The 179,056-nt window shown below is 60.9% G+C and carries 172 protein-coding genes, 2 tRNA genes and 1 other RNA gene (1 of these 175 cut by a window edge); 118 read left to right on the top strand and 57 right to left on the bottom strand.

The annotated features are described in order from the left end of the window. Positions 1-472 carry the 3' portion of a methyl-accepting chemotaxis protein gene (locus D0544_RS15870; protein ID WP_125017869.1) on the top strand. 1,538 nt of this gene lie to the left of the window's left edge, so only the last 472 of its 2,010 coding nucleotides appear in the window; its start codon lies off the left edge, out of view; the stop codon is at positions 470-472. Here D0544_RS15870 and D0544_RS15875 read toward each other — a convergent pair. Genes D0544_RS15875 through D0544_RS15885 form a run of 3 tightly spaced genes read right to left on the bottom strand, consistent with a single transcriptional unit; the run spans position 462 to position 4,413 of the window. Further along, a complete protein-coding gene (locus D0544_RS15875; protein WP_125017871.1) occupies positions 462-2,456 on the bottom strand; it encodes a HAMP domain-containing sensor histidine kinase in 1,995 nt (664 codons plus the stop codon). The genes D0544_RS15870 and D0544_RS15875 overlap by 11 nt on opposite strands. A gap of 52 nt (positions 2,457-2,508) precedes the next feature. Further along, the gene (locus D0544_RS15880; RefSeq protein ID WP_125017873.1) at positions 2,509-3,435 is read right to left on the bottom strand and encodes a ketopantoate reductase family protein; all 927 of its coding nucleotides are present in this window, start codon (positions 3,433-3,435) and stop codon (positions 2,509-2,511) included. 6 nt (positions 3,436-3,441) lie between these two features. Further along, positions 3,442-4,413: a GGDEF domain-containing response regulator gene (locus D0544_RS15885; protein WP_125017875.1), complete on the bottom strand. Its 972-nt coding sequence runs from the start codon at positions 4,411-4,413 to the stop codon at positions 3,442-3,444. Between the two features lie 156 nt (positions 4,414-4,569). Between D0544_RS15885 and D0544_RS15890 the strand changes: the two genes are divergently transcribed. Next, the gene (locus D0544_RS15890; protein WP_125017877.1) at positions 4,570-5,052 is read left to right on the top strand and encodes a YajQ family cyclic di-GMP-binding protein; all 483 of its coding nucleotides are present in this window, start codon (positions 4,570-4,572) and stop codon (positions 5,050-5,052) included. On the opposite strand, the gene D0544_RS15895 is transcribed toward D0544_RS15890, so the two are convergent. Both D0544_RS15895 and D0544_RS15900 read right to left on the bottom strand, forming a co-directional pair. Continuing rightward, positions 5,033-6,307, bottom strand: coding sequence for an AmpG family muropeptide MFS transporter (locus D0544_RS15895; protein WP_125017879.1), 1,275 nt, complete (start codon positions 6,305-6,307; stop codon positions 5,033-5,035). The two genes, D0544_RS15890 and D0544_RS15895, sit on opposite strands and share 20 nt — an antisense overlap. Beyond that, positions 6,307-6,630, bottom strand: a complete 324-nt coding sequence (locus D0544_RS15900; RefSeq protein WP_125017881.1) for an MGMT family protein — start codon at positions 6,628-6,630, stop codon at positions 6,307-6,309. The genes D0544_RS15895 and D0544_RS15900 overlap by 1 nt, the downstream gene beginning before the upstream one ends. A gap of 278 nt (positions 6,631-6,908) precedes the next feature. Here D0544_RS15900 and D0544_RS15905 point away from each other — a divergent pair, with 278 nt between their 5' ends. Genes D0544_RS15905 through D0544_RS15915 form a run of 3 tightly spaced genes read left to right on the top strand, consistent with a single transcriptional unit; the run spans position 6,909 to position 10,194 of the window. Next, positions 6,909-8,192 (top strand): alpha/beta hydrolase family protein, encoded by a 1,284-nt coding sequence (locus D0544_RS15905; protein ID WP_125017883.1) that lies wholly within the window; start codon positions 6,909-6,911, stop codon positions 8,190-8,192. 11 nt (positions 8,193-8,203) lie between these two features. Further along, complete coding sequence (locus tag D0544_RS15910; protein ID WP_125017885.1) at positions 8,204-8,986, top strand: MlaA family lipoprotein; 783 nt, start codon at positions 8,204-8,206, stop codon at positions 8,984-8,986. 11 nt (positions 8,987-8,997) lie between these two features. Continuing rightward, a complete protein-coding gene (locus tag D0544_RS15915; RefSeq protein ID WP_125017887.1) occupies positions 8,998-10,194 on the top strand; it encodes an amino acid ABC transporter substrate-binding protein in 1,197 nt (398 codons plus the stop codon). A gap of 110 nt (positions 10,195-10,304) precedes the next feature. On the opposite strand, the gene D0544_RS15920 is transcribed toward D0544_RS15915, so the two are convergent. Next, on the bottom strand, positions 10,305-11,063 hold the full coding sequence (locus D0544_RS15920) for an SDR family oxidoreductase (RefSeq protein ID WP_125017889.1): 759 nt from the start codon (positions 11,061-11,063) through the stop codon (positions 10,305-10,307). 371 nt (positions 11,064-11,434) lie between these two features. On the opposite strand from D0544_RS15920, the gene D0544_RS15925 reads away from it, so the two are divergent. From D0544_RS15925 to D0544_RS15940, 4 genes are all read left to right on the top strand, one after another. After that, complete coding sequence (locus tag D0544_RS15925) at positions 11,435-11,878, top strand: FxsA family protein (protein WP_125017891.1); 444 nt, start codon at positions 11,435-11,437, stop codon at positions 11,876-11,878. A gap of 204 nt (positions 11,879-12,082) precedes the next feature. After that, positions 12,083-12,376, top strand: a complete 294-nt coding sequence (locus tag D0544_RS15930) for a co-chaperone GroES (protein ID WP_125017893.1) — start codon at positions 12,083-12,085, stop codon at positions 12,374-12,376. Positions 12,377-12,434: 58 nt separating this feature from the next. Further along, complete coding sequence (gene groL / locus D0544_RS15935; RefSeq protein WP_125017895.1) at positions 12,435-14,075, top strand: chaperonin GroEL; 1,641 nt, start codon at positions 12,435-12,437, stop codon at positions 14,073-14,075. 309 nt (positions 14,076-14,384) lie between these two features. Next, complete coding sequence (locus tag D0544_RS15940; protein WP_125017897.1) at positions 14,385-14,915, top strand: glutathione peroxidase; 531 nt, start codon at positions 14,385-14,387, stop codon at positions 14,913-14,915. 18 nt (positions 14,916-14,933) lie between these two features. On the opposite strand, the gene D0544_RS15945 is transcribed toward D0544_RS15940, so the two are convergent. The 3 genes from D0544_RS15945 to D0544_RS15955 are packed head-to-tail and all read right to left on the bottom strand — an operon-like array spanning position 14,934 to position 18,658. Beyond that, a complete protein-coding gene (locus tag D0544_RS15945; protein ID WP_125017899.1) occupies positions 14,934-15,827 on the bottom strand; it encodes an alpha/beta fold hydrolase in 894 nt (297 codons plus the stop codon). Beyond that, on the bottom strand, positions 15,824-17,551 hold the full coding sequence (locus D0544_RS15950) for an ATP-binding cassette domain-containing protein (RefSeq protein ID WP_125017901.1): 1,728 nt from the start codon (positions 17,549-17,551) through the stop codon (positions 15,824-15,826). The genes D0544_RS15945 and D0544_RS15950 overlap by 4 nt, the downstream gene beginning before the upstream one ends. 3 nt (positions 17,552-17,554) lie before the next feature. Then, positions 17,555-18,658, bottom strand: coding sequence for a P-loop NTPase family protein (locus tag D0544_RS15955; RefSeq protein ID WP_125017903.1), 1,104 nt, complete (start codon positions 18,656-18,658; stop codon positions 17,555-17,557). 183 nt (positions 18,659-18,841) lie between these two features. Here D0544_RS15955 and D0544_RS15960 point away from each other — a divergent pair, with 183 nt between their 5' ends. Then, complete coding sequence (locus D0544_RS15960; protein WP_125017905.1) at positions 18,842-20,317, top strand: sensor histidine kinase; 1,476 nt, start codon at positions 18,842-18,844, stop codon at positions 20,315-20,317. Continuing rightward, complete coding sequence (locus tag D0544_RS15965; RefSeq protein ID WP_207905909.1) at positions 20,286-20,936, top strand: response regulator; 651 nt, start codon at positions 20,286-20,288, stop codon at positions 20,934-20,936. Before D0544_RS15960 ends, D0544_RS15965 begins: the two co-directional genes overlap by 32 nt. A 19-nt stretch (positions 20,937-20,955) precedes the next feature. On the opposite strand, the gene D0544_RS15970 is transcribed toward D0544_RS15965, so the two are convergent. Both D0544_RS15970 and D0544_RS15975 read right to left on the bottom strand, forming a co-directional pair. After that, the gene (locus D0544_RS15970) at positions 20,956-21,393 is read right to left on the bottom strand and encodes an acyl-CoA thioesterase (protein WP_125017907.1); all 438 of its coding nucleotides are present in this window, start codon (positions 21,391-21,393) and stop codon (positions 20,956-20,958) included. 133 nt (positions 21,394-21,526) lie between these two features. Then, entirely contained in the window at positions 21,527-22,711 is a 1,185-nt protein-coding gene (locus tag D0544_RS15975; RefSeq protein WP_125017909.1) for an acetyl-CoA C-acyltransferase, read from the bottom strand. A 283-nt stretch (positions 22,712-22,994) separates the two neighbouring features. Between D0544_RS15975 and D0544_RS15980 the strand changes: the two genes are divergently transcribed. The 4 genes from D0544_RS15980 (at position 22,995) to D0544_RS15995 (ending at position 26,474) form a co-directional block, all read left to right on the top strand. After that, complete coding sequence (locus tag D0544_RS15980; protein ID WP_125017910.1) at positions 22,995-23,720, top strand: ankyrin repeat domain-containing protein; 726 nt, start codon at positions 22,995-22,997, stop codon at positions 23,718-23,720. A 24-nt stretch (positions 23,721-23,744) separates the two neighbouring features. Then, entirely contained in the window at positions 23,745-24,836 is a 1,092-nt protein-coding gene (locus D0544_RS15985; RefSeq protein WP_125017912.1) for an AI-2E family transporter, read from the top strand. A gap of 376 nt (positions 24,837-25,212) precedes the next feature. Next, a complete protein-coding gene (locus D0544_RS15990; RefSeq protein ID WP_125017914.1) occupies positions 25,213-26,163 on the top strand; it encodes a DnaJ C-terminal domain-containing protein in 951 nt (316 codons plus the stop codon). Positions 26,164-26,165: 2 nt separating this feature from the next. Beyond that, the gene (locus D0544_RS15995; protein WP_125017916.1) at positions 26,166-26,474 is read left to right on the top strand and encodes a chaperone modulator CbpM; all 309 of its coding nucleotides are present in this window, start codon (positions 26,166-26,168) and stop codon (positions 26,472-26,474) included. 61 nt (positions 26,475-26,535) lie between these two features. On the opposite strand, the gene D0544_RS16000 is transcribed toward D0544_RS15995, so the two are convergent. The 4 genes from D0544_RS16000 to smpB form a co-directional block, all read right to left on the bottom strand. Beyond that, a complete protein-coding gene (locus tag D0544_RS16000; RefSeq protein WP_207905910.1) occupies positions 26,536-26,877 on the bottom strand; it encodes a 4a-hydroxytetrahydrobiopterin dehydratase in 342 nt (113 codons plus the stop codon). 539 nt (positions 26,878-27,416) lie between these two features. Next, positions 27,417-27,772, bottom strand: a transfer-messenger RNA (tmRNA) gene (ssrA, locus tag D0544_RS16005). A 48-nt stretch (positions 27,773-27,820) separates the two neighbouring features. Continuing rightward, positions 27,821-28,858, bottom strand: coding sequence for a histone deacetylase family protein (locus D0544_RS16010; protein WP_125017920.1), 1,038 nt, complete (start codon positions 28,856-28,858; stop codon positions 27,821-27,823). A gap of 117 nt (positions 28,859-28,975) precedes the next feature. Then, positions 28,976-29,452: an SsrA-binding protein SmpB gene (gene smpB, locus D0544_RS16015; protein ID WP_125017922.1), complete on the bottom strand. Its 477-nt coding sequence runs from the start codon at positions 29,450-29,452 to the stop codon at positions 28,976-28,978. A gap of 144 nt (positions 29,453-29,596) precedes the next feature. Here smpB and D0544_RS16020 point away from each other — a divergent pair, with 144 nt between their 5' ends. The 3 genes from D0544_RS16020 to D0544_RS16030 are packed head-to-tail and all read left to right on the top strand — an operon-like array spanning position 29,597 to position 31,710. Then, entirely contained in the window at positions 29,597-30,961 is a 1,365-nt protein-coding gene (locus D0544_RS16020; protein WP_243647353.1) for a sodium-dependent transporter, read from the top strand. A gap of 6 nt (positions 30,962-30,967) precedes the next feature. Further along, positions 30,968-31,399, top strand: coding sequence for a type II toxin-antitoxin system RatA family toxin (locus D0544_RS16025; RefSeq protein WP_125017926.1), 432 nt, complete (start codon positions 30,968-30,970; stop codon positions 31,397-31,399). Further along, positions 31,399-31,710: an RnfH family protein gene (locus tag D0544_RS16030; protein WP_125017928.1), complete on the top strand. Its 312-nt coding sequence runs from the start codon at positions 31,399-31,401 to the stop codon at positions 31,708-31,710. Before D0544_RS16025 ends, D0544_RS16030 begins: the two co-directional genes overlap by 1 nt. Before the next feature lie 65 nt (positions 31,711-31,775). On the opposite strand, the gene D0544_RS16035 is transcribed toward D0544_RS16030, so the two are convergent. Then, on the bottom strand, positions 31,776-32,258 hold the full coding sequence (locus tag D0544_RS16035) for an outer membrane protein assembly factor BamE (RefSeq protein ID WP_125017930.1): 483 nt from the start codon (positions 32,256-32,258) through the stop codon (positions 31,776-31,778). 97 nt (positions 32,259-32,355) lie between these two features. Between D0544_RS16035 and fur the strand changes: the two genes are divergently transcribed. Beyond that, on the top strand, positions 32,356-32,757 hold the full coding sequence (fur, locus tag D0544_RS16040; protein ID WP_125017932.1) for a ferric iron uptake transcriptional regulator: 402 nt from the start codon (positions 32,356-32,358) through the stop codon (positions 32,755-32,757). A gap of 14 nt (positions 32,758-32,771) precedes the next feature. On the opposite strand, the gene recN is transcribed toward fur, so the two are convergent. Continuing rightward, on the bottom strand, positions 32,772-34,442 hold the full coding sequence (recN, locus tag D0544_RS16045) for a DNA repair protein RecN (protein WP_125017934.1): 1,671 nt from the start codon (positions 34,440-34,442) through the stop codon (positions 32,772-32,774). A gap of 200 nt (positions 34,443-34,642) precedes the next feature. Between recN and grpE the strand changes: the two genes are divergently transcribed. From grpE to greA, 7 genes are all read left to right on the top strand, one after another. After that, positions 34,643-35,248: a nucleotide exchange factor GrpE gene (grpE, locus tag D0544_RS16050; RefSeq protein WP_125017936.1), complete on the top strand. Its 606-nt coding sequence runs from the start codon at positions 34,643-34,645 to the stop codon at positions 35,246-35,248. 156 nt (positions 35,249-35,404) lie between these two features. After that, positions 35,405-37,324: a molecular chaperone DnaK gene (gene dnaK, locus D0544_RS16055; RefSeq protein WP_125017938.1), complete on the top strand. Its 1,920-nt coding sequence runs from the start codon at positions 35,405-35,407 to the stop codon at positions 37,322-37,324. A 125-nt stretch (positions 37,325-37,449) separates the two neighbouring features. After that, positions 37,450-38,586 (top strand): molecular chaperone DnaJ, encoded by a 1,137-nt coding sequence (gene dnaJ / locus D0544_RS16060; RefSeq protein ID WP_125017940.1) that lies wholly within the window; start codon positions 37,450-37,452, stop codon positions 38,584-38,586. Between the two features lie 14 nt (positions 38,587-38,600). Continuing rightward, complete coding sequence (gene dapB, locus D0544_RS16065; RefSeq protein WP_125017942.1) at positions 38,601-39,404, top strand: 4-hydroxy-tetrahydrodipicolinate reductase; 804 nt, start codon at positions 38,601-38,603, stop codon at positions 39,402-39,404. 190 nt (positions 39,405-39,594) lie between these two features. Continuing rightward, a complete protein-coding gene (gene carA, locus D0544_RS16070; protein WP_125017944.1) occupies positions 39,595-40,725 on the top strand; it encodes a glutamine-hydrolyzing carbamoyl-phosphate synthase small subunit in 1,131 nt (376 codons plus the stop codon). A 69-nt stretch (positions 40,726-40,794) separates the two neighbouring features. Continuing rightward, positions 40,795-44,019: a carbamoyl-phosphate synthase large subunit gene (carB, locus tag D0544_RS16075; RefSeq protein WP_125017946.1), complete on the top strand. Its 3,225-nt coding sequence runs from the start codon at positions 40,795-40,797 to the stop codon at positions 44,017-44,019. Continuing rightward, positions 44,012-44,491: a transcription elongation factor GreA gene (greA, locus tag D0544_RS16080; RefSeq protein ID WP_125017948.1), complete on the top strand. Its 480-nt coding sequence runs from the start codon at positions 44,012-44,014 to the stop codon at positions 44,489-44,491. The genes carB and greA overlap by 8 nt, the downstream gene beginning before the upstream one ends. Before the next feature lie 77 nt (positions 44,492-44,568). On the opposite strand, the gene yhbY is transcribed toward greA, so the two are convergent. After that, the gene (yhbY, locus tag D0544_RS16085) at positions 44,569-44,877 is read right to left on the bottom strand and encodes a ribosome assembly RNA-binding protein YhbY (RefSeq protein ID WP_125017950.1); all 309 of its coding nucleotides are present in this window, start codon (positions 44,875-44,877) and stop codon (positions 44,569-44,571) included. Between the two features lie 148 nt (positions 44,878-45,025). Between yhbY and rlmE the strand changes: the two genes are divergently transcribed. The 16 genes from rlmE (at position 45,026) to miaA (ending at position 61,522) form a co-directional block, all read left to right on the top strand. Then, positions 45,026-45,646 (top strand): 23S rRNA (uridine(2552)-2'-O)-methyltransferase RlmE, encoded by a 621-nt coding sequence (gene rlmE / locus D0544_RS16090; protein ID WP_125017953.1) that lies wholly within the window; start codon positions 45,026-45,028, stop codon positions 45,644-45,646. A gap of 170 nt (positions 45,647-45,816) precedes the next feature. Beyond that, positions 45,817-47,757, top strand: coding sequence for an ATP-dependent zinc metalloprotease FtsH (gene ftsH / locus D0544_RS16095; RefSeq protein WP_125018376.1), 1,941 nt, complete (start codon positions 45,817-45,819; stop codon positions 47,755-47,757). Between the two features lie 66 nt (positions 47,758-47,823). After that, the gene (gene folP / locus D0544_RS16100; protein WP_164880953.1) at positions 47,824-48,672 is read left to right on the top strand and encodes a dihydropteroate synthase; all 849 of its coding nucleotides are present in this window, start codon (positions 47,824-47,826) and stop codon (positions 48,670-48,672) included. After that, the gene (glmM, locus tag D0544_RS16105) at positions 48,672-50,012 is read left to right on the top strand and encodes a phosphoglucosamine mutase (protein ID WP_125017955.1); all 1,341 of its coding nucleotides are present in this window, start codon (positions 48,672-48,674) and stop codon (positions 50,010-50,012) included. Before folP ends, glmM begins: the two co-directional genes overlap by 1 nt. A gap of 79 nt (positions 50,013-50,091) precedes the next feature. Then, positions 50,092-50,838: a triose-phosphate isomerase gene (gene tpiA, locus D0544_RS16110; protein ID WP_125017957.1), complete on the top strand. Its 747-nt coding sequence runs from the start codon at positions 50,092-50,094 to the stop codon at positions 50,836-50,838. Positions 50,839-50,842: 4 nt separating this feature from the next. Continuing rightward, complete coding sequence (gene secG / locus D0544_RS16115) at positions 50,843-51,211, top strand: preprotein translocase subunit SecG (RefSeq protein ID WP_125017959.1); 369 nt, start codon at positions 50,843-50,845, stop codon at positions 51,209-51,211. Positions 51,212-51,226: 15 nt separating this feature from the next. After that, positions 51,227-51,313: transfer RNA gene (locus D0544_RS16120), tRNA-Leu, on the top strand. A gap of 136 nt (positions 51,314-51,449) precedes the next feature. Next, positions 51,450-51,526: transfer RNA gene (locus D0544_RS16125), tRNA-Met, on the top strand. 150 nt (positions 51,527-51,676) lie between these two features. Further along, positions 51,677-52,132 carry a ribosome maturation factor RimP gene (gene rimP, locus D0544_RS16130; protein WP_125017961.1) on the top strand — a complete coding sequence of 152 codons (456 nt, stop codon included), beginning with the start codon at positions 51,677-51,679 and terminating at the stop codon, positions 52,130-52,132. A gap of 61 nt (positions 52,133-52,193) precedes the next feature. Then, a complete protein-coding gene (gene nusA, locus D0544_RS16135) occupies positions 52,194-53,696 on the top strand; it encodes a transcription termination factor NusA (protein WP_125017963.1) in 1,503 nt (500 codons plus the stop codon). A gap of 25 nt (positions 53,697-53,721) precedes the next feature. Next, positions 53,722-56,226 carry a translation initiation factor IF-2 gene (gene infB, locus D0544_RS16140; RefSeq protein WP_125017965.1) on the top strand — a complete coding sequence of 835 codons (2,505 nt, stop codon included), beginning with the start codon at positions 53,722-53,724 and terminating at the stop codon, positions 56,224-56,226. Between the two features lie 6 nt (positions 56,227-56,232). After that, entirely contained in the window at positions 56,233-56,628 is a 396-nt protein-coding gene (rbfA, locus tag D0544_RS16145; RefSeq protein ID WP_125017967.1) for a 30S ribosome-binding factor RbfA, read from the top strand. A 6-nt stretch (positions 56,629-56,634) separates the two neighbouring features. Further along, the gene (gene truB, locus D0544_RS16150) at positions 56,635-57,558 is read left to right on the top strand and encodes a tRNA pseudouridine(55) synthase TruB (protein WP_125017969.1); all 924 of its coding nucleotides are present in this window, start codon (positions 56,635-56,637) and stop codon (positions 57,556-57,558) included. Between the two features lie 141 nt (positions 57,559-57,699). Next, positions 57,700-57,969 (top strand): 30S ribosomal protein S15, encoded by a 270-nt coding sequence (rpsO, locus tag D0544_RS16155; protein ID WP_125017971.1) that lies wholly within the window; start codon positions 57,700-57,702, stop codon positions 57,967-57,969. A gap of 250 nt (positions 57,970-58,219) precedes the next feature. Further along, a complete protein-coding gene (gene pnp / locus D0544_RS16160) occupies positions 58,220-60,328 on the top strand; it encodes a polyribonucleotide nucleotidyltransferase (protein ID WP_125017973.1) in 2,109 nt (702 codons plus the stop codon). 276 nt (positions 60,329-60,604) lie between these two features. Then, entirely contained in the window at positions 60,605-61,522 is a 918-nt protein-coding gene (miaA, locus tag D0544_RS16165) for a tRNA (adenosine(37)-N6)-dimethylallyltransferase MiaA (RefSeq protein WP_125017975.1), read from the top strand. An 81-nt stretch (positions 61,523-61,603) separates the two neighbouring features. Here the strand turns inward: miaA and rpoD are convergent, their stop codons facing one another. The 4 genes from rpoD to rpsU form a co-directional block, all read right to left on the bottom strand. After that, a complete protein-coding gene (gene rpoD / locus D0544_RS16170) occupies positions 61,604-63,442 on the bottom strand; it encodes an RNA polymerase sigma factor RpoD (RefSeq protein WP_125017977.1) in 1,839 nt (612 codons plus the stop codon). Between the two features lie 188 nt (positions 63,443-63,630). Beyond that, a complete protein-coding gene (dnaG, locus tag D0544_RS16175; RefSeq protein WP_125017979.1) occupies positions 63,631-65,484 on the bottom strand; it encodes a DNA primase in 1,854 nt (617 codons plus the stop codon). Positions 65,485-65,574: 90 nt separating this feature from the next. Next, positions 65,575-66,021 (bottom strand): GatB/YqeY domain-containing protein, encoded by a 447-nt coding sequence (locus D0544_RS16180; protein ID WP_125017981.1) that lies wholly within the window; start codon positions 66,019-66,021, stop codon positions 65,575-65,577. Between the two features lie 23 nt (positions 66,022-66,044). Beyond that, positions 66,045-66,260, bottom strand: coding sequence for a 30S ribosomal protein S21 (rpsU, locus tag D0544_RS16185; RefSeq protein WP_125017983.1), 216 nt, complete (start codon positions 66,258-66,260; stop codon positions 66,045-66,047). A 229-nt stretch (positions 66,261-66,489) separates the two neighbouring features. Here rpsU and tsaD point away from each other — a divergent pair, with 229 nt between their 5' ends. The 3 genes from tsaD to D0544_RS16200 are packed head-to-tail and all read left to right on the top strand — an operon-like array spanning position 66,490 to position 68,420. Then, the gene (gene tsaD / locus D0544_RS16190) at positions 66,490-67,548 is read left to right on the top strand and encodes a tRNA (adenosine(37)-N6)-threonylcarbamoyltransferase complex transferase subunit TsaD (RefSeq protein WP_125017985.1); all 1,059 of its coding nucleotides are present in this window, start codon (positions 66,490-66,492) and stop codon (positions 67,546-67,548) included. Next, positions 67,541-67,900, top strand: coding sequence for a dihydroneopterin aldolase (gene folB, locus D0544_RS16195; RefSeq protein ID WP_125017987.1), 360 nt, complete (start codon positions 67,541-67,543; stop codon positions 67,898-67,900). The genes tsaD and folB overlap by 8 nt, the downstream gene beginning before the upstream one ends. Then, complete coding sequence (locus D0544_RS16200) at positions 67,893-68,420, top strand: 2-amino-4-hydroxy-6-hydroxymethyldihydropteridine diphosphokinase (RefSeq protein WP_164880954.1); 528 nt, start codon at positions 67,893-67,895, stop codon at positions 68,418-68,420. Before folB ends, D0544_RS16200 begins: the two co-directional genes overlap by 8 nt. Here the strand turns inward: D0544_RS16200 and D0544_RS16205 are convergent. Together D0544_RS16205 and D0544_RS16210 are read right to left on the bottom strand one after the other, a co-directional pair. Further along, the gene (locus D0544_RS16205; protein ID WP_125017991.1) at positions 68,349-69,068 is read right to left on the bottom strand and encodes an SDR family NAD(P)-dependent oxidoreductase; all 720 of its coding nucleotides are present in this window, start codon (positions 69,066-69,068) and stop codon (positions 68,349-68,351) included. The genes D0544_RS16200 and D0544_RS16205 overlap by 72 nt on opposite strands. Beyond that, the gene (locus D0544_RS16210; protein ID WP_125017993.1) at positions 69,061-70,218 is read right to left on the bottom strand and encodes a tRNA nucleotidyltransferase/poly(A) polymerase-related protein; all 1,158 of its coding nucleotides are present in this window, start codon (positions 70,216-70,218) and stop codon (positions 69,061-69,063) included. Before D0544_RS16210 ends, D0544_RS16205 begins: the two co-directional genes overlap by 8 nt. A gap of 356 nt (positions 70,219-70,574) precedes the next feature. On the opposite strand from D0544_RS16210, the gene D0544_RS16215 reads away from it, so the two are divergent. Beyond that, the gene (locus tag D0544_RS16215; RefSeq protein ID WP_164880955.1) at positions 70,575-71,492 is read left to right on the top strand and encodes a DMT family transporter; all 918 of its coding nucleotides are present in this window, start codon (positions 70,575-70,577) and stop codon (positions 71,490-71,492) included. Here the strand turns inward: D0544_RS16215 and D0544_RS16220 are convergent. The 5 genes from D0544_RS16220 to D0544_RS16240 are packed head-to-tail and all read right to left on the bottom strand — an operon-like array spanning position 71,454 to position 78,192. Next, a complete protein-coding gene (locus tag D0544_RS16220) occupies positions 71,454-72,278 on the bottom strand; it encodes a symmetrical bis(5'-nucleosyl)-tetraphosphatase (RefSeq protein ID WP_125017997.1) in 825 nt (274 codons plus the stop codon). The two genes, D0544_RS16215 and D0544_RS16220, sit on opposite strands and share 39 nt — an antisense overlap. 9 nt (positions 72,279-72,287) lie before the next feature. Continuing rightward, positions 72,288-73,109 carry a 16S rRNA (adenine(1518)-N(6)/adenine(1519)-N(6))-dimethyltransferase RsmA gene (rsmA, locus tag D0544_RS16225; protein ID WP_125017999.1) on the bottom strand — a complete coding sequence of 274 codons (822 nt, stop codon included), beginning with the start codon at positions 73,107-73,109 and terminating at the stop codon, positions 72,288-72,290. Between the two features lie 16 nt (positions 73,110-73,125). Next, positions 73,126-74,124 carry a 4-hydroxythreonine-4-phosphate dehydrogenase PdxA gene (gene pdxA / locus D0544_RS16230; protein ID WP_125018000.1) on the bottom strand — a complete coding sequence of 333 codons (999 nt, stop codon included), beginning with the start codon at positions 74,122-74,124 and terminating at the stop codon, positions 73,126-73,128. A gap of 40 nt (positions 74,125-74,164) precedes the next feature. Further along, positions 74,165-75,448 (bottom strand): peptidylprolyl isomerase, encoded by a 1,284-nt coding sequence (locus D0544_RS16235; protein WP_125018003.1) that lies wholly within the window; start codon positions 75,446-75,448, stop codon positions 74,165-74,167. A gap of 2 nt (positions 75,449-75,450) precedes the next feature. Beyond that, positions 75,451-78,192 carry an LPS-assembly protein LptD gene (locus D0544_RS16240; protein WP_125018005.1) on the bottom strand — a complete coding sequence of 914 codons (2,742 nt, stop codon included), beginning with the start codon at positions 78,190-78,192 and terminating at the stop codon, positions 75,451-75,453. A gap of 283 nt (positions 78,193-78,475) precedes the next feature. On the opposite strand from D0544_RS16240, the gene murU reads away from it, so the two are divergent. Together murU and djlA are read left to right on the top strand one after the other, a co-directional pair. Then, a complete protein-coding gene (murU, locus tag D0544_RS16245; protein ID WP_125018007.1) occupies positions 78,476-79,159 on the top strand; it encodes an N-acetylmuramate alpha-1-phosphate uridylyltransferase MurU in 684 nt (227 codons plus the stop codon). Positions 79,160-79,161: 2 nt separating this feature from the next. Continuing rightward, on the top strand, positions 79,162-79,986 hold the full coding sequence (djlA, locus tag D0544_RS16250) for a co-chaperone DjlA (RefSeq protein ID WP_125018009.1): 825 nt from the start codon (positions 79,162-79,164) through the stop codon (positions 79,984-79,986). 7 nt (positions 79,987-79,993) lie between these two features. On the opposite strand, the gene D0544_RS16255 is transcribed toward djlA, so the two are convergent. Continuing rightward, on the bottom strand, positions 79,994-80,872 hold the full coding sequence (locus D0544_RS16255; protein ID WP_164880956.1) for a DUF3530 family protein: 879 nt from the start codon (positions 80,870-80,872) through the stop codon (positions 79,994-79,996). 99 nt (positions 80,873-80,971) lie between these two features. On the opposite strand from D0544_RS16255, the gene rpe reads away from it, so the two are divergent. The 14 genes from rpe to D0544_RS16325 all read left to right on the top strand — a co-directional run bounded on the left by rpe (position 80,972) and on the right by D0544_RS16325 (position 95,371). Then, positions 80,972-81,643 carry a ribulose-phosphate 3-epimerase gene (gene rpe, locus D0544_RS16260; RefSeq protein ID WP_125018013.1) on the top strand — a complete coding sequence of 224 codons (672 nt, stop codon included), beginning with the start codon at positions 80,972-80,974 and terminating at the stop codon, positions 81,641-81,643. 109 nt (positions 81,644-81,752) lie between these two features. Beyond that, on the top strand, positions 81,753-83,210 hold the full coding sequence (locus tag D0544_RS16265) for an NAD-dependent succinate-semialdehyde dehydrogenase (RefSeq protein WP_125018014.1): 1,458 nt from the start codon (positions 81,753-81,755) through the stop codon (positions 83,208-83,210). Between the two features lie 42 nt (positions 83,211-83,252). Beyond that, positions 83,253-83,924 (top strand): phosphoglycolate phosphatase, encoded by a 672-nt coding sequence (locus tag D0544_RS16270; protein WP_341538858.1) that lies wholly within the window; start codon positions 83,253-83,255, stop codon positions 83,922-83,924. Between the two features lie 199 nt (positions 83,925-84,123). Further along, a complete protein-coding gene (trpE, locus tag D0544_RS16275; RefSeq protein ID WP_125018016.1) occupies positions 84,124-85,602 on the top strand; it encodes an anthranilate synthase component I in 1,479 nt (492 codons plus the stop codon). A gap of 19 nt (positions 85,603-85,621) precedes the next feature. Continuing rightward, positions 85,622-86,215 (top strand): anthranilate synthase component II, encoded by a 594-nt coding sequence (locus tag D0544_RS16280; protein WP_125018018.1) that lies wholly within the window; start codon positions 85,622-85,624, stop codon positions 86,213-86,215. A gap of 30 nt (positions 86,216-86,245) precedes the next feature. Continuing rightward, positions 86,246-87,289, top strand: coding sequence for an anthranilate phosphoribosyltransferase (trpD, locus tag D0544_RS16285; protein ID WP_125018020.1), 1,044 nt, complete (start codon positions 86,246-86,248; stop codon positions 87,287-87,289). A 6-nt stretch (positions 87,290-87,295) separates the two neighbouring features. Then, positions 87,296-88,108, top strand: a complete 813-nt coding sequence (gene trpC / locus D0544_RS16290) for an indole-3-glycerol phosphate synthase TrpC (protein ID WP_125018022.1) — start codon at positions 87,296-87,298, stop codon at positions 88,106-88,108. 197 nt (positions 88,109-88,305) lie between these two features. After that, complete coding sequence (locus D0544_RS16295) at positions 88,306-89,472, top strand: trans-sulfuration enzyme family protein (protein WP_125018024.1); 1,167 nt, start codon at positions 88,306-88,308, stop codon at positions 89,470-89,472. 128 nt (positions 89,473-89,600) lie between these two features. Further along, entirely contained in the window at positions 89,601-90,929 is a 1,329-nt protein-coding gene (locus D0544_RS16300; protein WP_125018026.1) for a DUF2254 domain-containing protein, read from the top strand. A gap of 139 nt (positions 90,930-91,068) precedes the next feature. Further along, positions 91,069-91,407, top strand: a complete 339-nt coding sequence (locus D0544_RS16305) for a DUF6172 family protein (RefSeq protein ID WP_125018028.1) — start codon at positions 91,069-91,071, stop codon at positions 91,405-91,407. A gap of 28 nt (positions 91,408-91,435) precedes the next feature. Beyond that, a complete protein-coding gene (locus D0544_RS16310) occupies positions 91,436-92,233 on the top strand; it encodes an alpha/beta fold hydrolase (RefSeq protein ID WP_125018030.1) in 798 nt (265 codons plus the stop codon). Between the two features lie 173 nt (positions 92,234-92,406). After that, entirely contained in the window at positions 92,407-93,621 is a 1,215-nt protein-coding gene (locus D0544_RS16315; protein WP_125018032.1) for a tetratricopeptide repeat protein, read from the top strand. Positions 93,622-93,744: 123 nt separating this feature from the next. Further along, complete coding sequence (locus D0544_RS16320) at positions 93,745-94,764, top strand: sodium:calcium antiporter (protein ID WP_125018034.1); 1,020 nt, start codon at positions 93,745-93,747, stop codon at positions 94,762-94,764. A 64-nt stretch (positions 94,765-94,828) separates the two neighbouring features. Beyond that, positions 94,829-95,371 (top strand): hypothetical protein, encoded by a 543-nt coding sequence (locus D0544_RS16325; RefSeq protein WP_125018036.1) that lies wholly within the window; start codon positions 94,829-94,831, stop codon positions 95,369-95,371. A gap of 21 nt (positions 95,372-95,392) precedes the next feature. Here D0544_RS16325 and D0544_RS16330 read toward each other — a convergent pair whose 3' ends face one another. Then, entirely contained in the window at positions 95,393-96,619 is a 1,227-nt protein-coding gene (locus D0544_RS16330; protein ID WP_243647354.1) for a TIGR03862 family flavoprotein, read from the bottom strand. Positions 96,620-96,737: 118 nt separating this feature from the next. On the opposite strand from D0544_RS16330, the gene D0544_RS16335 reads away from it, so the two are divergent. The 4 genes from D0544_RS16335 to D0544_RS16350 all read left to right on the top strand — a co-directional run bounded on the left by D0544_RS16335 (position 96,738) and on the right by D0544_RS16350 (position 102,668). Then, positions 96,738-97,562, top strand: coding sequence for a DODA-type extradiol aromatic ring-opening family dioxygenase (locus D0544_RS16335; protein WP_125018040.1), 825 nt, complete (start codon positions 96,738-96,740; stop codon positions 97,560-97,562). Positions 97,563-98,265: 703 nt separating this feature from the next. Beyond that, positions 98,266-99,366, top strand: coding sequence for a hypothetical protein (locus D0544_RS16340; RefSeq protein ID WP_125018042.1), 1,101 nt, complete (start codon positions 98,266-98,268; stop codon positions 99,364-99,366). Between the two features lie 838 nt (positions 99,367-100,204). Next, complete coding sequence (locus D0544_RS16345; RefSeq protein WP_125018044.1) at positions 100,205-102,028, top strand: ATP-dependent nuclease; 1,824 nt, start codon at positions 100,205-100,207, stop codon at positions 102,026-102,028. 133 nt (positions 102,029-102,161) lie between these two features. Continuing rightward, positions 102,162-102,668 (top strand): GNAT family N-acetyltransferase, encoded by a 507-nt coding sequence (locus tag D0544_RS16350; RefSeq protein WP_125018046.1) that lies wholly within the window; start codon positions 102,162-102,164, stop codon positions 102,666-102,668. Between the two features lie 32 nt (positions 102,669-102,700). Here the strand turns inward: D0544_RS16350 and D0544_RS16355 are convergent, their stop codons facing one another. Further along, positions 102,701-103,396, bottom strand: coding sequence for a spermidine synthase (locus D0544_RS16355; protein WP_125018048.1), 696 nt, complete (start codon positions 103,394-103,396; stop codon positions 102,701-102,703). 108 nt (positions 103,397-103,504) lie between these two features. Here D0544_RS16355 and D0544_RS16360 point away from each other — a divergent pair, with 108 nt between their 5' ends. Beyond that, positions 103,505-103,900, top strand: coding sequence for a VOC family protein (locus D0544_RS16360; protein ID WP_125018050.1), 396 nt, complete (start codon positions 103,505-103,507; stop codon positions 103,898-103,900). A 24-nt stretch (positions 103,901-103,924) separates the two neighbouring features. Here D0544_RS16360 and D0544_RS16365 read toward each other — a convergent pair whose 3' ends face one another. Together D0544_RS16365 and D0544_RS16370 are read right to left on the bottom strand one after the other, a co-directional pair. Beyond that, positions 103,925-105,109: an NnrS family protein gene (locus D0544_RS16365; RefSeq protein WP_125018052.1), complete on the bottom strand. Its 1,185-nt coding sequence runs from the start codon at positions 105,107-105,109 to the stop codon at positions 103,925-103,927. 93 nt (positions 105,110-105,202) lie between these two features. Further along, positions 105,203-105,913 (bottom strand): Crp/Fnr family transcriptional regulator, encoded by a 711-nt coding sequence (locus D0544_RS16370; RefSeq protein ID WP_125018054.1) that lies wholly within the window; start codon positions 105,911-105,913, stop codon positions 105,203-105,205. Between the two features lie 214 nt (positions 105,914-106,127). On the opposite strand from D0544_RS16370, the gene moaA reads away from it, so the two are divergent. After that, entirely contained in the window at positions 106,128-107,123 is a 996-nt protein-coding gene (gene moaA, locus D0544_RS16375; protein WP_125018056.1) for a GTP 3',8-cyclase MoaA, read from the top strand. A 19-nt stretch (positions 107,124-107,142) separates the two neighbouring features. On the opposite strand, the gene D0544_RS16380 is transcribed toward moaA, so the two are convergent. Further along, positions 107,143-107,349 carry a DUF6316 family protein gene (locus tag D0544_RS16380; protein ID WP_125018058.1) on the bottom strand — a complete coding sequence of 69 codons (207 nt, stop codon included), beginning with the start codon at positions 107,347-107,349 and terminating at the stop codon, positions 107,143-107,145. Between the two features lie 109 nt (positions 107,350-107,458). Next, a complete protein-coding gene (gene ubiT / locus D0544_RS16385; protein ID WP_164880957.1) occupies positions 107,459-107,980 on the bottom strand; it encodes a ubiquinone anaerobic biosynthesis accessory factor UbiT in 522 nt (173 codons plus the stop codon). A 154-nt stretch (positions 107,981-108,134) separates the two neighbouring features. Between ubiT and mnmL the strand changes: the two genes are divergently transcribed. The 4 genes from mnmL to D0544_RS16405 all read left to right on the top strand — a co-directional run bounded on the left by mnmL (position 108,135) and on the right by D0544_RS16405 (position 111,513). Then, positions 108,135-109,052 (top strand): tRNA modification radical SAM protein MnmL/YtqA, encoded by a 918-nt coding sequence (gene mnmL, locus D0544_RS16390; RefSeq protein ID WP_125018062.1) that lies wholly within the window; start codon positions 108,135-108,137, stop codon positions 109,050-109,052. A 21-nt stretch (positions 109,053-109,073) separates the two neighbouring features. Next, the gene (gene ubiU, locus D0544_RS16395; protein WP_125018064.1) at positions 109,074-110,069 is read left to right on the top strand and encodes a ubiquinone anaerobic biosynthesis protein UbiU; all 996 of its coding nucleotides are present in this window, start codon (positions 109,074-109,076) and stop codon (positions 110,067-110,069) included. Between the two features lie 24 nt (positions 110,070-110,093). Then, positions 110,094-110,993: a U32 family peptidase gene (locus tag D0544_RS16400; RefSeq protein ID WP_125018066.1), complete on the top strand. Its 900-nt coding sequence runs from the start codon at positions 110,094-110,096 to the stop codon at positions 110,991-110,993. A 142-nt stretch (positions 110,994-111,135) separates the two neighbouring features. Continuing rightward, entirely contained in the window at positions 111,136-111,513 is a 378-nt protein-coding gene (locus D0544_RS16405; RefSeq protein WP_125018068.1) for a hypothetical protein, read from the top strand. A gap of 35 nt (positions 111,514-111,548) precedes the next feature. Here the strand turns inward: D0544_RS16405 and D0544_RS16410 are convergent, their stop codons facing one another. Both D0544_RS16410 and D0544_RS16415 read right to left on the bottom strand, forming a co-directional pair. Then, the gene (locus D0544_RS16410) at positions 111,549-112,118 is read right to left on the bottom strand and encodes a YceI family protein (protein WP_125018070.1); all 570 of its coding nucleotides are present in this window, start codon (positions 112,116-112,118) and stop codon (positions 111,549-111,551) included. Positions 112,119-112,128: 10 nt separating this feature from the next. After that, entirely contained in the window at positions 112,129-112,689 is a 561-nt protein-coding gene (locus D0544_RS16415; RefSeq protein ID WP_125018072.1) for a cytochrome b, read from the bottom strand. A 131-nt stretch (positions 112,690-112,820) separates the two neighbouring features. Between D0544_RS16415 and D0544_RS16420 the strand changes: the two genes are divergently transcribed. After that, positions 112,821-113,402, top strand: coding sequence for a uracil-DNA glycosylase family protein (locus D0544_RS16420; protein ID WP_125018074.1), 582 nt, complete (start codon positions 112,821-112,823; stop codon positions 113,400-113,402). Next, on the top strand, positions 113,390-113,962 hold the full coding sequence (locus D0544_RS16425; RefSeq protein WP_125018076.1) for a DUF1439 domain-containing protein: 573 nt from the start codon (positions 113,390-113,392) through the stop codon (positions 113,960-113,962). The genes D0544_RS16420 and D0544_RS16425 overlap by 13 nt, the downstream gene beginning before the upstream one ends. Positions 113,963-113,984: 22 nt before the next feature. Here D0544_RS16425 and D0544_RS16430 read toward each other — a convergent pair whose 3' ends face one another. The 3 genes from D0544_RS16430 to D0544_RS16440 form a co-directional block, all read right to left on the bottom strand. Beyond that, a complete protein-coding gene (locus D0544_RS16430; RefSeq protein ID WP_125018078.1) occupies positions 113,985-114,749 on the bottom strand; it encodes a lipopolysaccharide kinase InaA family protein in 765 nt (254 codons plus the stop codon). A 35-nt stretch (positions 114,750-114,784) separates the two neighbouring features. Further along, positions 114,785-115,354, bottom strand: a complete 570-nt coding sequence (locus tag D0544_RS16435) for a pseudouridine synthase (RefSeq protein ID WP_207905944.1) — start codon at positions 115,352-115,354, stop codon at positions 114,785-114,787. Between the two features lie 117 nt (positions 115,355-115,471). Then, the gene (locus tag D0544_RS16440) at positions 115,472-116,284 is read right to left on the bottom strand and encodes an inositol monophosphatase family protein (RefSeq protein ID WP_125018082.1); all 813 of its coding nucleotides are present in this window, start codon (positions 116,282-116,284) and stop codon (positions 115,472-115,474) included. Between the two features lie 186 nt (positions 116,285-116,470). Here D0544_RS16440 and trmJ point away from each other — a divergent pair, with 186 nt between their 5' ends. From trmJ to der, 19 genes are all read left to right on the top strand, one after another. Next, the gene (trmJ, locus tag D0544_RS16445) at positions 116,471-117,223 is read left to right on the top strand and encodes a tRNA (cytosine(32)/uridine(32)-2'-O)-methyltransferase TrmJ (RefSeq protein ID WP_207905911.1); all 753 of its coding nucleotides are present in this window, start codon (positions 116,471-116,473) and stop codon (positions 117,221-117,223) included. A gap of 3 nt (positions 117,224-117,226) precedes the next feature. After that, positions 117,227-118,030 (top strand): serine O-acetyltransferase, encoded by an 804-nt coding sequence (gene cysE, locus D0544_RS16450; RefSeq protein WP_125018086.1) that lies wholly within the window; start codon positions 117,227-117,229, stop codon positions 118,028-118,030. Positions 118,031-118,183: 153 nt separating this feature from the next. Beyond that, a complete protein-coding gene (gene iscR / locus D0544_RS16455) occupies positions 118,184-118,666 on the top strand; it encodes a Fe-S cluster assembly transcriptional regulator IscR (protein ID WP_125018088.1) in 483 nt (160 codons plus the stop codon). A 40-nt stretch (positions 118,667-118,706) separates the two neighbouring features. Beyond that, positions 118,707-119,921 (top strand): IscS subfamily cysteine desulfurase, encoded by a 1,215-nt coding sequence (locus tag D0544_RS16460; protein ID WP_125018090.1) that lies wholly within the window; start codon positions 118,707-118,709, stop codon positions 119,919-119,921. A gap of 71 nt (positions 119,922-119,992) precedes the next feature. Continuing rightward, positions 119,993-120,376 (top strand): Fe-S cluster assembly scaffold IscU, encoded by a 384-nt coding sequence (gene iscU / locus D0544_RS16465; RefSeq protein ID WP_125018092.1) that lies wholly within the window; start codon positions 119,993-119,995, stop codon positions 120,374-120,376. 31 nt (positions 120,377-120,407) lie between these two features. After that, complete coding sequence (iscA, locus tag D0544_RS16470) at positions 120,408-120,731, top strand: iron-sulfur cluster assembly protein IscA (protein ID WP_125018094.1); 324 nt, start codon at positions 120,408-120,410, stop codon at positions 120,729-120,731. Between the two features lie 23 nt (positions 120,732-120,754). Beyond that, complete coding sequence (gene hscB / locus D0544_RS16475; RefSeq protein ID WP_125018096.1) at positions 120,755-121,285, top strand: Fe-S protein assembly co-chaperone HscB; 531 nt, start codon at positions 120,755-120,757, stop codon at positions 121,283-121,285. A gap of 12 nt (positions 121,286-121,297) precedes the next feature. Then, a complete protein-coding gene (hscA, locus tag D0544_RS16480; protein WP_125018098.1) occupies positions 121,298-123,154 on the top strand; it encodes a Fe-S protein assembly chaperone HscA in 1,857 nt (618 codons plus the stop codon). 2 nt (positions 123,155-123,156) lie between these two features. Continuing rightward, positions 123,157-123,495: an ISC system 2Fe-2S type ferredoxin gene (fdx, locus tag D0544_RS16485; RefSeq protein WP_125018100.1), complete on the top strand. Its 339-nt coding sequence runs from the start codon at positions 123,157-123,159 to the stop codon at positions 123,493-123,495. A 27-nt stretch (positions 123,496-123,522) separates the two neighbouring features. Then, positions 123,523-123,717, top strand: coding sequence for a Fe-S cluster assembly protein IscX (iscX, locus tag D0544_RS16490; protein ID WP_125018102.1), 195 nt, complete (start codon positions 123,523-123,525; stop codon positions 123,715-123,717). Between the two features lie 144 nt (positions 123,718-123,861). After that, entirely contained in the window at positions 123,862-124,293 is a 432-nt protein-coding gene (gene ndk, locus D0544_RS16495; RefSeq protein ID WP_125018104.1) for a nucleoside-diphosphate kinase, read from the top strand. Between the two features lie 35 nt (positions 124,294-124,328). Next, a complete protein-coding gene (rlmN, locus tag D0544_RS16500; RefSeq protein WP_125018106.1) occupies positions 124,329-125,468 on the top strand; it encodes a dual-specificity RNA methyltransferase RlmN in 1,140 nt (379 codons plus the stop codon). 37 nt (positions 125,469-125,505) lie between these two features. Continuing rightward, positions 125,506-126,270 (top strand): type IV pilus biogenesis/stability protein PilW, encoded by a 765-nt coding sequence (gene pilW, locus D0544_RS16505; protein ID WP_125018108.1) that lies wholly within the window; start codon positions 125,506-125,508, stop codon positions 126,268-126,270. Further along, on the top strand, positions 126,263-127,270 hold the full coding sequence (locus tag D0544_RS16510) for a RodZ domain-containing protein (protein ID WP_125018110.1): 1,008 nt from the start codon (positions 126,263-126,265) through the stop codon (positions 127,268-127,270). Before pilW ends, D0544_RS16510 begins: the two co-directional genes overlap by 8 nt. A 4-nt stretch (positions 127,271-127,274) precedes the next feature. After that, the gene (gene ispG, locus D0544_RS16515; protein ID WP_125018112.1) at positions 127,275-128,387 is read left to right on the top strand and encodes a flavodoxin-dependent (E)-4-hydroxy-3-methylbut-2-enyl-diphosphate synthase; all 1,113 of its coding nucleotides are present in this window, start codon (positions 127,275-127,277) and stop codon (positions 128,385-128,387) included. A gap of 69 nt (positions 128,388-128,456) precedes the next feature. Continuing rightward, positions 128,457-129,737 carry a histidine--tRNA ligase gene (gene hisS / locus D0544_RS16520; protein WP_207905912.1) on the top strand — a complete coding sequence of 427 codons (1,281 nt, stop codon included), beginning with the start codon at positions 128,457-128,459 and terminating at the stop codon, positions 129,735-129,737. Positions 129,738-129,773: 36 nt separating this feature from the next. Further along, entirely contained in the window at positions 129,774-130,445 is a 672-nt protein-coding gene (locus tag D0544_RS16525; RefSeq protein ID WP_125018116.1) for a YfgM family protein, read from the top strand. Further along, the gene (bamB, locus tag D0544_RS16530) at positions 130,446-131,600 is read left to right on the top strand and encodes an outer membrane protein assembly factor BamB (RefSeq protein ID WP_125018118.1); all 1,155 of its coding nucleotides are present in this window, start codon (positions 130,446-130,448) and stop codon (positions 131,598-131,600) included. A gap of 130 nt (positions 131,601-131,730) precedes the next feature. After that, positions 131,731-133,143, top strand: a complete 1,413-nt coding sequence (der, locus tag D0544_RS16535; RefSeq protein ID WP_125018120.1) for a ribosome biogenesis GTPase Der — start codon at positions 131,731-131,733, stop codon at positions 133,141-133,143. A 2-nt stretch (positions 133,144-133,145) separates the two neighbouring features. On the opposite strand, the gene xseA is transcribed toward der, so the two are convergent. Next, the gene (gene xseA / locus D0544_RS16540) at positions 133,146-134,492 is read right to left on the bottom strand and encodes an exodeoxyribonuclease VII large subunit (RefSeq protein WP_125018122.1); all 1,347 of its coding nucleotides are present in this window, start codon (positions 134,490-134,492) and stop codon (positions 133,146-133,148) included. A gap of 170 nt (positions 134,493-134,662) precedes the next feature. Here xseA and guaB point away from each other — a divergent pair, with 170 nt between their 5' ends. From guaB to D0544_RS16575, 7 genes are all read left to right on the top strand, one after another. Beyond that, a complete protein-coding gene (guaB, locus tag D0544_RS16545) occupies positions 134,663-136,132 on the top strand; it encodes an IMP dehydrogenase (protein ID WP_125018124.1) in 1,470 nt (489 codons plus the stop codon). A 73-nt stretch (positions 136,133-136,205) separates the two neighbouring features. After that, positions 136,206-137,783, top strand: a complete 1,578-nt coding sequence (gene guaA / locus D0544_RS16550) for a glutamine-hydrolyzing GMP synthase (RefSeq protein WP_125018127.1) — start codon at positions 136,206-136,208, stop codon at positions 137,781-137,783. Between the two features lie 180 nt (positions 137,784-137,963). Continuing rightward, complete coding sequence (locus D0544_RS16555) at positions 137,964-139,664, top strand: FAD-binding oxidoreductase (protein ID WP_125018129.1); 1,701 nt, start codon at positions 137,964-137,966, stop codon at positions 139,662-139,664. Positions 139,665-139,851: 187 nt separating this feature from the next. Then, positions 139,852-140,532: a paraquat-inducible protein A gene (locus D0544_RS16560; RefSeq protein ID WP_125018131.1), complete on the top strand. Its 681-nt coding sequence runs from the start codon at positions 139,852-139,854 to the stop codon at positions 140,530-140,532. Then, positions 140,525-141,139 (top strand): paraquat-inducible protein A, encoded by a 615-nt coding sequence (locus D0544_RS16565; protein WP_207905913.1) that lies wholly within the window; start codon positions 140,525-140,527, stop codon positions 141,137-141,139. The genes D0544_RS16560 and D0544_RS16565 overlap by 8 nt, the downstream gene beginning before the upstream one ends. A 1-nt stretch (position 141,140) precedes the next feature. Continuing rightward, entirely contained in the window at positions 141,141-142,814 is a 1,674-nt protein-coding gene (pqiB, locus tag D0544_RS16570) for an intermembrane transport protein PqiB (RefSeq protein ID WP_125018135.1), read from the top strand. Continuing rightward, on the top strand, positions 142,811-143,368 hold the full coding sequence (locus D0544_RS16575) for a PqiC family protein (RefSeq protein ID WP_125018137.1): 558 nt from the start codon (positions 142,811-142,813) through the stop codon (positions 143,366-143,368). Before pqiB ends, D0544_RS16575 begins: the two co-directional genes overlap by 4 nt. A gap of 44 nt (positions 143,369-143,412) precedes the next feature. On the opposite strand, the gene D0544_RS16580 is transcribed toward D0544_RS16575, so the two are convergent. From D0544_RS16580 to ybaK, 3 genes are all read right to left on the bottom strand, one after another. Continuing rightward, positions 143,413-145,062 (bottom strand): acyl-CoA dehydrogenase family protein, encoded by a 1,650-nt coding sequence (locus D0544_RS16580; protein ID WP_125018139.1) that lies wholly within the window; start codon positions 145,060-145,062, stop codon positions 143,413-143,415. Then, positions 145,049-145,723: a TetR/AcrR family transcriptional regulator gene (locus D0544_RS16585; RefSeq protein ID WP_125018141.1), complete on the bottom strand. Its 675-nt coding sequence runs from the start codon at positions 145,721-145,723 to the stop codon at positions 145,049-145,051. Before D0544_RS16585 ends, D0544_RS16580 begins: the two co-directional genes overlap by 14 nt. 88 nt (positions 145,724-145,811) lie before the next feature. Then, positions 145,812-146,279, bottom strand: a complete 468-nt coding sequence (gene ybaK, locus D0544_RS16590) for a Cys-tRNA(Pro) deacylase (RefSeq protein ID WP_125018143.1) — start codon at positions 146,277-146,279, stop codon at positions 145,812-145,814. A gap of 163 nt (positions 146,280-146,442) precedes the next feature. On the opposite strand from ybaK, the gene D0544_RS16595 reads away from it, so the two are divergent. Then, positions 146,443-147,171, top strand: coding sequence for a DUF1499 domain-containing protein (locus D0544_RS16595; RefSeq protein WP_125018145.1), 729 nt, complete (start codon positions 146,443-146,445; stop codon positions 147,169-147,171). A gap of 8 nt (positions 147,172-147,179) precedes the next feature. Here the strand turns inward: D0544_RS16595 and D0544_RS16600 are convergent, their stop codons facing one another. The 6 genes from D0544_RS16600 to D0544_RS16625 all read right to left on the bottom strand — a co-directional run bounded on the left by D0544_RS16600 (position 147,180) and on the right by D0544_RS16625 (position 154,330). Further along, positions 147,180-148,196 carry a M14 family metallopeptidase gene (locus tag D0544_RS16600; protein WP_125018147.1) on the bottom strand — a complete coding sequence of 339 codons (1,017 nt, stop codon included), beginning with the start codon at positions 148,194-148,196 and terminating at the stop codon, positions 147,180-147,182. Further along, entirely contained in the window at positions 148,186-149,676 is a 1,491-nt protein-coding gene (locus tag D0544_RS16605) for a glutamate-cysteine ligase family protein (protein ID WP_125018149.1), read from the bottom strand. The genes D0544_RS16600 and D0544_RS16605 overlap by 11 nt, the downstream gene beginning before the upstream one ends. Positions 149,677-149,720: 44 nt before the next feature. Beyond that, positions 149,721-150,809 carry a cyclic nucleotide-binding domain-containing protein gene (locus tag D0544_RS16610; protein ID WP_125018151.1) on the bottom strand — a complete coding sequence of 363 codons (1,089 nt, stop codon included), beginning with the start codon at positions 150,807-150,809 and terminating at the stop codon, positions 149,721-149,723. Positions 150,810-150,945: 136 nt separating this feature from the next. Further along, positions 150,946-151,545, bottom strand: coding sequence for a YjaG family protein (locus tag D0544_RS16615; protein ID WP_125018153.1), 600 nt, complete (start codon positions 151,543-151,545; stop codon positions 150,946-150,948). A 27-nt stretch (positions 151,546-151,572) separates the two neighbouring features. Then, positions 151,573-153,474: an acyl-CoA synthetase gene (locus D0544_RS16620; protein ID WP_125018155.1), complete on the bottom strand. Its 1,902-nt coding sequence runs from the start codon at positions 153,472-153,474 to the stop codon at positions 151,573-151,575. Between the two features lie 61 nt (positions 153,475-153,535). Continuing rightward, on the bottom strand, positions 153,536-154,330 hold the full coding sequence (locus tag D0544_RS16625) for a hypothetical protein (RefSeq protein WP_125018157.1): 795 nt from the start codon (positions 154,328-154,330) through the stop codon (positions 153,536-153,538). 106 nt (positions 154,331-154,436) lie between these two features. Between D0544_RS16625 and D0544_RS16630 the strand changes: the two genes are divergently transcribed. Next, entirely contained in the window at positions 154,437-154,778 is a 342-nt protein-coding gene (locus D0544_RS16630; protein WP_125018159.1) for a hypothetical protein, read from the top strand. Here D0544_RS16630 and D0544_RS16635 read toward each other — a convergent pair. Next, positions 154,775-155,089, bottom strand: coding sequence for a DUF3820 family protein (locus D0544_RS16635; RefSeq protein ID WP_341538859.1), 315 nt, complete (start codon positions 155,087-155,089; stop codon positions 154,775-154,777). The two genes, D0544_RS16630 and D0544_RS16635, sit on opposite strands and share 4 nt — an antisense overlap. A gap of 193 nt (positions 155,090-155,282) precedes the next feature. On the opposite strand from D0544_RS16635, the gene D0544_RS16640 reads away from it, so the two are divergent. From D0544_RS16640 to D0544_RS16670, 7 genes are all read left to right on the top strand, one after another. After that, positions 155,283-156,089, top strand: a complete 807-nt coding sequence (locus D0544_RS16640; protein ID WP_125018161.1) for an ABC transporter ATP-binding protein — start codon at positions 155,283-155,285, stop codon at positions 156,087-156,089. Continuing rightward, complete coding sequence (locus tag D0544_RS16645) at positions 156,089-158,062, top strand: long-chain fatty acid--CoA ligase (protein WP_125018163.1); 1,974 nt, start codon at positions 156,089-156,091, stop codon at positions 158,060-158,062. Before D0544_RS16640 ends, D0544_RS16645 begins: the two co-directional genes overlap by 1 nt. Then, positions 158,059-158,952, top strand: a complete 894-nt coding sequence (locus D0544_RS16650) for a branched-chain amino acid ABC transporter permease (protein WP_125018165.1) — start codon at positions 158,059-158,061, stop codon at positions 158,950-158,952. Before D0544_RS16645 ends, D0544_RS16650 begins: the two co-directional genes overlap by 4 nt. Positions 158,953-158,964: 12 nt before the next feature. Further along, positions 158,965-160,038, top strand: a complete 1,074-nt coding sequence (locus tag D0544_RS16655; RefSeq protein ID WP_125018167.1) for a branched-chain amino acid ABC transporter permease — start codon at positions 158,965-158,967, stop codon at positions 160,036-160,038. Positions 160,039-160,131: 93 nt separating this feature from the next. Beyond that, complete coding sequence (locus D0544_RS16660) at positions 160,132-161,373, top strand: ABC transporter substrate-binding protein (protein ID WP_125018169.1); 1,242 nt, start codon at positions 160,132-160,134, stop codon at positions 161,371-161,373. A gap of 70 nt (positions 161,374-161,443) precedes the next feature. After that, on the top strand, positions 161,444-162,265 hold the full coding sequence (locus tag D0544_RS16665) for an ABC transporter ATP-binding protein (RefSeq protein ID WP_125018171.1): 822 nt from the start codon (positions 161,444-161,446) through the stop codon (positions 162,263-162,265). Between the two features lie 8 nt (positions 162,266-162,273). Next, entirely contained in the window at positions 162,274-163,500 is a 1,227-nt protein-coding gene (locus D0544_RS16670) for a phenylacetate--CoA ligase family protein (RefSeq protein WP_125018173.1), read from the top strand. Positions 163,501-163,547: 47 nt separating this feature from the next. Here the strand turns inward: D0544_RS16670 and hemJ are convergent, their stop codons facing one another. Further along, the gene (gene hemJ, locus D0544_RS16675) at positions 163,548-163,970 is read right to left on the bottom strand and encodes a protoporphyrinogen oxidase HemJ (RefSeq protein WP_125018175.1); all 423 of its coding nucleotides are present in this window, start codon (positions 163,968-163,970) and stop codon (positions 163,548-163,550) included. A 24-nt stretch (positions 163,971-163,994) separates the two neighbouring features. Then, entirely contained in the window at positions 163,995-165,719 is a 1,725-nt protein-coding gene (locus D0544_RS16680; RefSeq protein WP_125018177.1) for a chloride channel protein, read from the bottom strand. Positions 165,720-165,846: 127 nt separating this feature from the next. On the opposite strand from D0544_RS16680, the gene argC reads away from it, so the two are divergent. The 4 genes from argC to erpA all read left to right on the top strand — a co-directional run bounded on the left by argC (position 165,847) and on the right by erpA (position 168,578). Further along, on the top strand, positions 165,847-166,893 hold the full coding sequence (argC, locus tag D0544_RS16685) for an N-acetyl-gamma-glutamyl-phosphate reductase (protein ID WP_125018384.1): 1,047 nt from the start codon (positions 165,847-165,849) through the stop codon (positions 166,891-166,893). A gap of 15 nt (positions 166,894-166,908) precedes the next feature. Continuing rightward, positions 166,909-167,703 carry a DUF6776 family protein gene (locus tag D0544_RS16690; protein ID WP_125018179.1) on the top strand — a complete coding sequence of 265 codons (795 nt, stop codon included), beginning with the start codon at positions 166,909-166,911 and terminating at the stop codon, positions 167,701-167,703. Next, positions 167,672-168,118, top strand: a complete 447-nt coding sequence (locus D0544_RS16695) for a bactofilin family protein (protein WP_125018181.1) — start codon at positions 167,672-167,674, stop codon at positions 168,116-168,118. The genes D0544_RS16690 and D0544_RS16695 overlap by 32 nt, the downstream gene beginning before the upstream one ends. A gap of 109 nt (positions 168,119-168,227) precedes the next feature. After that, positions 168,228-168,578, top strand: coding sequence for an iron-sulfur cluster insertion protein ErpA (erpA, locus tag D0544_RS16700; RefSeq protein ID WP_125018183.1), 351 nt, complete (start codon positions 168,228-168,230; stop codon positions 168,576-168,578). A 58-nt stretch (positions 168,579-168,636) separates the two neighbouring features. Here the strand turns inward: erpA and D0544_RS16705 are convergent, their stop codons facing one another. Both D0544_RS16705 and D0544_RS16710 read right to left on the bottom strand, forming a co-directional pair. Beyond that, positions 168,637-169,737 carry an anhydro-N-acetylmuramic acid kinase gene (locus D0544_RS16705; RefSeq protein WP_207905914.1) on the bottom strand — a complete coding sequence of 367 codons (1,101 nt, stop codon included), beginning with the start codon at positions 169,735-169,737 and terminating at the stop codon, positions 168,637-168,639. A 3-nt stretch (positions 169,738-169,740) separates the two neighbouring features. Then, positions 169,741-171,111, bottom strand: a complete 1,371-nt coding sequence (locus tag D0544_RS16710) for an OapA family protein (RefSeq protein ID WP_207905915.1) — start codon at positions 171,109-171,111, stop codon at positions 169,741-169,743. Between the two features lie 344 nt (positions 171,112-171,455). Between D0544_RS16710 and tyrS the strand changes: the two genes are divergently transcribed. From tyrS to D0544_RS16730, 4 genes are all read left to right on the top strand, one after another. Next, positions 171,456-172,763, top strand: coding sequence for a tyrosine--tRNA ligase (gene tyrS / locus D0544_RS16715; protein WP_125018185.1), 1,308 nt, complete (start codon positions 171,456-171,458; stop codon positions 172,761-172,763). A gap of 231 nt (positions 172,764-172,994) precedes the next feature. Further along, positions 172,995-173,984: an NAD-dependent epimerase/dehydratase family protein gene (locus D0544_RS16720; RefSeq protein ID WP_243647355.1), complete on the top strand. Its 990-nt coding sequence runs from the start codon at positions 172,995-172,997 to the stop codon at positions 173,982-173,984. Further along, complete coding sequence (locus D0544_RS16725) at positions 173,985-175,757, top strand: Vgb family protein (RefSeq protein ID WP_125018187.1); 1,773 nt, start codon at positions 173,985-173,987, stop codon at positions 175,755-175,757. A 128-nt stretch (positions 175,758-175,885) separates the two neighbouring features. Further along, positions 175,886-177,073 (top strand): MFS transporter, encoded by a 1,188-nt coding sequence (locus D0544_RS16730; RefSeq protein ID WP_125018189.1) that lies wholly within the window; start codon positions 175,886-175,888, stop codon positions 177,071-177,073. Here D0544_RS16730 and D0544_RS16735 read toward each other — a convergent pair. Next, positions 177,064-178,098 (bottom strand): AraC family transcriptional regulator, encoded by a 1,035-nt coding sequence (locus D0544_RS16735; RefSeq protein ID WP_125018191.1) that lies wholly within the window; start codon positions 178,096-178,098, stop codon positions 177,064-177,066. The two genes, D0544_RS16730 and D0544_RS16735, sit on opposite strands and share 10 nt — an antisense overlap. A gap of 182 nt (positions 178,099-178,280) precedes the next feature. Here D0544_RS16735 and imuA point away from each other — a divergent pair, with 182 nt between their 5' ends. Beyond that, on the top strand, positions 178,281-178,892 hold the full coding sequence (imuA, locus tag D0544_RS16740; protein ID WP_164880959.1) for a translesion DNA synthesis-associated protein ImuA: 612 nt from the start codon (positions 178,281-178,283) through the stop codon (positions 178,890-178,892). Positions 178,893-179,056 lie beyond the last annotated feature (164 nt).

Genomic DNA, 179,056 nt, shown 5'->3' on the forward strand with positions numbered 1-179,056 from the left:
CAACCTGTTGGCGCTGAACGCGGCCATCGAGGCGGCTCGGGCGGGGGAACAGGGGCGAGGTTTTGCGGTGGTTGCCGATGAGGTGCGCACCCTGGCCCAGCGGACCCATGGATCCACCGAGGAGATCGAAAGCATTATCCAGCGCTTGCAGCAGGGGGTAAGCCAGTCGGTCAGTGCGATGGAGCAAAGCCATCGGCAAGCGAACGATACGGTGCAACAGGCTGAGCAAATGGGGGAGTCCCTGCAGGAGATTGTGGCTGCGGTTGACCATATTGTGAGTGAGAATCACCAAATCGCTCAGGCGGCGGAAGAGCAGACATCGGTAGCCAGTGAGATCGACCAGAGTCTGGTGTCCATTAACTCCATGGCGGAGCAGAGTGCAGAGACTTCGAGCCAGACCGAGCAAGCCAGCCAGGAGATGTCGAGGCTGGCGGGCGAGCTCAAGGCGCGGGTGGCCACCTTTACCGTCTGAGGCGAATGCTGAATTCGGTGCCCTGACCGGGGGTTGATTGCACCGTCAGCGCTCCCTTGTGATTATTGCGAATGATAAAAAAGGAGACGGACAGGCCCAGGCCTGTCCCCTCGCCCACCTCCTTGGTGGTAAAGAAGGGCTCGAAGATACGCTTACGCGTTTCAGCATCCATACCCACCCCGTTGTCCTCAACACTGATGACCGCCCAGGCGCCTTCGCTGCGGGTACGAATCTTGATGAGTCCTTTCCAGTCAGGATCCTGGCGGCTGAAGATCGCATGGGCCGCATTCTTGACCAGGTTCAGCAGCACCTGCTCCAGTTCATTGGGGATGCAGGGGACCGCTTCCAGCGACTCGTCCAGTTCGCTGACGATTTCTATTTCGTGGCGGATGATCCGGCTGCGGATACCAAGGTCGCTATAGGCGATCTCAAGTGTTCGACGAACCAGCTCGCTGAGTGAGGTGGGTACCAGCATTCGATTGCTGCGCCGGCTGAACTGCAGCACGTTGTTGACGATGGAGGAGGCGCGCGCGCCGGCGTCCTGGATATTTCCCAGGAATCGCAACACCTCGCGTTTTTTCAGGTAGTAGTTCAGCCGCTCCAGGTCCACCCCCAGCTGGCTGGCGACCTCGATGTTTTTGGCCAGGTTAGGCGACACCCGGCGCTTGATGTTCTGGGCGCTCTGGATAATGGCCCCGAGAGGGTTGTTGATCTCATGGGCCATGCCAGCGGCAAGCTGCCCAACCGAGATCATCTTTTCGGATTGCACCACCATCTCCTCCATGCGCAGCCGTTCGCTGACGTCATCGATGCGGATCACTGCACCGGCATGCTGCCCGCCTTGCAGAGGGTAAACGATCATCTCCAGCGTTCTCTCCTCGCCGCTGGCAAACAGGGGAAGCTGTTCTACCGATTGGATGCTGTTCTGGGTGATGCTGCTTCTGATGCTCGGAAGGTGGGTTGCCAGCAGGGGGACAACCTCATTGACCGGCCGGCTCAGTGCATCACTGCGCTGAACCTTGAACAGCTTTTCCGCTTCGTTGTTCCACTGCTGGATCAGCAGCTGCTCATCCACTGCGATCAGCGTCGAGGGCATCGAGTCGATGATGCTGGAGAGAAAGTTTTGTAGTCCGGTCAACTCCTGCTCGATGCGAGTGCGGACCCGCACTTCATGTTCCAGCGACTTGTTGGCTTCGCTCGTCTCATGCGCCAGCGCCTGGGCCTGCTGTCCGGCGCGCTCGGCTCGATCCCGCTCGCTGGTCAGCATCAGGTCCCGAGCTTCTATGCGGTTGAGCATGGTGTTAAAGGTACTGGCCAGTACACCGGTTTCATCATCGAACTGTTTCTGTGCGCGAACCTGGTAGTTTTCTCCATCGGATACAGTGTTAGCGATGGAGATCAGGTGGAGGATGGGGGCGGTGATCAGGTACTGGATAAGGCGATTGAGGATTAGCAGCAGGGTCAGAATCAAGAGCACCATAATGGGGGCGGCGATGGTGATGCCGAGAACAAAATGCTGCGGCAGGCGAGCGCTGGCTTTGGCTATCACCGTCAGCTCCCCCTCAGCAGGGTGAAGCACGGTCAGCGCATGCAGGTCGCTATCGTCTCCCGGCCGAGGAAGTGTGGCAGGCATCGGGGGCAGGTTTTGCTCCTGGCTGGCCTGGGCGATTAGCGCTCCACCCGGGTTGTAGAGACCAAGCTGGATAATCTCATCCTCGGGCTCCAGTAACGACTGTAAAAGGTTGTGGGTGTGCTCGCTGGAAGATGATAATGGCTCGTGTCCTGCCTGGGTATGCAGGATGTACTGGATACGGTTAACTGCAGAGGGGATCAGGTACTTACCGGAAATGTAGTAGGCCGTCAGGGTAAGGACCACAATGGAAAATGCACAGATCGATACCACTACGGCGATCTGTATCGCCAGCAGCTTACGCCCTAAGGGCAGGTTGGCAATAACGTTCCGTAATGCAGTTAAGGAGGTCACGCAGGTGTCTCTGGGCCAGGGGAGTAGTACATATCAAAGTGTAGCCAAACCCTTAGTGGATGCCCCGTCTCTCGAGCTCCTCAAGCAGGCGCTTATGTTCCGGCATGGTTAACCCTATGGCCTGTGCCTGCTGGAGAATGAAGCCGTTGATAAAGGGAAGTTCGGTGGCCCTGCCGCATTGGCTATCCTGGTAGGTCGAAGAGTAATTGGCGGCTGTGTCTCGGCAAACCTGCCTGACCTGCCGGGGAATCTGCTCGGCGAATCCCATGCCCAGCTGGCGGTAGAGGGAGCGGGTTTCATCGCTGAGGGCCTCCAGTCGTCCCCTCTTTTCGCCCTCAAGAAGGTCACCGTTGCGGCACTGGTAGAGAGCGGTCAGGCCGTTGATGCTGGCATTGATGGCGAGCTTCATCCAAAGGCGATCCCCGATCTGTGGATCGTGCTGGATCCGGAGACCACTTTGCCCCAGTGAGGACACCAGCTCCGGGCTGTGATCGCTGTCGGAGGCGTGCAACTTTCCCAGCCAGCTCTGTCCATGGCCGGCGTGCACCACTTCATGGGGGGCGGGCAGGTAGGCTCCCTCGGTGGTGCTCAGGCAGTAGATGTCCAGTTGCGGAAATCGCTTGATGATCTGCTGCTGGCTACCCAGGCCATTCTGGCAAAGGACGACACGGGCATTGTTGCTGAGGTGGGGCAGGGCCTGCTCGATCGCCGGCAGGGCATCCGGAGCTTTGCAGCAAAGGAGCAGCCGCTCGATGGGGTGCGCCAGCGACTCCAGCCTGTGTTGGGCCAGGGGAAGCTCGATGGCGGCACTGTCGGCACTCTCCCTTAAGCGCAGGCTCCCTTGTCGCTCCTGACGGGCCAGCAGGTGGACGCCAACGCCCTGCTGGGCAAGACGGGCCGCCCAGAGCGAGCCCATGGCGCCGGCCCCGAGAACGGTCCAGCCAGGGTCAGGGCAGGGGGCAGTGCCGGTGCTAGGCATCGGCAATCAGCTGGCCCGACCTGGCCGGAACTCACACTCCAGAATGCGGTTGTTGTCGACCAGGCAGCCCGACTGCTCCTGCAGCCACAGCAGCATCTCTTTGGCATCGATGGTTCCCTGGCGGGCGTCTACCCCGCACAGCAGGGTGGTGGCCTGTACCGAGATAAAACCGGCAGAGGTCTTAAAGGCCTTGAGGTTGATCCCCTCGTGGATACGCTTGAAACTGCCGCTGCTGCAGTGGTGCAGGTTGGGGAGGGTGGTGATGGCGGCAAACTGGGTCGGTTGCAGGCGACTGACGGTATCCATCGGCCTGACCAGTTGCGAAAGGCGGCGACCCACGCCGCGGATCACCTCATCCAGAATCGCCTTGTTGTATTTGTTAGCAATACGGTCCGGCTCTTTGATCTCTATCACGAGGACGCAGACCGCCTGGTCGCGCTCATGCACCTGCTTGATACTCTGTTTGAGTTTTTTCAGCATGTAGCGGCCGTTGCCCAGGCCCGTGAGAGCGTCGACCAGGTTCCTGCTGCGTAACTGCTGGTTGTTTTCCAGCAGCAGCTGATTCTGGCGCAACAGTTTGTTCTGGATGGAGGACATCCGCTGGGCCGCAAAGATGCGAGGCGGTAGCTGCTCGTTCATGGCGGACTTGTGGATGAAGTCGTCCACCTGGCGGTCAAACGCCTCCTCCAGCGCGTCGGCCCCCTCCTTGGCGGTCAGCAGCAGCACATAGGTGAAGTGGTTGCTGGCTTCGTCGAGTTGGCGCACCCGGCTGGTGAGCTCCAGCCCGTCCATCTCCGGCATCAGCCAGTCGGCGATCAATATGCTGGCGGGGCGGCGCTCCAGCTCGTCCAGCGCCTGCAGTGCGCTGGTCGCGTAGCGGATGTTCTTGAAGCCTGTGCGCTCGAGAGTTCGGCCGATCATGGCGCTACTAAAACGCGCGTCGTCAACCACCATAATGGAGCAGTTAGGGTCGATCATTGCTTTCCTTTCACCCGAATCAAAACTGGACAGTGACTCACAAGCCAATACAAAGTTACGGTATAATAACCGATTTCGCGCCTCGTCACCCACTCTCTGACGGATGGCCGATTTTCTCCCCCCCAAGGGGGAATCGTTAAAGACCAAGGAGCCACTATGCCTTCATTTGATATCGTTTCCGAAGTGGAGATGCAGGAGCTGACCAACGCCGTTGACCAGGCCAACCGGGAGCTTGAAACCCGTTACGACTTTCGTGGGGTAGACGCCTCCTTTGATCGCAGCGAAAACAAGGTCACCATGATTGCCGAAGCGGACTTCCAGCTGCAACAACTGCTGGAGATCCTGAAATCGAAACTGATCAAACGCAGCATCGACGTCAAATGCCTGGATATCGCCGACCACTACGCCTCCGGCAAGCAGGTCAAGCAGGAGGTCACCGTGCGTGAGGGGTTGGACAAGGAGCTGACCAAGAAGCTGGTTAAACTGATCAAGGAGTCCAAGGTCAAGGTGCAGGCGGCCATTCAGGGCGACAAGGTGCGGGTAACCGGCAAGAAGCGTGATGACCTGCAGGAGTGTATCGCTCTGCTGCGCGAGACCGAGCTGGATATGCCCCTGCAGTTCAACAACTTTCGCGACTAGGCTCGACTGCGGAGGGCTCCGCGGCTGGGTCTTCGCCCCAGGGGGCCACTTTCAGCAGCAGTAACATGCCCGGCACCGCCAGCAGGGTGCAGAGCAGGAAGAAGTGACTCCAGCCCACCGCCTCCACCATATAGCCGGTGAAGGCGTTGGCTACCGTGCGGGGCAGTGCCGTCAGGGCGGTAAAGAGAGCCAGCTGGGTGGCGGTGTGGGCGCGGCTGGTGGTGCGGGCGATAAAGGCCACAAACGCCGCCGTGCCCAGGCCCACCCCCAGGTATTCGAAGCCGATCACCAGCGCCAGCAGCCACAGGTTGTAACCACTCTCGGCCAGCACCACGAAGCCGAGTATGGAGACAATCTGTACCAGGCCGAACACCCAGAGTGCTCGATTGATGCCGATACGCACCATCAACATGCCGCCGAGAATACCGCCGATGATCATCGGCCACAGCCCGGCATGCTTGGCGATGACACCAATCTCCGTGAGGCTGAATCCCATATCCAGGTAAAAGGGAGTGGCCAGCGCCGTCGCCATGCTATCCCCCAGCTTGTAGAGGAACATAAAGGCCAGGATCAGGCACGCATGACGGACTCCGTTGCGGCTGAAGAACTCCAGGAAGGGGGCCTTGACCGCCTGCTCGAGGCTGCTCGGGGGCGCTGCGGTGTGGCTTGGCTCATCGATGCTGAGGGTGAGCCCGATACCCGCCAGCATAAAGAGCGCGACGATCGGAAAGACCGTGGACCAGGGCAGTAGGTCCGCGAGGATCAAGGCCAGGGAGCCGGGAATCAGCCCGGCAATACGGTAGGCATTTACATGGAAGGAGTTACCCAGTCCAAGCTCGTGGTCGGGGAGGATTTCGCGTCGGTAGGCGTCCAGGACGATATCCTGGCTGGCGCTAAAGAACGCCATGATGGCGGCCAGTGCGGCGATCAGCGTCAGGTTGCTGACCGGAACCATCCCCAGGGCTGCGATGGACAGCAGCAGCCCCAGCTGGGTCACCAGCATCCAGCCCCGCCTGAGCCCCAGCAGAGGGAAGCGGAAGCGCTCCATTAGCGGGGACCAGAGGAATTTCCAGGTGTAGGGGAAGCCGATCAGGGTGAAGAGCCCGATCTCCTTGATGCCGACCCCTTCGCTGCGCAACCAGGCCGGTAGCATGGAGATAAGAACGTAGAGGGGCAACCCCGAGGCGAAGCCGGTGAAGATGCAGATCAGCATGCGCCGGTTAAGCAGCGCCTTAAGTATGGAGTGATCGGGCATCAGTTCTCAAATCCCCCCTGCCACTGGAAGCGGCGCAGGGGAACGCGGTCGCCGATGAACTCGATCCCTTCCTCCAGCAACAGGGCTTGCTGGCGCTGGTACTGGGCAGAACCGGCGGGGAAGGAGATTCGCCCCTGGCTGTTGATTACCCGGTGCCAGGGGATGTTGGTGCCCCGGGGCAGCTGCCTGAGAACACTACCGACCATACGGGCGTGTTGGGGTAATCCCGCCATCCTTGCCACCTGGCCATAGGTGACCACAGCGCCGGCTGGAACCAGGCTGACAACTTGCCAGATCCGAACCTGGGGTGAGCTGTTGTCCATGCAGGGGGTATCTCTTCAAGTGGCGGGCCGCGGCCCATGATAGCTTATGTGCCCTATGGAAACTATCTCCGGCCCCGGGCCCGGTTTCGCAGGCTTGCGTTTACCGGAGGCCGGTTATTCGCTCCGCTGAATCGATATTTCGGTCAGTTAGGGGTGTGACGAGTAAGGGCAGAGCAGGCATACTACAATTGACTCATTTGGGCGCAGTGGCCCTGCGGCGGGGGAGGACCCCCTGACCGGTTATCGAACCATAAGATCAGCATTCAAGGAGAGCCGATATGAAGAGGGTGCTTGCCATACTGGTGGCGGGACTGTGGTCGTTGGCCAGTTGGGCGGCGGTTCAGCAGGCGTATGAATTCCCGACCCTGAGCCCGGAATACAGCCCCTATGAAGCCACCGTGGTGGGGACCCTGCCGGAGGTGGAAGCCACCTTGCCTGCGGGCAACCCCATGACCATGGAGCGGATCAGGATCTTTGATGACCGGGTGGTCCCGGAGCCCTTTTTCTTCGACGAAGAGCTACGATACTCCTATGCCTGGCAGAAGGGTGAAGCGCCGCTGGTGTTTATGATTGCCGGCACAGGGGGGACCTACAACGGCTCCAAGAACGTAAACATGGGACGTGCCTTTTTCGATGCAGGCTTCCATGTGGTATCGATCTCCTCCCCTACCTTCATGAACTTTATCGTTTCCGCCTCCCGCACCAGTGTGCCCGGTCATGCCTACGAGGATGCCAAGGATCTCTACCGGGTGATGGAGAAGATCTGGGAGCGCCACCGGGAAGATATCAGCGTCAGTGATTTTTATATCACCGGCTACAGCCTGGGGGGGTTCAATACCGCTTTTGTAACCCTGCTTGATGAAACACGCAAAACCTTCAACTTTCGTAAGGCCCTGCTGATTAACCCACCGGTATCGCTCTACAGCTCGATCTCATTGTTGGACCGCATGAGCCAGAATATTCCGGGAGGAATGGATAATTTTAGTCTTTTCTTCCAGTCATTGCTGGACGAAGTCAGTAATGTTTACACTGCTTCAGACTCGGTGGATATCGATGCCGACTTCCTCTACCAGGCCTACCAGGCTGTTAACCCCAGCAATGAGGAGCTGGCGGCCCTGGTGGGGGTCTCCTTCAGGCTTTCCTCTGCCAGCCTGATCTACACCGCAGATGTCATCAATCGTTACGGGTTTGTTGTCCCCTCCAACGTCATTATGACCAAAAACTCGAGCCCCGGTGACTACATGAGGGCCACCTACCAGCTAGGCTTCACCGATTATGTGCATGGCTTTTTCTATCCCTATTACAAGCAGCAGGATCCAACGCTCGAGCGAGAACAGCTGGTTAAGGATATGAGCCTGACAGCGATCGAGTCCTACCTGAAAAACAGCACCAAAATCGAGGTGATGCACAATCAGGATGACATTATCCTGGCGCCGGGAGAGATCGATTTCTTCCCACGCGTATTTGGGGATCGTGCCAAGATCTATCCCAAGGGGGGGCACTGCGGAAACATGTCACACAGGGATAATGTGGCCCATATGATCAATGTGTTCAGGCAGTAGGAGTGGGGAAGATGACGAGGATGTTAAAACAGATAGCCGATGTATGCCCGCGCTTACTTGCCGCACTCATCCTGATGGGGACGTTGGCGGGGTGCAGCGTAAACCCCAAGGTTGAAGGGGAACAGCCAGCCAATACCTATTTCGAAGCGGACGCGCTGTTGAGTGATGATGGCTCACATTATAGGACGCGTCAGGTATATGACCCCTGGGAGGGCTTCAACCGCACCATGTATAGATTCAACTATCGGCTGGATCGTTACGTACTGTTGCCGGTAGTGAGCGGCTATCAATACATTACCCCCGATATCGTTGAGACAGGAATTCATAACTTCTTCAATAACCTGGGTGAGATCAACACCTTTCTCAACAGCCTGCTGCAGCTGGAGTTTACCAAGACCGTACAGACCGGCGGCCGCTTCCTCACCAACTCGACGGTCGGCCTGCTGGGTTTTATCGATGTGGCTACCCAGCTTGGTATCCCCCGGCGAAAAGAGGACTTTGGCCAGACGCTGGGCTATTGGGGGGTAGGTTCCGGGCCCTATCTGGTATTGCCGGTGTTTGGCCCCTCCTCGTTGCGGGACGGGGTAGGACTGGGGGTCGATTCCCTCGCCCGCAGCGCTGTGTTGAACGAGCTGGATATGAAGTCCTCCGAAGAGACGGCCCTGACGGTCATGGATGGTATCGATACGCGGGCAAATACCCCGTTTCGCTATTACGAAACCGGCTCGCCCTTCGAGTATGAGCTGGTACGGGGGCTTTGGATGACCAAGCGTAAGCTGGATATCGAGAAATAGGGGGCAGCATCATGAAATTTGTCTACACAGTGTTGCACGCCCTGCGGGCAAGCCTGGCACTCCTGTTGCTGGCGACGGTGCCTATGGGGCTAGCCCAGGGGGATGAACATCCACCCATCAAGGTGGGGGTTACCGCCTCCCTTTCCGGTAACTACCAGGCCCAGGGCCAGGGGTTGCTGGAGGGGCTGAAAATGTGGGTCCGGGATATCAATGCGCGGGGCTCTCTTCTGGGTCGCCGGGTGGTGCTGGTGGGCTATGACGATGAGTCCAGCCCACAAAAAAGCGCCCAGCTTTACGAACGACTGATCCGGGAAGATAAGGTGGACCTGCTGGTGGGCCCCTACGCCTCTGATCTGACCCTCGCCGCCAGCGCGGTGGCGGAAAAGTTCAACATCCCGATGGTATCCGGCACCGCCGCATCCGAGGAGATCTGGAACCAGGGGTTTGCCAATATCTTTCAGGTGGACCTGCCTGCCCACAAATACATGGTGGGCGGTCTGGAGATCGCCAGGGCGGCCGGTATAGAGCGGGTCGGTATTCTCTACCAGGACTCCCAGTTTACCCGCGATGTGGCCTCAGGTGCCCGGGCCGAGGCGCAGCAGTTGGGAATGGAAGTCGTGGAGTTCAGTAGCTACTCACCCAATACCCGTGATTTTTCCGATCTGGTCAAGGGGCTCAGGCAGCAGCAAGCCGAGCTGGTGCTGGGGGCCTCCTACCTTGACGATTCGGTGGCCATCGTACAGGAGCTGAAGCGGCAGAACTTCAGCCCGCGGGCGGTTGGCTTTACCTCCGGCCCCTCGCTGGTGGAGTTTGGCGAGCGGTTGGGGGCGGATGCTGAAGGGGTACTGGGTTTCACCCCCTGGCTCAGGGCTGCGCGTGAGCCCATGGCATACGACTTCGATTTTCGTTATCGCCAGCTCTACGGGCGCAGCGCTGACAGCAATTCAGCCGGTGGCTATGCCGCTGGTGAGGTGCTGGAGGCCGCGGTTCGCCTGGCCGGCTCCCTGGAGCAGGAGCGGGTGCGCGAGCAGCTGAGAAACATGTCCTTCCTCTCCATTGTTGGGCGCTACCAGGTGGACGAAAAGGGGATGCAGGTGGGCAAGTCCATGTACATACTGCAGTGGCAGAACGGGCACCGGGCTCTGGTCCTGCCGGCCCGCTATGCGGAGGTGAAATCGCAGCCCTTCCAGCCCTGGGACCGGCGCTAGGGGAGCGCCCGGGCGAGCACAAAGGAAAGTGCCATAAAAAAACACCGCAACCCGAACCGGGTGCGGTGTTTTTTTTATGGCCGCCGATTCAGCAGGCAGGTGCCTCCGGGCTAGAGACGCAGGCCTCCGTCCATCTCGATGATGCGGCCACTGTAGTAGTCGTTCTCGAAGATGTAGACCGCTGAGTGGGCGATCTCTTCGCAGGTACCCATGCGTTTAAGGGGGATACCGGCCGTCATGCGCTCGAGCGCCTCGGGCTTCATGCCGGCCGTCATATCGGTGGCGATGAAACCGGGAGCAATCGCCGCGCAGCGAATACCAAAGCGCGCCAGCTCCTTGGACCAGCTGACGGTCATCGCTGCCACCCCGGCCTTGGCCGCGGAGTAGTTGGTCTGCCCCACGTTGCCGTAGCGGGCGATACTGGAGATATTAATAATGACCCCGCCGTTCTGCTGCTCAACCATCTTGGCGGCCACTTCGCGAGTGCAGAGGAACACTCCGGTCAGGTTGACGTCGATCACCGCCTGCCACTGAGCCAGGCTCATCTTGGTGATCTCGCCATCGCGGGCCTTCACCAACAGACCGTCCCGCAAAATGCCGGCATTATTGATGAGACCATCGATGCGACCGAAATCCACGGCGACCTGTTGCACCATCGACTCCACGGCGGCTTCATCGGCCACGTTGGCCAGGTAGAAGCGGGCTTCGCTACCGGCCTCTTCACAGAGCGCCTTGCTTTCGGACAGCTTCTCTTCGTTCAGGTCCACCAGGGCGATACGGGCACCCTTGCGTGCCAGCTCGACCGCCATGGTGCGCCCCAGGCCCTGGCCTGCACCGGTAATGATAATGACCTTGTCCTGTATCTCCATGGGAAGCTCCTCGTTGGGTAAGGTGGAAAGGGGCCTATCATACCCCAAGCGCCGCAGCGGGCACTCACACCAAAGCGGGATATTGCGGGCGTAGCGGCGGTGGGGGTTGAACTTTGATCAGATCGCCACCATCTATGAGGGAGCCTGCCAACAAGTCCTTGCGAATTCCTGGCTTTCAGCTTGACTGCGGATCAAGCTGAAAGCCCCGTAGGGCAAGGCCTGAAACGGCCAGCTTCTGTGTTGCATTCTTTGCTGAGGGCTACGGCCGTTAGCGGCAGTCTGCGCCTGGAATCTGGCCGTTTCCGGCACTTGCAGAAGCCGCAGAGAATTGTTCGCAGGCCCCCTAACCACCCTGATTCTGGAAGCCGGTTATGCGTATTCTCTTTTTGCTGTTCATTATCGTCCCCATTGTGGAGATGGTTGTGTTGATCAAAGTGGGCGAGGTGATCGGTGCCTGGTACACCGTGGGGTTGGTGCTGTTGACCGCGGTGATTGGTATCAACCTGCTGCGCCAGCAGGGGCTCAGTACCCTGATGCGGGCCAACCAGCGCATCAACAGTGGTGAGCTGCCGGCCCAGGAGATGGTGGAGGGGTTTCTGTTGGCCATAGGGGGAGCGCTTCTGCTCACACCCGGCTTTGTGACCGATACCATGGGATTTGCCTGCCTGATTCCGCCGCTGCGCCGGCTGTTGGTGAGTAAGCTGCTGGGCTCAGGGCGTTTTTTTATGGCCGGACAGGGACCGGGATATGGCCCCCGGGGGCCAGCGGGACGAGACCCCGACGTGATCGAGGGCGAGTATCGCCGCGATGAGTAATTTTTTTTAGGGGGGGGTGTTGAAATCCATCGACCCACCCCCATCTACAGGATCACCCAATTCGCTCCCGGTATCTTGCCTGGCAGGTGTCGGGGCAGCGGAGTAAATCCCCTCGCGGGGGCTCCACTTTTCCGGGTCATCCGGAAGCACATAATAAACGGTTGCTGGTCTGCCAGCATTTTGGAAAACACTGGAGAAACATCAATGAAAATTCGTCCGTTATACGACCGTGTGGTTGTACGTCGTCAGGAAGAGGAAACCACCACTGCAGGCGGTATCGTACTGCCCGGATCCGCTGCGGAGAAGCCGAATCGTGGTGAGGTTGTTGCCGTAGGTACAGGCGCTGTGCTGCAGAGCGGTGAGCTGCGTGCGCTGAGCGTCAAGGTGGGCGACAAGGTCGTATTTGGTCAGTACGCCGGCAGTAACACCGTTAAGGTGGACGGCGAAGAGCTGATCATCATGAACGAAAGTGAAATCTACGGTGTGCTTGAGTCCTAAGACGCTCCCGTACCCCTGCTTGCAACTGTAGCTAACTGAATTTTAAGGAATTACTACCATGGCTAAAGAAGTATTGTTTGGTGATAAGGCCCGTCAGCGCATGCTGGTCGGCGTAAACGTATTGGCGGATGCCGTGAAAGCGACTCTGGGTCCCAAGGGCCGCAACGTGGTACTGGAGAAGTCCTTCGGTGCCCCTACCATCACTAAGGATGGTGTTTCTGTTGCTAAAGAGATCGAGCTGGAGGACAAGTTCGAGAACATGGGCGCACAGATGGTCAAGGAAGTTGCTTCCCAGGCCAACGACCAGGCCGGTGACGGTACCACTACTGCGACCGTTCTGGCCCAGTCCATCGTTAACGAAGGACTCAAGGCCGTTGCTGCGGGCATGAACCCCATGGACCTCAAGCGCGGTATCGACAAGGCGACTATTGCCGTTGTTGAAGCCCTTAAGGGCATGGCAATCCCCTGCACCGACGCCAAGTCCATCGCCCAGGTGGGTACCATCTCCGCTAACAGCGACGAAGAGGTGGGTAACATCATCGCCGATGCGATGGCCAAAGTGGGCAAAGAGGGTGTGATCACCGTTGAGGAGGGCAGTGGCCTGTCCAACGAACTCGACGTGGTTGAGGGTATGCAGTTTGACCGTGGTTACCTTTCCCCCTACTTCATCAATAACCAGGACAGCATGAGCTGCGAACTCGACAGCCCCTTCATCCTGCTGGTGGACAAGAAGATCTCCAACATCCGCGAACTGCTGCCGGTGCTGGAGAACGTTGCCAAGGCGTCCCGTCCGCTGCTGATCATCGCTGAAGACGTTGAGGGCGAAGCCCTGGCGACCCTGGTGGTCAACAACATGCGTGGTATCGTCAAGGTGTCTGCCGTCAAGGCGCCTGGCTTCGGCGATCGTCGTAAGGCGATGCTGCAGGATATCGCGATCCTGACCGGTGGTACCGTGATCTCCGAAGAGGTGGGTCTGAGCCTCGAGAACGCGACCCTGGACGATCTGGGAAGCGCCAAGCGTGTCTCCATCACCAAGGAAGACACCACCGTGGTTGACGGTGCCGGTGTGGCTCAGGATATCTCTGCCCGCGTTGAACAAATCCGTGCCGAGATCGAGCAGTCCAGCTCCGATTACGACCGTGAGAAGCTGCAGGAGCGTGTAGCCAAGCTGGCTGGCGGTGTTGCCGTTATCAAGGTTGGCGCCGGCAGTGAAGTGGAGATGAAAGAGAAGAAGGCCCGTGTTGAAGACGCCCTGCACGCTACCCGTGCGGCGGTGGAAGAGGGTGTGGTTGCCGGTGGTGGTGTTGCCCTGATCCGTGCCCTGTCCAGCATCGAAGTAGAAGGTGCCAACGACGACCAGAAAGCGGGTATCTCCCTGGCCCTGCGTGCCCTGGAAGGTCCTATCCGCCAGATCGCTGCCAACTCCGGTGACGAAGGCTCCGTAGTGGTTGAGCGCGTTAAGAACGGCGAAGGCAACTTCGGCTACAACGCGGCTACCGGTGAGTACGGCGACATGATGGAGATGGGTATCCTGGATCCTGCCAAGGTAACCCGCGCTGCACTGCAAGCCGCTGCCTCCGTGGCTGGCCTGATGATCACCACCGAAGCGATGGTGGCCGAAAAGCCTTCTGAAGGCGGCTCCGGCATGCCCGATATGGGCGGCATGGGCGGCATGGGCGGCATGGGCGGCATGATGTAATAGCCCCCTAGCCTGACCGGCCTCGCCGGTCTTCGCTGAAAAACCCCGCACCCGTGCGGGGTTTTTTTATGCCCAGGGATGGGCGGTAGATCGCGGGAGTCATGGACGACGGGAGCGATCACAGGGATGGGCGGTAGATCGCGGGAGTCATGGACGACGGGAGCGATCACAGGGATGGCGGGCCGTTTTGCTCCTGTAAAAACGGAATTTCCCACGTTCCTGTGGGCCTGGAGCCGCAAGAGGTGATCCGTTGGGCTACAGAGTGCGTAAAGCACGGTGGGGATGCTAACCACACAGGAGGCTGCCGTGATGCGCACCATAACACTGATTCTGGGACTGATGCTTGTGCCCCTGGCCCATGCCCAGTGCCCCGCATGGCTGGACCACTCGTTGCGAAAACTCCATTCCCGGGACTACGTCAACCTGTGTCAGCTGGCCGCCGACAAACCCCTGCTGATTGTCAATACCGCCAGCCGTTGTGGCTTCACCCCCCAGTTCAAGGGGCTGGAGGCCCTGCATAAGGAGTATGTCGGCAAAGGGCTGGTGGTCATTGGTTTTGCCAGCAATGATTTTCGCCAGGAAGCGAAGGATGAGGAGAAGGCTGCCACGGTCTGCTACGTCAATTACGGGGTCACCTTCACCATGATCGCACCGGGCCCGGTGCGGGGTAGCCAGAGTAATCCTGTGTTCCGTGAGTTGGCCCGCCAGAGCCAGCCCCCTGAGTGGAATTTCAACAAATATCTGGTAGACCGAGAGGGTGTGGTGATACGCCATTTTGGCAGCCGTACCCGCCCCGACGACCCTCGCTTGCGCCGGGAGGTGGAGCGGCTGCTGTTTTAAGCCGTCTCCCCCATACCGCTAGCCCATAAACTGCAGTACCTCTCGGGAGCTGGTGGTTGACGCTGGTGCCAGCACCCCCGGGTTGAGGGGGCGCGACAGAAACGACAGCAACTCCTCATCAAGACGGCCGATGGTCACACACTGGGAGAAATCGTGACCGCAGCCGGCCAGCAGGGTGAAGGTGGTGGGCGTGGTCAGCCCCCGCACCGCGATGGCGCGACGGGTGGCGCTCACCCAGCGCTGTCCTCGCTCGATCCGATGGCGCCCCTGCTGGGCGTCAATTCGTTGTCCCTTGCGCAGGCTTTCATCCCGCTGGTTGTCCAGCGCACCCACAAAAACCGCCGTCGGAATGCAGAGCCTGGCTTCCAGCAACCATTGGAGCGGCGGTTGGCGACGCCCCTGCCCTAGCCCCAGCGGAAAGTCCTGCTGGTGATCGGGGAAGGTGTAACAGCCCGCTGAGGCCAGCGCCAGGCGCCCCAACCGGTGGGGGTGGAGCAGGGCATAGCGGTGGGCAAACTGGGCACCACCGGAAAACCCGAAGAGGTCGAAGCGCAGGCTATTGATGCCGTAGATCAGGGCGGCATGCTCCAGCATGCGATGCAGGGCGAGGTCCGGGCGCAGGGGCTTAGAGCGGGAACCGAGGCCGAGGCGCTGGTAGCCGGGAAATTGGTGCTCTGAAAACAGGGGGCAAAGGATTACCCGCCCCACACCGAGGGGACTGTCGGCGAGCAGGGCCAGGTGCTCGCGGGCGTTACGGGAGATACCGTGCACGCTGACCAGAAGGCCGGTATGAGGCTCCACCCGAGGGGGCAGGGAGATGTAGTAGTTGAACCCTTCCGGTGTCTGGTGCAGGTTCCAGCGAGCCGCAGCGGGGGCGGAGGGCAGCGGGGGAAAGCCAGTGGTTCGCTTCATGGGGTATTCCTCTTGACGGTGGACAGGGGCACCGGCACAGGCCGGATCCCGGGTGGCGAGACGCTCATCAGGGCAGCGGGGGCGAGACCCTGATCGCAGCACAACTGCCCCTCCTGAAGACGCAGGTGGTGGCGGGCATAGCGTGCCATGGCGGGGTTGTGGGTGCTGAACACCAGGGTTCCACGGAACTTCCGCAGGGTATCGATCAACACCTCGCGAGCCACAGGGTCGAGATAGGCATCGGCTTCGTCCAGCAGCAGCACGCGCGGTTGGGCCAGCAGGGCCCGGGCCAGCAGCACACGGGCGATCTCACCGCTCGACAGCAGCGGCTGCTGGTCCGACAGGCGGGTGTCCAGCTGATGCGGCAAGCGGGCGATCAGGTCCTGCAGACGGCACTGGCGAATGACCCGCTCCAGGGCCTTTGGTTCGAAGGGGTTGAGACCGTAGCAGAGGTTGTAACGCAGGCTGCCCCGCAGCAGGGGTAGCTCCGGGGAAACCAGGATACAACCGCGGGCGCGTGCCTCGGCGGGCAGGCGGCTGAGGTCGACCCCGTCGAGCAGGACCCGCCCCTGGTCGGGTCTCAGTTGACCGGCGATCAGCCGCAGCAGGGTCGATTTTCCGGCGCCGTTGGCCCCCAGCAGGCAGCAGGGCTCGCCCGGCAGCAGGCGCAGGTCAAGCGGTTGCAGCCGATCCCCGAACGCGACCCCCTGCAGTTCGATGACCCCCGCTCCGTCAGGCAGGGATGTAAGCGGGTGCCGATGGCTCTGGCGGGGGGCGCGCAGGCGCAGCAGTCTCTGCTGCTTCTCACGGGCGATGCGGTAGTTGTTCCAGTATTCGTAGACCCGCCCCATCTCCTGTAGGCCAGGGGCCAGCAGACCGGTCACCACCATGGCGGCCACCAGGCTACCCGGGGTGGCCAGTCCCGCCTCCAGCAGCCAGGCACCGGTCAGCAGGGTGCAGAGGCTGGCGAGCCCGGCGGTGGCTTCGGAGAGGGCGCGGAGTAATCCGGTGAGTCCGGCGCGGGACACCAGGGCGCCCTGCAACTGCCGGCTGTGGCGATTGAATCGACGCTGCTCCCGACGCTGCTGTCCAAAACCGGTAACCACCTTGAGGTGGGTGACCCGGTCGTTGAGGTTGGCCGCCAGCCGCCCGCGCCGCTGGCGGGCGGTGCGGTTGCGAGCGCGGATGGCGGGACCCATGGCCAGCGCGATGCCGGTAGCGAGTAGCGAGGCGGTGGCGACCGAGAGCGAGATGAGTGGCTGGATCCAGGCCAGTACCCCGAGTGCGATAAAAATACTGAGGCCAGACAGGGCCAGGCGGGCCAGCCCCAGGCTGATCCAGTTGCGCATGGCGCTGAGGTCACCGACGAAGCGCAGCATCAGGGCGCCGCGGCTGAACCCCTGCAGCCGCTCGCTACCGAGGCGGGTAAGGTGACGGAAAAGGCGCTGGCGCACCTGGTGCACATAACTCTGGCCGATCCGCTCGGCATCCAGGTGGCCGCGCCAGCGTAGCAGGGCGTTGCCCAGCAGAATCAGCCCCAGGGTGGCGACCAGACCGGCCCCGGAGGGCCCCGGTGATTCGCTGGTGGCTCCGATCCACTGGTCAAATCCCTGCTTGACCAGCAGCGCGGTGGCGATGGCGAGCAGTGCCTGCAGCAACCCGTTACCCAACAGGGCGGCAAAGTACCATCGGCGGTGGCCGCTGAGCAGTGGTGGAAGTTTCATCCCTCAGCCCCAGGCCGGCTGGTGGAGAGGCAGCGAGGGGTGGTGCGGTATCCCGTGCCCCCCAGCCAGCTGGTCGGAGGTCGCCACGGGAATCTCCAGCAGCTCGCGCGCTTCCTGGGTGGCCAGGGGGGAGGCGGTCATGGCACCGCTGACTGCCAGTGGCTCCAGCCCCTTGCTCTGCAAGAGCTGTACCCCCGCGAGGGCTCCCATGGCGTCGCTGGCAGCGAACAGCAGGCCGTCGATCGTGCTGTGAAAGAGCGGTGACTCGATGAGGGCGGAGGTCTCCTGCTGCAGCAGGCCATCGGCCACCTCCACTACAATTACCTCCATACCCTCAGCGCTGAGGTAGGCGACCGACTGCTGCAGGAGCTGCTCGATCCGTTGCGGCGGGAGACCGTAGGTGGAGGGCTCACCGAGATCGGTAAAGTCGATCATGCGGTCGGCCCCGGCATCGGTCATCACCCAGCGGTCGCAGCCGGCGCCGGTACCGGTCACCTTGGCGGCCCCCACCCGCAGCCCCTGCTGCTTGAAACCGCGGATCAGCATGGCCGCCGTGGTGGTTTTGCCGGCATTCATCATGGTGCCCAGCACCGCATACACCGGCGGGCGCCGGGCAGCATCGGCTGGCTCGGCCAGGCGGTAACGCTGCAGATTGAGGCGCTCTCCCTGGGCGTCCGCCAGCAGCCCGATGGGGGCAATGCGGGTGGGTTGTTTCATCGAACGGTGGCGCAGTCGGCAGTGGGCGGCCACACCCCCAGCGGCGACCATGTCGCAGGGGCCCAGGGTGGTCGGCACGACGGCCTCGAACTGGTCGGGGGCATAACGGGCGCCGTAGCAGAGCAGCACCTCATCGCCCAGGTGGAGGTGGGCTCGGCGACCGCAACCCAGCTCGATTCGGGTGTGCTGGCCAATGCGCTCGATGCGAGCCAGCACCAGATCACCCCAGGCGGGCTCAAGCGCGCCCTCCAGAAGGTAACGGGCATCCTTCAGGCGCAGGTGGCGAGTGCTGTAGGCGGCTTTGACGCGCTGCAACCGCTGTTGGGTGAGGGGGATGGCATGGACGGTGCCCTGGTCGGGCCCTTTGGTGGGCAGTGGAATAATACTCATGGTCGTTCTCCTTTTGGCGCTGGGGGTGGGGTACAGCCGCTAACTCGACCCTTTGGGTATGGTGCGCTAACCCGGCCACCCTCACCACGGGCCTAGGGCTTGCGAATTGATCGGTATCTGGTCCGGCCTGCGGTCAGACTTTAGTCCGTTTCCACATCGGACTTTGGCGTCTAGGATGAGGTGATGAGCCAATCAATGACCGAAGCCGCGGTGACGGCGGTAACCCCCTTGAGCCGGCGCTGGTACCGCCTCAGCCTGCTCTCCCAGTTTGTGATGATGGGGGCGGTGGTGCTGCTGGTCGGCATGCTGCTGATCGGGATCTGGGTGGGTGAGCAGATCGAAAAGGGGGTGGTCAACAATTCGGCGGCCTCGACGGCGCTCTTTATGCGCAGCTTTATCGAGCCGGTGGTGCAGGAGCTGGGGGAGCAGGATTCCCTTAACCCCGCATCGATAGAGCAGCTCTCCGAACTCCTTAATAGAGCAGAGCTCAGCAACCGGGTGGTCTCCTTCAAGATCTGGAAAGAGGGTGGGCTGGTCACCTACAGCTCACGACGGGAGGTCATCGGGCGGCGCTTCCCCGAAACCGAAAACCTGCGTAAGGCCTGGGCGGGGGTGGTGACGGCGGAGTTTGACGCCCTCGAGGATGAGGAGGATGCCCTTGAACGCGCCTCAGGCATCACCCTGTTGGAGATGTACAGCCCCATTCGCGAGAGTCGCACCGGACGCATCATTGCGGTGGCCGAGTTTTATGAGACCGCCGAAACCCTGCGCAACGACCTCTTCTGGTCGGAGCTTACCAGCTGGTTGGTGGTGGGAGCCGTTACCCTGCTGATGTTCGGCGCCCTCTACGGCATCGTACTGCGGGGGCATCGTACCATCCTCAGCCAGCGTCGGGCGCTGGAGCGGCAAGTGACCGACCTTTCACGCGTGCTGAAGCTCAACGAGGAGCTGCACCAGCGGGTGCAGCGGGCGTCGCAACGCACCGTCGAGATCAACGAGCGCTACCTGCGGCGAATCAGCGCCGATCTGCACGACGGTCCGGCACAGCTGATGTCCTTCGCGCTGTTGCGGATCGACAGCCTGCGTCGCCAGCTCCCTGCCGAGATCGGCGCCAGTGGCCAGGAGGATATCGATATGCTCGGCTCCTCCCTGGCCGAGGCCTTGGAAGATGTGCGGGCCATCTGCGCCGGCCTCACCCTGCCGGAGCTCGATACCCTCTCACCCCGAGACCTGGTGAAGCGGGTGGCCAGCGCCCACGAGCGGCGCACCAATACCCGGGTGGAGGTCAGCTTTGATGGTGCCCCCGAGCGCCTTGGCCTGCCCTTCAAGATCGGGGTCTACCGCTTTATCCAGGAGACCCTCAGCAACGCCTTCCGTTACGCCGAGGGCAAGGAGCAGCGGGTCCATATGTGCTGGAAGGATGAGCTGCTGGAGGTAGAGGTGTCGGACCGGGGACCGGGCTTCAGTCCCGATATGCGCCCCGAGTCGGGCCACGGGCTGGGGTTGCCCGGGTTGCAGGAGCGCATTGAGAGCCTGGGAGGTGATATGCGCATCTACTCCCGCATCGACAGCGGCACCCGGGTGGTGATGCGCTGTGATCTGTCCACCCGAGAAGGAGGAGTGCATCGTGAATCCGATTCGTCTGGCACTGGCCGATGATCATCCGCTCTATCGGGAGGGGGTCGCGAAGACGATCGCCGACCAGGCCGATTTCGATGTGGTGGGCCAGGGTACAACCGCCGAGGAGGCGGTGCAGCTGGCGCAGCAGCTGTTACCGGACCTGATGCTGCTGGATATCAGCATGCCCGGCAGCGGAATCGAGGCCGCCCGCCAGATAGCCGCTTCCTGTCCGGTGGTGAAGATCGTGATGCTGACGGTGTCGGAGCAGGACGACGATGTGATGGCCGCGCTCAAGGCGGGCGCCCGCGGTTATGTGCTCAAGGGTATCGGTGGCGCCGAGCTGGTGGAAGTGCTGCGCAAAGTGCACAGCGGTGACTCCTATGTCTCGCCCTCGCTGGCGGCGCGCCTGCTGTCGGAGATGAATGCCGGAGCTGATCAGGCTCCGGGTCGCGACCCCTTGTCGGAACTAACCGCTCGTGAGGAGCAGATTTTGCGGCTGGTTGCACAGGGGCTCAGCAACAAGGAGGTTGGCCTGCAGCTGGAGCTGCAGGAGAAAACCGTCAAGCACTACATGACCAACATCCTGCAAAAACTGCAGGTGCGCAACCGGGTGGAGGCGACCCTGATCGTACATGAGCACCTATCACACAATAACTAGAGTGCTGGCGCGGCGGTAGTTACCCCGGGGCGCAGAGAGGTTCCAGTGCTGCACGCAGGGTGGCGGGAATCGGAACCGGGGTTTCACGGGCGCGATCGACAAACACATGCACAAACTGTCCGCAGGCCAGGAGCGCTTCCTCGCCCTGGGCAAACACCCCCAGGGAGTATGTGACCGAGCTGTTGCCCAGTTTGGTGACCCTCAAACCGATCTCCAGCACCTGGGGATAGGCGGCCGAGCGGAAGTAGTCGCAGCCGGAGCTGACCACGTAAGCGATCACCGGGCCACTATGAATGTCCAGCCCCCCCGCATCGATCAGGTAGCGGTTCACCACCGTGTCGAAGTAGGCGTAGTAGGTAACGTTGTTGATGTGACCGTAGAGATCGTTATCCATCCAGCGGGTATTGAGGGTCTGGAAGTGGGGAAAATCCTCATGGCTGGGACGATCGCTTTTCATGGGTTGCTCCTTGTTTAATAGATGGCGCGGTAGATCGCCAGGGCGTCTGCGACGATGACCACTTCGCTGCAGTGGCTGCTGGGGGAGATCAGGGCGCTGCTGGGCAGCAGCGCCACCTAGCTCGGGCGTCGGGTCAGGCGATCTCGAACAGCCCGGCAGCACCCATGCCGCCGCCCACGCACATGGAAACCACCACGTACTTGACGCCTCGGCGCTTGCCCTCCAGCAGCGCGTGGCCCACCAGGCGGGCGCCGGTCATGCCGTAGGGGTGGCCGATGGAGATGGCACCGCCATTAACGTTGTAGCGCTCGGGATCGATACCCAGGTGGTCACGGCAGTAGAGGGCCTGTACCGCGAACGCCTCATTCAGCTCCCACAGGCCGATGTCGTCGACCTTGAGCCCATGCTGCTTGAGCAGTTTGGGGATGGCGTAGATCGGCCCGATACCCATCTCCTGGGGGGCGTTACCCACCACCGCCATGCCACGGTAGATACCCAGGGGGTCGAGACCCCGCTGTTCGGCGCGCTTGCGCTCCATGATCACGCAGGCGCTGGCGCCATCGGAGAGCTGACTGGCATTGCCGGCGGTCACTACTCCCTGCTCCACTACCGGCTGCAAGCGTTCAAGGTCCGCAAGGCTGGTGCCGGGACGGTTGCCCTCATCCTGGGAGAGGGTTACCTCGACGTAATCAACGGCCTGGGTCTGCTTGTTAACCGCGCGGTGGGTCGCGGTGATGGGGGCGATCTCGGCGTCAAACAAACCCTCTTGCTGGGCGCGGGCCACCCGCTGCTGGGAGAGCAGGGCAAATGCATCCTGCGCCTCACGGCTGATGCCGTATTTGCGGGCAACGTACTCGGCGGTTTCCAGCATCGGCATATAGGCGTCAGGCTGCAGGGCGGTGACATTAGGGTCGCGGGTCTCGTTAACCCACTGGAAGTAGGGGTGCTGGACGGCGGAGATGTTCTCCTGGCCACCGGCTATGACCACCTCCATACCGTCCACCATCACCTGCTTGGCGGCGGTGGCGATCGCCATCAGTCCCGATGCGCACTGGCGGTCTATGGTCTGGGCGGCACTGGTAACCGGCAATCCGGCAGCAATACCGGCAAGGCGGGCGATATTATTGCCCGCCGTTCCGGCGGTCAGTACCGAGCCCAGCACCAGATCCTCCACTTCCGCCGCCTCTACTTTCGAGCGGATCAGGGCATGGCGGATCGTGTGGGCGGCCAGTGTAGGGGACTTTATGTTGTTGAGGCTACCGCGGTAGGCTTTGCCGATGGGGGTGCGGGCGGTGGATACAATGACGGCTTCACGCATTCTCAACTCCTGGGTACGAAGGGGGTGGCACAGGCAGGCCTCTTGTGGGCCCTTATATCAACATAAGTGATGGCCTCTAAGGAGGGAAATTGATGTTGGTGATATGCTCTATTGAGCGGAGCAATGATCGTCTCGCTTTCCGATGGTGATGATGTTCGCCAACGGGGACCGGGGCCCACCCCGCAGGTGAGGACCGATCAGGTAATCGATAAGGATTAGCTGCTTTTTCAGGCGGGCCTGGGCTGGCCGACCGGCGAGTAAGGCGACACAGAGGGTGATCGATGTGGGGTATGGATCTGAACACAGGGTTGGCTTCCGTCTGCTGGGCCTGCTGTGGGCCTGGGGGATGCTGCTCGGGGGCACCCTGGCGGTGAGTGAGGCGTTGGCGAACGAGGAGGAACCCTTCAGGGCGGTGCTGGCGGCGGCCCAGGCGCAGGACCGTAGCGGGTTGCAGTCCCTCAAGGCCGCCGGCTCGCTGGACCGGGTCGATGCCGAGGGGCGATCGGTATTGTGGTGGCTGACCGCCCGGCGGGACTACGACGCCATGGCGCTGCTGATTGAGCTGGGGGTGGAGGTTGACCACCATGACCCAGCCCGCTCCGGTGGGGTGATCGACCCGACCCCCTTCCTGTATGCCGGTGCCCATGGCGACACCCGTGCCCTGCGCCTGCTCTATGAGGCAGGGGCCCGTACGGACCGCTTGAACTACTACGGGGGCACCGCCCTGATTCCTGCCGCTGAAAAGGGGTATCGGGATGCGGTCCGTTACCTCCTTGCGGAGACCGATGTGGCCGTCAATCATGTTAATCGGCTCGGCTGGACCGCCCTTATGGAAGCTGTGGTACTCTCAGGGGAGAGCGAGCAGCAGACCGAGATTGTACGCCTGCTACTGGCGCACGGCGCTGACCCGGCCATCGCTGACCGGGACGGGGTGACGGCCTTACAGCACGCCCGTCGCCGCCGACTGGACGCACTGGTGGAGCTGCTGGAAGCGGCCTCACCCCCTTGAACACCTACCCCCAGGGAAGTCACCATGCTCAATCGATCTCTGCAGGATAACCCCCAGGCCTTTATCGACACCCTGATCCGCACCGCGCTGATCGTCGGCCTGGTGATCTGGTGCTACCAGATTATTCGCCCTTTTATCACCATGGTGCTGTGGGGGGTGATCATCGCGGTGGCGGTTTACCCCCTGCATTGCCGCTTGCGGGATCGCCTGGGAGGGCGCAGTGGCTGGTCGGCGACCCTGCTCACACTGTTGCTGATGACGATGCTGGTGGTGCCGGCGGTGGTGATGTCCGATGCCCTGATCCAGAGCTCCACCCGGCTGAGCCAGCAGCTCGAATCCAGCCAGTTCCACCTGCCGCCGCCCAACGAGACGGTGCGTGGATGGCCCCTGGTCGGGGACTCCCTCTATACCCTCTGGCAGGAGGCAGCGGCCAACCTGCAGGCTACCCTGCAGAAGTTCTCGCCCCAGATCAAGGCGGTGGGGAAAGTGGCGCTGGGGGCGCTGGCCTCGATCACGGTGGGGATCCTGCAGTTCATGTTCTCCCTCATCACGGCGGGTTTTATCCTGGCGAGGGCGGAACTGGCGAACCTCTTTTTGCAGCGGTTGGTGAAACGCCTGGCCGGAGAGCAGAGTGAAAGCCTCTTGACCCTGATGACCTTTACCATCCGCAGCGTTGCCAAAGGGGTACTCGGGGTGGCGCTGATCCAGGCGTTGCTGGCGGGCGTGGGCTTCAGTGCCATGGATATTCCCGCCGCCAGCGTACTGGCGATGCTCTGTTTCCTGCTGGCGGTGGTGCAGATTTCAGTAGGGCTGGTGACCCTGCCGGTGGCGGTCTATGTGTTTTCCATCACCGATACCCTTACCGCCTCGCTTTTCCTCGGCTACATGCTGGTGGTGGGGATGCTGGATAACGTGCTCAAGCCTATCCTGCTGGGGCGCGGGGTGGATGTGCCTATGCTGGTGGTCTTTATGGGGGTGATCGGGGGCTTCCTGATGTCCGGCATCATCGGCCTTTTTGTCGGCGCCATCGTGCTGGTGGTGGGCTACCGGTTGCTGCTGGAGTTTGTGGGGGAGGGGGCGGTTACCGGCGCCAGTGCTCCCTCCCGGAACCCCTAGTCGAGCAGGCCGTAGGACTGACTGGTGAATCTCGCTAAAACGGGCGCTCTGCCTGAAGCGCATCAGGGCCTCGCACAACTGACGGGCCAGTGGCTCAAGCGGCGGCGTAAGCGCGAAGGCCGCTAAAGCGGTGAGAACTGGTTGAGGTGGATGCTCATGGGGACGATATCGGTGATCCCCGGCTCCTGCAGGCGATAGAGACCCGGGGTATCGATTTTCCTTGCACCCTCTCCCGTACGCTAGCCTGCGGAAGGGGGTGCCCAAACACTAACCCGCCTGGGGGGGTACACAGTGGCGGGGGAGGAGGAGCGGCGCTGGATCGGCTAAGCTGAGCGGGTAGTGGGCAGTGGAGGCCTGATGCGCAGAGGGTGGCGATATGGAATTCAAGGACTATTACCGGATACTGGGGATTGAGCCTGACGCGGACGCCAAGTCGATCAAGAGCGCCTACCGCCAGCTGGCACGCAAGTATCACCCGGACCTCAATCCCGATGCGGGGGCAGAAGCCAAATTCAAGGAGGTGGCCGAAGCCTACGAGGTTCTCAAGGATCCCCAGCGGCGGGCGGAATTTGACGAGCTGCGAAAATACGGCTCAAAAGGAGCACAGGGCTTTGAGCCCCCTCCGGGCTGGCAGGGCAGCAGTGGGTTCGAGTACCGGGCGGCGGGCGATGAGGCGGACTTCTCAGAGTTTTTCAACAACCTCTTTGGTCATCGGGGGCGCGGTTTCGAGGGCTTTGGTGAAGGGGCACCCCCTAACCGACGGGGCCAGGATGTGGAGATCGAGCTGCCGGTGTTTCTGGAGGAGACCATCGCGGTCAATGAAAAGAGCATCGAGTATGAGTTACCCGCCTACGGCCAATCGCCACCGATCAGCAAGCAGCTGAAGGTGAAAATCCCCCAGGGGGTGCTGGATGGCGAGCGCATCCGCCTGAAGGGGCAGGGACGACCGGGAAGAAACGGCGGCGAGGCCGGGGATCTCTACCTACACATTCGCGTGGTTCCCCACCCCCTCTTCGATGTGCAGGGCCATGACCTGATCATCACCCTGCCGCTGGCCCCCTGGGAGGCGGTGCTGGGCACCAAGGTGCGGGTCCCAACCCTGGGCGGACCTATCCAGCTGACCATCCCTGCCAATACGCCGGCGGGTAAGAAACTTCGTATCAAGGGTAAAGGGCTTAAGGGCCGCAAGGGTTCCGGGGTGGAGGGGGATCTCTATGCAGTGATCAAGCTGGTGCTGCCCCCCCACTCCAGTGAGCAGCAGAAAAGGCTGTGGCAGGAGCTGGCAGCCAGCGACCCCTTCGACCCCCGTGCTGAGTGGAGACTGTGACCATGGGTAATGCATTGATACGTATCTCCAGCCAGGAGCTGTGCCAAAGCGAAGGGGTGGAGCGCGAACTGATTATTCGGGTGGTGGAGCACGGCATTGTGCACCCGCTCGAAGGCCGTGCGGCCAGTGAGTGGGTGTTTGATGTCAGCAGTATTCACTGGATCAAAAAAGCCCTGCGATTGCGCCGCGACTTCGACATCGACTGGATCGCCGTAGCGCTGGTGATCGACCAGATGCGCCGCAACGAGGCACTGCAGCGTGAAAACGAGGCCTACCAGCGCCAGCTCAGCCGTTTTCTGGAGCAGGGATAAGTGAGAGGACAGCAACCGCTGGCCCTGCGGGTGTATTAGAGGGTAGCGGGAGCTACGGGGTTCACTCCGCCTGTTTCAAGGCGTCTGTCTTTGCCGCGCAGATAAAGTCGTTGCGATGCAGCCCCCGGATCTTGTGGGTCCACCAGCTCACGCGGACGGAGCCCCATTCGGTGACAATTTCCGGGTGGTGTCCCTCAGACTCGGCCAGCTCACCCACCTGGTTGGTAAAGGCCAGCGCCTGCTTGAAGTTTTTGAAGGTATAGGTTCGGGTAATCCGCATAATGTTGTCGATGAGAACCGGCTGCCAGAGCGGAATCTCCCGGATTAACTCAGCCAGTTCAGTGTCAGTAACCTGCGGCGCACCGGCCTGGCAGGCCTCACATTTCATATTCGACAGACTCATGACCATTCTCCGGTAGGCGGTGTTAAAGACCCATAGGATGCGGGTAGCAACTCAACCTGACGGGTCTGGTTGATCGCCGCTGCAGTGCTCGTGCAGGCATCCAACAACCGATCTATCGGTTGCAGGTAAAAATAGACGGCCTGCATCATTTTGACCCGATTGGTGGGTAGTACCTGAACCGGTCAAAGGGTGTGTGTTTCATCATCTGACTGCGTTAAGCGTACCGGGTTCCGCGGGAGACAATAGCATGCAGCCCCCTCGATCTGGTTGCCAGTCCCATTGAGCCTGGCTCCAGGGTGAGCGCCATGGATGCCGTGAATAAAAAAACCCAACCCTTGCGGGTTAAGGTTTTGTATTGGTGGAGACGGCGGGAATGATTCGCGGCTTTGCCGCTCACCCCTTGTTTATGGGCGGGGCCGCCGTTGCAGGCTCCGGCGTTGTCTCGCCGCAAGCGGCTCGGCTGAACCCGCTCCGCGGGTCCTAATTCCTGTACTGCAACCAATAAAAAACCCCAACCCTTGCGGGTTGAGGTTTTGTATTGGTGGAGACGGCGGGAATTGAACCCGCGTCCGCCAGCACTCTGCCATTGGCTCTACATGCTTAGATTCGTCTACTGAGTTAACCCAAGTCGGCCCGACGATCAGGGCGAGGAGGGCGAGTCTGTAAGAGTTTTAGCAGCGCCGTTCCAGACAAACTTTGCCGCGATCCTGTTCTGCGTGCCGTCTGAGTCCCGTTTACAGGCATCCGATATCAGACGTAGGCTGGATTTAGGCAGCCAGTGCGTAGTTTTCGTCGTTAGCAACTATATAAGTTGCAGCGATTGTTTTACGAGAGTCACTACCCTCTCGGCATGCACCTCAGGTTTCGTCACCGTCGTCGAATCCAGATCGTCCCCGGGTAAACCTTCAGTCAGGGCCATTATACACCCATCGGCGGATGGAGGTTAGCCTTTCTGTTCAAACCCCTCCACCACGTTGGCGGTGTTGTTGCCGAGGGCGTCGACGGCATAACCACCTTCGAACACAAACAGGGTTGGCAGGCCCATACCCCCTAATATGCGGCCCATCTCCAGATAATCAAGGCTTTTAATGGAAAATTCCCCCAGGGGGTCTTCGCAGAAGGTGTCGAGGCCGAGGGAGATCACAAGAGTATCGGGGGCAAAGGCCTGGATGCGCTCGATGGCGCTGTCCAGAGCCTGGCGGTAACGGGACCAGTCGGTCTCCCCCAGGGGGAGCGGGAGGTTGAGGTTGAAGCCAACGCCTTCCCCTGCGCCGGTCTCGTCGGCGAATCCCAGGTAGTGGGGGTACTCGTCATCGGGGTCGCCATGGATGGAGGCGAAGAGCACATCGCTGCGCTCGTAGAAGATACTTTGGGTGCCGTTGCCGTGGTGGTAATCCAGGTCGAGGATGGCGATGCGCTGCTGCCCCTGATCGAGCAGGTACTGGGCGGCGATGGCGGCGTTGTTGAGATAGCAGTAGCCCCCCATCAGGTCGCGACCGGCGTGGTGGCCCGGGGGGCGGCAGAGGGCAAAGGCGCTGCACTCCCCCGCCAGCAGGAGGTCGGCGGCGGTAAGGGCGCAGTCGGCGGAGTCCTGGATAGCGCTCCAGCTGGTGGCGGTGAGGCCAACGCTGAGATCAAAAGCATAGTAGCCGAGCCGTCCTTCGATGTGGCGCGGTAGTCGCTGGCGCAAGCCCCGGTTAGGGAACAGGAAGGGCAGGGCGACGGCTTTGCCGGGGAAGGTGGCTTGCCACTGGTTCCAGGCATCGGCCAGGAAATCGACGTAGTCGGGGCTGTGCACCCGCTTGAGGGGGGCGAGGCCGTGTGCAGAGGGGGGAAGTACCGGGCCCGAGGTACGCACGCTGAGCGCATCAAGCACCTGCAGCGCCCGCTGGGGCTGCTCGAAGTTTGGGGTGGGTTCGCCCCCGAGCACCTCAAAGGGTACGCAATGCAGTTGCTGCCGGTCGCTGTAGATGATCTTCATGGTACTTGCGCCTTCTCCGTTGGCTGGAAGCGGATACGATAGACGCTTTGGGCGCGGCCAGACAATCGGTGGGCGATAAAAAAGGAGGCCTTGCCTCCTTTGTCGACGACTTGCGGGCTACTTGCGCATAATGCGCTGCTTGTGTCGGGCCCAGTCGCGGTCCTTTTCGGTGGCGCGCTTGTCGAACTCCTTTTTACCCCGGGCGAGGGCGATCTCGGCCTTCACCAGGTGGTGTTTCCAGTAGAGCGCAGTGCAGACGCAGGTGTGCCCTTTCTGCTCGATGGTCTGCAGCAGCTTGGCCAGTTCGCGCTTTTTTAGCAGCAGTTTGCGGTCGCGGCGAGGGTCGGCGATGACGTGGGTGGACGCAGTGTTGAGGGGGGTGATCTGGGCACCCACCAGCCAGGCTTCGCCATTTTTGAGGATCACGTAGCTGTCGACCAGCTGTACCTTGCCTGCGCGCAGGCTTTTGACCTCCCAGCCAGTGAGGGAGAGGCCCGCTTCGAAGCGCTCGTCGATGTGGTAATCGAAGCGCGCTTTCTTGTTGACGACGATGGAGGCGTTACCGCCGGATGATTTATTAGGTTTCTTTGCCATGGCGCGGATTATAGGGAGAGTGCCTGAGGCAGGCAATCAAAGGTTGAGTCAGGCCGCTAAATCGCTAGAATGGGCGCCTTGCTTGGAGTTTGACTAATTGGCAGACGTAGATTGAGGTAAATGATGGCGGAAAATGCACCCACAGTGACAGAAACATGGGCCACACGATGGACCTTTATACTGGCCGCTTCCGGCTCCGCCATCGGATTGGGCAATATTTGGAAATTCCCCTTCATCACCGGTGAAAATGGCGGCGGTGCCTTTGTACTGGTCTACCTGCTCTGTATCGCCATGGTCGGTATCCCGATCATGATGTCCGAGGTGCTGATCGGTCGCCATGCCCGTCATAACCCGATTACCGCCATGGGCCAGCTGGCCCGCGAATCCGGTGCGTCGCGCCTGTGGGGCGGGGTGGGCTGGATGGGTGTGCTGGCGGGCATCATGATCCTCTCCTTCTACAGCGTGGTAGCCGGCTGGTCGCTGGACTATACCGTGGAGCTGTTTGCCGGCAACTTCAACGGCATGAGCAGCGACGAGGTAGGGGTCGCCTTCGGCGAGGGGCTGCTGCAGGATGTCACCAAACTGACCATCTGGCACACCGTGTTTATGGTGCTGACCGCGATTGTGGTCGCGCTGGGTATCCACAAGGGTTTGGAGAACAGCGTCAAGTTGATGATGCCGGCACTCTTTGTGTTGCTGCTGGCAATGCTGGTTTACAGTGCCACCCAGACCGGCCATTTCGGCCAGGGCTTCAATTACCTGTTTGACTTCGATTTCAGCAAACTGAGCTGGAACGCCGTCCTGTCGGCGATGGGGCACGCCTTCTTCACCCTCAGCCTGGGGATGTGCGCCATCATGGCGTACGGGGCCTATATGCCCAAGCAGGCCTCCATCGGCGGTACCGTTATTACCGTTGCGGTGCTGGATACCCTGGTGGCGCTGATTGCCGGTCTGGTGATTTTCCCCATTGTGTTTGCCAACGGCATGGAGCCGAGTGCGGGTCCCGGCCTGTTGTTTGTTTCACTGACCTCTGCCTTTGCGCAGCTACCCGGCGGCCAGTTTGTGGGAGGGGTCTTCTTCCTGCTGGTTTCGATTGCGGCCCTTAGCTCCTCTATCTCACTGATTGAGCCCTCCGCTGCCTGGGTGACCGAGCGCTTTAATATGGGGCGTGTGGGGGCTGTTACCCTGTTGAGCCTGATCGTGTGGGTGTTTGGTATCGCCTGCCTGCTGTCGCTGAATGTCTGGTCGGGTGCCGAGTACCAGCTGTTTGGTATGGGCGTATTCGATCTCTTTGACTTCCTCACCGCCAACATCATGCTGCCTCTGGGCGGGATGCTGATCGCGATCTTCGCCGGCTGGGTGATGAAGCGCTCGGTGGTGCTCAATGAGCTCGCGCTCAAGAGCCTGGTGCGCTTCAACCTGTGGCGCTCCATGGTGCGGGTGATTTCGCCGCTGGCGGTGTTTGTGGTCTTCGTGATGACCCTCTACCAGAAGTTCAGTGGTGCCTGATTCGGAATGCATAAAGTCAGCCGGAGCGCCCTTATTCTTCACTCAGCCGATAAGATGTATCGGCTGGTGGAGGATGTGGAGTCCTACCCCCAGTTTCTCCCCTGGTGCGAGGGTGCCCAGGTACTAAAGCGCGCGGGGGATGAGATCGAAGCGCGGGTGGATGTGGGGCTGGGCCCCCTGCGGCACAGCTTTACCACCCGCAACCGGTTGACTCCGGGGCAGGAGCTGCAGATCGCACTGGTGGACGGCCCCTTTTCCACCCTGCAGGGGTACTGGACCTTTCGCGCACTGCAGGAGGATGCCTGCAAAGTGGAGCTGGAGCTGGAGTTCGAGTTCTCCAACGCTCTGTTGGAGGCGACCTTTAGCGGGGTCTTTAACAAAGCGATGCAGACCATGATGGATGCTTTCTGCAAACGCGCCGATGAGGTCTACCCTTGATGGAAACCGATACCATCCAAGTCGAGGTGGCCTACGCCACCCCCAAGAAACAGCTGATCATTCCCCTCAGTGTGCCCAGTGGTACCACCATGCTGGAGGCGGCGCGCCGCTCCGGCATCGTGGAGCAGTTTCCCGAGATTGAGCTGGAGACGATTCCCATGGGGATCTTTGGTAAGGGGGAGCCCAAGCCCGCTGAGCGGGTGCTGCAGGCCAATGAGCGGGTCGAGATCTACCGCCCCCTGATTGCCGACCCCAAGCTGGTTCGCAAGCAGCGTGCCGCCGATGCCAAGACCCGTAAAGCGGCTGACTGAAGCGTTTTCGTTGGAAAAAAGGCCGCTAACGAGCGGCCTTTTTTGTGGGCGAACCCAGGGTGAGCTTATTGGGGAGTGCCTATATTGGGACTACCGATCTCGCGCGGTTCCTGAGAAGCCGCTGCGGGGTCAACCCCCTTGGCTTTCTGCTCTTCGGTAAGATCCTGCAGCAGCTCTTCGGTGCGCTGTCGTTGCTGCTGCTCGGTCAGGCTGATCCCCGAGTTGGGGCGGTAATCGCCGGCGAGCTGCCGGAGTTCGCCATTTTCAAAGAAGATGCTGAGGATCTGCTGGCTGCGCTCGTTGCCACCGCGCTGGGTGCTGTAGATGTAGTCCCAGCGGTTGGGGTTGAAGGTGCTGACCAGCAGGGGGGTGCCCATCACAAAGCGCACCTGGCGCTCGGTCATGCCGGGGCGAAGCTGGTCGACCATCTCCTGGGTGATCACGTTACCCTGGTGGATGTCGATCTTGTGAACGCCGGGAAAACCGGAGCAGCCGGCAAGGGTTGCCAGGGTGAGGCCGAATAGACCCTGTTTGAGTAAGTTGTACATCTTGGGGGAGCGCTTTCACTTGGTTGGCTGATAATGTGATAATACTACTCGATATTGTTTGATCTGCTAAGGGTCAATCGACAGCAAAGGAGTCGTTGTGGAAGAGCAAGACATTAAAAATGCCGGCCTTAAGGTAACTGCGCCGCGGGTAAAGATCCTGCAGTTACTGGAGTCTGCCCCCAACAGCCATATGAGCGCCGAAGATGTTTACAAGGCGTTGATGGAGTCAGGGGAGGATGTGGGCCTGGCCACCGTCTACCGGGTCCTGACCCAGTTTGAGGAGAAGGGCTTGCTGGTTCGCCACAACTTTAATGACGGTCGCTCCGTGTTCGAGATCGCCAAGGATGACCACCACGACCATATGGTCTGTGTGGACACCGGCAAGGTAGTTGAGTTCTTCAGTCCGGAGATCGAGCGCCTGCAGAATGAGATTGCCGCCAAGCATGGCTACGAGCTGATGGACCACAAGCTGGTCCTCTACGTTAAAAAACGCTCCTGACCGGCGGCGCGCCATCAGGACCCGGCGCGTTCCAGCATCTCGCGGGCGTGGGCGAGGGTCTGATCGGTCATCTTGACCCCTCCCAGCATCCGCGCCACCTCCTCTACACGCCCCTCGCCCTGAAGCGCTTCGATGCGGGTATGGGTGTGGTTGCGCTGGGCCTGTTTCTGCACCTGCAGGTGCTGGTGGCCCTGGGAGGCGACCTGTGGCTGGTGGGTGACACAGATGACCTGGCCGCCGGCTTCCCCTAGCTGGCGCAGGCGGAGCCCCACCACCTCGGCAATGCCGCCTCCGATCCCCACATCGACCTCGTCGAACACCAGGGTGGGAATGGTGCTGGTCTGGGCGTTGATCACCTGGATGGCAAGACTGATGCGTGACAGCTCACCCCCGGAAGCCACCTGCCGCAGGGGGCGGGCGGGTTGTCCGGGATTGGTGGTAACCATGAACTCGACGCTCTCCAGGCCGCTGGCGTTACCCTCCTCCAGCGGGGTCAGCTGAACGCTGAAACTGCCCTGGGGCATGCCCAGCTGACGAATCTGCTCGCTGACCGCCCTGGCCAGTTTCGGGGCCGCTTTCTCACGCGCCTGGCGTAGCTTCTGGGCCTGGGTCTGGTAATGCTGGTGCAATGCCTGCACTTCGCGCTCGAGCTGCTCAAGCTGTTCGTCGCTGCATTGCAGTTGGGCCAGCTCTTCGCTGATCTGCTCGCTCAACGAGATCAGCTCCAACGGCGTGGTGCGATGCTTGCGGGCAATACTGTTAAAGCTGTTGATCCGCTCCTCCAGCTCAAAGAGGCGCTCCGGATCGGCTTCAAAATGGTCCAGGTAGTGGTTGAGGGTGCCGCAGGCCTCCTCGATCTGGATGCGCGCGCTGGTGAGCAGGTCGACCCCCTCCTGCAGCTGGGGGTGGTTGGCGGCGATCTCCTGCAGGAGTTGCAGGCTGCTGTTGAGTTGCTGCAGGGCGTTGCCGGAATCGGATTCGGCGCACAGCTGTACCACGTGCTGGCAGCTTTGCACGCACTGACCGGCGTTGGACTGCTGGCGGTATTCGCTTTCCAGCTCCTCATATTCACCGGGCTGGGGGTCGAGCAGGTTGAGTTCGTTCAGCTGGTAGCTGAGCAGCTGGGCCCGTGCGCTCTCCTCCTCGCTGGCATTGCTGAGGCGTTCGTACTGTTGGCGCTGGCGCTGCCACTGTTGCCAGATTTGGCGCAGCTGGGCGCTGAGTTCATCGCAGTCGGCCCAGCGGTCGAGCAGGCGCTGGTGGGTCTCCCGCTTGAGCAGTGACTGGTGCTCGTGCTGGTTGTGGATGTCGATCAGCATCTCCCCCAGTTCCCTGAGGTCGGCCAGGGGAGACGCGGTGCCATTAATATAGCCGCGGGAACGTCCCTCTCGGGTGATGACCCGGCGCAGGATGCACTCCTGCTCCTGGGCCAGGTCCCGCTCGCCAAGCCATTGCAGCGCCTGCGGGCAGTGGCTGAGGTCGAAGCTGGCGAGGATTTCGGCGCGCTCCCCCGTCTGCCCAACACTCGCGGAGTCGGCTCGGTCTCCCAGCGCCAGCCCAAGGGCGTCGAGCATGATCGATTTGCCCGCGCCGGTCTCGCCGCTGACCACGGTCATGCCGTGCTCAAGGTCGAGGTCGAGCTGGTCGACGATGGCAAAGTTGCGAATTGAGAGATGGGTAAGCATCGCGAGTCTCCGGAAACGGATCAGTATTGCTGTTCATATATACAGTATTTTGCCGGTTTCGCGCAATGCTTGTAAAGGGGGGGGATTTAATCGGGCCAAAGCCCTTGAAACTTTGTGGAGTAACCCCATATAGAGCGCACTGACCTTGAGTTGCGGAGGCTGTTGTCCTCCGTGTGGACCGAATTGCGAGAGATAGACGGATGAGTGACAACAAGCCGAACCCCGAACAGAGCGAAGAGATGCAAGCCGAGCAGCCCCAGGCGGAGCAGGAGTCGGTAGAGGAGCCGGTGGCCGGCGAAACCGAGCAGCAGGTGGCGACTCTGCAGGCCGAGCTTGAGGCGGCGCAAGCGGAGTTGGCCAAGGCGGGTGAGCAGGTGCTGCGCATCCAGGCCGATGCCCAGAATGTGAAGCGTCGGGCGGAGCAGGATGTGGAGAAGGCGCACAAATTCGCCCTCGAGAAGTTCTCCCTCGATCTGTTGCCGGTAATCGATAGCCTTGAGCGGGCGGTAGAGAGTGCCAACGTCGAGGATGAGGCGCAGAAGGCGATGGTGGAGGGGATGCAGATGACCCTCAACATGTTCCAGAGCGCATTGGGCAAGTATGGCGTGGTAGCGATTGAGCCGGTGGGGGAGCCCTTTGACCCCCAGCTGCACGAAGCGATGAGCATGCAGGAAAGCGCCGATGTCGAGCCCGGTACGGTGATTGCCGCCTTCCAGAAAGGGTACAGCCTCAATGGTCGCCTGGTGCGTCCGGCGATGGTGGTGGTTTCCAAGGCCGCGCAGTCAAAAATTGACGAGCAGGCTTGAAAGTCGCAAAAGCGCACGCATATAGAGTGACAGAAGTCGGTTCAGGCGGTGGGTGTTAAAGGCGTCGACAGGGACGTCGGTTGGACTGGACCGCACCGGTTTTATTATTCAGACAGAGATTGGCGCCCCAGCGGGGCGTGATTGGAGAGAGAAGAGATGGGAAAAATTATCGGAATTGACCTGGGAACCACCAACTCCTGCGTAGCTATCCTCGATGGCGATAAGGCCAAGGTGCTGGAGAACGCGGAGGGTGATCGCACTACCCCCTCCATCATCGCCTTTACTGACGATGGTGAAACCCTGGTGGGACAGCCGGCCAAGCGCCAGGCGGTGACCAACCCCAGCAACACCCTGTTCGCCATCAAGCGACTGATCGGTCGTCGTTTCGAAGACGCCGAGGTGCAAAAAGATATCACCATGGTGCCTTACAAAATCATCAAGGCCGACAACGGTGACGCCTGGGTTGAGGTGAAGGGCGACAAGAAAGCGCCGCCCCAGATCTCTGCCGAGGTTCTGAAGAAGATGAAGAAGACCGCCGAGGACTACCTGGGCGAGTCGGTGACCGAGGCGGTTATTACCGTGCCGGCCTACTTCAATGATTCCCAGCGCCAGGCCACCAAGGATGCGGGTCGCATCGCGGGCCTGGAGGTGAAGCGTATTATCAACGAGCCGACGGCTGCTGCCCTGGCCTACGGCATGGACAAGAAAGCCGGCGACAAGACTATCGCGGTCTATGACCTCGGTGGCGGTACCTTCGATATCTCCATCATCGAGATCGCTGACGTTGACGGTGAGCACCAGTTCGAAGTGCTGGCCACCAACGGTGACACCTTCCTCGGTGGTGAGGACTTCGACCTGCGCGTCATCAATTACCTGGCTGACGCTTTCAAGAAAGAGAGCGGTATCGACCTCAAGGGTGACCCGCTGGCGATGCAGCGCCTGAAGGAAGCCGGTGAGAAGGCCAAGATTGAGCTCTCCTCCTCCCAGCAGACCGACGTTAACCTGCCCTACATCACCGCTGACGCGAGCGGTCCCAAGCACCTGAACGTCAAGCTGACCCGCGCCAAGCTGGAGTCGCTGGTTGAGGACCTGGTGGACAACTCCATCGCTCCCTGCCGTACCGCGCTCAAGGATGCGGACCTCGATATCTCCGATATCGACGAGGTGATCCTGGTGGGTGGCCAGACCCGTATGCCGCTGGTACAGACCAAGGTGAAAGAGTTCTTCGGTCGTGATCCGCGCAAGGATGTGAACCCCGACGAGTCCGTGGCCATGGGTGCTGCCATCCAGGCGGGTGTCCTGTCCGGCGAGAAGACCGATGTACTGCTGCTCGACGTTACCCCGCTGACCCTGGGGATCGAAACCATGGGGGGTGTAATGACCGCCCTGATCGAGAAGAACACCACTATCCCGACCAAAAAATCGCAGGTGTTCTCTACGGCCGATGACAACCAGCCGGCCGTGACCATCCACGTCTGCCAGGGTGAGCGTAAGCAGGCGGCGCAGAACAAGTCGCTGGGCCGCTTCGACCTGACCGACATCCCACCGGCTCCCCGTGGCATGCCCCAGATCGAGGTGAGCTTCGACATCGATGCCAACGGTATCCTCAACGTGTCCGCCAAGGACAAGGGAACCGGCAAGCAACAGTCGATCGTGATCAAGGCCTCCAGTGGCCTGTCCGATGACGAGATCCAGAAGATGGTGGCCGATGCCGAGGCCAACGCCGAGGAGGATCGCAAGTTTGAGGAGATGGTTGGCGTACGTAACACTGCTGACGGCCTGATCCATGCGACCCGCAAGACCCTTGAGGAAGCCGGTGACAAGGCGACCGAAGAGGAGAAGAGTGCCATCGAAGACGCCATCAAGGAGCTGGAAGAGGCCCTGAAGGGTGACGACAAGGCGGCCATCGAGGCCAAGACCACGGCACTGACCGAAGCATCCTCCAGCCTGGCGCAGAAGATCTACGCCGAGCAGGCGGCCGAGGCGCAGTCCGGTGACGCCCAGCCGGAGGCCGATAACGGCGCCGACGATGCGGTGGACGCGGAGTTTGAAGAGGTTAAGGACGACAAGAAGTAAGGTCGTCCTGCCCGCCCTGGCGGGCCTGTGTTGTCGCAGCGCGGGGGATTATCTCCCGCGTTGCTGTATCAATCTGCACGAAGTGTTAGCGGCTACCACCAGGTTGGCCAGTCAGGAAAACGGATATGTCAAAACGAGATTACTATGAGGTGCTTGGGGTCTCCCGGGAGGTATCGGAGAAGGACCTGAAGAAGGCCTATCGCAGCAAGGCGATGAAGTATCACCCCGACCGTAATCCCAATGACCATACCGCCGAGGAGAAGTTCAAGGAGGTCAATGAGGCCTACGAGGTGCTTTCCGATGCGCAGAAGCGGGGCGCCTATGATCGCTATGGCCACGCCGGGGTGGATGCCAGCCAGGGTGGCGGTGGCTTTGGTGGTGCCGGTGCGGGCAGCTTCAGTGATATCTTTGGCGATGTATTTGGCGACATCTTCGGTGGTGGCGGTGGTCAGCGCAGCTCGGTACAGCGCGGCTCTGACCTGCGTTACCCCCTCGAGCTCTCCCTGGAGGAGGCGGTTAAAGGGGTGACCAAGAAGATTCGTATCCCCACCCAGGTCGAGTGCAACACCTGCAGTGGCAGTGGTGCGGCCAAGGGTTCCAAGCCGGAGACCTGTACCACCTGCGGCGGTGTGGGTCAGGTACGGATGCAGCAGGGCTTCTTCTCGGTGCAGCAGACCTGTCCCAATTGCCACGGCAGTGGCAAGCAGATCAAGGATCCCTGTCGCAGCTGTCATGGTGCTGGCCGGGTGCAGGAGTACAAGACCCTGTCGGTCAAGGTACCGCCCGGTGTCGATACCGGCGACCGCATCCGCCTGGCGGGTGAGGGCGAGGCGGGCGTCAATGGCGGCCCCTCCGGGGACCTCTATGTGCAGGTGGCGGTGCAGGAGCACTCCATTTTTCACCGTGATGGCAAACACCTCTATTGCGAAGTGCCCATCACCTTCGTGGATGCCGCCCTCGGTGGTGAACTGGAGGTACCTACCCTCGATGGTCGCGTAAAGCTCAAGGTGCCGCCGGAAACCCAGACCGGCAAACTGTTCCGCCTGCGCGGCAAGGGGGTTGCCCCGGTGCGCGGCGGCAGTCAGGGCGACCTGATGTGCCGGGTGATCGTTGAAACACCGGTCAATATGACCCGCGAACAGAAGGAGTTGCTGGAAGCGCTGCAACGCTCCTTCGAAGCCGAGGGAACCGGTAAACAGTCCCCCCGTAAAACCTCCTGGTTTGAGGGTGTGAAAAGCTTTTTTGATGACATGAAGTCCTGATGGAGAACGGTTAGATGGTGCGAGTAGCGGTTGTCGGTGCAGCGGGTCGCATGGGTCGGGTGTTGATTGAGGCCCTGAATGAAAACAGCGAGGCAGCGTTGGCGGTGGCAATCGACCGCCCCGACAGCAGCTTGCTGGGTGGCGACGCCGGCGAGCTGGCGGGTGTTGGCAAGTTGGGGGTCGAGTTGAGTGGGCGCCTGGCGGACAAGCTGGACCTGTTCGATGTACTGATTGACTTCACCCATCCCGAGCTGACACTGGCCAACGTAGAGCTGTGTCGTGAACATGGCAAGGCGGTGGTGATCGGCACCACGGGGCTGAGCGACGCGCAGAAGCAACAGCTGAAGGTGGCGGCCGAGGATATTCCGCTGGTGTTTGCTCCCAACATGAGCGTGGGGGTCAACCTCTGCTTCAAATTGCTGGAGCTGGCGGCCAAATCCCTGGGCGATGAGTACGATATCGAGATCATCGAGGCTCACCACCGCCACAAGGTGGACGCCCCCTCAGGGACGGCGCTGCGGATGGGGGAGGTGGTGGCTGATGCCCTTGGTCGCAATCTCTCCGAGTGTGCTGTTTACGGCCGGGAAGGGGTCACCGGGGCGCGTGACCCCAAGACCATCGGTTTCGAGACCATTCGGGCCGGCGATGTGGTGGGTGATCACACGGTGATGTTTGCCACTGAAGGGGAGCGGGTAGAGATTACCCACAAGGCTTCCAGCCGGATGACCTTTGCCAAGGGGGCAGTGCGGGCCGCTATCTGGCTTCAGCACAAGAGTACCGGGCTGTTTGATATGCAGGATGTACTGGAGCTGAATTGAGGTGGTGCGGCGCAAATCAGCATGGACAGGGGGGAGATAATTCCGTAAAATCCCGCCAATTTTGCGTCCGAAAGTGGGCAGGTGCGCTTTACGACAGGTAACTAATAAGAACGAGATGCGGCATCGAGTGCTCATCTCGTTTTTTTTTGAGTTTGACTAGCGGTTTCTGGGATTACAGGGGGAGGAATCTTTGACCCAATCAGCCATTTTGGTTCTCGAAGACGGGAGCGTGTTTAAAGGGGTTTCCATCGGTGCGTCCGGGGAAACAAGTGGGGAAGTGGTCTTCAATACGGCGATGACCGGCTATCAGGAGATTCTGACCGATCCCTCTTATGCGCGCCAGATGGTGACCCTGACCTATCCACACATCGGCAACACCGGCACCACGCCGGAGGATGAGGAATCCGCCCAGATATGGGCAGCGGGCCTGATCATCCGAGACCTGCCGCTGTTGGCCAGCAACTGGCGAAACCGTCAACCCCTCGATGAGTACCTCAAAGAGCGCAACCTGGTGGCGATCGCAGATATCGATACCCGCCGCCTGACCCGTATCCTGCGGGAGAAGGGCGCCCAGAACGGCTGTATTATCGCCGGCGATGCCCCCGACGCGGCGCGCGCGCTGGAACTGGCCAAAGCGTTCCCGGGGCTGAAGGGGATGGATCTGGCCAAAGAGGTCTCCACCACCGAGCGCTACGAATGGGTCAACAGCGTGTGGAGCCTGGAAACCGATTCCCACCCCGATGCCACCGAGCTGCCCTACCATGTGGTGGCCTACGACTTCGGGGTCAAGCGTAATATCCTGCGTATGCTGGTAGAGCGCGGATGCCGTCTCACCGTAGTGCCGGCCCAGACTCCGGCCAGCGAAGTGCTGGCGCTCAACCCCGATGGGGTTTTCCTCTCCAACGGTCCCGGTGATCCTGAGCCCTGCGACTACGCCATCGAGGCGATTCAGAAGATTCTGGAGACCGATATTCCGGTGTTCGGTATCTGCCTGGGTCACCAGCTGATGGCGCTGGCCAGCGGTGCCAGCACCGAGAAGATGAAGTTTGGACACCACGGCGCCAACCACCCGGTTCAGGATCTGGATTCCAGAGTGGTGATGATTACTAGCCAGAATCACGGCTTTGCGGTGAGTGAGAACTCACTGCCGGAGTGTTTGAAGGCGACCCACAAATCCCTGTTCGACGGCTCTTTGCAGGGTATTGCGCGTACGGATAAGCCGGCATTCAGCTTCCAGGGGCACCCGGAAGCGAGCCCGGGGCCCCACGACGTGGCCCCCCTGTTTGATCGCTTTATCGATCTGATTCGCGAGCGCCGTTAATTAGGGCGCCCTACCTTTGCCACGGGTCACCCAGGTGACCCTGAGACCAGCAGCCAGAAGAATTTCACCATGCCAAAGCGTACAGACATACAAAGCATTCTTATTTTAGGAGCGGGCCCGATCGTTATCGGCCAGGCCTGCGAGTTCGACTACTCCGGTGCACAGGCTTGCAAGGCCCTGCGTGAAGAGGGTTACCGGGTCATCCTGGTGAACTCTAATCCGGCTACCATCATGACCGATCCATCGATGGCCGATGCCACCTACATCGAGCCGATACGCTGGCAGACGGTCGCCAAGATCATTGAAAAGGAGCGCCCCGATGTGCTGCTGCCCACCATGGGTGGACAGACGGCGCTCAACTGCGCGCTGGACCTGGAGCACCACGGGGTGCTGGAGAAGTTCGGCGTGGAGATGATCGGCGCTAACGCCGACACCATCGATAAGGCCGAAGACCGCTCCCGTTTTGATGTGGCGATGAAGAACATCGGCCTCGATACCCCCAAGGCGGGCATCGCCCACAACATGGAGGAGGCCCACGCCGTGCAGGCGGAAGTTGGCTTCCCCTGTATTATCCGTCCCTCCTTTACCATGGGTGGTACGGGTGGTGGTATCGCCTACAACCGTGAAGAGTTTATCGAGATCTGCGAGCGCGGCCTCGACCTGTCGCCCACCAACGAGCTGTTGATCGACGAGTCCCTGATCGGCTGGAAAGAGTACGAGATGGAGGTGGTTCGCGACAAAAACGATAACTGCATCATCGTCTGCTCCATTGAGAACTTCGATGCCATGGGGGTACACACCGGTGACTCCATTACCGTCGCGCCGGCCCAGACCCTGACCGACAAGGAGTACCAGATCATGCGTAACGCCTCGCTGGCGGTATTGCGTGAGATCGGTGTCGAGACCGGTGGCTCCAACGTCCAGTTTGGTCTCAACCCCGAAAACGGGCGCATGGTAGTGATCGAGATGAACCCGCGGGTGTCCCGCTCCTCCGCTCTGGCCTCCAAGGCCACCGGTTTCCCGATCGCCAAGATTGCGGCCAAGCTGGCAGTGGGCTACACCCTGGATGAGCTGAGCAATGACATCACCGGTGGCGTTACCCCCGCCTCCTTCGAGCCGGCCATCGACTACGTGGTGACCAAGGTGCCGCGCTTTGCCTTCGAGAAATTCCCCAAGGCCAACGACCGCCTGACCACCCAGATGAAGTCAGTGGGCGAGGTGATGGCGATCGGCCGTAACTTCCAGGAGTCCTTGCAGAAAGCCCTGCGGGGTCTGGAGGTGGGCGTTCACGGACTCGACCCCTTTATCAACCTCGACGATGAGGACGCCGACACCCGCCTGGTGCGCGAGCTGAGCACCCCCGGTGCCGACCGCATCTGGTACATCGGCGATGCCTTCCGTGCCGGACTGTCGATGGAGCAGATCCATGGGCACACCCACGTTGACCCCTGGTTCCTGGTTCAGCTGCAGGACCTGATCGCCGACGAACAGAAGGTGGCCTCCCTGGGGCTGCATGACTGCGATGCCGAACTGACCTATCGCCTCAAGCGCAAGGGCTTCTCCGATGCGCGCCTGGCGAGCTTGCTGGGAGTGACCGAAAAGAGCTTCCGTGAACACCGCCAGAAGCTGGGAATTCGCCCGATCTACAAGCGGGTCGACACCTGTGCCGCCGAGTTCGCCTCCGCCACCGCCTACATGTACTCCTCCTACGATGAGGAGTGCGAAGCCGCCCCCTCCAGCCGTGACAAGATCATGGTGCTTGGTGGCGGTCCCAACCGTATCGGCCAGGGGATCGAGTTCGACTACTGCTGTGTGCATGCGGCCCTGGCGATGCGTGAAGATGGTTTTGAGACCATTATGGTCAACTGCAATCCGGAAACCGTTTCCACCGACTACGACACCTCCGATCGCCTCTATTTTGAGCCGGTGACCCTGGAGGATGTGCTGGCGATCGTGGATGTCGAGAAGCCCAAGGGGGTGATCGTACAGTACGGTGGCCAGACGCCTCTGAAACTGGCTCGCGACCTGGAGGCGGCCGGTGTCCCCATTATCGGTACCAGTCCCGAGGCGATCGACCGCGCCGAGGACCGTGAGCGTTTCCAGCAGATGATCCAGCGCCTGCAATTGCTACAGCCGGAGAACGCCACCGTTCGCAGTACCGAGGAGGCGATCATCAAGGCGTCCGAGATCGGCTATCCGCTGGTGGTTCGCCCCTCCTACGTACTGGGTGGCCGGGCGATGGAGATTGTCGGTAATGTCGACGAACTCAAGCGCTACATGAGCGACGCGGTACAGGTCTCTAACGACAGCCCGGTGCTGCTCGACTACTTCCTCAATCGCGCGGTTGAGGTGGATGTGGATGCCGTGTGTGACGGCGAGCGGGTGGTGATCGGTGCCATCATGCAGCACATCGAGCAGGCGGGCATCCACTCCGGTGACTCGGCCTGTTCACTGCCCCCCTACAGCATCAGCGAGGAGCTGCAGGAGCGTATTCGCGACCAGGTCACTCGCATGGCGCTGGAGCTTGAGGTGGTGGGTCTGATGAACGTCCAGTTGGCGATCCAGGATGAGCAGGTCTTCGTGATCGAGGTGAACCCCCGTGCCTCCCGTACGGTGCCCTTCGTTTCCAAGTGCATCGGTGACTCGCTGGCCAAGATCGCGGCCCGGGTGATGGCAGGCAAGAGTCTGGTTGAGCTGGGCTTCACCGAGGAGGTGATTCCCGAGTACTTCAGCGTCAAGGAGGCGGTCTTCCCCTTCAACAAGTTCCCCGGAGTGGACCCGATTCTCGGCCCCGAGATGAAGTCGACCGGTGAGGTGATGGGGGTTGGCAAGAGCTTTGCCGAGGCCTTTGCCAAGGCCCACATGGCGGCGGGTGAGCACCTGCCGACGGGTGGCAAGGTGGTGATCAGTGTGCGTGACGAGGATAAATACCGCGCTATCGGCGTGGCCCGTAAGCTGGTTGAGGAGGGCTTTGAGCTCTATGCGACCGCCGGTACCTGCTCGGCCATCGCCGAGGCGGGGATTCCCGTCGAGCGGGTCAACAAGGTGGTTGAGGCGCGTCCTGACCTGGTCGATATGATCAAGAACGATGAGATCTCCCTGGTGATCAACACCACCGAGGGTCGCCAGGCGACCACCGATTCCTATACAATCCGTCGTTCTTCGCTCCAGCACAAGGTGCCCTATACCACTACCATTGCCGGAGCCGAGGCGATTGCCGAAGCGATCGGGTTTGGTCCCGAGCGCCAGGTTCGCCGCCTTCAGGATCTACACAAGGGTATTTTGGATGACTAAGATTCCGATGACCGTGGAGGGGGAAAAGGCCCTCCGCGATGAGCTCAATCAACTCAAGACGGTTGATCGTCCACGCATTATTGCGGCCATTGCCGAGGCGCGTGAGCACGGCGATCTCAAGGAGAACGCTGAGTATCATGCGGCCCGTGAGCAACAGGGGTTTGCGGAGGGGCGGATCAGTGAAATTGAGGGTAAGCTCTCCAATGCCCAAGTAATCGATATTACAACCATTCCCGCCACTGGCAAGGTGATTTTCGGTACCACGGTGACCATTATTAACGTGGACACCGAAGAGGAGGTTACCTATCGCATCGTGGGTGACGACGAAGCCGATATCAAGGTAGGCAAGCTTTCCGTTAACTCGCCCATCGCCCGTGCCCTGATTGGCAAGGAGGAGGGTGATGAAGTGGTGGTGACGACCCCGGGTGGTGAGGTGGTCTACGAGATTGACCAGGTAAAGCACCTGGCTTGATCGCTTCGCGCTGCCTGCATAAAAAAGCCGGCATTTGCCGGCTTTTTTATGCAGTGTGCCTCAGGGCGGATCGAACCCTAGATGGGGCGGGTCAGGTTCGACAGTTGCACCTTGGGTTTGCTGGCGTGTTTGAGGATCAGGGCAATGTTGCCAATGGTCTGCACCAGCTCCGCATCGCACTGCTGGCACAGTTGGGGAATCAGGCTCTTTTTGACTTCACGGTCGCCGACCTGGAACTTCACCTTGATCAGCTCGTGGTCCTCCAGTGCGCGGAGAGTCTCCTCAATCACCCCTTCGGACAGGCCATTACCGGCCACGATCACAACGGGGTTGAGTTTGTGGCCGATCGCTCGGTAGTGCTTTTTCTGCTGCGCTGTCAGGGGCATCGTTTGTTTATCTCCGCATAAGCCTTAATATAGGGTAATTAACGTCAACCCCGTGGTGGCTCAAAGGGCTTCGTAAGGGCCCATTTTACACCACTCCCCGCGCCGGTCACAGTTTTCACTGGGCCGGAACGCACTCCAAGAGGTTTTCATGGCAAGGTCAAAAAGCAGCGGTCGCTGGCTGAAAGAACATTTTGACGATCCCTATGTCAAACAGTCCCAGAAGGATGGCTATCGCTCCCGTGCCAGCTATAAGCTGCTGGAAATTCAGGAGAAGGATCGCATCCTGCGTCCGGGGATGTCGTTGGTCGACCTGGGGGCTGCCCCGGGCGGCTGGTGCCAGGTGGCTGCCCAGATCCTTGGGGATCGGGGACGCATTGTGGCCTCGGATATTTTGCCGATGGATCCGCTGGCGGATGTCACCTTCGTGCAGGGGGATTTTACCGAAGAGGCGGTCCTGGAGGAGATTCTGCGGGCCATCGGCTCGGAGCAGGTAGACCTTGTAATCTCCGATATGGCCCCCAATATGAGTGGTATGACGGCGGTCGACCAGCCTCGGGCCATGTATCTGGCCGAGTTGGCGCTGGATATGGCACGCCAGGTGTTGAAACCGGGCGGAACCTTCCTGACCAAGGTGTTCCAGGGGGCGGGTTTTGACGAATACTTCAGGGACCTGAGGGGCAGTTTTGAGCGCTTGCAGAGTCGTAAGCCCAATGCCTCCCGGCCCCGCTCGCGGGAGATCTACCTGTTGGCGCGGGGCTTTAAAGGATAGCTCGGCGGATGGAGCTAAATTACAGTATTGAGGTCTAAACTTGGTAGACTGTCGGCAGTGGATGCACTGCTCTACCGGGTCTAAGGGTCAGGGCTAGGTGTTCTGGCATGTAGATGGGCGGGAGTGAACCCCGCTGCGGGTTGAACGAAGAGGATAACCTGTTGAACGATATGGCAAAAAATCTGGTCCTGTGGCTGATCATTGCGTTGGTGTTGCTGACGGTGTTCAAAAACTTCGGCACCATGCAGCCCACCTCATCGGAGCTGAGCTATTCCGACTTTATTACGCAGGTGGAGAATGACCGGGTTGATCGGGTCACCATCGACGGGTATCGACTGCATGGAGAACTGAAGAACAACGAGCGTTTCTCCACCAACCTGCCCCCAACGGTGCGCGACGACAAGCTGATGGATGAGCTGCTGCGCAACAAGGTCAACGTGGTGGCCAAGCCGATCGAAAAACAGAGTATCTGGACCCAGTTACTGGTGGCCAGCTTCCCGATTCTGGTGATCATCGCGGTCTTTATGTTCTTCATGCGCCAGATGCAGGGTGGCGGCGGTGGCCGTGGTGGCCCGATGAGCTTTGGCAAGAGCAAAGCGCGCCTGCTGAGCGAAGACCAGATCAAGACCACCTTTGCCGATGTGGCCGGTGTTGAAGAGGCCAAGGAGGATGTGCGCGAGCTGGTCGAGTTCCTGCGTGACCCCGGTAAGTTCCAGCGTCTCGGCGGCCGTATCCCCCGCGGTGTACTGATGGTGGGTCAGCCCGGTACCGGTAAGACCCTGCTGGCCAAGGCGATCGCCGGCGAGGCCAAGGTCCCCTTCTTTACTATCTCGGGTTCTGACTTCGTCGAGATGTTTGTCGGTGTCGGTGCCTCCCGGGTGCGTGACATGTTCGAACAGGCCAAGAAGCAGTCTCCCTGTATCATTTTTATTGATGAGATCGACGCTGTGGGTCGCCATCGTGGCGCCGGCCTTGGCGGTGGCCACGACGAGCGTGAGCAGACCCTGAACCAGCTGCTGGTCGAGATGGACGGCTTCGAGGGCAATGAGGGGGTGATTGTGATCGCCGCTACCAACCGCCCCGATGTGCTGGACCCGGCGCTGCTGCGCCCCGGTCGTTTTGACCGCCAGGTGGTGGTGGGGCTGCCCGATATTCGCGGACGCGAACAGATTCTTAAGGTGCATATGCGCAAGGTGCCGATCCACGATAACGTCAAGCCCGAGGTGATAGCACGGGGTACGCCCGGTTTCTCCGGCGCGGACCTGGCCAACCTGGTGAATGAGGCTGCACTCTTTGCCGCCCGCGCCAACCGTCGCACCGTGACCATGAACGAGTTCGAGCTGGCCAAGGACAAGATCATGATGGGTGCCGAGCGCAAGTCCATGGTGATGAGCGAGAAGGAAAAACTGAATACGGCCTACCACGAGGCGGGCCATGCCATCGTTGGCCGACTGGTCCCTGACCATGATCCGGTCTACAAGGTCAGTATTATTCCCCGTGGTCGCGCCCTGGGTGTGACCATGTTCCTGCCCGAGGAGGATCGCTATAGCCACAGCAAGCAATCCCTCGAAAGCCAGGTGTGCAGTCTGTTTGGCGGTCGTATCGCCGAGGAGATGACGCTGGGCAAAAGCGGTGTCACCACCGGGGCCTCCAACGACATTCAGCGGGCTTCGCAAATTGCCCGCAGCATGGTGACCCGTTGGGGTCTCTCCGAGAAGCTCGGTCCCCTGCTGTACGAAGAGGAAGAGGGTGAGGTGTTCCTCGGTAAGCAGCAGGGCAAGCGTCTGCACGTGTCGGCTGAGACCGCCAAGGTGATCGACGACGAGGTGCGTCATGTGATCGATAGCTGCTACGAGCGTGCCGAGACCATTCTGCGGGAGAACCGTGACAAGCTCGACGCCATGGCAGCGGCGCTGATGCAATACGAGACCCTCGACGGCGCGCAGCTCGATGACATCATGGCGGGCCGTGCCCCGCGTCCCCCTCAGGGCTGGGGCGATGATGACAGTGGCGGTTCAGCCGCGGCTGAGTCGGATGAGCCTGCTGCCCCTGAGGAGCCAAAGAAGGACGCCTCCGATGACCCCATTGGTGGCCCCGCCGGCGAGCACTGATCCCTTCCTGTTGTTTATCCCCTGACCGACGGCTGAGTGCCGTCGGTTTGCTTTAAGGAGAGCCCGATGGTTCTTGACTTCGGCCGGCAGCGGCGCTCACTGGATAGCCCTCGGGTGATGGGGGTGCTGAATGTGACGCCGGACTCCTTTTCCGATGGTGGGCGTTTTATCGACCCGGAGCGGGCGTTGCAGCACGCGCGGGAGATGGTGGCCGCCGGCGCCAGCTTTATTGATGTGGGCGGGGAGTCAACCCGCCCGGGAGCCGAGCCGGTCTCGGTGGAGCAGGAGCTGGAGCGAGTGGTGCCGCTGGTGGCTGCCATCCGGGCCGAGTTGGATGTGGTGGTCTCGGTGGACACCAGCACGCCTGAGGTGATGCGTGAGGCGGTGGCCGCCGGTGCCGGTTTGATCAATGATGTGCGTGCCCTGCAACGACCTGGTGCCCTGGCAATGGCGGCAACTCTGGAGGTGCCGGTATGCCTGATGCATATGCTGGGTGAGCCGGGCACCATGCAGGTAGCCCCCCACTACCAGGATGTGATTGCCGAGGTGTCTGCTTTTCTGTTGCAGCGTATCGAGTGTTGTGAAGCGGCCGGTATCGACCGTTCCCGGTTGCTGGTGGATCCGGGCTTTGGTTTTGGCAAGACGCTCGAACACAATCTGCAGCTGCTGAGGGGGTTGGATCGTTTCGCCCGGTTGGGCGTTCCCCTGCTGGTGGGTATGTCCAGGAAAAGTATGGTGGGGGCGGTGCTCGGGCGTGCAGATCCGGCAGACCGGCTCTACGGTTCCCTTGCGGTTGCCGTGATGGCGGCTCAGGCAGGCGCACAGATTTTACGTGTGCATGATGTGAAAGAAACTCATGATGCGTTGGCCATGGTCGATGCAGTCAAAAAAACTCGGTTGGTGGGTGAGGACTGATGGCGAGAAAATATTTTGGAACTGACGGGATTCGTGGAGTGGTGGGCAAGGCCCCTATTACCCCGGAGTTTATCCTTAAGCTGGGTTGGGCGGCGGGCAAAGTGTTTGCCCGCGAGGGGCGCAGCAAAATCCTGATCGGTAAGGATACCCGTATTTCCGGCTACATGTTTGAGTCGGCGCTTGAGGCTGGGTTGTCAGCGGCCGGGGTGGATGTCTGTTTGCTGGGGCCGATGCCGACGCCAGGAATCGCCTATCTGACTCGTACCTTTAATGCGCAGGCGGGGATTGTGATCAGCGCCTCCCACAACCCCTACACCGATAATGGCTTCAAATTCTTCTCCGCCAACGGCACCAAGCTGGCAGACAACGTTGAGCTGGCGATCGAGGAGATGATCGATCAGCCTATGACGGTGGTTCCCCCGGACCAGCTGGGCAAGGTTACCCGTATCGATGATGCGGCCGGGCGTTACATTGAGTATTGCAAGGGAACCGTCACCAACCACCTGGATCTCAGGGGGATGCGCATTGTAGTCGATGGCGCCCACGGCGCCACCTACCATATGGGACCGGCGGTATTTCGTGAGCTGGGAGCCGAGGTGTTCGAGATCGGGGTAAAGCCCAACGGCCTCAACATTAACCGCGATGTGGGTTCCACCTCGCTGGGAGCGCTCCGCAGTGAAGTGATCGAGCGACGCGCGGACCTGGGTATCGCCTTCGATGGTGATGGTGATCGGGTGATGATGGTTGATGATCGTGGCGAGGTGGTCGATGGTGACCAGCTGCTGTTTATCATCGCCTGTGCGCGTCACCAGGCGGGCAAGCTGGATGGTGGCGTGGTTGGAACCCTGATGACCAACCTGGGCATGGAGTTGGGGTTGAAAAAGCGCGGCATCGAGTTCGCGCGTGCCAAGGTGGGTGATCGCTACGTCAACGAGTTGATGAACGAGCGCGGCTGGCAGCTCGGGGGCGAATCTTCGGGCCATATAATCTGCCGTCATGTGAGTACTACTGGTGATGGTATTGTCGCGGCCCTGCAGGTGGTTAGGGCAGTGAGAGCCAGTGGTGAATCCTTGCGCGAGTTGTGCTCGGCGATGACCATGTTTCCGCAGACCATGATCAATGTTCGCCTGCCGGTGAAGGTGGATGTGGTGAGCAACCCGGTGGTGGTGGAAGCCGTTGCGCAGGCGGAGGCAGAATTGGCCGATTCGGGGCGAGTTCTGCTACGGCCTTCGGGTACCGAGCCGGTGGTGAGGGTGATGGTCGAGGGCGAGAATGCGGACCTGGTAGATCGCCTGGCTCGCCAGTTGGCGGCGGCTGTTGAGTCCGTTGTTGTGTCCTGAATTAATTTTTCGAGAGGCGGTTGTATCTTGCGAATCTCTACGCTAAGATTGCCCGCCTTCCTAGCCAGCTGAGGTTTTTATGCGTCGATCTCTGGTCGTGGGTAATTGGAAGATGAATGGCAGTCAATCTGCCAATCAGGCATTGCTTGCGCAATGCCTTGCCGAGAATCTTGGCACTGCCGAGGTTGCGGTTTGTCCGCCAGCACTTTATGTGCAAGCGGTGGCAGAGCAGCTTAAAGAGAGCTCCATTGGGTGGGGTGTGCAGAATCTTAGCGAAGCGGATTCTGGTGCCTATACCGGCGAGATATCGGCGGCCATGGTGGCGGATTTAGGTTGTCACTATGCGATCGTAGGGCACTCGGAGCGGCGTACGCTGTATGCGGAAACTGACTCCCTGGTAGCGGCAAAGGCGTTGCAGGCCAGTGCGGCCGGAGTGGCTCCCATTGTGTGTGTGGGTGAGACCCTGCAGCAGCGTGAGGCTGGGCAGACCCTGGAAGTGGTTGGTCGGCAGCTGAAGGCTTTGCTTGATCACGAGCGCTTTGGCGAGTTGGGTGACTGGGTGGTGGCTTACGAGCCAGTGTGGGCAATCGGTACCGGATTGACCGCTACACCGGCACAGGCGCAACAGGTACATGGCTATATCCGGGGAGTGTTGGCTGAGGTCAGCGGATCCCTTGCGGATAGGGTAAGAATACTTTACGGTGGCAGCGTTAAAGCAGCGAATGCGGCGGAGCTGTTTGCCGAGGCCGACATAGACGGTGGTCTGGTTGGTGGAGCTTCCCTGGTGGGGAGTGAATTTATAGCGATATGTCGCGCAGCAGGGTAGTTTGATGGAGACAGCAATACTGATTGTACATGTTCTGGTGGCCTTGGCGGTCATTGGCCTGGTGTTGTTGCAGCAGGGCAAAGGCGCTGACGCAGGAGCCTCCTTTGGTGGAGGTGCCTCACAGACGGTATTCGGTAGTCAGGGCTCTGGAAGCTTTCTTGGTCGTGTGACGGCTGCGCTGGCTACGGCTTTCTTTGTCACCAGTCTGGCTTTGGCTGTGATTGCAAAGGATAAGTCAGAGCTGGTCAGGGTAAATGATGGAATTCCGGTGGTTCCGGTTGAGCAGGTTGACCCCGCTCTGCCCGCGAACGATGCACCGATCTCGGAGCAGTCCTCAGCGGCGGGCGATGCGCCCTCCCTGCCGAGCAACTGATTCGAAGTAGTATTTGCCGAAGTGGTGGAATTGGTAGACACGCTATCTTGAGGGGGTAGTGAGCGATAGCTCGTGCGGGTTCAAGTCCCGCCTTCGGCACCAATTTTTGACCCTCATCTTAGGTCTGTAAAGAGCTTTGGATCGAGTCGATCAGTAAGTGTTTGTGAAAGGGTCTGCCACTACCAGGGCGGTTGACCTTGAAGGGATTGAAGGTCTATAATCCCGATCCGCGAATAGGTGCGGGGTGGAGCAGCCTGGTAGCTCGTCGGGCTCATAACCCGAAGGTCGTCAGTTCGAATCTGGCCCCCGCTACCAACTTTTTTAAAAAGCCCCTATTCAGGGGCTTTTTGTTAGCTTTTAAGAGCGCCGGCGGAGATTGTTCTGATCGGCATTTTGGGATGGGCTTTATGCCCATTTTTTGTTGCTGCTGTTTTTAGTCGTCATTACGCGCGGGAGGTTGCTGCCGTGGCAAGCAAGCTGGAAATCCTTGAGGGGCTGGTGAAGCCGGTTGCTGAAGGGCTGGGGCTCGAGTTCTGGGGGGTAGAGTATGTCTCCCAGGGGCGACACACCCTGTTGCGAGTTTACATTGATTCCCCCGAGGGGGTTACGCTGGACCATTGCGAAGCGGTCAGTCGCCAGGTCAGTGCCGTGCTGGATGTGGAAGACCCCATTGCCGGTGAGTACACCCTCGAGGTGTCTTCGCCCGGTATGGATCGTCCGCTGTTTACGATCGCGCAGTTTGAAGTTTATTCAGGGCATGCGGTTAGCCTGCGCTTGCGCGTGCCCTTCGATGGACGCCGTAAATACAAAGGTGTCATCAAGGCTGTGGAGGGGGATGAGGTGGTGCTTCAGGTGGAGGACCATGAGTACCTGTTTCCAATCGATTCCATTGAAAAGGCGAACATTGTTCCCCGGTTTTAATTTGTTGGCGTGACCCGGCTTTCATAGGGAAAAGCGGGCTCAAGCGTTAGGTGAGGCAAGCATGAGTAAAGAGATTTTGCTGGTTGTTGAATCGGTCTCCAACGAAAAAGGAGTACCGCAGGAAGTTATTTTTGAAGCGATGGAAAGTGCGCTGGCCACCGCGACCAAAAAGCGTTACGTCAACGAAACCGACGTGGATATCCGCGTTGTTATCGACCGCCACAGCGGAGACTATGAGTCTTTCCGTCGCTGGGAGGTGGTTGCTGATGAGGACTTCTCAATTCCTGGTGCCCAGCTCACGCTGGATGAAGCCAAGGAGAAGGATGAGAGCCTCGAAATTGGCAGTGTTTGGGAAGAGCAGGTTGAGTCGGTTGATTTTGGCCGTATCGCTGCCCAGACCGCCAAGCAGGTGATTGTACAAAAGGTTCGCGAGGCCGAGCGTGCCCAGGTCGTGGACGCGTATCGTGAGCGTGTCGGTGAATTGGTCAGCGGTACCGTTAAGAAAGTGAGTCGTGACAGCGTGATCATCGATCTTGGCAACAATGCCGAGGCCCTGATGCCTCGCGAACACATTATTCCCCGTGAAAGCTTTCGCGTGGGTACCCGTGTCCGCGCACTGCTGCTGGAGATTCGTGCCGAGCAGCGGGGTCCTTCGCTGATCCTGAGCCGCACCGCTCCGGAAATGCTGGTTGAGCTGTTCAAGATCGAAGTTCCGGAGATTGCCGAAGAGGTGATTGAGATTCGCGCGGCAGCGCGTGATCCGGGCTCGCGCGCCAAGATCGCGGTAAAGACCAACGATGGTCGCATCGATCCTGTGGGTGCCTGTGTGGGCATGCGGGGCTCCCGCGTGCAGGCGGTATCCGGTGAACTGGGTAACGAGCGTGTCGACATTATCCTGTGGGACGATAACCCCGCGCAGCTGGTTATTAATGCCATGTCACCGGCCGAGGTGGCCTCTATCGTGGTGGACGAAGAGTCCCACACCATGGATGTGGCGGTAGCCGAGGACACCCTCGCGCAGGCGATTGGTCGCAGTGGCCAGAACGTCCGCCTGGCCAGTGAGCTGACCGGTTGGTCCCTCAACGTGATGACCGAAGAGGAAGCGATTGCCAAGCAGAACAAGGAAGCCGACAGTATCGCCCACACCTTTATGGCGCAGCTCGATGTCGATGAAGATATCGCTATGGTGCTGATGGAGGAGGGATTCACCTCCATTGAAGAGGTCGCCTACGTTCCCCTGGAGGAGATGCTCGAGATCGAAGGCTTCGACGAGGAGATCGTCGAGGAGCTGCGTAAGCGCGCCAAGGATCGCTTGTTGACCCTGGCGATTGCCAGTGAGGAGAAGCTTGAGTCCAGCCAGCCGCAGGAAGACCTGCTGAACATGGATGGTATGGAAAAGCATCTGGCGTTCCTGTTGGCCGCAGAGGGTATCTGCAGCATGGAGGACCTCGCCGAGCAGGCTGTGGATGACCTGCTGAAGATTGAAGGAATGGATGAAGAGCGTGCCGGACAGTTGATTATGACAGCGCGTGCCCCCTGGTTCGAAGACAGTACTCAGGGTTAAGAACCGAATTAGAGGAGAACAGCGAATGTCAGAAGTGACAGTAGACCAACTCGCACAGGTTGTCGGTACTCCGGTAGAACGTATGCTGGAACAGATGAAGGACGCAGGTCTTTCCCAAACTTCCGGTAACGATTTGATTACCGACGAAGAGAAACAGAAGCTATTGGCGTACCTTAAGCGCAGCCACGGTGAAGCCGATACCGAGGCCGAGCCCAGCAAGATTACCCTCAAGCGCAAGACCGTAAGCCAGCTGAAGGTAGGTGGTGGCGCCAAGGGCAAAACCGTTAATGTGGAGGTGCGCAAGAAGCGTACTTACGTAAAGCGCAACATCGCCCCCGAGGTGGAGGTTGAGAAATCCCGTCGCGAGGAGGCTGTTCGCAAGGCTGACGAAGAGGATCGCAAGCTGCAGGAGGCTCGCCAGCGTCAGGAAACAGAGCGTCAGGCAGAAGAGGCTCGTAAGAAAGAGGAGTCTGAGCGTCGCGAGGCCGAGCGCCTGGAAGCGGAGCGCCAGGCCGCCGAGCTTCAGCGCAAGTCCATCGAGGACCAGCGCCGCGCAGAGCAGGATCGTGCGCGCCGTGAGGCTGAAGATGCGCGCCGTCAGGGCAATGAGCGTGGCCCTGGCCGTGGTAAGCGTTCCGCGGGTGGTCGTGCGACCCTGCACCGCAGCGAGAAAGCGCGTAAGGGCAGCGATCGCATGAGGGCAGGAAAGAACCACCGTCGTGGCAGTCAGCATGCCGAACACGCCTTTGAGAAGCCCACCGCACCGGTGGTGCGTGAAGTAGCCCTGCCGGAAACCATTACCGTGGCCGAGCTGGCCCAGCGCATGTCTGTGAAGGCGGCCGAGGTAATCAAGGCGATGTTTACCATGGGCTCCATGGTGACCATCAACCAGGTGATCGACCAGGAAACTGCGAGCATCGTGGTGGAGGAGATGGGTCACAAGGTGAAGCTGGTGAATGCCGACGCCATTGAGGAGGGTCTTGAAGATGATCATCAGGCCCACGAAGAGGGTGATGAGCAGTCCCGCGCCCCTGTGGTGACCGTTATGGGTCACGTAGACCACGGTAAGACCTCGCTGCTCGACCATATTCGTAAGGCCAAGGTGCAGGCCGGTGAGGCTGGTGGTATTACCCAGCATATCGGTGCCTACCACGTAGAAACCGGCCACGGCATGATCACCTTCCTGGATACCCCCGGCCACGCAGCGTTTACCGCGATGCGTGCCCGTGGTGCCAAGGCCACCGATATCGTGGTGCTGGTGGTGGCGGCCGATGACGGCCTGATGCCGCAGACGGAAGAGGCGATTCAACACGCAAAGGCCGCCGGTGTGCCCATGGTGGTGGCCATGAACAAGATGGATAAAGAGCAGGCGGATCCCGATCGCCTCAAGAGTGAGTTGGCCGCCAAGGATGTACTGCCTGAGGATTGGGGTGGTGATACCCCCTTCATTCCGGTATCGGCGCATACCGGGCTGGGTATCGATGACCTTCTCGACTCCATCCTGCTGCAGGCGGAGATCCTTGAGCTGAAGGCGGTACCTCAGGCGCCCGGCCGTGGTGTGGTGGTTGAGTCCCGTCTCGATAAGGGTCGCGGTCCAGTGGCTACCGTGCTGGTACAGAACGGTACCCTGCGTGCCGGCGATAACGTGCTGGTGGGCCAGCAGTATGGTCGTGTACGGGCCATGCTTGACGAAAACGGTGCTCCCATCAAGGACGCCGGCCCCTCCATCCCGGTCGAGATCCTGGGGCTGGACGGTACACCGGATGCGGGTGACGAGCTGCTGGTGGTGCGCGACGAGCGCAAGGCCCGTGAGATCGCCCTGTTCCGTCAGGGCAAGTTCCGCGAGGTGAAGCTGGCGCGTGCCCAGGCATCCAAGCTGGAGAACCTGTTCGACAATATGGGCGGCGATCGCAAGACCCTCAACGTGGTTCTTAAGACCGACGTACGGGGTTCCCTGGAGGCGCTTATTGGTGCCCTCAGTGACCTTGGCAACGACGAGGTCAGTGTGAAGGTGGTCTCCAGTGGTGTGGGTGGTATTACCGAAACCGATGCCAACCTGGCGCTGGCTTCCAACGCGGTGATCTTCGGCTTTAACGTTCGCGCCGACGCCAGTGCACGCCGTATCGTCGAGAGCGAAGATGTGGATATGCGCTACTACAGCGTTATCTACGACATCATCGATGATGTGAAAAAAGCCCTGACCGGTCTGCTGGGCTCCGAGCTGCGCGAAGAGATTGTCGGTATTGCCGAGGTGCGTGACGTATTCCGCTCACCCAAGCTGGGCGCCATTGCCGGCTGTATGGTGGTTGAGGGTACCGTTTACCGCAACGAGCGCATCCGTGTGCTGCGCGACAACGTGGTGGTGTTCGAGGGCGAGCTGGAGTCTCTGCGTCGCTTCAAGGATGACGTCAACGAAGTCCGTAACGGTGTCGAGTGTGGTATCGGTGTGAAGAGTTACAACGACGTACGCGTCGGTGACATGATCGAGGTCTTTAAAGGCGTCGAAGTCGCCCGTACCCTGGATAGCTGATCGATAATGGCCAAAGACTACAGTCGTACCCAGCGTGTCGCGGACCAGCTCCAGAAGGAGTTGGCCCGTGCCATCCAGCAGGAGATCAAGGACCCACGCCTGGGCATGGTAACGGTGAGTGGCGTTGACGTCAGCCGGGACCTGGCCTATGCGCGGGTATATGTCACCTTTATGGGGGATGAGAGCCCCGAGGCAATTGAGGAACAGCTCAAGGTACTCAACAGTGCCGCGGGTTTTCTCCGCTCACTGCTGGCGCGCGCCATTAAACTGCGTACCACTCCCCAGCTCAGTTTTCACTACGATGAGAGTCTCGCCCGTGGACGGCACCTCTCCTCGCTGATAGACCGGGCGCTGAGCGAAGACAGCAAGCACCCCCACGACGACAGCGATTCCACGGAGTAAGCATCCATGGGTCGTCGACATCGCGGACGCGCCATCAGTGGCATTGTCCTGGTGGACAAGCACCAGGGCGAAACCTCCAATGGCGTATTGCAACGGGTTAAGCGTCTCTATGGAGCCGCCAAGGCGGGCCACACCGGCAGCCTTGATCCCCTGGCGACCGGTGTGTTACCGATCTGCCTGGGAGAGGCCACCAAGTTTTCCCAGTACCTTCTCGACTCTGACAAAGGCTATCTCACCACCGCCCGCTTCGGCGCTCGCAGCAATACCGGTGATGCCGAGGGGGAATTGACCGAGGTCGCGGCTCCCGACTTTGATGCGGCCCGGCTGGAGCAGGTGCTGGAGCAGTTCCGTGGACCCCAGCAGCAGGTGCCACCGATGTACTCCGCCCTCAAGGTGGACGGCAAGCCGCTCTATAAGCTGGCCCGTGAAGGGATCGAGATCGAGCGCAAGGCGCGCTCGGTGGTCATTTATGAGCTCCTGGCCGAGGGGTACAATGGTGAAGAGGCTCAGCTGAGGGTGCTCTGCAGCAAGGGAACCTATATTCGCTCGCTGGTGCAGGATATCGGGGATGCCCTCGGCTGCGGTGCCTATGTAAAGACCCTCAGGCGTTTCCGCGCCGGGCCTTTCGAGGAGACGCAGAGCTACAGCATCGAGGCCCTGGAGGCGATTCGTGAAACCAGTGGTCACGAGGGGCTGGATGCCCTCTTGATCCCAGCCGACCAGGCGATTGCCCACTGGCCTGAAGTGTCGGTGGGGGATACCAGTGCCTACTACATTGGGCAGGGGCAGGCGGTGATGGTGCCTCGTTCCCCGGCCAGCGGCTGGGTGCGTATCTACCATCAGCCGGAGGCGGGTGAGCGCCTGTTTCTGGGTATTGGCGAGATCGATGATGACGGGCGCATCGCCCCCCGGCGATTAATTGTACGTTAATCGGCTATCTCTGCTATAATCGCGCATCCTTGGATCCCCGTTGGGGTCAGGGCGCATCAGGGTAACTGTAAATATGCACGGTTATGCCTGAATTCACGGCAGCCCAGGCTGCTCAATGCATATTTCTATGGAGAACATACCATGGCATTAAGTGCTGAAAAGAAAGCAGAAGTTGTTAAGCAGTATCAACAGTCTGAAGGTGATACCGGTTCCCCCGAAGTTCAGGTCGCTCTGCTGACCGCGAACATCGAGAGCCTGCAGGGTCACTTCAAGAACAACCACAAGGATCACCACTCACGTCGTGGCCTGATCCGCATGGTAAACCAGCGTCGTAAGCTGCTGGACTACCTGAAAGGCAAGAATGTTGATCGCTACAAGGCTCTGATTAGCAGCCTCGGTCTGCGTCGCTAAGTCTCGATGACTTATCGGCTGAATACCCACCCTCCGGTGGGTATTCCGTTTTTCAAGCACCGCTATTGATCCCGTTGGGGTCTTTAGCGGTGTTTTGTTTGTGCTGGACTCCCCGCCAGTTGGGCCACCTGAGAGAGATAGGATGTGGTCGACATGGGGTGCACAAACCGCCGCTCCGCGGCACTGCAGTAGAACGATAGGTAACGAACAGACGAATTTTGACAAACAGTAAGTAAAGAAGGAAACAACCGTGAACCCGGTAACTAAGACATTTCAATTTGGTGATCAAACCGTAACCCTGGAAACAGGTCGAATCGCGCGCCAGGCCACTGGTGCTGTAATGGTAACCATGGGCGGCCTGTCGGTCCTCACGACCGTCGTTGGCTCCAAGACGGCTGACGCAGGGCGTGGCTTCTTCCCCCTCTCCGTTCATTACCAGGAGAAGACCTACGCTGCCGGTAAGATCCCCGGTGGTTTCTTCAAGCGTGAAGGGCGTCCCTCCGAGCGCGAGACCCTGACCTCCCGTGTGATCGATCGCCCGATCCGTCCGCTGTTCCCCAAGGGATTCATGAACGAGGTGCAGGTGACCTGTACGGTGATGTCCACCGACAAGCGCCAGGATCCTGATATCGCCGCTATGATCGGTACCTCCGCTGCGCTGGCGATCTCCGGTATTCCGTTCGACGGCCCCATCGGTGCCGCCCGCGTCGGTTTCACCGAAGAGGACGGTTACATGCTCAACCCGGGCTTCGAGCAGCTCGAGGACTCCCTGCTGGCCATGGTGGTTGCCGGTACCAGCGAAGCGGTCCTGATGGTTGAGTCCGAAGCGGACGAACTGACCGAAGACGAGATGCTGGGTGCGGTTCTGTTCGCTCACCAGCAGTACCAAGCGGTGATTGCCGCCGTCAACGAGCTGGTTGCCGAAGCGGGCAAACCCCGTTGGGAGTGGCAGCCAGAGGCCAAGAACGAAGCCCTGCTGGACGCCGTTAACCTGGCTGCCGGCAGCAAGATCAGCGCCGCCTACAAGATCACCAACAAGCTTGAGCGTTACGACGAGCTCGATAGCGTGCGTGCCGCTGTGATCGAGCAGTTGGCCGGCGAAGGCGAAGGCCAGTACTCTGCCGAGGAGATCAAGAAGGCTTTCGCTTCCCTGGAGAAGAGCACCGTTCGCCAGAATGTGGTCAACGGCGAGCCTCGTATCGATGGTCGCGACACCCGCACCGTGCGTCCGATCAACGTGGAAGCCGGTATCCTGCCTCGTGCCCACGGTTCCGCCCTCTTTACCCGTGGTGAAACCCAGGCGATCGTGGCTGCAACCCTGGGCACTGCCCGGGATGCGCTTCGCCTCGACACCCTTGAGGGTGAAAAGCGTGACCCCTTCATGTTGCACTACAACTTCCCTCCCTACTCCGTTGGTGAGTGTGGTCGTGTCGGCAGCCCCGGTCGTCGTGAGATCGGTCATGGCCGCCTGGCGCGCCGTGGTATCCAGGCGATGCTGCCCACCGAGGAGGAGTTCCCCTACAGCATTCGTGTGGTTTCCGAGATCACTGAATCCAACGGCTCCAGCTCCATGGCCTCTGTCTGTGGTGCCAGCCTGGCCCTGATGGATGCGGGTGTTCCGCTGAAGGCTCCGGTGGCGGGTATCGCCATGGGCCTGGTGAAAGAGGGTGACAAGTTTGCCGTTCTGACCGATATCCTGGGTGATGAAGATCATCTGGGTGACATGGACTTCAAGGTAGCCGGTACCGACGAGGGCATCACCGCTCTGCAGATGGATATCAAGATCCAGGGGATTACCGAAGAGATCATGGAGATCGCGCTGGCCCAGGCCAACGAAGCGCGTATGCACATTCTGGGCGAGATGAACAAGGTACTGGCCGAGCCTCGTCCCGAGTTGTCCGACAATGCGCCCGCCATGACCGCACTCAAGATCGATCCTGACAAGATTCGTGACGTGATCGGAAAGGGCGGTGCTACTATCCGTTCAATCTGCGAAACCACCGGTGCATCCGTGGACATCGAAGATGACGGTACCGTCAAGATCTACGCCGAGGACAAGGCCGCGAGCAAAGCTGCAGTCGACATGGTGATGAGCATCACCGCCGAAGCCGAAGTAGGCAAGATCTACACCGGTAAGGTTGAGCGCATCGTCGACTTCGGTGCCTTCGTTAACATCCTGCCCGGCAAGGATGGTCTGGTTCATATCTCCCAGATCTCCGAGGAGCGTGTAGAGAAGGTGACTGACTTCCTCAAAGAGGGAGAAGAGGTGAAAGTGGTGGTGCTGGACGTGGACAACCGCGGACGCATCAAGCTGAGCATCAAGGAAGTCGCTGCCGCCGAGGCCGATCTGGAGGATTAATCCCCCACATCACCAAGGCAAAAAAGAGAGCTTCGGCTCTCTTTTTTTTTTGCTTACAGGATGTAAGTAGATCGCGTGAGCCAGGGAAGGCGGAAGCGATCCAAGGTAAAACGTAAGTAGATCGCGGGCCGATAACTGCTCCTGCGTGATCGGCACTTCCGACGTCCCTGTCGGTCGCGATAACTGCTCCTGCGGCTCTCTATCGTCAACCAGGCACTCCCGACATCCCTGTCGGTCGCTGCTGTGCGATAATGCGGGCTGGATCAGGAGCAGAGCATGGCAACAGAACAGATCAACCTATTGGTGGTTCTCGGTCCCACGGCCTCGGGCAAAACCCGCCTGGGTATCGAGTTGGCGCGGGACTGCGGAGGAGAGGTGATCTCCGCCGATTCGCGTCAGGTTTACCGGGGGATGGATATCGGTAGCGGAAAGGATCTCGAGGAGTATGGCGAGGTGCCTTACCATCTGATCGATATCGTCGATGCCGGAGAAGAGTACAACGTTTATCGCTACCAGCAGGATTTTTTTGATGTCTATGAGCAGCTGCGTATGCGGGACTGCCTGCCGGTCATGGTGGGTGGTAGTGGACTCTATCTCGAAGCAGTAGTGAGTGGTTATCGCCTTATCCATGTGCCGGAGAATGCCGCCTTGCGCAGCGAGCTGGCAGGGCTGGAGATGGGGCAGCTGGAGGCGCGACTGGCGGCCCTGAAGCCGTTGCACAACACCACCGACACTCTCGACCGCAAGCGCCTTGTGCGAGCGATCGAGGTGGCCGAGGGTGAGGCGCAGTTGGCCGATGCGTTGCCGCCGTTGCCCAGGGTAAGGCCCTTGCTGCTGGGGATTCGCTGGCCGCGTCCGCTGTTGCGCCAGCGCATTACCGAGCGGCTCCGCGCACGGCTGGAGGGGGGGATGATCGAGGAGGTGGAGCGGCTTCATGCCGAAGGTACCCCCTGGTTCCGGCTGCAGTATTATGGCCTCGAGTACCGTTACGTGGCCGATTACCTGCAAGGAGAGATCAAGAATCGTAACGACCTGATGCAAAAGCTCAATGCCGCGATCCATCAGTACGCCAAGCGCCAGGATACCTGGTTTCGGCGTATGGAGCGCCAGGGGCACCGCATTCACTGGCTGGATGCTGAGGGAGAGCCATTAGCCGAGGCGCGCGCACTGCTGGCCGAGCATGGCTTGTTATAAAGCGGTGGCTGCCAGGCGCTGCGGTGAGCAATAAAAAAGGCGCCTAGGGCGCCTTTTTTATTGCTTGTGAACCGCTTTGGCTTACTCGTCGAGGAAGCTGCGCAGGTGGTCGGATCGGGTCGGATGGCGGAGCTTACGCAGCGCCTTGGCTTCGATCTGACGGATACGCTCACGGGTTACGTCAAACTGCTTACCCACCTCTTCCAGGGTGTGGTCGGTGTTCATGTTGATGCCGAAACGCATGCGCAGCACCTTGGCTTCGCGTGCGGTCAGTCCTGCCAGCACCTCACGGGTGGCTTCGCGCAGGCCTTCGCCGGTCGCGGAATCCACCGGTGAGTGAATGGTGGTGTCTTCAATAAAGTCGCCAAGATGTGAGTCTTCATCATCACCAATGGGGGTCTCCATGGAGATCGGTTCTTTGGCAATCTTGAGGACCTTGCGAATCTTGTCTTCGGGCATCTCCATGCGCTCACCCAGCTCCTCGGGAGTGGGTTCGCGGCCCATCTCCTGCAACATCTGGCGAGAGATGCGGTTGAGCTTGTTGATGGTCTCGATCATGTGCACCGGAATACGAATGGTGCGCGCCTGGTCGGCGATCGAGCGGGTGATTGCCTGGCGAATCCACCAGGTGGCATAGGTGGAGAACTTGTAGCCGCGACGGTATTCGAACTTGTCGACCGCTTTCATCAGGCCGATATTGCCTTCCTGGATCAGGTCGAGGAACTGCAGGCCCCGGTTGGTGTATTTCTTGGCAATGGAGATCACCAGGCGCAGGTTGGCCTCCACCATCTCTTTCTTGGCGCGACGAGCGCGTGCTTCGCCGATCGACATGCGCCGGTTGATCTCCTTGATCTCGGCGATGGTGAGGGCAATCTGCTCCTCAATAGCGCACAGCCTGCGCTGGCTGCGGATGATGTCCTGGCGGTTCTCCTCCAGCCCCTGGGCGTGGGTATTAAACTTGGTGATCAGGCCGTCGATCCACTCGAGGTTAGTTTCGTTACCCGGGAATTCGGCCAGGAAGTTTTTACGCGGCAGGCGAGCGGAGCGTACGCAGGACTGCATCACGTTGCGCTCGTTGCGACGGATGGTATCCAGCGCGTTGCGTACCTTGAAGACCAGGTCGTCGAAGTGACGCGGCGTCAGCTTGATGGGCATGAACCTTTCGGCCAGCAGTTGCAATGCCTTATCGGCCTGCTTGCTGTCGCGGCCGTGCTTCTCGGAAGCCGCGTCAGCTTTCTTCAGCAGCTTGCGCAGCTCATCAAAGCGCAGGCGAGTTTCTTCCGGGTCTGGACCGTTGTCGGTATCGCTGTCGTCATCGTCGTCATCATCGTCATCGCTGTCATCGGAGTTGTCATCGGCGATGGGGGCTTCGCTTTCAACGCTGGTGGCGGGGGGAGGGATGGCGTCATCGGCGTCGAGGTAACCGCTGATGAGGTCGCTGATGCGACCCTCTTCCGCAATGATATGGTCATACTCATCGATGATCGACTGAACCGATCCGGGATAGTAGGCCAGGGCGGCCATTACTTCGCGGGTGCCCTCTTCGATCCGCTTGGCGATGACAATCTCGCCTTCGCGGGTGAGCAGCTCCACGGTACCCATCTCACGCATGTACATGCGCACCGGGTCGGTGGTGCGGCCAGTCTCCTGCTCTACAGCAGCCAGTGCGGCAGCGGCCTCTTCGGCGGCGATCTCGTCGGTCTCTGACTCGCTCAGCAGCAGTTCGTCCGCGTCTGGCGCCGTCTCATAGACCTTGATCCCCATGTCATTGATCATGCGGATGATGTCTTCTACCTGATCCGGGTCGGAGATATCTTCAGGTAGGTGATCGTTTACTTCTGCGTAGGTGAGGTAGCCTTGTTCTCGGCCCCGTGAGATTAGCTCTTTCAAGCGAGACTGCTGTTGTGCACTTGCGGACATATCAACCCTATTAACAACGAAAAGCGGGGTTACCTGATTAAACGGTAAGCGGGCAATTATAGCGTAGAACTGGCGATATGCACCAGCGCTGCACCGGGCAAAGTTGGTAGTTGCCCTACTATATGGGGGGAGATTGGTTGCTTTACAAGCGCTCGGAGAAAGTTTTTTGGGCTGGGGGATGGCTCGGCTCAGTTAAGGCTTTCCCGCTTGGCCCTGATCAGTTCTTTGAGGGTCTGTTTCTCGTCGCTGGTCAGTGCCCCCTGGTTGTCGCTCACCAACTTGTTCATGCGCTGGTGGTTATGGTTCTGGCGCGCCTGGGCATCGATTCGGCGCATGATCTCCGCGTAGAGGGTGGCCGGGTCCTCTGTGGGCAGTTCGGGGTTGCGGTGGGCGGGCGCCAGCACCTCTTCCAGCAGCTCGGTGGCGTAGAGCTCCCCCAGTAGCGCTCCCAGCGAGGGCTGTGGATGGGACTGCAGGGACTTGATCACCCGTAGCAGGGTGTGGATGGCTGCGTCCTGGCTGAGCTCCAGTGCATCGATGGCCGGTGTCTTGTGCACAATCTGCGGGTAGCGAAGCAGCAAAAAGAGCGCCTGCTGGGTGGGCTTGAGGATGCCGAGGCTAACCTCGTGGCGCTGCCGGGGCTGGTTGTTGAACGGGGCCCGGCTGAAGTGGGCGGGCGTTTCACTCTGGGGGGGGCGTTGCGCAGGGCGCGCTTCGGCAGTTGTGGTGACGGGTGCCTCGTCAATGCGCTCGCGCAGCTCCTGGGCTTCGAGCCCGGTGAGGTTGGCGAGCCGGCGTTGCATCAGGCTGCGGAAGGTGCCCACGGGCAGCTGCTGCAGCAGCGGAATCGCCAGTTTGGTCAGTTGGGCGCTGCCAGCGGGGCTGTCGAGGTCGAGATCCTGGCTGAGGTGCTCAAACAGGAAACGGTCCAGTGGCAGGGCCTGATCCTGGATGCGGGCGCGCAGGCCGTTGGCCCCCTCTTTCTGCACCAGGCTGTCGGGGTCTTCCCCCTCGGGCAGGAAGAGGAAGCGGCACTGGCGACCGTCGTCCATTAGCGACAGGCAGGACTCCAGGGCTCGCCAGGCGGCCTTGCGCCCGGCGGCGTCGCCGTCGAAGCAGAAAATGATCTCGGGTACCAGTTTGAAGAGACGCTGGATATGGTCGGCGGTAGTGGCGGTACCCAGAGTGGCCACGGCGTTGTGGATGCCGTGTTGTGCCAGGGCCACCACATCCATGTAGCCCTCGACCACCAGCAGCTGTTGCAGTTGGCGGTTGGCCTGGCGCGCTTCGTAGAGTCCGTAGAGCTCCTGTCCCTTATGAAAGACCGGAGTTTCCGGTGAGTTGAGGTATTTGGGCTTGTCGTCCCCCAGCACTCGGCCACCAAAGCCGATGGTGCGCCCACGGGGATCGCGGATCGGGAAGATGATACGGTCGCGAAAACGGTCGTAGCGCGTACCCTTCTCCTCGTTTTCCACCAGTAGACCCACCTCTAATAACTCGGCTTCGCCCTGTTCGGGGGTTTTGAGGGCCTGCAGCAGGTTGTCCCAGCCCGGCGGAGCGTAGCCAATGCCGAACTGGCGGGCGATGGCCCCCGACAGTTTGCGCTGTTTGAGGTAGTTGACGGCGCGGGGGCGCGCTTCGTGCTCGCGCAGCTGTTGCTGGAAGTATTGGCTGGCGCTTTCAAGCAGGTCGAAGATGCGGGTAAAACGCTGCTTCTGTTCGGGGCTGTTTCCACTGCTGGTGTCGCGGGGAACCTCGAGTCCCAGCTTGTTGGCCAGTTCTTCGACCGCTTCGGGAAAATCCAGGCGGTCAAACTCCATCACGAAGCCGATGGCATTGCCGGCGGCGCCACAACCAAAACAGTAGTAGAACTGCTTATCGGCATTGACGCTGAACGAGGGGGATTTTTCCTGGTGGAAGGGGCACAGGGCCGAATGGTTCTTGCCGGACTTTTTCAGTTTCAGGCGGGCGCTGACCACATCGACAATGTCGGTCCGCGCCAACAGGTCGTCAATAAAGGGTTGTGGAATCAAGCCGGCCATTGCTGGTGTGCTACCCGATGATGTGAGTCGGCCAGTGTATCACGCTGTGGGGAGATCTGTGTGGCAGAAGACTCTGCACTGGGGAGTGGATCAGGCGAGGGTGGCCTTGATCATCTTGCTGACGTCGCCCATATCGGCGCGACCCTGCAGCTGGGCCTTGAGTGCACCCATGACCTTGCCCATATCCTGCATGGACTGGGCGCCGGTGGCGCGAATGGTGTCGTCAATCAGGGCCTGGATCTCTTCCTGGCTCAGCTGAGCGGGGAGGAACTCTTGCAGAACAGTCACCTCGTAAGCTTCCTGTTCTGCAAGTTCGTCTCGTCCGGCGTCCTGGTACTGAGAGCAGGCATCGCGGCGCTGCTTGACCATTTTGTCGAGAATTGCCAATGAGCGAGCCTCGTCGACCTCAATGCGTTCATCCACTTCGATACGCTTGAATTCGGCGAGGGCCATGCGCACCACGCCCAGGCGAGCCTTATCTTTGGCTCGCATGGCCTCTTTCATCGCCTCGTTGAGGCGTTGCTTGGTGCTGCTCATTGGAATCGGGACGGGATCAGCAATTAGTAGAGGCGAGTCTGACGACGCTGATCACGGGAAGCCTTCTTGGCGTGACGCTTGATAGCGGCTGCTTTGGCACGCTTACGCACGGTAGTGGGCTTCTCGTAGTGCTCACGGCCACGAACTTCAGCCAGAACCCCGGCCTTCTCGCAGGAGCGCTTGAACCGACGCAGGGCAATGTCAAAAGGCTCGTTTTCTTTAACTTTTACCGCAGGCATTAGGTAATCACCTTCCTATTAAATGTGGTTTTAAGTAACTCAAGATTTTGGTGGTAATTCCACCAATCCCTCTATCAGGGGAGCGCATGTTACTGCCTTTGGTCAGTAAATGCAAAGTGGCTTGTTAAAAAATAGCACGCAGGGGACGGTGGTCCAAAGATGCAATCCCGTAACCATGGCAGTATGATTCGCGCCATACTGTTAGCGGTGGCCGAAGAGTGAGGGTGTAATGAAGGTTCTGGGGATTGAAACCTCCTGTGACGAGACGGGGATTGCGCTGTACGACAGCGACCACGGCCTTTTGGCCGACGCCCTGTTCAGCCAGACCGAGATGCATGCGGAGTACGGCGGGGTGGTCCCCGAGTTGGCCTCCCGCGACCATGTGCAGCGGGTATTGCCACTGATCCAGCAGGTGTTGGCGCAGGCCGGGCTGGAACGCAGCGCCATCGATGCCATCGCCTATACCGCCGGACCGGGGCTGATCGGTGCGCTGATGGTGGGCAGTTGCACTGCGCAGGCACTGGCTTACAGCTGGGGGATCCCTGCGCTGGGGGTGCATCATATGGAAGGGCATCTGCTGGCCCCCATGCTGGAGGAGAATCCGCCTGCGTTTCCCTTTGTCGCGCTGCTGGTCTCCGGTGGCCATACCCAACTGGTGGAGGTGGACGGTATCGGCTGCTATCGCCTGCTGGGGGAATCCCTCGACGACGCGGCCGGTGAAGCCTTCGATAAGGCTGCCAAGATGATGGGGCTTGATTACCCGGGGGGCCCCCGTATTGCCGCCCTGGCCCAACAGGGGCAGGGCGGTCGCTTCAAGTTTCCGCGGCCGATGACCGATCGTCCCGGGCTTGACTTCAGCTTCAGCGGTCTTAAAACCTTTACCCTTAATACGGTCGCCGAGCACAGCCGCGATGGCCAGTGTGACCCCCAGACCCGGGCCGATATCTGCCGTGCCTTCGAGGAGGCTGTGGTGGATACCCTGGTGATCAAGTGCCGGCGGGCGCTTCAACAGACCGGGCTCAAGCGGTTGGTGATCGCCGGTGGCGTCAGCGCCAACCGGCGCTTGCGGGAGGGGCTCGACGCCATGGCGCGCAAGTTGGGTGGCGAGCTGTTCTACGCCCGCCCCGAATTTTGCACCGACAATGGTGCCATGATCGCCTATGCCGGCTGCCAGCGCCTGCTGGCCGGGGAGCGCGAAACACTGGGCAGTAAGCCGCGCCCCCGCTGGCCGATGGAGACCCTGTCGCCACTGCCGAAAGCCGATACAGGAGGCGATTTGCGTGGATAGGGTTCGCATTGAAGAGCTGGCCGTGGAGGTGGTGATCGGGGTCTACGACTGGGAACGGGAGCAGACCCAGCCGCTGCTGCTGGACTTGTGGCTTGAGACCGATTTCAGCGCCGCCTTCGCCTCCGATGCCCTCGAGGATGCCCTTAACTACGCCGATATTGCCGAGCGGGTGCGCGCTTTCTGCGAGGCCAGCCGTTACCAGCTGCTGGAGACCCTGGCGGGGGCTGTCCTGCGCCTGTTACTGGAACAGTACAACGCCTCCCGGGCTGGGGTGCGAATTCGCAAGCCGCGGGCGATCGCTCCGGCGATGGCGGTGATTGAGTGTGAGCGGGGGCGGGATTTCCTTGAGTGAGCGTTTCGGTTACCTGATCGGGGTGGGCAGCAATCTCTCCCCGCGCGACAACTGCGAGCAGGTGGTGGGGGCGGTGCTGGCCTGCTTCGGGCGTTTGAGCCTCAGCAGCGCGGTCCATACCGAGCCGGTGGGGGTCAGTACCCCCAACGCCTTCATCAACCTGATGCTCTACATCGAGACCGACTGGCCCGCCGAGCGGCTCAAGGACTGGACCAACGCGCTGGAGGAGCGGCTGGGACGTGACCGCAGCCACCCCGAGCGCAAAATGATTGACCGACCGGCGGACCTGGACACCCTGCAGCAGCTGGTCCCCGGGCAGGCGCTGCAGCCGGAGCTGATCCGCGAGTCCTACTACCGCGACATTGTGCGGGAGCTGGCGGCGCACCTTGAGGGGGCGGCGCCCCGTCCCACTGCGCTGCCTGTCTGCCGCCTGCGGCTGATGGATGGCTCAGAGGTGGGCGATGGAGCGGCCACCATCCACCTTGATCGTGCTACCGGTCGTATAGGGATTGTCCAGTAGCGCCTGCAGTGCCAGGTAGATCGCCTCTTCGCCGCCCTCGCTCCTGAGCAGGGTCTGGCCGATGATCTGTTGCTTCACCGCCTCGCTGTGCCACTCCTTGAAGCGGATGGGACCCGGCGCGATAGCGTTCACCTTGACCTTGGGAGCCAGCTGTTTGGCGAAGGAGAGGCTGAGGTTGGCCAGCCCCGCTTTGCTGGCGCAGTAGATATCGAAGGCCGGGTTGGGATTGTCGGCAAAGATGTCGGTGATGTGAACGATATCGCTGTGGAGGGCCTGGCTGCGGTTCAACGCCTCGGCCAGTGCCCGGTTGAGCCGGTAGGGGGCCAGCATATGGATCCTGTAGAAGCGTTCGAACAGGGCGCTCGCCTCGGCCGGATCGTCTGGGGTGGTTTCGAAGGCCGAGGCGTTGTGAACCAGGGCGCGCACCGAGTGGCAGCGCTGGCGCAGCTCCTCGGCGAGTTGCTCGATCCCCTCGGGGCATGCGAGGTCTGCCTGCAGGCAGGGGATGCCCTGGTGCTGCAGCTGCTCAAGCTCCGGGCGCTCGCTGTGGTAGTGGGCCAGTACCCTGTAGCCCTGCTGCTTGAGGCGCAGGGCGCAATGGAGGCCGACGCGGGTGCCGGCGCCGGTGATGATCACCACCTCATCCATGGCTGGCTCCTTGACGGGGTTGTTGTTCGATCCATTGGCGGGCCAGCTCTATACGGCGCTGCCTGAGCGCCTCACCGAGGGCTGCTCCCTGTATCCCCTGCTGCATGAGGGCACGGGCATCGATCGACCGCGCCTGCTCGAGCAGCCCCAGGACACTGGTCGGCAAACTGCTGCACTGGAGCAGCTCGCCCAGTAGCCGGGCACACTCCAGCAGTTGCTGCAGGCGCTGCGGCCGACGCAGGCCGTCGAGCTGCTCCAGCAGCTGCCATAAAGACTCGGCTTGAGAGGCAGGCTGGTGCAGCTCGGGCAGGTGGCGGTTAAACATCAGCGCCAGCTCGCGAAACTCTTGTGGTACCCGCAGCCGCTCGGCCAAACGTTGCAGGGCGGTGCAATCCTCCTCCGTCGCCGCCAGGCTTTGCAGCGAGACCAGGGCAAAACGGTGCAGGGAGGGCAGTGCCTGCTCCTGGGCCAGTCGCAGGGCACGCAGGGGCAGCTGCTGCAGGCGCTCAAGCGCCACCTCGATCTCCGGCATCAGGACCCCCAGGGCGCCGCAGTCGCTGAGAACCTTAAAGTAGTGATCGGCGTCGGGTTCGCCAAGCGCCGACAGGGTCTCCTGCCAGACGCGCTCAGGCACCAGGTGTGCCAGCTCTCCCGACTCGACCATGGCGCCCATCAGAGCCTGGGTCTCTTCGGCAATGTGAAAGCCCAGGTGGTGGTAGCGGGCGCAGAAGCGGGCGACCCGTAAGACCCGCAGCGGGTCCTCGGCAAAGGCCGCCGAGACGTGACGCAGGCAACGGTTTTCAAGGTCGCGGGCACCCTGGTAGGGATCGATCAACTGGCCCGACTCGTCCATCGCCATGGCGTTGATGGTAAGGTCCCGGCGCAGCAGGTCCTCCTCCAGGGTGACGTCGGGAGCGGCATGAAACTCGAAACCGGTGTAGCCATGACCACTCTTGCGCTCGGTGCGGGCCAGGGCATACTCCTCACGGGTTTTGGGGTGCAGGAAAACCGGGAAATCGCGGCCGACCGCCTTGAAGCCCTCCGCCTCCATCTGCCGGGCATCGGCTCCCACCACGACCCAGTCACGGTCTTTGACCCCCAGGCCCAGCATGGCGTCTCGCACAGCACCTCCCACCAAATAGGTTTTCATCGGGCGTGACTCCGTTGCAGGGGGCGGGGGCAGTGCATACTAAGGGCTCCGGTGGTCGAGGATGGGGGCAGTGTAACCGGAGCCCGCTCGATAACAACAGTAAAAAGTCCAGCGGGGATTGACCCCCGGAGTTCGCGCCGGCACACTGCGGCCATGGCTGTTCACACGCTCTATTGCTACCCGTCTTTCCTGCTCCCGCTCTTTCGAGCCTGGGGCCGATGGCCTGCGTCGCAACAGGGGGGATGAATCGTCCCCGTATTTGACCAGGCCGCAGCGATTCCCCTGCGGTTTTTTTTGCCCCGCCGTTGGCGGGAATCGGTGAAAGGATAGCACCGAGCCTGCCGGGAGGAGTCCAGGTGAAACTGTTATTGGCCTACATCGGGGTGGTATTGATCTGGTCCACCACCCCCCTGGGGATCAAGTGGAGCGTCGAAAGCGCCTACTTCGTTGACGCCCTGTTTGGGCGCATGGCTCTGGCGGCACTCTTCTCCTGGCTGTTGTTACGGCTTCGGGGTGGACGTCTGTGCTGGCGAGGAACGGCGCTGCGCAGCTACCTGGCGGCCAGCCTGGGGATCTGGGGCTGCATGCTGATGGTCTACTGGTCGGCGCAGACCCTGCCCTCGGGGGTAATGTCGGTGCTGTTCGGGCTCTCCCCCTTGATGACCGGAGTGATCGCGACCCTGGTGCTGGGGGAGCGTGCCTTTACCCCGCTGCGTCTGTTGAGCCTGTTGCTGGCCCTCGCCGGCCTGGTGGTGGTGTTTTCCGGCGACCTGGCGGTGGGAGAGGGGCAGTGGCCTGCGCTGCTGGTAAATCTGACGGCGGTGGCGCTGTTCTGCGTCAGCGCGGTCTGGGTCAAGCGGGTGGACGCGGCGGTGGGTCCGCAGCAGCAGGCCACCGGCTCGCTGCTGGTGTCGATACCTGTGTTTGTGCTCTTCTGGGGCCTGCTGAGCCCGGCGGAGCCGGTGATGCCCGGGACCCGTTCATTGCTGGCCATCGCCTACCTGGCACTGTTCGGCTCGGTGATCGGCTTTGTGCTCTATTTCTATATCCTGCGCAATATGACGGCCAGCCAGGTCTCTTTGATCCCCATGATGACCCCCTGTATGGCGCTTTTCCTGGGCTATCTACTGAACGATGAGGCGCTTGCCACCACCACCCTGGTGGGGGCCGCGATGATTGTCTCGGCCCTGGGGCTCTACTTTGGCGAGGGGATGGTACCCCGCGCCAGCGGGGCTTTAACGAAATTCCGGCAACGGGCACTGGAGCGTCGTTAAGCGTCCGCTTTCCAGTTCCATGGCGGTCAGTTGTCCGCCCCACACGCAGCCCGTGTCGAGGGCAAACACATTGGGGTGGCACGCCTTGCCTTCCAGGGCCGCCCAGTGGCCGAACAGGATGCGCTGGTCGTCGCTCTTGCGCCGGGGGTGGCTGTACCAGGGCAGGAACCCCTTGGGGGGATCATCCGGTCCGTTTTTCTGGTCCAGGTTGAGGGTGCCATCGGCGCGGCAGAAGCGCATGCGGGTCAGGTAGTTGATGATCACGCGCAGGCGCGCCCAGCCCTTGAGGTTCTTGTGCCAGCAGGCCGGCTCGTCACCGTACATATTACCCAGCAGTTTGCGGTAGTTGTCGCTGCGCAGTACTGACTCCACCTCGGCTGCCCGGTTGAGCGCCGCCTTGAGGGACCAGATCGGTGGGATGCCCGCATGCACCAGGGTGTAGTTGAGCCGCGGGCAATGGTGGATGAGGGGCAGGTGGCGCAGCCAGTGCAGCAGCTCATCGCGGTCCGGGGCCTCCAGTATGGCGGTCAGGGTATCCTGGCGTCGATCCCGCATCACCTCGTTGGCGACCGCCAGCAGGTGCAGGTCGTGGTTGCCCAACACCGCTATGCAACGATCCCCCAGCCCCTTGAGAAAACGCAGGGTCTCTAGGGACTGGGGTCCCCGGTTGACCAGGTCGCCGGCGATCCACAGGCGGTCCTCGTCGGGGTCGAACTCGACCAGGGCCAGCAGATCCTCCAGCTGGTCAAAGCAGCCCTGGATATCGCCTATTGCATAGGTGGACATGGCGGCCCCTTACTCCTCGTCGCCACTACTGGCCCGCTCCGCGAGGCGATCGCTGATGGCTACAAACTGGGCGAGGGAGACACGCTCGGGGCGGGTTCCGGAGTCGATCCCCAGGGCATCGATACTGTCGGCGTCGATGAGGGTTTTGAGCGCGTTGCGAAGGGTCTTGCGGCGCTGGGTAAAAGCGGTGCGTACCACCTGTTGCAGCAAACTCACATCCCTGGCCGGATGCGGCAGCTCGGTATGGGGGCGCAGGCGAACGATGGCGGACTCCACTTTGGGGGCCGGGTTGAAGGCACCCGAGCCGACCGGGAACAGAAAGTCCACCTGGCAGTAGTACTGCACCATGATGCCCAGGCGTCCGTAGTGATTGTCGCCGGGGCCGGCGGCCAAACGGTCCACCACCTCCTTCTGCAGCATGAAGTGCATATCCTCGATCAGCGACTGGTAGCTGAGCAGGTGGAACATCAGCGGGGTGGAGATGTTGTAGGGCAGGTTGCCGATGATGCGCAGCTTTTCACCGTCGCGCTGCAGGCTGCTGAAGTCGAAACGCAGGGCGTCCCCCTGGTGCAGGGCGAAGTTGTCCTTGAGGGCGAACTGGGCCAACAGGATGGGCACCAGGTCCTGATCCAGCTCCACCACGTCGAGCTGGGCCCCGGAATCCACCAGGTCCCGAGTGAGGGCGCCCTGGCCGGGGCCGATCTCCACCAGGTGGTCACCTGTCTTGGGGGCAATGGAGCGGATGATGCGGTTGATAACACCGGCATCGTGGAGGAAATTCTGGCCGAAGCGTTTGCGAGCGCGATGCTCAAACGGCGATTTATGGGACATGCGGTCTCTCAGTGAATCAGCGGCCGCGGGCGGCGCTCATCTGTTGGGCGTAGCGAAGGGCGGTCAGCAGGCTGCCGGTATCGGCCTGGCCGCTACCGGCGAGGTCGAGGGCGGTGCCATGGTCCACCGATGTGCGGATTATAGGTAAACCGAGGGTAATATTCACCGCCTGTCCAAAACCGCGGTATTTGAGAACCGGCAGCCCCTGGTCGTGATACATGGCCAGCACCGCATCCGCCCCCTCCAGGTGGTGGGGTGTGAACAGGGAATCGGCGGGCAAGGGCCCGGTCAGCTGCAGTCCCTCCTGCCGCAACTTCTCGAGACAGGGCTCGATCACCTCGATCTCTTCGCGCCCCAGATGCCCCCCTTCGCCGGCGTGGGGGTTGAGACCGCACACCAGGATGTGGGGCCGGGCGATACCGAACTTCTCTTCCAGGTCCCGTTGCAGGATGCGGGTAACGGTTTCCAGGCGGGCGGGGGTGATGGCGTCGGCCACCTCCCGCAACGGCAGGTGGGTGGTGACCAGTGCGACCCTGAGCCCTTCGGTGGCGAGCATCATCACCACCATCGGGGTATTGGTCTGCTCGGCCAGGTACTCGGTATGGCCGCTGAAGGGAATGCCGGCCTCGTTAATAATGCCCTTGTGAACCGGGGCGGTGACCATGGCGCTGAAGTCGCCGCGCTGGCAGCCCTCGATGGCAATATCCAGGGTGCGCAGCACATAGGCCGCGTTGGCTGCATCCAGCTGGCCGGCAGTCGAGGGGCGAGCCAGCGCTGTAGGCACCACCGCCAGCGAGCCGGGTTGGTGGGGAGGCAGTCCGGTGTCCGGCAGGGTTTTGCGGTCAACGAGCTGCACACGAAGAGGAAGCCCCAGTAGTTGGGCGCGCTGGCGCAGGAGGTCGGGGTCGCCGACCACCACCAGGGGGGTGTCCAGCGGCCGCTGGGCGACCTGTACACAGAGCTCGGGGCCGATACCGGCGGGCTCTCCGCTGGTGATGATGATCGGGGCGGGCATGGATGCTCTCCTCGGCGGCGTTGCGGGGACTCCGCCGGGGTTAGATCTTGAGTTCTACAAAGGTGTCATCGCGGATTTCGCGCAGCCACAGCTCCACCTCCTCCTCGAACTTGCGCTCATGGAGGATGTTGCGGATCCGGTTCTCCTTGACCGCAACGCTCATGTCCCGGCTGCGCTCCCCCAGGACCTCGAGTATGTGCCAGCCATACTGGCTCTTGAAGGGTTCGCTCACCACGAAGTGGGGGGTGTCCTTCATCACCTGCTGGAACTCCGGCACCAGGTCGTCGGGATTGACCCAGTCGAGGCGACCGCCGTTGAGGGCGGAGCCGGTGTCGTCGGAGTGGGCGCGGGCCAGGTCAGCAAAATCCTCACCCGCTTCGATGCGGCTGTAAAGCTGGGCCGCGAGTCGACGGGCATCCTCGTCACGGCGGATCTCATTGGGCTTGATGAGAATGTGTCGCACGTCGTACTGGCGTTGGATCAGGGTGTTGTCCCCCCGTACGTCCGCCAGCTTGATGATGTGAAAGCCGCTGGCGGTGCGCATGGGGCGAGCAATATCCCCCACCTTCATCTGCTTGGCCTGCTTGGCGAAGAGGCTGGGTAGCTGGTCCGCCTTGCGCCAGCCCAGATCCCCCCCCTCGAGTGCGGAGCGGCCGCTGGAGTAGGTCAGGGCCAGTTGCTCAAAGTTGGCGCCCTCCTGCAGCTTTTGGTAGATCTCTCCGGCCGTCTGCTGGGCGGTGGCAATCTGGGCCGGGGAGGGAGCTTCCGGCAGGGGAACCAGAATGTGGGTAAGGCGGTAGTCGGCGGATAGCTGGTACTGCCCCTCTTCGGAAAATTCGAAGTTGCGCACCTCCTGCTCGGAGATGTGGATACGATCATTGACCCGTGCCTGGCGGATGCGGTTGATGGTGAGATCGCGGCGCACCTGCTCACGGGCCTGGGTATAGGAGATACCATCGGCCTCGAGGGTCTCCTTGAATTGGGTCAGGCTCATGTTGTTGCGCTCGGCAATCCGCGCCATGGTCTCGTTGAGGGTCTGGTCATCAATGCGGATACCGGCCCGCTCACCCATCTGCAGCTGGATACTCTCCATCACCAGACGCTCAAGTACCTGCTCTTTAAGAATCTCATCGGGAGGCAGGACACCGTCACGGGCCCTGATCTGCGCCTTGACGCTGGCAATCCGCTGCTCCACTTCGGAGAGCATCACCACATCGTTGTTGACGATGGCGGCGATACGGTCGAGGGGCTGCTGGGCCGCAAATAGAGGGCCACTAGCGAGTGCTATGGAGGCGCTCAGGGCGAGGGTTTTCATCAATTTCATTGCTAGTTGGTACTCTTGTCGTGTTCTTCGTAGCCCTTGATACCCGACAGGTATTGGGCATTGGTTCCGAAGCCGCCGAGTCCCTTGAGTACAAACTGGAGGACCACGGCGTTTTCGGTGTCGGCATTTTCAATATCATCGGTGCTGCCATTCAGCCCCTGGCGAAACAGGAAACGGACCTTGTAGCAGCAGCTGTCGTATTCGGTACCCGCCAGAATCTCAAGATTCTTGTTGTTGGTCAGGTCATGGTTCCAGCGCCCCAGCAGGCTCCAGTCGCCAAACAGCGGCCAGATGCCGGAGATGTCGGACTGGGAAATGCTGCCATCGGTGAAGGCGCCGGGTATGGCGTTGCCGTCGTCATCCTTGATGGTGCGGTCCGCACGTTTGCTGTAGCGGTAGGCGATATCCAGCATGCGCGCCGAGTCGGTGCTGTAGTGATAGGCTAAACCGTACTCCTGGTTCCAGCTCTGGTCGACGTTGTAGATCCACTCCTGGCGCAGGCTGCTGGCCCGACTCAGGTGCCACACCAGCTCGGAGGCGATCGGGGAGGCCGAGGCCTCGGCCTCGTCCAGCGCCCACTGGCGCCCCTGGCTGAGGTTGCTGTCGGCCCCCTCCTCATCCTGGAACTTGCCGTAGTAGGGGTCGAGAAGGACCTTGCGGTCATCGAAGTAGTAGGTCTGACCGATGGCAAAGCGGAAAGTTTCCCCCCCCTCGTTGTCCAGCAGGCGGGTGGTGACCCCGAGCGAGACCCGGTTGGCATCGGCGAGGCGGTCGTGGCCGCTGAAGCGATCTTCCCGCCACAAGGAGTCGTAGCTGAACTGGTAGACCCCGCTGTCGAACAGCGGGTTCTGGAACTGGCCCTTCTGTTCGGGTACGAAGAGATAGAACAGGCGGGGCTCCAGGGTCTGGGTGTAGCTGCGGCCAAAATAGCGGGTGCTGCGGTCAAAGTAGAGGCCGCTGTCGAGGCTGAACATGGGGGCGCTGGTGGAGGGGGAGGTGTCGTACTCCAGTCCCAGGGGGTTCCTGACCGGGTCGTTAAAATCTTCCCGGTTCATGTTGGTCAGGCGATAGTGGATGGTTTTGCCCTTGATGCCGGGCTCGATATAGGCAAAGGGCCACTGCCAGCGGTAGCTGGCGCCGGTCTCCAGGTAGACACGGGTGCCGTTGGCGTTGGTCAGCTCATCAGCGCCCTCTCCGTAAAGGCTGCGCTCGATGTCGTAGCGGCGTTCAAACTCACTTTTATCCGCCTCGGCCAGCTTGCCGATGTATTTCCAGTTGTCGTCGCGGGTGAAATAGGTGGTATCGGCGAGCCAGCTGAAACTGAGTTGTTCGCTGGCGTTCCAGCCCCCGGTGAGCTCCAGTTGAGGCATTTTCTCGTAGGGGTCGTCCTTGTCCTCGCGCATGTTCTTGAAGGACTGCAGGTTAGCGCGCAGGGACCAGAAAAGATCGTCATCGCCTCCGCGGTAGCGGGTTTCCAACTGCTGGTTGAGGTTGTCCGCCGAGGAGACCTCCAGGGAGGAGCCGAAGTCTCGCAGGTAATCCTTGTCGCTGGCGTTGGTGAAATCGAGGCTGGCGTCCCAGCGGCTGCTCAGCTGCTGGTCGTGCTGGACGTTAAACAGCCAGCGGTCCTCATCGTAGTTGCGGTTCTTGTCCTTGAGGTTGTCGCTCGGCAGGATCGCGCCGCCGACCTGTCCCTCGCTTTCACGGGTCAGGTAGCGGAACTCCGACTCCAGCGACACCCCTCGCTCGGTCTGCAGGCGGGGGGTCAGGGTGGCGTCGTAGTTGGGGGCCAGGTTGAGGTAGTAGGGGGTGATCAGGTCAAAGCCGTTTTCGCTACTGAGGCCCAACTGCGGATAGAGGAAACCGGACTGGCGGCGCTCATCGATCGGGAAATGGATGTAGGGGGTGTAGAACACCGGTACATCCTTGACCCGTAACACCGCATGGGTGCCACTGCCGAACCCTGAGTCGGGGTTGATGCTCAGCTCGCTACCAGTGATGGCCCAGCTATTATCGGCAGGGGGGCAGGTGGTGTAGCGGGCATCGGTCAGCTCAATGACGCCATCTTCGCGCCGCACCAGCTGTTGGGCCCCGCCCCGGGAGCGGCTGGAGTGCATGGCGAAGTCAACCGCCTGCGCCTCGACCCGGCCGTTCTGCATCTGGATGCGGGTGCTGTCGCTGATCAGCAGCAGGTCGGGCTCGCGGAGTACGACATTACCCTCAAACTCGGCGATTTCGGTCTGCTCGAAGAGCCGCGCCTCGTCGCTTTCCACCTGACGGTAGCCCTGGTTCACCCGCACATGACCGCTAAAAGTGGCCTGTTCCCCTGCCAGATAGGAGGAGTGGTCGGATTCGGCACGGATGGGGGCGTCAATCGGCTTGCCCCGTGAGGCCAGCCCCTCGCGCTCCGGCTCCAGGTAGGCTCCGCTGCAGTGGGGGGCGATAGCGGCACGTTGTTCGGCACTCATCTGCTGAACGGGAATCCAGTCGAGGGTGGTTCGCAGCTCGGAGGCGACCACAGGCCGGGTCGGCACCAGTCCTGTGCGGCTCCCGCTGCCGGTGGTCACCGGTGTCCCCGCCGTCTGCTCGCAGACCCAGTTTTGCTGGGCATCGGGCAGGCAACGCCATTTGACAGCCGAGGGCTCGGGGGTGGCAGTGGCGGCGTAGGCGCTGTGGGTAAACAGCAGGCCGGCGCCAAGAGCAAGGGGTAAGCGCCGTTTAAACGGGGGGGGTAATACTGCCATAGTGTGTCGAGTCCGGGCGTCCTGTCGGAAATGCGAGTGGGGACATTCTGGGTTAGGTTATCGCCGCCCCAATGCCGGACAGCAGTAGGGATGATAAAGCATTCTTCGGGTAAGCCGCTAGCCCGAAAGGGCGCTTAACCGGGCGACACCCGAACCCCGGTGAGGGTGATCCCCTATTGAGCTGGGGACACGCTTTGCATAAGGTGGGCGACTTCGCTCGGACTTATCCGCAGGGGCCCTCGGCGGGCCGGGCACCACGGTAACTTAAGGCAGACAGAAATTGATGAAAGCGATGATCCTTGCCGCGGGGCTGGGTACGCGGATGCGTCCCCTGACCCTGACCACCCCCAAACCCCTGGTGCCGGTGGCGGGTAAACCGCTGATTGAGTATCACCTGGAGCGCCTGGCGCGGGCGGGAATCCGCCAGCTGGTAATCAACCACGCCTGGCTCGGTGAGCAGCTGGAAGCCCGGCTCGGCGATGGCAGCCGTTGGAACCTGGAGATCGCCTACTCGGCGGAACCGGAACCACTGGAGACCGGCGGCGGGGTGTTCAGGGCGCTGCCGCTGCTGGGGGAGGCCCCTTTCCTGCTGATCAACGGCGACGTCTGGTGTGACCTGCCCCTGGATCGCTTGCCGACGCAGCTGGAGCACGGACAGCTGGCGCACCTGGTGCTGGTGGATAATCCGCCCCACCATCCGGATGGGGATTTCCGGCTTGATGGGGGGCGGGTCTCCAGTGGGGAGGGGGCACGTCTCACCTTTAGCGGCATCAGCCTGATCGACCCGCGCCTGTTTCAGGGGTGCGAGGCGGGGGCGTTTGCACTGGCCCCCCTGCTGCGTCAGGCTATGGCTGATGGGCGGGTCGGTGGTGAGCACTATCGAGGTCGTTGGGTGGATGTGGGGACGATGGAGCGCCTGCGGGAACTCGAGGAAGAATTGGTCAGTTTAAACGGTGGAGAGCGGTAACTATGTGGGTCGGAACCATTATTGGGGCGGCGTTGGGGTTTGTGTGGGGGGGGCCCTTTGGCGCGCTGCTGTTGGGGTTGATCGGCCACTGGTTCGACCGCGGTCGCCAGTGGCGGGTGATCAATGGTGGCGGGGCCGGCGGAGGATTTGCCCGTGCCAGCAGTGCCACGGCACAAACCGCTTTCTTTAATGCCACCTTCAAGGTGATGGGCAAGCTGGCCAAGGCCGATGGACGGGTATCGGAGAGCGAGATCCAGCTGGCGAGCGCGTTGATGGACCACATGCGCCTGACCGACGAGCAGCGCCGTGCGGCCATCGCCCTGTTCAATGAGGGCAAACGGGAGGGCGCCGATATCTCTGCCGAACTGGCGGCCCTCCGGGCGAGCGCCCGGGGCAGCAGCCTGATCCAGATGTTCGTCGAATTACAGTTGCAGGCCGCCTACGCTGATGGCGCCATGAGTGAAGCCGAACTGGGGGTGTTGCTGCGCGCCTGTGATGCCCTCGGCCTCAGCCGTTTCGCTTTTGAGCTGATTCATCAGCGCTTTCAGGCCCAGCGTGCCTTCCATTCCCGCTCCCGGCAGCAGGAGGGTGCACAGCGTCCCTCGCCGCAGCAGGAGATCAATAATGCCTACGCGGTATTGGGGGTTCAAAGCAGCGTCAGTGACAGTGAACTCAAGCGGGCCTACCGCAAGCTGATGAACCAGCACCACCCCGACAAACTGGTCGCCAAGGGGCTGCCCAAGGAGATGATGGAGGTGGCCAAGGAGAAGGCACAGGAGATTCAGGCTGCCTACGAGCTGCTTCGCTCCCATCGCAAGCGGCGTTAGCTCCCCGCTAGCGTGGGCCACCCGGGTAGCGGTTTAGCCAGCTTCCCACCGCTTTAAGGAGACGTGACCCCGAGGCTTCGGTGTCGTTCTGGGGTCCCTCCAGCGGTCGTGAAAAGTAGTGGTTGTTGTTGGCCCGGCGGGCCGCGGCCAGTCGCTCGGAAGCCGGCTCCTGCTGTTGCTGGCCGTAATGGAGGTCGAGGGTGAGGGTGGGGAACTGCTCCAGCTGTTTAATAAGGTTTCCCTCAGGATCGTTTTCCGCATTGATCAGCACCAGGGCCGCCCACGGACTCTTCTGTTCGGCGAGGGTGGCCATGGCAGGGGCCGCGCTGCCCCCCACGAGCAGCAGAACCTGGTGGCTGATCCCCAGGCTGGTGAGGTGTTCGCTGGCGCTGTTGATGCGCCCCCCCAGCCAGCGCTGGTAGGCCTGTTGAGCCTCCCGGCGCAGGGACTGTTCCACGCTTTTGCCCGCTTCGCCGCTGGCCGAGTCTGTCTCGGCTGCTTCCGGGGGAGTGGGGGCGGGTAGGGGCGGTGGCGCCAGGCTCAGGCTGTGCCACCCCTGGTCGGGGAGAGCATCGCGCAAGGGTGCGACCAGCTGCGGCCAGTCAGCGTGCTGGCCCGGGGCCGCCAACAGGATGACACCGCCACGATCCCGGCTGCTGCGGCGGGCCTGGTAGAGTGCAATAAAGTTGCCCTCGGCCGATGGCAGCTCAACCAGGTCGCTGCCCTGGTAGCGGGTGATGAGTTCGCGGTTGAAGCGGGTTTGTGCCGACTCGGGTGTTACCCGCTCCGCTGCCTGGCCAGCGTCGGCGGGCGGTGCCTCCTCGGCGGCGCCGAGGGGGGAGATAAACCACAGAAGCAGGCAGATGAGCGGGTAAGCAGCGGGCATGGCGAATCCGTTTCGCGAATCGGGGAAAGCTGGGAGCTTGCGCGCACCCATTGGGCTACAATAGGCTTTTTTTATGACCAGCTCAACGAGACACCACCGATGAAAGAGTTCCTGATCGCCCCCAGCATCCTCTCCGCCGATTTTGCCCGCCTCGGCGAGGAGGTCGACAATGTCCTGGCCGCCGGCGCCGATATCGTCCACTTCGATGTGATGGATAACCACTATGTACCCAACCTGACGATCGGCCCGATGGTGTGTGCGGCGCTGCGCAAACACGGGGTCAGCGCCCCTATTGATGTGCACCTGATGGTCAAGCCGGTGGACAGCATGATCGCCAGCTTTATCGATGCCGGCGCCAGTTACATCACCTTTCACCCGGAGGCCTCGGAGCATATCGATCGCTCCCTGCAGATGATCCGCGACGGCGGCTGCAAGGCGGGTCTGGTGCTGAACCCGGCCACCCGTCTCGATTGCCTCGAGCACGTCATGGACAAGTTGGATATGGTGCTGCTGATGTCGGTCAACCCCGGCTTTGGCGGACAGAAGTTCATCCCCCATACCCTCAATAAACTGCGCCAGGCGCGCCAACTGATCGATGCCAGTGGCCTCGACATTCGCCTGGAGATCGATGGCGGGGTATCGGTAGCCAATATTCGCGAGATCGCTGAGGCTGGTGCCGACACCTTTGTGGCGGGCTCGGCGATCTTTGGTGCCGACGATTACGCTGCCACCATCGCTGCTATGCGTTCGGAGTTGGCGGCGGTGCGTTGAGGATTATTTGTGCGCTCCTCTAGGATTGCAGGGGCGCTTCGGGTAAGCTCTGATTTGTTTTATATATCGAACATGATGTAAATAATAATTACCTTTTGGGAGGCGCTGAATGCTGACATTAAACGATACGGGGCTGCTGAAGACCCGGGCCTACATCGACGGCCAGTGGGTGGGTGCCGACACGGGATCGGAATTTGCGGTATTCAACCCCGCTAACGGTGAGACCCTGGCCCAGGTGGCCGACCTCGGGGCCGAGGAGACTCGTCGTGCCATCGAGGCCGCTGATCGCGCCGGCGTGGAGTGGCGCAAGACCACTGCCAAGCAGCGTGCCGGACTGCTGCGGCGCTGGTTTGACCTGATCATGCAGCACCAGGAGGATCTGGCGCAGATCATGACCGCCGAGCAGGGCAAGCCGCTGGCTGAAGCCCGGGGCGAAGTGGCCTACGGCGCCTCCTTCGTGGAGTGGTTCGCCGAGGAGGCCAAGCGGGTCTACGGCGACACCATCCCCTCCCCGAGTAACGACAAGCGGCTGGTGACCATTCGCCAGCCGATCGGTGTGGTGGCGGCCATCACCCCCTGGAATTTCCCCAATGCGATGATCACCCGTAAGGTGGCACCGGCCCTGGCGGCGGGCTGCACGGCGGTGGTCAAGCCCGGCGAGGACACCCCGCTGTCGGCCCTGGCGCTGGCGGAGCTGGCCAAGCGCGCCGGTATCCCGGCCGGTGTCTTCAATGTGGTGACCAGCAACAATGCGCCCGTCGTGGGTACCGAACTGTCCACCAGTCCGCTGGTGCGCAAGCTCTCCTTTACCGGCTCTACCCGGGTGGGCAAGCTGCTCATGAGCCAGTGCGCGGGCACCGTCAAGAAGGTCGCCCTGGAGCTGGGGGGGAATGCGCCCTTTATCGTGTTCGACGATGCCGACCTGGATGCTGCGGTGGCCGGGGCCATGGCCTCCAAGTACCGCAACGCGGGCCAGACCTGCGTCTGCGCCAATCGCTTCCTGGTGCAGGAGGGGGTTTATGAGGAGTTCGCCCGTCGTTTCGCCGCCGCCATCGCCCAGCTCAAGGTGGGGGATGGGGTTGAGGAGGGGGTGACCACCGGCCCGCTGATCAATCGCCAGGCGCAGGAGAAGGTAAGCTCCCTGGTGCAGGGGGCCCTGGATGAGGGGGCAACCCTGGTGTGCGGTGGTGCCCCGGACGCGCGTGGAGGCAACTTTTACCAGCCGACCCTGCTGACCGGTGTCACCCAGCAGATGACCATCTCCAGTGAGGAGATTTTTGGACCGGTGGCAACCCTGATCCCCTTCAGGACCGAGGAGGAGGCGATCGCCATGGCCAATGACACCCCCTACGGCCTGGCGGCCTACTTCTATGCGCGCGATATCGGCCGTGTGTGGCGGGTCTCCGAGGGGCTGGAGTACGGCATCGTTGGTATTAACGAGGGGATCATCTCCAACGAGATGGCCCCCTTCGGTGGCGTTAAGGAGTCCGGTATCGGCCGCGAAGGTTCCCGTTACGGGATCGATGACTTTGTCGAGATCAAGTATCTCTGCATGGGTGGCATCTAGGTTGATGGTCCATGCCTGTCGTCGCCGGGGCGGCGAGAGGGGATGATGCGCAGCCTGTTTGGTGGTCAGCTGCCCGCCGCGGTGATCTACGACCTCGACGGTACCCTGGTGGACTCGGTGCCCGACCTGCACTCTGCAGTGGAGCGGTTCCAGCAGCAGCTGGGGCTGCCCACCGCCAGTGAGTGCGAGGTGCGTGACTGGGTCGGTAACGGCGCGGCCAGGCTGGTGGAGCGGGCGCTGGCGGCCAGCGCGGGGGAGCGAGCCGAGGCGTTGTTCCCCGCCGCCATGGAGGCCTTTATGGTCGCCTATGCCGACACCAACGGCCGCCGGGCACGACTCTACGAGGGGGTGCGGCCCGTGCTGGAGGCCCTCGCCGCCGAGGGGGTTCCCCAGGCGCTGGTGACCAACAAGCCGTTGGCCTTTACCCATCCGCTGCTGGAAAAACTGGGGATCGCTTCCTATTTCAGCCCGGTGCTGGGGGGGGACAGCCTGCCCGCCAAGAAGCCTGACCCGGCCCCGCTGAGGGCCGTGGCGGAGACTCTCGGGGTGGCGCCCGAGCGCTGCCTGATGGTGGGGGATTCGCGCAATGACTTGTTGGCGGCGCGGGCCGCCGGTATGCCGGTTGCCTGTGTCAGCTACGGTTATAACCATGGTGAGCCGATCGCGGTCAGTTGCCCTGACCTGCTGGTTGATTCACTGCTCAAGCTGCTATAGGGTAGCGGCTATTACGCCGACGGGCTCGCGTCGGCTGCGGAGGGAGAGCCTCCGCCTATCCAATGGAGAACAGAGTGAGTCAGGTCATAAAAGTGGGCGCAAACGGGCGTCGATGGGCACGGGGATTAAGCTGGCGATGGTGCATCCGCTGCTGAATACACCGCTATTAACTCCCCAATCCCTGACCTAAGGACTCGAGATGAATCCCGACACATTTTCCCAGCTGGCCCAGGCCGGCTTCAACCGTATCCCCGTGATGCGTGAAGTACTGGCCGACCTGGACACCCCCCTCAGCGCTTACCTCAAACTGGCCGACGGCCCTTACTCCTATCTGTTCGAATCGGTACAGGGTGGGGAGAAGTGGGGGCGCTACTCCATCATCGGCCTGCCCTGCCAGACGGTGCTCAAGGCCCAGGGCAATCGGGTGACGGTGGAGGAACGGGGCGAGGTGATCGAGGAGCACCAGTGCGAAGATCCGCTGGCCTTCGTTGAGGAGTTTAAACGCCGTTACCGGGTGGCCGAGCCGGAGCAGCTGCCCCGCTTTAACGGCGGTCTGGTGGGCTATTTCGGCTACGACTGTGTGCGCTATATCGAGCCCAAGCTGGCGGCGGGTATGCCTGAGGATGACCTGGGTAACCCTGACCTGCTGTTGATGCTGTCGGACGAGGTGGTGGTGTTCGACAACCTCAGTGGCAAGATCATCTTTATCTGCCACGTGGATCCGGCCGAGCGTAACGCCCTGACCCGTGCCGAACAGCGCCTCGACATGCTGGTGGACAAGCTGCAAAGCGGACGCATCGCGGATCTGCGGGTCAACTCCCGTCGTCCCCTGGTGGAGAACGACTTCGAGTCGGCCTTCGGTCAGGCCGAGTTCGAAGCGGCGGTGGAGCGGATCAAGGAGTATATCCTGGCCGGTGACGCTATGCAGGTGGTGGTTTCGCAGCGCATGAGCGTGCCCTTCAGCGAGCCGCCTCTTAACCTCTACCGCGCCCTGCGCTGCCTCAACCCCTCCCCCTACATGTATTTCCTCAACCTCGATGGCTTCCACATCGTGGGTTCCTCACCGGAGATCCTGGCCCACCTTGAGGAGGGGCAGGTGACGGTGCGGCCGATCGCTGGCACTCGCAAGCGTGGCCTGACCGAGGAGCAGGACCGGGCCCTGGAGGCGGACCTGCTGGCCGACCCCAAGGAGATCGCCGAACATCTGATGCTGATCGACCTGGGACGCAACGACGTGGGACGGGTTGCAGAGATTGGCAGCGTTGAGCTCACCGACAAGATGGTGATCGAGCGATACTCCCATGTGATGCACATCGTCTCCAACGTGCAGGGCAAGTTGAAGCCCGGGCTGGGGGCAATGGATGTACTGCGCGCGACCCTGCCGGCCGGTACCCTGAGCGGTGCCCCCAAGATTCGTGCGATGGAGATCATCGACGAACTGGAGCCGGTCAAACGCGGCGTCTACGGGGGTGCGGTGGGCTACCTCTCCTGGAGCGGCAACATGGACACCGCCATCGCCATCCGTACCGCGGTGATCAAGGATCAGCGCCTCTATATCCAGGCCGGTGCCGGGGTGGTGGCCGATTCGGTACCCCGGTTGGAGTGGGAGGAGACCATGAACAAGGGGCGCGCCATCTTCCGCGCCGTGGCCATGGTACAGAACGCCCTCGAACACTGACCGCTCCGGAGTACTGACAATGTTATTGATGATCGACAACTACGACTCCTTCACCTTCAACGTGGTGCAGTACCTCGGCGAGCTGGGGGCAGAGGTGCGGGTCTACCGTAATGACGAGATCAGCATCGAGCAGATCGAGGCGCTGGCGCCCGAGCGGATCGTGATCTCACCGGGCCCCTGTACCCCCAACGAGGCGGGCATCTCCATGGAGGTGATTCGCCACTTCGCCGGCCGTTTGCCGCTGCTGGGGATCTGCCTCGGGCACCAGAGCATCGGCCAGGTGTTTGGCGGGCGCATCGTGCGTGCGCGCCAGGTGATGCACGGCAAGGTATCACCGGTCTACCACCTCAATGGGGGCGTCTTCGAGGGGCTCTCCAACCCCCTTACCGCCACCCGTTACCATTCGCTGGTGATCGAGCGCGAGAGCTTGCCCGACTGTCTCGAGATCACCGCCTGGACCCAGCACGAAGATGGCTCCGTGGATGAGATCATGGGGGTGCGCCACCGCGAGCTGGCGATCGAAGGGGTACAGTTTCACCCCGAATCCATATTGACCGAGCAGGGCCATGAACTATTGGCCAATTTCCTGCGCCAGCCGGCCACGGCATCCTAGGCGGACCACCCATACAGGATCGAACAGAGCATGGATATCAAATACGCCATCAGTAACGTCACCGAGCACCTCGACCTCAGCCGTGAGGAGATGGAGGCGGTAATGACGCAGATAATGACCGGCCAGTGCACCGATGCGCAGATCGCCGCCTTCCTTATCGCCCTGCGCATGAAGTCGGAGTCGATCGAGGAGATCACCGGCGCCGCCAAGGTGATGCGCGAGCTGGCCACCCCGGTGGTGGTCAACGCCAGGCCGCTGGTGGATATCGTCGGCACCGGCGGGGATGGCGCCAACCTCTTTAACGTCTCCACCGCCGCCTCCTTTGTGGTGGCCGCGGCCGGCGGCCATGTGGCCAAGCACGGTAACCGTGCCGTCTCCAGCAGCTCCGGCAGCGCCGATGTGCTGGAGGCCGCCGGCATCGAGCTGGGGATGAGCCCCGATCAGGTGGGACGTGCGGTGGAGCAGATCGGGGTCGGCTTTATGTTTGCACCGGCCCACCACGGCGCCATGAAGCACGCCATCGGCGTGCGCCGTGAGCTGGGGTTGCGTACCATCTTCAATATCCTGGGCCCCATGACCAATCCGGCGGGCGTCAAGCGCCAGCTGATCGGGGTGTTCAGCAAGAAGCTCTGTCGCCCCATGGCGGAGGTGCTCAAGCAGCTCGGTAGCGAGCATATCCTGGTGGTCCACGCCGAGGACGGGCTCGACGAGATCAGCCTCGCCACCGCCACCCACGTAGCGGAACTGAAGGATGGCAAGGTCAGCGAGTACAGCATCACCCCCGAGGCACTGGGAATCGAAAGTCGCAGCCTGATCGGACTGGAGGTCTCCACCGCAGTGGAGAGCCTGGACCTGATCAAGGAGGCGCTGGGCAAGGAGCCTGGCAAGAACGCCGGCAAGGCGGCCGATATTATTGCCCTCAACGCTGGTGCCGCTATCTACGTGGCGGGGCTGTCCAGTACCCTGGCCGATGGTGTTGCCATGGCCCAGGATGCGATCGCCAGTGGCCTGGCGCTCGCCAAGATCAGCGAGCTGGCCAGCTTCAGCCGTTATGCCACCCAAAGCGAGGAGTAGGGCCGCATGAGCCGTAGCGATACCCCCACCATTTTGCGCAACATCCTCGCCCGCAAGGCCGAGGAGGTCGCCGAGCGGCGAGCCCTGCGCCCGATCGAGCAGCTTGCGGAGCAGGCCCAACAGGCAGACCCGGTGCGTGGCTTTGCCGCCGCCCTGGCGCGTCGGGTCGAGCAGCGCGAGGCGGCGGTGATCGCCGAGATCAAGAAGGCCTCCCCCAGCAAGGGGGTGATCCGCGCCGATTTCCATCCCGCCGAGATCGCCGTCAGCTACGAGCGTGGCGGCGCCGCCTGCCTCTCGGTGCTGACCGATATCGATTTCTTCCAGGGTGCCGATGGCTACCTGCAGCAGGCGCGTGCCGCCTGCTCGCTGCCGGTGATCCGTAAGGACTTCATGATCGACCCCTACCAGGTGGTGGAGGCGCGGGCCCTCGGGGCCGACTGCATCCTGCTGATCGCCGCCGCCCTCGACGATGCCACCATGGCGTCCCTCAACGAGACCGCCCTGGGGCTGGGGCTGGACGTGCTGATTGAGGTGCACAACGAGGCGGAGCTGAAGCGTGCCCTGCCGCTGGGTAACCGCCTGATCGGTATCAACAACCGTGACCTGCACAGCTTTGAGGTCAGCCTCGACAACACCTATCGCCTGCTGGATGCCATCGGTGACGACCGTATTGTGGTCACTGAAAGCGGCATTCACTGCCGTGAAGATGTCACCGCCATGATCGAGCGGGAGGTCTACGGATTCCTGGTGGGGGAGGCCTTTATGCGGGCTGACGACCCCGGTGCGCGCCTGGCGCAGCTGTTTTTCCCCGCCGCCTGACCCTCTCTGTGCCCGTGGCGGGCGTCGGCTCGTCGCTCGCCCCCAGCAATCACCGCATCTTCGTTTGAGCCGCCCGGTCAGGCCGGGCGGCTTGCGTCGTCCCCATATGAATGCCATTAAAGGCGACTTGAAAATAAGGACCAGCAACCTCGGCCTGTCCTTGCTATGATCGGCAAAACAACAAGGGAAACCACCCTATGAGCGAGAAAAAAGCCGGCTTTTCAACCACCTGCGTCCATGCCGGGGTTGCCCCCGATGCCACCCACCAGGCGATCATGACCCCCATTTTCCAGACCTCCACCTATGTGCAGGACGCGCCGGGGCAGGCCAAAACCTACGACTACGCCCGCGCCGGCAACCCTACCCGCACCGCGCTGGAGCAATCCCTGGCAGCGCTGGAAGGGGCCCGTCACGGCATCAGCTACGCCTCGGGGCTGGCGGCGGTGCAGGCAGTAGTGCAGATCCTCGAGCCAGGCAGCCATGTGTTGGTGTGTGATGATGTGTACGGTGGCTCCGGCCGCCTCTTCCGCCGGCTGTTTGCCAAGTACGGTATCGAGTTCGACTTTGTCGATATGACCCAGCCGGAGTCGGTGATTGCCGGCTACCTGAAGGCGAACACCCGCCTGCTGTGGGTGGAGTCGCCCACCAACCCGCTGTTGAAGATCATCGATATCGCCCAGCTGGCGCGCCTTACCCGCCCGCGGGGCATTCCGCTGGTGGTGGATAACACCTTCGCCTCCCCCGCCTTCCAGTCTCCGCTGGCGCTGGGGGCCGATATAGTGATGCACAGTGTCACCAAGTACATCGGCGGCCACAGCGATGTGGTGGGGGGCTGCCTGATGCTCAACGACGACGCGCTCCACGAACAGCTGCGCTTTGTGCAGTTTGCCGGCGGTGCGGTGAACGCTCCCATGGACTGCTTCTTCCTGCTGCGCAGTATCAAGACCCTGGCACTGCGCATGGAGCGGCACCAGCACAATGCGCTGGCGCTGGCCCGGGCGCTGGAGTCGATGGAGGCCTTCGAGCAGGTGATCTACCCGGGGCTTGAATCCCATCCCCAGCATGCCCTGGCGGCGCAACAGATGAGCGGGTTTTCCGGCATGATCTCGGTGCGCATCAAGGGCGGGTTCGAGGTGGCCAGCCGCTTTATGCAGTCCCTCGAGCTGTTTGCTCTGGCGGAGAGCCTGGGGGGGGTCGAGTCGTTGGTCAACCACCCCGAAACCATGACCCACGCTTCGGTGCCACCGGCGCTGCGCGAGCAGCTCGGTATCAGCGGCGACCTGATCCGCTTCTCGGTGGGAATCGAGGATGTCGAGGACCTGATCGCCGACGTGGAGCAGGCGCTGGCGCGGACTCTGGACTAGGTTGTCCACCTCGCTCCTCCGCCCGCCAGGAGCTCGGGGGGGGAGCGCAGTCTATACTTGCTGTCCGGGCAGTCGCGCCCCGAGGGGCGCGCTGAGGGTTGAGAGGCGGCAACTGTAGGGGGGAGGCGATGGTTAGGGGTGAACTGTTTAGGTTGGCGGATCGCCTGAACACCAGCTTTTGGTTTATTCCGCTGCTGATGTCGTCACTGAGCATCGGTTTTGCCTGGGTGACGCTGGCGCTTGAGGAGCCGGTGACCAGCTGGATGGCGGACCACCTGCAGTGGCGATTCAGCGCCGAGGCGGAAGGGGTCAGCGCTGTACTGCAGGTGGTGGCCAGCTCCATGATCACCATGGCCGGCGTGGTCTTCTCCATGACCCTGGTGGCCCTCTCCCTGGCCTCCTCCCAACTGGGGCCACGCCTGTTGCGCAACTTTATGAGTGACACACCCACCCAGCTGGTGCTGGGCACCTTTATCTCGACGTTTCTCTACTGCCTGGTGGTGCTGCGGGCGGTTCGCCGTTCGGAGGAGTTGGCCTTTGTCCCCCATCTGTCGGTGATGGTCGGCGTGCTGCTGGCGGTGGCCAGCGTCGGGGTGTTTATCTATTTCATCCACCATGTGTCGGTTTCCATCCAGGCGAATGAGGTCGCTGGCCGCATCGGCAGGGAGCTGATTGAGAGTGCCGACCAGCTGTTCCCCGCAGGGGAGGGGGGAGAGGGGCCAGAGCCCGATGCTGAGCTGCTGGAGAGCATGGGGCGGGAGTCTGCCCCCTTTTATGCGCAGGCCGATGGTTATCTGCAGTTTGTGGATGTAGCCGCGTTGATTGCCCTGGCCCGGCAGGAAGATCTGGTGTTCCGGCTGGAGGTTCAACCGGGACGCTATGTGATCGCCGGCACCCCACTGTTGCGGGTCTGGCCACCGAACCGGCTGACCCGGGCGCTGGTCGAGCCGCTGCAGGGTTGCTTCGTGCAGGGACGGCAACGAACCCGCGCCCAGGACATTGAGCACGGTGTGGAACAGTTGGTGGAGGTGGCACTGCGGGCACTCTCCCCCAGCCTCAATGACCCCTTTACGGCAATGACCTGTATCGATCACCTGGGGGCAGCGCTTTCCCGTCTGGCGGCCGGGGAACTGCCCTCTCCCTACCGCTACGACGACCAGCAACGGCTGCGATTGATCGCACCCGCCGACAACTTTGTGGCTATTGCCAGCGCCGCCTTCGCCCCGATTCGTCAGCACAGCGGTGGCAGTGCGGCCGTTAACCTTCACCTGCTCGACACCCTTGCACAGATCATCGGGTTTACCCGCCGTCCGCAAGATCGCGCGGTGCTGATGGAGCAGGGGCAGATGATCGCACACCGCGCCCGGGAGGGGGGCTTTGACGCCCAGGTCAGCGAACAGCTGCAGCAGCGCTGGGAGACCCTGGAAGCGCAGTGCCCCAACATCGCCAGCGCCTGATGAACCCTGACCATAAGGGCGGCGCCCTCGGGCTGGAAAATAGGCCAGCCTGCTGGTCGCCAGCGGAGGATAAACCCAGTACACTGGCGCCCCTTTGGGGGCATCAGGCCCCGCTCCCCTCTTCGTATTCAGGTCCCCCATGAAAAAAACCTTCTCCCTGACCCATAGCACCATCAAATACCCGCGCCTTATTGAGGCGGTGAAACACGAGGTGAAAAAATACCTCAAGCGCGAGCGCAACAAGGCGTTACCGGCGGGCGCTGATTACTGGGCCTTCGATTGTCGCATCGGGGCTACCGAAGCGGAGGCTGAGGCGATCCATGTGGCCGAGATCAACAAGCGGATCGACGGGGTGGAACAGCAGCAGCTAACGGCTTTCTACCTGGAGATCCTGGCCCGCCCCGCCCAGCGCCAGCCGCGCGAGCCTTTAGCCGACGCCCCCCTGCAGGAGGGGTCTGCACCCGACGCCGAGGAGTAACTCCCCCGCTTGCCCCAAAGGAGCCCGCATGACCCGCGTTGACCACTACATTGAGCAGGGCGCCGGTGAGCCGATCCTGTTCGTGCACGGCTCCTACGCGACCCCCTCCACCTGGAGGCGGATCATCGAAGGGGTGGGCCCCGGTCACCACTGCATCGCTATCAAACTGCCGGGCCACGGCGGAGCCCCCGAGCCGGAGGATTTTGACGCCCCTACCATCGAGACGGAGCTGGCGTTGATCGAGTCGGTGGTCAGCCGCCTGACCGACCGTCCGATCCATCTGGTGGGGCACTCCTACGGCGGCGTGGTGGCACTGGCCCTGGCGCTCAAGGGTTCGCTGCCGATCGCCGAGATGACCCTGTTCGAACCGGTAGCGGTATGGGTCCTGAAACTGCTTCAGGATCAGGAGATGGTAACGCGGGTAGAGCAGTTCCTGGCCGCTTACTTCGAGGCAGCGGCTCGCCAGGAGCCCGACGCCTGCGGGCGGGTAATCGATTTCTGGGGCGGCGGCGAGCTGTTTGCGCGCTTGCCCGCGTCGGTGCAGGCCGCCATGGTACCGCTGCTGGACAACAACCTGCGCCACTGGCAGATCTGCACCCGGCTCGATTACGACCGCGCCGCGCTGTCCCGCTGTACCCTGCCCACCCGCCTCGTGTGCGGCAGTGACTCCAACCCGGTGGCCCACGCCATTATCGACCATCTGGCGCGGGAACTGCCCTGCAGCCAACGCTACCAGATAACGGGAGCAAACCACGCCCTGGTCACCAGCCACCCCGAACAGTGCCTGGCGATCCTGAGTGAACCGTTGGCTCGTTCCGGGGACTGAGCGAGTGGCAGGGAGCAAACAGCAAAGCGAATCCCGCCCCAGCTGCTAGAGTTCCATAAGGCCTGCCTCCCGCCAACGTGTCCATCCTGTTTGCGGCTGAACGGGCCCGCTCAGCGTCCCGGTAACCAGGTGGTCGACCTGTGCCGGCGACTCAGCCGTCGACAGGGGGTGATATGAACGAGACACGAACCGGCAAGCCCATCAGCTGCCAGACGCCGGAAGCGGCGCTCCTCTACCAGCAGGGGGTGGATCGCATCCTGGGCTCGGAGTCGGGGGCTGCCGAGTTGCTGGATATGGCCCTTGAACGGGACCCGCAGTTTGCCCTGGCGGCGGTGGCGCGCTATCTGGTGGCGCAGGATTGTGGTGAGGCCGATAGCCAGCGATTTCGTGATCAGGCTGTGCAGGCCGCACAGGGCGCCAGCGCTTGGGAGTGGGAGCATACAGAGCTGCTGATCGGCCTTATCGATCACCACGGGGCGAACCGCGAGCGGGCACTGGCCTACATTGAAACCACTCCCACCGACCTGTTGGTGATCTCCAAACTGACGGGAAACCTGTTTTTTTATGACGGCCCCCGTAAGCTGGAAACGGTGCTGGAGGTGTTCGAGTCGGTCGCCCCCGCGCTGGGTGACGACTGGGCCCTGCTGGCGCGGCTGGGATTCGCTGCCAGTGAAGCGGGGCAGCATCAGCGCGGGCGCGAGCTGCTGGAGCGCGCACTCGAACTCAGGCCCCAGTCCCTCTTCTCAGTCCATGCACTGGCCCACCTGTTGCACGATGAGGGGGCACCGGTGGAGTCTGCCGCACTGTTGAATGGATGGCTCAGTGAGTACGAGGAGGGTGCCCGTGAGGGGCAGATGTATGGCCATGTGCAGTGGCACCTGGCGCTGTCCGAGTGGCAGGTGGGGCAACGCGAGGTGGCCTGGCAGCGCTACCTCGCCTACTGTGCACCCGCTACCACCACCTGCGGTCCGGTGCTGACCCTGGCTGACTGTGGCGGTTTCCTGCTACGGGACTACCTGCAAAGCGGCGAACCCCGTCCGCTGGACGCCGCGGTGCGGGCCCATATCGAACGGGTCTGGGGCATGCTGGGCCACCCCTTTATCGCCCTCCATGTCGCGGGGCTGATGGCCTGCGCCGCTGACCGCGAGGGGCTCAAGCGCTGCGAGGAGGCGGTTGCCGCCAGCGGCGAAGGGCCCAACCGGGAGCGGGCCCTTGCCCTGGTCAGCGCCCTTCGGGATTTTACCGAGGGGGAATACGAGGGGGCGGCCCGGACCCTGGCAACCCTTGGCCCGGGTGATCGCATCGGCATCGGCGGCAGCAATGTCGAACGGATTCTGGTGGAGCTGATCGAATCCGCTTGCCAGGAGCGGGCCAACGCCGCCCCGTGACAGGCGTTGCCCGGTGAGAACGTCGGACCCTCGGCGGGTGCCTCATCGTGATTCCGCGGTTGCGGCAGGGCTCAATAGGGTCTGGCCATCTATAATCAGGTCTGTGCCGCCGTTGAGGTTCCTGTGTTTTCAGCGTTGACTCCCAGTCTGTTTGCCTTCGGCCTCGCCGCGTTGGCGATCGTTGTGGCCGGCAGCCGTTTGGCCAAAATGGCCGATGAGCTGGCGGATCGAACGGGGCTGGGAGAGGCGGTATTCGGCGTCTTGCTGCTGGCCGGTGTGACCTCATTGCCGGATTTCGCCGCGACCCTGAGTGCGGCCCTGGATGCCCGCCCCGATCTTGCCATGAGTAATGTCATGGGGAGCATGGCGGTCAACCTGCTGTTTCTGGGTATCGCCGACATTTTTTACCGCAAAGCGAACCTGGAGCACGCGGCCGCCTCCCCGGTGAACCTGATGCTGGCGGCTTTGTTGATTGTATTGCTGACCCTGCCGCTACTGGCTATCCTCACGCCCCCCCTTAGCTGGTGGCGGGTGCACCCGATTACGCCGCTGATCGTGGGCGCCTACATTTTCGGCCTGCACCTGGTTAATCGCACCCAGGAAAGGCCGATGTGGATTGCCCGTGTGACCCGCGAAACCGTACCCGACCAGCCGGAAAAGCACCATCAGGGAAGTGCCAGCCGGGTGTGGGGCGAGTTTGTGCTGATGGCAACGGTGACCGGCCTCGCCGGCTGGGTGTTGATGGAGGCGGCCAAGGGGATCGCCGACCAGAGTGGGCTGTCCGATGGCCTGGTCGGTGGCCTGCTGACCGCGCTGGCTACCTCCACCCCTGAACTGGTCACCACCATCGCGGCGGTACGGCTGGGGGCGTTGACCCTCGCCGTCAGTAATATCTTTGGCACCAACTGTTTCAATATGCTGGTGGTGGCGGCCGCCGATGCGGGCTACGCCGAGGGTTCCATCTACCACGATATGGCGCCGGTGCAGATGACCTGGGGGTTGATCAGTATCCTGATGACCGCCATCCTGCTGTTGGGCATGGTGCGGCGGGAGACCTACGGCATCGGCCGCATCGGTTTTGAGAGCGCGCTGATTCTGGGGGTGTACTCCGTTGCCCTCACCATTGTGGTGGCCAATGGTTAGGGAGAGGCGGCTGGCGGCGGTGGCGCCTCTCAAGTGAATCTGCCATGGAGTCGTTTTTTTCGGGATGAGCGGGTCATTGATGAGCGATAAGGGGTGTGCAATGGGTGGCCATGTCGGCTTCAGGCAGGGGGTTCTGCTGCTCCTGCTGCTGGGGTTGGTGGCCTGTGATGCGGGGACTGAAGGGGGCGCGGCCGCAGAGCCCCAAAGAGAGGCTGAACTCAGCAGTGAGGCTGAGCCTAATGGGGTGGCTGAACCCACGCAGGAGGCTGAAACAATTAGGGAGGCCGAGCCCACGCAGCAGGCTGAACCCGGTAGGGAGACTGAACCCACCCAGGCGTCCGGACCTTCCATAAGTCGTCAGTCTGAGGAGAGCAAGGACCCCAGGGTGATACTCGACCTCAGCCTGCCCAGGCAGGCGGTCCCTGCTCCCGGGGAGCTCAAGACCCCTGCCGCGGAAAACCTCCTGCCGGACCTGTTTGGCAACAAGAAAGAGGAGAACAAAAGCCCCGCCAGCCTGGGCGGTAAGCTGCTGATCGACCGCTCAAACCCCGATGCGGTGGATGCCGTTGAGGGTGCGGAGCTGTCCATCGAAATCAAGACGCAATAGAGCGTACCCGGGTCCTGAATCTTAGGGCTGCAGAAATTGGCAGACCCCTTCCCCCGCCAGGCGCCCGGTCGCGAAGCAGGCGGTGAGCAGGTAGCCGCCGGTGGGGGCCTCCCAGTCCAGCATCTCGCCGGCGCAGAAGACACCCGGCAGGGCGTTGAGCATCAACTGCGGGTCGAGGCTGGTTTCGCACACGCCACCGGCGCTGGAGATCGCCTCCTCAATGGGGCAGACCCCGTCGAAGGTGACCGGCAGTGCCTTGATGGCGGCGGCGAGATGGCGGGGGTCCTGCAACTGCTCTCGCTCGACGCATTCGTAAAGCAGCGCTGCCTTGACACCCTGCAGGCCAACACTGCGTTTGAGGTATTTGGCGAAGGATTCCTTGGGTTTCTTACGTTGCAGTCGTGTGAGGAGCTGCGCCTCACTCTGGCTGGGTAGCAGGTCGATCAGCAGCTCTGCCCGGCCGTCCCGGTTGATGGCATCGCGCAGGTGCTTGGAGAAGGCGTAGATCAGGCTGCCCTCCATGCCGTAGTGGCTGAGGATGCACTCCCCCTCCCGGCTGACCGGCTGGCCGCCCTGGGGGGTAAACTGGAAGGCGATGTTCTTGAGGGGGCTGCCCCCATGTTGCTCTTTCAGGCGGGGGCTCCAGCTGCAGAGAAGACCGCAGTTGGCACTTTGCAGGGGCTCGATCTCGACCCCGGCGCGGGCCAAAAATGCCTGCCAGGCGCCATCGGACCCCAGTTTGGGCCAGCTGCCGCCCCCCAGGGCCAGTACCACCGCGTCGGCCTCCACCACCCGCCGTTTCCCCTCGTGCTCAAACTCCAGCTGGTGCTGGTCGAGATCCAGCAGGCGGTGCTTCATATGGAACTCGACCCCCGCTTCCCGCAGCCGCCTCAACCAGCTGCGCAGCAGCGGAGCGGCTTTCATATCCCGCGGAAAGACGCGCCCCGAACTGCCGACAAAGGTCTCGATCCCGAGCTCGTGCACCCAGCCACGCAGGGCATCGGCGTCAAAGCGGCGCAGGGCCCGGTCGAGCCAGTCGGCCTTTTCGTAGTAGCGTTGGATAAACTGGGGGTAGGGCTCGGAATGGGTGATGTTCATGCCGCCGATCCCGGCCAGCAGGAACTTGCGGCAGGCGCTGGGCTTGGCATCGAACACCTGCACCCGGTAGCCAGCGGCGCGGATCACCTCGGCGGCCATCAACCCCGCGGGGCCGGCCCCTACCACCACCACGGATCGCGCGTGCTGCACCCTTGATACCCTCTCCAAAAAAGGGGGATCATAAACAAAAGCACCGCCGATAGACAGCGTCGGGCGCCCTGTTTGGCGGCGAGCGGCCCTGCTCCGGATCAGGAAGAGGCGCAACACAATGGAACACCCATCATCAGGCAATATCCCCCGGGTCCTCTATCTGGCTCACGGCGGCGGGCCACTGCCACTGTTGGGGGACGAAGGCCATAGGGAGATGGTGGCGACCCTGGCGTCAATCAGGGAGCGGCTCGAACGCCCCTCGCTGATCCTGGTGATCAGCGCCCACTGGGAGACGCCCGTTGCCACCCTCACCGCCGGCGCGGCGCCCCCGCTCCTCTACGATTACTACGGCTTTCCCCCCGAGGCCTATCGTCTGCAGTACCCGGCGCCCGGCGCGCCGGAGTGGGCCGCACGGCTTCAGGCCCAACTGGCCGAGGCCGGTGTCGAGGTGGCGCTGGATCGGCAGCGGGGCTTTGATCACGGGTTTTTTGTGCCCCTGAGCCTGCTCTATCCCGAGGCCGATATCCCCTGCCTGCAGCTCTCGCTGCTGGATTCCCTCGACCCGCGCCGGCACATCGAGCTGGGGCGTGCGCTGGGCAGGGCGCTGGCGGCGATTGACCCGCCCAATGTGCTGGTGGTGGGGTCGGGGATGTCGTTCCACAATATGCGGGCCTTTTTTGCCTCGCCCTCGGAGGCCGACCGGGCGCAGAACCACGACTTTGAGCGCTGGCTGCGGGAGACCTGCTCCGACCCGGCGTTGTCGGAGGCGGAGCGGGCCGAGCGGCTGGAGCAGTGGGTCGAGGCCCCCGGGGCGCGGTACTGTCATCCCCGGGAGGAGCACCTGCTGCCATTGCAGCTCTGTTATGGGGTGGCGGGGCGAGCCGCTAGTGAGTGTTTTGAGCTTGAGGTGTTGAATAAGAAGGTGAGTATGTATTTGTGGTAGGTGCTTCTGGGTGCCTGTGGCTGTAGGTGTGCCGCTGGCCAGTTCGGGTTCTGCCTGATTGCAGAACCTGCTGGGAAATCCCAACTCGGTAGGGCGCTTTTGGCGTTATGGGTTGTGGTTAATTGAATGCTTTGCCCGAAGCACCGTTTATGTGGGGGCGCCTTCGGCGCGAGGGGTTATGCCTGGCGGCAGGCATCTTGTCGGGACGCACCCCGACGGGTGCCTTAAGGGGGCGGATCGCCGCCCCCTTAAGAATCCCCCCGACCCCACTTCACCGGCCTTCGGCTTCACGGCGTCACCCCTGGCTGTGTCGGGCGGGCCGAGGGGGCATCCTGCCCCCACGCCCCGGGGCGGCGTCCATGCCGCCCCCCTTCGGGCCTTTTCGACACCGCCAGCGGCGACTTGTCGGTTCAGAGGGGGAGAGATGGGTGCCGGCCGTCACATCGATGTATTGGCTACTTGTCTTGTGCTCCCATGGGATTGACTGTAGGTCGGGCTTTAGCCCGACAATGGCACGAGCCAGCAAAATGTCGGCCTAAAGGCCGACCCACAGGGGGGTAAACAGAGGTTCGGTGTTGCTTAACCCATGCCGGGTTCTGTGAAAAAGAGCACTTTCCTCATATAAGTCAAAGGGGTACGCTGGTTCTAACCAATCCACTACCCGGGAAAAAGTGCTCGGGTCGTTATACAAATGTTATTCCTTATGAAACCCTACGCCCAACCGATTTTCACACTTAATGCGCGCGGAAACGTCCTGCTGGAGGCTACGCGTGATTACTTCGGTCTGTCATCGGAAGTAATGCATCATGAAATTCAGCGGATGCACATTGAGGTTCAAGAAGTGCTCCAATCTAAGGGAGTACCCTATTCAGCGCTCAGGTCTGGGCTTGTTCCTAGCATTGACCGGCAAGAAGCTGGATTCATTTTTGACTCTGAGGCCATTTATTCAAGTTTGTACGGACTTGAAGTGGCCAAATTAATCCTTCCTCTTTTTAACAGGGACTCAACAAACAGTGTGCTATGCGGCGACCTTATCGGCGATGATCAGGGTTTTATTTATGAGCTATTAGAGGAGTCTCTCGTATTAGCACGTTCGTTCACCTTCGTTCATGGCACATCTCTATACTGCGTATACATCAACAATCTATCTAATGCAGCTCTGAACAAATTTCATGAAGCGTTGTCTGGCGAATCGTCGTACGTGGGATATATTCCGGGAACCTTTTCCTCTCGCACTAAAACGTACCTATCTAACATTCTGGTGAATGCCTACCTCAAGAATGGCACCACAGTAATTATGGGACACGAAGATGATCGCCCAAACGAGGAAAACGAGAACCTTATTGGTTATCCATTTGAGGATTACGGATACCAAGTTGTAAGTTTACAAAGCTTATATTCAGGTTTGTTCCTTGGTTACAAAATTGAACGGCCGGTTTTTCCCGGGTTCGAGATCGATACGGAGATGTCTTTGAATTCAGTCTCGGAAGTCATTCTTCCGTTACAAGGGTTCAGCATTGAGTTAGAAGAAGCAAAGCATGATTACCTAAAGACAGAAAAGCTCGGAAAACTCGAAAAAGCGGGTATTGCGGATTTAGGTCGTGTTGATTTAGCTGAGTTAGTTCGCCAAAAGATCGATGCAAGTTACATCTACAATATGGCTTATCTTCAACAGCATGGCGTGGTGAAGTTCAACCTTATGCTGGAGGTTCCCCGAAAGGGGGGTGGGTACCCAACCAAGCTTCTTGCGGCACTGGAATACCAGCCGGGAAAGAAGAATCTGCGTTTAATTACACTACACTGATGTCAAATTGGCATAACAATAAAATCAAGCCGTTCACCTTTGGCTCACTGGGACCTTGGCGACGCGCGTAGCCGAAGGCCGGACTGGTGGGGCCCAGCGGGGATTCTTAAGGGGGCGCTGGTCGCCCCCTTAAGGCACCCGTCGGAGTGCGTCCCGACAAGCCCCCTGCCGCATGGCGAGTTCTGTGAAAAAGAGCGCTTTTCTCATATAAGCCAAAGGGGTACGCTAGTTCGAACCAATCCACTACCCGGGAAAAAGTGCTCGGGTCGTTATAAAAATGTTAAGTTTCTCGAGTTTGGGAGGCTCAGGTGCAGAATACTCACTTTGCGAGAGTGAACTCTGGCCCTGAATCCCTCCCCGGAGCGTTGGCAAGCGCTCCGTTAGGTGGCCAATGACCTGTGTCTGGAGAATGCTGGATTTCGCAACCAGCTCTTCCGACCAGTAAATCAGTAACCACCAAAGCACGGCCACATGTTTCATGTAGTCGCGCAGGCCTGCGAGATTGCAAATTCTGGTGTATTGCTATGAAAATGCATATCGCAATCGAGGTTAAGGTAAATGTGGCAAGCGTAATTACAGCCCTTTCAGGGTTCTTTTTTACAATTGCTGTAATTTGCCAAAGCCTCAACTAAAGTCCTTGGGGTTGGCTCCGGTCAGCCCCAAGGCATCCAAAACATAACAAGATGCAGCAGTTCGCGGCCGGTGGCCGCCGGAGGCCCTTTCCGTGGTTCCTTTGTGGCCACTCCAAGGCCGCCGCTGTGCTTTGGTGTTAGGCAGTACTGGAAACGAGAGGCATCGAGTTGCGTTCACAAAATAAATCGACCCGTCGGAGAGTCTCGTGAGTCTTAAGATTCAGAAAATTCGTATCCAAAATTTTAGGTCGATACGAGAAATATCGATCTCTCCAGGCGACTTGGCCGTTCTGGTCGGCAAAAATGATTCGGGAAAATCAAACGTCCTAAGAGCTCTGAACTTGTTCTTTAACGGAACAACGTCCCATGACCATCTGATCGACTTTGAGTCGGATCACAATGTCTACAACAGACCGAATCGTCGTGCTAAAGAAATTTCAGTGAAAATTGAATTTTGCATCCCCGAAAACTATCGGAGGGTCAACGGGGATGAGGTTGTTTGGGAAAAGCGGTGGCGCTCAGAAGGACTCGTACATGATAAGTATGCCGGTAGACGCCGAGCACAAGGCCCAAGGGGTGGAGTCAATTGGCAAGAAGTGGAGATACCAGATCGCTCAAATTTACACGCGCTCTTAAGAAATATAAAGTTTGTGTACGTTCCTGCAATCAAGGACTTAGAGTATTTCTCAGAGCTTCGCGCTAGCATCTACGATGTGATTGCCGATGTGGCAGATCGAGAGTTTAGAAATTCCAGCGGGGATTTTGAACAATCCATTGCAAACCAGCTGAAAGACCTGACAGATCAAATAAGTGAGTCGTTAGGCTTTCAATCTAGGTTGGCTCTTCCAAAGAACCTTAGTCATATTTTTGAGAGCTTGGATTTCCTTAGCGATGAGCAAAACATTTCTCTTGATTTGCGAGGCGATGGTGTAAAAGCTCGTCATATTCCTTTGATCTTGAAGTTTATGGCCGATAAGAAGCGGGGGCTTCAGGGACGTGGAGCCCAGCCATATAACTTCATTTGGGGGTATGAAGAGCCGGAAAATAGCTTGGAAATTTCAAGTTCAGTCGAGCTCGCTGATCAATTTCTGGAGTTCTCTGGAAATGGTATAACTCAAGTTCTGTTAACAACTCATTCTCCCGTTTTTTACAACCTTCATAGAAAGGATGAATGCATTGTTAAAAACGTGTCCTGCCACCATGTTTACAGGTCTGATGAGGATGGAACAAAACAGGCAGAAGTGCTGACGGACCTTGATGAGCGAATGGGCATGACTGCACTTATCGCTCCCATGACGGCAGCTATTGAAGACAAAGTCCGTCGCCAGGAGGAAGCACGTGCAGCTGTGGAGGCAATGGCACGGGCGAATCGCAGAAAAATCTTTGTAGAAGGGCCGTCTGACAAGTCGATTCTTGAGAAGGCATTGCGGGTTTTTTCTCCTGAGCGAGCCGGTGAAATTGATGTAGAGACTCAGAACTCAGCAGGCTTCAATTACGTAATCGACATGCTACTGTCATGGAGGAGCCGTGCTAAACATCATGAAGGTCAGCCTCGTGCTGCAGGCCTGTTAGATCAGGATCAAGACGCAAGGAAAGCGGTAACTCGTTGGAATTCTACTCCAAACAATGTTGAATCAGCTAAATGCTTCAAATTACCCACACCTCCGCAGCTAATTCCAGCCCTTAAGGCGGGGTTTAGGGTCTCTGTAGTTCTCGAGTCAATTTATGATCTAGATGCTTGGAGGTGGGCAGAGGGCCGAGGCTATTTGGAAGATGCCAAGCTGCTCAACGTTGTCCCTGATGAACTGATGACTCGCATAGTTTCTGGTAATACAACTCTCGATGAAAACTTACCTAATGACTGGGCTATCTTCGTAAAGAAACAATTTAATCAAGCTGGGAAATCTCCAATGTCACGGTATTTTTCAGGCAGGCCTGACGACGAATTTCGTGAGCGGTTCGCGTTTTTGGAGCATTTGGTTCAGGAGATAGTGAATTACCTTTTTCCAAATGAGCAGGCACCAGAATAAGGTGTTTGAATTGTCTTAAAAATTCTCAGAGGTAAATAGCAGGCAGCAGCTGATACTTCCTAACAAATCAAAGCACGCGGACGTCGCTCCGCGACGTCGGTGTTTGTGGCTTTAACCCCCACGAAATTACACAATGACCCTAACCATCCGACCCGAAAAACCAGCTGATGCAGAGGCGATAGAAACCGTTACGATCGAGGCGTTTCTCAAAGCGCCGCACACGGATCACAGGGAGCAGTTTATTGTCCGGGCGCTGCGGGAGGCCGGTGCGCTGACGATTTCTCTGGTTGCCGAGGAGCGCGGGCACATTGTGGGGCATGTGGCGGTTTCTCCGGTCACGCTGTCGGACGGTTCAACCGGGTGGTTTGGTTTGGGCCCGATTTCTGTCTTGCCCGACCATCAGCGCAGCGGTATGGGTTCGCGGTTGATGCGCGAGGCGCTGGGGGCGCTTCAAGCCCTGGGGGCTTCGGGCTGTGTAGTGCTGGGCGATCCGGCCTATTACGGCCGCTTCGGGTTCAGGCCGGAGGCCGGTCTTGTGTTGCCGGGCGTGCCGGCTGAGTACTTCCAGGCACTGCCCTTGGGTGATGCGTTGCCCCGGGGCGTGGTGAGCTATCACCCCGCCTTTGAGGCGTCTGGCTGATCGGGCGGGCTGAGCCCGAGTCGGATAGCGCGTTAGCGGGAAGCGGAGCGCCAGGGTTTTTGCGCCAGGAAGATGGTGTGGCGGCTGCCCTTGCCGGGGCGGGCGCGTACGGTGCGGATGCTGACCTTGAAGCCCGCCTTTTTCAGGCGAATGGTAAACAGCGAGTCGGCGCCGGCGGACCAGACCGCCAGCATCCCTTCGGGGTGCAGGCTGTCGAAGATCTCGGCCAGCCCCTGCTGGCTGTAGAGACCGCTGTTGTCGCTGTGGGTGAGCCCTTCGGGGCCGTTGTCGACATCCAGCAGGATGGCGTCGAACTGCTCGCGGCGCGCCTTGAAGTGGTTGGCCACATCGCCTATCGCGACCCGGGCCCGGGGGTCGTCGAGGGGGCGCCCGGCGCACTCCCCGAGGGGGCCGCGGTTCCACTGCTCCACTTCGGGGATCAGCTCGGCGACGATCACTTCGGCCGAGGGGGGGACGGCTTTCAGCGCAGCGGCCAGGGTGAATCCCATGCCCAGCCCTCCGACCAGCACCCGGGGGTTTTGCTGTCCGCCGAGATGGGCGCATCCCAGTTCCGACAGGGACTCCTCCGAACCGTGCACACGGCTGTTCATCAGCTCTCCCCGTACGCCCGAAAGGCGGATGGAAAACTCATCGCCGCGGCGGGACAGTTTAAGTTCGCCGCCGCCGTTGGGGATGGTGGCGGTATCGAGGTGAATCCAGGGGGTCATCGAGGTGGCTCGTGGGGGTGAGTGGGCGCGCACTGTACCACAATTGCGGATCTGCTACCCTGTCTCCATCGATCCCCGGTGAGGGGCGCCGGACATCAAGGAGTGGCCATGCAGGTCGAGCGAAGCGGCATTATTCTCAATACCGAGCACTTCAGCGAGTGCGTCGATTTTTACCGACAGCTGTTTGAGCTGCCGCTGATGTTCGAGATTCTGGAGGAGGATTTCCGCCTCTGCTGCCTGCGCCTGGGGGACAGCTACCTGATGATTGAAACCGAAGGGGTGGCGCGCCCGCAGGGCAAGTCGATCGCCGAAAATCCCACCAAGTTGCGCTTTAATGTGGCCGATATGGAGTCGGCGCTGCGGCGGGTCCGTGAGTATGGCATCGAGGCCGAGATCAATGACCACCCCTGGGGACGCACCATCGACATCCTTGATCCCGACGGCAACCGGGTGGGCATTCGCGATGAGGCGGGCTTTCGTCGCCAGCTGCTGGGGGAGCCCTAGGGGCTGGCTGCGGTCGCGGTGGCGCTAGCCGGGGCGACCGTCGATGCGGGGGCGAATCAGGATCGGTGTGTAGATCAGGCTGAACAGGCCAAAGGCGATCACCCATAGCAGGGCAGAAAGGCTGATCAACGGCGGGGAGCCCGGCCACACCAGGGGGCCAAACACCCGCACCAGCGCACAGAGCTGGATGGCCACGAAGGCGAGGGTGATCCAGCGGCTGGTCACCAGTGGACGGCCGCTGTGGCCCAGCGCCACCCGCGCCATCATCCCCAGGGTGATGCCTCCGATTGCGCCGGTGGTGAAGGCATGCAGGGCCACGAAGGGGGAGACCAACCCCAGCGAGGCCAGGGGGATCAGAGCCAGTCCCAGTACCAGCCAGAGATAGGAGAGGTGGAGGATCCACAGCAGGGGGTATTGCCAGATCAGGGGGTGGTACCAACCGATCAGACGCACGCCGTGGGCGAGGGCGGCGAGCCCTGCCAGCAGAGGGGTGAGGGGGGAGTAGGGGGCCAGGGTCTGGGCGATGGCCAGTGCGATCACCAGGGCGATGGAGAGGCGGTCGACCCATTCACGGCGCTGCAGCTGAATCTGCACCGGACGCACCCCGGCCTCGGTGAAGAAGGGGATCACCCGTCCGCCCATGATGACGATGATCAGCATGATCAGGTGGCTCATCAGGTAGGCTCCATTGGGGAGGCCGCTGATCCCCAGCCGCTCGGCATGGACCAGGGCGTTGGCTGAGGCCATCACCGCCAGGATCACCACAAACATCCAGTTCTTCGCCTTGCCCTGCATCAGTGGCGGGACCAGGGCAATGATGAGGCAGGGGAGGAAGGCGAGGTCAACCGCCGCGATCAGCCAGTGGGGGGCGGCCGGTACCAGCGGTAAGATCCGTGCCGCCAGCCAGACCAGCGCCAGCCCCGCCAGCAGGGGGCCGCGGATGGTGGAGACACCGGTCCAGTTGCGCACCGCCGTCAGCAGAAAGCCGCCGATCACCGCCGGGGTGTAGCCAAACAGCATCTCGTGGCTGTGCCAGCCGATCAGGCCGTAATAGGTATTGAGGCTGAGCAGGTTGGCGTAGACCGCCCCCCAGATAGCGACCAATACGACTCCCAGCCAGCCGGCGAGCAGGAAGAAGGGACGAAAGCCCAGCTCGAAGAGGGCGAAGCCGGAAGCGGGTTGGGGGGATTGGATGTTGTGCAGGGTCATAACCAAGTTCTCAAGTCAGGTATTAACTGAAGCGCACTATAAAACATCCCCGCGGCCGCGCCCTTGATGGTGATCAAGTTGCGGCGGGCCCGCTTACTCGTAATGCAGCAGGCGTTCCAGGTCGAGGATGGTGATCAGCTTGCCCTTGATATGGATGATTTTTTCATCCGCCAGGTGGTGCAGGATACGGGAGAAGGTCTCCGGCTGTATCGACAGGCGTGAGGCCACCAGGCGCTTGGGGATCTCCAACTCGACCACCGGTTCGCGGCTGAGGTTGTCGGTGATGCCGTTGATCAAAAAGCGCACCACCCGGTGGGTGGCGTTTTTCAGGCTCAGGGTTTCGATCTCGTTGATCTTCGCGTGCAGGCGCTGGCTCAGCCGGGCCGCCAGTGCCAGGGCCTGCTGGGGGTGGCGGGTGATGCAGTCGATGTAGCGGGTGCAGGCGATCGCCAGCAGCGTCGAGGCCTTGAGGGCCTGGGCATTGACCGGGTAGTTGTGCTGCCCGGAGAACATGATCGCTTCGGCGAAGGTTTCGTGGTTATTGATCACCTCGATAATCTTCTCGTTGCCATCGCGGTTGGTGCGAAACAGCTTGATGGAGCCGTCGATGACGAAGTAGAAGGCGGGGGCCGGGTCGCCCTGGTGAAACAACCACTCATCCCTCGCCAGCTTCTTCAGGTGGCATTCGGCCAGCAGGTGTTGCAGCTCCTTGTCACTGAAGCCGGTAAACAGGTGGTGGCTTTTGAGGAGGCGGTAATAGGGGGTAAGGTTGTCCATTTCGCTACGATTGAGTGATCCTGTCAAAGCATCCTATGGTCACACAGATAGGGGAGAGGCGCCAACGGTGGGGCGTTGTTTCGGCCCGCACTCGACGGGAGTTGATGAGAGTCAAGGGGGAGAGTAGTCTTATTCCTTAAGCTAAGGGCGCTCGCGACAAGCGCATGGTAAGGTTAAGGGCTGGAGCCCGACCCTGCCATAGGCGGGCCCATAGCCTCTAACCTGACCTCCGGGATGCACTATGAAAGGGAACAGATTGATTGACCGATTTGGTCGCGAGGTTACCTACGTACGAATGTCGGTGACCGATCGCTGTGATTTTCGCTGCGTCTACTGCATGGGCGAAGAGATGACCTTCCTGCCCCGCGAGCAGGTGCTCACACTGGAGGAGATGGCCCTGATCGGGCGAGCGTTCAGTGAGCTGGGGGTGAACAAGATTCGCCTGACCGGTGGTGAGCCGCTGGTTCGCAACAATGTGATGCACCTGGTGCGTGACCTCGGTGCCCTGCCCGGCATCACCAACCTGGCGATGACCACCAACGGCTCGCAGTTGCCTAAGCTGGCTCCGGAACTGAAGGCAGCCGGTCTCAAAAGCGTGAATATCAGCCTCGATACCCTCGACCCGGTGCAGTTCACCCAGCTTACCCGCACCGGCAAGCTGGAGCGGGTGCTGGAGGGGATTGAGGCCGCCCGTGCGGCCGGCTTCCCCCGCATCAAACTGAACGCGGTGATTATGAAGGGGCGCAATGACGACCAGGTGGTGCCCCTGGTGCGTTTTGCCCGTGACCAGGGGGTCGATATCAGCTTTATCGAGGAGATGCCGCTGGGGCATATCGACGAGCACCATCGGGGTGAAACCCTCTGCACCAGTGAGCAGGTGCGGGAGCTGATCGGCGAGCAGTTCGAGTTGGTGGCCAGCACCGAAAATAGCGGTGGCCCCTCCCGATACTACCACTTTGCCGACCACCCGACCCGGGTGGGCTTTATCTCCCCCCACAGCCACAACTTCTGCGGCGACTGTAACCGGGTGCGGGTCACCTCGGAGGGGCGCCTGCTGCTCTGCCTGGGTAATGAGCATTCCACTGACCTGCGGGCCGTGGTGAGGCGCTATCCCGGTGATATTGAGCGGCTTAAGGAGGAGTTGCACAGCGCCATGGAGCTTAAACCCGAGCGCCACTTCTTCAGCGCCGAGGGGGAAGTGGAGATTGTTCGCTTTATGAATATGACTGGCGGTTAGCTCGCCGTCGAAGCTTCCGCTAACCGGTCGGTTTGATGCTGGCCTGCAGCATCTGGTCGTTCTGGTGGCGGATGTAGATGCAGAGATCCCGCTCCGCCTCTGCCTGGGAGCGGTAGGGTCCCTCCTGGGAGCCCTCACGGGTAATGAAATACCACTCACCGTTCATGCACAGGAAGCGTTCACTGCGAAACCAGGTGCGTTCACCTTCGCCGGATCGATAGTCCATAGAGAATCCTTCTCTTTTGACGGGCCTTCCTACAGTGTAGCCCCCTCTGCCGGGCGTCACTAGCCCTGGTGTGCTGTTTTTTGGACCCTTTGCCCGTCTGGAGAGTGGGTCAGGCCGCTGATTCGGCCTGCAGGCGGCACACCAGGTCGGTGGCGTGGTCGAGGGCGCTGCGCAGGTAGCGGGGCAGGGAGTCGAGATCGATGTTGTCCATCACGTTCTTCATCTCAAGCCCGATTTCGGTGTCCCCTTCGATCAGCAGGCGGCGCTGGAAGAAGAGGGTGTCCGGGTCCTCCTTGCGGCTGGCCAACAGCAGGAACTCACACAGGTTGCCGCTGATGCTGGCATCGGCATCGGCCATCGGCAACAGGCGCAGCTGCCCCTCCTCAAAGGTGAGGTACCAGCTCAGCTGGGCATCGGTGATGCTGACCCGCACGCAGTGCCCCTCGAGGAACTCGAAGTCCCCATCTTCCAGGGATTCGCGAAACACCTGCTGTAATACCCGGGCAATGACCGCTTTTTGCAGGCGAAAAGGAACCAGGGAGGCGCCGCGGGCGGCCAGTACCGGCAGTTTGCGTACCACGGCAGCGGGCGCGGGAGGGCGGGGCAGGCGGCCAAGCTGGGCAAGGATCATGCGGGACTCCTGAGAAACAGTGGGTGTTAGGGTAAACGGTGAATTGTAGGCCATAGCCTTGGTGGCGCCTTGATGCAAATCAATTAGCCTCCAGCTTCTCTTTGTTACCCTGTGGTGCTCGGTAGAAACCCTCGGAAGATCAGGTCTGTTTCGCATGCAGTTGCCCAATTACGTCAACACCTTTGGTGCGGCCATGCAGCGCAAGTATGGGCATAAGGTCCATAAACTGACCATCAATGCCGACTTCACCTGCCCAAACCGCGATGGAAGCAAAGGGCTGGGGGGCTGTAGCTTCTGCAACAACGCCACCTTTAACCCCAATGGCCGGCGTCCCCCAAGCGTGATCGAGCAGCTGGAGGCGGGCAAGAGGGTGATCCTCAAGCGCACCGGTGCACGCCACTACCTGGCCTACTTCCAGGCGTATACCAACACCTATGCGGCGATTGAGCAGTTGCGGGCACTTTACGACCAGGCCCTGGAGCACCCCGACGTGGTCGGACTGTCGGTGGGGACCCGTCCCGATTGCGTCCCCGATCCGGTGCTGGACCTGCTCTGTGAATACCGTGACCGGGGGCTGGAGGTGTGGCTGGAGCTGGGACTGCAGTCGGCCAACGACCATACCCTGGCGCAGGTTAACCGTGGCCACGGCTGGGCTGAATACGCTGACAGCGCCCGCCGCGCCCGCCAGCGCGGCCTTAACCTCTGTACCCACCTGATCGTGGGGATGCCGGGAGAGCGTCGGAGGGACAGTTTGCAATCGCTGGCGCGGGTGCTGGAGGTGGGCACCGACGGCCTCAAGCTGCATCCGCTGCATGTGGTGAAGGGGACGCAGCTGGCCCGGCAGTGGCGGCAGGGGGAGTACCAGCCGCTGGCATTCGACGACTATGTGGATACGGCCGTGGCGATGGTGCAACAGACGCCGGCCGGGATCATCTATCACCGCCTGACGGGCACCGCATCGAAGGATCTTCTGCTGGCGCCCCTCTGGTGTAGCCAAAAATGGGCTGTGCTGAATGCGATCCATGATCGCCTGCACTATGCCTCGATATGCCGGGCCCAAGGCGCGGCCTGACACAAACAACGGGAGTAGAGGATGGAGTTAGTATGTCCTGCGGGCAGTTTCCCCGCTCTGAAAGCCGCCGTGGATAACGGCGCCGATGCGGTATACATCGGGTTCAAGGATGATACCAATGCACGCCATTTTGCCGGCCTCAATTTCAATGACAAGAAGGCGTTGCGGGCCCTCGACTACGCCCGTGAGCGCAATGTAAAGCTGTTTGTCGCCATCAATACCTACCCCCAGCCCGAGGGCTGGGAGCGTTGGCAGCGGGCGGTCGACATCGCTGCCGACCTCAAGGCCGATGCGGTGATCGCCGCCGACATGGGGGTTCTGGGGTACGCCACCGAGAAGCACCCGGAGCTGCCCCTGCACCTGTCGGTGCAGGGGTCGGCCACCAACTATGAGGCACTGCGCTTTTACCAGCGCCAGTTCAATATCCGCCGCGCGGTTCTGCCGCGGGTGCTGTCGATGGCCCAGGTCAGGCACGTGGCCGAGCACAGCCCTGTTGAGCTGGAGGTGTTTGCCTTCGGCAGCCTTTGCATTATGGCGGAAGGGCGGTGCCACCTCTCCTCCTACATCACCGACGAGTCGCCCAACACCTGTGGCGCCTGCTCACCGGCCAAGGCGGTGCGCTGGGAGCAAAAGGGTGAGGTGCTGGAGTCGCGTCTCAACGGGGTATTGATCGACCGTTATAGCAAGGGGGAAAACGCCGGTTATCCCACCCTCTGCAAGGGGCGCTTCGAGGTGGAGCAGAACACCTATAACGCACTGGAGGAGCCCACCAGCCTCAACACCATCGAGCTGATCCCCCAGTTGGTGGCGAACCAGGTGAAGGCGGTCAAGATTGAGGGACGGCAGCGGAGCCCCGCCTATGTGGAACAGGTGGTGAGTGTCTGGCGTCAGGCCCTCGACGCTTACGCCGCCAACCCCGCCGGCTTCCAGCCCCGGGCGGAGTGGATGAGCGTGCTGGCGAATGTGTCGGAAGGCTCCCAGACCACCCTGGGCGCCTATTCGCGCCCCTGGCAGTAACCCTTAATCTCGAGAGTGATGACTATGCAACTATCGATCGGATCCATTCTCTACTTCTGGCCTCGGCAAAAAGTACAGGATTTCTACCAGCAGATGAGCGAGTCTCCGGCGGATATTATCTATCTGGGGGAAACCGTCTGCTCCAAGCGCCGTGAGCTGAAAACCGACGACTGGATCGAGCTGGCGCGCCAGCTGGCCGCCGCAGGCAAACAGGTGGTGCTCTCTACCCTGGCTTTGCTGGAGGCGGAGTCGGAGATCAAAACCCTGCGTAAAATCTGCGATAACGATGGCCTGCTGGTGGAGGCCAACGACATGGCGGGGGTGCAGCTGCTCTCTGGCAAGGGGTTGCCCTTTGTGGCCGGTTCCTCAATCAACATCTACAACGCCGCTACCCTCAAGCTGTTGCACCAGCAGGGGCTGAAGCGCTGGGTGATGCCGGTGGAGCTGTCCGCCAACACCCTGGCGCAGATTCTGGAAGGGGCCCGCCAGCAGGGCTTTGCTGACGCCATTGAGACCGAGGTGTTTGCCTATGGCCACCTGCCGCTGGCGTTCTCCGCGCGCTGCTTCACCGCCCGCAGCCGTAACCTGCCCAAGGATGACTGCCGCTTTGTCTGCCTCGACTACCCTGAAGGGCTAGCGATGCGTAGCCAGGAGGAGCAGTCGGTGTTTACCATCAACGGCATCCAGACCCTATCCGGCGATGTCTACAACCTCCTGGGCGAGGTGGAGCGCATGCGCGAAATCGGTGTCGATGTGGTGCGGGTGAGCCCCCGCAGCGGCGACATGACCCCTCTGTTGCAGCAGTACCGTGACGCCATCGATGGACGCCCGCAGGCGATTCCCGCGGTGGCCGACGATGAGTGCAATGGATACTGGTTTGGCCAGCCGGGCATGCTGACCCGCCCCCCGGAGGCGTTGGCCTAGTCTTTCCGGGTCACTGGATAAAAAACGGCGGGCTGGACCTGCCGTTTTTTTTTGCCCGCGGTTGGGCAGCTGTCTCTGTCGAGGTCTATCCTAGGGAAGTGAGGGGTTCAGGGGCCTGTGGTCAGGCTTAGGGAACAGGATGATGAACAGGGAACAGTATCTTCGCTTCTGCCGTCGACCCGGTATCTTCAGCGAGAGCGCGTTGCGGTTGACCTTCAAGGTGTTGCGAAAGCCGCGTCCCCGGCTGGCGCTGCGTATCCAGAATATCCTCAATGGGGTTTCGGTGCCGAGACCAACGGGCGAGGGGTGTGAAAGCCTGTCAGAGCACTTCAGGGTGCAGTTGAGCGCTGAGGAGCTGGAGTTGGTGGTGAGTTGCCTGGCCAAGGCGGGAGGCTGGGGTTCCGGGACCTGTCCCGGTCAGCAGGTGATGCTCAAGGCGTTGCTGGAGGATTGGCGGCGCCTGGCCAACAGTCACGATAGTGAACAGCTGGCCGGGGCTCAAACGCCAACCCAGCAGTAGCCCGGTTGGCGTCGGCAGGGTCGATTATTCCGATATCACTGGCGGACGCCTTCCACTGAGAGGGTCAGCTCTACCTGGGTGGCATCTGGACCCAGGTCAAAATTGATACCGAAGTCCTTCAGTGTCAGAACGGTAGTGCCGAGGAACCCCTGGCGGTAGCCCCCCCAGGGATCCTGGCCGCCCCCAATGCTCTCGGCGGCGATGGTCACCGGGCGGGTTACACCGCGCAGGGTCAGGTTGCCGGTAATGGTGGCTGATCCGTCGGGGCCGGGTTTGACCTCGGTGCTGACAAACTTTGCCTGGGGGAATTTCTCCACAAAGAGGAAATCCTCGCTGCGCAGGTGCTTGTCGCGCTCGGCGTGGTTGCTGTTGATGCTGGCGGTATTGATGGTTACCTCAACCGCGCTGTTGGCGGGAGCGGCTTCGTCATAGGCAAAGGTGCCGTCGAAATCATCGAAGCGGCCATATAGCCAGCTATAGCCCAGGTGCTGGATACGGAATTGAATAAAAGCGTGCTGCCCTTTGGTGTCGATCTGGTAGTCGGCGGCCCACAGGGGGGTGGCCAGCAGCAGCGATGCGCAGAAGAGTCCAAGTTTACGAATCATCAGTTATTCCTCATTGGTTGCGCCGGGAGCGGATGCCCAGCATTCGGATTAGAGTGTTATCACCATCCATGAAGTGGTGCTTGAGAGCGGCCAGGGCGTGCACCGCCGACAGCACCACCAGTGTCCAGGCCAGCAAGAGGTGAACCTCCCCGGCGATATCTTCCATCCCCTTGACCTCGCCAAACAGGGCAGGGACAGCGAACCAGTCAAACAGCCAGATGGGGTCCCCTTTGGCCGTGGTGATCAGGTAGCCGCTGATGGCGATTGCGATCAGCAGCAGGTAGGTCGCGCGGTGGGCCCATTCGGCTGCGGCGACCTCCCAGGGTTTGAGGCTCCGCTCTGGAAGTGGTACGGGGTTGAGCTGGCGCCATAGCCAGCGCATCAGTATCAGTGCAAACAGGAGCAGGCCGAGGCTTCGGTGCAGATCGGGCCCCCGCTTGTACCAGGGGTCGTAATAGCCCAGTTCGGTCATCCACAGCCCCAGCCCAAAAAGCCCAACAATGAGGACAGCGCTAAGCCAGTGCAGGATGATGCTGATCCATCCATAGTGGAGAGAGCTGTTTCTGAGCATGGGGTGAAGGCCTCCGGGAGCGGGGTATGCCGGCATCATAATCGATGCCCCGGTGGCGTTATAATAAAAAGAATTGGAGTAATTGATCAGATTATTTGAACAACCGGCATGGGTCGGTTTAGGGTGGAGCGATGGAGTCACGGCTGTTGGTTGACCTGCTAAGGGATATAGGCGCTTGCCAGCGGTGTGCCGCCTCGCTGCCTCTGGGGCCTCGGCCGGTGGTGGTGGCCGATGCGCGGGCGCGATTGTTGATCATCGGGCAGGCACCGGGTCTTAGGGTGCATGAGAGCGGAATCCCCTGGAACGACGCCAGTGGTCAGCGGTTGCGGGACTGGATGGGGCTTACGGCGGAGCGTTTTTACGACCCGCAGCGGGTCGCCATTGTGCCCATGGGCTTCTGTTACCCGGGGCGGGGAAGGGGAGGGGATCGACCGCCCCGGCCCGAATGCGCGCCCTTGTGGCATCAGGCGCTACTCGCGCAGATGCCGTCGATCAGGCTGACTCTGCTGGTAGGACGCTACGCACAGGACTACTATCTGGGAAGCGCGGCCGGGCGGGTGAGCGATGCAGTGCGCAACAGTGATCCCGCAACGGGGTTTTTCTGCCTTCCCCACCCATCGCCCCGTAACAATCGGTGGTTGCAGCGCCACCCCTGGTTTGAGGAGCAGGTGGTTCCTCGGCTGAGAAAGGAGGTAGCAGGGTGTTTAGCGTAAGACCGGGTTGGTTGAGGGGACTGTGGGTGTTTCTGCTGGTGGCCGCCTGTGGCCATGGGGCGACACCGCTACGTATCACGGAGCAGCAGCTGAATGAGCGTTTACTGACCCAGTATCGGGAGCCCCGGCTGCTCAATCTGGAGTTGATGCTGGGGTCTCGGGCACAGCTGTACGTGACCGGGGTCAGCCTTGACCTGCTGGGGGAGGGTGAGGTGCTCTACCGGGTGACGGGCGACTTCGATATTGAGTTTGGCGGTACCGCCCTGACCGATCCGGTACTCTTTAGTCTCGAAGCCCTGGGTAGCCTGGGGCTGGTTCCCGATGAGCGGGCGCTCTACCCCCTGCAGGTGAGGATAGAGCGGTTCACGATCGAAACCGAGGTGGCTGCGGTCCATCTCCCCCTGCAGGAGGTGTTAGGGCAGCGGGTTGCCGAGGCGCTGGAAGAGTTGGCGATCTACCAGCTGTCGGAGCAGGAGCTGCCGAATCCCGGCCAGATATCAGCCCTGGCGATCGATACTGACGCCCTGCAGCTGCTTTCCGTGGGGGAGGCGAGTCCCTGAGGCAGCCCGGCTAGACGGGTGCTCAGTTTGAGTAGTCCAGCTTATCTATGTGTTTTTGCAGTCTCTGGTAGGCTTTATCGCCGACGCGCAGGCAGTCGCTGCGCTCGCAGTAGGCCTGCAGCAGGCGGTTGAGGTTGTCGGCCCCCATAAAGGCCGCGCGCCGGATAAAGGTGTGAAAATCCTTTAGGGGGCGGCGCTGTGGCTGGGGCACGAAACGCATCTTTTCCAGGTCGATCAGGCGGGGCTTAAGCGCCCCGGACGCCTCTTCGGCGACGAAGATGTGGCTCGGGTAGAAGCAGTAGTGGGCCAGGCGGTGGCGGTGGAGCTGGCTGGCCAGGGAGGCGATCGCATCAATCAGTGGTTGCGGGTCCCCCAACTGCGGGTAGAGGTCGTTGACGGTCTGGTGATCATCCAGGGCGACCGAGATGAGGATCGACTGGCTGTCGCCCTGATGGCGGCGCTCGCCATAGTAAACCGGCTCAATGGAGGGGATCCCCAGGCGCTGCAGTTTAAGAATGTTGCGATACTCCCGCGCGAAGGTGGGCTCCCCCCTGAGAGGGTGCCTGAGGCAGGGGGTGTTGTGATTCTGCTGGCGCTTGATGAACAGGTTGAGTGGGCGATCATCGGCCTGGGTCAGGCTGTGGCGTACCACTCCGCTCCAGCCGCTGCGACGCCGGTTGGGCTCCTCGAACCAGGGCAGCTCAAGGTTCCAGAGGGCGTCAAAGTCGTCGAGCCGGTGGTCGGCAAAGGTGGCGCGAAAACTATCGTTGCAGAAAGTACTGATCATCGTGCTGTCCGTATTGGGGCGCCCAGTTAATCACATCACAGGGGTGAGTCAATAGAGTTGCCGCCCAGCAGGGCGGGGTCCACGCTGCGACTCTGGCCCGGGGCCAGCCCATCGAGACTGAAGGGGCCGATGCGGTAGCGAATCAGGCGCAGGGTGGGGAAGCCAACCGCGGCGGTCATTCGGCGTACCTGGCGGTTGCGCCCCTCGCGGATGGAGAGTTCGATCCAGTGGGTGGGTATCGACTGGCGCTCGCGGATGGGGGGTACCCGAGGCCAGACCGCAGGGGGGGCGATCAGTCGTGCCCGGGCCGGCAGGGTGGGGCCATCGTTGAGGGTCACCCCCTCCCGCAGCTCCTGCAGGGCTGACTCCGTAGGTTCACCCTCCACCTGCACCCAGTAGGTTTTCTCCAACTTGAAGCGCGGGTCTGCGATGCGCTGCTGCAGTTTGCCGTCGTTGGTCAGCAGTAACAGCCCCTCGCTGTCGCGGTCCAGCCGACCGGCGGGATAGAGTCCCGGCTGGTCTATAAAGTCAGCCAGGGTGGCACGCCCCTCGCTGTCACGAAACTGGGTCAGTACCAGGTAGGGCTTGTTGAGGAGCCACAGCAGGGGGCGCGCCTGGGCGGGACGGCTGGCGCGGCGGGGGGCTTTTCGGGCGGTCGGGGTGGATCGTTTCACGGGCAAAGGGGTAGACCGGCCGCCCCGCAGGGGGCCGGTCCGACGGGCTTACTTGAGAGCGGCGGGGACGAAGGGGGCGATGGCCTGCAGCAGTGCCTTGAAGCACTTGGGGTTACCGCAGACGATGTTGCCGCTTTCGAGGTGACGGTGGCCGCCGCCAAAGTCGCTGGTGAGGCCGCCGGCCTCCTGAATCAGCAGGCTGCCGGCCGAGATATCCCACTGGTTAAGACCAAACTCCCAGAACGCATCGTAGCGACCCGCAGCTACGTAGGCGAGATCCAGGGAGGCCGCACCGGCACGGCGGATGCCGGCAGACTGGGAAGCCACGCTCTTGAACATCCCCATGTAGCTGTCGAGGTGTTCCATCTGGTCGGGACGGAAGGGGAAACCGGTGGCGATCAGGGCGTCGTTCATCTGCTTCTGCTTGCTCACCCGCATGCGTTTGCCGTTCAGCTGGGCTCCGTGGCCGCGGCTGGCGCAAAACTCTTCACGACGAACGGGGTCCAGCACCACGGCGTGCTCGATGCGGCCGCGATATTGGCAGGCGATAGAGACCGCATAGTGGGGAACACCGTGGATAAAGTTGGTGGTGCCATCGAGGGGGTCGATGATCCACAGGTAATCGGCACCGGTACCGCTACCGGGCTGGTGGCCCGACTCTTCGCCCAGGAAACCGTGGTCCGGGTAGGCTTTTTTGAGAATCGCGATGGCGGCCCGTTCGGCGTTACGATCAACTTCGGTAACATAGTCGTGGGTGCCTTTTTCGGCGACCTGAACGGTATCGAGGTCTTCAGCGGCGCGTACAATGATTTCGCCAGCCTTGCGTGCAGCACGCAGGGCGATATTCAGCATCGGTTGCATGGTCGGTCTATTCGTCTGTAAGTGGTAAAGAACAAAATCGGCCCACGACGGGCCGGATCGCGGAAGTATACCAGAGACAACCGGTGGATGACGAAAAAATCGTCATCCGGGCATCGGCCTCTGTGCGAGACGGTCAACTCTGTTAGAATGTCCAGCTATTAGTAACCTCGGCTTAACGGAATCAGGGTGTCAGACAATATATTGGTGGTGCTGGTCAACAGCTCCCATCCAGGCAATATCGGTAGTGCCGCCAGGGCGATGAAAACCATGGGGCTGTCGCAGCTGTGCCTGGTCGCTCCGGATCAATTTCCCCACGAGTACGCCACCAGTCGTGCCGCCGGTGCGGACGACCTGCTGGATAACGCCCGGGTGGTCGACACCCTGGATGAGGCGATTGCCGACTGCGCCCTGGTGGTAGGCACCAGCGCGCGGGGGCGCAAGATCCCCTGGCCCTTGCTCAACCCCCGCGAATGCGCCGAGCGGGTGCTGCCGGAGTCCCGTCGTCACAAGGTGGCTCTGGTATTTGGGCGGGAAGAGCGGGGTTTGACCAACGACGAACTGGCTCGCTGCCACTACCATGTGCATATCCCCTCCATGCCCGACTACAGCTCCCTCAACCTGGGGGCGGCGGTGCAGGTGCTCAGCTATGAGCTTCGAATGGCGCAGCTGGCGGCGCAAGATGCGCTTTCGGTGCCCAACGAGTGGGATGCCGAGTACGCTACGGCGGCTGAGCTGGAGGGGTATTACGGTCACCTTGAGGAGGTGCTGCGGCAGATCGGCTTTATCGATCCCGCCAACCCCGGCCAGGTGATGACCCGCCTGCGTCGCCTCTACAGTCGCCAGCGGCTGGACAAGATTGAGGTTAATATATTGCGCGGCGTGCTCAGCGAGACCCAGCGCAGCCTGCGTCAGCCCCCCACACCACCCACGGAAGAGTAAGCCATGTTCGAGCGACTGCGAGAGGATGTTTCCAGTGTCTTTCACCGCGACCCGGCGGCCCGTAACACCTTCGAGGTGTTGACCTGCTATCCCGGGTTGCATGCCCTGCTGATCCATCGACTCAGTCACTGGCTGTGGAATGCCGGTTTCAAATGGCTGGCGCGCTTTATCTCTACCCTTGCGCGCTGGCTGACGGGGATTGAGATCCACCCGGGGGCGCGTATCGGGCGCCGTTTCTTTATCGATCACGGCCTTGGTGTGGTGATCGGTGAGACCACCGAGATCGGCGACGACGTCACCCTTTACCAGGGGGTAACCCTGGGGGGAACCAGCTGGAACAAGGGCAAGCGCCACCCGACCCTGGGGGACGGGGTGGTGGTGGGGGCGGGCGCCAAGGTGCTGGGTCCCTTTACCGTTGAGGCGGGGGCCAAAGTGGGATCGAACGCGGTGGTGACCAAGGCGGTCCCCGCTGGCGCGACGGTGGTCGGCATTCCCGGGCGTATCATACCGCCCCGTGACCAGCGTGCTGCCGAGGATCCCCTGCAGGCACGACGTAAGGCGATGGCGGAGAAGATCGGCTTCGATGCTTACGGCGTAACCGAGGATATGCCCGATCCCGTGGCCCGGGCGATGGGGGGGATTCTTGACCATCTGCACGCCGTTGATGCCCGCATCGGGGTGATGTGCGAAGGTCTAAAAGAGCTTGGTATAAAGAACTGCGACAATGCCCTGCCTGAGTTGAAGGATGAAGACTTTGAGGCGGTGAAAGAGAGTGGCAGCGCGCGAAAGGGGGCTGAGGCGGAGTAATCGGTCCCGGAAGCTGATATTATGCGCGCTCTTGACCTCGATCAGTCATCCTTTTCTGCCCTGTCAGGTTAAATACTTGACTGTCTTACTCGGTTATTGCAGAATTCACCCTAGACTATGGGGTTGTAAATCTGACACGGCGGGGTATCTCTAATGCGTTTAACCACTAAAGGTCGCTATGCGGTCACAGCGATGCTGGACTTGGCGTTGCACGCCGACAATGGACCAGTCGCTCTGGCGGATATTTCCCAGCGCCAGGGTATTTCGCTCTCCTACCTGGAGCAGCTGTTTGCGAAGCTGCGCCGCCATGAGCTGGTCAGCAGCGTACGTGGACCGGGTGGTGGTTATCGCCTGAGTCGCGCCAGTGGCACCATTGATGTGGCCCAGGTGATCGACGCGGTTAATGAGTCGGTTGATGTTACCCGCTGCAGTGGCGGTGGGGATTGCCAGCAGGGCGATGTCTGCCTGACCCACCACCTGTGGTGCGACCTGAGTGCCCAGATTCACAGCTTCCTTTGCGGTATCACCCTCGCGGACCTGGTTCGTCGAAGCGACGTGCGTTCGGTGGCCGCCCGCCAGGAGTGCGCTGATGAGAGCCACATGCTGGGACGTATTGAAGCCTCATCGCTGAACTAGCGCCGGGGCGACCTTGATTCAGGATTGGAGATCTATGTAGATGAAACTGCCTATTTATTTTGATTACTCTGCCACCACGCCGGTTGATCCGCGTGTCGCGCAGAAGATGGTGGAGTGCCTCACCGCAGACGGTAACTTCGGCAACCCCGCTTCGCGCTCCCACCTGTTCGGGTGGAAGGCGGAAGAGGCGGTCGAGACTGCGCGCCGCCAGGTCGCCGACCTGATCAACGCCGACCCCCGCGAGATTGTCTGGACCTCGGGAGCCACCGAGTCTGACAACCTCGCGATCAAGGGGGTAGCCCACTTCTACCAGAAGAAGGGCAAGCACATCATCACCTCCAAGATTGAGCACAAGGCGGTGCTGGATACCTGTCGCCAGCTCGAGCGTGAAGGGTTCGAAGTCACCTATCTGGAACCCGATGCCAACGGCATCATCCAGCCCCAGGCGGTGGCCGACGCCCTGCGCGAAGACACTATCCTGGTGTCACTGATGCACGTCAACAACGAGATTGGCGTGATCAATGACATTACCGCCATCGGCGAGATCACCCGTGCGCACAAGGTGCTGCTGCATGTGGATGCCGCCCAGAGCGCCGGCAAGCTGGCGATCGACATGGAGACCATGAAGGTGGACCTGGCCTCCTTCTCGGCCCACAAGATCTATGGTCCCAAGGGGATCGGTGCCCTTTACGTGCGGCGCAAGCCGCGGGTGCGGATCGAGGCCCAGATGCACGGCGGTGGTCACGAGCGTGGTATGCGTTCCGGTACCCTGCCGACCCACCAGATCGTGGGTATGGGGGAAGCCTTCCGCCTGGCTCGTGAGGAGATGGCCAAGGACAACGAGCACGTGCACCAGCTGAAGGAGCGTTTCTGGCGCCAGGTCTCCGATATGGAGCAGGTGTTCCTCAACGGAGATGCCGAGCAGCGCGTGCCCGGGAACCTCAACGTCAGCTTCAATTTCGTCGAGGGTGAGTCCCTGATCATGTCCCTCAAGGACCTGGCGGTCTCATCCGGTTCGGCCTGTACCTCGGCCAGCCTTGAACCCTCCTATGTACTGCGGGCGCTGGGGCTGAACGATGAGATGGCCCACAGCTCCCTGCGCTTCAGCTTTGGTCGTTTCACGACCGAAGAGGAGGTGGATTTTGCGGCGCAAAAAGTACGAGACGCAGTGAGCAAACTGCGCGAACTGTCGCCACTTTGGGATATGTACAAAGATGGCGTAGACCTGAATACCGTGGAATGGGCCGCGCACTAAGCCTGGCTTTTGAGTGAGTTACCCCTTAAGGGGTGCACACAACCTGACAAGATAAAACTGAGGAGTTAATCATGGCTTACAGTGACAAGGTACTCGACCATTACGAGAATCCTCGTAATGTGGGTAAGCTCGATGCCGATGATCCCGATGTGGGAACCGGTATGGTGGGTGCACCCGCCTGCGGCGATGTGATGCGCCTGCAGATCAAGGTGGACCAGCAGGGCATCATCGAGGATGCGCGCTTCAAGACTTACGGTTGCGGCTCGGCCATTGCGTCCAGCTCACTGGTGACCGAGTGGATGAAGGGCAAGACCCTCGATGAGGCCGAGCAGATTAAAAACACGGCGATCGCTGAAGAGCTGGCGTTGCCGCCGGTCAAGATCCACTGCTCGGTTCTGGCCGAGGATGCGATCAAGGCCGCCGTTAAAGATTATCGTGAAAAGCACAAATCCTGATCGTTAAATCCGATCAGCTGAGGGGGAGACTATGGCTGTTACTATGACCGAGGCCGCCGCCAACCATGTGGCTCGATTCCTTGAGAATCGGGGCAAGGGGGTGGGAATTCGCGTCGGAGTCAAAACCACTGGATGTTCCGGAATGGGCTACGTCTTGGAGTTTGTTGACGAAACCCAGGAGGAGGATGCAGTGTTTGACTGCAACGGCGTCAAGGTCGTGGTCGACCCCAAGAGCCTGGTTTATATCGATGGCACCGAGCTTGATTTCGTCAAGGAGGGGCTCAACGAAGGCTTCAAATTCAATAATCCGCAGGCCGCCAGCGAGTGCGGTTGCGGTGAGAGTTTCAGCGTCTGAGTGCCGCTAAGCGAGAGCCCTTGATGCAGGAAGATTACTTCGAGCTGTTCGGGCTGCCGCGCAGCTACCAGCTGGACCAGCAGCAGCTGGCTACCCGTTTTCGTGAGTTGCAGCAGGTGGTTCACCCCGACCGCCACGCGGCGGCCAATGAGCGCGACCAGCGCCTGTCGGTGCAGTACGCGGCCCACGTGAATGACGCCTACCAGACCCTGAAGGCGCCGGTCCCCCGGGCCATTTACCTGTTGCGTTGCCGCGGCATCGAGCCCCGGCTGGAAAACAATACCGTGATGGATGCCGCCTTCCTGATGCAGCAGATGGAGTGGCGCGAAGCGCTGGATGAGCTGCGCAGCAGCCGCTCCGAGGCTGACCTGGAGGCGCTGCGGAGCGAGGCGGATAGCCAGATGGGGCGCTTTCAGGCGCAGTTCTCTGAACTCTGGCAGGGCGAGGCGAAAGCGCTTGAGCAGGCGGAGTCGCTGGTAATGAAAATGCAGTTTGTGGATAAGCTGCAGGAGCAATTGGATCAGCTCGAAGATGAGCTGTTAGACGATTACTAATTCGGACAGGGCATGGCGTTACTACAGATATCAGAACCGGGAGAGAGCGCGCAGCCGCATCAGCACAAGCTGGCGGTAGGCATCGATCTGGGCACCACCAATTCGCTGGTCGCAACGGTACGCAGTGGCGTGGCCGATACCCTTCCCTGCAAGGGTGGCTCACACCTGCTGCCGTCGGTGGTTCACTACGGTGATCAATCGGTGCTGGTGGGTGCCCAGGCCCGCGAGTACGCTGCCCAGGATCCGCATAACACCATTATCTCGGTAAAGCGCCTGATGGGGCGTGGGGTTAAGGACCTGCGCTCCCTGGGAGGGGTAATGCCCTACGAGTTCAGCGCGGGTGAAGGGATGCCCTTTATCCGTACCCGTCAGGGGGATCGTTCTCCGGTCGAGGTATCGGCCGAGATCCTGCGGGTGCTGGCCGAGCGTGGCAGGGAGACCCTTGGCGGAGATCTGGTGGGGGCGGTGATTACCGTGCCGGCCTACTTCGATGAAGCCCAGCGCCAGGCCACCAAAGATGCCGCCAAGCTGGCGGGGCTGAACGTCCTGCGGTTGCTTAATGAGCCCACCGCGGCCGCCGTGGCCTATGGCCTCGATAACGACGAGGAGGGGGTGGTCGCGATCTACGACCTGGGCGGAGGCACCTTTGATATCTCCATTCTGCGCCTGACCCGCGGAGTGTTTGAGGTGTTGGCCACCGGCGGCGACTCCGCCCTCGGTGGTGACGACTTTGACCACGCCATCGCCAGCTGGATTCTGCAGCAGGCGGGGGTGGATGAGACCACACTCAATGCCGCCACCCAGCGCCAGGTGCTGAATGAGGCCTGTCGGGCCAAGCTGGCCCTGAGTGACGCCACCCGTGTCGGGGTCGCCTTTGGCGACTGGAGCGGTGAGCTGGAGCGCGAGCAATTCAATGCGCTGGTGGACCCCTTGATCGACCAGACCCTGCGGGCCTGCAAGCGAGCGCTGCGCGATGCCCGGGTGAGTGCTGATGAGGTGCGTAACCTGGTGATGGTCGGGGGTTCCACACGGGTACCGAGAGTTCGCGAGCGGGTGGCCCAGTGGATCGGCAAGCAGCCCCTGATCGATATCGACCCCGACCGCGTGGTGGCGATCGGGGCGGCGCGCCAGGCGGATTTGCTGGCGGGCAACAAGTCTACCGATGATATGTTACTGCTGGATGTGATTCCTCTCTCCCTCGGTCTGGAGACCATGGGGGGGTTGATGGAGAAGGTGATTCACCGCAACACCACCATCCCGGTGGCGCGGGCGCAGGAGTTCACCACCTTCAAGGATGGGCAGACCGCTATGGCGATCCATGTGCTGCAGGGGGAGCGGGAGTTGATCGCCGACAATCGTTCACTGGCGCGCTTCGTACTGCAGGGGATTCCCCCCATGGCCGCTGGCGCCGCCCGTATCCGGGTCACCTTCCAGGTGGATGCCGACGGGCTGCTCAATGTCAGTGCCACCGAACTCACCAGTGGGGTGGAATCGGGTGTGCAGGTGAAGCCCTCCTACGGGCTTTCCGATGGCGAGATCGCCGGTATGCTCAAGGCTTCCTACAGCCACGCGGCCGAAGACCGGGATGCGCGCATGCTGGCGGAGCAGCAGGTGGAAGCGGATCGCCTGCTGGAGGCGCTGGAGAGTGCGCTGGTGGCGGATGCCGAGTTGCTCAGTGAGGTCGAACTGCAGGCCATTCGTGCAGATATGGCGGCCCTGAAAGCGCTGCGCGAGGGGGATGACCGCCGCGCGATTGAATTGCAGGTGGAACACCTCTCCGAGTTGACCGCCGAGTTTGCCCAGCGCCGTATGGATAGTGGTATCCGCAAGGCGCTGGCCGGACACTCCATTGATGAGATTGAGAGCTAAGTATGACCCAGCTGATTTTCCTGCCCCACGATGAGATCTGCCCCGAGGGGCTGGTGATTGAGGTCGAGCCCGGGGTGACCGTGTGTGATGCGGCCCTGGCCGAAGGAATTGAGATTGAGCACGCCTGCGAAAAGTCCTGTGCCTGCACCACCTGCCATGTGATTGTGCGGGAGGGGTTCGACTCCCTGGAGGAGGCTGACGAGCTGGAGGAGGATATGCTCGACAAGGCCTGGGGGCTGGAGCCGGAGTCGCGCCTTAGCTGCCAGGCGGTGGTGGGTGAGGTGGACCTGGTGATCGAGATCCCCAAATACACCATCAACCAGGTATCCGAGAATCATTAACCGGGCCCGTGGCCGCTGGAGTAGAGCATGAAGTGGACCGATGTGCAGGATATTGCCATTGAGCTGTCGGAGGCGCACCCCGAGGTGGACCCGCGCTACGTCAACTTTGTGGATTTGAGGGGCTGGGTGCTGGCCCTGGATGACTTTGATGATGACCCGGCCCATTGTGGTGAAAAGGTGCTGGAAGCGATTCAGGCGGCCTGGATAGACGAAGCCGACTGAGCCCCGGGGCTGGCCGCCGCAAGGGGCTGGCTTCGGAAACCCCTTACGCGCCTAGCGTATTCTTTTAAGCCAAAACTGCGTATAATTGCGGGTTTGGCTTTTCTGCTATTTGTTTAATCATTTTTCTTTTATGGAGCCCGATTCATGGCCGTTGAACGTACCCTTTCCATTATCAAGCCCGATGCTGTTGCCAAGAACGTGATTGGCAAGATCTACAGCCGTTTTGAGTCCAACGGGCTGAAGGTGGTTGGTGCCAAGATGCTGCACCTTTCCCAGGAGCTGGCGGAAGGTTTCTACGCTGAGCACAAAGAGCGTCCCTTCTTTGGTGACCTGGTTGCCTTCATGACCTCCGGTCCCGTGGTGGTCTCTGTCCTCGAGGGTGAGAACGCCGTGGCCGCGCACCGCGACCTGATGGGCGCCACCAACCCCAAGGAAGCCGCCGCCGGTACCATCCGTGCTGACTTCGCCGAGTCCATCGACGAAAACGCCGTTCACGGTTCCGACTCCGCTGCTTCTGCAGCCCGTGAAATCTCCTACTTCTTCAAAGACGAAGAGGTTTGCCCGCGCACTCGCTAAGCGAGCGCAGGCTCGATACCCCGGTGGTGAATTCCATGTCTGAGACGCTTCAAAAAACCAACCTGCTGGGCCTGACCCGGGAGAAGATGGAAGCTTTTTTCCTCTCTATTGGTGAAAAGAAGTTTCGCTCCGAACAGGTGATGAAATGGATTCACCACCATCGTATCGATGATTTCGAGAAGATGACCAACCTCGGGAAATCCCTGCGTGAAAAACTGGCCCGGGTGGCAGAGATTCGCGCTCCCGAGGTGGTGTCGGAGAACATCTCCGGCGATGGCACCCGCAAGTGGGTGGTACGGGTCACCAGCGGAAGCTGTGTGGAGACCGTTTTTATTCCCGAGGATGGACGCGGTACCCTCTGCGTCTCCTCCCAGGCAGGCTGCGCTCTCGATTGCAGTTTCTGCTCAACCGGCAAGCAGGGGTTTGACTCTGACCTCACGGCGGCCGAGATCATAGGGCAGGTGTGGATTGCCGCCTGCTCGCTCAACAATGAGCCGGCCAAGGTCGGTCGCTCCATCACCAATGTGGTGATGATGGGGATGGGTGAGCCGCTGCTCAATTTTGATAATGTGGTCGATGCAATGACCCTGATGATGGATGATCTGGGTTACGGCATCTCCAAGCGACGGGTGACCCTGAGTACCTCCGGAGTGGTGCCGGCGCTCAAGCGCCTGTCGGAAGTAACCGATGTCTCCCTGGCGCTGTCACTGCATGCCCCCAACAACGCCCTGCGCGACCAGCTGGTGCCGCTCAACAAGAAGTATCCACTGGAGGTGTTGTTGCCCGCCTGCGTGGGTTACATCCAGGGGCTGAGTGACAAGAGTCGACGTATTACCATCGAGTACACCCTTATCGACGGCGTAAATGATCGGTCTGAACACGCTGCCGAGTTGATCGAGCTGCTGCGGGGGATTCCCTGCAAGATCAACCTGATACCGTTTAACCCCTTTTCTCTGTCAAACTACCGCAGGCCGAGCAACAATAGCCTGCACCGGTTCCAGCGTCAGTTGCAGGAGGCGGGTTACAACACCACCATCCGCAAAACCCGGGGTGACGATATTGAGGCGGCTTGTGGCCAGTTGGCCGGAGAGGTTCAGGATCGCACCCGACGTAGTGCACGCTATCAACAGAGCAGGGTGGAACCCGATAACCTGATTACAGTCAGATCCGTATAATAATGAGAACCATAAACGTAAGCGGGGGAGTTTACGAATGAGATCGAATCTGGCAGCGCTGGCTGTGCTGGTGCTACTGGGTGGCTGCGTTACCCATGAGTATGGATACACGCCGGGTCGAGATGCTGACCCCGAAAAGGAGTTGGCGGATAACATTCGCCTCGCCAAAGCCTATATCCAGGAAGGTTATACAGTCCGCGCCATTGAGCCCCTTAATCGTGCCCTGGAGCTGGACAGACGTTCGGCGGAGGCCTATTCGGTACTGGCCATTGTCTACCAGATTGAGGGAGACCATGAGCAGGCCCGCTACAATTATGAGCGCGCGCTCTCCATCAACTCCAACGCTTCCGATATCCAGCACAACTTTGGTTCTTTTCTCTATCGCCAGCAGCAGTACAAGGAGGCGATCAGCCACCTGCTGGTCGCGGCGGAGAACATTCGCTACACACGACGCAGTATCAGCTTCCAGGTGCTGGGTCTTTGTGAGTTGAAACTGGGCAATGAGCAGAAGGCGGAGGAGTATTTTCTGCGCGCCGTCCGCCTCGAACGCGGCCTGCCGGTTGCCAGCCTTGAACTCGCCGAACTCTATTACAACCAGCGTCGCTATAACGAAGCCCTCGGAAGCTACGAGCGCTTCCTTGAGTTTGCAGCGCAAACCTCGCGCTCGTTGCTGCTCGGTATTCGGCTAGCCCGGGTGTTTTCAGACAAGGATCGTGAGGCCAGCTATGCCCTGCAGCTTGGCCGCTTCTTCCCCGGCTCCGAAGAGCTGGCGCAGTACGAGGAGATGAAGGCCAATGACTGACGAATCGCTGAAAGATGACTCCGTGGACGAGTCGGTAGATGCCGCATCCGAGGTCATAGGACCTACACCGGGCGATCTTTTGGTGGCAGCCCGCGAAAAGCTTGGACTCACCGAAGAGATGGTTGCAGATCGGCTGAAAGTGACAGTTGATTATGTCAGGGCGTTGGATAGCTGCGCCTATGATCGCCTGCCGGGCCTCACCTTTACCCGTGGCTATATCCGCGGCTATGCCCATCTGGTCGAACTGGACCCGGCAGAGATGATTCGCCAGTTTGACGCGTTTGTCGGCGAGCAAACTCCCAGTTATAACAGTGCGACGGTGCCGCTGCGGCCCATCAAGCCTCCCACCTCTTCCGGACTGCGCTGGATCTCCTGGCTGCTGTTTGCGGCGCTGGTGCTGGCTTCAATCTACTGGTGGCAATCCCAGCAGGGCCCGCAGACGGCGGAGGTGAGTGAGCCAGGGTCGGTGGTGATCGCCACTGAAACCCTCACGCCAGCCGCCGTTGAGGTAGTGAGCGAGCGGGTGGAGATCATAGAGCTGGCGAACACGGAGCCGGTGGCTGAGCAGCCGCCGCTTCCCCTTACGCAAGACCCGGTCTTGTCCCTCGAGGTCGTGGAAGAGAGCGAAGTGATTGTGGTTGACCCGTTGGAGACGGCCGTCCTGGTGACCGGGGAGGGCCAACCGTCGGAGGGGGGTGAGCCTGTCACCCTGGAAGAGGCCTCGGCGGCGGTAGCCGGCAGCGAAGCTGCGACGGGAACACTGCTTGCTATCGACTTCAATGCAGAGTGTTGGGTTGAGGTACGGGGTGAGAGCGGCACCGTGATGGTCGCCTCCCTGCGCAGTAGCGACTCACCTGTTTCTATTCGCGTGAATGAGCCGGTTCGCATTCTTTTGGGCAATGTGGATGCGGTAGCGCGCTTTGAATATGACGGTGCTCCGGTCCCGCTGTCTGATTATACCCGTGGAAATATTGCCAATCTGAGGCTGGGTAGCGAGTAGTTGTATGCACAGTGAATCCCCGATTAAGCGACGCCTGTCGCGCAAGATCTTCGTCGGTAAGGTCCCTGTAGGGGGCGATGCACCGATTTCGGTGCAGAGTATGACCAATACCGAAACCTGCGACGTAGAGGCTACCGTAGGCCAGATCCTGCAGCTGCAGGAAGCTGGCGCTGATATCGTACGTGTGTCGGTGCCTTCCATGGAGGCGGCTGAGGCGTTCGGCCGGATTCGCCAGCGGGTCGAGGTACCCCTGGTGGCTGATATCCATTTCGATTACCAGATCGCCCTCAAGGTCGCTGAGTACGGTGTTGACTGCCTGCGCATCAACCCCGGCAATATCGGCCGCGAGGACCGCGTGCGAGCGGTGGTGGAAAGCGCGCGGGACAAGGGGATTCCGATCCGTATCGGGGTCAACGCCGGTTCCCTGGAGAAAGACCTGCAGAAAAAATATGGCGAGCCCACCCCGGCGGCAATGGTGGAATCAGCCCTGCGCCACATCGATATCCTTGACCGCCTGAACTACCCGGACTTCAAGGTGAGCCTCAAGGCTTCCGATGTGTTCATGACGGTTGCCGCCTATCGCCAGCTGGCCGGCCAGATCGAGCAGCCGCTGCACCTGGGGATCACTGAGGCAGGTGGGTTGCGCTCGGGGACGGTTAAATCGGCCGTGGGGCTGGGTATGCTGCTGATGGACGGTATCGGAGACACCCTGCGGGTGTCTCTGGCGGCGGATCCGGTTGAAGAGGTCAAGGTGGGTTTTGATATCCTCAAGAGCCTCAAGCTGCGCTCGCGGGGGATCAACTTTATCGCCTGTCCCAGCTGTTCACGGCAGAACTTCGATGTGGTCAAGACCATGAACGAGTTGGAGATGCGGCTGGAAGATGTCCGCGTGCCGCTGGATGTGGCGGTGATCGGTTGTGTGGTCAACGGTCCTGGTGAAGCGCGCGAAGTGGATGTGGGGTTGGCCGGCGGTACACCCAATAACCTGGTGTATGTCTCCGGCAAGCCCGAGTACAAGTTCAAAAATGAAACCCTGGTGGATGACCTCGAGCGCACCATCCGGGAGAAGGTAAAGCAAAAAGAGCAGGAGGCGGCGTCCGTTATTGCCAAGGGCTGACAGAGTCGTCTTTTGTGGGTGTTGAACTCAGGTGAGCATTGCTCGCCTATTTTTAGGTTGGGGAAAACTGTGGCGAAACAGCTGCAAGCCATTCGTGGCATGAATGACCTGCTGCCGGAACAAACGGTTGTGTGGCAATACTTTGAACAGAAGGTACGTGGGGTGCTGGCCAGCACCGGCTACCAGGAGATCCGCATGCCGGTTCTGGAGCCCACCGAGTTGTTCAAGCGCTCGATCGGCGAGGTGACCGACATCGTCGAGAAGGAGATGTACACCTTTGACGACCGCAACGGTGACAGCCTGACCCTGCGCCCGGAGGGAACTGCCGGCTGTGTGCGGGCGGCCCAGCAGCACTCGTTGCTGCAGAACCAGACCCAGCGCCTGTGGTACTACGGCCCCATGTTCCGTCACGAACGGCCGCAGAAGGGGCGCTACCGCCAGTTTTATCAGGTGGGAGTGGAAACCTTCGGCATGGAGGGGCCCGATATCGACGCCGAGCTGATCCTTATGAGCGCGCGCCTGTGGCGCGAGCTGGGGATCCTCGACCACGTGCGCCTGGAGCTGAACTCCCTGGGTACCGCCGCTGACCGCAAACGTTACCGCGAGGCTTTGGTGGAGTACCTGCGGGGCCATCTGGAGGCACTGGATGATGACAGCCGTCGTCGCCTCGACAGCAATCCGCTGCGGATCCTCGACTCCAAGAACGAAACCACCCAGCAGTTGTTGGAGGGGGCGCCGGTGTTGAGTGACTACCTCGACGAGGAGTCCCAGCTCCATTTCTCCGCGCTGAAGGCGATGCTCGATGAGGCCGGGGTGGCCTACGTGGTCAATCCGCGCCTGGTGCGTGGCCTCGATTACTACGGCAAGACTGTGTTCGAGTGGGTCACCACCGAATTGGGCGCCCAGGGCACGGTGTGTGCTGGCGGGCGTTACGATGGCCTGGTCGAGCAGTTGGGGGGCAAGCCGGTACCCGCAGTGGGCTTTGCCATGGGGGTGGAGCGCCTGATTTTGCTGTTGGAAACCCTGCAGCTGATCCCGGCCGAAGTGCACCACCAGGTGGACGCCTACCTGCTGGTATTGGGCGAGAACTGCAGCAGTTATGCCCTCACGGTTGCCGAGCAGCTGCGCCTTGCGGTACCTTCTCTGCGGCTGGTGGTGAACTGCGGTGGAGGCAGCTTCAAAAGCCAGATGAAGAAGGTCGCACGCAGCGGTGCCCCGATCGCCCTGATTGTGGGCGACGATGAGGTGAGCTCACGCCGGATCGGCGTAAAATACCAGGACCGGGACGAGCCCCAGCAGGCCCTTACCCTGGAACAGACCCAGAATCTTTTGAACCAGCAGCTGGCGTAAGCCGGCTGCCCCAAGGCCGAGTAACAGGAGCCGAGAGTGGATATTTACCGTACCGAAGAAGAGCAGATTGCGGCGATCAAGAACTGGTGGAAAGCCAATGGAACCGCCATTTTGCTGGGGCTGGCCATCGCCCTGGCGGGTGTGTTTGGTTATCAGGCCTGGGATCGTAGCCAGCAGCAGAGTGCGGCCGCCGCCTCGGCGCTGTACCAGGAGTTGGCTGCGTTGATGGTGAATAGCCAGCAGCCATTGAGTGAGCAGCAGCAGAGTACCCTGTCGCATCTGGTCAGCAGCCTCAAGCAGGAGCATGCCGGCACCGGTTATGCGGCAATGGCGGCCCTGCTGCAGGCGCGCCAGGCGGTGGAAAAGGGGGATCTGGCCGCCGCGCGTAGCGAGCTGCTGTGGGCTCTGGAGCAGAACCTGGACGCCAACCTGGAGGCGATTGTACGCCTGCGCCTGGCCCGCGCCACCTTTGAAGGCAGTGCGGAAACCGCCCGCCAGGCCCTGGCCCTGATCGACGGTGTCGAGGCCGCTGGCTTTACCGCCTCCTACGAAGCGGTAAAAGGTGATCTCTACCTGGCCCTTGAACAGCCGGAGGCGGCTCGTGCTGCCTACCAGAAGGCGCTGGATGCGGCGCGTGCCAACGGGCAGAACCTGCCGCTGGTGCAGCTGAAGCTGGATGATCTTGCCGTTGCGCAGGAAGGTGCCTAAGTGAACTGGTTGCCGTTGCGAAAGGGGGTCTGCGCACTGTTGTCGGCCCTTATCCTTGCTGGTTGCAGCTCCAAGGGTGAAGAGGAAGAGGTCGAAGCCAAGCCGTTGGTGAGCTTTGATGCCAGTGCCGAGCTGACCACTCTGTGGAGTGCCAGTGTGGGCAATGGCGCCGATGACAAATACGTCCGTTTGCAACCGGCCCTCTATCTTGATGAACTCTTTGTGGCCGATGCCCGTGGAGTAGTGGCTGCCTTTGACCAGCAAAGCGGCAAGCGCCTGTGGCGGGTGGAGCTCGATCTACCGGTCAGCAGTGGTGTGTACGCCGGCTTTGGTATTGTTGTATTGGGGACCGAAGGGGGCGAAGTGGTGGCCCTCAACGCCGAGGATGGTTCAGAGCGGTGGCGCACGCGGGTAACCAGTGAGGTGCTGTCGGTGGCCGACAGCAATGGCGATGTGGTGGTGATCCGTACCATCGACGAGAAGCTGGCGGGGCTGGATAACCTGAGCGGTGAACGTCGCTGGATCTTTGAGAGTGCCCAGCCGGTCCTCTCCCTGCGCGGGACCGGAGATCCTGTTATTGAGGATGATCGGGTCTACGTCGGCTTTGGTAATGGTTCAATCAAGTCGCTCTCCACCCGAAATGGGGTGTTGCGTTGGGAGCAGGCAGTAGCCGAGGCGGAGGGCCGTACCGAGCTGGAGCGGATGATTGATGTGGATGCCGCACCCCTGGTGGAAAATGGCACCGTGTACGTCGTCAGCTACCAGGGTAATGTGATTGCGCTGGATGCGGTGCGAGGCAATCTGGTATGGCAGCGAAAAGCCTCCAGTTATGAGAGCCTGGCCATGGGCTTTGGCTATCTCTACATGGCCGATGAGCAGGGCTTCCTGTCGGCACTGGACAAGAACAGCAATGCCATTGTATGGCAGCAAAAAGAGCTGGAGCATCGCCAGCTGGGAACACCGGTGGTGGTGAGCAGCTATGTGGCAGTGGCCGATTACGACGGCTATGTTCACTTTCTGTCGCAGATCGATGGCAGCTTTGTGGCCCGCACCCGCATCGACAGTGAGGGCATTCGTGGACGCATGGTAGCCCTGGGGGGCACCCTGTACGCCTATGGAAACAGCGGCAAGCTGGTAGCGATCAAGGTCCAGTAGGGCCTGTCGCTTTAGGATACTAAACGGCTGCCCGCCTGTGCGGGTGGCCGTTTGTGCTATATAGAATCGTTTGCGCCCTGAGGCGCAGGGGCGTGTACACTGGGTGACACGCATCAAACAGGAAAGATTTATGGTACCGGTTATCGCCCTTGTGGGGCGTCCCAATGTGGGAAAATCAACCCTCTTCAACCGCCTGACGCGTACCCGTGATGCCCTGGTGGCAGACTTCGCGGGACTCACCCGTGACCGCAAATATGGCGAAGGCCGAATGGGGGAGCGTCCCTTTATTGTCATCGATACCGGTGGTATCAGCGGCGATGAAACCGGTATCGACACGGTGATGGCCGAGCAGTCCCTGCTGGCGATCGAAGAGGCCGATGTGGTGCTCTTTATGGTGGATGGTCGCGACGGTCGTACCGCCTCAGAGGAGATGATCGCCCAGCACCTGCGTACCCGGCAGAAGAAGAGTTACCTGGTGGTGAACAAGATCGACTCGGTCGATGCCGACAGTGCGGCCAGTGATTTCTACGCGCTGGGGATGGAGCACCTGTACATGATTGCCGCCGCCCACGGGCGTGGGGTAAAGCAGATGGTCGACGAGGTGCTGGCCGGCTTTCCGCTGGCGGAGGAGGCCAGCGAGGAGGCGGTCGATGGTGGCATCAAGATCGGTATCGTGGGACGCCCCAATGTGGGCAAATCCACCCTGGTCAACCGGCTGCTGGGGGAGGAGCGGGTGGTGGTTTATGACCACGCCGGCACCACCCGCGATAGTATCTATATCCCCTATACCCGCCATGACAAGCCCTACACCCTGATCGATACCGCCGGGGTGCGCAAGCGCGGTCGCATCAACGAGTCGGTTGAGAAGTTTTCGGTCATCAAGACCCTGCAGGCGATCCAGGATGCCAACGTGGTGGTGCTGGTGCTCGATGCCCGTGAGGGGCTGGTGGACCAGGATATGCACCTGCTGGGCTTCATCATCGAGACCGGTCGAGCGCTGGTGATCGCCTTCAACAAGTGGGACGGCATGAGCCAGGATGAAAAGCGGGAGATCAAGGAGACCCTCGAGCGACGCCTGGTGTTTGCGGACTTCGCCCGCATCCACTTTATCTCCGCGCTTCACGGCACCGGCGTCGGGCACCTTTACGAGTCGATCGAAGAGGCCTACGAGTGCGCCACCCAGCGCTGGAGTGCCAGTCGCCTCACCCAGTTGCTGGAGGATGCGGTCTCCGACCACCAGCCCCCGCTGGTGCGCGGGCGCCGCATCAAGCTGCGCTATGCCCACATGGGGGGCAGCAACCCGCCGATCATCGTCATCCACGGTAACCAGACCGAGGAGGTTCCCAACGCCTACAAGCGCTACCTGGAAAACACCTTCAGGCGTGTATTGAAACTGGTGGGCACCCCCATGCGCTTTGAGTTCCGCACCGGCGATAACCCCTTCGAGGGGCGCAAGAACAAACTGACCCAGCGCCAGATCAGCAAGAAGAAGCGCCTGATGGAACACATCAAGAAGGCGGATAAGAAGCGCAAGAAAAAGTAGGCTTAGGGCTTTCGGGTCTCCAGTACCTCGCTGATAACCGAGCCGGCCCCGAGTCGGCTCTGGATGCGTTGCCCCACCGCCAGCTCGTCACTGCGGCGGATCACTTGCTGCCCGTCCTCGCTCAGGGTGATGGAGTATCCCCGCGCTAAAGTAGCCAGCGGGGAGAGGGTCTCCAGTTGGCCCACGGCGCTGGCCAGGGCGGTCTGGCGCTGGCGCAGCTGGTGCGTGAAGGCCCGCTGCAGTCCCTTATAGAGACTCAGGCAGTATTGCTGGTGCCCCTCGATGCGGGCGCCGGGCTGTTGTTGCTGCAGACGCCGTTGCAGATAGCGGTACTGCTGCTCGCAACCATCGATTCCCCGTGCCACCGCCCGCCTTAATCGGAGCTCCAGCTCGTCGAGCCGCTGGCTCTGCTCCTGCAGTTTTTGCCCCGGATGGCGCAACCGCTTGGCGGTGAGGGTCAGCTCCCGCTGGTGGTGGGCAAGGGTGCGGCGCATGGCGTCGTTCAGCAGTTGCTGGTAGCCCGAAAGTTGTGCCAGCAGCTCGGCCCTGTCCGGGCTGATCAGCTCCGCCGCTGCCGAGGGGGTGGCCGCCCGCTGGTCGGCCACCAGGTCGCTGATGGTGAAATCGGTTTCGTGGCCTACGGCGCTGACCACCGGGAGCGGACAGTCGAAGATCGCCCGCGCCACCGTCTCTTCGTTGAAGGGCCACAGATCCTCCAGGGAGCCGCCACCGCGGCCGAGGATAATCAGGTCGACGGGAAGTTGCCGGGCCAGTTGCAGGGCGCGCACGATCTGTGGCGCGGCCTCGCTGCCCTGTACCGCCACCGGCAGAACGCTGACCCGAATGGCGGGGAATCGGCGCCCCAGTACGCTGAGTATGTCGCGGATGGCGGCACCGGTGGGGGAGGTGATGACCGCGATATGGCCGGGGAGTTCGGGCAGCGCTTGCTTGAATTGCGGGTCGAACAGCCCTTCGCTGGCGAGCTTGCGCTTAAGGGCTTCGAACGCTTGCTGCAGCGCGCCGGCGCCGGCCTGCTCCATATGGTCGGCGATCAGCTGGAAGTCGCCGCGCCCCTCATAGAGGCTGACCTTGCCCCGGATCGCCAGTTGCATCCCCTCCTGGGGCAGGAATCGGACCGCCTGGTTGCGATTGCGGAACATGGCGCAGCGGATCTGGGCCTGGCTGTCCTTGAGGGTGAAGTACCAGTGGCCCGAACTGGGGCGTGCAAGGTTGGAGATCTCACCCTCGACCCACACGGAGCCGAAGCTGACCTCCAGCAGGCGGCGGACGTTGCGGTTGAGATCGCTGACGCTGAGGCGGGCAGGGGGGCTGGATGGGGTCGTATGCATCCGCGCATCTTACCCGAGCCTCAGCTACTTTCCTATGCGGCGATGGGGTGGACAGAACCGGACTGGCCTGCCCCTGCGTAGAAATACCTATATTGTGGGGGGTGTCGGCAGCCGCTATAATGGGAAAATTTTATTTCGCCCACCCTCCCACCACGGTTTCGGTACTCGCTATGCTACGTATTGCTCAAGAAGCGCTGACTTTTGATGATGTCCTGTTGTTACCCGGTTACTCCGAGGTTCTCCCCAAAGAGGTCTCACTGCGGTCCAATCTGACCCGCGAAATCACTCTCAATATCCCGGTTCTCTCTTCGGCGATGGATACCGTGACCGAAGCCCGCCTGGCGATTGCGATGGCCCAGGAGGGAGGGATCGGGGTTATCCACAAGAACATGACCATTGAGGAGCAGGCCCGCGAGGTGCGTGCCGTCAAGAAGTACGAGAGTGGCGTGGTCAAGGATCCTGTGACCATCGAGTCCAGCGCTACGGTGCGCGAGTTGATCGAACTGACCCGCCTGCACAACTTCTCTGGTGTGCCGGTGATGGAGCGCGGACAGTTGGTGGGGATCGTCACCAGTCGTGACGTCCGCTTTGTCGAGGATATGCGCAAAACCGTGGCCAGCATCATGACCCCCAAGGAGAAACTGGTCACGGTGATGGAGGGCGCCGACCAGGAGACCGTGCGTGCCCTGCTGCATAAACACCGCATCGAGAAGGTGCTGGTAGTGAACGACAAGTTCCAGCTCACCGGCATGATGACCGTCAAGGATATCCAGAAGGCGCAGGAGTACCCCAACGCCTGCAAGGACGACCAGGGTCGCCTGAGGGTCGCCGCTGCGGTGGGTACCGGCGCCGAAACCGGTGATCGCGTCAAGGCGCTGGTGGAGGCGGGAGTGGATGTGATCGTGGTGGATACCGCCCACGGTCACTCACGGGGCGTGATTGAGCGGGTGCGCTGGGTCAAGAGCCACTTCCCCCAGGTACAGGTGATCGGCGGTAACATCGCTACCGCTGCCGCTGCGGAAGCCCTGGCCGATGCCGGCGCTGACGCCGTCAAGGTGGGTATCGGTCCCGGCTCGATCTGCACCACCCGCATCGTCACCGGTATCGGTGTGCCCCAGATCAGCGCGGTAGCCAATGTGGCGGCTGTGATGCGCGAGCGTGGCATTCCGGTGATCGCCGATGGTGGCATTCGTTTCTCCGGGGATATCGCCAAGGCGGTTGCCGCCGGTGCCAGTGTAGTGATGATGGGTAGCATGCTGGCCGGCACCGAAGAGGCGCCGGGCGAGGTGGAGCTCTACCAGGGGCGTAGCTACAAGTCCTATCGAGGCATGGGTTCCATGGGAGCCATGTCCCAGAGCGCGGGCTCCAGTGACCGCTACTTCCAGGATGCCAAGGAGGGGGTCGAGAAGCTGGTTCCCGAAGGTATCGAAGGTCGGGTGCCCTACAAGGGGCCAATGGCTGCCATTGTCCACCAGATGATGGGCGGCTTGCGGGCAGCCATGGGCTACACCGGCTGCGCCAATATCGAGCAGATGCGTACCATTCCGGAGTTTGTGCGGGTGACCTCAGCCGGTATGAATGAGAGTCATGTTCATGACGTAACCATCACCAAGGAAGCCCCGAACTACCGCGTCGGCTAAGCCTGGGTTGCAAACCGCCGGGCGGAGCCTGTCTCCGCCCCTTTTATTTGGTTTTACCGTTAAGAGATCAACGATGTCACTCGATATTCACGCTCAACGAATTCTTATCCTCGATTTTGGTTCCCAGTACACCCAGCTGATTGCGCGCCGGGTGCGGGAGATCGGTGTTTACTGTGAACTGCACGCCTTCGATATGGACGCCGACGAGATCCGCAGCTTTAACCCCCGTGCGGTTATCCTGGCCGGAGGCCCGGAGTCGGTCACCGGCAGCGACACCCCACGCTGCCCTGAGGTGGTGTTTGAGCTGGGCGTTCCGGTACTGGGCATCTGCTACGGCATGCAGACCATGGCCGAGCAATTGGGCGGCAAGGTACAGACCTCTAACCTGCGCGAGTTTGGCTACGCCAAGGTGGATATCGAGGGTACGCCCAGCCTCTTGAAGGGGATCGAGGATCATGTCAGCGATGCGGGCGTGTTGTCACTGGATGTCTGGATGAGTCATGGTGACAAGGTGTCACAGCTGCCCGAAGGCTTCGAGGTGATGGCCTCGACTGAAAGCTGCCCCATCGCCGGTATGGCCGATGAGCGTCGTCATTTTTACGGGGTGCAGTTCCACCCTGAGGTGACCCACACCAAGCAGGGCGCCCGTATCCTCAAGCGTTTTATCTGTGAAATTGCCGGCTGTGAGGCGCTCTGGACCTCTGCCAATATCGTTGAGGACGCCATTGAGCGAGTGCGTCAGCAGGTGGGTACCAATAAGGTGTTGCTGGGTCTCTCCGGAGGGGTGGACTCCTCTGTGGTCGCAGCACTTCTGCACAAAGCAATCGGTGACCAGCTCACCTGCGTCTTTGTTGATAACGGCCTGCTTCGTCTGCACGAAGGCGACCAGGTGATGGCGATGTTTGCCGAGAACATGGGGGTCAAAGTGATCCGCGCCGATGCCGAGGAGCTGTTCCTTGGCAAGCTGAAGGGGATCAACGATCCGGAGCAGAAGCGTAAGGTGATCGGTAATACCTTTATCGAGGTGTTCGATGAGGAAGCTGTAAAGCTGAAAGATGTTCACTTCCTAGCGCAGGGAACCATCTACCCTGACGTCATCGAGTCAGCGGGTGCCAAGACCGGAAAAGCTCATGTGATAAAGTCTCACCACAATGTGGGTGGCCTTCCGGAAGATATGAAAATGGAACTGGTGGAGCCGCTGCGGGAACTGTTCAAGGATGAGGTCCGCAAGCTGGGCCTGGAGTTGGGCCTGCCCTACGATATGGTCTACCGTCATCCCTTCCCGGGCCCAGGCCTCGGTGTGCGCATTCTCGGTGAGGTGAAAAAGGAGTACGCCGACCTGCTGCGAAGCGCCGATGCGATCTTTATCGAGGAGCTGCACAGGGCCGACTGGTACCACAAGGTGAGCCAGGCTTTCGTGGTATTCCTGCCGGTCAAGTCGGTCGGTGTGGTGGGCGATGGTCGCCGCTACGAGTACGTGGTGTCGCTGCGTGCGGTGGAGACGATCGACTTCATGACCGCCCGCTGGGCGCACCTGCCCTACGAGCTGCTGGAGCGGGTATCCAACCGCATCATCAACGAGATCTCCGGTATCTCAAGGGTCGCCTACGACGTGTCCAGCAAGCCCCCTGCCACCATCGAGTGGGAGTGATCGCCCGGGCGCTCATTTCTACCTCTGGATGATCAGAACCGGTGCGAGTGACTCGCACCGGTTTTTTTGTGCCTTGAGGAAAGTAAACCGCTTTGCATTCGCTTTTTGTCAATACGCCTGCCGCAGAGCCCCTTATTATGGAGGCTAACACTCAGGCACTGCACTTGGAGGATAACAATAATGAGCAAGAGCGAGAGCAAGTCACACCGCAAGCCGGCCCTGTTCTGGGGGTGGGGGAACGCCGATGAGCACCTCAGCGATGAAGAAAACCATCTCATAGAAAACATGGTGCGGCTGCTGCTCCCCCAGGGCGCAGTCGAGTTGTCACCGCCCCAGGTGGATGAGTTTGAGTTGCCTGAATCCCGGCTGGGTGAGTTGCCCGACGCACTGGCGGAGATGGTCTCGACCACCCCATACGACCGCCTGCTCCACAGCTACGGAAAATCCTACCCGGATATGGCGCGCATGTACCTGCGTGAAGTGCCGAATGCGCCGGACGGCGTCGCGTTCCCCCGCACCGAGGAGGATATAGCGGCGATCTACCGCTATGCGGCAGAACAGGGGGTGGCTGTCATCCCCTTTGGCGGGGGGACCAGCGTGTGCGGAGGGGTGGAGGCCGATGTGGGCGATCACTATAACGCCACCCTGGTGGTGGATATGGAGAATTTTAACCGCGTGCTGTCGGTGGACCCCGTCAGCCGGCGCGCACGAATACAGGCGGGTATCCGTGGCCCCGATATGGAAGCGGCCCTCAAACCGCACGGATTAACCCTGCGCCACTACCCCCAAAGTTTTCCCTTTGTCACCCTGGGCGGCATGGTGGCGACCCGGGCCGGCGGCCATTTCGCTACGGTCTACACCCATATCGAAGATATGGTGGAGGCCACCCGTACCCTGACCCCCAGCGGCCTGATCGAAACCCGTGACCTCCCAGGCTCGGGGGCCGGCCCTTCGGCGGACCGCCTGATCTGTGGTTCTGAGGGAACGCTCGGCATCATTACCGAAGCAACCCTTCGATTGCAGCAACGTCCGCAGTGGCGCGCCACCGCTTCAGTTATCTTCCAGAGTTTTCTGCAGGGTGCCGAGGCGGTGCGGCTGATCGCCCAGTCAGGCCTTTTCCCCTCCAACTGCCGCTTGCTGGACGAGCAGGAGGTGATGGTTAACCGGGTAGCAAACCGGCCCTGCGCCGTGCTGGTGCTGGGGTTTGAGTCGGCCGACCATGAGGTCAGTCACTGGATGGAGCGAGCCCTCGAGATTGCCCGCGAGCAGGGCGGTGAGCTTAAGGGTGAGGTCCAGTATAACGGGGGGCACGGGGATCAGCGCGCGAGCGAAGCGGAGTCCTGGCGCAACGCCTTTATTCGTATGCCTTACTGGCGTAACCGTGTCACCGCCTTTGGCATCGTTGCGGACACCTTCGAAACGGCGGTCACCTGGGACCGCTTCCCCGAGTTCTATAGGACCATCAAGCGGGAGATGGAGGGGGCGATAGCCAAGATCAGTGGGCACCCCTTCTCTTTCTCCTGCCGTTTCACCCATGTTTATCCGGATGGCCCCGCTCCCTATTTCACCTTCTACATGGTGGGGGACACCGAGGGCAACCTGCACAACGCCATCGACAAATGGAAGAGCATCAAGCAGCTGTCCCTGCAATTGCTCGCGGACCACGGCGCCACCGCCACTCACCACCATGCAGTGGGTCGGGATCACCGCTTCGGTTACGAGCAGCAGACCTCCCCGCTTTACCGGCAGGCCCTGGCGGCGACCAAGCAGTGCCTTGACCCGGACGGTCTGCTCAACCCCGGTGTACTGATCGACCCTGTGGGCAAGGAGGTGGGGATTCGCGGAGTCTTTAGCGGTTTAAAAAGCCCCCAAAGCCCTTAGGGAGGCCTGCACCGGAAGCGAAGCGTTGTGGGGGAAGGGTTCAGGGTGGATGCTGCCTTCGGGGTATGGGCGCTTATGACGCCCATTCATCTTGTGCCTTGCAGGGGAGTGCCTCGGGCGTCAACCCTATTTAGTTACAGGAATCTACGCTTTTTTTGTTATTATCCATTTAGCCTCGGAGGGATCGATGGATAAAATTGAAACAGCGTTCGCAGGGATGGGGGATAGCGGTGCTCACGCCGATATAGCCGAGACCCATATCGCTTGTCTCTCCTGCGATACCCTCATCGATATCTCTGGCCTGGCCCACGGTGAACGAGCCAAGTGTCCTGTGTGTGGGGACCTCCTGACCGAATACCGCGATGACGGGGTCAGTCGGGTGGTCGCCTTTTCGGTGGCGGCGGTGATCCTTCTGGCCATGGCCTGTGCCTACCCCTTCCTCTCCTTCAAGTCTGCTGGCCTCGAAAGCGTGACCACGCTACCGGGTACCGTCATCGCCCTCTATGACTACGGCATGGCGGATCTCGCCTTTCTGGTGGGTAGTTTTATTATCGCGGTCCCCTTATTGGTGCTGCTGCTTCTACTGCTCTTGTGCACGCCCTTGGTGACCCAGAGGCGGGCACCCTGGATGATCCCGGTTGGGCGTATTGTGTTTGCCCTGCAGCATTGGTGTATGGTCGACGTTTTTTTGATCGGCGTGATTGTCAGCCTGGTGAAGATCGCCGCCATGGCGACCGTGGTACTGGGGATCTCCTTTTTCGCCTATGCCGGCTTTGCCATCTGTTTTACGATGGCGATGGCGAGCCTGGACCGGCTACAGTTTTGGCTGCTGGTCGAGCGGCTGATGAGGGATCAGGCCCGTGGCTAGAAACCGTGCAATTTCGCAACACCTCTCCTGTTGCCACGTTTGCTATAAACTGGCCCCGGTCGAGAGTCATCACTGCCCTCGTTGTGGTGCGGGGCTGCACCCCCGTAAGCCCGAAAGCACCCAGCGTACCCTTGCGCTGCTGATCACCGCGACCCTGCTGTACATACCCGCCAACATTTTCCCTATTATGATCACCGAGCAGTTTGGTAACGCCTTGCCCAGCACCATTCTCGGGGGGGTTATATTACTCATCGACCTGGGGTCTATCCCCATCGCGGCGGTGATCTTTATCGCCAGTGTGATGGTACCGGTTGGTAAACTTATCTCGCTTTATTACCTTTGTTGGTGCGCCCACCGCCAGGATGAGTTCGGTGCCCGAAGCCGGAGTGTGATGTACCGGATCACGGAGTTTGTTGGCAAGTGGTCGATGGTCGATGTGTTTGTAGTGTCAATTTTGGTGGCGCTGGTGAGCCTGGGAGGGGTCATCAGCATACGGCCGGGGATTGCAGCGATTGCCTTCGCCGGAGTGGTGCTGGTCACTATGGTGGCGGCCGATAGCTTTGATCCCCGTCTGTTGTGGGATCGGGAAGAGACAGCGGAAGAGTGATATGAAGCCGGAAGTGACAAAAAAGAAGGGATTCTCAAAAGTCTGGATCGTCCCCATTCTTGCTGCCGTGCTGGGGGTGTGGATGGTCATCTTCAGTTACCTGAACCAGGGGCCAGAGGTGCAGGTGAGCTTTTCCGATGCGGCCGATCTGGTGGCCGGTAAAACCAAGGTCAAACTGTTGAATGTAGACATCGGCCAGGTCGAGTCGGTGGTGCTGAATGAAAATATCTCCGGCGTGGTGGTGGGCCTTCGCCTGGAGAAACAGTACGAGTCGCTGCTGCGGGAGGATACCCAGTTCTGGGTCGAGCGGGTACGGATTGGAGCCGGCGGAATCAGCGGCCTGAGCACTATTCTTTCGGGCGCCTACATCAAGTTGTCTCCCGGAACGGGGAAGGCGGGCGGGGAGCGTTACGTGGGGCTTGAAAATCCGCCGCAAACCAAAGCAGGTGCACCGGGTATTCGGCTGGTGCTGCAGGCCGATCGGGTCTCCTCGGTCGATACCGGTGACCCCGTCCTCTACCACGGCTATAAGGTGGGCCGTGTCGAGAGTATGCGGCTTGAAGAGGGGACAGGAAAAATCCGCTACGACATCTTTATTGATGCTCCGTACCACAAGTTTATCAACAGTGCGGTCCGCTTCTGGAACGCCAGCGGCATCTCATTGAATGCCTCGGCGGCGGGCTTTAGTGTGAATGCCAGCTCGCTGGATACCATACTGGCCGGCGGGGTCGCCTTTGGGGCGATCCCTGGGCTGACCCCCGGAGAGCCGGTTGAGGAGAACCATGAGTTCACACTGTTTGGCAGTTACCAGGACTCATTACAGCGGACTTACAACAGCGGGCTCTATTTTGTGGTGCGCTTTAACCAGGATATCGGGGGCCTGGTGCCGGGGGCGCCGGTTAACTACCGTGGCGTAAATGCGGGTAAGGTGGTTCGCGTGATGCTTAAGGAGCTGGCGGACGAGGAGGACACCCGTTACGGACGAGCTATTCCGGTACTCCTCTACCTGGAGCCGGGCCGTATGGACCTGCCCGATACCGAGGAGGCCGCCTACGCGCTGGCTGAAGACATCAAAGCCGGCGTGGAGAAGGGGCTTCGTGCCAGCCTGAAAGCGGGTAACCTGATTACCGGCAGCCAGTTCGTCGCCCTGGACTTTTATCCGACAGCCGAGGCGGATGTGGTCGGTCGTTTTCTTGACTACCCGGTGATTCCTACGGTGCCGGGAGGGTTTGATCGGATCATGGTGTCGGTCTCTTCATTCCTGGATACCCTTAACAACCTTCCACTGGAGTCAACGGTGAGCTCGGCCAACGGCACCATAGACCAGCTTAACCAGTCACTGGCCTCCATGGACCATATTCTCAAACAGCGGGAAACCCGTGCGCTGCCCAAACACCTGTCGGAGACTTTAACCGCCCTGCGCGAGACTCTCGACGGGCTGTCGCCCGACTCACCGGTGTATCAGGAGCTGGGTAAAACCCTTCTGAGTCTGCGCTCTGTACTGGAGGGGTTATCTCCCCGGTCGCCGCTTTACAAGGAGCTGGAAAGTAGCCTGTTTGAACTCAACAAAACCCTTAAAAACATGGATGAGCTGTCGGCTTCCCTGAAGGATACAGCGACCATGCTTCCCAAGCCTAAAGAGCGGGACCTGATACCGGAGGCGCGTGCGCAATGAGAGTAATACTCGTTTTTATGGGGGTGGTTGCATTAACTGGCTGTTTGTCTTCACCGCCCCAGTCCAGCTATTACCTGTTACGCTCGGATGCCAAGCCGGCCGCTTCTTCACAGGTGATGCCGGTCACCCTGGTGTCCGTGGATGTTGCCAACTACATCGACCAGGAAGGGCTGGTGCTGGAGTCGAGCAAAGGTGAGGTACAGACAGCCCAGTACCACCTGTGGGCTGAACCCCTTCGCCACAGCCTGATGCAGTTTATGAGCAATGAGATCTCTGCAAACTCGGGAAGGGTTGTCCTCAATGGCCTGGGGGCGGGCCCCGCTGATACCCGGCGACTGACGATCACCATCGATCAGCTGCACGGCTCTGTTGACGGTGATGCGGTGCTTACCGCCTACTGGACGCTGGTGACGGAGAAGCCTGAAGGGCTGGTGAGCCAGGACTACCGGTGGTCGGGCCGCCTCCCCCTGAGTGAAGACGGTTATGCCGCCCTGGTAGCGGCGGAGCGTGCTTTGTTGGTTGAGCTGTCGAAGCAGATCGGGTCAACATTGTAGGTGCTGCGCCCCTCAAGGGGCGCAGCACCCGATGGCTATGAGCGTCAGGGGCGTGCCCGCTCGATAATGCCCTGGCAGTCGATACCGCTGGGCAGGTTGCCGTACAGCCATCCCGCACCCTCTCCCAGCCGGGAAAGGCAAAAGGCGTTTGCCACCTGTTCGCTGCCGCTGCGCAGAAGCAGGCTTGCCTGGGTGGCCAGTGCCAGCTGCCCGGCGATGTGGCGGGCCCGGTATTCGAACTCGGCGGGATGAGTGAACAGGGCATCGAGGGAGGTAACAAAGCGATCAAAGCGCTCGTGCATCCCCCGAGCTTGCAGAATCTCGGCCCTTAACACCTCCAGCGCCGCCGGTTCCTTTTGGAGGGTGCGCAGCATATCCAGTGCCTGCACATTGCCACTGCCCTCCCAGATCGCATTGACCGGCGCTTCCCGGTAGAGGCGCGGCATGATGGTGGTTTCCATTACCCCGCTGCCGCCGATACACTCCATCGCCTCGTAGGCGTGACCGGGGGTACGCTTGCAGATCCAGTACTTGCCGACGGCGGTGCCGAGGCGGATCAGCATCGCCTCCTGCTCATCGTCGCTGTCCAGGGCCCGCGCCATGCGCATCGCCATCACCAGAGCGGCCTCACTCTCGATCGCCAGGTCTGCCAGCACGTTCTGCATCAGCGGCTGCCGGTCGAGCAGGTTGCCAAAGGCGGAGCGGTGGTGGCAGTGGTGCAGTGCCTGTACGCTGGCCTGGCGCATGCCGGCGGCGGAGCCGACCATGCAGTCGAAGCGGGTCAGGGCGACCATCTCCAGGATGTTGGCAACCCCTCGCCCCTCTTCGCCGATCAACCAGCCCTCGGCCCCCCTCAACTCCGCTTCGGATGAGGCATTGGAGGCGTTGCCGCTCTTCTCTTTCAGGCGCAGGATCTGCAGCGGGTTTTTACGACCATCCTCCAGCCAGCGGGGAACCAGAAAGCAGCTCAGCCCCTTATCGGTGTAGGCCAGCATCAGGAAGGCATCGCTCATGGGGGCAGAAACGAAATACTTGTGTCCCACCAGGGCAAAACGCTGGCCCTGCTCATCCTCACCGATCGGGTAGGCGCGGGTGGTGTTGGCGCGAACATCGGACCCTCCCTGCTTTTCAGTCATCGCCATGCCGATGGTCGCACCCTGCTTTAGGCCGATGGGCTGGTTACTGGGGTCGTAACGGCATGAGTGGATCAGGGGCAGCCAGCGTGCGGCCACCCCGGGCTGCTTGCGCAGGGTGGGTACCGCGGCAAAGGTCATGGTCAATGGACAGCCGTGGCCCGCTTCTACCTGGGATTGCAGGTAGTTGAGGGCCGCACGGGCAACGTTGGCACCCGGTTTGGGATCGCTCCAGGGGGCGGAAGGTATCCCTTCGCGGATGGCCCGTTCCATCAGCTGGTGATAGCTGGGGTGGAAATCCACCTGGTCGATGCGGTGGCCATAGCGATCGTGGGTGTTGAACTCCGGCTTGTGGCGGTTGGCGAGATGCCCCCATTCGATCATCTCGCGGCTGCCGGTCAGGGCACCATAACGTTGCAGCGCCTCATCGGCCCAGCCCGCACCTTCTCGCGCCACCGCCTCCTGCAGGGCCATATCCTGCAGGTAGAGGTTGTAGTTCTCCAGAGGGGGAGGGGTGTTAATCACCTCGTGGGTTTCAGCCAGATAATCAGGTCGGTTCATGATGTTCTCCGTCGGGTTGTGACGTGCCAGGTTGGGGCGTGCCCGGTTGTGGAATGACCGGGCAGCCCAGCGCGCGCAGGGCAAATTGTTGTATCTCCAGGATGCTCTCCTGGTGTTGGGGGCTTGGGTTGGCGGGGCTCAGGGGGCCTAACAGTGATTCGGCCAGGGCGCCCACCAGTGCGGCGGCTACCAGCTCCGGGTGGTTGCAGTGAAAACAGCCCTGGCGCATCCCCTCGCGGACCAGCTCGGTAAACACCCTGGCGTAGGCCTGGCGGTAACTGAGCCGTGCGGCCTCCACCAGCGGGTCCGCCGGTTCGGCGATCAAGGCCCAGGCCAGGCGTGGATTGCGCAGTGCCCGATGGGCAAAGGTGGCGATGGCGCTGGCCAGGTTATCGGCCGCACTCCGATGGCGGGTGGAGGCCTTGGCAACCTGTTCTACCTCGCGCTGGGAGGCGGCGGCGAAGAGGGCTGCGCAGAGCGCAGCCTTGTTGTGAAAGTAACGATAGAGAGTGCCGGTGGCAACATCGCACTCGGAGGCCACGGCGCTGATGCTGAGGCCGGCGAATCCCTCCCGGGAAACTATCTCCAGGGCAGCCTCCAGCAGGCGCTGTTTTAACGCTTGCTTACGGGCCTCTGTGGCGGCGGTAGCGCGATAAGCCATAGAATGAATTCCGGTTCACTTTTACATGAAGTGAATCACGATTCATTTGTTGAGGCAAGCCCGGCGCTTAGCACCGACCCAAGGCGACCTAGGGTTCCCCGATGGGAGCGGTGATGGCACGGGTCAAGCGTTGCAGGTCGCTGGCGGCCAGCTCGATCTCCAGCCCACGGCGGCCGGCACTGACGTGGATACGCTCAAGATCGAATGCCCGCCGGTCGATGCAGGTGCGCAGGGCTTTGCGCTGGCCCAGGGGGCTGATTCCTCCGGCCACGTAGCCGCTGCTGCGCTCCGCGCGGGCCACCTCCGCCATCAGGGCGCGCTTGGCCCCCAGCGCCTTGGCCAGGGCCTTGAGGTTGAGCTGGCAGGCGACGGGGATCACCGCCACCACCAGTTCACCGCCCAGGTCCGCAATCAGGGTTTTGAAGACCTGGTCGGGGCTCAGGCCTAGGGCCTGGGCCGCCTCCTCGCCGAAGTGGGTGTTGGCGGGGTCGTGGGCATAGGTGTGCAGGGTAAAGGGGATGCCGGCGCGTTGCGCCGCCTTGACCGCGGGTGTCATGCAGGTAACTCCTCAAGAACCTTGGGCGGTTGCCATAGCCAAGGGTACGCCAAGGGGTGAGGGGGGAACAACCGCCCTTCTTTAGATGACAAGCGCATAAAAATCTTTGTGTACTATAATTTTTTTGCTGAAATTGATGGAAGCAAGCCAGAGGACTGCCTGAATGACCCGAAGCGAGCGATTGGGGGCACTGCTCCTGCCGATAACCCTGTTGGGCCTGCTGTTGTTTCCCCTGGCGGTGGCCGGTTTCCGCTGGCAACTGTGGGGGTTCGGCACCGCCTTCCTGATTATGCAGGGGCAGGTTGTGTTGAGCCTGGCCACCCTGCTGCTGGCAGCTGTCCTGATCCTGCTGGCCCGCCGCCAGCACGAACGGGCGCAGGCCTCTCGGGGCGGTTGGATCGCACTGATGATGGTGTTGGTCGTAGCACTTTACGCCGTGCAGGTCCACAAGGCCAAAACCGTACCCTTCATCCACGATGTCACCACCGATACCCGCAATCCGCCGGTTTTCGAGGCGGTCGCCTCTCTGCGGGGTCCCGGGGACCATGGGGTCGACTATGGTGGTGAGGCGGTGGCGTCCCAGCAGCGCGTGGGTTACCCCGACCTGCTCCCCCTGACCACCGACTCTGATCCCGAGCAAGCCTATATCCGGCTCAAGGCGATGGTACAGGCCAAGGGGTGGGAGCTGGTAGCCGACGAGCCCGAGCGCGGGCACCTGGAAGCCGTGGTGACCAGTACCCTGTTCGGCTTCAAGGATGACCTGGTGATCCGGGTGCAGCCCCAGGGGGAGGGAGCCAGGATCGATATGCGCTCGGCATCGCGGATCGGTCGCAGTGACCTGGGGGCCAACGCAGCTCGCCTGCGGGCACTGCGCGAAGGCTTTGCCCAGTAAGCGGGTCTTCACCCCATAAAGTAAAACAGGCAGTCGCTGAGGGCGATTTCGGGTCGCATGGTGAGCATGAAAAGGCGGGTAGGGGCCCGGCTATAAAGCTGGCCGTCGCGGACCTCAAAATGGGCTTCCAGGGGCTGCGTGCCGCTCGGGCCGGTCACCCTGAGTTTGCTGAACCCCTCTGGACCCAGGCGGGCGATCGGCTCCTGGGGAGAGAGGGTGCCGTAGTTGAGTGCCTCGGCCCGGAGACTGAGCACCAGATCGCCCGGGGCATCGGGGGCATCGCTGTAACAAAGCCGGGTACCCTCAGCCAGCTCGAGTCGCAGTGGATTCCGGTAGCAGGTGACTGAGTTGGCGGCGCTGCTCTCCAGCACCTGCTCGCTGCACAGAAAGCGATAGATCCCCTCACCGGCGACCAGGTCCGCGGCTGGGTCGCGGCTGCCTCCGCACTCGATGGTGACCGTGGGTTGCTGGTCATCGCTCAACTCCATCAGGGCGCCCAGCCGCAGGTCGGTGACGATCAGATCGTTGGTAAAGAGTGAGGTCAGGGCACGGTGGCGCTGGTCACCATTGATGGAGACACCAAACGCCGGCCCCGATCCCGAGGTGTTGTGGATATCCAGCAAAGCCTCCGGGCGGTGGCGGCTGATTGTCTCCAGTATCTGCAGGGCGAGTTCCCCGCGACTATCGTCGAACGGGGGGCGAAAGCAGCGATTGAGGTCACGTTGCCCAGGGAGCATACGGTAACTGAAACGGGGCTCGGTCATGGCGGCCCGTACCGAGGCGATGATCAGGAGGGCGTTGGTGTGCGGTGTCTCGCCGCCCTTAAGGAACTGCCAGATGGCGTTGCACCCCGAGGGCTCGTTGCCGTGTAGCAGGGTACAGAGGGCGCGGGTTCTGTTTACATCTTTCCCCTCCAGCCAGAGGGCGCAGGGGCCGGGCAGTTTGCGCACAAACTCGAGGGGACTGGCGCCAAGGTCCAGGCTGGAGCGATCACGGATCCAGTGCAAAGACTCCCTAGTGTCCATCGGCCAGCTCCCATTGGTGCACCGGCAGCCCGCTCTGCTGGCGCTGATAGTAGGATTCCACCAGAGCCGACAGGGCGGCAGAGGGCTTGAGGGTATCGCTGAGGTGCTGGAAGCTGGCCAGCTGCCAGCGGGCGCCATTGGTTTGGGTGCTCAGGGTATTTCGGATCAGCTCCAGTTGTTGGTCGATCTCCCGGGGGTGTATGCCGATGCGGGACAACCCCTCGGCGGCGCAGGGCAGCAGGCTGTCGACGAGTGGTGTCAGCGCCGACTCCCTGAGGGTTCCGCGGGCCGGGTTGGGCCACACCAGTTGTGCCCCTAGCCCTTCCCGGGCGGCGCGGTAGAAGTTGTCCTTGCAGCAGCCAAAAGGAAGTAAGCGAGTGATCGCTTCCATCTGCGGCCGCAACCCCTCCATCAGGCCGACGGCGAAGGCCGCCAGCGCCACCATGTCCAGCGAACTCGGGCCGGCCGGCAGGGCTCGTAACTCGATACGCAAGTGCCCCCCATCGGCGGGATCGTAGAGGGCCCGATTCCAGCACCAGATGCTGCCCTGGTGAAGTCGTAATGCTTCCAGGGAGGGGCCCCGATCTTCGCTCTCTGCGGAAGAGGGGGGGGCGTCAGCCACGGGCAGCAACGGCGGAAACAGGGAGACCCCCTCCTCAAACAGTTCGGTAATATCCTGTTTGACCCAGTGTTGGCCGAAGCTGACCCGCGAAGGGTGGCGCCGATGCAGTGGGGTCGGGGTGCGGGGGTCGATCGACTGCTTGAACAGCGCCACGCGGGTCTCGTGCCACAACCGGTGGCCCAGGAAGAGGGGCGAATTGGCGCCCAGCGCCAGCACTAGGGGGGTAATCAGTTGGGCCGCGTTATAGGTGTCGGCAAACGCGCTCGGGCGAACCCGGTAGTGGTATTGGAAAGAGGTGTTGGCCCCCTCCAGGGTGATCTCCTGCCAACGCATCTGCAGGTGATCCGCACCACGGATATCGATGTTGAAGGCTTCGCCGCGCTGCGCCTTGAGGCTTTTGGACAACACCCGGTAGCGGGCGCTATCGGTGATGGCGGACTCCCCCATATGGCTCATGCGCAGGGTCGGCAGTATGCCGATCGCCAACAGGCGGGCTCCCAGGGGGGCTGCGTGCCGACCCAGCTGAGTGAGGGCGCTGTCGATCTGCTGCCTGAGCTGGCTGAAAGGAGCCTGGCTGCTGTGGATCGGGGGGAAGTTGTACTCGAGGTTGAAGCGGTTCAGCTCAAGGGAGAGGGCCGGGTCTGACGCCCGCTCCGCAATCTCCTGGTTAAGCGACAGGGGAAGAGCGGCCGCATCGATAAGGTAGAGCTCCAGTTCGGCGCCGAAGCTGGGAGCTCCCTCGCCAAAGCCGGGACGGCACAACAGCTGGCGCAGCTGGCCCAGGTTATCCTGCAGCTGTCGGCGAAAGCGTTCAAAGTCCGCACCGGTAAACTCGGTGCGATCGATTTCGGATCCCATAGATCGACCCCCTCTTATTCCAGAGTAGTCGATCGGGGCCGGGGTTAAGCCGATTGTTTCTGGCTATCGACCGGTGTTGCCTGCAGGTAGGCGTTAAAGCCATGTTGGCGCAGAATGCAGGTGGCCAGCTCACTGCGCTGGTCTCCCTGGGCAGACAACAGGTACGTGGTGCTGCGATCCAGCTGGGGCAGGGCGCTGCGAAGGCGGCTGATGGGGATGTTGAGCACCTGTTTACGGGTGTCGTTACGCAGCTCCTCACGAAAACGGACATCGAGAAGGGTGCAGGGCCCCTCAAGCTGGTTGAGGCGGCGCAAGAATTCGGCCTCGCTGAGAACCGGCATGAGGGAGTCGGCAAAGACTTCCAGGAACTGTTCCCGGTTGAGTCGTCCCACCATGCCGTCACTGGTCATGGTGACGGTGGCGTTGCGGAGGGTTTCTCCCAGCAGGGCCTCCTCGCCAAAATGGGAGCCTTCGTGCAACTCAATGGTCTGCCCACGGAAGGGGCCGTGCAGCTCGGTACTGAGGGCCGCTTCGCCGCTGATCAGGATGTAAAAGTAGTCGGCATGGCTGCCCATCTGGATCAACTGCTCGCCGCGCTTGACCGGCAACCGTTCCAGCAGCGCCATCAGCCGGTGCAGGGCAACCGGCTTGAGGTTGCGGGCCAGGGGTGAGTCGAGCAGCTGGAGGGTCCAGTCCTCCTGATAGTCATCATCGATCAGGGTGTCGTCGAGGTAATCCACCCCCTCCTCGATATTGACCACCGCATAGGTGTCGCTGTCACTGGTGAGGGTGCTGAGGTAGGCGATCAGGTCTCGCTCGAAACGCAACAGTACGCACTCTTCCAGCGCCCGGACACTGGCCCCCTCACGCACCAGCTCTTCCAGCGGCTGGCAGGCCAACTGGTCGTTGGCGTGCAGCGGCTTTCGGTCGTCAAAGGAGTGCCGCAACTCCACCTGCCCGCTGATCAGGTAGCAGGTGGTGGGCAGGGTGTTGCGCTTTTTGAGGATGATGCTCCCCTTGCTGACCTTCACCTGTTCAGCGGCTGCCAGCAGTTGCTGGTGGGCCGAGGGGCTGAGGAACTGCAGGGGGTGAAGTTGTTGAACGCGGTCGAGGCTGAGAGCTGAATTGGTCATGGTGCACACCCTGGGAGCGGTGAAAAACAGGTGGCCAGTATACCGCCGGGGTCAAAGGGTTCAGTGAACAACTCCCCAGCTTTGAGCGAGGGTCGCTACTTTCTCACGGGAACGTGTCGGGGTTCACAGCCTGGGGCTAGTCAGCCTCTGCACTGATCCCGAGCTGGCTGACCCCCTCGTTGGCGGCCAGTGTGCGCAGGTCCTGGATCAGCTGCTTGTTGGGGTTTGGGCTCTGCAGCAACCGCTTGCACAGCGCCTGCTGGAACGCCACCTCCTGTTGGTGGAGGGGGTGCGCCTGCAGCTGGGCATCACAGTCAGGGTCCGCGCCATCGATGGCGCCGCTGAATTCGAGGAAGTCCGTCAGGGTGGCCAGGGACAGGGTGCTGGCGCTCTGGCAGTCGTCGAGGTTCGACTTCATGGCACAGGAGAGGGCGGCATTGACCAGTACGCAGCAGTCGAGGGCTGGACGGGCGCCGTAGCTGTCGAAGCGAGCCGGGTCGGGGGTGTTTTCCTCCAGCAGGTCGAGCTGTTTGTCGAAATTTTTGGCGCCCTGCAGCCCGCCGGCACAGTCCCACAGCAGGTTGAGGTTCTGGCGAAGAACGCTGGCGTCTCCACTTTGGCAGAGCTCGGAAAAGAGGCGGTAGTTGGGCAGGCTGCGCTCGGCCAGTGCCGTGATAAAGGCGATCTGTTGCCAGTGCTTGAGCTGGGCGAGGGGCATGGGAGCGGTCGTTGGCATAGGGATACCCTGATGGTCGGGTGGGTATTATACCAGCTCGGCACGGATAGGCAGTCCCTTAAGGCGGTCGTTGACCTGCTCCTGCAGGGGGGCGTCGTCGGGGAGACCCTGAATGCGGGCTACCTGCTCCAACTGGTCGTTGGTGATGATGTCGACACGGATCTCGGTGGCTCCACGCAGATCCTCCAGCAGCTCTTGATAGAGTCGGCAAAGGGCGTCCTTGCGAAGCACCTGCCGGTCTACCTTACCCACGCTGGTGAGGGGCAGGCGCTCGAGTCGGTAGATGCGCGGCAGTGGGGGGAGTGGCGGCTCGGCCTCGGAGTGGTAGGCGTCGCTGAGCTCCTCAAGGGAGAGGTCGGCCCCGGCCTGTGCGCTGACGTACGCCACTATCTGGTGCTCACCCTGGGCATCGTTGCGCCCCACAACCGCCGCCTGCATCACACCGGGGAACTGCAGCAGCCGATGCTCAATGGGGCGGGGGTCGCGCAGGTGGCCGGGTTGGCTTATCTGGTCCTGGCTGCGGCCGTGCAGCCAGTAGTAGCCCTGGGCGTCACAGTGCCCCAGGTCGCCGGTGTCGAACCAGCCATTATCGCCGATCCAGACATCATGGTTTTTTTCGCGTTGAATGTAGCCTGGGAACACATGGGGGCCACGGATCAGGATGTGGCCGATCTCGTCGACGGCGCAGTCGCGCAGGTAGCGTTGGTTTTCATCGAGAATCACAGCCTTCATGCCGGAGTAGGGCATACGGATACCGATGGATCCGGCGCGTACCTCCCCTGGAGGGTTCAGGCTGCTGACGCAGGTGCCCTCGGTAAGGCCGTAGCCCTCCACCAGGGGGATACCGCAATGCTGTTGGAACTGTTCGATCAGTTTGGTGGGCAGGGGTGAGGCGCCACAAAGTGCAAAGCGAACCCGATCCAGGCGGTGGCTGCCAACTGGCACAGAGAGGGCGCGTTTGTAGAAGGCAGGAACCCCGTTGATCACCTCTACCCGGTAGTGATCGATCAGGGCCCAAAGCCGCTGTAGCACCTGCTCACCCCGGTATCCCTCCATGCCGGGGAGCAGTACCCGGGCTCCTGCCATAAAGGGGGCCAGGCCGGCAATGATAAGGGCGTTGGCGTGACTCAGGCTCAGGCCACTCAGTATCACCTGCCCCTGCTGAAAGCGCAGCATGCAGTTAAGCATCAGCGCCATGGCCGCCTCGTTACGATGGCTGTGGGGAGTGATTTTCGGAGTCCCGGTGGCACCGCCGGTGTAAAAGTAAGCGGCGATCTCCTGGGGCTGGATCTGGCGGTGGCTCTCCAGCATATCCGCCGGGCAGCGGGAGAGGGCCTTGTCGAAATCATAAACCCCCTGCATACGGGGCAGCTTGCGCCGGATGGAGACCATGGCGCGCCTGGGCAGGGGCAGCAGGTTAACCGGGTCGACGATAAGAATGGCGCGCAGCGAGTAAACCCGCTTCTTGATCTCCAGCGCCTTCTGCCACAGGTCGCTGCCGGGATAGGGGGCCAGGGTGATCAGTACCTTGCTCTTCACCGAGTTCATGATCGCCACCACCTGGTCGATGGCGATATGGGGGTTGATGGGGTTGACGATGCCGGCCGCTTCGCCGCCCCAAATTGCATAGTGGCTGTGGGGCAGGTTGGGGAGCAGGGTGGAGACCACATCCCGGGATTCAATGCCGAGGCGGTGGAGGGCATTGGCGGTCTGGGTGACCCGGTGAAAGAGTTCGCGGTAGCTGATATCGACCGATTTTTCGTCACAGCTGCCCGTCATCAGGTAACTGATGGCGATCCTCTCTCCATAGAGGCGTGCGGCGTCCTGTAATAGCTGGTAGGTGCTGTTGGGCAGTCCCCGATCTTCAATCGGAACCTGCTCGACCGCCACCACATCAGCGAGGCTATTTACCGGTCGTACGGACAACATGGGTTCCCCTGATCGCGCTTGAATTTGTATTTGTTATGAGTGCGAGGAACGGGCAAGTATATTATGGGTTGTTGGTGGTGTCATCGGTTGCTTGCGCTGCTGGCTCCGCTGCGGCGACCCCCTCATCGGGGGCGGCCATCTCCTCGGCCTCTCGAGCCATCTGCTCCTTGAGTTTCAGCTGCTCCCGGATCAGGTTGGCGTTGTTGGCCTCGAGCAGGAACTCGTAATAGAGCCTGAGGTTTTCCAGCGAACTGATCTGGCGGGCAAGGAGGCCCTTGCGGGAGAGGGAACAGAGCTTGTTGAAGTAGTGGCGCTGCAGGTTGGGGTTCAGCTGCTGCAGGGGCTGCAGCAGGTGGAGATAGCCGTAGCTGCCCTCGACCTTGCGCACATAGTCGCGCAGTTGCAGGTGCAGTTGCTGGCGCTTACGGAGCAGGTGGGTGTAGCGGTTGCCACCCGGTACCAGGGGGATGATGCCGTCAAAATAGCCAGCCGCCAGGATAAACAGCAGGGCGCCGCTGATACCCCCCAGCCAGGCCGGCAGGTAACCCAGCACGCAGAGTGCCAGGACGCAACTGATCACCATCAGTGCGCTGTGCCAGATGGAGCGATAATGGCGCGCGTCGGCCAACTCCGTTTCGGTTGGCATGCGGCTCATGCTCAGCAGGCTGTAATCAAGCTGCTCCAGGCGCGCGCAAGCCTCCTCAAACTCCTCTTCGATGCGCTGGTGGGCTGGAGTGTTGAGCTCCTCGCGCACTTTTCTACGGGGCGCGCCGGACTTGGCTTCGGGGGGCTCTGGGGGAGCAGCGGTGGATGCCGGGGTCGCGTTGGGCGATGTTTTGGGAGATGACTCGCTCATGCTTGCAATATTTCCACGGCTCGGTAAGTTTAAAGGGCGCTTCTGGGGCTATCATATCGCCCTGCGGGAGTGGCAGCCAATACTAGCGCAGTATCAAGGAGCGAATGTGGGACGCAGGTTATGGGCAGTATTCATTCTGGTGTGGGCCGGCACGGCCCTGGCGGCGGAAACCAACTTCGCCCTATACAGCGCCAGCTCCTCAATGGATGGCAAACCGGTGACCCTCAAGCTTGATACCCGTAACGGCGACAGCTGGTTTTTTGATGGCGTGCGCTGGCAGGTGATGGAGGAGACCGGTAGCAAGAATCGCTATGAGGAGCCCGCCTACCAGCTCAAGCTGACCGACTCCACCCAGGGGTTGGTGATATTGCGTTTCAGTGAGGTCAATGGCTCCAGCTGGATCTACACCGCCCACGGCTGGGAGTATATCGAAGAGAGCACCCCCTAGCCGCTTCCCCCCCGATGGCGGCGCGAAAGCTCCTCCAGCAGGGGTTCCAGCCCATTTAGCTTGACCTCATAAAGTGTCTGCAGCAGTTGCCCGAGGTGCCCTCCGGGGAAGCCTTTCTGCTTGAACCACACCAGGTAGGGCTCGGGCAGGTCTTTCAGGACCCAGCCCTGGTACTTGCCGAAGGGCATGCGCTCAGTGACCAGCTCCACGAGTTGGCGGGGGTCGGGGACGGGGGTTTCCAGGGTTCTACTCCTAAAGTCGTAAGGGGGGATCGCGCCGGCCGGCGGGGGCTGGGGAAGGTGCGGGCTCAAACAGCAATATTGTCCATCTCTTAAGCAAGATAATCAATCCTCGCCTTTGAGCGGAGTGGCATAATCGAGGACACCCAGTGAAAAAATAACAACAAGACAGGGTCACGTTTATGGATGAATCCTATCGCACGGCGCTCAGCGGCGAGGTTGGGGCAGGAGCCCCTACCCCTTCAACGGCAAGAGGGGGTGGCCGATGAGCGACGTCCCTCTGCTAAAGGTAGAAGCGGTCTCCCTCGCGTTCGGTGGGGTCAAGGCCCTGACCGACATCAGCTTCTCAGTCAACTCCGGCGAAGTCTTCTCCATCATCGGCCCCAACGGGGCCGGTAAAACCTCAATGCTCAACTGCATCTCCGGTCGCTACTCACCCAACCAGGGACGAATCCTCTTCAGTGGCCAGGAGGTGACCCATCTAAAGCCCAACGCGCGGGCTGAGCTGGGCATCGGCCGCACCTTCCAGAACCTGGCCCTCTTTGGCCACATGAGTGTGCTCGATAACATTATGGTCGGGCGCCATCATATGCTGAACAACAATTTCTTCACCGGCCCGCTTTACTGGTTTTCCCCCGCCAAGCGGGAGGAGCTGGCCCATCGCCGAGCGGTGGAGGAGATCATCGACTTTCTCGAGATCAGCCATATTCGCAAAGCGATCGCCGGAACCCTTTCCTACGGCTTGCGCAAGCGGGTAGAGCTGGCCCGGGCGATCGCCCTCAAGCCCGACCTGATCCTGCTGGATGAGCCCATGGCGGGTATGAATCTGGAGGAGAAGGAGGATATGGCCCGCTACATCATGGATCTCAATGCCGAGTTTGGCATGACGGTCACCATGATCGAGCACGATATGGGGGTGGTGATGGATATCTCTGACCGGGTGATGGTGCTGGACTTCGGCAAAAAGGTGGTCGAGGGCAGTCCCGAAGCGGTGATGGCCAACGAACATGTGCAGAAAGCTTACCTGGGAGAGGAAGACCCGGAGCTCGAAGGTACAGGGGAGGTGGCCTGATGGACGCGCTGAAAACCGACTATGTCGATGTCGAACGCTTTGATACCTTCCCCAAGGTGCTGGCCTACAACGCGGCCCTGTTTGGCGACCAGGTGGCGATGCGGGAGAAGGAGTTCGGCATCTGGAGTGAATACAGCTGGCGTGACTATAACGACCGGGTCAAGTGGATCACCCTCGGGCTCGACCGCCTTGGCGTTCAGCCCGGGGACGTGATCGGCTTGCTGGGGGAAAACCGCCCCGAGTGGTTGTGGGGCGAGATCAGCGCCCATGCCCTGCGCTGCTACTCGCTGGGGATCTACCAGGACTCGCTTCACGAGGAGGTCGCCTACCTGATCAACTACGCCGAGGCGCGGGTGATTATCGCCGAGGATGAGGAGCAGTGTGACAAGCTGCTGGAGCTGGGAGAGCAGATCCCCTCGGTTGAATGGATCATCTATTGCGACCCGCGCGGTATGCGCAAGTACCAGGATCCACGCCTGCTGGAGATCGAGCGCCTCTACCAGATGGGGCGTGAGCAGGAGCAGCAGGATGCCGCCGCCTACACCCGGATGGTGGAAGCGACCCGCGGCGAGGAGCTCGCTATCCTCTGCACCACCTCCGGTACCACCTCCCGCCCCAAGATGGCGATGCTGCACGCGGGCCCGTTCCTCGACCACTGTGCCGCTTACCTGAGGGCCGATGCCAAAGCTCCCGGCGATAACTATGTGTCGGTGTTGCCCCTGCCCTGGATCATGGAACAGGTCTACGCGCTGGGCCAGAGCCTGATCAGCCGCCAGGTGGTCAACTTTGTCGAGGAGCAGGAGACGCTGATGGCGGACCTGCGGGAAATAGGTCCCCATTTCGTGCTGCTGGCGCCTCGCGTGTGGGAGAACATCGTTGCCGATGTGCGGGCGCGGATGATCGACTCCACCCCCTTTAAACGGGCGCTGTTCGACTGGGGAATGAGACGGGCCACCCGCGCGCTCGACCGTGGCCAACGTTCGCAGCTGGCGGAGTGGGTTTTGTTGCGGGCCCTGCGGGATCGCCTTGGCTTCTCCAACCTGCGCAGCGCCGCCACCGGGGGCGCGGCCATGGGTCCCGACACTTTCCGCTTTTTCCAGGCGATCGGGGTGCCCCTGCGCCAGCTCTACGGCCAGACCGAACTCTGTGGCGCCTACACCATCCACCGCGGTAATGACATCGACTACGACAGCGTTGGTGTGGCCTTCGACAATGCCGAGATCCGGGTGATCAACCCGGATGACAATGGCGTAGGTGAGATCGTGGCTCGTAACAGCGGCATGTTCAGCGGCTACTACAAGAACGAGGAGGCCTTCGCCGAGGATGTGAAGGAGGGCTGGATGCACACCGGCGACGCCGGCTACTTCAAGGCGGACAGCCAGCACCTGGTGGTGATCGACCGGCTCAAGGACCTGGCCCAGACCGAGCAGGGGTATCGCTACTCCCCGCAGTTTATCGAAAACAAACTGAAGTTTTCTCCCTTCATCGCCGAGGCGGTGGTGCTGGGGAACGGCCGCCCCTACCTGTCGGCGATCATCTGCATCCGCTTCAGTGTGGTGTCCAAATGGGCGGAGCAGAACGGACTGGCCTTTACCAACTACACCAACCTGTCGGCCCACGAGTCGGTGTATGAGCTGTTGCGGCAGGAGGTGGAGATGGTCAACGAGACCCTGCCCGAGGCCCAGCGGATCGGCCGTTTCCTGCTGCTCTACAAGGAGCTGGATGCCGACGATGGCGAGCTGACTCGCACCCGCAAGGTGCGTCGCAGTGTGATCGCTGAAAAATACCGGGAGATCATCGACGCTATCTATTCCGGCGATAAACAGGTGGAGATCGACACCATGATCAGCTTTCAGGATGGCAGCCGCTCGCGCATCCAGACCACCCTCAAGGTGGAGTGCCTGAAGACAGATAACACAGAACACGCCCATCAAACCGATGAATCACAATCGCCACGGAGGATCGCATCATGAACTGGGGGCTACTGCTGCAACTGGTGTTGAACGGCCTTATCGTCGGCATGCTCTACGGGGTGGTGGCGATGTGCTTTGTGCTCATTTACAAATCCACCCAGGTGGTCAACTTCGCCCAGGGTGAGTTTCTGCTGATCGGCGCCTGGGTGTGCTGGGCGTTTCTGGTGCACATGCAACTGCCCTTTTTTATCGGCTTTTTGCTCACCCTGGTCTTTATGATGGCCTTCGGTGTGCTGCTGCAGGTGATCGTGTTACGCCCTTTGATCGGCGAGCCGATCATCTCGGTGATCATGGTGACCATCGGCCTGTCGATCTTTTTCCAGGCGCTGATGAAGTGGATCTTCGGGGTCTCGGCGGAGAGCTATCCCCGCGTTTTTGACACCGAGGTGATCACCATCGGCGGCCTCAATATCGAGTTTGCCTACATCATGAGCCTGGTGATTTCGGTGGTGATCATGGTGGCCTTCTACTGGTTCTTCAAACATTCGCGGATGGGGCTGGCGATGCGCGCCACTGCCTTTGACCAGCAGGTGGCCCAGAGCCTGGGGATCTCCGTCAAGCGGGTGTTTGCCATGAGCTGGGCCATTTCGGCGGTGGTCTCCGCCACCGCCGGGGTGGTGATCGGGATGGTCAACGGCGTCTCCGATGCCCTCTCGGTGATCGGCATCAAGGTGTTTCCCGCAGTGATTCTCGGCGGCCTGGATTCCATCGTCGGTGGGGTGGTCGGCGGCCTGATTATCGGCGTGCTGGAAAACGTGGCGGAGTTTATCGATGGACAGTACCTGCACGTGGGTAACCTCTACGCCATCGCCCCCTTCTACGTACTGATTTTGATCCTCTGCATCAAACCCTATGGTCTGTTCGGGACCAAAGATATCGAGCGGATTTAGGGAGGCTCTGGCATGTCGACTGTATCCTTACGACCCTGCGGTGATTTCAGAACCAGCTACGCGGCTGACAGCACCATCTTCGAAACCCGCTTTACCCGCTACCTTGCCGTTGCCGGCATCCTCCTGCTCTGCCTGGCCCCCCTGGTGCTGGACGCCTATTTCCTCACTCTGGGGATCCAGGTGGCTTATCTCGGGATCGCCGCGCTGGGACTCAATATCCTGGTCGGGTTTACCGGCCAGATCTCCCTGGGCCATGGCGCCTTCTTCGGCTTTGGTGCCTTCGCCTCGGCCTGGTTGCACAACAGTTTCGGTATTCCGGTCTTCTTCTGCATTCCCCTGGCGGGCTACATGACCATGGTGGTGGGGATGATCTTCGGCTCCCCGGCTGCGCGTATCAAGGGGCTTTACCTGGCGGTGGCCACCCTGGCGGCGCAGTTTATCCTGGAGGATTTTTTCGCACGTGCCGACTGGTTTACCGGCGGCTCCTACGGCGCCTCGGCCCCCCCGGTCAACCTTTTCGGCTATGAGTTCACCAACGACCAGAGTTTCTGGTACATCGCCCTGTTTGCACTGGTGACCATGTACCTGTGGGGAACCAACCTGATGCGTACACGCGACGGACGCGCCTTTGTAGCGGTTAGGGATCACTACCTTTCAGCGGAGATTATGGGTATCAACCTGACCAAGTACCGGTTGCTCTCCTTTGGTGTCTCCTCCTTTTATGCCGGCATCGGCGGTGCCCTCTACGGTCACTACCTGGGCTTTGTTTCGGCCGAAGGCTTTACCATCCTGATGTCGATCCAGTTCCTGGCCATGATCATTATTGGCGGACTGGGATCGGTGAAGGGGGCTCTGCTGGGTACGATCTTTATGGTGATGCTGCCGGAGGTGCTGGAGGGGATTGTCGGCCTGCTGTCCGCCACCAGTTGGGGGAACAGCACCGCCTTTACCGACGGGCTGGCCTATCTCAAGGAGATGAGTATTGGATTGGTTATCATCCTGTTTTTGATCTTCGAGCCCCAGGGGCTGGCGCATCGATGGCAACAGATTAAAGCCTACTGGAAGTTTTATCCGTTCTCCTATTGATCCCCGATCAACGGGTGTGCGGTGGGGTTATTCCCAAGCCACCGGTGTTAGCAGTCGCCGGAATCGACAACAACAAGAAAAAGGTATCCTGCAATGAACAAGAGAGTATTGATCGGCACCCTGGTCGCCGGCGCGTTGGCGGCAACCAGCCTTCAGGCAGAGGACTCGGTATTTGTTGGTCACCTGGCGGATCTGTCGGGCCCGACCGCCTTTGTGGGCAAGAACTACGCAGACGGTATCCGCGATGCTATGAGCTACATCAACAGCCATGGTGGCATCAACGGGACCGGCCTGGAGTTTGAGACCATCGACTACGCCTACAAGGTGCCGCAGGCGATCGCCTCCTACAAAAAGTGGGTATCGCGCAACAACATGGTGGCCATGCAGGGTTGGGGTACTGCCGATACCGAGGCGTTGATCTCCTTTGTCGCCAAAGACAAGGTGCCGGTCTACTCCGCCTCCTACTCCGGTCACCTGACTGATCCCACGGGCAAAAATCCCAAGACCCAAAAGCCCGCCCCCTACAACTTTTTCTACGGTGCTTCCTACTCGGACGGATGCCGCGCGCTGGTGCAGTGGGCCGCCGAGGACTGGAAAAACAGGGGGGGCTCCGGAAGTCCGAAATTCACCCACGTTGGCGACAACCACCCCTACCCCAATGCGCCCAAGGAGGCCTGTGCCGAGTATGCGACCGAGCTGGGCTTTGAAGTGATGCCGCCGATCGTGGTCTCCATGAAACCCGGCGACTTCAAGGCCCAGTGCCTGTCGCTCAAGGACTCCGGCTCCAACTATGCGTATATCGCCAACCTCGGAGGTTCGGTGGTTTCCCTGGTCAAATCCTGCGGCACCGTGGGTACCGATGTGCAGTTTATGTCGAATATCTGGGGGGGAGACAAGCCGATCTTCGAGGCCGCCGGGGCAGGGGTGAAGGATTATATCTTCCCGGCCATGACCCCCTTCTGGGAGGATGATGCCCCCGGGATGTCCCTGGTACGGGAGATCTCCAGGGAGTCTGATGCATCGGGTAACGCATTTCGCAGCCACCACTATATGCGCGGTATCTGCTCGGCCTACTACATGAAAGAGGCGATGGAGTGGGCCAAGGAGAATGGCGGTATCACCGGCGAAAACATCAAGCAGGGGATGTACGCCCGCCAGAACTGGGTGCCCAAGGGGCTGGAAGGGGTGTGCCTGCCGGCGACCTGGAGCAGTGAGGATCACCGTGGCATCAATACCGTCAACATCTACAAGGGCAACTACAACGGCGGCGATATCAAGGTCGAGCGGGTGACCCAGGTAACCCTGCCACGACGCGAGGACTGGCTGGGGTATTGAGTCGGGGTGGGCGCCGGTCGCAGCCGGTGCCCTGCCTTTGAATGGATGGCCAGCTACGGGGAATCAGCGAATGCAGCAAGCAGTTGAACAAGCGACCAACCCGGCACCCTTGTTGTCGGTGAACAATATCGAGGTGGTCTACGACGACGTTATCCTGGTGTTGCGGGGAGTGAGTATTGAGGTGCCCCAGGGGCAGATTGTCACTCTGCTCGGGCCCAATGGAGCCGGCAAGTCGACCACCCTGAAAGCGATCTCGGGGCTGCTGAAAACCGAGGATGGTGAGGTCACTCGTGGCGAGATCCAGTTTATGGGGGAGCGCATCGACCGCAAGAACGCCGAGGATATTGTTCGTTCCGGTATCTTCCAGGTGATGGAGGGGCGGCGCATCATCGAGGATATGACCTGCATCGAAAACCTTCGCCTGGGAGCCTTTACCCGGCGCGACCGGCAGGTGCAGCAGGATATCGAGATGGTGTTCGACTACTTTCCCCGCCTGAAGGAGCGTACCGGCCTGGCCGGCTACCTCTCTGGCGGCGAGCAGCAGATGCTGGCCATTGGCCGGGCGCTGATGGCCCGTCCCAAGATGATCCTGCTCGATGAACCCTCGATGGGACTCTCTCCGCTGTTGGTGAAAGAGGTGTTTGGCATTATCGAAAAGATCAATCGGGAGCAGGGGATCACCATGCTGCTGGTGGAGCAGAATGCCAACTTTGCTCTCCGGGCGGCCGACTATGGCTACATCATGGAGTCCGGCAAAGTGGTGCTCGATGGCTCCAGCCAGGACCTGCTGCAGAACGAAGATGTGAAACAGTTTTACCTTGGGGGCGGCAATGAAGAGCGCCGCAGCTTCAAGGACCTTAAATCCTATAAACGCAGAAAGCGCTGGCTGTAGGAGGATCTATGTCCGATTTTTTTGATGAGCTCGAGACCCAGGGTGCCGAGCTCAGGGAGCAGACTTTGCTCAAACGCCTGCCGGAGCACCTGCGCTGGGCCCAGGAAAACACAGTGTGGTATTCGCAGCAGTTGGCGGGGATCAACCCCCATGAGATCAACAGTCGAGAGGCCTTGGCGACCCTGCCGGTGTTGCGCAAGTCGGAGCTGACCGAACTGCAGCGCAAGCATCCCCCCTTTGCCGGGATGGTGGCGACCGGCACCGCCAAGCTCAACCACATCTACCAGTCCCCGGGACCGATTTATGATCCCGAGGGGCAGCGCAACGACTGGTGGAAGGTGGGGCGCGCCTTTTACGCAGCCGGCTTCCGCCCCGGGGATCGGGTGCAAAATTGTCTCTCCTACCACCTCACCCCCGGCGGGGCCATCCTCGATTCGGGGGCGCGTGCCTGCGGCTGTACGGTGATCCCGGCCGGTGGTGGCCAGACCGAGGCCCAGGTGCAGGTGATGCACGACCTGAGTGTAACGGGCTATTGCGGCACGGCAGCCTTCCTCAAGCTGATTCTTGATCGGGCCGACGAGCTGGGGGTCGATGTCAGCAGCCTGCGCAAGGCACTGTTTGCCGGGGCGGCGCTCACCCAGTCGCTGCGGGAGTATTTCGATGCCCGTGGCATTGCCTATTACGATGCCTATGCCTCGGCAGACCTGGGGCTGATCGCCTACCAGTCCTCCGCGCGTCAGGGGCTGATCGTGGCAGAGGAGATCCTGCTGGAGATTGTGCGGCCCGGCAGCGGCGATCCGCTACCGGTGGGGGAGGTGGGCGAGGTGGTGGTGACCAGCTTTAACCGCGACTACCCACTGATCCGCTTCGCCACGGGCGACCTCTCGGTGGTGTTGCCGGGTACCAGTTCCTGCGGTCGCACCAATATGCGTATTCGCGGCTGGATGGGGCGGGCTGACCAGACCACCAAGGTGAAGGGGATGTTCGTCAGCCCCCAGCAGGTGAACGCCGTGGTGGCACGTCATCCGGAGATCCAGAAGGCGCGCCTGCGGGTGGAAACCTGCAACGACAATGACCGTATGACCCTGCATTGCGAAACGAGCGGGTTGAACGAGGCCGCGGTCGTGCAGTCGATTCGGGACCTGTGCAAGCTCTCGGGCGAGGTGGAGGCGGTAGCGCCGGGCTCACTGCCCAATGACGGCATCGTGATCGAGGATCTCAGGCCGGTGGACTGAGGGGTACCTTAACCCATGGCTGCGCCGCCGTGGCGGCGCAAGTCGCGTTAGAAGGGGCGCACCACCACCAGTACCACGATACCCACCAGCATCAGCACCGGTACCTCGTTAAACCAGCGATAGTACACATGGGAGCGGGTGTTGGCATCGGCAGCGAAGGTTTTTACCATGCGCCCGCAGAGGAAGTGGTAGATCACCAGCAGGGCCACCAGGGTCAGTTTGGCGTGGAACCAGGCAGAGGCTTCGTAGTAGTCGTGGTTGTAGGAGACCAGCCAAAAACCCAGCACCAGGGTGAGGAGCATGGAGGGGGTGCCAATGCCGCGGTAGAGCTTGCGCTCCATCACCTTGAACCGCTCTCGGCTGATTTCGTCCTCGCTCATGGCGTGGTACACAAAAAGGCGTGGCAGGTAGAAGAGCGCGGCAAACCAGCAGATGACCGCGATGATGTGAAAGGCTTTTACCCAGAGCATAGTGAGTCCTTACTCGATACAGCGTTATTGGTAGAGTCGGTAATGTTGCTGGATAAACTCCTGGGTCACAATACCGATGGCGCGGTTGCTTTTGCGGTCCCGTACGTAGAGCGCTTCCGTTCCCGCATCATGGAGCGCTTGCAGCGCCTCCTGCACGGTTGCCTGGTCCGAGATCGGCGCAATATCCTTGCGTAGCGCCGGAATTGAGAGCAGGTCCAAGGCCTCGGGGCGGTCGGGCTCGGTCATCTGCAGTCGAAGCTCGTCCGCCCGGAAGATCCAGCGGGGAGACTCCTCCTCCACAACGACCACCCATTTGTGAGCATCTCTTAGGAGCTCCTGTGCCAGTGCCAACGGGCACTGGCGAGGCAGGTGCACCAGCCCGCCATCCATGATGTTGGCGACCCCTTCCCGGTGCAGTCCCTGCTCCAGCAGCGAGCGTGGGTCGGCCATTTCGCGTCCCAGCAGCTCGGCAAACAGCGAGCCCTGCCCGAGTAGGTAACGGCTGGTGAGCGAGGCAATCACCACCGCCAGCATGGCGGGTAGAATAATGTTGGGGTTGTGGGTCAGCTCCATCACTGCCATCAGGGCAGCCAGCGGCGCCTGCAGGACCGCCGCCATCATGGCACCCATACCCAGCATGGCGTAAAAACCGCTGCCGGAACTGGGGCCACTGTACAAGATCTGCGATATCAGGCCAATGGCGCCCCCCAGGCAGGCGCCAAGAAAGAGGCTGGGGCCGATCGTGCCAGCCGGCACTCCGAGGCCGCAGGCGGCAGCCGATACCAGCAGTTTGGCCAGCACCAGCAAGAGCAGGAATTCGAGGCCGACGGTATTGAAAAGGATGTCGCTGATGGTGTCGTAGCCGATCCCCATCACCTGCGGGAACTGCAGTGCCACCAGACCGGTCAGCACACCCGCCAGTGGCAGGCGGAACCAGTAGGGGGAGGGGGCACGACGGTTGATCTGTTTGCTGAGCCAGATAAAGCTTGCGGCCAGGCATCCGATGGCCAGGCCGCAGAGAATCACCAGCGGAAACTCCAGCAGGGTTCGCATCTCGATGAGGGGAATTACAAAGGCGTGCTCGGAGCCATAGACCAGCGCGGTCATAAAGGCCGCAATCACAGAGGCGAGAATCACCGGGATGAAGCCGCTAATGGTGTACTCCATCATCACCACCTCCATCGCAAAGATGACACCGGCTATGGGGGTGTTGAAGGCGGCGGAGATGGCTGCCGCGCTGCCGCATCCTACCAGGGTACGCACACTATTGTTGGGCAGGCGCAGCCAGTGGCCAAGCCCGCTACTGCCCGCTGCCCCAAGGTGGACTGCCGGACCCTCGCGCCCGGAGGAGTGACCACTGGCCAGCGCGATCAGGGCACCGACAAACTGCACCAGCATATTTTTGAAGGGCAGGTGGCCCTGGTGCAGAGCCATGCGCTCAATCACATGGGCGATCCCTGTCTGCCGATGCCGGGGGGCGATCAGGGCAAACAGGAGGACCAGCACCAGCGATCCGGCAATGGGCAGTAACAGTCGCCAGTGATCGGCTAACCCTTCGAAATTCTCGTCGTTACCTTCCGGAAGGCCGGTTCCCAGCATCCAACCCAGCAGTTGGCGAAAGAGGATGATGACCGCGCCGGTGATGAGACCACTGAGGATACCGAGTAATGCCAGCTGGGGAACGGCTTCTGCGTTGGCCAGGCGGAGGCGAAACTGGTTCATGATCTGGGGGGGAGAGGGGCGACGCATTGGGGCCTTAAACGATGCAACTATTGCGCGTGGGCATGTTATTATGCGGGTTTGTTAGTAAAACATAAATCATTATGATTTCAGTGGTTAAAACAGCATGCTAGGGCAGGAGGCGGGTGGTGTGTCGATGATCAAAGTAGGCGTCGTGGGCGGTACCGGGTACACCGGTGTTGAGTTGTTGCGGTTGCTGGTGATGCATCCGCAGGTATCCCTCGAGGTGGTGACCTCTCGTGCAGAGCAGGGGATGCCGGTCTCTTCCCTGTACCCCAACCTGAGGGGCCACACCGACCTCTGTTTTGTGGAACCCAGCCTGGAGTCCCTCAGCCAGTGTGACCTGGTGTTCTTTGCCACCCCCAACGGCATTGCCATGCAGCAGGTGCCCGATCTGCTGGCCGCCGGCGTAAAGGTGATCGACCTCGCGGCTGACTTTCGCCTCAAGGACCCTGCCCAGTGGAAGCAGTGGTACGGCATGGAGCACGCCTGCCATGAGTTGTTGGCGGAGGCGGTCTATGGGCTGCCGGAGGTGAACCGCGAACAGATCGCCGCTGCGCGTCTGGTGGCCAACCCCGGTTGCTACCCCACCGCCGTACAGCTTGGGCTGCTGCCGTTGCTGGAAGCCGGGGTGGTTGATCCCCGGAGCCTGGTGGCTGACACCAAGTCCGGTGTCAGCGGAGCCGGGCGCCAGGCCAAGATTGACGCGCTGCTGTGCGAGGCCAGTGAAAGTTTCAAGGCCTACGGGGTTTCCGGTCATCGTCATCTGCCTGAAATTGAGCAGGGCTTAACAGCAATCTCCCGGGCTAGAGGGCACACTACTGCCCCTGAGCTGACCTTTGTGCCTCACCTGACGCCAATGATTCGCGGCATACACGCCACGCTCTATGCCAGCCTTACCCAGGAGGTGGAGGATCTTCAGGCACTGTTTGAGCAGCGATATCGGGATGAGCAGTTCGTTGATGTGATGCCTGCAGGGTCTCTGCCGGAGACGCGCTCCGTACGTGGTGCTAACCTCTGCCGAATCGCTCTCTATCGACCCCAGGGTCGAAACCGGGTGGTGGTGCTGTCGGTTATTGATAACCTGGTGAAGGGGGCTGCGGGGCAGGCAGTGCAGAATATGAATATCATGTTCGGTCTCAATGAGAAGAGCGGGCTTGATATGGTTGCACTGATGCCTTAGGGAAGAGGATCGAATATGCCACAAGTGACCGGAAGCAAACAGGAACACCTGATCGTTGTACCCGACCAGCCAGGTAAGCGGCTGGCGAAGAGGCTGGTGTACTGGCTGCTGTTTGGGCTCTTTTCGGTGGGCAGCTTCCTGCTGGGGGAATACCTGGGGATGGCTTCCCAGCAGTCGGCTTTGGTGGAGCGGGATCTGCTGCGTGCCGAGCTGGCCGAGAAACGGGCTGAAATCGAGGCGCTGGCACAGGAGGTGACCACTCTGCGAGTGGGTGCCGATATTGATCGCCAGTCCACCGACACGGTTCGCCTGACCATCAAACAGCTTGAGGAGGAGAAGTTCCAGCTGCAGCAGGACCTCGCCTTCTACAAAAATATTATGGCCCCCAAGTCCGCCGACAAGGGGTTAAGAATACAGAAATATGACCTGCAGCGAGCCGAGCAACCTGGCCACTACCGGCTCAAGCTGATGTTGACCCAGGTTTCGGATAACAACAGCTTGCTATCGGGGCTGGCCACGGTATCGGTGGTGGGTCGTCAGGAGGGGATTGAGAAGTCGTTGGCGCTCAAGGACCTTTCAGATGAAGTATCGGAACAGAATATCCGCTTGGGCTTTCGCTATTTCCAGAATATCCCGGGCCCGGATGAGCGCTTTGCGGAGCTGGTGATTCCGGAGGGTTTTGAGCCCGATTATGTGTTGGTTGTTGCCCAGTCGCGGGGGCCCAAGCCCAAGCGAGTAGAGCAAAAAATTCCATGGCAGTTTGAGGAGACAGTTGCAGATGCGTCGGAAAGTAAAACCCAAGGCGATTAATATTGAAAAGTATGGGGATCGCACCACCCTGATAGCGAATGGCGCGACGGTCAATGGTGACCTGCAGTTTGAAGGCGCTTTGCAGATCGAAGGGCGGGTGATCGGTAATGTCACGGCCGCTGAAGGGCTGGTTCGCATTGCCGACAACGGCTACGTTGAGGGCGAGATTCGTTCACCGCACATTATTATCAACGGCAAGGTGACCGGCGATGTACACTCTTCCGAGCATCTGGAGCTGGCCGCCCAGGCCGAGGTCAATGGTAACGTGTTCTACAAGTTGATCGAGATGGTGATGGGTGCGCAGGTGAATGGCAGTCTCGAGTATTCCCCGGAGCCCCAGGTTGCCTCAGCTCCTGCTGCACGCCAGGAGCAGGAGCGGATGGAGATCGCTGCCGAGGCCGACCCGCTGCTGTGAGCTTCTGCTTTGACCCGCAGCGGCACAAGAGTAATGTGGTGAATAGTTGACTATTATCGTTGGTTAATTGGATAATGGCGCCAACGCAGTTCCAGTCGGTGAATACGAGATGACAGCACAGACCTTTATTCCCTCTCCCCTCAACCTGACCCCTCGGGCTGTGGAGAAAGCAACCTCTCTGATCGAGGAGGAGGGCAATGGCGATTTGAAGCTGCGGGTGTTTGTTACCGGTGGCGGCTGCTCCGGCTTTCAGTATGGGTTCTCCTTCGATGAGGAGGTGTCCGAAGAGGATACCGTGATCGAGAATTTGGGGGTAACCCTGTTGGTGGATTCCCTGAGCTACCAGTACCTGGTCGGTGCCACTGTCGACTACATGGAGGGGCTTGAGGGTTCACGTTTCGTCGTGAATAACCCCAACGCCTCAACCACCTGTGGTTGTGGCTCCTCCTTCTCTATCTGATTGTTTTCCGTGATTGGGGCCTGGAAGGCCTTTTTCAGACGGCACCAACAGCCTTTTTCTAGGCTGGGTAGAGGCCGCCCAGAATGCGTCCTCCGCGGGCGCGGGTGACCGCCTCCAGGTTACCGGGCATTCCCTTAAGGTGCTGCAGTGCCAGCCAGGAAAAGGTGGCCCCTTCCACCCACCGCGGCTCTATTCCCAAGTCGGTGGTGGTCACTACCGTTCGTTCCGGCATCAGGGCTTGTAGCCGGGCCAGCAGGGTATCGTTGTAGGCTCCCCCGCCACAGAGAAAGCAGTCGGCATCCGCCACACCCCAGCGAGCGATGGCGTCGCTGATGCTGCGCGCACTCAGCTCCAGCAGGGTCGCCTGTACATCCTGGCATGCAAGGCCCGGATGGTGGCTCAGGTGCTGCTCAAGCCAGTCGCGGTTGAACCTTTCACGGCCGGTGCTTTTGGGCGGGGAACGCAGGAAATAGTCATCTGCCAGCAGGCTCTTCAGCAGTCTTTGATCTACGGTGCCACTGGCTGCCCAAAGCCCTCGGTCGTCATAGGCCGTTCCCCGGTGTTGCTCGCACCACGCGTCCATCAGGATATTGCCGGGCCCGGTATCAAAGCCGGTGACCGTGCCGGCGCTTGGCAGGCAACTGATGTTGGCCATACCACCGATATTGACCACCATTCGGTTCTCCTCCGGGCTGGAGAAATAGGCACGATGGAACGCCGGCACCAGTGGTGCCCCTTCGCCGCCTGCCGCCAGGTCACGACGGCGGAAGTCGGCCACTACCGGGATGCCGGTGAGCTCAGCCAACAAGCTGGGGTTACCAATCTGTAGGCTGAAGCCCTGCTCGGGAAGGTGACGGATGGTTTGGCCGTGGCAGCCAATGGCCGCAATAGCGCTGCTGTTGAGCGCTGCGCTAGCAAGGAGGTCAAGTACCACCTGCGCGTAGAGCCGGGTCAGTTCGGGCTCAACGGCGGCGATCCGTTCAACCTCGTTGGGTCCGGAACGGCAAAGCTGCAGCAGTTGGCTACGCAACGCTGGTGGAAAATCGAGGCTGGTGGCCGCAATAAGGGGGTTCGGGCTGGTAAAGTCGGCCAGCACGCCATCGACGCCGTCAAGGCTGGTGCCTGACATCAAGCCGATGGTGAGCGGCCGGGGGGTCATCGTCTAGTCATTCAAAGCCAGGATGGCCGTAGGCTGCTCAAGCTGGCTGAGCAGCAGCTGGGTCTCGCTCTGGAACGCAGCCAGCTCCTGCTTAGGGATTGGCTGGGCGCTGGGCAGCTTTACGGTCATGGGGTTGACGTGCACCCCGTTCTCGCGGAACTCGTAGTGCAGATGGGGGCCTGTTGCCAGGCCGGTAGCGCCTACGTAACCGATGATCTGTCCCTGCTTGACCTGTTTACCGCTGCGAATTCCTCGACCATATTTGCTCAGGTGAGCATAGAGGGTGCTGTAGCGCTGGCCGTGCTGGATAATCACCGTCTTGCCATAGCCACCCTTGAGGGTCGCGTGGATCACCTTGCCATCACCAGCGGCTCGAATCGGGGTGCCGGTCGTGGCAGCGTAGTCGACCCCCTTATGAGCGCGAATCTTGTTGAGAACCGGGTGCTTACGGCTGAGGTTAAAGCGCGAACTGATGCGGGCAAAATCCACTGGAGAGCGCAGGAAGGCTTTGCGCATGCTGCGGCCATCGGGGGAGTAGTAATCGGTGCGCCCCTTGCTGTCGGTGTAGCGCACGGCGGTATAGACCTGGCCCTGGTTGATGAACTGGGCCGCTACGATTTCGCCATCGGAGATCTTTTCTCCCTCGAGAAAGTTCTCTTCATAGATCACACGGAAACTGTCCCCTTTACGGATATCAAGGGCGAAGTCGATATCCCAGCCGAAGATGTTGGCCAGTTTCATGGTGACGTTTTCACTCATGCCGGCGTTTTGGGCGGCGACAAACAGTGAGTGGTTGATCTCCGCCTCGGCAAAGGTTTGTCGGGCATTGGGGGTAAGGGTGATCTCTTCTGCGCTAAAACCCTCGCCACTGCGGGTGAACACCACCGACTCCAGACGATTGCGGACGTAACGGATCTTGTTGATCGCTCCATCCTGGCTTTGGAGGAACTCGATCTTCTGGCCGGGGCTGACCCGGTTCAGGAGTTTGCCTTGCTCGCTACTGGTGACCAGAGTGTGCAGCAGGCTCGGGCTAAGGCCCTGCTGGCGAAAAATGGTGGAGAGTGTGCTACCGGGGCGGATCTTGACGCTGTCCCACCGCAGGGACTCTTGCGGGGCAACCGAAGTTCTGATCACCGCGGGCTGCTCAACCGGCAACGCGTTTGTATCCTGCAGTTTGGCCAGGCTGGGGCTGGGGGTATCGCCGCCGGCCAGTTCAAGCGTCAGCGGGATCTCCTCACGCTCGGCCTGGACCTGCCCCGAAGGAAGCAGGAGCAGCGCAGCGCCTACCAGGCTGGCCAGCCCGGAGGCGAGCATCAGGTGCTTTCTCGGAAAGGCGCGGACCGCAGCGCTCAGTTTGGAATCAGGGTGATCCATAAACAACTTCCAGTACTTTCTCGAATAATCTGGTAAGTGGCTAAAGTATAACCAAAAAAAAGAACATTCAAGGGGGATGGGTGACTTTCTTTCGAAAATAGGCAGTGGTTCAACCACGGCCATGGGCATGTGAGAGCCGATTGATATAAGAGGATAACATTCTAATAGAGGTGCTGTTAACCGCAATCGTTCTAAAGAGCGCTTTCCACAGCCCTGGCAACGGGGCTGGGCTGGAATTTCATGTGGGTTTCTGTAATATCAGCGCTCCCGATAAGGCTCCATCGGTTGGATGTCCATCGGAATCGTTAAATTGATCGTAACCTATTGAATAGTTGGGGTTTTTGATGTCTCAAGGGCAAAACGCACTACTAAGGGATCTGCAGGCCAGGGGCCTGGTTGCGCAGATGACGGCGGAACAGGAGCTTTCCGACCAGCTGGACAGCGGTATCTGCACCCTGTATTGCGGCTTTGATCCGACCGCCGACAGCCTGCACATCGGCAGCCTGGTTCCCCTGCTGGCCCTCAAGCGCTTCCAGCTGGCGGGCCATAAACCCCTGGCGCTGGTAGGTGGTGCAACGGGCCTGATCGGTGACCCCAGTTTCAAGGCGCAGGAGCGTTCCCTCAACACCCGCGATGTGGTCGAGGGGTGGGTGGATAAGATTCGCACCCAGGTGAGCCAGTTTGTCGACTTCGAATGCGGGGATAATGCCGCCGAGGTGGTGAACAATCTTGACTGGATCGGCGGCATGGATGTGCTGACCTTCCTGCGGGACGTGGGCAAGTACTTCTCCGTCAACAGCATGATCAAGAAGGAGTCGGTGCGCCAGCGGATCGACCGTGACGAGTCGGGTATCTCCTATACCGAGTTCACCTACATGCTGCTGCAGAGCTACGACTTTGCCGAGCTTAACCGTCGTCACAACTGCGTACTGCAGATCGGTGGCAGCGACCAGTGGGGCAATATCACCGGGGGTACCGAGCTGACCCGCCGTATGAACGGAAACCAGGTGTTCGGGATGACCCTGCCGCTGGTCACCAAGGCCGACGGCACCAAGTTCGGCAAGACCGAAAGCGGCACCATCTGGCTGGATTCGCGCAAGACCTCCCAATACGCGTTCTACCAGTTCTGGATCAATACCGCCGATGCGGATGTCTACAAGTTCCTGCGCTACTTCACCTTCCTGGATGTGGCCGAGATAGAGGCGATCGAGCAGCGTGATGCCGAGACCCAGGGTGCCAAGTCGGCGCAGAAGATCCTGGCCACCGAAGTGACCCGCCTGGTGCATGGTGATGAGGGGTTGCAGGCGGCTTTGCGCATCACCGAAGCCCTCTTCAACGATGGCATCGAAACCCTCTCGGAGCAGGACCTGCAACAGTTGGCTCTGGATGGGCTGCCCTCCGATACCCTCGACCCCAGCACCTTCGAAGGCAAGCCCCTGACCCAGTTGCTGGCCGAGGTGGGGATGGCGCCCTCTGGCAAGCAGGTGAAGGACGCACTGGGCCGCAACGCGGTTCTGGTCAATGGCAAGGCGTGCTCAATGGAGCACAATATGCAACTGGCGCAACTCTTTGCCGCCGATCAGGCGCTGTTTGGGCGCTACTTTATCGTCAAGCTGGGCAAGAAGAAGTATCACCTGCTGCAACTCCCCTGAGCGGCAAAAAGCGGCGCACCCTCCGGTGCGCCGCCATCGACAAGCCATTTCCCCGCCCACACCTTCGCTTATCCCTTCGACTTGCGCCGCACACCGGCTATGCGATTCCTGCTTTAATCTCCGTGCGTGACCCTTATGGTCACTGAGTTGGCTTATAGGGTCACTGCGGTGACGGTTGACCAGAGCTAAGCTGTTACCCCATCAAGACAATAACGATCGTACGGGGAGAACATGGTAGCGCAAGCGATGAAGCCGGCACCCAGGGTGTTGATCACAGGAGCCACCGGATTTATAGGCACCCAGCTGGTGCAGTGGCTGTCTGATCGGCAGCCCGGATGGCATCTGGTCGCCACGGATGTGCGTCCTTCACCGGCGGTGGCTGAGATGGCGGACCGCTTTGAGCGGCTGGATGTACGTGACCAGTCGGCGCTCTGTGCGCTGCTGCAGGAGGAGCGGATCGATACCCTGGTTCACCTGGCGTCAATCGTGGTCCCCCCCCCGGGGATGGGGCGTGACACTCAGTACGAGATCGATGTGGTGGGCACCCGCTGTGTGCTGGAGGCTGCCGTGATGGCGGGGGTCGAGCAGATCGTGGCCACCACCAGTGGGGCTGCCTATGGCTACCATGCGGATAATCCCGAATGGTTAAGCGAGAGCGATCCACTCAGGGGCAATGACAGTTTTGCCTATTCGGCCCATAAACGCCTGGTGGAGGAGCTGTTGGCGGAGTATCGCCAGCAGCAGCCGCAGCTCCGGCAGCTGGTCTTACGCCCCGGTACGGTGCTGGGTGCGACCGCCAGTAACCAGATTACCAATCTTTTCGAGCAGCGCTGCATCATTGGTGTGGCCGGATGCCTGAGCCCTTTTGTCTTTATCTGGGATCAGGACCTGGTGCAGATCATTGCCCGGGGGGTAGAGCAGCGCCGGGCCGGTATTTACAATGTGGCGGGGGATGGTGCCCTCACCATGGCCCAGTTGGCCGCCAGGTTGGGTAAACCCTATCTGCCCTTGCCGGCCTGGTTCATTCGCGGCGCGCTCTCAGTGCTCAAGCCTTTGGGGCTGAATCAGTATGGGCCCGAGCAGGTGAAGTTCATCAGTTATCGTCCAGTGTTGGACAATCGGCGCCTGAAAGCCGAGTTTGGCTATGTTCCCCAGTACACTAGCGAGCAGGCCTTCGACGCCTATCTGGCCGCACGCGAATCACGGCAGGAGGTTGCCTGAATGAGATGCACCATGATTCCCCTGTTGGTCGCACTGTCCGTCCCGGCCCAGGCAGTGGACTTCAGGATCCAGGATGAGCAGGGGCAGCCGCTTGCCACGGTTATGGTCAGCGCCTACCCCACGGAAACCTTTGCCCTGGACAAGTCTGATAATGGCTATGCTCCCCATGGCGTGGTTAACCGGGGGCTGTTCGAGTATACCCGCTTCAGTGGTTCGGATGGGGTCCTGGCCTGGCCCGATATGCCCTACAACCAGCCGGTACGATACCGGCTGCGCAAGCAGGGATATAAGGATGTGGTGGTAGCCCCTACCAGCGAACAGAATTTTTCCCTGACCATGGAGCGGGAAACCGATCCGGCAAAACTGGCGGCCAGTCGGGCGGCCAATACCTGGCTGGCGGCGCTGGACCTTGAGGGGGATGAGGAGCTGAAGAAGCACTTTGTGTTGCAATGTGGCTTCTGTCATCAGCAGGGGACCAAATACATCCGCTGGCAACGCAGTGCCGACGAGTGGAGCAACACCTTTGAGCGCATGATCGGCTACGGCTCGCGTTTGCACGATGAGGCTCAGGAGCGACTGCCCGATCTGTTGGAGGAGGGCTACCGCAAGCTACGTGAACACCCCGAACTGATTCCCGCCGAAAAGCCATGGCAGCCTCAACTTGCAGATACGCAGATCAAGGAGCTGGCTATTGGTGATAGTTTTTCGCAAATGCATGACCTGTTAGTGGCATCGAATGGGCTGGTTTACGTGGGTGACAACCTGCAGGATCGCCTCTACGAGATTGATCCGACCAGCGGTGAGTACCGTGTCTATAGGCTACCCAACCCGGGCTACGAGCTGGGTGGTATCCTGGCGGGTAAGCTGAAGCAGTTCCCCAAGCATGAAAGCTATATGGGGATTCACTCCTTTGCCGAGTCGCCCAGGGATGGTCATATCTTTATTACGCCTTCTGTGCAGCAGGCGCTGCTGGAGTTTGATCCGGTCAGCAAGGAGTTTACCGTCCACCCGATGGAGGAGGGGTTTTATCCCCACACGGTGCGGGTGGACCAGCAGGACAGGGTCTGGTTTACCCTGGCGATCTCAAACCAGGTGGCGATGTTCGATCGCCAGAGCGGGGAGTTTACCTACTACGATCTGCCCGCCCGCAGTTTCAAGGAAAGCCTGACCATCGGTGCCAGTAGCTTTATTCTCCAGCTGGCCCGTTGGGGGGTACCGCTGCACCTGCTTCCGATCGACAAGGAGTCGATGGGGCTGCCTCTACCCTACGGGATTGATGTGGCTCCCGATGGATCGGTCTGGTTTGCGCGCCTGCACACCGACGCCATCGGCAAGATTGACCCGCAAACCGGGGAGGTGCGGATGATTCCAACCCCCTTCAAGGGGCCGCGCAGGTTGCGGGCCGATTCCCGCGGGCATTTGTGGATTGCGGCCTTCCCCGAAGGGCAGGTTGTTGAGTTTGACCCCGGGGCGGAGACCTTCACCCGTTATGATATGCCTACTGAACCGCTGGGCAGTGACACGCCCTATTCGCTCAATGTCGATCGTGAGCGGGATCGGGTTTGGGTGAACGGTAACGCATCCGATACTCTGCTGCGGTTTGATATCCAGCAGAAAAGTTGGCGAGTGTTCCCTCTGCCGCGGCGGGTAACCTTCACACGGGATGTCGAGATCGCCCAGGATGGAACTATCTTTACCACCAACTCGAACTTCCCCAGTTGGCATATCGAGGATGGGCAGCCGACGCTGATTCATATCGCCCCCGGCTCCTGATCGCTGGCCCCGATGAACAGGTCCCATTCGCCAAAAGTCGCCATGAGGCGGGCTGGTGATGCGGGCCCTGTCGGGGGTCGCTTGTTCTCACTTTCCGGTTCGTACCCGCTTGCTCACAAGGCCTGTCTATGTATGTAGTGCCCCGATTCCTTCTCTCCTGTTTCTTTGCCTTCGTAGCGGGTCACGTGATGAATTACAGCGTGATCTTTTATGCCCAGGAGGTGTTGGGTTCTGACCTGCTGGCGGGCGTTGGCTTCTTCCTCAGTTTTGGGGGGGCGCCGCTCTTGGTCGGCTGGTACGCGGGGGCACTCTGTGATCGCCAGTCACCATCAATGTTGATCCTGCTGTCCCAGATTCTGTTTGTTGTGGCGGCTTTACTGATGTTGTTGTTGCAGTACCTTGAGTGGGGACCGCTGTCGAGGGTTGCTATCTTCCTGTTAGCGTCAACCGTTGCCGGAGTCGCCTGGTGTTTTATCGCTCCCGCGCGGTTGGCGCTGTTGGGCCGGCTTGTCCCCCTTGATCGCCTGCACGGCGTGTCGGTGCTATTCAATGTGCTGGTGATGGTGGGGTTTGGCCTGGCGCCGATACTGATTGCATTGCTGCGAGGCAGTTTTGGATGGCCTGGCCCGCTGGGGGCTGTATTGTTGCTGTTTATTCTGGCCAGCCTGCTGTTGAGCGGGATTAGGGTTACTGTTCCGGAGTTGCCCTCGGCCTCTGTGTGGAGCGATGTGCGCGGCGGGTTGCGTTACATACTCGGCAATCCGCTGATGTTGCAGCTGCTGCTATTGACGCTGATCGTCTACTCGGTGATGGGGCCGGTACAGGTGATGATCCCTCGCTTCGCCCTTGATGTGCTGGAGTTGACGCCCATGCAGCGGGGAGGGCTGCTGGCGGTGATGGCGGTCGCGCTTTTTGCAGGAGGGCTGGTGTGCATGCTGTTTGGAAAGCGATTGCACCAGGGAAAGGCGGTGATCGGCTCACTGCTGCTCTCCTCCTTGCTCATGCTGGCGTTTAGCTTTAGTGATGTGCTGTGGCAGGCCAGTGTTTGGTTGCTGCTGGCGGGCATCTTTGCAGGGGTATCGGTCAGCTTGATTGTGGCGGCGTTGCAGCTTAACGCCGAAGACCGCTATCGGGGGCGGGTGATGAGCATGTACACCATCAGTACCCAGGTGCTGCCGGCGACCTCGGGGCTTCTTTGTGGTGTGGTGCTGGAATTTATCTCTCCGGCCTCAGGGTTGTCGCTGGCAGCGGCGATCCTGCTTTTGTTGGGCGGGTTGGCCTGGTGGCGAATGGGAGTCCTGCGCCGTTATGCCTGATCTGGCGAGCTCGACTGAAGTGAGTGGCGATACTGGCCGGGGGTTTGTCCGGTCCATTTTTTAAAGGCTCGATAGAATGCGCTGGGCTCGGTAAATCCCAGCATAAAGGCGATCTCCCCGTAACTGATTTCGCTGCGCTCCAGGTACTCCAGCGCCAGTTGATGGCGGGTCCTGTTAAGCAGTTTCTGGTAACTGGTTCCCTCCTCATCAAGCTTTCGCTGCAGGGTGCGTGCGCTCATATTGAGGGCGTGGGCGATGCGCTGTTTGTCTGGCTCTTGCCCCATCAGTTGCTGGTTGATCAGGCTGACCACCTGTTGGCTGAAGGAGCTGTCTTTGAGCTGGATAATCAGTTTGTCGGCTTGGGCGCGTAGCAGGGTGCACAGGGTGCTGTTGGCCTGGCGGATTGGCTGGTTTCGCATTCCCGCAGGGAGAATGAGTGCATTTTCTGTTGCGTCGAAACGTACCGGGTAGCCCAGCATCGACTCATACTGGTCAGCGTAGGCTGGGGCCTGTGCGCTAAAGCAGATCGCGTCCACGGAAAACCCCTCTACCAGCCACTGCCCCATCTTTATCCAGCTGCTGAGTATCGCAGCAACCCGCTGATGAGTGCATGTGTGGTCCGGGTGCAGGGGGTCATAGCGCAGTAAGCAGTGGTCCGGCGCGCGCTCATCCTGGACGATTGAGCCGCCTTCACCGACCAGGTTCTGATATTGCTGCACATGGCAGAAGGCCTCCTCCAGGGTGGCGCTGTTCATGGCGATGTATCCCAACACATTAAAACTACCCGGTTCGGTCCGCATCCCCATCAACAGTCCAACGGGGGTGTCGGGACGATGACGGATAATCTCTTCCCACAGTCTTTCCTGCACCAGGAAGGGGATGCGGTTGTCGGGGTTGCAGAGTTGCTCGGGCGCCAGGCCGCAGGCGTCGGACAGCTCTAGGCGATCCAGGCCCAGCTCGACGGCAGTGTCCAGTAGTGTGTTGGTCAGGCTGACGCTGACCTCAGCTTGAGCGCTAGGTTTCATATCGGGGGATGCTAGCAAATCGAGCCTATGCTGTGCCAGCGAAGGGGATGGCTTGCATTAGCTGTTTATATATACAATACTGGTTGTCTATACAGTATTGGAGGTGCGCTATGCAATTCAAGGGTCGAACGGGTGTGCGGGCTTTTCGGGCGAATGATGGTTGGGCGCCTATAAACGGGTCTGTGATCTCCACTGGGTACAGCCGTCTGGATGAAGAGCTGCCGGGTGGCGGCTGGCCTGTCGGAGCCGTGACCGACCTGCACTGTGACGGGGAGGCGGGTAAGGAGTTGCGCCTTCTGCTTCCGGTGCTGGCCCTGCTCAGCCAGCAGCAGGAGCGCTGGTTATTGTGGGTTGCACCCCCGTTGATGCCCAGTGCCGACGTTTTGCGAGCAGCGGGTGTGAACCTTTCGCGCGTGCTGGTGGTCCGGGCCGAATCTGTGCAGGATCGCGTGGGGGTTATCGAGCAGGCGCTCCTGGCTGGACAGTGTAGTGGTGTGTTGGGTTGGCTAAATGATCTGGATCTGAATGCAATGGAGCGGCTTCAGGCTGCTGCCAGTGAGGGGGGAAGCCTGTGCCTTCTGCTTCGCCATAAGCGTTTTGGAAGTTTACCTTTTCTGGCACCGCTGTGTGTAAGGCTGAGTGAAGGGGAAAAGGGTGTGGATGTGGAAGTGCTAAAAAGGCAGGGGGGGTGGCCGGTACCTCGCTTTGCGGTACAGCTCGAAAACCATGAAAAGATGGCCCCATCAGGGGAGATAGCGGAGGGGGTCATTAGGGGCCCCTGGGTGCGGCACTGAAACTGGCTGCGGTGATCGTAAGTAGATATACCTATTCTGCGCAAAGGCACAGAAAAGGGAGTTGACGAAGTCGCTGCTCGCTATATAATGCGCGTCCTTCTCAACGACAAGGCACCGCCAAGGCGGGGGAAATCTGGCGTTGAGAGGGGATTTCGAAGGTGTGT

Origin of the sequence: Aestuariirhabdus litorea (genome assembly GCF_003864255.1) — a bacterium.
GTDB lineage: Bacteria > Pseudomonadota > Gammaproteobacteria > Pseudomonadales > Aestuariirhabdaceae > Aestuariirhabdus > Aestuariirhabdus litorea.

Bases quoted from the DNA above. Each gene is read 5' to 3' on its own strand.
- D0544_RS15880 (WP_125017873.1), bottom strand. From the start codon at position 3,435: ATGCCTAGCACCGGCACTGCCCCCTGCCCTGACCCTGGCTGGACCGTT.
- D0544_RS15885 (WP_125017875.1), bottom strand. From the start codon at position 4,413: ATGATCGACCCTAACTGCTCCATTATGGTGGTTGACGACGCGCGTTTT.
- D0544_RS15890 (WP_125017877.1), top strand. From the start codon at position 4,570: ATGCCTTCATTTGATATCGTTTCCGAAGTGGAGATGCAGGAGCTGACC.
- D0544_RS15895 (WP_125017879.1), bottom strand. From the start codon at position 6,307: ATGCCCGATCACTCCATACTTAAGGCGCTGCTTAACCGGCGCATGCTG.
- D0544_RS15900 (WP_125017881.1), bottom strand. From the start codon at position 6,630: ATGGACAACAGCTCACCCCAGGTTCGGATCTGGCAAGTTGTCAGCCTG.
- D0544_RS15905 (WP_125017883.1), top strand. From the start codon at position 6,909: ATGAAGAGGGTGCTTGCCATACTGGTGGCGGGACTGTGGTCGTTGGCC.
- D0544_RS15910 (WP_125017885.1), top strand. From the start codon at position 8,204: ATGACGAGGATGTTAAAACAGATAGCCGATGTATGCCCGCGCTTACTT.
- D0544_RS15915 (WP_125017887.1), top strand. From the start codon at position 8,998: ATGAAATTTGTCTACACAGTGTTGCACGCCCTGCGGGCAAGCCTGGCA.
- D0544_RS15920 (WP_125017889.1), bottom strand. From the start codon at position 11,063: ATGGAGATACAGGACAAGGTCATTATCATTACCGGTGCAGGCCAGGGC.
- D0544_RS15925 (WP_125017891.1), top strand. From the start codon at position 11,435: ATGCGTATTCTCTTTTTGCTGTTCATTATCGTCCCCATTGTGGAGATG.
- D0544_RS15930 (WP_125017893.1), top strand. From the start codon at position 12,083: ATGAAAATTCGTCCGTTATACGACCGTGTGGTTGTACGTCGTCAGGAA.
- groL (WP_125017895.1), top strand. From the start codon at position 12,435: ATGGCTAAAGAAGTATTGTTTGGTGATAAGGCCCGTCAGCGCATGCTG.
- D0544_RS15940 (WP_125017897.1), top strand. From the start codon at position 14,385: ATGCGCACCATAACACTGATTCTGGGACTGATGCTTGTGCCCCTGGCC.
- D0544_RS15945 (WP_125017899.1), bottom strand. From the start codon at position 15,827: ATGAAGCGAACCACTGGCTTTCCCCCGCTGCCCTCCGCCCCCGCTGCG.
- D0544_RS15950 (WP_125017901.1), bottom strand. From the start codon at position 17,551: ATGAAACTTCCACCACTGCTCAGCGGCCACCGCCGATGGTACTTTGCC.
- D0544_RS15955 (WP_125017903.1), bottom strand. From the start codon at position 18,658: ATGAGTATTATTCCACTGCCCACCAAAGGGCCCGACCAGGGCACCGTC.
- D0544_RS15960 (WP_125017905.1), top strand. From the start codon at position 18,842: ATGAGCCAATCAATGACCGAAGCCGCGGTGACGGCGGTAACCCCCTTG.
- D0544_RS15970 (WP_125017907.1), bottom strand. From the start codon at position 21,393: ATGAAAAGCGATCGTCCCAGCCATGAGGATTTTCCCCACTTCCAGACC.
- D0544_RS15975 (WP_125017909.1), bottom strand. From the start codon at position 22,711: ATGCGTGAAGCCGTCATTGTATCCACCGCCCGCACCCCCATCGGCAAA.
- D0544_RS15985 (WP_125017912.1), top strand. From the start codon at position 23,745: ATGCTCAATCGATCTCTGCAGGATAACCCCCAGGCCTTTATCGACACC.
- D0544_RS15990 (WP_125017914.1), top strand. From the start codon at position 25,213: ATGGAATTCAAGGACTATTACCGGATACTGGGGATTGAGCCTGACGCG.
- D0544_RS15995 (WP_125017916.1), top strand. From the start codon at position 26,166: ATGGGTAATGCATTGATACGTATCTCCAGCCAGGAGCTGTGCCAAAGC.
- D0544_RS16000 (WP_207905910.1), bottom strand. From the start codon at position 26,877: ATGAGTCTGTCGAATATGAAATGTGAGGCCTGCCAGGCCGGTGCGCCG.
- D0544_RS16010 (WP_125017920.1), bottom strand. From the start codon at position 28,858: ATGAAGATCATCTACAGCGACCGGCAGCAACTGCATTGCGTACCCTTT.
- smpB (WP_125017922.1), bottom strand. From the start codon at position 29,452: ATGGCAAAGAAACCTAATAAATCATCCGGCGGTAACGCCTCCATCGTC.
- D0544_RS16025 (WP_125017926.1), top strand. From the start codon at position 30,968: ATGCATAAAGTCAGCCGGAGCGCCCTTATTCTTCACTCAGCCGATAAG.
- D0544_RS16030 (WP_125017928.1), top strand. From the start codon at position 31,399: ATGGAAACCGATACCATCCAAGTCGAGGTGGCCTACGCCACCCCCAAG.
- D0544_RS16035 (WP_125017930.1), bottom strand. From the start codon at position 32,258: ATGTACAACTTACTCAAACAGGGTCTATTCGGCCTCACCCTGGCAACC.
- recN (WP_125017934.1), bottom strand. From the start codon at position 34,442: ATGCTTACCCATCTCTCAATTCGCAACTTTGCCATCGTCGACCAGCTC.
- grpE (WP_125017936.1), top strand. From the start codon at position 34,643: ATGAGTGACAACAAGCCGAACCCCGAACAGAGCGAAGAGATGCAAGCC.
- dnaK (WP_125017938.1), top strand. From the start codon at position 35,405: ATGGGAAAAATTATCGGAATTGACCTGGGAACCACCAACTCCTGCGTA.
- dnaJ (WP_125017940.1), top strand. From the start codon at position 37,450: ATGTCAAAACGAGATTACTATGAGGTGCTTGGGGTCTCCCGGGAGGTA.
- dapB (WP_125017942.1), top strand. From the start codon at position 38,601: ATGGTGCGAGTAGCGGTTGTCGGTGCAGCGGGTCGCATGGGTCGGGTG.
- carB (WP_125017946.1), top strand. From the start codon at position 40,795: ATGCCAAAGCGTACAGACATACAAAGCATTCTTATTTTAGGAGCGGGC.
- greA (WP_125017948.1), top strand. From the start codon at position 44,012: ATGACTAAGATTCCGATGACCGTGGAGGGGGAAAAGGCCCTCCGCGAT.
- yhbY (WP_125017950.1), bottom strand. From the start codon at position 44,877: ATGCCCCTGACAGCGCAGCAGAAAAAGCACTACCGAGCGATCGGCCAC.
- rlmE (WP_125017953.1), top strand. From the start codon at position 45,026: ATGGCAAGGTCAAAAAGCAGCGGTCGCTGGCTGAAAGAACATTTTGAC.
- ftsH (WP_125018376.1), top strand. From the start codon at position 45,817: ATGGCAAAAAATCTGGTCCTGTGGCTGATCATTGCGTTGGTGTTGCTG.
- folP (WP_164880953.1), top strand. From the start codon at position 47,824: ATGGTTCTTGACTTCGGCCGGCAGCGGCGCTCACTGGATAGCCCTCGG.
- glmM (WP_125017955.1), top strand. From the start codon at position 48,672: ATGGCGAGAAAATATTTTGGAACTGACGGGATTCGTGGAGTGGTGGGC.
- tpiA (WP_125017957.1), top strand. From the start codon at position 50,092: ATGCGTCGATCTCTGGTCGTGGGTAATTGGAAGATGAATGGCAGTCAA.
- secG (WP_125017959.1), top strand. From the start codon at position 50,843: ATGGAGACAGCAATACTGATTGTACATGTTCTGGTGGCCTTGGCGGTC.
- nusA (WP_125017963.1), top strand. From the start codon at position 52,194: ATGAGTAAAGAGATTTTGCTGGTTGTTGAATCGGTCTCCAACGAAAAA.
- infB (WP_125017965.1), top strand. From the start codon at position 53,722: ATGTCAGAAGTGACAGTAGACCAACTCGCACAGGTTGTCGGTACTCCG.
- rbfA (WP_125017967.1), top strand. From the start codon at position 56,233: ATGGCCAAAGACTACAGTCGTACCCAGCGTGTCGCGGACCAGCTCCAG.
- truB (WP_125017969.1), top strand. From the start codon at position 56,635: ATGGGTCGTCGACATCGCGGACGCGCCATCAGTGGCATTGTCCTGGTG.
- rpsO (WP_125017971.1), top strand. From the start codon at position 57,700: ATGGCATTAAGTGCTGAAAAGAAAGCAGAAGTTGTTAAGCAGTATCAA.
- miaA (WP_125017975.1), top strand. From the start codon at position 60,605: ATGGCAACAGAACAGATCAACCTATTGGTGGTTCTCGGTCCCACGGCC.
- rpoD (WP_125017977.1), bottom strand. From the start codon at position 63,442: ATGTCCGCAAGTGCACAACAGCAGTCTCGCTTGAAAGAGCTAATCTCA.
- dnaG (WP_125017979.1), bottom strand. From the start codon at position 65,484: ATGGCCGGCTTGATTCCACAACCCTTTATTGACGACCTGTTGGCGCGG.
- D0544_RS16180 (WP_125017981.1), bottom strand. From the start codon at position 66,021: ATGAGCAGCACCAAGCAACGCCTCAACGAGGCGATGAAAGAGGCCATG.
- rpsU (WP_125017983.1), bottom strand. From the start codon at position 66,260: ATGCCTGCGGTAAAAGTTAAAGAAAACGAGCCTTTTGACATTGCCCTG.
- tsaD (WP_125017985.1), top strand. From the start codon at position 66,490: ATGAAGGTTCTGGGGATTGAAACCTCCTGTGACGAGACGGGGATTGCG.
- D0544_RS16205 (WP_125017991.1), bottom strand. From the start codon at position 69,068: ATGGATGAGGTGGTGATCATCACCGGCGCCGGCACCCGCGTCGGCCTC.
- D0544_RS16210 (WP_125017993.1), bottom strand. From the start codon at position 70,218: ATGAAAACCTATTTGGTGGGAGGTGCTGTGCGAGACGCCATGCTGGGC.
- D0544_RS16220 (WP_125017997.1), bottom strand. From the start codon at position 72,278: ATGTCCACCTATGCAATAGGCGATATCCAGGGCTGCTTTGACCAGCTG.
- rsmA (WP_125017999.1), bottom strand. From the start codon at position 73,109: ATGTCCCATAAATCGCCGTTTGAGCATCGCGCTCGCAAACGCTTCGGC.
- pdxA (WP_125018000.1), bottom strand. From the start codon at position 74,124: ATGCCCGCCCCGATCATCATCACCAGCGGAGAGCCCGCCGGTATCGGC.
- D0544_RS16235 (WP_125018003.1), bottom strand. From the start codon at position 75,448: ATGAAATTGATGAAAACCCTCGCCCTGAGCGCCTCCATAGCACTCGCT.
- D0544_RS16240 (WP_125018005.1), bottom strand. From the start codon at position 78,192: ATGGCAGTATTACCCCCCCCGTTTAAACGGCGCTTACCCCTTGCTCTT.
- murU (WP_125018007.1), top strand. From the start codon at position 78,476: ATGAAAGCGATGATCCTTGCCGCGGGGCTGGGTACGCGGATGCGTCCC.
- djlA (WP_125018009.1), top strand. From the start codon at position 79,162: ATGTGGGTCGGAACCATTATTGGGGCGGCGTTGGGGTTTGTGTGGGGG.
- D0544_RS16255 (WP_164880956.1), bottom strand. From the start codon at position 80,872: ATGCCCGCTGCTTACCCGCTCATCTGCCTGCTTCTGTGGTTTATCTCC.
- rpe (WP_125018013.1), top strand. From the start codon at position 80,972: ATGAAAGAGTTCCTGATCGCCCCCAGCATCCTCTCCGCCGATTTTGCC.
- D0544_RS16265 (WP_125018014.1), top strand. From the start codon at position 81,753: ATGCTGACATTAAACGATACGGGGCTGCTGAAGACCCGGGCCTACATC.
- D0544_RS16270 (WP_341538858.1), top strand. From the start codon at position 83,253: ATGATGCGCAGCCTGTTTGGTGGTCAGCTGCCCGCCGCGGTGATCTAC.
- trpE (WP_125018016.1), top strand. From the start codon at position 84,124: ATGAATCCCGACACATTTTCCCAGCTGGCCCAGGCCGGCTTCAACCGT.
- D0544_RS16280 (WP_125018018.1), top strand. From the start codon at position 85,622: ATGTTATTGATGATCGACAACTACGACTCCTTCACCTTCAACGTGGTG.
- trpD (WP_125018020.1), top strand. From the start codon at position 86,246: ATGGATATCAAATACGCCATCAGTAACGTCACCGAGCACCTCGACCTC.
- trpC (WP_125018022.1), top strand. From the start codon at position 87,296: ATGAGCCGTAGCGATACCCCCACCATTTTGCGCAACATCCTCGCCCGC.
- D0544_RS16295 (WP_125018024.1), top strand. From the start codon at position 88,306: ATGAGCGAGAAAAAAGCCGGCTTTTCAACCACCTGCGTCCATGCCGGG.
- D0544_RS16300 (WP_125018026.1), top strand. From the start codon at position 89,601: ATGGTTAGGGGTGAACTGTTTAGGTTGGCGGATCGCCTGAACACCAGC.
- D0544_RS16305 (WP_125018028.1), top strand. From the start codon at position 91,069: ATGAAAAAAACCTTCTCCCTGACCCATAGCACCATCAAATACCCGCGC.
- D0544_RS16310 (WP_125018030.1), top strand. From the start codon at position 91,436: ATGACCCGCGTTGACCACTACATTGAGCAGGGCGCCGGTGAGCCGATC.
- D0544_RS16315 (WP_125018032.1), top strand. From the start codon at position 92,407: ATGAACGAGACACGAACCGGCAAGCCCATCAGCTGCCAGACGCCGGAA.
- D0544_RS16325 (WP_125018036.1), top strand. From the start codon at position 94,829: ATGAGCGGGTCATTGATGAGCGATAAGGGGTGTGCAATGGGTGGCCAT.
- D0544_RS16335 (WP_125018040.1), top strand. From the start codon at position 96,738: ATGGAACACCCATCATCAGGCAATATCCCCCGGGTCCTCTATCTGGCT.
- D0544_RS16340 (WP_125018042.1), top strand. From the start codon at position 98,266: ATGAAACCCTACGCCCAACCGATTTTCACACTTAATGCGCGCGGAAAC.
- D0544_RS16350 (WP_125018046.1), top strand. From the start codon at position 102,162: ATGACCCTAACCATCCGACCCGAAAAACCAGCTGATGCAGAGGCGATA.
- D0544_RS16355 (WP_125018048.1), bottom strand. From the start codon at position 103,396: ATGACCCCCTGGATTCACCTCGATACCGCCACCATCCCCAACGGCGGC.
- D0544_RS16360 (WP_125018050.1), top strand. From the start codon at position 103,505: ATGCAGGTCGAGCGAAGCGGCATTATTCTCAATACCGAGCACTTCAGC.
- D0544_RS16365 (WP_125018052.1), bottom strand. From the start codon at position 105,109: ATGACCCTGCACAACATCCAATCCCCCCAACCCGCTTCCGGCTTCGCC.
- moaA (WP_125018056.1), top strand. From the start codon at position 106,128: ATGAAAGGGAACAGATTGATTGACCGATTTGGTCGCGAGGTTACCTAC.
- D0544_RS16380 (WP_125018058.1), bottom strand. From the start codon at position 107,349: ATGGACTATCGATCCGGCGAAGGTGAACGCACCTGGTTTCGCAGTGAA.
- ubiT (WP_164880957.1), bottom strand. From the start codon at position 107,980: ATGATCCTTGCCCAGCTTGGCCGCCTGCCCCGCCCTCCCGCGCCCGCT.
- mnmL (WP_125018062.1), top strand. From the start codon at position 108,135: ATGCAGTTGCCCAATTACGTCAACACCTTTGGTGCGGCCATGCAGCGC.
- ubiU (WP_125018064.1), top strand. From the start codon at position 109,074: ATGGAGTTAGTATGTCCTGCGGGCAGTTTCCCCGCTCTGAAAGCCGCC.
- D0544_RS16400 (WP_125018066.1), top strand. From the start codon at position 110,094: ATGCAACTATCGATCGGATCCATTCTCTACTTCTGGCCTCGGCAAAAA.
- D0544_RS16405 (WP_125018068.1), top strand. From the start codon at position 111,136: ATGAACAGGGAACAGTATCTTCGCTTCTGCCGTCGACCCGGTATCTTC.
- D0544_RS16410 (WP_125018070.1), bottom strand. From the start codon at position 112,118: ATGATTCGTAAACTTGGACTCTTCTGCGCATCGCTGCTGCTGGCCACC.
- D0544_RS16415 (WP_125018072.1), bottom strand. From the start codon at position 112,689: ATGCTCAGAAACAGCTCTCTCCACTATGGATGGATCAGCATCATCCTG.
- D0544_RS16420 (WP_125018074.1), top strand. From the start codon at position 112,821: ATGGAGTCACGGCTGTTGGTTGACCTGCTAAGGGATATAGGCGCTTGC.
- D0544_RS16430 (WP_125018078.1), bottom strand. From the start codon at position 114,749: ATGATCAGTACTTTCTGCAACGATAGTTTTCGCGCCACCTTTGCCGAC.
- D0544_RS16440 (WP_125018082.1), bottom strand. From the start codon at position 116,284: ATGCAACCGATGCTGAATATCGCCCTGCGTGCTGCACGCAAGGCTGGC.
- cysE (WP_125018086.1), top strand. From the start codon at position 117,227: ATGTTCGAGCGACTGCGAGAGGATGTTTCCAGTGTCTTTCACCGCGAC.
- iscR (WP_125018088.1), top strand. From the start codon at position 118,184: ATGCGTTTAACCACTAAAGGTCGCTATGCGGTCACAGCGATGCTGGAC.
- D0544_RS16460 (WP_125018090.1), top strand. From the start codon at position 118,707: ATGAAACTGCCTATTTATTTTGATTACTCTGCCACCACGCCGGTTGAT.
- iscU (WP_125018092.1), top strand. From the start codon at position 119,993: ATGGCTTACAGTGACAAGGTACTCGACCATTACGAGAATCCTCGTAAT.
- iscA (WP_125018094.1), top strand. From the start codon at position 120,408: ATGGCTGTTACTATGACCGAGGCCGCCGCCAACCATGTGGCTCGATTC.
- hscB (WP_125018096.1), top strand. From the start codon at position 120,755: ATGCAGGAAGATTACTTCGAGCTGTTCGGGCTGCCGCGCAGCTACCAG.
- hscA (WP_125018098.1), top strand. From the start codon at position 121,298: ATGGCGTTACTACAGATATCAGAACCGGGAGAGAGCGCGCAGCCGCAT.
- fdx (WP_125018100.1), top strand. From the start codon at position 123,157: ATGACCCAGCTGATTTTCCTGCCCCACGATGAGATCTGCCCCGAGGGG.
- iscX (WP_125018102.1), top strand. From the start codon at position 123,523: ATGAAGTGGACCGATGTGCAGGATATTGCCATTGAGCTGTCGGAGGCG.
- ndk (WP_125018104.1), top strand. From the start codon at position 123,862: ATGGCCGTTGAACGTACCCTTTCCATTATCAAGCCCGATGCTGTTGCC.
- rlmN (WP_125018106.1), top strand. From the start codon at position 124,329: ATGTCTGAGACGCTTCAAAAAACCAACCTGCTGGGCCTGACCCGGGAG.
- pilW (WP_125018108.1), top strand. From the start codon at position 125,506: ATGAGATCGAATCTGGCAGCGCTGGCTGTGCTGGTGCTACTGGGTGGC.
- D0544_RS16510 (WP_125018110.1), top strand. From the start codon at position 126,263: ATGACTGACGAATCGCTGAAAGATGACTCCGTGGACGAGTCGGTAGAT.
- ispG (WP_125018112.1), top strand. From the start codon at position 127,275: ATGCACAGTGAATCCCCGATTAAGCGACGCCTGTCGCGCAAGATCTTC.
- der (WP_125018120.1), top strand. From the start codon at position 131,731: ATGGTACCGGTTATCGCCCTTGTGGGGCGTCCCAATGTGGGAAAATCA.
- xseA (WP_125018122.1), bottom strand. From the start codon at position 134,492: ATGCATACGACCCCATCCAGCCCCCCTGCCCGCCTCAGCGTCAGCGAT.
- guaB (WP_125018124.1), top strand. From the start codon at position 134,663: ATGCTACGTATTGCTCAAGAAGCGCTGACTTTTGATGATGTCCTGTTG.
- guaA (WP_125018127.1), top strand. From the start codon at position 136,206: ATGTCACTCGATATTCACGCTCAACGAATTCTTATCCTCGATTTTGGT.
- D0544_RS16555 (WP_125018129.1), top strand. From the start codon at position 137,964: ATGAGCAAGAGCGAGAGCAAGTCACACCGCAAGCCGGCCCTGTTCTGG.
- D0544_RS16560 (WP_125018131.1), top strand. From the start codon at position 139,852: ATGGATAAAATTGAAACAGCGTTCGCAGGGATGGGGGATAGCGGTGCT.
- pqiB (WP_125018135.1), top strand. From the start codon at position 141,141: ATGAAGCCGGAAGTGACAAAAAAGAAGGGATTCTCAAAAGTCTGGATC.
- D0544_RS16575 (WP_125018137.1), top strand. From the start codon at position 142,811: ATGAGAGTAATACTCGTTTTTATGGGGGTGGTTGCATTAACTGGCTGT.
- D0544_RS16580 (WP_125018139.1), bottom strand. From the start codon at position 145,062: ATGAACCGACCTGATTATCTGGCTGAAACCCACGAGGTGATTAACACC.
- D0544_RS16585 (WP_125018141.1), bottom strand. From the start codon at position 145,723: ATGGCTTATCGCGCTACCGCCGCCACAGAGGCCCGTAAGCAAGCGTTA.
- ybaK (WP_125018143.1), bottom strand. From the start codon at position 146,279: ATGACACCCGCGGTCAAGGCGGCGCAACGCGCCGGCATCCCCTTTACC.
- D0544_RS16595 (WP_125018145.1), top strand. From the start codon at position 146,443: ATGACCCGAAGCGAGCGATTGGGGGCACTGCTCCTGCCGATAACCCTG.
- D0544_RS16600 (WP_125018147.1), bottom strand. From the start codon at position 148,196: ATGGACACTAGGGAGTCTTTGCACTGGATCCGTGATCGCTCCAGCCTG.
- D0544_RS16605 (WP_125018149.1), bottom strand. From the start codon at position 149,676: ATGGGATCCGAAATCGATCGCACCGAGTTTACCGGTGCGGACTTTGAA.
- D0544_RS16610 (WP_125018151.1), bottom strand. From the start codon at position 150,809: ATGACCAATTCAGCTCTCAGCCTCGACCGCGTTCAACAACTTCACCCC.
- D0544_RS16615 (WP_125018153.1), bottom strand. From the start codon at position 151,545: ATGCCAACGACCGCTCCCATGCCCCTCGCCCAGCTCAAGCACTGGCAA.
- D0544_RS16620 (WP_125018155.1), bottom strand. From the start codon at position 153,474: ATGTTGTCCGTACGACCGGTAAATAGCCTCGCTGATGTGGTGGCGGTC.
- D0544_RS16625 (WP_125018157.1), bottom strand. From the start codon at position 154,330: ATGAGCGAGTCATCTCCCAAAACATCGCCCAACGCGACCCCGGCATCC.
- D0544_RS16640 (WP_125018161.1), top strand. From the start codon at position 155,283: ATGAGCGACGTCCCTCTGCTAAAGGTAGAAGCGGTCTCCCTCGCGTTC.
- D0544_RS16645 (WP_125018163.1), top strand. From the start codon at position 156,089: ATGGACGCGCTGAAAACCGACTATGTCGATGTCGAACGCTTTGATACC.
- D0544_RS16650 (WP_125018165.1), top strand. From the start codon at position 158,059: ATGAACTGGGGGCTACTGCTGCAACTGGTGTTGAACGGCCTTATCGTC.
- D0544_RS16655 (WP_125018167.1), top strand. From the start codon at position 158,965: ATGTCGACTGTATCCTTACGACCCTGCGGTGATTTCAGAACCAGCTAC.
- D0544_RS16660 (WP_125018169.1), top strand. From the start codon at position 160,132: ATGAACAAGAGAGTATTGATCGGCACCCTGGTCGCCGGCGCGTTGGCG.
- D0544_RS16665 (WP_125018171.1), top strand. From the start codon at position 161,444: ATGCAGCAAGCAGTTGAACAAGCGACCAACCCGGCACCCTTGTTGTCG.
- D0544_RS16670 (WP_125018173.1), top strand. From the start codon at position 162,274: ATGTCCGATTTTTTTGATGAGCTCGAGACCCAGGGTGCCGAGCTCAGG.
- hemJ (WP_125018175.1), bottom strand. From the start codon at position 163,970: ATGCTCTGGGTAAAAGCCTTTCACATCATCGCGGTCATCTGCTGGTTT.
- D0544_RS16680 (WP_125018177.1), bottom strand. From the start codon at position 165,719: ATGCGTCGCCCCTCTCCCCCCCAGATCATGAACCAGTTTCGCCTCCGC.
- argC (WP_125018384.1), top strand. From the start codon at position 165,847: ATGATCAAAGTAGGCGTCGTGGGCGGTACCGGGTACACCGGTGTTGAG.
- D0544_RS16690 (WP_125018179.1), top strand. From the start codon at position 166,909: ATGCCACAAGTGACCGGAAGCAAACAGGAACACCTGATCGTTGTACCC.
- D0544_RS16695 (WP_125018181.1), top strand. From the start codon at position 167,672: ATGCGTCGGAAAGTAAAACCCAAGGCGATTAATATTGAAAAGTATGGG.
- erpA (WP_125018183.1), top strand. From the start codon at position 168,228: ATGACAGCACAGACCTTTATTCCCTCTCCCCTCAACCTGACCCCTCGG.
- D0544_RS16705 (WP_207905914.1), bottom strand. From the start codon at position 169,737: ATGACCCCCCGGCCGCTCACCATCGGCTTGATGTCAGGCACCAGCCTT.
- D0544_RS16710 (WP_207905915.1), bottom strand. From the start codon at position 171,111: ATGGATCACCCTGATTCCAAACTGAGCGCTGCGGTCCGCGCCTTTCCG.
- tyrS (WP_125018185.1), top strand. From the start codon at position 171,456: ATGTCTCAAGGGCAAAACGCACTACTAAGGGATCTGCAGGCCAGGGGC.
- D0544_RS16720 (WP_243647355.1), top strand. From the start codon at position 172,995: ATGGTAGCGCAAGCGATGAAGCCGGCACCCAGGGTGTTGATCACAGGA.
- D0544_RS16725 (WP_125018187.1), top strand. From the start codon at position 173,985: ATGAGATGCACCATGATTCCCCTGTTGGTCGCACTGTCCGTCCCGGCC.
- D0544_RS16730 (WP_125018189.1), top strand. From the start codon at position 175,886: ATGTATGTAGTGCCCCGATTCCTTCTCTCCTGTTTCTTTGCCTTCGTA.
- D0544_RS16735 (WP_125018191.1), bottom strand. From the start codon at position 178,098: ATGAAACCTAGCGCTCAAGCTGAGGTCAGCGTCAGCCTGACCAACACA.